Source organism: Streptosporangium sp. NPDC004379 (assembly GCF_042873875.1).
Lineage (GTDB): Bacteria > Actinomycetota > Actinomycetes > Streptosporangiales > Streptosporangiaceae > Streptosporangium.
The window spans coordinates 56,900-287,585 of record NZ_JBIAMC010000005.1; the positions used below are offsets into that span (position 1 = coordinate 56,900).

Here is a 230,686-nt window from a genome sequence, read left to right on the forward strand (position 1 = left end):
CTCCCGCGGCTCAGCCTGTTGTGCGGGGGGACAGGAGTCGGGCCAGCTCCTCCTCGACCTCCTGGTTGGCCACGAACATCAGCTCGTCGCCCGCCTCCAGCGGATCGTCCTCGCTGGGCACCAGCACCCGGCCCTCGCGCAGGATCGCCACCAGCGCGGTGTCGGTGGGCCACGGCACCGACCCGGCCCGGTGGCCGACGACCGGCGCGTCCTCGGGCAGCGTGAGCTCGACCAGGTTGGCCTGGCCCTGGCGGAAGGTCATCAGCCGGACCAGGTCGCCCACGCTCACCGCCTCCTCCACCAGCGCGCTCAGCAGCCGCGGGGTCGAGACGGCGACGTCCACCCCCCACGACTCGTTGAACAGCCACTCGTTCTTGGGGTGGTTGATCCGGGCGACCACGCGGGGCACGCCGTACTCGGTCTTGGCCAGCAGGGAGACGACGAGGTTGACCTTGTCGTCGCCGCTGGCGGCGACGACCACGTGGCAGTCGGCCAGGCCCGCCTCGTCCAGCGAGGAGATCTCGCAGGCGTCGGCGAGCAGCCACTCCGCCCGCGGCACCGTGTCGATCTTGATGGCCCTGGGGTCGATGTCGACCAGCAGGACCTCGTGGCCGTTCTCCAGGAGCTCGGCGGCGATGGACCGGCCGACGGCGCCGGCGCCTGCGATGGTGACGCGCATCAGTGCCTCTCCTCCGGAGCCCCGGACAGCACCTTGTTGATGCGGTCCATGTCGTTCCCCGCCGCCATGACGTGCAGGATGTCGCCCTCCTGCAGCACGGTGTCGTTCTTGGGCAGCAGGGTCTCGCCCATCCGGTTGACGAAGGCCGTACGGGTGCCCGCCTCCGCCTCCAGGTCCCTGGTCCTGGTGCCGATCCAGCCCGGGTGATAAGCCACCTCGGCGAGCACGACGGTCCCGGTGGGGTCGCGCCACAGCGGTTCGGCGCCCTCGGGCAGCACCCGCCGCAGGATCTGGTCGGCGGTCCAGCGGACCGTGGCCACGGTGGGGATGCCGAGCCGCTGGTAGACCTCGGCGCGCCGGGAGTCGTAGATCCGGGCCACCACGTTGTCCACGCCGAACGTCTCGCGGGCGACCCGGGCAGAGATGATGTTGGAGTTGTCGCCGCTGCTCACCGCCACGTAGGCGCCGGCCGACTCGATCCCGGCCTCCTCCAGCACGTCGCGGTCGAAGCCGATGCCGGTGACCCGGCGGCCCCGGAACCCCGCCCGCAGGCGGCGGAACGCCTGGGGGTCCCGGTCGATGATGGCGACCGAGTGGCCGCTGTCCTCCAGGATGTGCGCCAGCGTGGATCCGACACGCCCACACCCCATGATCACGATATGCATGCTCCCCCGCCGGTCGTTTGAGGCGGATCTTGCTCCGAATGTACTCAGCCAGTATGACCCGGAGGGGGAGTGCCGTGTCGGCGGGGTTTGGCAGCGGCTAGCATCGGCAGACGTGTCAAAGGTGACGGACCTCGTCAAGCGCCTTTTCATCGGGCGCGCGCTGCGCAGTACGCAGCTGCATGAGCAATTGCTCCCCAAGCGTATCGCGCTGCCGGTTTTCGCCAGTGACGCCCTCTCCTCGGTCGCCTACGCGCCCCAGGAGATCCTCGTCATCCTGTCGATCGCCGGCGTCTCCTTCTACGGGTTCGCCCCCTGGGTCGCCGCCGCGGTGGTCGTGGTGATGCTGACGGTCGTCGCCTCCTACCGGCAGAACGTGCACGCCTACCCCAGCGGCGGCGGCGACTACGAGGTGGCCACCGTCAACCTCGGGCAGAACGCCGGCCTCACCGTGGCCAGCGCGCTCATGGTCGACTACATCCTCACCGTCGCGGTGTCGGTGGCCAACGGTGTCGACTACGTGGGCGCGACGATCCCCTACGTCGCCGAGCACAAGCCGCAGATCGCGATCCTCATCGTCGTGCTGCTGACGATCGTCAACCTCCGCGGCATCCGCGAGTCCGGGGCGGCCTTCGCCGTTCCCACCTACACCTTCATGTTCGCCGTCATCGGCCTGGTCTTCTGGGGCGGCTTCCGGCTGCTGGTCCTCGGCGACGAGCTGCGCGCGCCCACGGCCGGCTACCAGATCGTCGGCGAGCAGTCGAACCTCGCGGGCCTGGCGGCGGTGTTCCTGATCCTGCGGGCGTTCTCCTCCGGCTGCGCCGCCCTCACCGGCGTGGAGGCGATCAGCAACGGCGTGCCCGCCTTCCGCAAGCCCAAGAGCAAGAACGCCGCGACCACGCTGCTGATGATGGGCCTGATCGCGATCACCATGTTCGTCGGCATCATCACGCTCGGTCTGGCCTCCGGCGTCAAGCTCGCCGACCCCGCCACCGCCGCGACCAGCGTGCTCATCGACGGCCGGCCCGCCGGGCCCGGCTACAACCAGCCGCCGATCATCGCCCAGGTCGCCGAGGCGGTGTTCGGCAACGGGTCGGTGTTCTTCGTCGTCATCGCCGCCGTCACCGCGCTGATCCTGTTCCTGGCGGCCAACACCGCCTTCAACGGCTTCCCGGTGCTCGGCGCTATCCTGGCCCAGGACCGCTTCCTGCCCCGCCAGCTGCACAACCGGGGCGACCGGCTCGCCTTCTCCAACGGCATCGTCATCCTGGCGGCCGGGGCGTGCCTGCTGCTGTGGGGGTTCCAGGCCGACGTCAGCCGCCTGCTCAACCTCTACATCGTCGGCGTCTTCGTCTCCTTCACCCTCAGCCAGACCGGCATGGTGCGGCACTGGACCCGCCACCTCCGGACCGAGGAGGACCCGTCGGCGCGCGCCCGGATGCGCCGCTCCCGGGTGATCAATTTCTTCGGCGGCATCATGACCGGCCTGGTGCTGGTGGTGGTGCTGCTGACCAAGTTCACCCACGGCGCCTGGATCGTCTGCGTGACCATGCCCGTGCTGTTCCTGATGATGAAGGCCATCCGCCGCCACTACGACAACGTCTCCCAGGAGCTGGCCGTCGCCGAGGGCACACAGGTGGACGAGTCGATGCTGCCGGCGCGCAACCACGCCGTCGTCCTGGTCTCCAAGATCCACAAGCCGACCCTGCGGGCCCTCTCCTACGCCCGCGCCACCCGGCCCTCGACCCTGGAGGCCGTGACCGTGGGCGTGGACGGCGAGGACGCCAGGGCGCTGCAGGAGGAGTGGGAGCGGCGGGGCATCGCCGTACCGCTGAAGACCCTCGACTCGCCCTACCGCGAGATCACCCGGCCGATCCTGGAGTACGTCAAGTCGCTGCGCCGCCGCTCGCCGCGTGACGTGGTGACCGTCTACATCCCCGAGTACGTGGTCGGTCACTGGTGGGAGCACCTGCTGCACAACCAGAGCGCGCTGCGGCTCAAGGGCCGCCTGCTGTTCCAGCCCGGCGTGATGGTCACCAGCGTGCCCTGGCAGCTGCACTCCGCCGACCGCCTCAAGGTCCGCCGCGCCCAGCGGGCCGCCGCCATGGCCGTCCGCCGTCCCTGGCCGGGGGATGTGCCGCAGGGAATGGATCGCGGCCCGGACGTCAAGGCATAACCTTTCGTATGCGTCGTATGCGCTCCGGACCGCGGGGAGGCTCGACAAGGATTCTTTGGGGGCTTACGGACCATGGCGATCGAACTGACGGTGGGGCCCGTCGCGCACGGTGGCTGGTGCGTCGCCCGCCATGACGGCCGGGTGGTCTTCGTCCGCCACGCCCTGCCCGGCGAGCGCGTCATGGCCGAGGTGACCGAGGAGACCACCCGGTTCCTGCGCGCCGACGCGGTGGAGATCCTCCAGCCGTCGCCCGACCGGGTGACCCCGCCGTGCCCCTTCGCCGGGCCCGGCCTCTGCGGCGGCTGCGACTGGCAGCACGCCTCCCTCGATGCCCAGCGCCTCCTCAAGACCGAGGTCGTCGCCGAGCAGCTGCGCCGCCTGGCCGGGATCGAGTGGAAAGGCGTCGTCGAGGAGGTCCCCGGCGCCCCGGACGGGCTCGGCTGGCGCACCCGCGTGCAGTTCGCCGTCGACCGCGACGGCGTCCCGGGCCTGCGCCGCCACCGCTCCCACGACGTCCAGCCGGTGGACCTCTGCCTGATCGCCCACCCCGAGGTGGAGAACGTCGGCGTCGAGGTGATGAACTGGCGCAACGCCGCCGCGGTGGAGGTCATCGCCTCCGGCACCGGCGACCAGGCCGTGGTGATCACCCCTCGGCCGCGCCGTACGGTGGCCGTGCCCGACCTCGACCGGAGCGTCGCCGTCCTCGTCGACGAGGGCAAGGGCCGCACCCGCGCGGTCCACGGCCGCGGCCACGTCGTCGAACGGGTCGGCGACCGGGACTTCCAGGTCACCGGTAGCGGATTCTGGCAGATCCACCCCGGCGCCGCCGCCGCGCTGCGGGACGCGGTCATGGAGTTCGCCGCCCCGCGGCCGGGGGAGTCGGCCCTGGACCTCTACTGCGGGGTCGGCCTCTTCGCCGCCGCGCTCGCCGAGGCGGTCGGCGAGGAGGGCGCCGTGTTCGGCGTCGAGTCCGACGCCGCCGCCGTGCGCGACGCTCAGCGCAACCTCCGCGACCTGTCCCAGGCCCGGTTCGCCCGAGGCCGTGTGGAGGACGCCCTCGACCGGTTCGGCATCGAGAGCGCCGACGTCGTCGTCGTCGACCCGCCCCGGGCCGGCCTCGGCCGCGACGTCGTCCGGCGTGTGGCGGGCCTCGACGCGAGTCGCGTCGTCTACGTCTCCTGCGACCCGGCCACCCTCGCCCGCGACCTCGCCTGGTTCGCCGACCACCACTACACCCTCGCGGACCTGCGCGCCTTCGACGCCTTCCCGATGACCCACCACGTGGAGTGCGTCGCCATCCTCAAACCCGCCGGAAAGCGCGGCTGAGCGAGGTCTCCGGCCGCCCGACGGATGGCGGCGACCTCCGCCTTCACTCGCCCGACGGTCATGCCGTGCGTACGCGGGTGAAGACCGGTTGTGACTCAGCGGTTCGGGAAGACGAGAGGGCGGGTGGTGGCGGGCTTGTCCGTCTTGCATACGGCGCCGTCGGCGGGGTGGGCGCCGTTGATGAGGGCGGCGTCGACCGCGCTGTTGACACACGAGTTGGCGCCGTAGGAGCCGTGTCCGACTCCTTCGCGCGTGAGCAGGACCGCGGAGTCCAGAGTCCGGGTCATGTTCTCGGCCCAATGGTGGGGGGTGACGGGGTCCAGCCGGCCCGCGACCACCAGTGCCGGCGGCGTACCGGTGCCTGTGAGCGGCCTGGTGACGCGGTCCTTGTTCGGCGCGGGCCACCGAGCGCAGTTCAGGGCGGAGTAGGCGGCCCGGGTCCCGATCCGCTTCGCCTCGGTGACGGCCTTGGCGGCCGCGGCCTTGTGGGCGGCGACGCCGGCCGGGGTCCGCCAGTCGGCGCAGCGTACCGCGGTGTGGGCTTCGAACATCTCGGTGGGGACAGGGAAGGGGGATACCGTGACGGCGCTCCACAGGGTGTACAGGGGTGCGCCGTTGCCGTCCTGCGCGGCCAGCAGCGCCGAGGTCAGCAACGGCCAGGTGTGCTGGTCGCCGGCCAGGGCTCGGGTGGCCTCAAGAGCCATGGCGCCGTCGAGTTCACCGCCCGGGGTGGCGCCCCTGACGGGTGCGATCTTCAGCGGCTTCGCTTCCAGTCTGCCGATCAGTGTGTCGAACGCCGCCTGCGGGTCTCCCGCTCCGAACGGGCACACCGCGGTCCCTTCGGTGCGGCAGGTCTCGAACCAGGCGTTGAGCGTCCGTTCGCTCGCCACGGCGACCTCATTGAGGAAGGTGAGGGAGTCGCCGAACCACAGGTTGGTGTCGATGGGTGCGTCGAGCACCATCTGGCGGACGCGGTGAGGGAACAGGGTGGCGTACATCGGGCCGACCACGGTGCCGTAGGACAAGCCGTAATACGTGATCTCGCGCTCGCCGAGCGCGGAGCGAACCCGGTCGATGTCGCGGGCCACGTTGTCGCTGGACATGCCTGCCAGGAATTTCTTGCTCTGGTGTCTGGCGCAGCCGCCGGTGAACGCGGCGGCATCGGTCAGCAGCCGCGGCAGGGGTCTGCCCCCGGGGACGGCCGGGTCGAAGGCGGTTCCGGCGGCGTCGGCTCGCTGCTTGTCGGTCAGGCAGCGAACGGCCTGCGATCCGCCGACGCCGCGCGGGTCCATCGCGATGATGTCGAATCTGGCGAGCACCGCGGGTGAGAAGGCGCCGGGAGTGCCGGCTGTTCTGGGTAGATTACGCAGCGTTTCGGTGGCGGGGACCCCGGGCCCGCCCGGGTTGAAGAACAGGCTGCCGATGCGGTGGCCGGGATCGGTGGCCCGGTGCCGCATGACCGCGAGCGGGATCTGCGCGCCATGAGGCTCGGTGTATTCCTGCGGCACCTTGATCGTGGCGCATTCGAGGTTCTTCCCGCACGTGCTCCATGTGAGCCGGTCCGGGGACGGGACGACGGAGGCCGGTGCGCCCGCTGCGGACGTGCTGCGCGGCCCCGAGGCGCCAGACGAGCACCCGGTCAGGACCATGAGGGTTGCGGCGAACGCCGCCCCATACCAGGCGGCGGGCCTTGGCCTCGACCGAATCATGATGATCTTCCTTTCGCCGTGCTCGTGTCATTCCATGCGGCCGGGCCATGCCGGCCGCGCAAGGGGCCGGCCGGAGAGGGCCGACGTGGTCGTGCCTTCCTCGCTTCGGGGGGTCAGTGGCCGGCCGTGTCGAGCAGAGACTTCGGGGGGTCAGTGACCGGCCGCGTCGAGCAGGGAGGAGTACCGCAGGCGGAGCGCGCGCTCCATGCTCGCCAGGACGGCCCCGCCCCCCAGAACGAGGTTCAGCCAGATCGGCAGGTGTATCGGTGATTCGAACGTTCCGACCCGTTGCATGACGGGAGGAATGTGAGAGAGGGGTTCAGCGAGCTGTAACAGGTTCAGGCCCACACCGATGAGGAGCAGCAAAACCGATCCGATGCCGATCGCCCGGCTCAGTCCCGGATGGCGGGCGCCGAAGCGCGCCCGCCGCCCCTCCGCCGAGGCCGGGTCGGGCGTGAGCTGACGCGGCTGTCCGCCCGAGGGGCGGTAGTGGCAGCGCCTTATGCCGTAGTTGCTCATCGCCACCTCGATGACGCCCCCGTCGACAGGGAAGACCGCGGGCAGTTTCGACTCGGCCACGTGCCTGCCGTCCAGGAACAGATGCGCCCGGACCTTGCTGTCGTCCAACCGCGCCCAGTGCCGTACGTCGACGGCGTGCAGGCGGGCGTGCCCGCCGGCGCCGGGGAGTCGTAGCCAGAACAGGGAGCGCAGGGGGAGTTGCCACCAGCGGAACGGCTGCAGTTCCCTGCCGTCTCCCGGCTTGAGGCGCTTCGATGCCGCCCACTGCTTCCACATCATGCTCCGCCCCTCCTGCGCGCATCGGCCGCAACGGCACTAGTACAGCGTGTTGGTGAAGACGCTAGCACACTGTACTAGTACGGCGTGCTAGTAGGCTGAGGGGGCTGGAAGAAGCGAAGGAGCGCGGGGCATGGAAACACGCGAGAAGATCCTCCGGGCCGCTGCAGAGATGATCGCCGAGGATGTGGCGGCGAAGCTGAGCGTGCGAGCGGTCGCCGCGCGTGCGGGGGTGAGCACCGGCTCGCTGAGGTTCCACTTCCCCACCCAGCGCGCCCTGCAGGACAGCCTGCTCGCGCGGATCTACGAAGACCTGCTGCCCGACGACCCGATCCGGGACCGGACACTGCCGCCCCGCGAACGGCTTCTGAACTGCCTGCGGCAGGTCCTCGCACCGCTCGGCACCAACGAGGACGCGCGAGCCGCATGGGGCGCGATGTATCGAGCCTTCATCGAACCCACGCCGACCGAACCGGTACGCGCCGCATACCTCGGCCATGAGCGGGCGGCGGAGCGCCGGGTCGAACACTGGCTGCAGGTGCTCGCCGAGGAAGGCGCACTGCCCCCGGGAGACCACACCCGCAACGTCAGGTTCCTTCTCACCGTCCTCAACGGGCTCTCGGTCGAACGCGCCCTGCCCACCCGCGAATCCGTCCTCATCGCCGAGACCGAGACCCTCAACGCCGCCGTCGACCACGTCCTCTCCACCGGCCCCGCACCGTCCGCCGGGCAGACTCGGCCGTGAACCGAACCGACCACCCCTCTGCACCGGCTCCCCCCGCCAGGTAGGGGCGCGAGAACACGGTGAGACGTGCACTCCCTTGTGGATCGCCCTCCTCGGCGAGGCCGAGGCCACCGCCGCCCGTCGCCGCTTCCCGGAGAACGGCGGGTGAATTTCTTCGCCGCGCCGGATTGGCGCGGGCCCTCAGGGTCAGAGGCGGTGCATGGACGCCAATACCGTGCTCCTCGCCGTCGTCGTCGCCACGGCGCTGTCATTCGACTTCACCAACGGGTTCCACGACACCGCCAACGCCATGGCGACCTCGATCGCCACCGGCGCGCTGCCGCCCAAAGCGGCGGTGGCGTTGTCCGCCGTCCTCAACTTCGTCGGCGCCTTCCTGTCGCTGAAGGTCGCCGCCACGATCGCCACCGGTATCGTCGAGAGCGGTGCCATCACCCTCACCGTGGTCTTCGCCGGGCTGGTCGGCGGGTTCGCCTGGAACCTCCTGACCTGGTACTACGGCATCCCCTCCAGTTCCTCGCACGCCCTGATCGGTGGCGTGGTCGGTGCCACCCTGATCGCGGCCGGCACCTCGGCGATCAAGGTTGCCGAGGTCGTGTCGAAGGTGCTCGTCCCCGCGGTGCTCGCCCCGCTGACCGCGATCCTGGTGGCCACCGTCGGCACCTGCCTGGTGTACAGGCTGACCCGCAACGTGCCGGAAGAGCTGCGCGGACGTTGGTACCGGTACGGCCAGATCGGCCCGGCCTCCCTGGTCTCCCTCGCGCACGGCACCAACGACGCGCAGAAGACCATGGGCGTCATCACCCTGGCGATGATCGCCAACGGCACCCTCGCCGTGAACGCGGCCACACCGTTCTGGGTCGTCGCGGCGTGCGCCGTCGCGATCGCCCTCGGCACCTATCTCGGCGGCTGGCGGGTCATCCGTACCCTCGGCAAGGGCCTGACCGAGATCGAGACACCGCAGGGGTTCGCGGCCGAGGGCTCCTCGGCCGCCGTCATCTTCGTCTCCTCCCACTTCGGTTTCCCCCTGTCGACCACGCATGTGTGCACCGGCTCGGTCATCGGCTCCGGACTGGGCAAACGGCTGGCCGAGGTCCGCTGGGGTCTCGCGGGCACGATGCTCGCCGCCTGGCTGGTCACCCTGCCCGCCGCGGCCGTGGTCGGCGCGCTGTCGTGGTTCGCGGCCACGCGGATCGGTGGAGCCACCGGCGTGGCGGTCGTCTTCGCCGTCGCGTTGCTGCTGGGCGGCGCGCTCTACGCCGCCTCGCGGCGCCGCCCGGTGCACGCCGGCAACGTCAACGACGACTGGCGGGGCGGCATCACCCCCGCCCGCACCCCGGAGACCGTGTCGTGAACGACTATTTCGGCCTGGACACCCTGTGGAAGGTCGTCGTGTTCGCCCTGGTGGCGGGCGCGGGGCTGGTGTCGGTCTTCTCGCTCGCCCTGGTGGGCCTGGCCACCGGACGTCCGGCCGGGCGGGCAGGCGCCGCTCTGTGCTTCCTGCTGGTGGCCGGGGGCGTCGTCCTGGGTCTGTACGTGATGCTGAGGAAGTGAGCCTCACCTCGCCCGGTCGGGGCCGCCGGCCAGGAGGCGGGCGCCGCCGGGGCCGGGGGCGGGCTCCCGGACCGACAGCCAGGCCAGGCCGTTGCGGACGGTGAAGCCGGTCAGCGTGCGGGTCTCGGCGGCGGTGAGCCCCCGCGGGCCGGTCAGGACCGGCGACAGGGCGATCCGGTCCCAGGAGGTCGGACGGCCGAGGGCCCGCGCGACCTGCGGCTGGGCCGCCCGGACCGCCGCGGCGACCGCGCCCAGACGGGCGCGCCCGGTGGGGGCGCGGTCGAGCGGGACCAGGAGGTCGACGGCGCCGATCTCCACCCCGGCCAGCCGGGTGGACCTGAGCATCGCCCGGTCACCCGGGGCCAGACCCGCCACGGTGGCCTCCAGCGCGAAGCCCACCGTGAGGGGACGGCCGCGCGCGGCCGCCTCGCGCTGGAGGACCGCGATCGCCCGGGCGCGGCGCAGCACGGTCTCCGGGCCGTCCGGGCCGTTCAAGCCGGAAGAGCCGGACGGCTCGAAGGCGGCGTAGGAGGCCCCGAGCGCGCCGACCGCCCGGCGGTAGGCGGCGGCGAGCCGGCCCGGGTCGGCGCAGGCGGCGGCCGGCTCGCGACCCGCGGGACCGCCGAAGACGACGCCCACCTCGCCGCCGGCCGCGCGCAGCGGGCCGAGGCGGGCGGCGATCCCGCCGGCCCGCCCGGGAAGGCCCGCCCACCCGGTGGCGCAGCCGTCGCCGGCGGCCACCAGGTGACCGAGGACGACCCACCGGGCGCGCTCACGCCCGGTCATGCCGTACGGGGCGAGGGACGGGCCGCGGGCGACGTCGGCGAAGGGCACGAAGCCGGACGGACGGCCGGTCGACGGCTCCGTCCGGGCCGCTCCGGGTCCCGGGCGCGGGGGAGAGTCCGGCCCGGACGAGGCGGGGGAGGGCGGGCCGGAGGGGACCGGGCGGGACGAGGCCCCGCCGCGGGCCGGGCCGTCCGGGCCGGGACCGCCCGCCCAGGGCCGGTTCACCGGCCCGGACGGCAGCAGCCACACCGCGACGCCGGTCCCGGCCAGGAGCGCGGCCGACGCCAGCGCGGTCAGCGGCCGGGGCAGGGTGCCCGGCCCGACCGGCCCGCCGGGGCCACGGCCGGCGGAGCGGTCTGTCGTGACCGGCATGGGGTCCCCCTCCTCGATGCCGCCCGATGGTCGCTCTGCGCACCGGGTCCGCCACCCGGTGCTTTCAAAGCTCGAACGCTAGCAAGGACCCGCCGCGCGGGGCGGACTTTCTGCGGATGCCGTCCGGTGTGCCCGGATAATGGGGGACATGAAGTTGAGGATCTTCACTGAACCGCAGCAGGGCGCCACCTACGAGGAACTGCTGACGGTCGCGCGGACGGCGGAGCGGCTCGGGTTCGACGCCTTCTTCCGGTCGGACCACTATCTGCGGATCACCGAGGGCGACCACGGGCCGGGCTCCAGCGACGCCTGGGTGATGCTCGCCGGCCTGGCCCGGGACACCTCCACGATCCGGCTCGGCACCCTGGTCAGCCCCGCCACCTTCCGGCTGCCCGGCCCGCTGGCGATCAGCGTCGCCCAGGTGGACCAGATGAGCGGCGGCCGGGTCGAGCTGGGGCTGGGGACGGGCTGGTTCGACGCCGAGCACACCGCCTACGGCATCCCGTTCCCGCCGGTCGGCGAGCGGTTCGGCCGGTTCGAGGAGCAGCTGGAGATCATCACCGGGCTGTGGTCCACGCCCCCCGGCGAGACCTTCTCCTTCGAGGGCGCCCACTACCGGCTGGCCGACTCCCCGGCCCTGCCCAAGCCGGCGCAGCGCCCGGGGCCGCCGATCATCATCGGCGGGTTCGGCGCCACGCGGACCCCGCGGCTCGCCGCGCGGTTCGCCGACGAGTACAACCTGCCGTTCCACGATCTCGATGACACCGAGCTGGCGTTCGACCGGGTCAGGAAGGCGTGCGAGGCCGCCGGCCGGGAGTCGATCGTGTTGTCGGCCGCGCAGACCGTGGCGGTCGGGGCCGACGAGGCCGAGGTCGCGCGGCGGGCACGGGCAGCCGGGCACGACCTCGCCGCACTGCGCGCCAACGGACTGGCGGGCACCCCCTCCGAGGTGATCGAGAAGATCGGCAGGTTCGCCGAGCTGGGCGCCGAGCACCTCTATCTGCAGGTCATGGACCTGTCGGACCTGGACCACCTGGAGCTCATCGCCGCCGAGGTGCTCCCGCGGGTCTGACCGCCTCGTCTCCCGCCTGCCCGGCCCCCGCACGGCCGCCGCACCTTTCGCCGAGCCCCGTACCTTTCGCCCCGCCCCGCCCCGCCCCGGACGGCCCCGCGCGGCCGCCGTGCGGGGCCGGCCGCCCGGGGCCGGGGCCGGTTAATCCATGGTCCGGATCGCCGGGTATGAGGCAGACTGTCGCGGGTGCTGATCACGATCTCCACCACCGCCCGGCCCGCGACGGACCTCGGGTTCCTGCTGCACAAGCACCCCGGCCGGGTCCAGGAGTTCGGCCAGTCGTACGGCGTGGCCCGCGTCTTCTACCCGGAGGCGGACGAGGAGCGCTGCACGGCCGCGCTCATGCTGGACGTCGACCCGGTCCGCCTGGTCCGCTCGCGCGGCCGGTCCACGCCCGACTACGCCCTGGGTCAGTACGTCAACGACCGGCCCTACGCGGCGTCGTCGCTGCTGGCCGTGGCCCTGGGGGACGTGTTCCGCACCGCCCGCGCCGGACGCTGTGCCGCCCGCCCCGAGCTGGCCGCCCGGCCGCTCCCGCTGGAGATCACGCTGCCCGCCCTGCCCTGCCGGGGCGGGGCGGAGGCGGCCCGCCGGTTCTTCGAGCCGCTCGGCTGGACGGTCGAGGCGCGCGCCGTGCCGCTGGACGAGCGGTTCCCCCGGTGGGGCGACTCCCGCTACGTCCGGCTGACGCTACGCGGCGAGCTGCGCCTGGCCGACGCCCTCAACCAGCTCTACGTGCTGCTGCCGGTGCTGGACGACTCGAAGCACTACTGGGTCGCCTCCGACGAGGTCGACAAGCTCATCCGGGCGGGGGAGTCCTGGCTGGCGGCCCACCCTGACCGGAACCTGATCACCCGCCGCTACCTGGGCCGCCGCCGGTCGCTGGAGCGGGCGGCCTTCGCCCGCCTGGCCGAGCTGGGCGACGACGTGGCGGAGGAGCTGGAGCCGCCCGTCGAAGAGGACCCCGGTGACCTCGGCGACCCCGTCGACCTCGCGGAGCCCATCGGCTCCGACGCCGGGACCGCCCCTGTCTCCGCACCCGGAGCGGACCTGGGCGTGCCCGCCGTACGCGACGGGGCCGGCGTGCCGGAGACGTCCGGCGCGTCCGGGGAGGAGACCGTACCGGACGCGTCGTCCCGGCGCCCGCTGAACGTCCTGCGCCGGGAGGCGGTGATCGGCGTGCTGGAGGAGCTGGGCGCCCGTACGGTCATCGACCTGGGCTGCGGATCGGGGCAGCTCGTCGGCGCGCTGCTGGAGCGGCCCGCCTTCACCAGGGTCGCCGGTACGGACGTCTCGACGCAGGCCCTGACCGTCGCCGCCAGGCGGCTCCGGCTCGACCGGATGCCGGAGCGGCGCAGGGAGCGGCTGGAGCTGTTCCAGGGGGCGCTGACCTACACCGACGACCGGTTCGCCGGATACGACGCGGCGGTGCTCATGGAGGTCGTCGAGCACGTGGACCCGTCCCGTCTGGACGCGCTGGAGCACGTGGTCTTCGGCGCGGCCCGTCCCCGGCACGTGATCGTGACGACGCCGAACGCCGAGTACAACGTCCGCTACGAGTTCCTCGACGGCATGCGCCACCCCGACCACCGCTTCGAGTGGACCCGTGACGAGTTCCGGGCGTGGGCGCTGGCGGTGGGCGAGCGCAACGGCTACCGGGCGGGGTTCCGGCCGGTCGGTGAGGACGACCCCGAGGTGGGTCCGCCCACCCAGCTGGCGGTGCTCACCCGGGTGGACGGGGCCGCGGAGGGAGACGGGGCGGCGCACGCGGAGGGAACGGCGCCGGCGGATCCGGCGGGCCCGCCGGAACGGGCGGACGAGACGGCGCGGGAAGGGGAGTGACCGGGATGGCCGAGTCCACAGAGAGCACAGAGAGCACCGAGGTCACCGAGGTCACCGAGGCCATCATGGTCTCCGAGCCCACCGTGGCCGCGGAGACCACCGGGACGCCCGGGACGCCCGGGACCACGGAGACCACCGAGAACACCCGGATCACCGGGAGCGCCGTAGGCACCGAGATCTCCGTGCCGGAGATGTCGCTGGTCGTGCTCGTCGGGATCTCCGGCAGCGGCAAGTCGACCTTCGCCCGCCGCCGGTTCGCACCCACCCAGGTCGTCTCCTCCGACTTCTGCCGCGGCCTGGTGTCCGACGACGAGAACGACCAGGGCGCCAGCGCCGACGCCTTCGACCTGCTGCACCACATCGTCGGCACCCGCCTGCGGCGCGGTCTGCTGACGGTCGTGGACGCCACGAACGTCCAGCGGGAGGCGCGCGGGAGTCTCATCGCGCTCGCCAAGGCCCACGACGTGCTCGCCGACGCGATCGTCCTGGACGTGCCGGAGGCGGTCGCCGCCGGGCGCAACGAGACCAGGCCCGACCGGGACTTCGGGTCCCACGTGATCAGGCGGCAGGCCAAGGACCTGCGCCGGTCGCTGCGGGGTCTCTCCCGCGAGGGGTTCCGCCGGGTCCACGTGCTGCGCGGGGCCGAGGAGATCGAGGCCGCCAGGATCGTCACCGAGCGGGCGTGGACCGACCGGCGGGAGCTGACCGGCCCGTTCGACCTCATCGGCGACGTGCACGGCTGCCGCGCCGAGCTGGAGGCGCTGCTGCGCGACCTCGGCTGGGAGATCCGTCCCGACGGCGCCGGGGCGACCCACCCCGAGGGGCGGACGGCGGTCTTCCTCGGCGACCTGGTCGACCGCGGGCCGGACACGCCGGGCGTGCTCCGGCTGGTCATGGGCATGGTCGCCGCCGGGACGGCCCTGTGCGTGTCGGGCAACCACGAGCAGAAGCTCGCCCGTGCCCTCGACGGCCGCAAGGTCAGGGTCGCCCACGGCCTCGCGGAGTCGCTGGAGCAGCTCGCGGCCGAGCCGGAGGAGTTCCGCGCCGCCGCGCTGGACTTCATGAAGGGGCTGATCAGCCACTACCGGCTCGACGGCGGCCGGCTCGTCGTCGCGCACGCCGGGCTGAAGGAGGCCTACCACGGCCGCGCCTCGGGACGGGTGCGCTCCTTCGCGCTGTACGGAGACACCACCGGCGAGACCGACGAGTACGGCCTGCCCGTGCGCTACCCGTGGGCGCGGGAGTACCGGGGCCGGGCCATGGTCGTCTACGGCCACACCCCCGTCCCCGAGGCCGAGTGGGTCAACAACACGATCTGCCTGGACACAGGGGTCGTGTTCGGCGGCCGGCTCACCGCGCTGCGCTACCCCGAGAAGGAACTCGTCTCGGTGCCGGCCGGGAGGACGTGGTACGAGCCGGTCCGGCCGCTGGCCGCCCCCGGCCACCGCGACGCCGGCCACCGCGACCGGGGCGCGCTCGCCGCCGCCGACGTCCGGGGCCCCATGCACGTCGAGGTGCGCCACGGCGGAGGCCGTATCAAGGTCCGGGAGGAGAACGCCGCCGCGGCGCTGGAGATCATGAGCCGGTTCGCGGTCGATCCGCGCTGGCTGGTCTACCTGCCGCCGACGATGGCGCCGCCGGAGACCTCCTCCCTGGACGGCTGCCTGGAGCACCCGGCGGAGGCGTTCGCGGAGTTCGCCGCGGCCGGGGTCACCCGCGTCGTCTGCCAGGAGAAGCACATGGGGTCGCGGGCGGTCGCCGTGCTCGCCAGGAACGCCGAGGTGGCCGCGGCGCGGTTCGGGGTCTCCGACGGGAGCGCCGGGGTCGTGCACACCCGCACCGGCCGGTCCTTCTTCAAGGACACCGCCGGGCTGGTGGACCGGCTCCGGCGGGCGTGCGAGCCGCTCATGGACGAGCTGGGCACCGACTGGCTGGTGCTCGACGCGGAGCTGCTGCCCTGGTCGGCGAAGGCCGAGGGGCTGATCCGCGGTCAGTACGCGTCGGTGGGTGCCGCGGCACGCGCGGCGCTGCCCGAGGCGGTCGCCGCGCTGGAGGCGGCGGCCGGGCGCGGGTTGGATGTGGGCGATCTGTTGGACCGCACCCGTCGCCGCCTGGATAACGCTGCCCGATTCCGGGACGCCTATGCGCGATACTGCTGGGAAGTGGACGGACTGGACGGCCTGCGGCTGGCGCCGTTCCAGATCCTGGCCTGCGAGGGCCGCGTCACCGCCCTGGAGCCGCACACCTGGCACCTGGAGACGCTCTCGCGGCTCACCGACCCGCTGATCGCGCCCACCCGGCACGTGTTCGCCGACCTCGCCTCGGACTCCTCCCGGGAGGCGGCCACCGCCTGGTGGTCGGAGCTGACCGCCGCGGGCGGCGAGGGCATGGTGGTCAAGCCGCTGGACGCCCCGGAGGGGAGCCGGACGCAGCCCGGGATCAAGGTGCGCGGCCGGGAGTACCTGCGGATCGTCTACGGCCCCGACTACACCGAGAGCCTCGCGGAACTGCGTCACCGCTTCCTGGGCCGCAAGCGCTCGCTGGCCCTGCGCGAGTACGCCCTGGGGCTGGAGGCGCTCTCCCGGCTGGCCGAGGGCGAGCCGCTGTGGCGGGTCCACGAGCCGGTCTTCGCGGTCCTGGCGCTGGAGTCGGAGCCGGTGGACCCGCGCCTGTAGGTCCGGCCGCGGGCGCCCCGGGGCGGGGGGGGGGGGCCCCGGGGGGGGGGGGGGGGGGGGGGGGGGGGGGGGCCCCGGGGGCGGGGGGGGGGGCGGCCCCCCCCCGCGCGCCCGCCCCCCCCCCCCCCGGACCCGTGCCCGAGGGTTCCGCGGGAGGCGTGCCCGCGGGTTTCGGGGAGGACGGTGATCCCCGGGTAAAGACCGGGGCAGGAGCGGGGCAGTTCCCCGCCCGCGCGGCGAGTCCTTTCCGTGCCGGTCCATAGGCTTGTAGCCCGGATCAGGTCTGTGGCCCGGACCCGTCGGAGGGGGACGTCGTGAGGTTCGACCGCGCTGCCCTGAGAGAGGTCGTCTCCATCAGCGATGAGCTGGGGGTCCTGTCGTTCTACGTGACCGTGGACCCCCGGGCCGATCCCGGGTCCCGCCCCGCCTGGCGGATCAAGTTCGCCAACGACCTGGGCGACCTGCGCGAGCGGGCCGAGGCCGACCCCGACCGGGCGCGGCGCACGGCCGTCCTGAGGCGGCTGGACGGATTGGAACGCGACTTCCAGACACTGCTCGACCCGTCCCGGCCGGGGGTCGGGCGGGTGCTGTTCGCCCCGGTCGGAGGGGACGAGGCGCTGGCCTTCTCCTTCCAGCTGCCGGTCGCCGACCAGATGGTGCTGGAGACGACGGCGTACGTGCGCCCGCTGGTCAACACCGTGGAGACCGCGCCGCCCGCCGGGATCGTCGCCGTCTCCAGGGACGGGACACGCGTGGTCGACTACCGGTACGGCCAGGCCGAGGACCTCGGCGGCATGCGCTTCGAGGTGGACTCCGACGACTGGCGCGACCCCGGCGGTCCCTCGCGCACCGAGTACGCCTCGCACGGCACCCCCTACCGCGACAAGTTCGAGAAAAGGGTGGCCGACAACGTCGCCCGCCTGGCGCGCGAGGCGGGTCAGCGCGTCGCCGAGGAGGCCGTGAACCGCGGCTGGACCACCACCGTGGTGCTCGGCGACCCCCCGCTGGGCGAGATCCTGGCCGGGGAGCTGGGCGGCGACGTCATCCAGCTGACCTCGGTGGCGGAGCCGGGGCCCCCGGCGAAGCTGGTCGAGCGGGTGCGGCCGCAGCTGAAGGAGGCCAGGACCCGCTTGGGCGCGTCGCTGGCGGCTCATGCCAGGGACGGGGCGCTGTCCGGAGGGCGCGGGGCGCTCGGCCTGGCCGACACGCTCGGTGCGCTGAACGACGGCCGGGTGGCTCAGCTCCTGCTGGACGAGACCCGGGAGTGGAGCGGCAGGCGCGCCGCCGACGGGCTGCTCTATCCGCCGCACGCGACCCCGCCGGGGAATCCGGAGGTCACCGAGGAGCCCAGGATGGGCGAGCGTATGATCGAACGGGCCCTGGACATCGACGCCGAGGTGATCGTCCTGGACGGCGAGGCCGCCGCGGCCCTGGCCGACGTCGACGGGGCCGGGGCGATCCTGCGCTGGTGACCGGGCCGCGCCGGTGATCCGGGCCGCGGACTCGAGCCGTCCGGGCCATGGACCCGGGCCGGTCATCGCGCGGTCACCGTGAGAGACTTTCACTCGGAGCCCGCCGGGTCGTGCGGGTTCCGCCGGTCCGGCCGGTCCGGCCGGTGCCATCGGATTCGCCGGGCGCCGCCTCGCCGCGTGCGGACGGGCGGCGTTCCGCCGGACCGCGCCGGGGCATCGCCCTTCGCGGCGCCGGACGCCCGAATCACCCTTCGCGGTGCCGTGCCACCCCCCGTGACAAGAGCGGATCGATGTCTCCACGCTGATCTGCGGATATATGTCTTTTTCGGGGGAAAGGACCGTCATGGTCGGTACTACCTCATCAGGGTCATCGGGTACATCCAACGAGAACCTCGGGCACGTCGTCTTCATCACCGCCGCGGCGGCGATCGGCGGATTCCTCTTCGGGTACGACAGCGCCGTCATCAACGGAGCGGTCACCGGCATCCAGAAACACTTCGGCATCGGCGCGGCCGAGACCGGGATCGTCGTCGCGATCGCCCTCCTGGGGTCGGCGGTCGGTGCGTGGATCGCCGGGGGGATGGCCGACCGGTGGGGGCGCACCAGGACCATGCAGGTGGCCGCGATCCTGTTCGCGGTGAGCTCCATCGGCCAGGCCCTGCCGTTCGCCGCGTGGGACCTGGCGCTGTGGCGGGTCCTCGCCGGCGTCGGGATCGGCATGGCGTCGGTGATCGGCCCGGCCTACATCGCCGAGGTCGCCCCGGCCGCCTACCGGGGCCGCCTGGGCTCCTTCCAGCAGCTGGCGATCGTGCTCGGCATCGCCGTCTCCCAGCTCGTCAACTACGGGATCGCGCAGTTCGCCGGGGGCGACGTCAACAACACCCTGTTCGGGCTGCAGGCGTGGCAGTGGATGCTCGGCGTCTGCGTGGTCCCCGCCCTGCTCTACCTGATCTTCGCGTCGATCATCCCCGAGTCGCCGCGGTATCTCATCGGAGCCGGCAAGACGCAGCGCGCCCGCAAGGTCCTCGCCGAGGTGGAGAGCGACGACGTCGACCTGGACGACAGGATCGCGGAGATCAAGAAGTCGCTGCACACCGAGCAGCGGACCCGGCTGCGCGACCTGCGGGGCCCCGCGCTGGGACTGCTGCCGATCGTCTGGATCGGCATCCTGCTGTCGGCCTTCCAGCAACTGGTCGGCATCAACGTCATCTTCTACTACTCGTCGTCGCTGTGGCAGTCGGTCGGCATCAACCAGAGCAACTCGCTGCTGATCAGCTTCTCCACCTCGATCATCAACATCATCGGCACGTTCATCGCCATCGCGCTGGTCGACCGGATCGGCCGCAAGCCGCTGCTGCTGGTCGGATCCGTGGGCATGACGCTCGCGCTGGGCACCGCCGCGTGGGCGTTCAGCGCCGGTGTGCCGTCCGGGGAGAACGTCACGCTGCCGGCGACGCAGGGCACCGTCGCGCTGATCGCGGCGCACGTCTTCGTGCTGTTCTTCGCGCTGTCGTGGGGCGTCGTGGTCTGGGTGCTGCTCGGCGAGATGTTCCCCAACCGGCTCAGGGCCGTCGCCCTGTCGGTGGCGGCCACCGCCCAGTGGCTGGCCAACTGGCTGATCACCGTCTCGTTCCCCTCCCTGGCGGAGTGGAACCTGTCGGCCACCTACGTCATCTACGCCTGCTTCGCGGCCCTGTCCTTCGCCTTCGTGCTGTTCAAGGTGCGGGAGACCAAGGGGCGCAGGCTTGAGGAGATGGGTTAGGTTCATGGCCGTGACCCCCGGAGAACCCACTCCGGCGGCGCGTCCCCAGCCCCCGCGGGGGGCCGCGCCGCCGAGGACGCCGCGCAGGACATCGCCGCCGACCCGGGCCGAGCTGGAGGCGGCCAGGGACCGTACGGTCGACGACGTGCTCGGCCCGTCGCTGGACGTGCTGTTCTGCGGCATCAACCCGGGCCTGTACTCCGCCGCCACCGGGCGTCACTTCGCCCGGCCGGGCAACCGCTTCTGGCCCGCGCTGCACCTGTCGGGGTTCACCCCCCGCCTGCTCGACCCGAGCGAGCAGGCGGAGCTGCCCTCGTACGGCCTGGGCATCACCAACGTCGTGGCGCGGGCCACCGCCCAGGCCGCGGAGCTGACCCCGGAGGAGTTCCGGGCGGGCGGCGAGCGGCTGGTACGGCTGGTCACCGACATCCGGCCCCGCGTGCTGGCGGTGGCCGGGGTGACCGCCTACCGCACCGCGTTCGGCGACCCCAAGGCCGCCGTCGGGCCGCAGGCCGCCGCGATCGGCGGCACGGCCGTGTGGGTGCTGCCCAACCCCAGCGGGCTGAACGCCCACTGGCCCCTGGACCGGATCGTGGGGGAGCTGCGCAGGCTGCGGGAGACGCTGCGCGCGTGAGGGCCCGGCGTCCTCCGCGACGCCGGGCACCTGCTGACGCCCCGCACCTGACGCCCCGCACCTGGCGTCTCGCGTCTCGTGGGGACCGTGTCCTCCGTGACGCCCCCGGGCCCGAGGTCCCGTGCCCCGCGGGGGCCCACGTGCCCCACGGGGCGCCCGCCGTACGCGCCGCCGGTCGTGCGGGTGTCAGAAGGGCCGCCGGCGACCCGGCCGCCGTCCCCGGTGCCCGGCGTGCGGACCCCACGCGTGGTGCTTCCAGGGCCCCGGAGGCCACGCGCCGTCCGCGTGCGGGTTCCACGGGCCGCCCCGGTGCGGGCCCCACGCGCCGCCGTCCCCGGCGTGCGGTCCCCACATCATCGGGTGGGCCGCCTGGCGGTGGTGCCACCGCCGCCGCTCCCAGGCCCGCCCCCGCCTCCGGTGCAGCATCCCCGCCACCGCCATCACCAGCCAGATGGTGAGCAGGATCCGGAGCATCCCGAACCCGGCGGCCGCGAACCCGGCCACCAGCAACACGGGAAGGAACACGAACGCCGGCGGCCGGCCGTGGCGGCGCCAGGCGGTGGGACGCGGCGGGCGGATCCCGCCGGGGTCCCCGTGCCCGGCGTGCCCGGCTGCGGGGCTCATGGGGTCCACGGGGCCCGCGCCGGGCCCGCCGTACCCGCCGGGCAGGTCGGCGCCGGCCCGGGACAGCTCGCGGCCGGTGCGCGCGGCCAGGACGAGGTCGACGCGCTCGCCGAACTCCTCCAGGGTCAGCCGGCCCCGCGCGTAGTGCTCACGCAGGGCCGACACCGCCGCGTCGCGCTCGGCGTCTCCGATACGGAGATCGTCGTGGGACGTCATCGCCCGATCACTCCTCCTCCTGGTCGCCGTCCGCGAGGATCTGGTACAGCTTGCGCCGCGTCTCGACGAGCGTCTGCCTGGCCTGGCGGATCTGGGCGTCGCTGCCGGTCTGCATGATCTGGACCATGGCGAACCCCGCCTGCCGGACGATGTCCATCAGCTCCCAGGTGTCGTCGTCGACCTCGGGGGTCATCTCCTCCCAGGGAGCGCGTAGCTCGTCGGCGTGCTCGGCGACGTAGGCCCGGCCGGTGTCGGTGAGCCGGAAGGACTTGCGGCCGTCGCTCTCCTCCGACAGGACCAGGCCCTCGTCGGCGAGCTGCTGCAGCGCCGGGTAGACCGCGCCGGGGCTGGGCTTCCAGCCTCCCTGGCTGCGCTGTGCGATCTCCTGGATGATCTGGTAGCCGTTGCGCGGCTCCTCCGACAGCAGGGACAGGATCGCCGCGCGGACGTCGCCGCGCTTGGCCTTGCGCCCCCGGCCGAACTGGCCCCGGCCACCGCCGAACGGGCCGCCGCCGAAGGGCCCGCCTCCGAAGGGGCCGCGCCTGCCGAAGTCCCAGGGGAAGGGACCGCCGGGGAAGGGCCCGCGGTGCCCGCGGTGGCGGTGCTCGTGCGGCCCGCCCTCGCGGGGGCCGTGCCCGTGCGGCCCGTGTGGGCCGGGGCCGCCGTGGTGGGACGCGTCCTGGTGCCAGCCGGCGGCCATCGCCCGCATGGCCTCCCTGGCCGCGCGCTTCATCTCGCGCCGGATCCGTCGCGGGTCGGCGCCCTCCCAGGGGCCGCCCATGGCGTGTGCGGAACTCATGTGCACCTCCGTACCGATCGTCTTCAGAATGTTCTCGATGCTTCAAAGATATATCGAGACTATTCGATCGACAACCCCTGGAAGCGGCGAGAACCGACGATGGGGCTCGGCCGGCCGCCCCGCCGGATCCGCTCCGCCGCGAGTGGGGGAGCGAGGCGGGGCCGGGAGACGCGGCGGCGGCAGGAGGGATTCGTGCATGACCGGAGAAGGGGTTCCGGGCAGCCGGAGAGGGCTTCGAGGCCCGGATCGAGGTCACCGGGCAAAAAAGTGAGGTAGATCACCCAATTCTCAGCGAATTTCGGAACAACCACTGAGACCTGGGCGTTACAAAGGACATAGACGGGATTCGTTCCGTGCCGGAAGGGCTGGGGGGTGCTTTCGGTACGGAACGGTCCCGTCTGTTAGTTCCAGGGGCAAGGTGCAGGGCCCGCCGGGTTTCCCGGCGGGCCCTTCGCCCTTCCAGGGCCCTTTCTCACCGCTCCCGGCGCCCCGTCCCGCCGCATCCGGTGCCCCGCAGGTAAGACACTGATCACGCCCAGGCGACACGCCACGGGCGGAAGATGGCACTGTCCGCTCCTTTTGAGAGGCTTTGCCGTACTCTCCCTCTAGTGATCTTGACAGGGGTGTTGGACCGATGATGGGGCACACGCACGCGCTCACCGGGGCGGTCGCCTGGCTGGGGGTGGCGCCGACGCTGGCCGCGCTGCCGCTGCTCACCGACTCCTCCCGGTTCGTGGAGACCGGTGTCATGGTGAACGCGCTCAACCCGTCGGAGTTCATCGCCGGGACCATAATCTGCGCCGGGGCCGCGATGCTGCCCGATCTGGACCACCCCAGCGCGACGATCGCCCAGACGTTCGGCCCGGTCACCTGGCTGCTGAGCAAGGCCGTGGCATGGGTGAGCGGCGGCCACCGCCACGCCACCCACTCGCTCGTGTTCGCGGCCGCCGCCGGGTTCGGCGCCCACTACCTGGCCAACACCTACCCCATCGGCCGGGACATCCTGGTCGCGCTGCTCATCGGCCTGGCGATCCGGGCGATCGGCATCGGCGTCCCGGGCAACAAGATGGCCACCGCGATGGTCGACATCGGTCTGGCGGCCGGGCTGTTCGTCGTGTTCCGCAGCTACAACGTGGGCTACGCCTGGCTCGGGCTGGCGGTCGGGATCGGCTGCCTCATCCATGTCGTCGGGGACTGCTGCACGGAGAAGGGCTGTCCGGTGCTGTGGCCGGTACCCGGGCGGTGGGTGCTGCCATGGAAGATCGGCATCAAGACCGGCCGGGCCTTCGAGCAGAAACTCCTCGCCCCGGTGCTCTCCATCGCCATCGTGGGCCTCATCTACCTCCGCTTCGTCCAATTCTGACCCCCGAGCCTTACGGCCGTATCGGTGCCAGGGACCCGCGAGGGGGCGCCGGTGTCTGGACTGAGGAGCGGAGGAGCGCAGCGACGGAGCGACGAGGGAAGGCGCCGGCTCAAGAGCCCCCGAGCCGCGACACGCAGTGTCGCCATGAGCCCAGCCGCAATGAGTACAACCGCCATGAGCCCAATAACTTGATATCAAGATATCCGACACGATATCTTGATATCGAGACATCCGCCGCGGTCCGCAGGTGTCCCAGGGTTAGGCATACCTAACAGGCCTGGGCACTCCGCAGGTGCGGCAGGATTTCAGGTGCGCCCCCCAGGTGGCGCTTCGAGACCAACAGGGTGATTGAGGGAGGCGAACCGTGTCCACGAACAGCTTCGGCAGCCGTGACACGCTCCGCGTCGGAGACGCGGAATACGAGATCTACCGGCTGAACGCCGTCGAGGGGTCGGGACGCCTCCCGTACAGCCTGAAGATCCTGCTGGAGAACCTTCTCCGCACCGAGGACGGCGCGAACATCACGGCCGACCACATCCGCGCCCTGGGTCAGTGGGACCCCAAGGCCGCGCCGAGCGTGGAGATCCAGTTCACCCCGGCTCGCGTGATCATGCAGGACTTCACCGGCGTCCCCTGCGTCGTGGACCTCGCCACCATGCGCGAGGCCGTCCGCGACCTCGGCGGCGACCCGGCGCGGATCAACCCGCTCGCCCCGGCCGAGATGGTCATCGACCACTCCGTCATCGTCGACTTCTTCGGCGGCCCGGACTCCTTCCGGCGCAACGTCGAGCGCGAGTACGAGCGCAACCGCGAGCGCTACCAGTTCCTGCGCTGGGGCCAGACCGCCTTCGACGAGTTCAAGGTCGTCCCGCCGGGCACCGGCATCGTGCACCAGGTCAACATCGAGCATCTCGCCCGCGTGGTCATGGTCCGCGATGGTAAGGCTTATCCGGACACCTGCGTCGGCACCGACTCCCACACCACCATGGAGAACGGCATCGGCGTCCTCGGCTGGGGCGTCGGCGGCATCGAGGCCGAGGCCGCGATGCTCGGCCAGCCGATCTCCATGCTGATCCCGCGCGTGGTCGGCTTCAAGCTGACCGGTAAGCTCCCGGCCGGCGCCACCGCCACCGACCTGGTGCTCACCATCACCGAGACGCTGCGCAAGCACGGCGTCGTCGGCAAGTTCGTCGAGTTCTACGGCGAGGGCGTCTCCAGCGTGCCGCTGGCCAACCGCGCCACCATCGGCAACATGAGCCCCGAGTTCGGCTCCACCTGCGCGATCTTCCCGATCGACGGCGAGACGATCAACTACCTCCGCCTCACCGGCCGTTCCGAGGAGCAGGTCGCCCTCGTCGAGGCGTACGCCAAGGCCCAGGGCATGTGGCTCGACCCCTCCGCCGAGGAGCCGGTCTTCTCCGAGTACCTCGAGCTCGACCTGTCCACGGTCGTGCCGTCCATCGCCGGCCCCAAGCGCCCGCAGGACCGCATCGCGCTGTCGGAGGCCAAGAGCGCCTGGCGTGCCTCCGTCAAGGACTACGTCTCCAGCATCCAGGGCCCGACGGACGAGGCCTCCGCCGAGTCCTTCCCCGCGTCCGACTCCCCGGCGATCTCGCACGGCGGCGACGGCGACGCCCCGCACGCCCCCGCGCTGAACGGCGACCGCCCGCGCAAGCCGGTCCAGGTCACGCTGTCCGACGGCACGGGCTTCGAGATCGACCACGGCGTGGTGACCATCGCGGCCATCACCAGCTGCACCAACACCTCCAACCCCTACGTCATGATGGGCGCGGCGCTGCTGGCCAGGAACGCGGTCGAGAAGGGCCTGTCCCGCAAGCCGTGGGTCAAGACCTCCCTCGCCCCGGGCTCGCAGGTCGTCACGGGGTACTTCGAGCGCTCCGGCCTCCAGCCGTACCTCGACAAGATCGGTTTCAACCTGGTCGGCTACGGCTGCACCACCTGCATCGGCAACTCCGGCCCGCTGCAGGAGGAGATCTCCGCCGCCATCCAGGAGAACGACCTCGCGGTCACCGCGGTGCTGTCCGGCAACCGCAACTTCGAGGGCCGGATCAACCCCGACGTCAAGATGAACTACCTGGCCTCGCCGCCGCTGGTCGTCGCCTACGCCCTCGCCGGCACCATGGACATCGACCTGAACACCGAGCCGCTGGGTACGGGTACCGACGGGAAGCCGGTCTTCCTCGCCGACATCTGGCCGTCGCCGGAGGAGGTCTCGGCCGTCGTCGCGTCCTCCATCGACCAGGAGATGTTCCTGCACGACTACGCGGACGTCTTCAAGGGCGACGAGACCTGGCGGTCGCTGCCGATCCCGACCGGCGACACCTTCGAGTGGGACCCGGCCTCCACCTACGTCCGCAAGGCCCCGTACTTCGACGGCATGCCGCGCGACCCGCAGCCGGTGACGGACATCTCCGGCGCCCGGGTCCTCGCCAAGCTGGGCGACTCGGTCACCACCGACCACATCTCCCCGGCCGGCGCCATCAAGGTCGGAACGCCCGCCGCCGAGTACCTGCGCGAGAACGGCGTCGAGGTCAGGGACTTCAACTCCTACGGCTCGCGCCGCGGCAACCACGAGGTGATGATCCGCGGCACCTTCGCCAACATCCGGCTGAAGAACCTGCTGCTCGACGGCGTGGAGGGCGGCTACACCCGCGACTTCACCCTTGAGGGCGGCCCGCAGAGCTTCATCTACGACGCCTCCGTCAACTACCAGGCCGCGGGCGTCCCGCTCGTCGTCCTGGCGGGCAAGGAGTACGGTTCCGGCTCCTCGCGTGACTGGGCGGCCAAGGGCACCGCGCTGCTCGGCGTCCGCGCCGTGATCGCTGAGTCCTACGAGCGCATCCACCGCTCCAACCTGATCGGCATGGGCGTGCTGCCGCTGCAGTTCCCCGAGGGCGAGACGGCCGCCTCCCTCGGCCTGACCGGCGAGGAGACCTTCGACATCACCGGCGTCGAGGCCCTCAACGAGGGCGGCGTCCCGCAGACCGTGACGGTCCGGGCCGACGGCAGGGAGTTCGAGGCGGTCGTGCGCATCGACACCCCCGGAGAGGCCGACTACTACCGCCACGGCGGCATCATGCAGTACGTGCTGCGCTCCCTGCTCGCCAGGAGCTGAGCCGGGAGGGCGCGGGGGCGGTGACGCCGCCCCCGCGCCGGGGCGGCACTTCGTACCGAGCCGCCCGGCGGGACGCCTCCCGCCGGGCGGTTCGGCGTTTTCCGGGCCTCCATCGGCCTCTGCCGGAGGGGCTTCCAGCGCCCCGGCGCCCCGGCGGTCCGGTGGCCCAGCGGTCCGGCGCTCCGGGAGCCCGGCGGTTCGGCGGTTCGGCGGGAAATCCCTTTTCGGCGTCGAGAGGACCGGGGCTACGGTCGCCTCGTGACCCATGAGACTCTCATCATCGTCTGCGCGGGCCTGGCGGTCTTCGCCGGAGCGGTCGTGCAGGGGGCGATCGGCTTCGGGCTGGGCCTGGTGGCCGCCCCGCTGATCGCCCTGCTCGACCCCACGCTCATGCCCGGGGCCGCCCAGGTCGTGAACGCCACGCTGCCGCTGTTCACGCTGGCCGCCGAGTGGCGCAGGGTGGACTGGCGGGGACTGGGATTCGCCCTCCTGGGCCGGGTGCCCGGCAGCCTCCTGGGCGGTCTGGTCGTCCTCCACGTCTCCACGCGGGTCCTTGGCGTCCTCGTCGGGGCGATGGTGCTGCTCGCGGTCGGCCTGACCGGGCGGGCGGTGGCGGTGCGCCGTACGGGCGGCACCGTCACCGGGGCGGGCTTCGTCTCCGGGATCACCGGCACCGCGACCGGGATCGGCGGCCCGCCGATGGCCCTGGTCTACCAGAACGCCAAGGGCCCGCAGATCCGGGCCACCCTCGCGATGTTCTTCATGATCAGTGCCTGCCAGTCGCTGGCCGTCCTCGCGTTCGTGGACCGGCTGCCGGTCCGGGCGCTCTCCTTCGGCGCGCTGCTGATCCCCTTCCTGGTCGCGGGGTTCGCGGTGTCCAGGCCGCTGCGGCGTTTCCTGGACGGCGGGCGGGTCAGGACGGCGATCCTCGCGCTGGCCGCCGTTTCCGCGCTCTCGTTGATCGTCACCGCCGCGCTGGGTTAAGTCCGCGTTTCTGGATTGTTACCGGCGACAACAAACTTTACCGACGAAAGGTCTGGTGCTGAGGCCAACGGCGGCATACGTTGCGGCAAACAACATTCAACGGGAAGGCGGGCCGACCCCGGCCGGCCGTACCCGCTGACCCGGCACGCCTCTACCCATACCCCCCGCCCTCCTTGACGAAAGGACCCGTGCACGATGCGCAAGGGGATCCTCAGCCTGACCGCCGCCGCCTCGCTCCTCACCTTCGGCCTCGCCGCCTGTGGAAACGACGGCGGCACCACCGCCGCCCCCGAGGGCGCCGCCTCCGCCTCCGGAGACGCCGGGGCCAAGGCCGCCGGCAAGGTCGGCGTCATCCTGCCCGACAGCAAGTCCTCCGCCCGGTGGGAGACCGCCGACCGCAAGTACCTGGAAGAGGCGTTCAAGGCCGCGGGCATCGCCTACGACATCCAGAACGCCCAGGGCGACAAGACCCAGTTCCAGACCATCGCCGACCAGATGATCACCAACGGCGCGACCGTGCTGATGATCGTCAACCTCGACAGCGGCACCGGCAAGGCCGTGCTCGACAAGGCCAAGTCCCAGGGCGTGGCCACCATCGACTACGACCGCCTCACCCTGGGCGGCGGCGCCGCCTACTACGTCAGCTTCGACAACACCAAGGTCGGCACGCTGCAGGGCGAGGGCCTGGTCAAGTGCCTCACCGATAAGAAGGCCGACAAGCCGATCATCGCCGAGCTCAACGGCTCGCCCACCGACAACAACGCCACGCTCTTCAAGAACGGCTACGACGGCGTGCTCAAGCCCAAGTACGACTCCAAGGAGTACGTGAAGGGCCCCGACCAGTCGGTCCCCGACTGGGACAACGCCCAGGCCGGCACGATCTTCGAGCAGATGCTGACCGAGCAGCCGAAGATCGCCGGTGTGCTCGCCGCCAACGACGGCCTCGGCAACGCCGCGATCACCGTGCTGAAGAAGCAGAAGCTCAACGGCAAGGTCCCGGTCACCGGCCAGGACGCCACCGTCCAGGGACTGCAGAATATCCTCGCCGGCGACCAGTGCATGACGGTCTACAAGGCCATCAAGAAGGAGGCCGACGCCGCCTCCCAGCTCGCCATCGCGCTCGCCAAGGGTGAGAAGCCGGCCGCGACCGGCAGCGTCAAGGACACCGAGAGCAACGCGGACGTCCCGGCGGTCCTGCTGGACCCGCAGGCCATCTACTTCGACAACGTCAAGGACGTCGTGGCCGACGGCTACGTGTCCAAGGACGAGCTGTGCACCGGCGAGTTCGCCGACAAGTGCACCGAGGCCGGAATCCAGTAACGATGCGCCGGGGCGCGCCCGCCCCGCCTCACGGGAGGCGGGCGCGCCCCGTCCGGGTGCGGCTCCGCCGTACCCCTCGGCCGGGCGGGCGCCGACCCGGCGGTGACCGACCGGGCCGTGAACGGGCCGGCGGTGAACGGCCGGGCCTCGAACGGGCCGCGCGCAACGAGCACAGGGAGAAAACCCTCATGACCCCCGTCCTGGAGATCCGCGGGATCGACAAGAGCTTCGGCCCCGTCCAGGTCCTGCACGACGTCGACTTCTCCGTACACGCCGGAGAGGTCACCGCGCTGGTCGGCGACAACGGCGCCGGCAAGTCCACCCTCGTCAAGTGCATCGGCGGCATCCACCCCGTCGACTCCGGCGAGTACCTCTTCGGCGGCAAGGCCGTCCAGATCAACAGCCCCCGCGACGCCGCCGAACTCGGCATCGAGATCGTCTACCAGGACCTCGCGCTCTGCGACAACCTCGACATCGTCCAGAACATGTTCCTCGGCCGCGAGCACCGACGCGGCATCGTCCTCGACGAGGACACCATGGAGGAGATGGCCGCCAGGACCCTGGAGAGCCTGTCGGTCAGGACCGTCAAGTCCATCCGCCAGCACGTCTCCAGCCTCTCCGGCGGTCAGCGCCAGACCGTGGCCATCGCCAAGGCCGTGCTCTGGAACAGCAAGGTCGTCATCCTCGACGAGCCGACCGCCGCGCTCGGCGTCGCCCAGACCGCGCAGGTCCTCGAACTGGTCCGCCGCCTGGCCGACCAGGGGCTGGCCGTCGTGCTCATCTCGCACAACATGAACGACGTGTTCGCCGTGTCCGACCGGATCGCCGCCCTCTACCTCGGCCGGATGGCCGCGCAGGTCAAGACGTCCGACGTCACCCACGCGCAGGTCGTCGAACTGATCACCTCCGGCCGCAGCGGCGACCTCGGCCTCACCAACGGAGTCAGCGCATGACCGACACGATCGCCTCGCCGCGCGCGTCCGAGGCCCCCACCATCAGCGGCAGCGTCCGCGGCTACGCCGAGCGGGTGCGCGGCGGCGACATGGGCGCGCTGCCCGCGGTGTTCGGCCTGGTCGTGCTCTGCACGGTCTTCTCGATCCTGCGGCCCGTCTTCCTCACCCCCGGCAACTTCGCCAACCTCCTCACCCAGGGCGCCGCGACCACCGTCATCGCGATGGGCCTCATCTTCGTCCTGCTGCTCGGCGAGATCGACCTGTCGGCGGGCTTCGCCAGCGGCGTCTGCGCCTCGATCCTCGCGATCCTCCTCACCGAGCAGGGCCTGCCCTGGTACGTCGCGGTCGCCGCGGCCATCCTCACCGGCGTGGTGATCGGCACCGTCCTCGGCACGATCGTCGCCAAACTCGGCATCCCGTCCTTCGTCGTCACCCTCGCCGCCTTCCTCGGCTTCCAGGGACTCGTCCTGCTGCTGGTCAAGGGCGGCACCAACATCTCCATCCGCGACGAGACGATCGTCGCCATCGCCAACAAGTACCTCCCGCCCGCGCTGGGCTGGGCGCTGCTGGTCCTCGGCGTCGCCGGCTACGCCGCGCTCCAGCTCCTGCGGGCGCGCAAGCGGGCCTCCCGCGGCCTGACGACCGACCCGATCGCGCTGATCGCCGTCCGGGTCGGCGCCCTCGCCGTGCTCGGCGGCGTCGCCGTCTACATCCTCAACCTGGAGCGCAGCCGCAACCCCGCGGTCGTGTCGCTGACCGGCGTGCCGGTCGTCGTGCCGATCATCGCGGTCCTGCTGGTGCTGGGAACGTTCGTGCTGCGCCGTACCGCGTACGGCCGCCACCTGTACGCCGTCGGAGGCAACGCCGAGGCCGCGCGCCGGGCCGGCATCAACGTCGACCGGATGAAGATCAGCGCGTTCGTCATCTGCTCCGGCATGGCCGCCGTCGGCGGCATCATCGCCGCCTCCCGCGCCAGCTCCGTCGACCCCAACACCGGCGGCAGCAACGTGCTGCTGTACGCGGTCGGCGCGGCCGTGATCGGCGGGACCAGCCTCTTCGGCGGCAAGGGCCGCGTGCTGGACGCCATCCTCGGCGGCACCGTGGTCGCCGTCATCGAGAACGGCATGGGCCTGATGGGCTACAGCTCCGGCGTCAAGTACGTCGTCACCGGAGCGGTCCTGCTGCTGGCCGCCGGGGTCGACGCCCTGTCCCGCAAGAGGGCCGCCGCCACTGGTCTAAGGTGATCAGCGACCCCGACCCCCCGAAGGAAACCCACGCGATGCGGGCTGGCCCCTCCCAGGAGGAGATCCGGCGCCACAATCTCGGCGCCCTCCTCCGGCACGTCCACCTCGGCGGCCCGACCTCGCGCGCGGAGCTGACCAGCCGGATGGGCCTCAACCGCAGCACCATCATGGCCCTCACCGCCGACCTGACCGCCGCCGGTCTGGTCCGCGAGGAGCTGCCCAGGGAGACCGGCCGGGCGGGCCGCCCCTCCCTGGTGGTGCGCCCCGAGTCGGCGCGGGTCTACGTGTTCGCCTTCGACGTGGGCGTCGACCGGCTGGTCGCCGCCCGCGTCGGCCTGGGCGGCGCCATCCTCGACCGCCGCGAGACCGTACGGCGGCGCGGCCCCTTCTCCCTGGAGGAGATCGTCGGCCCGCTCGCCGGGTTCGCCCGGCAGATGCGCCGCAAGACCCGTCCCGACACCGTGTGCGTCGGCGCCGCCGCCGCCTTCTCCGGCGGCGTGGACCGCGGCGACGGCGTCGTGCGGTTCGGGCCCAACATGGGCCCGGCGAAGGACGTGCCGTTCGCCGAGGAGATGACCCGCCGGCTCGCGTTCGGCATGCCGGTCAAGGTCGGCAACGACGCCAACCTCGCCGCCCTCGCCGAACACTCCCGCGGCGTCGGCATCGGCTGCCGCGACCTCATCTACATGCACGGCGACGTCGGCGTCGGCGGCGGCATCATCGTCAACGGCCAGCTCCTCGGCGGCCACGGCGGCTTCGGCGGCGAGATCGGCCACATGGTCGTCAATCCCAAGGGCCGCCTGTGCGGGTGCGGGTCGCTGGGCTGCCTGGAGGCGGAGGTGGGGGAGCGGACGCTGCTGGAGGCGGCGGGCCGGATGCCCGGCATGCCGCAGGGCTCGGGCCGGGGAGTGGGCTCGTCACAGAACGCGCGGCGGACGGGCGCTTCGCAGGGTACGGACGGCCCGCGGGGCACTGACGGACCGTGGGGCGCGGACCAGATGCCGGGCGTCCTCCGCGGCGCGGGCGAAGAAACGGGGACGCCTCCGGGAGCCGTCCCCGTCGCCGCCGGACCGGGGATCGGCGGTCTTCGTACGCCGGGACCGATGAGCGGCGGGTTCGAGACGTCCGGCCTGGAAGCCGGTAGGTTCGAGACGTCGGGCCTGGAGCCCGGCGGATTCGAGACGGCCGGCTCGGAGACCGGCGACCCCCACGAGCATCTGATCGGCCGCGACGCCGTACGGGCCGTGGTCGACGCCGCCGACCGAGGTGACGTCGTCGCCCAGGCGGCCCTCAGCCGGGTCGGCGACTGGCTCGGCTTGGGCGTCGCCAACCTCGTCAACATCTTCAACCCCGAGATGGTCATCTTCGGCGGCATGCTCCGCGAGGTCTACCTCGGCTCAGCCGCCCAGGTCCGCAGCCGCCTCGCCGTCGACGCTCTCTCTGCCTCCCGCGAGGGCCTGCGCCTGCGCACCGCCGCCCTCGGCGACGACGCGACCCTGATGGGCGCCGCCGAACTGGCCTTCGCCCAGGTCCTCGCCGACCCCCTGGAAGTCCTGTCCCGCGCGGGCTCCTGACTCTCTTCCCGGCACGAGGCCCGCTCGCACGGGTCCGCCGTACGGCACCGCGTGCGCCTGCATGGCGCTGTCATCGTCGCCGTCGCCGTCAGGCGGAGGCGGCCGTGTGGTCCAGAGACGCCCAGGGCTGAAAGTGTCATCCCTTAATACGCCTTACCGACCCCCTGTTCATCGGAATACTCACTCTGCGTGACTGTGTATGTGACAATCCTTCCTTCCTGATTTCGAAATCGTTGTTTTTCTTATTTACTCCTTATTTAGATCTTGTGGAGCGGATCGTTCCATGTGTACCTTCTGATCGTTTGCTGACTGCTGTCCTCCGAACCGTCGGCCCGCGCCCGCGTGGTCACCGCACGGGATGGAGAAACGCGACGGCTTTCGTTGTCGCGCGGACTGTTCGGAGGGTGACGGCGTATGCGCCGTGGTTTGCCATGGGCTCGTTCCATAAGTGGTAGGGCATGGCGATCGGCAGTTATCGCAACATTGTTGACACCAGGTCTTCTGAATGTGAAGGCACTGCCGGTGGTGGCCGATGTACGAACGATGGCCTCCATGCAGGCAACCGCTGACTCGCCGAAGCAACTGGCTGGTTCAGCCGAAGGTGTGCCCCAGCTGGTCGATACGAAAGCCACCCAGCCTGGATTTTCCTCAGAAAAGAGTGAGGACTCCCCGAAGCCCCCAGATGGCGGGCTGAGGTCATCTGAAGGCGCGCTGCCGATTGATGTCAGAGACTTCCGCCCGGCCAAGAAAGCGTTGACGAGGTCGTCACCGGACGGGCGGGGAGCAGGCGTGCTCCTGCCTCAGGCCCGCGCTTCTGTGGGACTGATGAGCATGTGGATCACGTCCTACTATCCAGCCGACGAATCCCAGGTCGACACCCTCACGCCGGAGCTGAACGCCAACGGCTACAACGGCGGACTGGGCGGGCCGATTTACGAGTACCAGTACAAGATCTGTGAGTGGAAAGACGCGTGGAACATCGGTCCCTGCACCACTTCTCCGTGGCGCTGGTGGACCGACTCCGGTTGGACGGTTCCGCAGGGCATCCTCTCCTGGGGTAAGACCTACACCTGGGACGCGACGATTCGTGACGTCTCCACCCAGGAGACCGGGACGCTCTCGGACCTGAGATTCGTCACCGCTGTGCGTCAGCCCGTGGTGAGCTCCCACCTCGCTGAGAGAGGGGTCAACGGCCAGGAGTTCCACCAGCTCGTCGGTAACTACACGACCACCTTCACCGACGCCTCCGTTTCCACTTCAGGCATGCCGCTGTCGGTCGTGCGCTCCTACAACAGCCTCGACGGGCGTATCGACGGGATGTTCGGGCCCGGCTGGTCGACCCGGTACGACATGAAGATCCAGCCGGAGGACAGCGGTGCGCAACGGCTACTGGTGACCTATCCCGATGGCCATAAACTCCGCTTCGCGGCAAAGCGCACCAGCGCGGGAGTCACGACCTTCCAGCCGCCACCCGGTGTCCACGTCACGCTGGCGACGGAGGCAGGCGGTGGCTGGCGGCTGATGGACAAGTCGTCGATCTCCTACACCTTCGACGCACAGGGCCGCCTGACGAAGCTCACCGACAGCCGCGGCCGTTCCCAGGACCTCAGCTACGGCACCGACGGGAAGCTTTCGAAGGTCTCCGCCGCCGGAGGCCGGTCGCTCACCTTCGCTTGGACAGGCGACCACGTTACCTCCGTGACCACCGATCCGGTCGACGGGAAACCGCTGCAGTGGACCTACGTCTACGACGGGCAGCGCCTCACCAGAGCCTGCGCTCCGGCGACTGCCCCCAACTGCACCGTCTACGACTATGGGACCGGCTCCCGCTATCAGGCGAGTGTGCTGGACGACCGTCCCATGGGCTACTGGCGGATGGGGGAGTCCCGCACCGAAACCGCCCCCGAGGTTGGCACGTACACCTACTTCCCCGACGAGACCGGCCTGAGCGGCTACCTTGAGTTCCCTTCCGGTGTGCAGACCGGCAAGCCTGGAGCGCTCGCTGGAACGACCAACGCCGCAGCCGGCTTCCAGGGCGCCGGCACCTCCGAGATCCAGAAATGGGGATTGCTCCGCAATCTCGGGAAGAACCTGTCAGTCGAATCGTGGTTCAAGACGACCGCTTCCTCTGGCTCGATCTTCCAGGCGACCGGGGTACCCGGCATGTATGTCGGTGCCGATGGCAAGCTGCGGGGGCATCTGGAATGGCTCGAAGGCGGCTCTGACACCCCCATCCTGTCCACGCGGGCGGTCAACGACGGCCAGTGGCACCATGCGGTGATCACTGCGACCCGTGACCTCACCACGATGTACGTCGACGGCACCCCCGTCGGCACCCTCGCCCTGGGCATAGAGACAGACATCCCGGACGCCTCCACCATCATCGGCCGGGGATTCAACGGTCTCATCGACGAGTTCGCCGTCTACGACCGAACTCTCACTCCCACCCAGGTCCGCGCGCATTATGACGCCCGAACCGAGGCACCGTTCAAGCTGAACAAGATCACCTTGCCATCAGAGCGGGTGTGGATGTCCACCACCTACAACACCGCCAACGACCGGGTCGCCACCCACACCGACCAGCACGGTGGTACCTGGAAGCTGGGGGAGCCGGTCTACTCCGCCACCGGCGAACTCGCGACGGTCACGGTGACCGATCCTAAGAACAACACCCTCAGCTACGCCCATGACGCCTGGCGAGGCTATCGCCTGAACAGCCAGACCGACCAGCTCGGCAAGGTCACCAAGTACGAGTACGACACCGGTGGCTTCCTAGCGAAGATCACCGACCCGAACAACAACCTCACCGAACGCGTCAACGACACCCGAGGCAACGTCACAACGGTCAAGACCTGCCGGACCTCGACGAGTTGCCAGACCACACGGCAGACGTTCCACCTCAACAGCTCCAACGAGTTCGACCCGCGCAACGACCGGATGACCGTGAGGCGGGACGCCCGCTCCACCAGTTCTACCGACAACACCTACGCCACCAAGTGGGAGTACAACGAGTACGGCGAGCCCCTCAAGGAGACGACTCCCGTCACCGCCGACTTCCCCAATGGCCGCTCGACGCTCACCGCCTACACCGACGGCACCGAGCCCGCCATCGGTGGTGGGAACACTCCCGCCGGCCTGGTGAAGTCGGCGAAGGACGCCAGGGGCAAGGAGACGACCTACCGCTACACCTCGGCCGGTGACCTGGCCGAGCAGACCAGCCCGTCCGGCCTGGTCACGAAGTTCACCTATGACGCGGTGGGCCGGATGCTCACCCGCACCGAGGTCTCCGAGGCGCACCCCACCGGGGCGACGACGACGTTCACCTACGACGGTCTCGGGCGCATGCTCACCCAGACCGGGCCCGGCGTGAAGAACGAGGTCACCGGCATCACCCACACCGCCAGGGTCGCCTACGCCTACGACGCCGACGGCAACAAGCTGACCGAGACGCTGTCCGACCTGACCGGCGGCGACCCGGAGCGCGTCACCACCTACACCTATGACGCCTCCGGCCGGGTGGAGACGGTGACCGACCCCGAGGGTGGCGTGGTCCGGACCACCTGGGATGCCACCGGCGCCCGTGTCTCGACGACCGACCAACTGGGTGTCGTCCGTACCTTCGGCTACACCAAGCGCGGCGAGCCGGCCACCACGACGCTGAAGAACTGGACCGGCAGCCCGGTCAGCCCGCAACCCGCCAAGGACGTGGTGCTGGAGTCGCGCTCCTACGACCCCGGAGGCCGGCTGGCCGCCCAGGTCGATGCGATGGGCCGCAAGACCTCCTACACCTACTTCGCCGACAACCTGCTCTCCCAGGTGATCGGCGACGACGTCAAGCTGAACGGCCTGACCACCACCACCGACGTGGTGCTGGAGGACAACGTCTACGACGCTGCCGGCAACCTCACCAAGCAGGTCAAGGGCGGCGGCAAGGCCACCACCGAGTACGTCTACGACGCCGCGAGCCGCCTGACCTCGACCACGTTCGACCCCGCGACGCTCAAGCGCAAGACCACCCTTGAGTACGACGAGGGGAACAACGTCACCAAGAAGACCCTCACCGGCGCGGGCACCACCCGGACGGAGTCCACCCTCTACGCCTACAACGCGCTGAACCAGGTGACGCGGCAGACCGTGGAGAACGGCGACGACGACCTGGTCTCCACCAGCACCTACGACGACCGCGGACTGCTGGTCACGGCCACCGACCCGCGCGGCAACGCCTCCGGAGCCACCGCCGCCGACTTCACCACCGAGATGCGCTACGACATCGCGGGGCAGCTCGTGGAGAAGACCTCCCCGCGGGTGAAGGTCGAGAAGACCGGGTCGGCCGCCGACGGCCGCCCCACGGAGAAGTACGGCTACGACACCGCCGGCCTGCCCACCCAGACCGTCGACGCGGAGGGCCGCAGGCTCACCTCCGCCTTCGACAAGGCCGGGCGGCTCGTCTCGGCGGTTTCCCCGCCCTACACTCCGCCGGGCGGCGAGGCGGTCACCCCCAAGGTCGGCATGGAATACGACGCGGCGGGCCGGAAGACCAAGGTCACCGACGAGCGCGGCTATGTCACCTCCACCGAGTACGACGCGCTGGGCAACCCGGTACGGGTCACCGACCCCGGCCCCTCGGGACCGGGCGGGCAGTGGGTGACCCAGTTCGACCTGCTGGGCGAGCCGCTGGCCACGATCGACCCGACCGGCGCGCGTGACGAGGCCACCTACGACGATCTCGGCAGAAAGATCACCCAGACGCGGATCGAGCGCAGGCCGACCACCGCCGCCTACACCACGACCCTCACCTATGACACCGCGGGCAACCTCACCAAGAGCGTCGCCCCGGGCAGCAAGACCACCGGCTACGAGGTCAACGCCGCCGGAGAGGTGACCGCCACCACCGACCCGAACCTCAATAGGTCCACCGTCGACTACGACCTCGCGGGCCGTACGGTCAAGGTGACCGACCCGTTGAAGAACGCCACCGAGGCCGTCTACGACCTGGCCGGGCGGCAGACCGGGGCCAAGGACCTCGACGCCACCGGTGCGGTCGTCCGTACGCTGGGCTTCGGCTACGACGCGGCCGGCAACCCGACCAGCGGCACCTCCGGCGAGGGGCACGTCACGCGGCGGACGTTCGACGCGCTGGGCCGGATGACCTCGCTCGTCGAGCCGGTCTCCGCGGACAAGTCGATCACCACGACGTTCGGTTACGACGCGACCGGCGCCCGTACCCGCCTCACCGACGGGCGCGGCAACGCCACCTGGACCACCTACAACGTCCTCGGCCTGGCCGAGTCGGTCATCGAATCGGCCACCACCGCCCACCCGAACGCCGCCGACCGCACCTGGACCACCGGCTACGACGCGGCGGGCAACGCCGTGACCACGTTGCAGCCGGGCGGGGTGCGCATCGACCGCGTCTTCGACCATCTCGGCCAGGTCACCAAGCAGACCGGCGCCGGAGCCGGGGTGGACACCCCCGAGCGGAACCTCACCTACGACGCGGCCGGCCGCCTGACCGCGATCGGCGACTACACCCTCGAGTACAACGACCGCAGCCTGCTGACCAAGGTCTCCAAGGCCACCAACCAGGTCGCCGCCTACGCCTACGACGGTCTGGGCAACACCACCCAGCGCGTCGACACCGCCGGAACCTCCACCTACACCTACGACAACGCCAGCCGGCTGAAGACGGCCACCGACCCGGTCACCGGCCGCACCTGGACCTACGGCTACGACAACGCCGACCGGCTCACCAGCCAGACCTCCGCCAACCCGGTCAACACGCAGAGCTACAGCTACGACGCCGTGGACCGGCTCACCTCCCACACGCTGAAGAACAGCGGCGGCACCCAGCTGTCGAAGATCGCCTACGACTGGGACAAGGACGACAACCTCGTCACCAAGACCACCAGCGGTACGGCGGGCGCCGGGGTCAACACCTACGGCTACGACCACTCCGGACGCCTGACCTCCTGGACCGCCCCGGACGGCAAGGCCACCGCCTACGAGTGGGACGACGCGGGCAACCGCACTAAGGCCGGGGACAAGACCTTCGTCTACGACGAGCGCAACCGGCTGCTGTCCGGCGGTGGCACCACCTACACCTACACCGCCCGCGGTACGGTGGCCACCGAGACCACCGGCGGCGTCACCAAGAACCTCGTCTTCGACGCCTTCGACCAGATGGTCTCCGACGGGGACGCCGCCTACGGCTACGACGCCCTGGGCCGGATGACCTCCCGCACCAAGGGCACCGCTCAGCAGCGGTTCGTCTACTCCGGGCTGAGCAACGATATCGTCACCGTCACCGACGGGGCCGGCGCGCTCCAGGCCAAGTACGGCCGCGACCTGGCCGGCGGCCTGCTCAGCCTCCAGGAGGGCGGCGGCCCGGCGCTCGGCACGATGACCGACCTGCACGGCGACCTGGTGGGCACCTTCTCCGGCACCGCCCTGGTCGACTCGACCGCCTACGACCCCTTCGGCGAGGTGCTCCAGCGCTCCGGCACCCAGCGGACGCTCGGCTACCAGGGCGAGTACACCGACCCGGACACCGGCAAGGTGAACATGCACGCCCGCTGGTACCGCCCAGGAAGCGGCACCTTCGCCTCCCGTGACATCGTTAACCTTGTTCCACAGCCATCGGTCCAAATTAACCGATATGTCTATGGCAACTCTACGCCTCTGACCAGCGTAGATATTTCTGGACACAGTGCCACTTATTTGTCTGATGCAAGCCGCCAAGAAGGCAATGGGTCTAATCCAAACGAAGAATGCATACTAAATTGGTGCTGGGATAGGCATAAAAGGCAAGAGGCTGTAGCTTGTGCTGCGATGAATGCATTCGATCCGCAGTCCTGTTACATAGGGGACTCCATTAGTACCAAAATTAGCAATTTTGTTGCAAATAAAGAGGGTCCGGTAGAGGACAAGAGAAGGAGTGCTGTCCGTCATTTCTTGTGGCAGGTGTTTCTGACCGTTCTGGTTGATGAGGACTTCGCAAAAGGTGTGGCGGATAAGCATGAGCAATATTCCGCGAATAGCCCCAAGGAAAGCGCAGAAGATCAAGCTGTTAACGCGTTTGCCAGAAGGTATGCACTAAGAAACAAGAAAAAAATAGAAAAGATTATAAGCGCCAATGGATTCGAGTACGCCTTAAATTATATGTATGGGGTTTCGGTAGGGGTTCTATGTCGGTCGAATTTCTTTACCGAAGGGTGCCCAAGGGATAGCAGGCCAGGAGCGAACGGTTTTGCATCTACTCCAATGGGGATCAGTTCTACGGAGCTTCGCAAAATTGAAAGGCAAGCAAAGATAGATTCTGATTGCATGACCGGCCCATGTGTCGGAAGCTATAGCGGTCACTATCTAGCTATACCTATCGATGGTGGTCGAATCCTTACCCCAAGAGAGTACGCTAGAGAGAACGGTTGGCTTGTCGAAGATGGAGGTAGGGCGGAAAGGAGTCCAACCCCTGCAGAAAAGGAACGAGCTGAGAGGCAGGCAAAAATCGACTATGCATGCATGACCGGACCTTGTGCGGGGAGTTACAGCGGGCATGTAGGTATAACCATCAATGGCGGGCAGGGTTGGGATAGCCCATGGTTTTAAAGTTTAAAAACTCCTAGGGGATCCTTAAGTGCTCCATATCGAGGAAACTTCAGAAAAGCTATAGGTGGTGAAAATTTGTTTCGCACTAGTCCAGCAGGCGCTGCTTTGGGAGGGTTGGCATTGCTCCTAGGTGTATTGACGGCGTGTGCAAGCGAATCGCAGTCTGGAGCACAGTCGTGTCTAGATCTCGCCAAAAAAGAAAATAATATACTTCGTAAGTCGATTGAAAAATCTCTCCCGCGCGAAGTTATATCGATTGATGATATGAATGGGTGTGACTCCTCGAATAATGGTGCATGGCTATCTGTGAATGTCAATATCGGTGTGTCCAAGGAGGAGATTATTGAGGGCTTCGAAAAAGCCGGATGGTCGTCTAATGTCAAAAGTCTTAATAAGTGTGGAGATTTCTGCAGCGCCGACCTTGCAAAGAAGGCGGCAAATAGAGTGATTGGAATTTCGATATCCGAAAATAAGGCAATTGAAGGAGGTCGTGGGAATGTCTGGGAAGTTATTGTAAGCAGTTTGGATGGATGCTGGGATGACAATGGATATCGATGTGATGGCCCATCTTGAGGAATTTGATTTATGAATCAAACCCTATAATGCTGCAGAGGATCGCCGATCGATAATTATGAGGGTGCGAAATTTTTCATCCAAGTCATGGACGTGCCTGTTGTCCTGCCAGGGCTGGAGTTGGGCGCGGGCCTGCCGTATGGAGTGGGCGAGGCGGGTGGAGGTGTGGCCGGTGACGATCCCGGTGGCTTCGCCGATCATCGCGGCGGCTTCGGGGATCTCGCGGCGGTCGATCAGGGCGAGGGCGTATTCCAGTTGCAGGATGCCTCGCTCGCGGACCGAGTCCGGTCCCATAGCGGCCAGGCGGCGTTGTGCCTCGGAGATGGCCAGGTCGGGGCGTTTAAGTTCGATGAGGCAGAACGTCCGGTAGGACGCGACGCGCTCCGGGGTGAGCCAGAATAGATGCCGCAGATCTGATCCGCCTTGACTCCTGTCGGCGAGGTCGGTGGCGCGGTCCAGGAGGCGGAGAGCGTGCGGGTCGCGCTTGGCGGCGGCGATTGCTCGGGCGACCTGGATGGCGGTGGCTGACCGCTGGAGATGGTTGCCGCTCTCTTTGGCCCAGCCTTCGGCGGCGAAGGCGTGATCCAGTGCGACGGTGGGCTTCTTCTGATACAGCGCCATGTGGGCGAGCAGGCCGTGCAGGTGCGCCAGGAGGGCGGGGTTGCGCAGTTCGTGGGCGGCGGCCAGGCCCTCGGTGTAGCGGCGGGTGGCGCCGTCGTAGTCGAGGAGGTCGAAGCGGCTCCAGCCGGTGAGGTGGGACAGGCTCCAGTACAGGCGCAGCAGGCGGGTGCGCAGTGCGGGGGTGAGGGTGGCGTGGCGGAGCAGGTCGTCGACGAGGGCGCGTTTGGCCTCGGCTACGGGCAGGACCTTGGCGGGGCCGAGTTCTTCGTCCAGCGCCCACAGGCGGGCGGTCAGGCGCTCCAGCAGGTCCAGGGCGTTGTCATCGACGGCGGTGTGGTGGCGGGCGAGGGTGGCGAGGCGGTCGCGGTCGCCCTCGGGCAGGTGGCGCAGCAGGGGCAGGGCGGGGGCGCCGCCGAGGAGCAGGGCGAGTTCGAAGAGCAGGTCGCGGCGTTTGATGTCGGCCTCCTCGGCGGTGAGGGCGCGCAGCAGTCCGGTGTAGTCCACCGCACCCGCCAGTGGGACGCCGGAGGCGGCTGCGAACGAGCCGCTGGCGAAACGCGCGGGCGGGCCGCCCGGGGAACCTGGGAAGAGGCCAGAGGCGGTGGGTGGCTGCGGGTTCATGCTGGCACGCTCCCCAGGGCCGGACGCCAGAGGCCAGGGGGCGATGGCTTCGTTACACGGGGACAGGTAGGTCGTGGTGTCGGGGCCGCCGGAGGTCGTGGTCGGCTGCGGGGGAGGCGGGCGGCTGAGCCCCCATGGGGTTTGAGCGAGGCCCGACAGCGTCGCCTGATCCATGCCTGGCAGGGGAGCCGTCCCGGGAAGGCCCGGCAGAGCGGGTGCCTCGGGAGAGGGGCGGTGATGGAGGTCGAGGTGGCGGTGGTCGGCGCGGTCGAGGAGGTCGCGGTCGCGGGGGCGGTAGGTGGCGTAGGCCTCCGTGGTGACCAGGTGGCGGGCGGTGGTCTGGTAGAGGTGGGCGAGGATGGCCAGGGTGCGGGCCGGTGGGCGGCGGCCGGTGGCGGGCCAGGACTCGTAGTCGTAGAGCCGAGCCTCGCGCAGGCTGGCCGTACCGGCGGGGTCGAGGTCGTTGTGGGCGGCGACCACGTCGGCGGCGGTGCGGCCATGGGCGTAGCGGTACAGCCGCAACGGGCTGACGTCGTGGTCCAGGGCCAGGACGTCGGCGATCTGGTCGTAGGTGAAGGCGCGGGCACGCAGGGCGGTGCTGCGTCGCCGGCAGTCGAGCAGGGTTCGGTAGCCCTCGCCTGACATGGGGTCGCCTCCTTCGCCGAGCCGTACCGTACGGAAATCGTAAATGATCCGTCACTTTGTGTGACAGGCGTGCGGGGAAATGGGGATGCGCGGGCGGCCGGTGCGGTGTCGGCGCAGGTCGGCGGGGTGCTCGGGTGGGGTGGTCTGGCGGACACGGATGGGGGTCGGTGCGGCGGGCGGTCCGCGTCACCGTGTGCGGGACGGCTCTTCGCACGCACGCGAGGACGCGCACCCAAGGACACCCGTCCGAGGAACACCCATCCGAGGAGACGACATGACTGCTGCCCCCGACGAGGCGAGCCCTGCTCCTGACGAGGTGGGTTCCACTCCTGCTGAGGCGAGTTCCGTCTTCGACGAGGCGATCCCTGCTCCCGGCGATGATGCCCTCGCCTGCGGTGAGGTGGCGCCGATGCTGGTGGACGCCATGGTGGGGCTGTGGCCCGGGGGCATGACCTATCGGCGTACCTTTCCCGGCCGCGCCGACCAGATCCCGGAGGCCCGCCGCTTCGTCCGCTTCCTGCTGGAGGACTCTCCCCGCCGCGACGACGCCGAGCAGATCGTCGCCGAGCTGGCCGCCAACGCGGTCGCGCACACCGCCAGCGGGCAGCCGTACGGCACCTTCATCGTGGAGGTGGCCCGCAGGATCTCCGCGATCCGGGTCACCGTCTACGACTGCGGTTGGGGAGCGACCCCGAGGTTCGCTCCGCGTCGCGACTCCGATGCGCTCGCCGAGGACGGCCGGGGCCTGGCGCTGGTCGCCGGCCTGGCCGTACGGGTCGGGGTGCGGGGGACGCAGGCGGTGGGCCACGCGGTCTGGGCCGAGCTGCCCCCGCGGTGAGCACTCCGCCGAGCCGCCCTGCGATGGGTGCCGCAGGGCCGCCCAGTGGTGAAGCGCCCGGTCGAGCCGCCTTCTCGATGGATGTCCTGCGGGGCCGCCCCGAGACAGGCATCCTGCCGGGCCGTCCCGCAAAGAGCGCCACGAAACCGTACGGGGTTCCACAACCGATCCGGACCAAGATCGGCAGGTCCCTTGGTGATCAATTGACTGCCCCGAGTGGCGGCGTCCCGACACTGTCAGGAGGGAACGCGTCCGTGTTCCCGACGGATCTCTCGGGGGGCGGGAAACGGTGAACGCGCAGGGTGCGCTGGTGACGACGCCGGCCGTACGGGCCGCGTGGCGGCTTCGCGACGAGCTGGCGGGCAGGGGTGTCCTGGGCGACGTTCACGGCGGGTACGGCCTGGCTCTGGTGCTGCTCTGGGCCGACCTGGTGGTCTGGACCGACGGCGCGGTCTACCGGTGGTGGACCGGCCGCACGTCACCGAAGACCGGCCGCCGCCTCTACATGGTGTACGGCGTGCACGACCTGGCCACCACTGTCCGCGGGGTCATGCTGCGCTGCGCGGACCTCTACGAGAGCGGGGGAGTACCGGTGCGGTGAGAGGGGATGCGGGCCGTTGCCGTGCCCGATCTCTCCCCTTGCATCGGTCTTTTTGGCGTTTATGGAAATTCGGGGCTTCGGTCGTGCATGGGGTGCGCTGTGGCGGGCAGAGGCTGCGTCGAGGGGATGTGAGGAGACGGGCCGCCCTCCCGCCGGGCCAGCGGGACGGCGGCCCTCACCGTTATCGGATCATTCCGGAGACCAGGTTGCGCAGCTCGATGTGACCGGCCTTGACCTCGGCCACGTCGCCCTCGACGCGCTTCATAGAGGATTCGAGGTTGCCGACGGACCGCTTGACCACCCCGAGGTCTCCCCGGATCTCCTTGATCTCCTCCTTCACCCCTCCGAGCTCGGTTCGGAGTCCTCCGACTTCAGTCCGGACTACTCCGATCTCACCTCGGAGGCTTCTGGCCTCGGTGTAGAGATCCTTCCGAAGGTTCCTGACCTCGGTGTGAAGTTCATCCCGGAGCCCTCCGACCTCGGTTCGGAGTCCCTCCTGATCCTTCCGGAGCGCTTCCTGGCCCTCCCGGAGTCCTCCGACCTCGTTTCGGAGTCCCTCCTGGCCCTTCCAGAGTTCCTCCTGGCCCTTCCGGAGCTCTTCCTGACTCTTCTGGAGGTCCTCCTGACCCTTCCGGAGGTCACCGAGGGCCGCAAGGATCGTTACCGACACCTTCGACTGCTCCAGGGACCAGGTGCGCAGGTCGGCGATGTCCTGCTCCAGGAGCGAGATCCGTGCTTCCGTGTTCGTGCTCAACGCGTCTTCTCCTCGCTGTCACGCGCGATAGGGGGAATGCCTGACGTGTGACATGGAGGGCGTCCAGGCGGGATCAGCTTACGCAGGGTGAGCGGCGTGTCGCCGGAGGTTTCCGCCGGAGTCGCCGACGGACGCGGTCGCGGGAGGGCGGGGACCCCTCCGGGTGGAAAAGAACCGTTCCCTGTGGATGGCCCTCCGGCGAAAGACAGGTCTCCGAAGAAGAGGGACCGCCCGCCGTACGGCTGTGGGGCGTACGGCGGGCGGTCCCGGTGGAGGTGGAGCGTTCTACGCTGTCGGCGCGTGCCGGGCGATCCCGTAGACGCGGGGCAGGCGATCTTAAGGGTCAGGCGACCTTGGAGGGGGAGGCGGTCCAGGTGTTGCAGGCTCCCGGGCTCTCCTGGTCGAAGCCGCGGTTCAGCCAGTAGGCGACATTGCGGGCCTTGCCGTGGCTGACGGTGTCGTAGGCGTAGCTGACGACGTAGCGGAGGTCGGACTGGCTGCGGCCGAGGTCGCGCCAGATGCTGCCGATGAAGGCGCCGCCGAGGCACTCGGCCTGGAGCTCGATCTTCCGGATGTCGGCGAGGAGGGCCTTCTTGGTCCGGTACCTCCTGTGGTCGAGGGCGCCCGTCATCCCGGAGAGCCGCTGCACATGGTGGCCGTACTCGTGGGCGACGACCTCCAGCAGGAACAGCTCGGTCGACTCCGACAGGATGGACGGGTTCAGCAGGAAGGTGATCCTCTTGGTCTTCGCGCAGTAGACCGCCTGGGCGCCCTTCGGGAACGGTCCACAGCCGGTCGGGAAGCCGAGCCGGGAGGTGGTCTGGAAGCCGGGCTTGGAGAAGGGCAGTTTGGCCTTGGCGAACTGCCTGCTCCAGGTGTCGTTGAGGCATTCGACCACGAACTCCAGGTAGACCCGGGAGGAGTCGAGGTCGTCCGGCTTGACGGGCTGCTCCTGGCAGGAGGTGGCGTCGAGGGAGCCGGTCCTGTAGATCGGGTTGCTGGTGAGGGCCTTCGTGCCCGTGGGCGCGGGGGCCGCGGCCTGCCCGGTGACGCCCGCGGCGGCCGTGCCGGTGAACAGCAGGCCCGCGAACACGCCCGAGAGCAGGGTGATGAGGGGGGTACGCATGATCACGAACCCTATAGAGGCATAAAGCGCCGGTAAAGCGGATTGGGGATCTCCGCGCCCGGAAGACGCGTGCGGCCGTACCCCTGGGAGAAGGGGTACGGCCGCGCGGTGAGGACGGTGGAACAGGTGGAACGGGAGAAGGGTCAGGCGACCCGGGAGCTGGAGACGGTCCAGGTGTTGCAGGACGACGGCGAGCCGGAGTTGAAGCCGCGGTTCAGCCAGTAGGCCTGGCTGCTGCCCTTGCCGTGGTCGTTGGTCGGCCAGACCTTCTGACCGTTCTGGACGGTCCAGCGGATCATGGCGTCCCAGTGGTCCTGCGGGACCGGCAGGTCGTCGGAGATCTGGCGGAGGAACGCCGCGCCCATGCAGTCGGCCTGAAGCTCCAGGCGACGGGAGTAGGCGAGCTTGGCGGAGGTGCGGGCCCGCCAGACGCTCTGGCCGTAGTAGCCCATGATCCCGGAGAGCTGCTGCACGTGGTGGGCGTACTCGTGGGCCATGAACTGCGCGTTGTTGGGCGCGTACGGCTGCTTCAGCACCGAGCGGAACACACCGATGTAGATGGTGCGGTTGCTGGAGCAGTAGTAGCCGCCGGCGCCGCCCGGCCACCTGCCGCAGGGGCTTCCCACCTTGGTGGTGGTGAAGCGGAGCCTGGGCTGGGCGAAGGACAGGCCGGCCTTGCGGAACTGGGTCTTCCACGCCAGGTTCAGGCAGCGGTTGACCTTGGTCATGAAGGACCGGTAGGAGGCCGCGCTGCCCGCGCGGATCTGTCCGGCGGCGCAGGTGACGTTGGGGAGCAGACCGGTGCGGTAGAGCGGGTTGGCGGTCACGGCGGCACGGCCGCGCGGGGGTGCCTTCACCGTGGTGGCGGCCGCGGTCGCCGTGGAGGCGGCGGTTCCGGCGGCGGGGGCGGTGACGGTGGCGGCTTCGGCGGTGCCGGTGGCCATGACCAGGCCGAACGCCAGGGGAGCGACCACCAGTGACGAGAGTTGTCTGAAGGGGAAAGTGCTCATGGTGAGGCAAAGGCTAGCCCAACTGTGTACAAAACATGCGGAAAGCCCACGCTGAACGTGCAGAATCCGCTGTCTTGGAGGCAGGGGCCGTCATGCGAACTAGACTCGTCCCAGATGCTGACTGGACAGAGGGGATGATTCCGTGAGCGAGCGGACCGGACGGCCTGGCAGTCTTCTGGAAACGGTCAAGGGACCGGGAGACCTGAAGCAGCTGCGGCCCGAGGAACTGCCCCGCCTCGCCGCCGAGATCCGCGACCTGCTGGTCAGCTCCACGGCGCGCATCGGCGGCCACCTGGGGCCCAACCTCGGGGTCGTCGAGCTGACGATCGCCCTGCACCGGGTGTTCGACTCGCCGCGCGACACCCTCCTGTGGGACACCGGCCACCAGGCGTACGTCCACAAGATGCTCACCGGCCGCGCCGACCGGTTCGACACGCTCCGCCAGGAGGGCGGGCTGTCGGGCTACCCGAGCCGGGCCGAGTCCGAGCACGACGTCATCGAGAACTCCCATGCCTCCACCGCCCTGTCGTACGCCGACGGCCTGGCCAAGGCGTTCAAGCTGCGCCGCGAGGCCGACCGCACGGTCGTCGCGATGATCGGCGACGGGGCGCTCACCGGCGGCATGGCCTGGGAGGCGCTCAACAACATCGCGGCGAGCAAGGACCTGCCGCTGATCATCGTGGTCAACGACAACGGCCGCTCCTACTCGCCGACGATCGGCGGCCTCGCCTCCCACCTGGCCGCGCTGCGCGCCACCCAGCGCTACGAGGACGTGCTCGACTTCGTCAAGGACAACCTGACGAAGGTGCCCGTCGTCGGCCCGCCGGTCTACGACGCGCTGCACGGCATGAAGAAGGGGCTCAAGGACGTCCTGGCCCCGCAGGTGATGTTCGAGGACCTCGGCCTGAAGTACATCGGTCTGGTCGACGGCCACGACGAGCAGGCGGTGGAGGCCGCGCTGCGCAAGGCCAGGGGCTTCCGCCGCCCGGTCATCGTGCACGTGCTCACCAAGAAGGGCTTCGGCTACTCCTTCGCCGAGAACCACGGCGAGGACTGCTTCCACTCGCCCGGCGTGTTCGACCCGCTGACCGGCGAGGAGAAGCCCAAGCCGCACGGCTGGACCAACGTCTTCAGCCAGGAGATCGTACGGCTGGGCGCCGAGCGCAAGGACCTCGTGGCGATCACCGCGGCGATGCTCGGCCCGACCGGGCTGATCCCGTTCTCCGAGGCGTTCCCCGACCGCCTGTACGACGTCGGCATCGCCGAGCAGCACGCGCTGACCAGCGCCGCGGGCCTGGCACTGGGCGGCCTGCACCCGGTGGTCGCGGTCTACGCGACGTTCCTCAACCGGGCCTTCGACCAGCTGCTGATGGACGTCGCCCTGCACCGGCTGCCGGTCACGGTCGTCCTGGACCGGGCGGGCGTCACCGGCGACGACGGCGCCAGCCACAACGGCATGTGGGACCTGTCGATCCTCCAGGTCGTCCCGGGCCTGTCCATCGCCGTGCCGCGTGACGAGCCGCGGCTGCGCGAGCTGCTGGCCGAGGCGGTGGCCGTCGACGACGGCCCCACCGTCGTGCGCTACCCCAAGGGCCCGGTGCCCGGCGAGGTCGAGGCGGTCGGCAGGCTCGGCACGATGGACGTGCTGCGCGCGGGCGGTCCCGGCCTGCCCGCGGAGAGCGACGCCCCGGCCGCCGGTCCGCTGGACGTGCTGTTCGTGTCGGTCGGCCCGATGGCCGAGACCTGCCTGGAGGCCGCCGCCCTGCTGGACGCGCAGGGCATCTCCGCCACCGTGGTGGACCCCCGCTGGGTCAAGCCGCTGGACGAGGCGCTGGTGGCCGCCGCCGCGGCGCACCGGCTGGTCGTGGTGGTCGAGGACAACGGCCGGGTCGGCGGCGTGGGCGACGCGGTCGCCCGCCTGCTGCGCGACGCCGACGTCGACGTCCCGGTCCGCGTCTACGGCGTTCCGCAGCGGTTCCTGGACCACGCCAAGCGGGCGAAGATCCTCAGCGACATCGGGCTGACCTCCCAGGACATCGCCAGGGAGGTCACCGAGGCGGTGGCGCGGCGGACCCCGGCGCTGGAGAGCGACCCGGCCCGCTGACCGCGGCCGGGCCGCCGGGGAGCGGCCGGGGCTTTCCCGGGAAGAACCCGTATCGCGACCGTTCAGGAGTTGATCCGGTGGGCATGACCTGACCCATGGGACGCAGCGGCTCTGGATGGTCAAGGGGGATCCCGTGGGCGTTTTCCGCGTCAAGTCGGTAGAGCAGTCGATCAAGGACACCGAGGCGCCGGAGCACCGGTTGCGCAAGGACCTGTCCGCGCTCGACCTGACGGTCTTCGGCATCGGCGTCATCATCGGCACCGGTATCTTCGTGCTCACCGGCCGGGTCGCCAGGGACCTGGCGGGGCCCGCGGTGGCCCTGTCGTTCGTGGCGGCGGGGATCGTCTGCGCGCTGGCCGCGCTGTGCTACGCCGAGTTCGCCTCCACCGTCCCCGTCGCCGGATCGGCCTACACGTTCGCCTTCGCCACCCTGGGCGAGTTCCCCGCCTGGATCATCGGCTGGGACCTGACGCTGGAGCTGATGCTCGCCGCCGCGGTCGTCGCGGTCGGCTGGTCGGGTTATCTGACGTCGCTGCTGGACTCGGCGGGGCTGGCCCTGCCCACCGCGATAGCCGGGGAGGGCGCGGCGTTCAACCTGCCCGCGGCGCTGATCGTGCTGGTCCTGACCGCGATCCTGGTCGCGGGCGTCAAGCTGTCGTCCCGGTTCAACCTGATCGTCGTCGCCATCAAGGTCACCGTGGTGCTGCTGGTCATCGTGGCGGGGCTGTTCTTCGTCAAGGGGGCCAACTACAGCCCGTTCATCCCGCCGGCCAAGCAGACCCCGGCGGTGGAGGGGCTGGCGGCGCCGCTGATCCAGGTGGTGTTCGGCATCAGCCCGGTCGCCTTCGGCGTGATGGGAATCTTCACCGCCGCCGCGATCGTGTTCTTCGCCTTCATCGGCTTCGACGTGGTCGCCACCGCCGCGGAGGAGACCCGCAACCCCCAGCGGGACCTGCCCATCGGCATCATCGGCTCGCTCGTCATCTGCACCGTCCTGTACGTCGCGGTCTCCCTGGTCGTCGTCGGCATGGAGCCGTACTCGCGGCTCAGCGAGGCCGCGCCGCTGGCCGACGCGTTCAAGGCGGTCGGCCAGACCTGGGCCGCGACGCTCATCAGCATCGGCGCGCTGGCCGGGCTCACCACGGTCGTGATGATCCTCATGCTGGGCCAGTCGCGGGTGACGTTCGCGATGGCCCGCGACAACCTGCTGCCGGGGTGGTTCGCCAGGGTGCACCCGAAGTTCGGCACGCCGTACCGGATCACGATCCTGATGGGCGTCATCGTCGCGCTGCTGGCCGGGCTGGTGCCGCTGTCGGCGATCGCCGAGCTGGTCAACATCGGCACGCTGTTCGCGTTCGTCATCGTCTCGATCGCCGTCGTCATCCTCCGCCGCACCCGGCCGGAACTGCCGCGTTCCTTCCGCACCCCGCTGGTGCCGCTGGTGCCGATCCTGTCGGTGCTGGCCTGCGTGTACCTGATGCTGAACCTGCCGGTGGAGACCTGGCTCCGGTTCGTGGTGTGGATGCTCCTCGGCATCGTCGTCTACGCGGTGTTCGGCTACCGCCACAGCCGGGCGGCGGGCCGTGAGGCGGAGGCCGGGAAGACGGCCTCCTAGGGACGGGCTCAGAAACGGAACAGCGGGCCGGTGAGGGCGGTCATCTCGCAGCCGTTGTCGTAGGTCCGGGTGAACCGGACGGGCCTGCCCGCCCAGGTGCCGAACGCGCCGACGGTGTGCGGGTCGTACTCCGGCGGGCAGATCAGGTCGATGTCGTAGGTGAGCCTCGGCAGGTCGCCGTCCACCTGGCGCAGCAGGCCACAGGCGGTGACCGGGTCGGGGTGGCTGCCGCCGTCTCCGGCGCTTCCGTCTCCGCCGTCGCCGCAGCGCAGCACGACGCTCTTGGCGGGGCCGCCGGCGACGGAGAGGGTGAGCGTGATGGGCGGGCCGGCTCCGGCGGAGCCCATGGCGGGGTCCTGGGCGGGGGAGGAGCCGCCGAGGGCGGCGGCGAGGTCGTCCGAGACGCTTGAGGGGCCGTCCGGTGCGGAGGATTCGGCCGCGTGCGACATGACGGCGAGGGCGAACAGCATGACCGCGGAAGCGATCTTGACGGTTCTCATGGCGGGGATGTTCCCCGTGTCGGGTAAGGACCCGGCCGGGACATGGCCAAGGATCTTCCCGCTCGCCCTCTCCGGGCCGGGAGATCTGCCCGGCCTTTCCCCTTAAAGCCCTACAGGAGGGGTCGAAAAGGGCGGGGCATGAAGCGAGCCGCGCGGGCCGCACCGGGGTCCGGTCCTGACGTCCGTACGGCCGCGCGGGTGTCCCGGAAACCGGCCGGGAAGCCCGGATGGGCCGCGCGGCGTCCCGGGGAGCGCCGCGCGGCCGTACGGGTCAGAACCGGGTCAGGCCGGGACCGACGCCACGCCCGGCGGCAGGAACCGCGGCCGGGCGACGCCCTCGCGGTCCAGGTACGGCGTGATGCCGCCCAGGTGGAACGGCCAGCCGGCGCCCAGGATCATGCACAGGTCGATGTCCTGGGGCGCGGACACCACGCCCTCGTCGAGCATGATGCGGATCTCCTGCTCCAGGGCGCGCAGCGCGCGCAGCCGCACCTCCTCCGCGGTGGACGGGGAGGTGCCGCCCGCGAAGAAGGCGGCCGCCTCGGGGTCGGGCGTGAAGTCGGGCTTGAACACGCCCGGCTTGCCCGCCGCCACCAGCCGGGCGAGGTTCTCCGACACGCCGAAGCGGTCGGGGAACGCCTGGTGCATGGTCTCGGCGACGTGCAGCGCGACGGCCGGGCCGACGAGCTGGAGCAGCGCGAACGGGCTCATCGGCAGGCCGAGGCCGTCCAGCGCGTGGTCGGCGGTCTCCAGCGGGGTGCCCTCGTCCACCGCGCCGATGACCTCGCCCATGAAGCGGGTCAGGATGCGGTTGACCACGAACGCGGGCGCGTCCTTGACCAGCACCGACGACTTCCTCAGCGTCCTGCCCACGGCGAAGGCGGTGGCCAGCGTCGCGTCGTCGGTCCTCGCGCCGCGGATGATCTCCAGCAGCGGCATCACGGCGACCGGGTTGAAGAAGTGGAAGCCCACCACCCGCTCGGGGTGCTCCAGCCTGGAGGCCATCTCGGTCAGCGAGAGCGAGGAGGTGTTGGTGGCCAGCACGCACTCGGCGGAGACGACCTGCTCCACCTCGGCGAACACCTGCTGCTTGACCTTCATGTCCTCGAAGACGGCCTCGATGACGAAGTCGGCGTCGGCGAACGCGTCCTTGGTCAGCGAGCCCGTCACCAGGCCCTTGAGCCGGTTGGCCTGGTCGGCGGAGACGCGGCCCTTGCCGAGCAGCTTGTCGATCTCGCCGTGGACGTAGCCGACGCCCTTGTCGAGGCGGGCCTGGTCGAGGTCGGTCAGCACGACCGGGACCTCCAGGCGGCGGGCGAACAGCAGCGCCATCTGGGAGGCCATCAGGCCCGCGCCGACGACGCCGACCTTGGTGACCTTGCGGGCCAGCGCCGCCTCCGGGGCCCCGGCGGGCCGCTTGGCGCGGCGCTGCACCAGGTCGAAGGAGTACAGGCCGGCGCGCAGCTCGTCGCCCATGAGGAGGTCGGCCAGGGCCTCGTCCTCGGCGGCGAAGCCCTCGTCGCGGGAGGCGGTGCGGGCCAGCTCGACCAGCTCCAGCGCCCGGTAGGGGGCGGGGGAGGCGCCGCGCAGCTTCATGTCGACGAGGAAGCGGGCGTCGGCGACGGGCTTGGCCCAGTCCTCGGCGGTGTGGTCGGTCCGCGAGACCGTCACCTCGCCGCGCAGTACCTTGGCGGCCCAGCGCAGCGACTCCTCCAGGAAGTCGGCGGGCTCGAACATCGCGTCGGCGACGCCGGCGGCGAAGGCGTCCCGGCCCTTGATCATCCGGTTCTGCGACAGCGGGTTCTCGATGATGAGCTTGAGCGCCGCGGCCGGGCCGATCAGGCGGGGCAGGAGCTGGGTGCCGCCCCAGCCGGGCACCAGGCCGAGGAAGCACTCGGGCAGGGCGACCGCGGGCACGCCGGAGGAGATCGTCCGGTAGGCGCAGTGCAGGGCGACCTCCAGGCCGCCGCCCATCGCCGCGCCGTTGACGAACGCGAACGACGGCACGCTCAGCTCGCCCAGGCGGCGGAACACCCGGTGCCCGAGCCTGCCGATCTCCAGCGCCTGGTCACGCTCGGCGACCAGCGCGGCGCCCTTGAGGTCGGCGCCGACGGCGAAGATGAACGGCTTGCCGGTGACGCCCACGGCCGCGAGGTCGGTGCGGGCCTCGACCGAGTCGAGGGCCTCGGCCAGGGAGGTGAGGCCGGCCGGGCCGAACGTGGACGGCTTGGTGTGGTCGAAGCCGTTGTCCAGCGTGATCAGCGCCATGGTGCCGGCGCCGTCGGGCAGCTCCACGTCGCGGACGATGGCGCGGGTGACGACCTCGTCGCTGAAGATTTCCCTGATGTCCGTCACTTCGCACCTTCCCAGGCGAGGTTCTCCCAGATGACCGTTCCGCCCATGCCCATGCCGACGCACATCGTGGTGACGCCGTACCGGACGTCGGGGCGCTCGCCGAACTCGCGGGCGAGCTGCGTCATCAGCCGCACGCCGGAGGAGGCCAGCGGGTGGCCGAAGGCGATGGCGCCGCCGTAGGGGTTGACCCGGGCGTCGTCGTCGGCGATGCCGAAGTGCTCCAGGAACGCCAGCACCTGTACGGCGAAGGCCTCGTTGATCTCGAAGAGCCCGATGTCGGAGATCGACAGCCCGGCCAGGCGCAGCGCCCGCTCGGTGGACGGGATCGGCCCGACGCCCATGACCTCGGGGTCCACGCCGGCGAAGGCGTAGGAGACCAGCCGCATCTTGGGGGTGAGGCCCAGCTCGGCGGCGGCGTCGGCGGCGGCCACGATGCAGCCGGTCGCGCCGTCGTTGATGCCGGAGGCGTTGCCCGCGGTGACCCGGCCGTGCGGGCGGAACGGGGTCTTCAGCGTCGCCAGGCCCTCCATGGTGGTGCCGGGGCGGGGCCCCTCGTCGGCGGTGGCCAGGCCCCAGCCCTTCTCGGCGGTCCGGACGGCGACCGGCACCAGGTCGGGCTGGATCCTGCCGTCGGCGTAGGCCTTGGCGACCTTCTCCTGGGAGGCGACGGCGAAGGCGTCGGCGCGCTCCTTGGAGATGGACGGGTAGCGGTCGTGCAGGTTCTCCGCGGTCATGCCCATGACCAGGGCGGAGCCGTCCACGAGCTTCTCGGACAGGAACCGTGGGTTGGGGTCGACGCCTTCGCCCATCGGGTGGCGGCCCATGTGCTCGACGCCGCCGGCGATGGCGACGTCGTAGGCGCCGAAGGCGATGCCGCCGGCGACCGTGGTCACCGCGGTCATCGCTCCGGCGCACATGCGGTCGATCGCGTAACCGGGGACGCTCTTGGGCAGCCCGGCCAGCACGGCGGCGGACCGGCCGATGGTCAGTCCCTGGTCGCCGATCTGGGTGGTGGCGGCGATGGCCACCTCGTCGACCCGCTCCGGCGGCAGGTTCGGGTTGCGCCGGATCAGCTCACGGATGACGCGGACGACCAGGTCGTCGGCGCGCGTCTCGGCATACAGGCCCTTGGGGCCCGACCTGCCGAACGGTGTGCGCACACCGTCGACGAATACGACGTCACGAGACGAAGGCACGGGTTCGCTCCTCGTTGCTGGGTAGCTTCACCCCCCATGCTACTCGTCGGTAACAACATCTCACACGACCCGCCCCCTCCGCATCTGCGGCAGACTGGGAAATCGTTTTCCTGGAGGTCGCGATGGTCACTCTCGAAGATGTCGCACGGCAGGCCGGCGTGTCGCTCGCCACGGCCTCGCGGGTGCTCAACGGCAGCACCCGCCAGGTGGGCGCGTCGCTGCGGGCCAAGGTGGAGCTGGCCGCCCACCAGCTCGGCTACCGGACCAACGTGGCGGCCCAGACGCTGGCCAGGGGCGCCAGCAACGTGATCGGCCTGGTGGTCCACGACCTCACCGACCCCTACTTCGCCGCGCTCGCCGACGGCGCGATGCGGGTGGCCGAGAGCCACGAGTTCATGGTCATGGTGGGCACGACGCACCGCGACCCCGAACGGGAGATCGCCTACGTCTCCACCCTGAACGCCCAGCGGGTCCGCGCCGTGCTGCTCACCGGGTCAAGGGTCGACGACGCCGGCGTGACCCGCAGGATGCGTCAGGAGCTCGACCGCTACCTGCAGACCGGCGGCCGGGTGGCCTGCGTCGGTCAGGAGGCGCTGGGCGTCGACACGGTGGTGCCGGGCAACCGCGAGGGCGCCGCCGACCTGGCGCGGGCCCTCGCCGGTCTGGGGCACCGCCGCTTCGCCGTGCTCGCCGGGCCCGAGCGGCTGCTCACCGCCCAGGACCGGCTGGCCGGGTTCGCCGGGGCGCTCGCCGAGCTGGGCCTGCCCGCCCCGCAGGTCGTCCACGGCTCCTTCGACCGCGACGGCGGTCACGCCGCGGCGGCCGAGGTGTCCGACGCCACCTGCGTGTTCGCGGTCAACGACGTGATGGCGGTGGGCGCGCTGGCGTCCTTCCGCGACCGGGGTGCCGGCGTGCCCGGCGACGTGTCGGTGGCCGGGTTCGACGACATCTCCACCCTGCGGGATCTGGTCCCGCAGCTGACCACCGTACGGCTGCCGCTGACGGACATGGGGGCGCGGGCGATGGAGCTGGCCCTCACGCCGCCCGGGGACGGCGCGGACGCCGGGCCCAGGATCGAGGCCGTGGCCGGCGAGGTCGTTCTCCGCGAGAGCACCCGCCGCCTCGGCTGAGCCGGCCCGCCCCGGCTCGGAGCGCCCCGGCCGTGCGCGCGGGCCGTCCCGCCACACGGACGGCGGGGCGGGCAGGGTGACGAGACGAAACCGGACGACAGGACGGCGGAACGGCTCGGGTGGCGGGACATGCCCGACGGCCGGACGACCATCGGCCTCCGGCCGTCCTCCGGGCCGGCCTCAGTCCTCGATCAGCTCGGCGAACCTCTCCTTCACCCGGGCCAGGATCTCGTCGGGGTCGGCGGCCCACACGTCGGCGTTGAAGATCTCCACCTCGATGTCCCCGGTGTAGCCCGCCTCGGCCACCGCACGGGTCAGCGGCGCGAAGTCGATCACGCCGTCGCCCATCACGCCCCGGCCGAGCAATACGTCGGCCGGGAGCGGATGCAGGTGGTCGCACACCTGGTAGGAGGCGATCCGCTCGCCCGCCCTGGCGATCTGCGCCAGGACCTGCGGGTCCCACCACACGTGGAAGGTGTCGACGACCACGCCGACCCGCTCCGCCGGGTACGGCCCGGCCAGGTCGAGCGCCTGCCCGAGGGTGGACAGCACCGCCCGGTCGGCGCAGTACATCGGGTGCAGCGGCTCCAGCGCCAGCCGTACCCCGCGTTCGGCGGCGTACGGGACCAGCTCGGCCAGCGCCCCGGCGACGCGCTCCCTGGCCCCGGCGAGGTCGCGGTCCACCGCGGGGGAGGGCTCGCCCGGCGTCACACCCGGCAGGCCGCCGACCACCATGACCAGGCACGCCGCGCCCAGCGTGGCGGCCTCGTCGATCGCCCGACGGTTGTCGTCGAGCGCCTCCCGGTCCCCGGAGGTCAGGAAGCCGCCCCGGCACAGCGACGACACCCGCAGGCCCGCGTCGGCCACCAGCTTCACGGTCTCGTCCAGCCCCTGCGCGGCGACGTCCTGCCGCCACAGGCCGATCGCCCCGACGCCGTGCCGTACGCAGCCCTCGACGGCCTCGGCCACCGACCACCGCCGGGTGGTCCACTGGTTCAGCGACAGCCGGCTCATCGTGTCGTCCCCTTCCGGGCCCCGGCCCGCGGCCGGCTCTCCCGTCCGCTCAGCATCCGTGCACCGCCAGCAGCGACCGCATCCGGTGGACGGCCAGCTCGGGGTCGGCCAGCAGCCCGGCCCGGTCGGCCAGGCGGAACACCTCGGCCAGGTGCGGCAGCGAGCGCGCCGCCTGGGCGCCGTTCACCATGGTGAAGGCGTCCTGGTGGCCGTTGAGCCAGGCCAGGAAGACGATGCCGGTCTTGTAGTGGTACGTCGGCGTCTCGAAGATCTTCCGGGAGAGCGGGACCGTCGGGCCCATGATCTCGTCGTAGCGGGCGGTGTCCCCGGCGTCGAGGGCGGCCAGGGCCGCCGCGGCGGCCGGGGCGATCGCGTCGAAGATCCCCAGCAGCGCGTGGCTGCCCGAGGCGATCAGCGACGGGTAGTTGAAGTCGTCGCCGGTGTAGAGCCGCACGCCCTCCGGCAGCGCCGCGCGCAGCGCCACCTCATGGCCGGCGTCCAGCAGCGAGACCTTGACGCCCTCGACCGCCGGCGCGTGCTCGCGGATCAGCTCCAGGAACGACGCGGTGGCCTCGGCGACGTCCCGCGAACCCCAGTAGCCCGCGAGGTTCGGGTCGAACATCTCGCCCAGCCAGTGCAGGATCACCGGGCGGTCGGCCTGCGACAGCAGCTTGCCGTAGACCGCGTGGTAGTCCTCCGGGCCCCGCGCGATCGCGGCGAGCTGCCGGCTGGCCATCAGGATCACGCCGGCCCCGGCCTCGCGGACGGTCTCGGCCTGCTCGGTGTAGGCGGCCGTGACCTCCTCCAGGGTCGCGGCGCCCGGCGCGTGGTCGGTGCCCGCGCCGCAGGCCACCAGCTCGGCCGGGTCACCGAGCTCCGCCGCCGCGGCGGCGCTGCGCCGGATCAGCTCGCGGGTGGCCGGCCAGTCCAGGCCCATGTTGCGCTGCGCGGTGTCCATCGCGTCGGCGACGCGCAGGCCGTACGACCACAGGTGGCGGCGGAAGCGCAGCGTGGCGTCCCAGTCGACGGCGGCGGGCGCGCCGGGGGTGTTGTCGCCGAGCGGGTCGGCCACCACGTGCGCGGCGGCGTAGACGACGCGGCCGCGCGGCGGGCCGGCGGGCCGCTCCCAGGCGACCGGCTCGCGCAGGGTGTGCCCCCCGCCGGGGAGGTCGATCCGCATCACCGCTCCATCGCCAGGCGGCGGCCCTCGGCGGAGGAGCGCAGGGCCAGCTCGGCGACGCGGACGCCGCGCGCGCCGGAGGCGAAGTCGTGCGGGAACGGCGCGTCCTCCAGCACGTGCCGGACGAACATCTCCCACTGGGTCTTGAAGCCGTTGTCGAACTCGGCGTTGTCCGGCACCTCCTGCCACTCGTCGCGGAACCGCGCCGTGACGGGCAGGTCGGGGTTCCAGACCGGCCTGGGGGTGGCCGCCCGGTGCTGGATCCGGCAGTTGCGCAGCCCCGCGACGGCGCTGCCGTGCGTGCCGTCCACCTGGAACTCCACCAGCTCGTCCCGGTTCACCCGGACGGTCCAGGAGGAGTTGATCTGGGCGACGACGCCGCCCTCCAGCTCGAAGACGCCGTAGGCGGCGTCGTCGGCGGTGGCGGGGTAGGTCTCGCCCCGCTCGTCCACCCGCTCGGGGACGTGGGTGACGGCGCGGGCGTAGACCGACTCGATCCGGCCGAACAGGTTCTCCAGCACGTAGGTCCAGTGCGGGAACATGTCCAGCACGATGCCGCCGCCGTCCTCGGCGCGGTAGTTCCACGACGGGCGCTGCGCGTCCTGCCAGTCTCCCTCGAAGACCCAGTAGCCGAACTCGCCGCGCACCGACAGGATCCGGCCGAAGAAGCCGCCGTCGATCAGCCGCCTGAGCTTGAGCAGGCCCGGCAGGAACAGCTTGTCCTGCACGACGCCGTTCCTGACGCCCCGGGCGGCGGCGGCCTCGGCCAGCGCCACGGCGTCGCCGTGGTTCTCGGCGGTCGGCTTCTCGGCGTAGACGTGCTTGCCGGCCTCGATCGCCGCCAGGACGGCCTTCACCCGGGCCTGGGTGACCTGGGCGTCGAAGTAGATCAGGTTGGAGTCGTCGGCGAGGGCGGCGTCGAGCTCGGTGGTCCACTCCTCGATGCCGTGGTCGGCGGCCAGCTTGGCCAGCTTGTCCGGGTTGCGGCCCACCAGCACCGGCCTGAGCGTCACCCGGCCGCCGTCGGACAGCGCCACGCCGCCCTGCTCGTTGATCGCCAGGACCGAGCGGACCAGATGCTGGCGGTAGCCCATGCGGCCGGTGACGCCGTTCATCACGACGCCGATGCTTCGGTGGGACATTCTTCTCCTGCCTCCTATGGAAAGCGCTTTCCGAATCACCGTACGGCAGCCGCTGCCTTCTCGGCAAGAATCCCCGAGGGGTTTTCCCGGTCACCCGTGGCGGGACGACACCTGACCAGAGAGGTGATGTCCACGGCCGGGGACCTCCCGGTCACCCGTGGCGGGGCACCACGCGGAAAAGCGCTCCGGACGCGCGGAGGCGTTCCGGAGCGCCCTCGCAGCCGGGCGTCCCGGCGGCGCTCAGTCCGTGCCCTTGGCCGAGAGCTCCGTCAGGGCCTTGGCGATGGGGGCCGCGGTCAGTTCGATCTGCCACTCCCGGGCGCCCAGCTCGCGCAGCCGGGACGCCACACCGTCCTCGTCTACGGGGGAGGGGGGCTCCCACGTCAGGCGGCGCACGGCGTCCGGCTGGATGAGGTTCTCCGCCGGCATGTGGTGTTCCTCGGACAGGGAGGTCACCACGGTCCGGGCGGCGGCCAGCCGCCTGGCGGCCACGGGGTCGCGGTCCATCCACCGGTTGGCGGGCGGCGGCCCGTCACCCGGCGTGCTCGGCTGGGGGAGCTCCGACTCCGGCAGGGTGCGGGCCCTGCCGATCGCGGCCAGCCACTCGCGCAGGTGCTTGCGGGCGCTGCGGCCGGTGAACGGGGGGATCTCGGTGAGGGCCTTGGTGGTGCGGGGCAGTTCCAGGGCGGCGGTGACGATCGCGGAGTCGGGCAGCACCCGGCCCGGGGCGAGGTCGGCCTCGCGGGCGAACCCGTCGCGGAGCGTCCACAGCTCCCGGACCACGGCCAGCCCGCGCAGCGAGCGGACCTTGTGGATGCCGGAGGTGCGCCGCCAGGGGTCCGCGCGCGGCGCCGGGGCCCGGTGCGCCAGGACGGCGGCGAACTCCTCCTGCGCCCACGTCAGCTTTCCCGCCGTCTTCAGCTCCTCGTACAGCACGTCGCGCAGCTCGACGAGGACCTCGACGTCGAGGGCGGCGTAGCGCAGCCAGTCCTCGGGCAGCGGACGGGTGGACCAGTCGGCCGCGGAGTAGCCCTTCTCCAGCCTGAGACCGAGGACGTTCTCCACCATCATGCCGAGCCCGACGCGCTCGTAGCCGAGAAGCCGGCCGGCGAGCTCGGTGTCGAACAGCGCGCGTGGCAGGAAGCCCAGCTCGGCCAGGCACGGCAGGTCCTGGGAGGCGGCGTGCAGCACCACCTCCGCGTCGGCCAGCGCCGCGTCCAGCTCCGACAGGTCGGGGCAGCGGATCGGGTCGATCAGCGCGCTGCCCGCACCCACCCGGCGCAGCTGCACCAGGTAGGCGCGGCCGCTGTAGCGGTAGCCGGAGGCCCGCTCGGCGTCCACCGCCACGGGGCCGGTGCCGGCGGCGAAGTCGCGCACCACGCGGGCGAGCCCGGCGGGCGTCTCGACGACGGGAGGTATCCCCTCCCTGGGCTCGAGCAGCGGAACGATGGTTGTCTCGTCGGTCACGTTCGAAAGGACTCCGGATCTTCGCGACGGCGCTGCGGCAGGGCCGCCACGCCGGGTGGCAGGGGTGGCATGCCCGCCGCCAGGCACATCAGGTCGCACCAGGCGGCGACGTGGCCGGAGAGGTCTTCCTCCAGCGGGGACCAGGAGGCCCGCAGCTCCAGCTCCGTGGTCACCGGATCCTCGGCCTTGTTGCCGAAGCCCTCCGACACCGCCCTGGTGACGGTGCCTCCGGCCGCGGCGTAGGCGGCGCCGTGGGCGTCGAGCGACTCGGTGAGCCAGCTCCACGCGACCGGGCCCAGCAGCGGATCCTCGGTGATCTCCGGCTCCATGTCGGCCCGGACGTAGGCGACGAGCCGGAACTGGCCGTCCCAGCCGCGCTGGCCGTCGGGGTCGAAGAGCATGATGAGGCGGCCGACGGCCAGCTCGTCGTCGTCGCGGTAGACGGACGCGCCGACGGCGGCCGAGTACGGGGCCAGCCGCTGCGGGGCCGGGATGTCCTCCAGCTCGATCTCCGGCCTGACCTCCGTGGGGCGCAGTGTGGCCGCCGCCCGCCGGAAGGCGGCGGGAGCGGGCGCGGCGTCACCGATGGTCATACCGGAAGCGTAGGTCGAAAGTGAACGCATGGGGACCATTGGGGTGGGTGTAGGAGCCATCGGAAGCGATCAAGCCGACGCCGCCGGAGGACGGGAGGCGCGGGAGACCCCGCCGCCGCGGGACCCGGCGGGTCCTGACGACCCGGGGAACGCCCGGGGCGCGAGGAACAGCGCGTGCCCGCACTCGACGCACGCCCACTCCGGGCACTCGCCGGGATCGTGCCCGTCGGGGCAGGGAGGTTGCTCGAAAACCCGGTCGCCGGCGCAGGAAGCACAGTGCTCATCGCGGTGTTCGAGTGAACGCCACGTTATGGACATCGTGGACATCGCACAGGCCTTTCGTCGGGTCGTGGTCCGACGTTGGCACGTCGCGCCGACATTTCCCCGCAACGTGCTCGGCGTGTCCCGAAAGTGGTGCCGGAATCGGTGCCGCGCGGTGACTTGGCGAACATTTGGAACAGCCGGGGGCCGGGCCAGGTTCGTCGATGGGAGGAACTGTACCTGGAAACATGATCGCTTCGTGCCGTCCGGGCGGCGGACCCGCCCTCCGGGCGCTTCCGACCGGCTCTCCACCGAGGGACGAAGAACCCAAACGGGTCGAACACTATCGTCATCATGACTTGAAAGTGCGTGGGCGTTGTTATAGATGATCTCAGCGAATAAATGACGATTTCGCCCTAGATCGCCCGCGGGTGGCCTGGGTGAACGGACCGGGACCCCGGCATGGCACCCTGGAAGGGTGAATCCCGAGCTTGCCGACTCTCCGTTCCTGCGCGCCTGCCACCGGCGTCCCGTCCCCCACACCCCCGTGTGGTTCATGCGTCAGGCCGGCCGCGCGCTGCCCGAGTACCGGGCCGTGCGCGAGGGGGTGCCGATGCTCACCGCGTGCGCCACCCCGGACCTCATCGTGGAGATCACGATGCAGCCGGTCCGCCGCTACGGCGTGGACGCGGCCGTCTTCTTCAGCGACATCGTGGTGCCGCTCAAGGCGATCGGGATCGACCTCGACATCAAGCCCGGCGTCGGCCCGGTGGTGGCCGACCCGATCCGGGACGCCGCCGCGATCGAGACGCTGCGCCCGCTGGAGCCCGGCGACGTCGCCTACGTCACCGAAGCCGTCCGGGCGCTGACCGGCGAGCTGGGCGCCACCCCGCTCATCGGCTTCGCGGGCGCGCCGTTCACCCTGGCCTCCTACCTCATCGAGGGCGGCCCCTCCAAGAGCCACGACCGCACCAAGGCGATGATGTACGGCGAGCCGCGGCTGTGGCACGCCCTGATGGACCGCCTGACCGGGATCACCCTCGGCTTCCTGCGCGTCCAGGCCGAGGCCGGCGCCTCGGCCGTCCAGCTGTTCGACTCCTGGGTGGGCGCGGTCGCCCCCGAGGACTACCGCGAGTTCGTCATGCCCTACACCCGCCGCATCTTCGCCGGCCTGACCGACCTGGACATCCCGCGCATCCACTTCGGGGTCGGCACCGGCGAGCTGCTCGGCCTGCTCGGCGAGGCCGGCGCCGACGTGGTCGGCGTCGACTGGCGGGTCCCGCTCGACGAGGCCGCCCGGCGCGTGGGACCGGGCAAGGCGCTGCAGGGCAACCTCGACCCGGCGGTCCTGTTCGCTCCCTGGGAGGTCATCGAGCGCCGCGCCGCCGACGTCCTGGCCCGCGGCGCCAAGGCCGAGGGCCACATCTTCAACCTCGGGCACGGCGTGCCGCCCGCCGCCGACCCCGGCCAGCTCACCCGCCTCACCGACTTCGTGCACGAGACGTCCGCCCGCTGACCCGCCCTACGTCTCCTCGACGGCCGCGGGCTCCTCTTCCCGCGGCGCGGGCGGCGGGATCGGACGGCGCTGACGGTTGCGGCGGGTACGGCGCAGCACGAACGCCACCACCAGCCAGATCAGCCCGGCCGCGATCGTCCAGGGCAGCAGCACGCCCAGCACGGTGAGGCCGATCTTCAGGGCCTCGACGAAGCTCCGCCAGCCCGTCCGCAGACCCCCGAGGAAGCCCGACGACTCGTCCTCCGGCTCGGGGACCACGACCTCGGGGCCGACCAGGTTCAGCGTCAGCGTCGCCATGCTCGTCTTGGCGGCGAGCGACCGCTGCCGGGCCTGGAGCGCCTCCAGCTCCGTCTCGCGGCTGGAGACCTCCCGCTCGATCTCCAGCACCTCGCCGATCTTGTCCGCCCGCTTCAGCAGGGCGCGCAGCGAGTCCAGCGACGCCTTCGCCGACCGCACCCGGCTGTCGACGTCGGCCACCTGCTCGGTGACGTCCTTGGTGTTCTGCTGCACCGACTCCCGCACGCCGAGCTCCTTGCCCAGGCGGTTCAGCACTCCGGGGTAGGCCGACGGCGGGACCTTGAAGACCAGGTTCGCGCTGCCCTGGTCGCCGTTGGAGGAGCCGGACCGCTCGGTGGCGAGGTAGCCGCCGGCGGTGTCGACGAGCGCGCGCGCCCGGTCCGACGCGGCGGCGACGTCCTTGACCCGGACCGTCAGCTCGGCGGTGTAGACGATCTGCCGGTCCTGGGGGATCGGGTTCACCTGCTCGGCCGGCGCTCCCGTGGCGGCCGCGCGGCTCCTCTCCGCGTCGCCCCCGGAGGCCGCCGAGTCGGCGCCGCCCTGGTCTGCTGAGACGGCCTGCGGCGCGGCGGGCGCGGCCTCGCCCGACGTCGAGTCCATCTGGGCGCGTTCACCGCTGCCGCACGCGGTCAGCGCCAACACCGCGGCCGCCAGCGCGATCGCCGGCCGTAAGCCGTACCGGAATCTGTTCATGTCCTGATTGACGGAGGTTTGTCCAACGCGGTTGGGTACGCGCGGTCACGATGGCGTCACGTTCTCCGCACCGCGCGATCACGGGGGTGGCGGATGCCGGGCCGCCCGCGGCGGGCGATACGGTCGACATCCATGGAACGCAAGCGTCACCACGTGGTGGTCGTCGGCGGGGGGATCGCGGGGCTCGCCGCGGCGTGGCATCTCGGGCGGGCCGGGGACCGCGTCGAGGTGACGGTGCTCGACGCCGCCCCGCGGGTCGGCGGCAAGCTCCTGACCGCCGAGGTCGCCGGGGTCCAGGTGGACGTCGGGGCCGAGGCGATGCTCGCCCGGCGGCCCGAGGGCAAGGAGTTGGCCCGGCTGGCCGGCCTGGGCGACGAACTGCGGGACCCCGGCACCACCCGGGGCGCCATCCTCACCCGCGGCACGCCCCGGCCGCTGCCCGCCGGACAGGTCATGGGCGTCCCCTCCGACCTGGGGGCGCTCGCCAGGTCGGGCATCCTGTCGCCGGGCGGCCTCGCGCGCGTGCCGCTGGACCTCGTGCTGCCCGCCACGCTCATCGACACCGACGTGTCGGTGGCCGCCTACATCCGCGCCCGGATGGGCGCCGAGGTGGTCGACCACCTGGTCGAGCCGCTGCTCGGCGGCGTCTACGCGGGCCGGGTCGAACGGCTCTCGCTGGACGCGACGATGCCGAAGATCGCCATGGCGGCCCGCTCGGAGCGATCGCTGCTCAACGCCGCCCGCCACATCGCCGCCGAGGCGCCGAAAGACGCCGGGCCCGTCTTCACCTCCCTGCGCGAGGGGATGGGCAGCCTGCCCGCGGCGGTCGCCGCCGCCTCCGGCGCGCGGGTGCGGACCGGCGTCACCGTGCGGGAGCTGCGGCGCACCGCAGACGGCTGGCGGCTGGTGACCGGGCCGGTGCCCGCGCCGGAGGTCGTCGAGGCCGACGCCGTGGTCCTCGCCGTCCCCGCCACCCCGGCGAGCCGCCTGCTGGCCGAGGAGGTCCCGGCGGCCGCCGCCGAGCTGGCCCGGATCGAGTACGCGAGCATGGCCATCGTCAGCCTGGCCTACCCGCGCGAGGCGTTCCCCCGGCTGCCCGAGGGGAGCGGCTACCTCGTCCCGGCGGCCGACCGCCGCCCGGTCAAGGCCGTCACGTTCAGCTCCGTCAAGTGGCCGCACCTGACCGAGACCGCCTCCGGGCTCGTCCTGCTGCGCTGCTCGATCGGCCGCCTGGGCGAGGAGGCGGTGCTCCAACGTGACGACACCGAGCTGGTGGCCCTGGCGACGGCCGAGATGGCCGAGGTCATGGGCGTGCGCGGGCTGCCGCTCGACTCCCGGGTGACCCGCTGGGGCGGCTCCCTGCCACAGTACGAGGTGGGCCACCTCGACCGGGTCGCCCGCATCCGCGCGGCCGTCGCCGACCGGCCCGGCCTGGCGCTGTGCGGCGCCGCCTACGACGGCGTCGGCATCCCGGCCGTCGTCTCCACCGCCCGTACGGCGGCGGCCCGGATCCTGGACCACCTGGACCCCACGGGAGAATGGCGGAAGGAGTCGTCGAAGGCACGCTGACCGGGCGGCCCGAGACGGCCGGCACGACGAACACGAACACGACGAACACGAAGAACACGTCGGGAACGACGAGGACGACGGAGCCCCGTGGGGCTCCCGGAGGGGTGAGGACGACGGACGGGAACCCGAGGCCCAAGGCGCGCGACCTGAACCAGGTGATCCGCTACACGATGTGGTCGGTGTTCAGGATGCGTGAGCGCTGCCCGGCGACCGGACGAGAGGGCATGGCCGAGGAGGTCGAGGCCCTCCTGGCGCAGGCGGCGGAGAAGGACGTGGTCACCCGCGGCCTGTACGACGTGGCAGGCTTCCGGGCCGACGCCGACTTCATGTTCTGGTGGCACGCGCCGACCCCGGAGGACCTTCAGGAGACCTACTCGCGCTTCCGCCGCACCGCCCTGGGGGAGCTGACCGAGCCGGTCTGGTCGGTCATGGCGCTGCACCGCCCGGCGGAGTTCAACAAGTCGCACATCCCGGCGTTCCTCGCCGAGGAGGAGCCCCGCGGGTACGTGAGCGTCTACCCGTTCGTCCGTTCCCTGGAGTGGTACCTCCTGGACGACGCCGACCGGCGCCGCATGCTCGCCGAGCACGGCCGGATGGCCCGCGACTACCCCGACGTGCGGGCCAACACCGTCTCCTGCTTCTCGCTGAACGACTACGAGTGGATGCTCGCCTTCGAGGCCGACGACCTGCACCGCATCGTCGACCTGATGCGCACCCTGCGCGGCGCCGAGGCCCGCAGGCACACCCGGGTGGAGATCCCCTTCTACACCGGCATCCGCAAGCCCGTCGGCGAACTGGTGGCGGCGCTGCCGTAGGCCGCGCCCGGCCCCGGTTCGGGGCCGTCCGATGCGGGACGCCCGGTGAATCCGGTGAAACGCTCGATTAGTTTCCCGGGCGTTGTCATACTCGGGGAAAACACCTGTCTATGTGAGGCCGAAGGTGAACATGGGCGCGGGTCTGGCACGGTCCACGGGGCGCGGGGGCGGACGCCGCAGAAGGCGGGCCCGGCCGCGGGTCCTGGAGATCTCGGTCGGGGCGACTGCGCTGGCGGTCGCGGTCCTGGCGCTGGGCCGCTCGATGCTCGCCGCGGACCCGCCGCCCGTCCCGGAGGCGCAGAAGCATCTCCTGGCCGCGCCGCAGCAGGGCGCCGGGGACGGCAGGGCGGTGGGCGTGCTGCCCGGCGGCAAGGCGGGCAGCGGCCACGGGTCCGGCGACGCGGCCAAGGCGGACGGGCCGTCCAAGCACAGCGATCCGAGGGCGTTCGCCTACTTCGCTGCGCACAAGGCGACGAAGCGGGTCAAGGACATCCGCGTCGTCGGCGGCTACCTGCGGATATACACCGACCTGCCGGACTCGGCGGACAACTCCAAGCAGGCGATCAAGCTGTGCGAGACCGGTCTCGACTATCTCGTGGGGGAGCTCGGCTCGGTGAACCCCGTCGTCTTCGTCCAGGCGAGGTTCGGCGAGAACGGCAATCCCGTCCTGGCCAACATCCTCGGCCCCGGCGACTCCGACTGCCGCGTCACCTACCCCAAGCCCGGCGGCTAGGCGCCCCGCCTCGCGGGGCTTCGCCGTACCGGGGGCCCGGCCGGGGAGCGGTGCCCACTCCGGCGGGGCCGCCCGCGCGGGACCGTCAGCCGTCGGCCGGCTCCAGCCGCAGTGACACGGAGTTGATGCAGTAGCGGTCGTCGGTGGGGGTGCCGTACCCCTCGCCGTGGAAGACGTGCCCGAGGTGTGAGTCGCAGGTGGCGCACCGGACCTCGACCCGGACCATGCCGAGCGAGCGGTCCTCGATGAGGGTCACCGCGTCCGACTTCGACGGCTCGTAGAAGCTCGGCCAGCCGCAGTGGCTCTCGAACTTGGTGTCGGACCGGAACAGCTCGGTGCCGCAGGCCCGGCAGCTGTAGACGCCCACGGTCTTGGTGTCGACGTACTCCCCGGTGAAGGGGCGCTCGGTGCCTGCCTGGCGGAGCACCTGGTACTCCTCGGGAGAGAGCTGGGCGCGCCACTCGGCGTCGCTCTTGACCACCTTGTCCATCCCCCCAGCCTATGCGGCGGGTGTTCCCGCCGGGACCACGTGCCCGCCGAGGTCGTGTGTCCGGAATGCCAGGAAAAAGATCTTTATGATGAAGCATCCATTTATGTCGGGTTTTGCGTCTTAGTAGATGTGGAGGGTTCTCCCTCCCGCTGAGGGGTCAGACCACCCGTCAGGCCGTCCATGGGCCAACAGGACGACCAGGTGGCCGTCGGCCGGACGACGCGCCAGCGTCCGGGCCGGTGAGCGGGCGGGTGGTCGCGCGGTCCGCCCCGTCGAGAGCCCGGTCCCGCCGCCGAGGTGACTCCGGGACGGACCGCCCGACCCCCTCTCGCGTGATCCGGGATGACCGGACGGGAACGGCGTGTTCTCCGGTGCCGGAATCGATGATCGCGGCTTTTGCTATGGTCTGCGGGATCGATCCATTCGGTTCCCGGGGGAGACCGCATGCCAACGATCCGGCCCTTACGCGCTGGGGACCCCAGCCATCTGGGCGGCTACCGCCTGCTCGGGTGCATCGGGCAGGGCGGGCAGGGCGTGGTCTACCTCGCCGAGTCGCCCTCGGGGGAGCGGGTGGCGGTCAAGGCGATCCATCCGGAGAAGGTCGCCGACCCCCGCGCGGTGGAACGTTTCCTCCGGGAGGTCCGGACGGCGGGCAGCGTCGCGGAGTTCAGCACGGTCAGGGTGCTGGACGCGGCGGTCGACCACGAGCGGCCCTACGTGGTCAGCGAGTACGTCGACGGTCCCTCCCTGGCGGAGATCGTCGAGGGGGAGGGGCCCTACGGCGCCGGGGCGCTGCACCGTCTGGCGGTGAGCACGGCCGCCGCGCTGGCCGCCATCCACCGCGCCGGAGTCGTCCACCGTGACTTCAAGCCGGGCAACGTCCTCATCGGCCCCGGCGGCCCGCAGGTGATCGACTTCGGCATCGCGCGTGCCCTGGACTCCGCGGCGTCGACCACCGGGGGGATCGGCACCCCCGCCTACATGTCGCCCGAACAGCTCTCCGGCGGCGACGTCGGCGCCGCGTCGGACGTCTTCGGCTGGGCCGGGACGATGGTCTACGCGGCCACGGGACGGCCCCCCTTCGGCCGTGACTTCCCCGCGGTGATGTACCGGATCCTGCAGGCGGACCCCGATCTCTCGGCGCTTCCCGCGGACCTCCGGCCGCTGATCGCCCGCTGCCTGGACAAGGACCCGGCCGCCAGACCCTCCGCCCGGGAACTGCTGATGGCCCTCGTCGGCGGCGATCCGGCCGCGGACCGGCTCCCGGAGCAGGCGACCGGTCCCGCCGGCGGATCCGTCCGGGACAAGCCGGTGCGGGAGGAGGCCGTCCGGCATGGATCCGTCCGGGACGAGCCGGTGCGGGAGGAGCCCGTTCGGCGCGCACCCATCCGGGAGGAACCCGCCCGGGACGGACCCGGGGAGCCGGAGACGGAGCCGTCGCGCCCTTCCCGCCGCCGACGCCCCCGAAGGACCATGTCCGGCGGGAAGGCCGCGCCGCTCCGCCTGCCGGCCGCGGCGGTCCTCGCCGCCTCGGTGGCGGGTGCGGTCTTCCTGTACGTGAACAGCCGGCCCGCCGGCGACTCGCCCGGAGACGGCGGGGCCGCCGCGGACTCCTCCCTGATCACCCTGGCGGGCTCCCGGCAGGCCGCCGAGAAGATCGTGGCGGAGTGGACGCCGGAGGCGCTGGAGGCGGCCGAGCCGTACGAGGGCGCCGTCGGATCCGAGTCGCGGGGGAGCGGCGCCGAAGAGGTGGAGACGGGTGATCCCGCAACGGTCCCCCCGTACGATCTGGAGCCGCTGCGGGGGGAGGAGAGACCCAGCTACATCGGGGCGTACGTCCCCCAGACGGTCGGCAAGGTGTTCTTCCGGGTGGGGAGGCTCCGCCACTGGTGTTCGGCCACCTCGGTGAACTCCGAGGCCGGCAACCTCCTGGTGACCGCGGGGCACTGCCTCTACGATCCGAAGCGGCGCGAGGCCGTCGCCTCACTGGTCTTCGTGCCGGCCTACTACCGGGGCAAGGCCCTCTTCGGGATCTACCCGGGCTCCTCCGCGGCCGTCCACCCGAAGTTCGTCGACGGCGGCGACCGCGGCCACGACTACGCGTTCTTCACCGTCTACGGCGCCGGCGGCAAGCGCCTGGCCGAGGCCGCCGGGGCGCAGGGGCTGGCGTGGAACGGATCACGTCGTGAGAAGGCCGACGTCTTCGGCTACCCGGAGGGGGCCCATCCCGACGGGACGCCCTCCCGCTCGGGTGACACCCCTTTCCGGTGCTTCGGTACCACTCCTCTGGACGCGTCCAGGGGTGCCGAACAGGCGCTGGGGTGTCCGATGGCCCCCGGCGCCGACGGCGGCCCGCTGATCACCCGGTACGACTCGGACCGCAAGACGGGATACGTCAGCGGCGTCATCTCGGCCTTCGCGGACGCCAACGGGAACGGCCGCTACGACCGGTCGGTGTCGCCGTACTTCGGGGAGGACGCCCGCCGGACCTACCTCCGGGTGGCCGGTCTGTCCACCGACTCGCTCTGAAGGGGGCCGGGCGGGGGGTCAGCGGCGGGAGCCGACGGCGAAGGCGATGTTCACCACGACGATCCCGAGCCAGACGAGGATCATCGGGCCCCCGCTCGCGCCGGTGATGGCGAAGGCGACCGTGCTGCCGACGCCGAGCACGATGGAGACGATCGCCAGGGCCAGTCGCTGCCCGGCGTCCACGCCCGGCCGGACCCCGGGGGCCTTCGGCTGCCGCTGCGGGACGCGGGCGGCGACCTGTTCCTCCACCCGCCGGTCGATCTCCTGGCCCATCTTGTCCAGGAACCCCTCGATGAGGGAGTCCTCGTACTCGGGACCCAGCTCCCGGCGGGCCTCGACGGCGGCGCGCAGCTCGTCACCGGTGGATGATCTCTTCTCCATGGAGCGAGATATATCGCTTATTTCACCCATTGTCCACGGGAGTCCGGCGTCCACGGGGCCCGGCACCTGCGGGGACCCGCCGCCCGCCGGGGGCCGGCGGTCGACGGCACGGCGTCCGGGACGCGGCCCCTCAGCCCTCCCTGACGTACCGGGTGAGCAGGAACCCCTCGTCCTCCAGGACGTGGGCCAGGCGCAGCCGGGTCGACGAGGCCGGGCCGTGGAGGATCCGGGCGGCGTCCCCGCCGATCATCAGCGGGCTCACCGTCAGGCACAGCTCGTCCACCAGGCCGGCCGCGGCGATCTGGGCGTTGAGCCTCGCCCCGCCCTCGCACAGCACCCGCCCCAGGCCGCGCTCGCCCAGCTCCCCGACCGCCAGGGCGAGGTCCACCCGCTCCCGGCCGGCGACGATCACCTCGGCGTGCCGGGCCGCCTCCTCGCGCCGGCCGCGGGGGGCCGCCTCGCAGGTGACGACGATGGTCCGCGCGTCCGGACCGGCCTCGGCGAAGAGGGGGCCCGACAGGTCCAGCTCCAGGCTCGCGGTGACCACCGCGATCGGCGGGGCGGCCGTACGGCCGGCGCGCAGCGCCTCCCACGACCTCCTGGGCTTCACCGGGCCGTACCCCTCGGCCCGTACGGTCGCCGCCCCGGCCAGGACGACGTCGGCCAGCCCGCGCAGCACCCCGAAGACCTTCCGGTCGCCCCGGCCGGACAGTCCGCCGGACAGCCCGTCCAGCCAGGTCCCGCCGTCGGCGCTGGCCACCATGTTGAGCCGGAGCCACCGGTCGCCGGGGTAGGCGTAGAGCTCCGCGAGCTCCGAGAGGCCGGGGTCGCGGAGCCCGGTGTCCCCGCCGGGGACGGGATGGATGAGACGCATCCCCCTACCCTGGCACACCCTCCGGGTCCCGGCGGTGGCGCAGGACCCGCACCGAGCGCGAGGTCACCGCGACCTTGGAGTCGGCCGGCCAGGACTCCCCGGCCGACCCGCCGGGCCGCTCCTCGGCGGTGTCCAGCACGGACTCCCACCGCCACCCGTATCGTCCCCCGGGGACGGTGAACGTCATGTCCTCGTGGTGGGCGTTGACCAGCAGCAGGAACGAGTCGTCGGTGATCCGCTCGCCGCGCGGACCCAGTTCGGTGATGGCGTCGCCGTTCAGGAAGACCGCGAGCGACTTGGCGTAACCCGTGTGCCAGTCGGAGGCCGTCATCTCCTCGCCCGACGGGGTGAGCCAGACGATGTCGCGTGTGCCGTCGTCGCCCGGACGGCCGTGGAAGAACCGGCGCCGCTGGAGGACGGGGTGCTCACGCCGCAGCCGCGACAGGCTCCGGACGAACTCCAGCAGGTCGCGCTCGCGCCCGGCGAGCGACCAGTCGACCCAGGAGACCTCGTTGTCCTGACAGTAGGCGTTGTTGTTGCCGCCCTGCGTGCGGCCGAACTCGTCTCCGGCGGTGAGCATCGGCACCCCCTGCGAGACGAACAGGGTGGTCAGGAAGTTACGGCGCTGGCGGCGGCGCAGGCGGTTGACCCCCTCGTCGTCCACCGGCCCCTCGGCGCCGCAGTTCCACGACCGGTTGTCGTCGGTGCCGTCGCGGTTGTTCTCGGCGTTGGCCTCGTTGTGCTTGCGGTCGTAGGAGACCAGGTCGTTCAGCGTGAACCCGTCGTGGCAGGTGACGAAGTTGATGGAGGCCACCGGGCGGCGCCCGGAGGAGGCGTACAGGTCGGCCGAGCCGGTCAGCCGGGAGGCGAACTCCGGCAGCGCCGAGCCGTTGCCCCGCCAGAAGTCGCGCACGGTGTCGCGGTACTTGCCGTTCCACTCCGTCCACAGCGGCGGGAAGTTGCCGACCTGGTAGCCGCCGGGGCCGACGTCCCACGGCTCGGCGATCAGCTTCACCTGGGAGATCACCGGGTCCTGCTGGATCAGGTCGAAGAACGCGCTCAGCCGGTCGACGTCGTGCAACTCCCGGGCCAGGGCGGCGGCCAGGTCGAACCGGAAGCCGTCCACGTGCATCTCCAGCACCCAGTAGCGCAGCGAGTCCATGATGAGCTGCAGCGCGTGCGGCGAGCGGACGTTGAGGGAGTTGCCGCAGCCGGTGTAGTCGAGGTGGTAGCGCCGGTCGCCGTCGTGCAGCCGGTAGTAGGCGGAGTTGTCGATGCCCCGGAAGCCCAGGGTGGGGCCCATGTGGTCGCCCTCGGCGGTGTGGTTGTAGACCACGTCGAGGATGACCTCGATCCCCGCCTCGTGCAGCGACCGCACCATCGCCTTGAACTCCATCACCTGCTCGCCGCGCCGGCCCGAGCAGGCGTAGGCGGCGTGCGGGGCGAGGTAGGCGATGGTGTTGTAGCCCCAGTAGTTCGTCAGGCCCCGGGCGACCATGGCGTGCTCGGGCACGAACTGGTGCACCGGCATCAGCTCGATCGCGGTGACGCCCAGGCTCCGCAGGTGCTCGACGACCGCGGGGTGGGCGAGCCCGGCGTAGGTGCCGCGCTGCTCGGCCGGGACGGCCGGGTGGCACATCGTCAGCCCGCGCACGTGCGCCTCGTAGATCACGGTCTGGTGGTACGGCGTGCGGGGCAGCCGGTCGTCGCCCCAGTCGAAGAACGGGTTGACCACCACGTTCTTCGGCATGAACGGGGCGCTGTCGTCGTCGTTACGCGCGGACGGGTCGGTGAAGGCGTAGGCGAACAGCGCCTCGTTCCACTCGACCTCGCCGTCGACGGCCTTGGCGTAGGGGTCGATGAGCAGCTTGGCGGGGTTGCAGCGGTGCCCCTGGGAGGGCTCGTAGGGGCCGTGGACGCGGTAGCCGTACCGCTGTCCGGGCATGACGCCCGGGAGGTAGCCGTGCCAGACGAAACCGTCGGCCTCGGGGAGGTCGATCCGCTCCTCGCGGCCGTCGTCGTCGAACAGGCACAGCTCTACCCGCTCGGCCACCTCGGAGAACAGGGAGAAGTTGGTCCCCGCACCGTCCCAGGTGGCACCGAGGGGGTACGGCTCTCCCGGCCAGATTTCGCGCATGTAGCCCTATTCTCCTCCAATCACACCCTCGTGTGCAGGGTGTCACGGACCCGTGTCCCATTCGCGCCACGAGAGAGGCATGAGGGGAGGCGGACGGCCACGCCGTCGTGGCCCGTCCTCGGCGGCGGCGCCGCGCCCACGGGGGGCTCCCCGGCCGCCCGTTCCTCGCCCCGGTGGGCGGCGGGCCCCGGCCGGGCCGCGGGGACCGGGGGCACGACCCTGGGCGCCCGATCCCCCGCGCGGCGCGCCGCCGGAGAGCTTCCGGCAGAGTCTATGCGCCCGCCCGCGTCCCGCCGCCCGGAAGGAACCGGGCGGCGGGACCGGGCGGACCGGGCGGGACGGCCGTCAGTCCACCAGCTCGGCGTCGAGGGTGATGGTCGTCCCCGCCAGGGCCTTGCTCACCGGGCAGTTCGCCTTGGCGGTCTCGGCGGCGGTCCGGAACTCCTCGGCCGACAGCCCCGGCACCTGGGCGCGGACCGACAGGACGATGCCGGTGATGCCCTCGCCCGGCTGGAAGGTCACGTCGGTCTTGGTGGCGACCGTCTGCGGCGGGGTGCCCGCCTGCGCCAGGCCGTGCGACAGGGCCATCGAGAAGCAGGCGGAGTGCGCCGCCGCGATCAGCTCCTCGGGCGAGGTCTTGCCGTTCGCCTGCTCGGCCCGGGAGGGCCAGGACACGTCGAACGTGCCCACGCCCGAGGTGTCGAGCGAGACGGTGCCCGAACCGTCGAGGAGGGCGCCCTTCCACTGCGTGGTCGCGGTACGTGTCGTCGCCATGGCGATAGTCCTTTCGATCATGGGTGCTACCCGATCGACCCTACTCCGCGCCGCGGGGGCGGCCGGGCCCCGCCGCCCCCGGAAATCCGGCCCCGTCCGTCGCGGGGCCCGGCGCACGTCCGGCTCAGACCCCGGGGCCGGGGGCGCCGGGCGCGGCCGGCCGTACGGCGGCGCGGTCGATGATCGCGTCCAGGTCCAGGCCCGCCGGGAGCGTGCCGAACGCCCGGCCCCCCTCGCCCGCGAGGCGCGAGGCGCAGAAGGCGTCGGCGACGGCCGCGGGCGCGTGCCGCACCAGCAGCGAGCCCTGCAGCACCAGCGCCATGTCCTCGGCGACGGCGCGGGCGCGCAGCTCCGCCTCCTCCGGGTCGGCGAGGGTCTTGCCCAGCCGTCCGGCCGCCTCGTCCAGGCGCCGGTCGGCCCCGGCGGCGAGCGCCACCTCGGCCAGGAAGGCGTCCAGGGCGTCCGGCTCGCGCCGCAGGGCACGCAGCACGTCCAGTGCGGCCACGTTCCCCGAACCCTCCCAGATGCCGTTCAGCGGCGACTCGCGGAACAGCCGGGGCATCTGCGACTCCTCAACGTAGCCGTTGCCGCCCAGGCACTCCATCGCCTCGGCCGCGTGCGCCGGGCCGCGCTTGCAGACCCAGTACTTCCCGGCCGCCAGCGCCGTACGGCGCAGCGCCGCCTCGGCGGCGTCCCCGGCCACCGCCCGGTCGGTGGCGCCGGCCAGCCGGGTCATCAGCGTGGTCGCGGCCTCCGACTCCAGCGCCAGGTCGGCCAGGACGTTGCGCATCAGCGGCTGGTCGGCCAGCCTCCGGCCGAACGCGGCGCGGTGCGCGGCGTGGTGCACGGCCCGGGTCGCGCCGTACCGCATGCCGGCCGCCGAGCCGATCACGCAGTCGAGCCTGGTCATGTTGACCATCTCCAGGATGGTCCGCACGCCCCGCCCCTCCTCGCCGACCGGCCAGGCGAGCGCGCGGTGGTACTCCACCTCGGCGCTGGCGTTCGACTTGTTGCCCAGCTTGTCCTTCAGCCGCATCAGCCGCATGGCGTTGCGGGCGCCGTCGGGCAGCACACGGGGCAGCAGGAAGCACGTCAGCCCGCCGGGCGCCTGGGCCAGGACCAGGAACGCGTCGCACATCGGGGCGGAGTTGAACCACTTGTGCCCGGTCAGGACGTAGGAGCCGTCGCCCAGGGGTTCGGCGCGGGTGGTGCCGGCGCGCACGTCGGAGCCGCCCTGCTTCTCGGTCATGCCCATCCCGGCGAGCACGCCGCGCTTGCCGAGCGGCGGGCGCAGCCCGAAGTCGTAGTGGCCCGAGGCCAGCAGGGGCTCCCACTCGGCGGCCAGAGCGGGGGAGTGGCGCAGCGCCGGGACCGCGGCGTAGGTCATGGAGATCGGGCAGCCGTGCCCGGCCTCGGCCTGGCTCCAGACGTAGAACCCGGCGGCGCGGGCCACGTGGGAGCCGGGCCGGGCGTCGGCCCACGGGGCGGCGTGCAGGCCGTTCTCCACGGCGACCGTCATCAGCTCGTGCCAGGCGGGATGGAACTCCACCTCGTCGATCCGGTTGCCGTAGCGGTCGTGCGTGCGCAGCACCGGCGGGTGTTCGTTGGCCAGCCGTCCCCACTCGGCGGCCTCCTCGGAGCCGGCGAGCACGCCGAGCCGGCCCAGCCCGCCCGCGGCCCAGCCGGCGCCCTCGCGCGTCACGCCTTCGAGGAGCGCCGGGTCGGCCGAGACGTCGTGGCCGGTGAACGGGGGTGCCTGGTTGAAGACCTCGTGGGTCGCGTCAGGGGTCACGGGTGCCTCCGAGGGTGCCGGACCGGCCCTTTCGCCGGGTCCCGGCATCATCTCAAAGCCCTCGCGCGGCCGGTGCGGCGCGGACCTCCTCGCGGTGCCTCCGCTCGGTCCTCCCGCCTCCCGCCTCCCGAGCGACCGGAGGTCCTCGTGCGACTCAGAGCCCCCGGGCGGCGAGCGCGGCGCGGACCTCCTCGCGGTGCTCCGCCAGGCCGGCCAGGCCCGTGGAGGCCCAGTGGCGCACCTCCTCGTCGGGGTCCCCGGTCATCGAGAGGAGCAGTTCCAGCCCCTCGGCGTGGCCCGGCGGCAGGACGGCGGCCAGCGCGGCCGGGTCGGCCTGGGTACGGGTCCAGCCCTCCGCGGTGATGATCGACAGCACCTCGGGCAGCGCGCGCGGGTCGGCCTGGCCGCCGAGCGCGCCGAGCACCGAGCGCAGCACCCGCTCGTCGCCCTCGGTCACGGCCATCCGCCGCAGGATCGACAGCGTCCGCTCCAGGAACGGCCGGTCGTCCCCGTCTCCGTCCGTGTCCGTCCCCGCCGGGGAGGACCCGTGGTCCCTGTGGGCGCCGAGCTGGGACAGCACGTCGGCGGCGAACTCCCGCCTGCGCGGGTCCTCGCTCACGCACAGCTCCGCCGCCGCCTCGAACGTCTCCTCGTCGGCCCGCCCGCCCAGCGAGTCGGCCACCGTCCACCAGGTCTCGGCCTCCTCGTCGAGGTCCCGGTACGGCAGCGCCCGCTCGACCAGGTCCCCGAACGGCACGCGCTCATCGGTCGCGTCCTCCAGCAGGGTCGCGACGGCCGCGTGGCCGCGCTGGCACACGATCTCGGAGGCCCCGCCGTCCGGCCGCAGCGCCGTGACGGTGACCAGGTCGGTGCCGTCCTCGGCGCGGGCGCGGCTCACCGTGAAGCCCGTGAGGTCCGAGTCCTCGGGCGCCCGCTCGGCGAGCTGCTCCAGCAGCGCGCTCTCCAGGTGGGTGCCGAGCCAGTCGTAGGCGATGGACAGGGGCGTGTCGCCCTCGCCGTCGGCCCGGGTGGGGTCGGCCCCGGCGTCCAGCAGGAGGCGCACCACGCCGAGCGCGCCGCGCCGGGTGGCCAGGGTCAGCGCGGTCTCCCCGCCGTCGTTGGCGTCCTCGGCGGAGGCGCCGGCCGTCAGCAGGGCCCGGACGGTCCCGGCGTGGCCGCCGGCCGCGGCCCACAGCAGGGCGGTCCAGCCGTGGCTCTCCCTGCGGCCGGGGTCGGCCCCCGCGGCCAGCAGCGCCTCCACGGTCTCGGTGCGGCCCCAGGAGGCGGCGCCGCACAGCGGCAGACCTTCGTCCTCGCCTCCGCTGATCCGGTTCGGGTCGGCCCCGGCGTCCAGCAGCGCCCGCACGATCGCCGTGCGACCGCCGGTCGCGGCTTGGTAGAGGGCGGTCGTCTCCCCGGCGTCGTCCGGGTCGGGCGAGGCGCCGCCCCGGAGCAGACGCCCGACCTCCTCGGCGTCGTTCCCGGTCACCGCGTCCAGAAGTTCTGCGTACATCCTCCGGATGATAGGCGCCGGACGCGTTCTCCTGCCGCAGAGGGATCCACGGACCGCCTATATCGCGATATGTTGTGTTTCATGAGTGATCCGGGTGCGATGCGAGTCTCCGACGCCGAGCGGGAGGCCGCGGTCGAGCTGCTCCGCATCGCCTCCGTCGAGGGACGGCTCACCCTCGGAGAGCTGACCGAGCGCACCGAGGCCGCCTATACCGCCGTCACCCACGCCGACCTCGCCGTCCTCACCTCCGATCTTCCCTCGGCGCAGGGCCCCGGGCCCGCCCCGGCCCCGGCCCCCTTCCCGGCTCCGGCGCGGCCGGAGGGCGGCCGGGCGCGGCGCTGGCTCGTGGCCGTCATGAGCGAGTCCAAGCGCCGCGGCAAGTGGCGGATCGACCGGGAGCTGGGCGCGGCCGCGGTGATGGGCGAGGTCGTGATCGACCTGCGCCAGGCCGAGGTCCGCACCGACGTGGTCGACATCATCGCCACCGCGGTCATGGGATCGGTGAAGATCATCGTTCCCGACGGCGTGGACGTCGAGATCGACGGCTTCGCGATCATGGGGGAGAAGAAGGTCCAGGTCATCGAGGCTCCCGAGGGCATGCGGGCGCCGCTCGTCCGGGTGCGGGCCTACGCGCTCATGGGCGAGATCAAGGTGGTCGGCGACTCGCGGGCACGCCCGATCGAGAAGGCGTGGGCGGCCTGGAAGGAGCACTGGCAGCGGGCGTACGGCGAGCTGCCGGAGCGGCCGCGGCCGCCCCTGCCCCCGCACGGATGGGAGGACCGCCGGGAGGACCGGTGGGAGCGTCGTGAGGAGCGGTGGGAGCGCCGCGCCCAGAGGCGCGACGAGCGGCGCGACCGCCGCTACTGAGCCTCCGGCCCGCCCTCGGCGCGGGCTCCGGCCGTGCCGTCCGGCCCGTCCCCGGCGCGGGATTCCGCCATGTCGTCCGGCCCCGAGGGCGAATACCCGTCCGGTGGATCCGGATCCCGGTGGGGATCGCGGGACGTGACCCGGAGGCCGGGGATGGACGGCTCGTCCGCGTGGCCGGGTGTGCCGTTCATTGCGGAGAGTAAAGAATTTTATCACGGTGCGATAAAGACGTTGCCCGGGATTTGAGGGTTTAGTCTGCTCTGACCTGGGGAGACGCATAGAGGCCGTCCTTTTCGCGGGCTTGATCACGTCCGTATCGATGACTAGCGTCACACAGAGTGTCCGGCCGCCGGGTCCGAACGGATGCTTCATCCGCATGCCCGGACTAGCCTGGCTCAGGCTGGGCCCTGATGAGTAGTGGTCACGAACGCGCACGTAGCAGGCACCGACGAGGAGTTCTCCCCGATGACGCACAGCCCCCTGACCCGACGCGACTTCTTCCGGCGCACCGGCGCCGGATTCGCCATCGCCGCGGTTCCCGCCCTGCTCGCGGGCTGCACGGCGGTCGACAACGGCACACCCTCCGGGGGAGGAGGCGGACAGGGGACGCTCGACCGGATCAGAGCCGCGAAGAAGATCAAGGTCGGGTTCGCCAACGAGGCCCCGTACGGCTTCCGCGACAAGCAGGGGAAGCTCACCGGTGAGGCCCCCGAGCTGGCCCGCGCCATCTTCAAGAACCTGGGGGGCGTCGAGCTGGAGCCCGTGCTGGTCGACTCGTTCGGCGCGCTGATCCCCGGCCTGTCCGCCGGCCAGTACGACATCATCGCGGCCGGGATGTCCATCACCCCTCCGCGCTGCGGCCAGATCGCCTTCTCCGACCCCGACCACGCCGGCATGAACGCCTTCATGGTCAAGAAGGGCAACCCCAAGGGGATCACCACGTTCAAGACCGCCGCCTCCTCCGGCGCGACGATCGCGGTGCTGGAGGGCGCCATCGAGCAGGAGTACGCCACCAAGGCCGGTGTGGAGCAGGACCGGATCCGGGTCTTCCAGAAGGCCAACGACGCCGTCCGCGGCCTGTCCGACGGCCGGGTCGACGCCGTCGCGCTCACCGCGATCACCCTGCGGTGGGCGCTGAAGGAGAACCCCTCCTACGCCGGGAGCCTGGAGGTGACCGAGGCGTTCGCGCCCGAGGTCGACGGCAAGGAGCAGTTCGCGGCCGGCGCGTTCGGATTCCGCAAGAACGACGGCGACCTGCTGGCCGCGTTCAACGCCGAGCTGAAGAAACTGCAGGACGGCGGCGGCGTCCTGCCGATCGTGGAACCGTTCGGGTTCGGGCAGGCCGAGATCGACAAGGCCAAGGGGCTGACCGCGGCGCAGCTCTGCGCCGCCTGACCGGGTCCCCGTCATGCTCCTGTCCGCAATGGCCGCCGAGCCGGTCCTCGACACGGTCGGCGAGATCTGGCCGTACCTCATGGAAGGGACCTGGGTCACGGTCCAGGTCGCCCTGGGGGCGACGCCGCTCGCCCTGCTGCTGTCCTTCGCCGTCGGGCTGCTGTCGACGTCGCGGCGCCGCTGGATCCGCGGGGCCGCCCGCGGCTACCTGGAGTTCTTCCGCGGCACCTCGGTGATCGTCCAGATGTACTGGATCTTCTTCGCGATGCCCGCGCTCACCGGCTACCGGCTGGACCCGATCCTCGCCGGCGTCCTCGCCGTCGGGCTCAACCTGGGCTCCTACGGGTCGGAGGTCGTCCGGGGCGCGATAGCCGCCGTCCCCCGGGCGCAGTGGGAGGGCGCGCTCGCGCTGAACTTCAGCCCGTGGCAGCGCATGGTCCGGATCATCCTGCCGCAGGCGTGGCGGGGCATGATCCCCCCGCTGAACAACCTGTGGATCGAGCTGATCAAGGCAACCTCCCTGGTCTCGGTGATCTCGGTGTCCGACGTCATCGCGGAGAGCCGGATCCTGCGCAACACCGGATACGACCCCCTCCTGGTGATGAGCCTCGTCATGGTCATCTATCTCGCGCTCGCGATGATCGTCACGCTGGTCATGCGGTTCTTCGAACGCCGCGCCGCCGCCAGGGCCGGCGTCGACGTCCCGCCGCTGTTCGTCAGACGCCGGCGGCCCGCACCGGTGGGAGGCTCCTCGTGAACTGGGACTGGGACTACGCCCTGCGGATCGCCCCGGAGATGCTCAGCCGGGGCCTGGTCGTCACCGCGCAGGCCACCATCGCCGGAGCGGCGCTGGCCTTCGCCCTGGGACTGGTGCTGGCGCTGCTGCTGCGGTCGGAACGGCGCTGGATCGCGACGCCGGTCCGGCTGTTCGTCGAGTTCATCCGCAGCACCCCGCTCGTGGCGCAGCTGTTCTTCGTGTTCTTCGTCTTCCCCAGCGCGCTGGGGATCACGATGTCCGCCCTGACCACCGGCATCCTCGTCCTCGGCGTCCACTACGCGAGCTACACCGCCGAGGTCTACCGGGCCGGCATCGACGGGGTGCCCAAAGGCCAGTGGGAGGCGGCGACCGCCCTGAACCTGCCCCGGTTCCGCGTCTGGACCAGTGTCGTCCTGCCGCAGGCCGTACGGCGGGTCCTGCCGATGCTGGGCAACTACCTGATCGCCGTCTTCAAGGAGACCCCTCAGCTGACGCTGATCACCGTGGTGGACGTCCTGGGCACCGGCCGCATCCTCGCCTCCGGCAGCTACCGCTACCTCGAACCCATCACCATCGCGGGACTGTTCTTCCTGGTCGTGGCGATCCCCGCGTCCATCCTCGTCCGCCGTCTGGAGCGCCGTCTTGCCCAGTGAAACGCACATCGCAGCAGATGAGTGGAAGATCCGCTTCGACAAGGTGGTGAAGCGCTTCGGCTCCCTCACCGTCCTGGACGAACTGGACTTCCACGTCCGCCCGCGCGAGCGGGTCACCCTGATCGGTCCCAGCGGCTCGGGCAAGACGACGATCCTGCGGCTGCTGATGACCCTGGAGAAGCCGACCGGCGGCCTGATCGAGATCAACGGCGAGCCGTTCAGCCACATGAGGAGGAACGGCGGGCTCGTGCCCGCCGACGAGAAGTACCTCCGGCGCGTCCGCTGCAAGATCGGCATGGTCTTCCAGCAGTTCAACCTCTTCCCGCACATGACGGTCATGCGCAACCTCACCGAGGCGCCCGTCCGGGCGCTCGGGCGCTCCCGCGAGGAGGCCGAGGCCAAGGGCGCCGAGCTGCTGGAGCTGGTCGGCCTGGCCGACAAGGCCGACGAGCATCCCCTGCGGCTGTCCGGCGGCCAGCAGCAGCGCGTGGCCATCGCCCGCGCGCTGGCGATGGAGCCGGAGATCCTGCTGCTGGACGAGGTCACCTCCGCCCTCGACCCCGAGCTGGTCGCCGGCGTGCAGTGCCTGCTGCGTGACATCGCCCGCGAGTCCGACCTGACGATCCTGTGCGTGACCCACGAGATGCACTTCGCCAAGGAGTTCTCCGACCGGGTGCTCATGTTCGACCAGGGCCGCATCGTCGAGGACGGCCCTCCCGGGCAGATCTTCGACGACCCTCAGGAGCAGCGCACCCGCGACTTCCTGCAGGCCGTGCTCCAGGCGACCTGACCGGCGCTCCGGACACCGCGCGGCCCGCACCGGCTTGAGGGCGGCGTCCGGGACGGCCCATGCTCAGGCCGGTTCAGGCCCCCGGCCGGTGCCCGTCCTGGTCCGCGCCCGTCCTGATCCGTGTCCGTCCTGATCCGTGTCCGTCCCGGTCCCTTCCGGACCGGGACGGACCCATTTCCGGGAAGATCCATTCCAGGGGCGTGCAACGTCCCGGGACGGCCGGAGCGTAGTGATCGGTGGAAGGTCACCGAGACACCGAGGACGGCGAGTGCGAGACAGAGCCGATTTCGAGCGGTACGTCGAGCAGCGCTCGGCCCGCCTGCTGCAGGCCGCCTACCTGCTGTGCCGCGACTGGGGCACGGCCGAGGACCTGCTGCAGACCGCGCTGGCCAAGGCATGGCTCGCCTGGCGGCGGGTGGGCGACGACCCCGACCCCTACGTCTACCGCATCCTCACCAACACCCACGCCTCCTGGTGGCGGCGCCGCTGGCGGGGCGAGGTGCCCACCGGGGCGCTGCCCGACACGGCGGGGGAGGACCGCACCGGCGAGGTCGGCACGCGCGAGGCCGTACGGCAGGCCCTGGCGGCGCTGCCCGACCGGCAGCGGGCCGTGGTCGTGCTGCGTTACTTCGCCGACCTGCCCGACCCGCGGATCGCCGAGATCCTCGGCTGCTCGGTGGCCACCGTCCGCAGCCAGGCCAGCCGGGCCCTGGCGAAGCTGCGCGTCGATCCCGCGGCGATCGCCGCGACCACCTCAGGGGAGCCGAGTTGACGATCACAGAGCCGGAACTGCGCGAGATCCTGGCGGCCGAGGGCGACGACGGCCACCGCGGGGGCGTGACCGTCGCCGCCGTCGACCGGCGGGTCCGGCGGATCAGACGCCGCCGCGCCGCGGCGCTGGGCGGGACCCTCGCGGCGGGCCTCGCCGCCGTCGCGACGCTCATCCTGCCGGGGACCGGCGCCACCGTCGTCCCCGACGACGTCTGGACCGGCGTCATGGCCCAGCCGACGCCCCGGTACGGCGCCCGCTACGTCGACGATGTCGTTCTAGAGAAGCGGTTCTCCACGATGGGCGAGCGGCTGTCCCTCGACCTGCCCGCGCGGCCGTACGGGACGATGACGCAGGTCGCGGTCCACTGCCCGTTCGGCGCGGAGGTCCTCTACTGGGAGGACGGGAAGTACCGCAACGCCCAGACCTGCCGCGAGGGGCTGGAGGACCGGGAGCGCTCGAAGAGCATGACCATGCTGTTCCCGGAGTCCGAGATCGGGCGGCTGGAGATCGCGGTGGTCCCGCCCGGCTCGGTGCGGCGGCAGGGCCTCCCGTTGGCCGGCGACCGGGACGCCCGGCAGGTCGTCGCGGACGCCCCGAAGACCCGGGCCGACATCAGCGTCACCGTCACGCTCACCCGGACCGAGCCCTGCGACGGCGGCCCCGGCTGCCGCTTCGCCGACGAGATCGGGGTCGGGCCCGTCTGTCCGGGCGCCGTCGTCGTGACGGACCCGCTCGACGGCCGGATCGTCGCGGTGCGCTGCCCCGGGGACGGCCGGGACGGCGCGAAGCCGAGCCCGGGAAGCGGCGGGGACGGCGGCTGAGGCACCGGCCCCTGGTGCCTCGGACTCCGGGATCGCAGGTCTCGGGGCCTCGGGGTACGGGAACCGTCGAGGTTCGCGGGCCCGGCCTCGGCGGGTCCCGGTCTCACCGGGAGGCCAGGCCGAGGTCTCACCGGGAGGCCAGGCCGAGGTCTCACCGGGAGGTCAGGCCGAGGCGGACGCCGGGCGGCGCCGTACGGCCTCGTCGTAGCGCTCCGCCAGGACGGCCGCGACCTCGGGGGCCGCGCCGAGCACCCCGGCCACGACGGACGCGCCCGCGGCGAGCGAGGCGTCGCGGGTCCGGTCGGCGAAGTGGCCGGGGGCCAGCAGGTAAGGAGCCACCGCCACCCGCGGGGCGCCGGCCGAGAGCAGGCGGCGGACCTCACGCTCCGGGGCGGGCTCGGCCGCCGAGGCGTAGGCGACGCCCACCGACCACCAGCCCCGCAGGCGGGCCCAGTCCGCGGCGACGGCGGCGACCGTCGCGTTGGCCCGCGGGTCGCTGGAGCCCGCCGACACCAGCACCACCGCGGTGTCCGGGTCGCCCGGCTCGACCCCGGCCTCGGCCAGCCGGCGCTCCAGGGCGGTGACCAGCAGCGGGTGCGGCCCCAGCGTGCCGCCGACCCGGGTGCGCAGCGCCGGGCGGCGGGCGGTGATCTCGGCCAGCGAACCGGGGATGTCCACCCGGCTGTGGTAGGCCGCGGTGAGCAGCAGCGGCACCACCACCGCCTCGTCCAGCCCCGACAGCGCCGCGGCGAGCGTCGGGGCGGCGTGGTCGAGGTAGGCGGCGCGCACCGGAAGCTCCGGCCGCTCCCGCCGCAGGAGGCCGAGCAGCTCCTCCACCGTCGCCGCGGCGCGCGGGTCACGCGACCCGTGCGCCACCGCGACCAGCGGCGTGACCGGCGGGGCGCCGGGGCCGGGCGGCGTCAAAGATGCAGCCCGCATTCCGTCTTGCCCATCCCGGCCCAGCGGCCGCTGCGCGGGTCCTCACCGGGGGCGACCTGCCGGGTGCAGGGCGCGCAGCCGATCGAGGGGTAGTCGTCGTAGTGCAGCGGGTTGATCAGCACGCCGTTGTCGGCCATGTAGTTGTCGACGTCGTCCTGCGTCCAGCGGGCGATCGGGTTGATCTTCACCATCTGGCGCTTGGTGTCCCATTCCACGACCCTGACGTCCGAACGGGTGACCGCCTCGTCGCGGCGGATGCCGGACACCCAGGCGAGGTACGGCTCCAGCGCCCGGTTGAGCGGCTCCACCTTGCGCAGGTAGCAGCACAGGTCGGGGTTGCGGCCGAACAGCCGCGGCCCGAGGTCGCGCTCCTGCTCGGCGACCGTACGGGACGGCTTGACGTCGATCACGTTCACGTCGTAGACCTGCCGCACCGCGTCACGGGTGCCGATCGTCTCGGCGAAGTGGTAGCCCGTGTCGATGAACAACACGTCGATCCCCGGCTTCACCCGGCTGACCAGGTCGATCAGCAGGGCGTCGCTCATCGAGGAGGTCAGGCAGAGCCGGTCGCCGAAGGTGGCCGCCGCCCACCGGATGATCTCCAGGGCCGGGGCGTCCTCCAGGAACACGGCCGCGGACTCGGCGATGTCCTGCAGGTCGAACCCGGCCCGCTGCCGGTTCAGGCCGATCTCGATGTCAACGATGCTCACGTTCATCACTCCCAATCCGCCGTGAGGGCCGCCCGTGCCGCTCGCGCCGCACCGGCCACCCCGTTCACCCCGCTCGTCACGCCGTTCGCCGAGCCGTTCGTCGTGCCGTTAGCCGTGCCGTTCATGACGCCGTCCACCGCGCCGGGCCCGCGCCGGCCCGTCCCGCCCGCCGTACCGTCCGCCGTGCCGCGGCCGGTCACGACCGCACCCCGATCCCGAAGAACTTCAGCTTGAAGGCGCGGGCGCACGAGCGGCAGTACCAGCCCCCGTCGCCCTCGTAGGGCTCCAGGTCCTCCTCGCCGCAGTACGGGCAGTGGAAGGGGGCCATCCGCTCGCTCATCGCCGCCCCCTCCCGGAGCCCCGCCGTACGGCGCCGCGTCTCACTTGAGGTCCGCCTCGTCGGCCCGCCGCACCCACTCGGAGAACGTCTCGCCCTCGTCGCGCTGCTTGGTGAAGTTGCGCGCCACGCGCTCGACGTAGTCGGGCAGCTCCGCGGCGGTGGCCTTCAGGCCCCGGACCTTGCGGCCGAAACCGGCGTCGACCCCCAGAGAGCCGCCCAGGTGGATCTGGAAGCCCTCGACCTGCTCGCCCGCGTCGTTGACGACGAGCTGGCCCTTCAGGCCGATGTCGGCGACCTGGATGCGCGCGCAGGAGTTGGGGCAGCCGTTGACGTTGATGGTCAGCGGCTCGGTGAAGTCCGGCAGCCGCCGCTCCAGCTCGTCGATCAGGTCGGACGCGACGGCCTTGGTCTCGACGATCGCCAGCTTGCAGAACTCGATGCCGGTGCACGCCATGGTCTGGCGGCGGAAGGTCGAGGGGTTGACCCGCAGGTCGGCGGCCTCCAGCTCGGCGACGAGGCTGTCCACCCGGTCGGGCGCGACGTCCAGGATGACCATCTTCTGCTCGACCGTGGTGTGCACCCGGTCCGAGCCGTGCCGCTCGGCGATGTCGGCGATCAGGTGCAGCGTGTCGCCGCTGAGCCGGCCGACCCTGGGCGCGAAGCCGACGTAGAAGTTGCCGTCCCTCTGCGGGAAGACGCCCACGTGGTCGCGGCGGCCGCCGCGCGGCGTCTCGGGCGCCGGGCCGTCGGGCAGGGCGTACCCGAGGTACTCCGTCTGCAGGACCTCCCGGAACCTCTCCACGCCCCAGTCGCTCACCAGGAACTTCAGCCGCGCCCGGTGGCGCAGGCGGCGGTAGCCGTAGTCGCGGAAGATGCCGATCACGCCGCCGTAGACCGCCGAGACCTGCTCGGGCGTGACGAAGACGCCCAGCCGCTTGGCCAGCATCGGGTTCGTGGACAGGCCGCCGCCCACCCACAGGTCGTAGCCGGCCTCGCCGCGCTCGTTGACGACGCCGACGAACGCCACGTCGTTGATCTCGTGAACCGTGCAGTGCGCCGGGCAGCCGCTCACCGCGGTCTTGAACTTGCGCGGCAGGTTGGAGTACGCCGGGTCGCCGATGTAGGCGTCGTGGATCTCGCGGATGTGCGGGGTGCCGTCGAGCACCTCCCCGGCGTCGATCCCGGCCAGCGGGCAGCCCAGGATGACGCGCGGGGTGTCGCCGCACGCCTCGGTGGTGGACAGGCCCACCGCCTCCAGCCGCTCCCAGATGTCGGGGACGGACTCGATCTCGATCCAGTGGAGCTGGATGTTCTGCCGGTCGGTGACGTCGGCGGTGCCGCGGCCGTACAGGTTGGAGATGTCGGCGATGGCACGCAGCTGCCGCAGGTCCAGGCGTCCGCCGTCGATGCGGACCCGGAGCATGAAGTAGCGGTCGTCGAGCTCCTCCGGCTCCAGGATCGCGGTCTTGCCGCCGTCGATGCCGGGCCGGCGCTGGGTGTAGAGGCCGTACCAGCGCATCCGGCCCCGCAGGTCGGCGGGGTCGATGGAGTCGAAGCCGTACTTGGAGTAGATGTCGATGATCCGCTGACGGACGTTGAGCCCGTCGTCGTTCTTCTTGTTCTCCTCGTTCTTGTTCAACGGTTCGCGGTAACCGAGAGCCCACTGACCCTCGCCGCGCGGGCGCTTGTGGTGCCGGTTTGCCGGCCTGGCCGGGGTCGTCATGCGCGCGTCCTTCACGATCGATGAGGTGATCTCGGGCACGCGCGGGCGGCGCACCTCCCGCCTCGCCGTCGAGTACGGGGGTCGCTTCGCTTCGAAAGAAGGCTTCGCTTCAGGGAAGAAGGACGCCTGTCGCGCGCCCGCAGCCGGATGGAATCAGCGGTGGGCGTCGGTCAACGGACGTCACAACAGATGGCGCTGCGGACACGCAGGAGGTCGACGTGGCGTCGCACGACGAGCAACGGGTCCGCTGGCATGTCTCTGACGATACCGTGATGGTGGGAGATGTCCAATGTGCGGTCCACACTCTGGACCGCCGCCAGGGCCAACCTTGGCCCGCCGTGGAGCCCCTCGCGGGTCCCGGACGTCATCCCGGCCCGCGACCCGCCTGGTACGGCGCGTGGCTCGCCGGTACGGCGCGCGACCCACCCGGTACGGCGCGCGGTTCGCCCGGTACGGCGCGCGACCCACCCGGTACGGCGCGCGGTTCACCCGGTACGGCGCGCGACCCACCCGGTACGGCGCGCGGTTCACCCGGTACGGCGGGCGCCGCAGCCTCACCCCTGGCGCGGCCAGCCCAGCTCCGACTCCTTGTCCTTCCCTGCCTGCTCGGGGGTCTTGTGCTGGCAGTCGCACCACGAGCCGCCCCGGCACTCGTCGTGGCGGCGCTCCTTGCACAGGTCGCAGATCATTCTTCCATTGTGCCGTCTTCATCCGGGCGGCCCCGGAATCCCCGGCTCCGGGTCCCGCCGCGCCCCCGGAAGCGTCCCGGGGCGTTCCTCCCGGAGCCTTTCCGGGACTCCTTCCTCCCCAGGGCCTTCGCGGAGGGACCCAGGGAAGAGCCCGGGACGTACCCGATGGAACCGTCCCGATCCGGCCTGCCATCCTCGAAGTATGAGGACCCTGCTCAACGTGATCTGGCTGGTGTTCGCCGGAATCTGGATGGCCGCCGGTTACGTCCTCGCGGGCATCATCTGTTGCGTTCTGATCGTCACGATTCCGTTCGGAACCGTTCCTCGGCGCCCAGCATCACGCGGGGATCGAACCGTACTTCGATTCGCATGGGCGGGAGGAGTCTGAGCGCGGGTAGCGATACTCGTTCCACCTTCGCGAGTGCCGCGTCGAGTTCGGCCCAAACTCCTTGCGACACCCACTCGTTGAAGTACTTTGAGGCGGTACTCGTCGAGCCGTACTCCTCGCGGAGTGTCGGCCAGGAAACGCCGGTCCGGGCCTTGGCGAAGATCGCGTCGACCGAACGCCGTACGCGGCCGCGTCGTCCGGCGGGGAGCAGGTGGGAGACCAGCGCCCACTGCTCATCCGAGAGGTCGGCCGCCGGGACGTTCACTCCGGCCGACTTATACCAGGACTGCACGGTACAGATGTGGCCCCCGGTTCGGACCGGCACCGGCCCCTCGATGAACACCTTCACGTCGAGTAGACGGAGAATCTTGCTCTGCTCCTCCAACCTCATGTCCATCAGCTGATGCTGAACCAGTTTGGCAAGGGACTTGAGGCCGTGGGCCCGGTGCTCCGCCTCCTTGACTTCGGCCAACCAGGCGGCGGCCTCGGCGCGCATCTCCTCCAACTGTCGTAGCTCCTCGTTAAGGGCCACTGTTGCGGCGGCGATGGCGTCTGCAGACTGCTGCTGCTTGGCGGCAGCCACGACCACGGCGGTGATGGACGCCCTCATCGCGTCGATTTGTTGGTCGAGGCCGACGATCCGCTCGGCGTGTGCCGCCTGATCGCCGTCGGACATAGCGACCCGCTCGGTGGCCAGCGCATTCAGCTTCCGCAAGTTGCCGAGCAGGGTGACGACCTTTAACCAGACGTGCTTCTCCACCGCCTCAGCGTCCATGGACGAGCAGTCGCAGACCCCTTGACCGGGCACGGTGTCAGTTTTGCCGCTGCAACGGTAGTTGCGGCGACCGTATGAGAGAGACTCGCGACTGCTGCCGGTGTACGGCGCTGTGCAGCGGCCGATCAGCCGACCCGTGAGCGGGTAAACCGCTCGGTTACGACTGCTGGTCCTCGCACGGGCGGCGACCTTCTGGCGGAGCGCGGCCGCCGCGTTGTCGGACAGGATCCGGGGGAGCGCGATGGTCACTGAATCGCCCCACAGCGGTCTGCCGTCGGCATCGGTCTTGGCGTGCGCGCCGCGAAAGATCAGTTCGGCGTCGAGTACCGCCCGGGACATGACCCGATCGCGGAGGTTGGCCACCGACCACGGACGGCCCGAACGGCAGGTGAACCCTTCAGCGTTGAGCCGGATGGCGGTCTGCCGCAGGTTCAGCCCTTCGATCACCACCATGTCGTGGACGCGCTGCACGAGGGCACGCTCGGCCTCGTCGACGACCAACCGCGATTCGCCCCTGATGCCCTTCGCCTCGATCCGGTAGCCATACGGGGGCCGGCCGCCGATGTGCGGCGAGCCAAGGTCCTCGGCTTTTTCCTGGAGACCGCCCTGGGTGCGTAGCCGGATGTTCTCCCACTCGGTCTCGGCGTAGTCAGCTTCCCGCCGCATCTGCGCCCGGCCTTCAGGAGTGGTGTTGTCGATGTTCCGGTTGGTGATGGCGACGAAGATTCCAATGTCCTCCAACGCCCAGACCCAACGCCAGAAGGCACGACCGATACGGCCGATTCGGTCGCCCCCCTCTACCACGACAAGGTCGAACTCGTTGAGTTTCGCGTGCTCCATCAGCCGGTCGAAGTCCGGGCGTTCACCCATCTCCTTTGAGCCGGAGATGCCCTCATCCTTGTACGTGCCGATGTGGTGCCAACCCTTGTTCGCAATGTGGCGGCTGTTTTTGCGCGCCTGGCTGGCGATGCCGTAGCCGAGCTTCTGCTCCTCGGTGCTCACCCGGAGGTAGTCCACGGCCCTGAGGACCTGCGGCATCGTGGCGTGGGCGACCGTAGCGGTCGCTGTGCATAGACATGTGCTTGGATTTGTCATGTCGACTCCTGGACAGTCGGCCGGCCCCGGGACGGTTGCAGCCGTCGCCGGGGCACTCAATGCGGGCGATGGTATTCGAATTACTCGCGGCTTGCTGCTGCTTCCGGGTGGGCGCGAGGAGTTACGGAGCTGGACCGAGCAGCAGGGGCAGGAGACGGACACACGCGCCTGAGTCCAGATCGATTCCTACGACCACGTCACGGAGATTGTGAGTCGCTGGGTGCCTAGTGCTCTGACTGCGAAGGCTCGCCGGGTTCTGTCTCGGGGTGTCCGCAGTTTGGCTGGTCGAATCTCAGTGGCCGAACGAATGCTTCTGATCTAGCGTCGCAGCATGGTGGATGCGGAGATGCTGGCGTACTACGAGCACGGCCTGGAGCAGAACCGGTTGGCTTCCGGTGGGCGGCAGATCGAATTCTTGCGGGTGTGGGACTTGTTGGAGCGGCATCTGCCGCCGGCGCCTGCACGGGTACTGGACGTTGGAGGTGGTGCTGGCGCCTACGCGTTGCCACTGGCTGCGGCCGGGTACGAGGTGCATTTGATCGATCCGGTGCCGCTGCACATCGAACAGGCCGAGGCGGCCTCTCGAGTCGCCTCCGTTCCGTTGACCAGCGCGGCCGTCGGAGACGCGCGTGCCCTGGAAGCCGCCGCGTGCAGCATGGATGCCGCGCTGCTTCTCGGGCCGCTGTATCACCTGACGAACAGGGACGACCGCATCACGGCCTTGCGGGAGGCCCGGCGGGTGGTGAGGCCGGGCGGTGTCGTCGTGGCGAAGGCTCTGTCCCGGTTCTATCCGCTCTTCGAGGACATCGCCCGGGGAACGCCGATCGGGCCGGGCGGCTCCGAGGAGAACGTCAGGTTCCTCACCGACGGCCAATACCGGAACCCAAGCGGTGACCCGGCGCAGTTCACCACCTCGTTCTTTCACCGGCCGCAGGATCTCACCGAGGAGGTGGAGGAGGCCGGGCTGGAACTGCGTGTGCTCGTCGGTGCCAGCGGCAGTGTCAAGCTACTGCCCGAATTCGCCCAGCGTCTGGAGGAGCCTGAGCAGCGAGAGCGGGTACTGGCCGTACTGCGTCTGCTCGAGACGGAGCCATCGATCCTGGGTATGAGTCAAAATTTCGTTGCCATCACCCAGGTCCCTGTGGAGGGCTGATGTGCCGTAAATGACTCAGGCGGTCTGCCTGAGTGGGCGATTTTCTCCGCGCATGCCCTTCTCGCTACTCATTGAAGGCGAAGGTCCGCTCCGGGCGCCCGGTCAGCGCGTACTCAATCCAGGTCTTGGTGTGCTGGAAGGTGATTCCCCGGCGCGCCGGCAAGGCCCTGAGGACTTTGTGGCCGATGCAGATCGTCCGGCCGGGAAGCGCCTGCAGATAGGCGGTGAGCTTGCGGATCGACCAGCGGGTGAACGGCTGGCCGAGCTTCACCGGTCGCGTGATGGCCGTCTGGGCGACGAAGGCTTCCTCGTCGTCACTGAGCAGGCGGGGACGGTCTCCCGCCCGCTGAGGCTCCGGCAGGTCAGCCCGCTCCCGTTGAAGTGGTGGGATCACATCACGGACGGTGTCTTCATCGGCTTGGACCAGGCGGGCGATGACCGGGACGGTGTTGCGCCCGCGGAGGCTGGCAGCTGCGAAAGACCGTTCGATCGAGTCTGGGGAACCCCTGGTTTCCCGAGCCAGTGTGCTCCCCGGTCCAACCCTGGGGACTGAAGTCCCGACGGCGTCCCGTGATGCACCCCCGGCCCCGGGGGCGCCGTGGACGGGACCCGGCGTGCCCCCGGACCGGGGAGGGGAGACCGCCGGACACGCGCCGGCACCATGGCCGGACGGTTCGTGATCAAGAGGCACTGGGCATACCGTTGTGTGGCATGACGTCCACTGATGCCCAGGCGCACCGGCCGGGGCCGGAGAAGCCCACATCGCGTGGACGCGTGGCCCGGCTGCGGGCCGGGCTGACCTGGCTGCGCGGCACGGGCACCTGGGCCCTCGCCACCGCCACCACCAACGCGGGCATCGCCTACCGCGTCACCGGCCTGGCCGGGGAGGCGGCCTTCTTCGCGCTGCTGTCGCTGCCGCCGTTCACCCTCGGCCTGATCGGCCTGGTCGGCCGGCTCACCGGGATCTTCGGCCCGGAGACGGTGCAGGACGTCCGGGCCTGGATCCAGTCCCAGGCCCACCTGCTGTTCACCGACAACGCCGTGAACACCGTCGTCACCCCGCTCGTCGACGACGTCCTGAATCCGCAGAAACAGGTCCCGCTGATCTCCGTGGGTTTCGTGCTGGCCCTCTGGTCGGGCTCGCGCGCCCTGTTCGTCTACGTGGACCTGATCTCCGTCGCCTACGGCCTCGGAGAGGAGCGCGGCATCATCCGCACCCGCCTGATGTCCTTCGGCCTCTACGTCGCGGGCCTGCTGATCGGGCTGCTGATCATGCCGGTCCTCGTCCTCGGGCCGGTGGTGCTGCACGGCGTCCTGCCCCGCGACTACGCCTCCCTGGTCGACGGCCTCTACTGGCCGGTCGTCGTCATCGGCTCGGTGATCTTCCTGACCCTGCTCTACCACGTGAGCGTCCCGGTGCGGACGCGCTGGTGGCGGGAGCTGCCGGGGGCCCTGCTCGCCCTGATCATCTGGATCGCCTGCGCCGCCGTGCTGCGCGAGGTCCTCGCCGCCTGGTTCTCCCCGGTGTCGGTGTACGGCTCGCTCGCCGCCCCCATCGCGGTGCTGCTGTGGCTCTACATCACGGCGCTGGCCGTCCTCATCGGAGCCACGCTGAACGCCGAGGTGGACCGCCTGTGGCCCGTGGACGGAGCAGGCCGGGCCACTCGCACCGGTCAGTCCGCTATCGTCTGAAGCGCGACTGGCGCATTGGGTGGGAGCGACCACCGGGGAGCGGAAAGCGGAGGGCCGCGCGCCTGGGTCCTCCGCGCGATGTCAATGCCGACAGGGGAGTGAAGGCGCATGAGTTCTCTTTCGAGCGTCGATCCGCAGATCGCCGAGCTCATCAAGGCCGAGGAGCGGCGTCAGGCCGACACCGTCAAGCTGATCGCCTCCGAGAACTACGTCTCCAAGGCGGTTCTCGAGGCCACGGGCACCGTCCTCACCAACAAGTACTCCGAGGGCTACCCCGGCAAGCGGTACTACGAGGGCCAGCAGGTCATCGACCAGATCGAGACCCTCGCCGTCGAGAGGGCCAAGTCCCTGTTCGGCGTCGCCCACGCCAACGTCCAGCCCTACTCCGGCTCGCCCGCCAACCTGGCGATCTACCTCGCCTTCCTCCAGCCGGGCGATACCGTCATGGGCATGGGCCTGCCGTTCGGCGGCCACCTCACCCACGGCTGGTCGGTCTCGGCCACCGGCAAGTGGTTCAACCCGGTCCGCTACGGCGTGCGCCGCGACACCGGCCGCGTCGACATGGACGAGGTCCGCGAGATCGCCCTGCGCGAGCGGCCCAAGCTGATCTTCTGCGGCGGCACCGCCATCCCGCGCACGATCGACTTCCCGGCCTTCGCCGAGATCGCCCGTGAGGTCGGCGCGGTGCTCGCGGCCGACATCGCCCACATCGCCGGCCTGGTGGCCGGCGGCGCCCACCCCTCGCCGGTCGGCCACGCCGACGTCATCTCCACCACCACCCACAAGACGCTGCGCGGCCCGCGCGGCGCGATGCTCATGGCCACCGCCGACGAGCACGCCACCGCGCTGAACAAGGCCGTCTTCCCCGGTCTGCAGGGCGGCCCGCACAACCACACCACCGCGGCGATCGCGGTGGCGCTGAAGGAGGCGGCGACCGACGAGTTCAGGGACTACGCCCGCCAGGTCGTGGTGAACTCCCGGGCGCTGGCCGAGGAGCTCCTGGGCCGCGGTTTCGACCTCGTCTCAGGCGGCACCGACAACCATCTCATCCTGCTGGACCTGACGCCCAAGGGCATCGGCGGCAAGCCCGCCGCCCAGGCGCTGGACCGGGCCGGGCTGGAGACCAACTACAACACCGTGCCGTTCGACCCGCGCAAGCCGTTCGACCCGTCCGGCATCCGGATCGGCACCGCCGGTGTGACCAGCCGCGGCATGGGCGCCGCCGAGATGCGCCAGATCGGCGCCTGGATCGACCAGGTCGTCTCCGCGCTCGCCAAGGACCAGGACGAGGCCGAGAACGTCATCGCCCGCGTGCAGAACGAGGTCAGGGAGCTCACCTCCCGCTTCCCGGCTCCGGGCCTGTAGGTCGCCCGCGCCGCGCCGGCCGGACGTCCTCCCGAAGGTCCCCGGGAGGGGGCACCCGCTCCCTCCCGGGGACCTTCGGCGCTCCCGGCCGTCCCGGCCGCCCCCGGGGGTTCCCGGGCGGGAGACGGACACGCGGGGACGGGACGGAAAAAGGGTTTGCGCCGGGGGGCGGGTTTCGCGGTATGTTCCGTCATGCGGATCGTCCGCGCGACGGAACCGGTGGGTTCCGGTCACGGCGCCGCCCGGGGACGGGCGGCCACGAGCAACGGAGGTGAGGACTATGCGGGCCTTTCTGAGCAGCCTGCCGTCAACCGACCTCCGGGTGCCCGCCTGACCGATCTTGCCGCGGGCGCCCTCTTTCCGCAAAGGGTGTACCCACGTTGTCCGCTCCGGACCTGTTCGCTTCTTCTGCTTCTTCCGCTTCTCCGGCGTCGCTGTCCCGCCTCGGCTGGGACGACTCCCTCGCCGCCGACCTCCCCGACGGCCTGCTGCCCGCCCGGGTGGCCCGCGTCGACCGCGGCGCCGCCGAGGTGCTGACCGCCGAGGACCATCTCCAGGCGCACTACGGCGCCTCCGTACGGCGGGCCGCCGCCGCAGATCCCGTCGCGCTGCCCTGCGTCGGCGACTGGGCGGGGCTGCGCCGGCTGCCCGAGGGCCGCTTCGAACTCGCGGCGCTGCTGCCCCGCCGTACCGCCTTCGTCCGCGGCGGTGTCGGCAGGACGTCGCGGGGCGGCCTGTCCGGCGACTCCCAGGGGCAGGTGCTCGCCGCCAACGTCGACGTCGTGTTCGTCGCCGAGCCCGCCCTGCACGCCACCGACACCGCCGACCTGGGCAGGATCGAGCGCCTGCTGGCGCTGGCCTGGGAGAGCGGGGGGCGGCCGGTGGTGCTCGTCACCAAGTCCGACCTCATCGGGGACGCCCTGCCCCACCTGCTGGAGGAGGTCGCCGCGGCGGCCCCGGGAGTGGACGTGCACGCGGTCTGCTCCGTCACCGGGGAGGGGGTGGACATCGTGCGCGGCCACCTGGACGGCAGGCGCACCGCCGTCGTGCTCGGCGCCTCAGGCGCGGGTAAGTCGACGCTGGTCAACGCGCTGGCGGGGGAGGAGCTCATGGAGACCCAGCGGGTCCGGGCGGGTGACGGCCGCGGCCGTCACACCACGGTCCACCGCGAGCTCCTCCGGCTCCCCGACGGCGGGCTGATCATCGACACCCCGGGGATCAGGCGCATCGGCCTGTACGACATGGCCGAGGGGGTGGACATGGCCTTCTCCGACATCGAGGACCTCGCCGCGCGGTGCCGGTTCGCCGACTGCGCGCACCGGGCCGAGCCGGGCTGCGCCGTGATCGCCGCCATCGAGGACGGCACGCTGTCCGAGCGGCGGCTGGAGAGCTGGCACAAGCTGCGGCGTGAGGCCGTCTGGATGGCGTCGCGGAGTGATCCGAAGCTGCGGAAGGAACTGCAGAACAGGTGGAAGGCCATCCACAAGGAGATGCGCAGGCCCGGCCGGAACCGGCCCTAGGTTCTACTCCGCGGGTCCTCGCCGTGGCGAGGACCGGTCCGGGCGGCCTGACCCGGGGTGAGACGCCGGAGCCCCCGTCCGGCGGATGGCCGGGCGGGGGCTCCGGGAAGCGGGGAGGTCCGGCGGTGCGACCGCCGGGCCGGAGGCCGCGGGAGGCGTGCGAGGCGAATCCGGCGGGATCGCCGGAGAAGGAGCCGCGGGAGGCGGGCACCGGGGAGGGACTTACCTGCCGGGTGCCCCGCCCGAGGACGGAACACCCTGATCGTGCGGCGACGTGTGATCCCGCGCCGGAACGGCGGGACCACACGCGGGGGAAGCCGGGTGGAGGTGTTGCTCAGGCGACGGCGCTGATGCCGGCGCTCGCGGCGCGGCGCATGCGACGGCGACGCTCGGAGGCGCGCTCGTCCTCGTTCAGGCCGCCCCAGGTGCCGTACTTCTCCGGACGCGACAGCGCGTAGTCGAGGCACTCGGCGCGGACGGGGCACTGGGCGCAGATGGCCTTGGCCTTCCGCTCGCGGATGTCGCGCTCAGGCTGGCGCTCGCCGTCGGGACCGAAGAAGAGCACGAGGTCCTCACCCCGGCACGCGGCGTCATCCTGCCAGCCCCAGCTGGGCCGAGGACGGGCGGTCTGCCGACGTACCTGAGACATGAGAAAACCACCTTTTACGTGAGAGGTAATTCGGGTTGATGCCGCATTGGACGTTTGTGGCGTCCCTGAGTCCAACGCCGGTATTGCCCGTGATGTTCCCTCAGGTCAGGCGAGAGCGGGGGTGGCGTACCGCACAGGCGTGAGCCTGTCCAGCGTGACCAGCCGATAGGTGGTGACCGTCTCGGCGCAAGCCGTACCACATGGCGTTGTGAGCGTCATGGGCTCGACCACCACCCGGAAACGAGCGTCGCCACCGCGCACGAAGGCTTCGGTGGTGACGCCGTCCGACCTGGAGGACTCCACGGCCACTCCGCCGACCGAGAGCTCACCCGTGTGGGCACGGACGAAATGCTCAGCGGCCTGCGACGGCTCGGGGATGCCCGCGCGTCCCCGGAAACGGTCGAGGATGACCTCGCCGGACCGGTACGCATCGACTGCCGCGATCGCAGCAGCCTGAGACATGCTGCCGTAGTAAAGCCCGTGTGGCAAGCACACGAGGTTGGCGGCATAGCGATCGCCGCCAACATGTGATGTTTCCCATATTCTGTCCGGCAAAACCTCTGCCAAGGACCGAGCCAGGGGAAGTCCAATGCGGGCGCAGCACGCGTTGCGCTTGGCATGCGTGCACACCAGAAAAACCGGCTCACTCACAAGTATGCAGGACTCCGGGACCACTCCTGCCACCAGCGCGTCCATGTCAAGATCGGTTGGACCTGCGATGACGCCCTCGGCGATCCACGGCTCGGGGGCCGTGGCGTCGGCGACCATGACGTGGATGCCGCCGGGCACGGGCTTCCGGTGCCCCGGGCGGCGGATGAGCTGGGGCCGGACACCGAGGCTCTGGGCCCGTCTGATAAGCGCGTGAATCTCCTCGCGCAGCCGGCAGTCCTCCAGGTGCGAGGCCCACGGGCCGGAGTGCTCGATGAGCAGCCAGAAGCGGGCCCCCACCGTGGCGCTGGCGAGAACCGGCAGGTCACCGGTGTGACAGCCCGCAGGATGCGAGCAACTTCCGGCCCATGCCCGTCTGTCCGTCCCCGAACCGCACCCCGAGCTCACGCACCCCTCCTTCGACTTAGGTGAGACTAACCTAATTGATCGGCGGGTGTGGCGTGAGATGTGAATGTGCTCTGTTCCGCCGCGCGGCGACCGGCCGGAGCCGGAGGAGGCGAGCGGAGGTCCGGTGTCAAGGCCCCGGGGCTGAGAGATCCCTGTGAGAAATCTCCCGCCGCAAGCACGGTCAGGAGAGCCTGTCAAGGGATGGAGGGGAATCCGTATGCCGTCTGAGGGCCGGGACTTCGCCGGTTCCGTGCCCCGGAGCGGCCGCCGGGTGCCCGCCGGCCTTCCCTGCCTTCCCTGCCTTCCGGGTCCGGAGGGCAGGGAAGGGGGTCAGCCGGTCCCGTGCTCCAGGGCGGCCAGGGCGGCGGGCATGGCCGCCGCCCGGTCCTCGGGGACGAGGCCGATCCGGGTGCGGCGGTCGAGGAGGTCCCCGGCGTCCAGCGCCCCCTCGTGCCGGACCGCCCAGACCAGCTCGGCGCCGGTGACGCCGGTCGGCAGCGGCTCCGCCAGCGCCGGGTCGCCGGCCGCCAGGGACCGCACCGCCGCGGCCTCGGCGCCGTACCGCGCCTCCAGCCGTCCCCGCACCGCCGTGCCCGGCGGGAGGTACCCGACGAGGGGCAGCCGCGCCGTACGGCTCGCCCCGGCGGTCAGGCCCCGCAGTCGCACCGCGAGGTCGACCGCGTCCTCGGCCATCCGCCGGTAGGTGGTCAGCTTGCCGCCCACGACCGTGACCGCCCCGCCGGGGGAGACCAGCAGCGCGTGCCGCCGCGACAGGTCGGCGGTGCGCCCGCCTTTCCCACCCCGCCCGCCGCTCCCGTCCGTCCGGCCGTCCCGGCCCCGTTCGCCCGTATCGAGGAGCGGGCGCAGCCCGGCGAAGGCCCCGGCGACGTCCTCGCGCCGGATCCCCGCCGCCAGCACCGAGTTGAGCACGCCGAGCAGGAACGTGACGTCCTCCTCCGGCGCCTCCGGCACGTCGGGGACCGGCCCGTCCACCGGCTCGTCGGTGAGGCCGACGTAGACGCGGCCGTCGTCCTGCGGCAGGACCAGCGCGAACCGGTTGCCCTCCCCGGGGATCGGCACGTGCAGCCCGGCCCGCAGGCCGGGGAGGGACTCCGGGCGCAGCACGAGGTGGGTGCCGCGCGAGGGCCGCAGCCGGATGTCCGGATCGAGCCCGGCGGCCCAGACCCCGGTGGCGTTGATCACCGACCGGGCGCGGATCGTGAAGACGTCGCCGGTCGGCTCGTCGCGGACCTCGGCGCCGTCCCCGGACAGCGCGAGTGCCCGGCAGCGGGTCAGGATCAGGGCCCCGTGCGCGGCGGCCGTCCTGGCCAGCGCCACCACCAGGCGCGCGTCGTCGCTCAGCCGTCCGTCCCAGGACAGCAGCGCGCCGCGCAGGCCGTCCGGCGCCAGGGGGGCGGCCAGTTCCAGCGCCCGCCGGGCGGAGATCCGCGCGGGGCCCGGCAGCAGGGCGCGGGGCGTGCCGGCCGCCGCCCGCAGCCCGTCACCGAGCCGGTAGCCGGCCATCACCGTCGCCGCCTGGACACGGGAGACCCGCGGGGTCAGCGGCAGCAGGTACGGCGCGGCCCGCACCAGGTGCGGGGCGGTGCGGGCGAGCAGCGCGCCGCGTTCCACCGCGCTCTCCCGGGCCACCCCGACCTGCCCCCTGGCGAGGTAGCGCAGCCCGCCGTGGATCATCTTCGAACTCCACCGGGAGGTGCCGAACGCCAGGTCGCAGGCGTCGATCGCGGCCACCGACAGGCCGCGGGAGGCGGCGTCGAGCGCCGCCCCGGCGCCGGTGGCGCCCAGGCCGACCACCAGCACGTCGACCACGAGGCCGCGCGCCTCGGCCAGCTCGCGCGCCCGGCGGGCGGCGTTGAGGGAGGAGCCCCGCAAGGAGGGGCCGGGGAGGGCGGGGAAGCTCACGGGCGCAGGTACCTCTCCAGGATGGCGGCGAGTTCGTCGTCCAGTTCGCCGGGGGAGGCCGGGGCGAGCACGGCCGGGCCCGACAGCAGGAACGACTGGGCGGTCAGCAGCACGGTCCGGGCCAGCCGCGCCGGGTCGCCGGGCCGTACGGCGCCCAGCTCCTGCCCGCGCGCGACGGACTCCGCCACGAGCGCCAGCATGGCGTCCTGGCTGGCCCCCCGGCGGTGCAGCAGGTACGGCAGGAGCAGCTCGGGGTCCACCTCGACGATCTTGCGCCAGAGCGGGTGTCCGCGCAGGGCCCGCACCGCCCCGACCGACGCGGCGACCGGGTCGTCCCCGGCGAACCGGCCGGCGACGAGCGTCCACTCGCGGGTCATCAGGTCGGCGACCAGGGCGCGGACGTCGGGCCAGCGGCGGTAGAGCGTCATCCGGGACACCCCGGCCCGCCGCGCCACGTCGGTGAGCGTGGTGCGCCGCACGCCCACCGCGAGCACCATCTCGCGGGCGGCGTCGAGGACCGGATCGAGCACGGGATCGGGGGCCGGGCCGCGCGCCGTCTCACGCGCCGGCCCGGCGGCGGGGCCGTGGGCGGGTGGCAGGGCGGGTGCGGATTCGGGTTCGCCGGCGCCGGGCGCGGAGGCGTCGCCGGGAGCCGGATCGCGGGCGGGTTCGCCGGGGTCCATGACCGTATTGTGACGAATGGACGTCATCTGTCACAGTGTAGACGTGGAAACTCCGACGACCGCCGCCGAACCGATGCTCTGGTCCGGCTGGGGCGACCCCGCACGGGCCGCCGAGCTGTCCGAACCGGTCCGCCGCCTGCTGGGCGACCTGCTGGGCGTCCGCGCGCCGGACACCCCCGCCGCGACCCTCGGTGAGGTGCGGCTGCCCGGCCCGGCGCTCCCCGCGCCGGTCACGGCCGAGCTGGAGGAGGCCGTCGGCGCCGGGCACGTCCGCCGCGACCACGAGACCCGCGTCCGGCACACCCGGGGCAAGTCCACCCCCGACCTGCTGCGCCTCCGCGCCGGGGACGGCTCGGACGCCCCCGACGCCGTCGTGCTGCCCGGCTCCCACGACGAGGTGCTGGCGGTGCTGCGGATCTGCGCCGCGCACCGGGTGGCCGTCGTGCCGTTCGGCGGCGGCACCTCGGTCGTTGGCGGCCTGGCGGCCGACCGGCGCGGCTTCGCCGGGGTCGTCGCGCTGGACGTGACACGGCTGAACCGGCTGGTGTCGGTGGACGCCGAGTCCATGGTCGCCGAGCTGGAGCCGGGGCTGCGCGCGCCGCAGGCCGAGGAGCTGCTGGCCGGGCACGGGTTCACGCTGGGGCACTTCCCCCAGTCGTTCGAGTACGCGACGCTGGGCGGCTTCGCCGCGGCCCGCTCCAGCGGGCAGGCGTCGGCCGGCTACGGCCGGTTCGACGACATGGTCGTCGGCATGACCGTGGCCACCCCGCGCGGCACCCTGGAGCTGGGCCGCGCGCCCAAGTCGGCCGCCGGGCCCGACCTGCGCCAGGTGATCCTGGGCTCCGAGGGGGCGTTCGGGGTGATCACCTCGCTGCGACTGCGGGTGCGCCGGATCCCCGCCGAGCGCCTCTACGAGGGCTGGCGGTTCCCGTCGTTCGCGCAGGGGACGGCCGCGCTGCGGCGTCTCGCCCAGGACGGCCCCGTGCCCACCGTGCTGCGCCTGTCCGACGAGACCGAGACGATGGTCGGCCTGGCCAGACCGGACGAGCTGGGCGACGTCGCCCCGGACGCCGGCTGCCTGGTCGTCGCGGGCTACGAGGGCGAACCGGGGGAGGCGCGCGCGCGGCGGGACGGCGCGGCGGCGGTGCTGGCCGGGCTCGGCGGCGTCTGCCTGGGCACGGCCCCGGGCGAGTCGTGGGCCCGGGGCCGCTACTCCGCGCCCTACCTGCGCGACTCCCTGCTCGCGGCCGGGGCCACCGTGGAGACGCTGGAGACGGCCGGTTTCTGGTCCGCCCTGCCCGGCCTCTACGACGCCGTACGGGGCTCGCTCCAGGGCTCCCTGGGCTCGCCGCTGGTGATGTGCCACGTCTCCCACGTGTACGGCACGGGCGCCTCGCTGTACTTCACGGTCGTCACGGCCCAGTCGGCCGACCCGCTGGGACAGTGGGAGGCGGCCAAGAAGGCGGCGAACGAGGCGATCGTCGCGGCCGGGGGCACGATCTCCCACCACCACGGCGTCGGCCGCGACCACCGGGACGCCCACGCCGCCGAGATCGGCGAACTGGGCGTGGAGATCCTCCGCGCGATCAAGGATCGGCTGGACCCGGAGGGCGTCCTCAACCCCGGCGCGCTGGTCGCCCCGGCGCGGGGCTGAGCGCATGGTCGGGCCCCCGGGCCGGGCGTCGGGCTGGACGTCTGGTCGAGTCCCGGGCCGGGCGCCGGGTCGAGCGCTCGTTGAGCGCCGGGCCGGGCGCCTGGTTCGGTGCCGGGCCGGGTGCCGGTCGGGCGCGGGGTCCGGCGCCGGCCGGTTCGGACTTCCCCGTATTTTCCAGGGAAATGTCCCCCTCCGCCGAACGGGCCGATCTATGATCGTCTGCCGTGACGGCTTACGGTCCGCCTCCCGTGCTCGGTCTCGAACCCTCCGATCCGACCGTGCTCGGCCCCTACCGCGTCGCCGGGCGCCTGGGCCGAGGGGGCATGGGGACCGTCTACTTCGGGGAGAGCGCGTCCGGGCCGGTGGCGATCAAGGTGATCAACCCGGTCCTGGCCGCCGATCCGGAGTTCGTGGCGCGGTTCCGCAACGAGGTGGCCGCGGCCCGGAGGGTCAGCCGGTTCTGCACCGCGCCGGTCCTGGACGCGCGGCTGGACGGGGATCCGCTCTGGCTGGTGACCGAGTACGTCGCCGGACCCGACCTCGAACGCGTGCTGCGCCGGGAGGCGCTGCTGCGCGGATCCGACCTGGAGGCGCTGGCCGTCGGGGTGGCGACCGCCCTGACCGCGATCCACGGCGCGGGGGTCGTGCACCGCGACCTCAAGCCCGCCAACGTGCTGCTGTCCCCGCTGGGGCCCAGGGTGATCGACTTCGGTATCGCCCGCGCCCTGGACACGGGTGACGGGCACACCGCGACGAACCAGCTCATCGGCACCCCCGCCTACATGGCCCCGGAGCGGTTCGCCGGGCAGTCGGCGGGTCCGCCGGCGGACGTCTTCGCCTGGGGGTGCGTGGTGGCCGCCGCCGCGACGGGCCGCTCGCCCTTCGCCGCCGGGAGCGTCCACGAGATCCCCTACCGCGTCCTGAACCACACCCCGGACCTCGGCGGGATCGACGACGGGCTGCGCGGCCTGGTCGAGGCGGCGCTCGACAAGAACCCGGCCTCCCGGCCGACCGCCAAGGAACTGCTGTCGGAGCTGGTCGGGCAGAACGACGCGGAGGACACCGCCAAGGTGGCCGGCACCCTGCGGCTGAACCTCCCCGGCCTCCTCGCGCCGACCGTCCGGGGGAGCGAGCCCGGAGAGCCGGGGGAGCCGGGGGAGCGTGAGGAGCGCGGAACCGGCCGGGCTCCGGCACCGTGGCGGCGCCCGGCGGTCGTGGGCGGCGCGGCGGCCGGGGTACTCCTGCTGGCGGCGGCCGGGGTGCTCTGGGCCCGCACCCTCCCTCCGGCTCCGCCTGAGCCCACCGGTGTGCTGTACCGGGACGACTTCGGCAACGACAAATCGGGCTGGTTCAACGACGGAACCCGAACGGACACCTCCCGTGGTTACACCGGGGACGGCCGCTACACGATGGTCACCGACATCTCCAACGACTCCCACATGGTCGAGGCGCCCATCAACGCGGAGCCCGTCGAACACGCGTTGGTCACCGTCCGGGTCGACATCGAGAGTGGAAGGCCCAGCAAGGCGTGGACCGGGATCTACTGTGACTACAAGCCTGACGACGATCACGCTCACTACTACACCCTGGAGGTCCGTCCGGACGGGCGCGCGAGGATCCACAAGACCACCCAGGCGACCGGGTGGGACATGACGCCCGACGTCCTCGCGCCCGCCTTCTCCAAGAAGAAGGCGACGCTCCGGGCCGAGTGCTCCCGGAACGGGGACGAGGTACGCCTGGCGCTCTGGATCGACGACCACCTCGTGGTCGAGGCCGTGGACGAGGACGCGGGCGGGGCCACGGGCAAACCCCGGTTCGGGCTCAGCGTGGCAAAGCTGCCCGGGGACGACCAGGAGACCCGGACCTACTTCGACGACTTCGAGATCGGCTCGCTGCCCTGAACCGGGTGCGCCGACCCGAGACCGGCGCGAACACCTGGTCGCGAGTGCGCGGCGGATCGGGACGAGGGTTTGGCGGTCCTGTTCGGGGGCCCGCCCAGCGAAACGGACATGTCCGAAAAATCTACTTTGTAAAGGCGAGGGCTCGTCACGCGGGATACAGCCGTGACGGCCGGTCGGAGAGCGGCCAGACGTACGGCAGGTCGTTCGAGTCGTCACCGAAGTCGTCGCCGAAGACCGGGTGGTAGAACTCCGGGGACTTGCGCAGCAGCGCCGACCGGTGGCTGAGGTGCAGCTCCGGGTCGCCCAGCCAGGGCGGCAGCTCGCCGGCGGCGGCGAGTTCCGCCTGGGGGCGGGGCGTTGCGACGCCGAGGAGGCCGGACATCTCCCGCGTCAGCGTGTCCGCGCAGGTGTCGGCCCGGCCTCCGGCGCGCCATCGCTCGCAGATCTCCAGCCCGTACCTGACCAGCGCCTCCTCATATCCGGTCCACATCCGCGCCGCGGGGTGGTGGCGCCAGCCGTACCCCGGGACGGTCAGGGCGCGCAGCACCTGGATGGTCTCCACGCGCTGCTTGCCGAGCCGCCGGGGGTCGAGGACCCGGGCGGTGGCGGCGAAGTCGGGATAGGGAAGGAAGGTCTGCATCGAAGGTCTTCCGTACCCCGGTATCGCTGCACCTGTCCGAGATCAACGCCAAGATATGGTCATGGTTGATATCGGTCGGGCCGCGAGTCGCGGGCGTGACGGTTCCTCCCGGGTGTCGGAGGAGGGGGCGGGCTGGTCATGCGCCCGGACGGGTACGTTCCAGGACATGCTCCCCGGCCGAGCGAGCTTCTCCTGGCTGAACCCGCGCACGCTGTGGCGGTCGAGGAACGAGGTCCTGGCGGCCCTGTTCGGGGATCCGTCCGGTGAGGTGCGCGCGCGCTGGGTGGCGGCCCAGCGGGAGCGGGGCGCGGACCCGGGGATGCGGATCCCGGTGGACGTCGGCCCGGAGTTCTCCTTCCTGGTCCTGGGGGACACGGGGGAGGGGGACGCCTCGCAGTACGCGGTCGTCCCGGGGATGCTGAAGATCGGGCGGGACACCGCCTTCGCCGTCATCGCCAGTGACGTGATCTATCCCGCCGGGTCGGGCAACGACTACGACGTCAAGTTCTTCCGCCCGTACCAGGACTATCCTGCTCCGATCTACGCAGTCCCCGGCAACCACGACTGGTACGACGGGCTCGGCGGTTTCATGCGCGTCTTCTGTGAGGCCCCAGCGCTGAAGGCCGAGCGGCGGGGTTTCCGGCTGTCGCCGCCGGGGTTGCGGGGTCTGCTGTGGCGTGAGCCGGACGTGATCGACGAGGCGGCGCTGGAGCGGGCGCGCGGGCGACGGTCCGAACCCGGGCAGCGGGCCGTGCAGCCGGGGCCGTACTGGGTGCTGGAGACGCCCTCGCTGCTCGTCGTGGGGGTGGACACCGGGATCCGCGGCGCGCTGGACGCCGGGCAGACGCGGTGGCTGCGCGAGGTCTCGCGGGATCCGCGGCCCAAGATGCTGGTCACCGGCAAGCCCGTCTACGTCCGGAACGAGTACCTGCCGTCGGCGCTGGAGGGGGGCGGCACGATCGACGACATCGTCGCCGACCCCGCGCACGGCTACGTCGCCGTGATCGGCGGGGACGTGCACAACTACCAGCGGTTCCCGGTGAAGAGGGGCGGGCGGACGATCCAGTACATCGTGGCCGGGGGTTCCGGGGCGTTCATGCACGCCACCCACACGATCCCCAGGGTCACGGTCGGCGGTGTCAGCGAGGACGACTACCGCTGCTATCCGCTGCGCGGTGACTCGCTGTCGTTCTACAGCAGGCTCTACAGCGACCGGCTGCGGATGCGCCGGCTCTACCTCACGCCGGCCGAGAGCGCGGCGGTGATGTCGGAGCGGATCGGCGTCACCCCGGTCCGGGGGGCTGCCTCCGTGCCCGTCACGGCGCGGATGAGGTGGGCGGCGCGGATCCTCGGGGGTCTGCCGATGCCGTTCCGGCTGCCGGTGGGTCGGACGTTCCACCGTTATCTGTCGGAGTTGTCGGACTGGGACACGCCGCCGTTCTTCAAGAGCTTCCTGCACGTCTCGGTGACTCCGGAGGCGCTGACGATCCGGTGCTTCGCGGCGACGGGCTGTCTGGAGCAGGAACTCGAACCCCCGCTCGAGGATGAGGTGGTGATACCGCTCGTCTGAGCGGAAGTGTCGGGGCGGCGTGGCAGGCTGGCCTCATGTACGTGGCAGTGGCGGCCGGTCCGGGGGGCGGGGGCGTCCTGCTGCCCCCGGGGGGTGAGTCGCGGGCCGTCGCGGATCTGGCGGCGGCCGTGCGGGAGGTTGAGACGGGGTCCGGGGCGGGGCCCGGTACGAGCGCGCCGGGGCTCGGTGCGCGGGCCGTTCCGGGGTCTGGCGCGGGGGCCGTTCGAGGGTCCGGCGCCGGTCGGGAGGCGGCTGCGGGCACGGTGGCCGGGCCGGTGGGCGGGCGTCCGCGCTGGGTCTGGGCCGACACTCGCGCGGTCTATCCCGCCCTGCTCGGCGCCGGGGCACGGGTGGGCCGCTGTCATGACCTGGCGCTGACCGAGGGCCTGCTGCTGGGATACGAGGGGCGCTACGGCGAGCCGCGGTCGGCCGCGGCGGCGTACGCCCGGTTGCACGGTCTGCCGGTGCCCGGCGACGACCACCACGCGCCCGGTGGGGAGCGGGCGCGTCAGGCCGCTCTGTTCGAGGAGGAGCCGCCCCCGCCGGACGCCGGTCCGGTGGCGGAGGTCCTCGCCGACCAGCTCTGGCGGATCGAGGCCACCGCCGACCCGCACCGGTTCCGGTTGCTGGTGGCGGCCGAGTCGGCCGGGGCGCTGGTCGCCGAGGAGATGAGCCGCGAGGGCATGCCCTGGCGGCGTGACGTGCACGACGCGCTGCTGACCGAGCTGCTCGGCCCGCGCCCGGTGCACGGCATGCGCCCGGCGAAGCTGCAGGCGCTGGCGGATCGGGTGTCGGCGGCGTTCGGCACGCCGTTCAACCCGGACTCCCCGCAGCAGATCGTCCGGGCCTTCAAGGCGGCGGGGGTGCCGGTGGCGTCCACCCGGGCCCACGAGATCAGGAAGGTCGACCATCCGGGGGTCGAGCCCCTGCTGGCCTACAAGGAGCTGGCGCGGCTCCACAGCTTCCACGGCTGGGCGTGGGCCGACCAGTGGGTGCGCGGTGACCGTTTCCGGCCTGAGTACGTCGTCGGCGGGGTCGTGTCGGGCCGGTGGGCCACCAGTGGCGGCGGGGCGTTGCAGATCCCCAAGGTGATGCGCCGGGTGGTGGTGGCCGACGAGGGGTGGGTGCTGGTGGTGGCCGACGCGGCGCAGCTTGAGCCGCGGGTGCTGGCCGCGATGGCGGGGGACGGCGGGCTGGCGCGGGCGGCCGGGGAGGCCGACCTGTACCAGGCGCTGTCGGGGGCGTTCGGCGGTGACCGGGCCCACGCGAAGATCGCCCTGTTGTCGGCCATGTACGGCGGGACCAGCGGTGACGCCCCCAAACTGCTGGCCGTGATGCGGCAGCGCTTCCCCCAGGCGTACCGGTTCGTGGAGGAGGCGGCGCGCAGCGGCGAGGAGGGTCGGCTGGTGCGGTCGTGGCTCGGCCGTACCTGTCCGCCGCCGTCGGCGCGGTGGCGGGAGCTGGTCTCGGGTCCGGAGGGCAGGCGTGCGGCGCGTGACCGGGGGCGGTTCACCCGTAACTTCGTGGTCCAGGCGACGGCGGCGGAGTGGGCGCTGTCGCTGCTGGCGGTGCTGCGCGGGTTGCTGCCGGATCCGGCGCGGCTGGTGTTCTTCCAGCACGACGAGGTGATGGTGCACTGCCCGGCCGAGCTGGCCGATGAGGTGGTGGCGGCGGTGGGCCGGGCGGCCGGGGAGGCGTCGCGCCTGCTGTTCGGCGCGACGCCGGTGCGTTTCCCGATGCAGGCGGCCGCGGTGCGCTGCTACGCCGAGGCCAAATGACGAGGGGCGCGGCGCCGCGAGGGCCGGTGCGGCGGCTCAGGGGTCCGGGGGCGGTGCTCCGGCCGGCGGTCCGGGAGGTCTCACGGTGCTCCACGGGTCCGGCCGGCGGCGCGGCGCCGCGCGGATGCCGAGGGCCGGTGCCCGTACGGCGGGCCGGGAGGTCAGGCGGTGCGTGACGGGCGGCTGGTGAGGGCCAGCCAGGCGGCGGTGACGGTCACCATGACGGCCACGGCCGTGCCGAGGGTGCCGTAGGACAGGCCGCTCACGATCAGTCCGGCGATGATCGTGCCGCCCGCGCCGCAGACGTTCATCAGCAGGTCCGACAGGCCCTGTACGGCGGGGCGGCGTTCCAGCGGCACGGCCTCGGTGAGCATCGCCGAGCCCGCGATCAGGCCGCAGGACCAGCCGATGCCGAGCAGGCCGAGGCCGACGGTCACCTGGCCGATGTCGTGCGGCCCGGCTCCGCCCGAGAGGAGGGCGGCGGCCAGGAGGATGCCCATGCCGAGGACGAGTACGCGGGTCCGGCCGATCCGGTCGGCCAGCCAGCCGACGACCGGCGACAGGACGAACATCCCGGCGATGTGCACGCTGAGCACGAGGCCGATGGTGCGGTAGCCGGCGCCGTCGTGGTCGAGGTGGACCGGGGTCATGGACATGACCGACACCATCGCGGTGTGGGCGATCGCGATCGCCACCAGTGCCCGGGAGGCGGCGGGGCTCTCGCGCAGGGCCCGCCAGCCGGCGCGCAGGCCGCCCCGGCCCCGGGCGCCGGCCGGGGTGGTCCCGGGTGCGGCGGGGGAGGCCGAAGAGGCCGGAGCCGAGGAGCCCGGAGAGACCGGGGAGCCGGGAACAGGGCTGGGAGGGACCGGGGAGTCCGGAGAGACCGGGGAGCCGGGGGAGCCGGGGGAGATCGTGCGGGCCAGCAGCAGCGGGTCGGGCCGCAGCGCCACCAGTACGACGGCCAGGGCGATCGCGAACGCCAGCAGGGAGAGCGCGAAGGGGCCGGCGTCGGGGGCCAGGCCGATCCGGCGGCCGAGGCGTTCGGCGGGTTCGGCCAGGTTGGGGCCGGTGACCGATCCGATCGTGGCCGCCCAGACGACCCACGCCAGGTGCCGGGCGGAGTGGCCGGGGGCCGACAGGTCGGTCGCGGAGTAGCGGGAGGCGAGGTTGCCCGCGCTGCCGCCGCCGAACAGCGTCAGGCCGACGAGGAGGATGGGCCACACGCGGGTGGCGATGCCGAGCAGCGCGACCAGGCAGCCGAGCACGGCGCAGGCGTAGGCCAGGGTCAGCCCGGCCCGCCGCCCGCCGCGGCTCGCGGCGCCCGCGGTGGGCAGGGCCAGCAGCGCGGCGCCGAGCACGGTGGAGGTCCCGGCGAGGCCGCTGAGCGCCACGGAGCCGGACAGCTTGGCGACCAGCAGCGAGCTGAGGGCCGTGCCGACGGCGACCCCGATCCCGCCGGTGATCTGCGCGGCGGACAGCACCACGAGGGTCCGCCGCTGCACCGCCGCTAGGTCGGCAGGGCTTTCAAGGGGAACGGCGTCTTTTTCGGGGGTGGGGGAGGGGGTGCGTGTCACGCGTGAAGTCTGCCATCACTCATGACTCCATCTGAAGCGATATTCCGGTCTCCCGAGGCTCGCGGGCCCGGACGCCCGCCCGGGAACCGGGACGCGGGCGGCGGGGCGGCGGGCGTGCGGGACGCGGCCGGTGACGGCCGACGAGGCGGATGAACGGGCGGGACGACGGGGCGGGTGGCCGGGCGGTCAGGCGTTCGGGGTGAAGGTGTCGAGGAAGACCTGCCGGAACGCCGAGCTCTTCCCCCAGTCGAGGTCCTGCACGGCGAACGTGATCCGGTAGGCGGTCGCGTCGTCCACCGCGACGTATCGGGTGAGCCCGTGCATGGGGACGGCGCCGCCGGACACCGCGTAGGTGTACTCCAGGTCGGCGGCCTTCCAGTCGCGGTAGGGGGCCCGGGAGAGTCCGATCTCGGTGTACTCGTCCAGGCCGTTGCGGTCGGCGCGGCGCAGCGCGGTCATCGGGTCGAGCACCGGGACGGGGGTGACGGTGACGCTCCGCCCGCTGTCCCGGGGGCCGGTGAACACGGCGCCGCCGTCGTCACCCGGCTTGGCGGTCCAGCCCTTGGGCAGCGCCGCCGCGACGCCGGCCTCGCTGAGCCGCCGGTATCCGTCGGGGACCTCGGTCCGCGGCCGGTCCGGGGCCGCGGGGTCGGCGGTGTCACCGGGGTCGGCGGGCGTCGAGACGGCGGCGGAGGCGCCGGGGCCCGCGGTGGTGGCCGGAGACTCCGGGGCATCGGATGAGCGGGGCAGCAGCAGGACCAGCGCGACGATCACCAGAAGCAGCGCCACGGCCCCGCCCGCGGCCAGCGTGCGCGGTGTGAGGCGGCCGCCGGATCGGCCGTTCCGCCGTACGCCGAGGGGGTCGGGGTCCTCCGGCGCCGCGTGCCGCCGGCCGCGCGGGGACGCTCCGGCGGCCCCGCGGACCGCTGGAGCGTTCCCCCCGGACGGCCGCGGGGAGGCGCCGGCCGTACCGGCGGGGGCGTCGGGCGGGGGGTCGCCGAAGAAGGGGGAGGAGAAGTCGGCGGAGGAGCTGCGCAGCGCGTCGTAGCCGCGCATCCCGGCCGGAGGGCCTCCGGGGCCGTCGGACGGCGGGCCCGGGAAGGGGGCGGTCTCGGCGCCGGACGCGGCCTGCGGGTCGTAGGGCACCCGTACCGGGCCGGAGGGGGTCTCGATGATCCGCGACGGCATCGGCCCGGGTGAGGGGGTCCGCGAGGACGCGGGGCGGACCGCCGGGACGTCGGGGGGGAAGGACGGCTGGGAGCCGAAGGCGGTAAGCCGCTCAGAGGAGGTGGAGAAGGGGTCCTGCGCGGGGGGCGCCTGCCGGGAGGAGGCGGGGAAGGGGTCCTGGGAGGAGTGGGAGGGGAAGGACGCCTGCCCGGGAGCCGCGCGGAAGGGGTCCTGGGCGGAGGGCGAGGGGGAGGCGGGGAAGGGATCCTGCGGGGTGGGGGCGGGCAGCGGCGCCCGCGCGGCGCCGTGGCCGGACGGCTCGGCGTCGCGGCCCGGCAGACCGGGCAGACCGGGCAGACCGGACGAGCCGGGGGGATCGGACGGGGCGGGTGGGCCGGACGGGACGGGCAGCGCCCGCTCCAGCAGGCGGGCCGCTTCGGCGGCGGTCATCCGGCCGTCGGGATCCCTGCGCAGCAGCCCCTCCAGGACCGGGGTCAGCGAACCGGCCCGCACCGGCCGGGCGGGTTCGCCGGAGAGGATCTCGTTGAGCACCGTCATCGCGTCGGGCCCCTCGTACGGGGGGCGGCCCTCGACCGCGGTGTACAGCGTGGCGCCGAACGCCCACAGGTCGGCGGCGGGGGTGGCCGCCCGGCCGGTCAGGCGCTCCGGCGGGACGTAGGCGGGCGAGCCCACCAGCAGGCCGGCCAGCGGGGCGCCGCCGTCGTCCTCCAGCGCGGCGAGGCCGAAGTCGGTGAGCACCACCCGGTCGGCGGTCAGCAGCACGTTGCCGGGCTTGACGTCGCGGTGCAGGATCCCGGCGGCGTGGGCCTGGCGCAGCGCGTCGAGGACCCGGACGCCGATCTCGGCGGCCTGCGCCACCGGAAGCGGCCCGCCCTGCCGTACGGCCTGCTCCAGGGACCAGCCGCGGACCAGCTCCATCACGATCCAGGGGCGGCCGTCCTCCTCGGCGACGTCGTGGACGGCGGCGATGCCCGGGTGGTTGAGCCGGGCCGCCGAACGGGCCTCGCGGATCATGCGCCGGTGGGCGGCCCGCGCGCCCGCGGGATCGAGGCCCGGGGGCAGGATCAGCTCCTTGACCGCGACGTCGCGGTCGAGGAGCACGTCGTAGGCGTGCCACACCCGGCCCAGGCCGCCGCGGCCCACCGGTGACACCAGCCGGTAGCGCCTGCCGATCAGCCTGTCGGGTCCCGGGGCCGCGCCCGGCGGGACAGGGCCGCCGTCCGGTCCGGCAGGGGCGTCACCGGTCAAGCGATCGGTCATCGTATCCAGTCCCCCCGGAGGCAGCCTGATTTATGAGGCTGGACACAATATAAGTCTTACATTCAGTAATGGAAGTTGATGTTTGGGAAACCATTCGCAGGTGGCATCGCCCGGTGATCGTCCGCTGCGGCACGCCGCCTCCGGCACGGTCGGGCTGACGTCGTACGACGCGCCGCGGCCCGGGGCGGCCCGCGGGTCCGGCCGCCGCGTTCCCGGCCCCTGAGATCAGTCTCCCGCGCCGCCGCCTGGCCCGGCCGCCTCGGCGAGGGCTGTCAGGGCCGTTGTGAAGGCCGACGCGGGCGGGCTCACCAGGCCGGCGCCCACCTGTCCGGTGCCCGCGACCCGGCCCGCGATGCCGGTGTTGACCGCGGGCAGCAGCCCCGTCCGGGCGACCAGGGTGACGTCGACGCCCACCGGCGTGCCGCGGAAGCCGAGGACGGGGATCCGGTGGACGGGGTGCTCGGCGAGGGTGATCTCGTACATGGACCGGGTGGCCCGCATCGCGTCCGGCACGTCGCCGCCGACGAACCTGACGATCGCCGGGGCCGCGGCCATCGCGAAGCCGCCCAGGCCGGCCGTCTCGGTGATGGTGGAGTCGCCGATGTCGGGGTTGGCGTCGGCCGGGCCGTACGCGCCGAGGTACAGCCCGTCCGGCACGCCCGCCGGGCCGGTGAACCAGCGGTCGCCCAGCCCGGAGACCTGGATCCCGAAGTCGGTGCCGTTGCGGGCCATCGCCACGACCACGGTGGATCCGGGCACGTCCCGGGCGGCGTCGGCGCTCACCTTGCAGGCCGCCATGCCGGCGTTGAGGAAGAAGTGGTCGTTGCCGTGCACGAAGCGCAGCACCTCGGCCGCCCGGCCCGGCGCGGCGTCCACGATCGCCGCGGCCAGCTCGCGCACCAGCAGCGACGTGGCGGCGCGGTTGCGGTTGTGCAGCTCGTCGCCCATCTGCAGGGCCTGGGCGATCAGCGTCCCGAGGTCCAGCGGTCCGGTCAGCTCCAGCGCGGCCCGCAGCACCGGGCCCAGGACCTCACCCATCCAGGTGAGCCGCCGCAGCACCTCCGGGCCGTAGGCGCCGTAGCGCAGCACCTTGCCGAGCCCCTCGTTGAGCGAGCAGAAGGCGGTGCCGCCGTGCTCGGCGTCGCGCACCTCCAGCATCCACATCGACGGGCTGACCACCCCGGCCATCGGCCCCACCGCCCGATGCCGGTGGCAGGGCTCCAGCCGGACGCGCCCGGCGGCCAGCAGCCTCCCGGCCTCCTCGGGGTCGCCGGCCAGCCCCTCCAGCAGCGCCGCCCCGACGAGCGCGCCGCGCATCGGCCCGGAGGCCCGTTCCCAGGTGATCGGCGGCCCGGCGTGCAGGAAGACGCCCGGCGGCAGGTCCAGCGCCTCGCGTGCCGGCCGTACGGTGACCAGGTGGGGGCGGGCGGAGACCAGGCGGCCGACGGCCATCTCGTTGGCCCTCGTCCTGCGCGGGTCGGCCAGCACCCGGGCGAGGGCGTCGCCGGTGCCCGGCATCGGCGGGCGCCAGTCCACCCGGACCCTCGGCACGGCCTGCGCGTCCAGCGCCTCGCCGAGCGGCTCGGCTCCGACGGTGATCACGCGGAGCTCCCCGGAGAGCAGCGGCGTCGTCACGGGCGTCGTCGGTGTCGGTGGCGTCGTCATGGGCGTCCTCCGCGTGCGGAACGGCTCGCGAGCCGGTCACCGGGCCGGTGGGCTCCCACCGGGTGGTCGCCGGGCCCGCGGGTTCTCATCGGGCACCCGCCGTCAGGTCCGCGGCGTGCCGGGCCGCCTGCGCGTTGGAGGCGAACACCGCCGCCCCGGCCGCACGCAGCGCCTCGGCCTGCCGGGACAGCCCCTGCGGGTCGCCCTCGGCGCCGACCAGCGCCACCACCGTCGCCGTCCCCCGGGCGACGGCCGCGGCGACGGCGGGGGCGAGCCGCTCCGCCGGGTCGGGGTCGGCGCCGTGCCCGAGGACCACGTCCAGGAGCGCGACGTCGCCCGCCGGCACGCCGGCCAGGGCCTCCAGCCGCAGCGTGGGGTCGATCATCGGGTGGGCCCGGCCGCGGGTGTAGGCGTCGTCGCCGAAGTCGGTGAACCGCCCGGTCCCGGCCACCAGCCGGGCCTCGGCGCACAGGGTGCCCCCCGCGTACAGGCCGTGCAGCGTCGCGCCGTCCCGGCGGGCCGGTCCGCCGGGGCCGTTCAGGCCGCTCGTTCCACCCGTTCCGTCTGTTCCGGGCGAGACGGTCGTCCCGTCGCCCGGTTCCGGCGCCCCGCCGTTCCCGGTTCCCCCGCGGGCCGGTTCGAGGTCGGGCCGGGAGGACCAGGAGGGCCAGGCGGGGACCGCCGCCCCGAGTGCGCGCAGGGCGCTCTCGGCCGCCGCGGTCAGGTCGCCGCCGCCGGGGCCGAGCAGGGCGCTGACGACCGGCGTGGCGAGCCCGGCGATGGCGTCCCGCACCGTCCGGGCCGCCTCCGGGGCCGGTGGCTTGGAGACCAGGACGATCAGCTCGGTCGCCGGGTCGGCGTCGAGCTCGGCGAGGGCCCGGAGCGTGGACAGGCCGCCGACCTCCGCCGACAGGTCCCGGCCGCCCACGCCGAGCACGTGCCGCACGCCCACGCCCGCCAGGTCCAGAAGGCAGGCGATCTGCTGCGCGCCGGTGCCCGAGGCGGCGACCATCCCGACCGGGCCGGGCCGCAGCACGTTGGCGAAGCCCAGGCCGGTCCCGCCGATCACCGCGGTGCCGCAGTCGGGCCCCATGACCAGCACGTCCCGTTCGGCGGCCCGCCGTTTGAGCAGCACCTCCTGCTCGACGGGCACGTTGTCACTGAAGATCATCACCGGCAGGCCGGCCTCGATCGCGTCCATCGCCTCGGCGAAGGCGTACGGCCCCGGCACCGAGACCAGGGCCAGCGCCGAGCCGGGGCCGGCGGCGAGGGCGCGGGCGGCGGCGCCGACCGTGCGCGGAGCGTACACCGCCGCGCCGCCGAACCCGCCGGGATCGTCCGGGCCATCACCCCCGCCGCCCGCCGTACGGCTCGCGAGACCGGCCAGCAGCCGGTCCAGCTCGGCGGCGGCGGCATCCAGGGCGGCGTGGTCCTCACCCCGCAGCGCGACCAGCAGGTCGCCGGGACCGGCCTCGGGCAGGCCGAAACCCAGGTCGGCGGCGACGCCGCGGTTGAGGCCGGTGGCCATCGCCACTAGGGCGACCTCGACGCCGGGCAGCTCGGCGGCCGTCCGGCTGACCCGCATCAGGGTGACCGAGTCGTGGTAGGCGCCCGCGCGGACCCGGACCAGATCGACGCTCATCGAACCCGCTCTCCGTCCCGGGCGAGATCTCCGGCGAGATCTCCGGCGAGATCTCCTGCGAGATCTCCGGAGGGGTTTCCGGAGGGGTTTCCGGCGAGCGCGACGACGGCGGCCAGGCCGACGCGCAGGCCCCAGGCGAGATCGGCCCCGGAGGTGTGGCCGAGCCCGAGCAGCCGCTCCAGCGCGGGCTCGGGGGACCTCCCGCCGGTCACGCCCCGCAGGACGGCCAGCACCTCCGCGCACGCCTGGCCCCTGGTGGCGCAGTGCAGCAGCGTGGCCGAGACCGCGGTGGTCCGGTCGCGCGCGTCGAAGGCGACCGCGGCGCCCAGCCAGTCGGCCAGCCAGACGGCGCGGGGCGTCCCGGACGCCGTTCCGAGGTGACGCAGCGTCACGAGCGTCCCGGCGAGCACGTCGTCGCCGCTCGGGGTCAGCCCGGGACCCAGCCCGACGAGCTGCTCGGCGGCCGTGACGCAGTCGAGCAGCGAGGCCCGCGCGCACCCGGCGGCCAGCAGCCCGGCGGCGGCGGAGCCCTCCAGCCCCGGCCGCCGCGGCGACCGGTCGCACACCCCGGCCAGCACCGGCAGCGCGGCGGCCAGCCTCGCCGGGCCGGCCCGTTCCGGCGGCGGCGCCGGATCCCACCAGCGCCGCACCCGCAGGCGCAGCCGTCCCAGCTCCACCGCGCCGTCGCCCACCCACGCCTCGTCGCCCACGGCGGCCTGCGGCAGCGCCCCGGCGGTCACCAGCGCGTTGGGCAGCCGGACCGCCGCGCCGGTCGTCACCGCCACCACATGCGGCTCCAGCTCCGCGCGGACCTCCAGATAGATCGCCGAGGGGAACACCGCCAGCACCCGCGCGGGCCGCCGGGGCGGATCCAGCACCGGCCGCAGTGCCACGCTCGCCGCGCCGGTCGCGTCCACTCGCACTGGGAACGGCCGCGGTCTCCTCGGGCGTGCCGTGACGCTCATGTCGCGTCCGCCCACGCCGGAGCCGGTCGCGGTCTCCTCGGGCGTGCCGTGACGATCATCCCGCCTCCCCGCCGGCCGTCCCCCTCGTCGAGCCGACCGTAGAACGGCAGGTGAGCCGGGCCGTACGGGTAAAGATGCCAATGCTCGGACGGAGAGTTGGCTCTTCCTGACAGAGGTCACATCGGTCAGAATCAGCGCATGGAACCTCCCGTGCGGCCGGCGAGCACCGGAACGATCATCCACGGTGTCGCGGTCGGCGAGGTGCTGGGCGTCTCCGCGCTGGCCGGGGCGCGGCTGATCGCCGGGGAGAGCGGGCTGGGCCGGATCGTGCAGCGGCTCAACGTGATGGAGGTACCCGACATCCTGGCCTGGGTGAAACCGCACGAGCTGCTGCTCACCACGGGCTACCCGCTGCGCAACACCCCCCAGTCGCTCGGGCGGCTGGTGGCCGACCTCGACGAGCGGGGCCTGGCGGCGCTCGCCGTCAAGCCGGGCCGCTACCTCGACCGGCTGCCCGCGGAGATGGTGGAGCAGGCCGACCGGCTGGGGTTCCCGCTGATCCGGCTCCCCGACGGCGTCGGGTTCGACGACATCCTCAACCAGGTCCTCACCGACATCCTCAACCGGCAGGCCGCGGTGCTGGCCCGCGCCGAGGAGGCCCACCGGGCGCTGGTGCAGGTCGTGCTGGCCGGCGGCGGCCTGCGGGAGGTGACGGCGGAGGTCGCCGGGCTGCTCGGGGTGGCCGTGGCCGTGCTCGACCGGGGCGACCGCACGCTCGCCGCCGCCGGGCCCGCCGAGTACCTGACCGCGCTGCGCAGCGCCCCGGAGGGCAGCCGCACCTCCGTCCCCGTCGTCGCGGGCGGCCACCATCACGGCCGCATCGTCGCCTGCGGGCCGGTCGGCTCGATCGCCGACAGCGACGTCGGAATCCTGGAACGTGCCGCCACGGTCGCCGCGCTGGTCGTGACCCGGCAGGAGGCGGTCAACGCGGTGGAGAGCAAGTACCGCGCCGACTTCCTGCGCGACGTGCTGACCGGCCGGGACGGCGACCCCGCCCGCGTCGCGGCGCGCGCCCGGACCTTCGGCTGGGAGCTGGAGCGCCCGGTGACCGTGCTGGTGGCCGAGCTCGACCCCGGCGGCGACGAGCGCGCCGTCCAGGACCGCCTGCCGGCCTGCTGGGCCGCGGCGGTGCGCCGCCACGACCCGCGCGGCGCGGTGGCGGGCTTCTCCCACGAGGTCGTCGCCGTCGTGGACGCCGCCGCCGACGTCGCGCGCCTGGCGAAGGACGCCGCCGCGGCCTTCGCCGAGTGTGCGCCCGCGACCTTCTCCACCGGCGCCAGCCGTACCGCGCCGGCCGTGGAGGGGCTGCCCGGCGCGTACGGCCAGGCGCTTAAGGCGGCCCGGGTGGGCCGGCAGCTCCACGGTTCCGGAGCGGTCGCCCATTTCGACCAGCTCGGCGTCTACCGCCTGCTGTCGCTGGTCGGCGACACCGACGAGCTGCACGCCTTCGTCCGTGAGACCCTCGGCCCGCTCGCCTCCGACGACGACGCCGAGAACGCCGACCTGCGACGGACCCTGCAGGTGCTGCTGGAGACCAACCTCAACGTCGCCGAGACGGCCCGCAGGCTGCACTTCCACTACAACACGCTGCGTTACCGCATCGGCAAGCTGGAACGCCTGCTGGGGGGCTTCACCGAGGACGCCCACCTGCGGCTGAACCTCACGCTGGCCCTGCACGTCCTGCGGATGCGCGGCATCTAGACTCTGGAGGGTGAACGAGACCTTCGAGCTGGAAACCGACTACATCCCGCTCTGCGACCTGCTGAAGTACTGCGCCGTCACCGACACCGGGGGCCAGGCCAAGCATTTCATCGCCGAGGGGAACGTCATGGTCGACGGTGAGGTCGAGACCCGCAAGACCCGTAAGATCCGCGAGGGTCAGGTCGTGGCCGGCGAGGGTTTCGAGATCCGGGTGATCGCCGCCCGGTGAGGTCGTCACGGCCCGCGAGACCCACCTGATCCGCCCGGCGGCCGGGGGTCCGCCTGCCGACTCGGATGATCGGTTTCGGCAGTTCGTGCCAGTGCGAGAAGTGACAGGACGGGCCTAAGGTGCCCGCAACGAACAGCTTGGGATTCGGGAGGGATGCCTACGGGGCGGCCACCGACCGACCGCCCGTTGAAAGGCAGGGCTTGATGGTTGCAGGTTGGACCAAGCACGGTGACGGCAAACACCTCGCGCCGGGCGAGGTGGTACGGCCGGACGAGCGGCTGTCGTGGCCGCGGATGATCGGGTTCGGGGCCCAGCACGTCATCGCGATGTTCGGCGCCACGTTCGTCTTCCCCCTCGTCATGGGGCTCGACCCCAACGTCGCCATCATGTTCTCGGGCGTGGCGACGATCATGTTCCTGCTCATCGTGCGCGGGAAGATCCCCAGCTACCTCGGCACCAGCGCCTCGTTCGTGGGCGGCGTGCTGGCCATCCGGGCGCTGTACGGCGGCGACACCCCGGCCGGGGACGCGGTGGTCACCGGGGCGATCCTGCTGGTCGGCCTGGTGCTGGCCCTGGTGGGCCTGGCCATCCACTTCGTGGGCGTGCAGATCATCAACCGGGTGTTCCCGCCGGTCGTCACCGGCGGCGTCGTCATGCTGATCGGGTTCGGCCTGGCCTACGTCGTCGCGGACGTCTACTGGCCCAGCGACCAGTGGCTCGCGCTGATCACCATGATCGTCACATTCGTGATCATCGTGGCGTTCCGCGGGTTCGTCGGGCGGATCGGCATCCTCCTCGGGCTGGTCATCGGCTTCGCGCTGTCCTGGGCGGCCGACCGCGTCTTCGGCGACATCACCGCCTTCAACGCCGGGACCGGGAAGATCGACACCCATCCCCGGGTGAACCTCGACGCGGTGGCGAGCGCCGACTGGATCGGCCTGCCGCACATGCACCTGCCCGACATCAAGGTCTCGGCCGCGCTGCTGGTGCTGCCCGCGGTGATCGCGCTGATCGCCGAGAACGTCGGCCACGTCAAGGCGGTCGGCGAGATGACCGGCACCGACGTCGACCCCTACCTGGGCCGGGCGATCGCCGCCGACGGCGTCACCACAGCGGTCGCCACCGCCTTCGGCGGCTCCCCGACCACCACCTACGCCGAGAACATCGGCGTCATGGCCGCCACCCGGGTCTACTCCACGGCCGCCTACTACATCGCGGCCGCCATCGCGATCCTCTTCGGCCTGTGCCCGAAGTTCGGCGCGCTGGTGGCGGCCACCCCCAACGGCGTGCTGGGCGGCATCACGGTGATCCTCTACGGCATGATCGGCCTGCTCGGCGCGAAGATCTGGATCGAGAACCGCGTCGACTTCTCCAACCCGGTCAACATGGTCCCGATCGGGGCGGGCATCATCCTCGCCATCGGCCCGGTCAAGCAGATGTTCGGCTCCGACTTCGCGCTGGAGGGCATCGCCTTCGGCACCATCGTCGTCGTGGGCGGTTACCACCTGCTGCGGGTCGTCTCCCGGCAGACCGGGGCCGTGGAGGTCCCCGCCGAGGAGGCCGGGCAGACCCGGGAGACGTCGGGATGACCGGCGGGCGCGGCGGGTCCCGGCCCGGACGGCCGGGCGCGGGCGGTTCCGGGCCGGGCGCGCGGGCGCGGGAGACCTCCGGATGAAGCCGCCTCCGTTTGAATACCACGCCCCCCGTTCCGTCGCCGAGGCGATGGAGGTCCTGGCCGCGGCCGGGCCGGAGGGCAAGGTGCTCGCCGGAGGCCAGAGCCTGATCCCCCTGCTGAACATGCGGCTGGCCGCCCCCGGCCACCTCGTCGACGTCAACCGGCTCACCGCGCTGGACACGGTCGAGGTCGAACCGGGGGGCGTACGGGTCGGCGCGCTGGCCCGGCACGCCCGCGTGGAGCGCTCGGCCGAGGCGGCCGCCGCCCAGCCGCTGCTGCGCCAGGCGCTGCGGCTGGTCGCCCACCCGGTGATCCGCAACCGGGGCACGGTCGTCGGCAGCCTGGTGCACGCCGACCCCGCCGCCGAGCTGCCCGCGGTGCTGGCGCTCCTCGGCGGCTCGGTACGGCTGGCCCGGCCCGGCGCGGTCCGCGACGTCCCGGCGGCCGGTTTCTTCACCGGCCCCCTGGAGTCGGCCGCCGAGCCGGGCGAGCTGGCCGTCTCGGCGTTCTTCCCCGCGTCCGGCCCGCGCTGCGGAACCGCCTTCCACGAGGTGGCCCGGCGGCACGGCGACTACGCCCTGGCCGGGGTCGCGGCCCTGGTCCGCCTGGACGACGGCCTGCGCGTCACCGCCGCCCGGGCGGCGTGCGTGAGCGCGGGCCCGGTCCCGGTCGTGGTGGACGTCACCGGCCACGCCCGCGCGGACGGGTGGGCGGCGGCGGCGCGGGCCGTGGCGGAGCGGGCCGAGCCGGAGGACGACATCCACGCGAGCGCCGGCTACCGGCGGCACCTGACCGGCGTCCTGGCCGAGCGGGCGCTGCGGGAGGCGGCGCTGTCCGCGGCGAGCGGTGAGGAGCGGTGAGCCGATGACGAACATCGCGGTCACACTGACCGTGAACGGGGTGGTCCGGAGGGCCGAGGCGCCCGGAAGGCGTCTGCTGTCCGACTTCCTGCGCCACGACCTCGGACTGACCGGCACCCACGTCGGGTGCGAGCACGGGGTCTGCGGCTGCTGCACCGTGCTGCTGGACGGCGAGCCGGTGCGTTCCTGCCTGACGCTGGCCGCCACCGCCGACGGACACGAGATCACCACGGTGGAGGGGCTGGCCGGGCCGGAGGGGGAGCCGTCGCCGGTGCAGCGGGCCTTCGCCGAGTGCCACGGCCTGCAGTGCGGCTTCTGCACCCCGGGTTTCCTGTGCACGGTCACCGCCCTGCTGCGGGACAACCCGGCGCCGAGCGAGGAGGAGGTGCTGGAGGGGCTCTCCGGCAACCTCTGCCGCTGCACGGGTTACCAGAACATCGTCAGGTCCGTCCACCGCGCCGCCGAACTCATCGCCGGGGAGGGCGACGACGCCCCGGCCGGATGGCCGTCCGCGTCCCTCCGGGACACCGGACCCGCCGGGGAGGCCGGACCCGCCGGGACCACCGGCCTCGCCGGCACCGGATCCGCAGGTCCCGCCGGATCCACCGGGGAGCGTGCCGGGGCGGAGGGGGCATGACGACCAGGCTGTTCGGCGAGCCGGTGCCGCGCCGCGAGGACCCCCGTCTGCTCACCGGGCGGGGCCGCTACCTGGACGACCTCGGCGCGGGCGCGCTGGAGGCGGCCTTCGTCCGCTCCCCGCACGCCCGCGCCCGCATCCTCGACATCGACGTCTCCGCGGCGATCGAGGTCGAGGGGCTGGTGGCGATCTACACCTGGGAGGACCTGCCGGAGGAGGTCGGCGCGCCGCTGCCGCTGCTCATCCCGCACCCGGCCCTGACCCACGGCCGCACCGCCCGCCCCCTGGCCCGCGACGTCGTCCGGCACGTCGGCGAGCCGGTCGTGATGGTCGTCGCCCGTGACCGCTACCTCGCCGAGGACGCCTGCGCGCTCATCCGGGTCGACTACGAGGTCGCCGGGGCCGTCGTCGGGGTGGAGGAGGCGACGCGGTCCGACAGGCTCGTCCACGACGACGTGCCGGGCAACGTCGGCGCGCACCTGGTGCAGGAGGTGCCCTCGGCGGCCGGGCTCGGCGCCCGGGAGGCGATCGAGGCGGCCCCGCACGTCCTGTCCTTCCGCCTCGACATCGAGCGCAGCGCCTCCATGCCGCTGGAGGGCCGCGGGGTCTACGCCCGCTGGGACGCCGACGACCGCTCCCTGCGGGTCTACTCCAGCACCCAGACCTCCACCAGCGTCCGGATGGCGATCGCGGCCCGGCTTGGCCTGCCGCCGACCAAGGTCGAGGTGATCGCCCCCGACGTGGGCGGCGGGTTCGGCGTCAAGATCGTTCATCCGTGGCCGGAGGAGGTCCTCGTCCCCTGGGCCGCCGTGCTGCTCGGACGCGAGGTCAAGTGGACCGAGGACCGGCGTGAGCACTTCGTCTCCTCCGCCCACGAGCGGGCCCAGGTGCAGCACGTGCGGGTCGGTTTCGACGACGCCGGGCGGGTGCTGGGCCTGGACGTGACGATCCTGCACGACCACGGGGCCTACACGCCGTACGGGATCATCGTGCCGATCATCACCGCCACCCAGCTTCCGGGCCCGTACCGGATCGGCGCCTACCGGGTCGAGTTCTCCTCCGTCTACACCAACACCGTGCAGGTCACGCCGTACCGGGGGGCGGGACGGCCGCAGGCGGCCTTCTGCATGGAGCGGACCATGGACCGCATCGCCGCCCACCTCGGCCTGGACCGTACGGCGGTGCGCGAGGCCAACTTCATCCAGCCCGGCGAGTTCCCCTACGACCAGGGACTGACCTTCCAGGACGGCCGGCCGCTGATCTACGACAGCGGCGACTACCCCGAGTCGCTGCGGATGCTCAAGGAGCTCATCGGCTGGGACTCCTTCGGCGAGCTGAAGGCCCGCGCGGCGGCCGGGGGGCGGCGCCTGGGCATCGGGCTGGGCTGCTACGTGGAGGGCACCGGCGTCGGCCCCTACGAGGGCGGCCACGTCCAGGTCACCTCCGACGGCCGGGTGCACGTCTCCACCGGCCTGACGTCCCAGGGGCAGGGCCACGAGACGGTGTTCGCCCAGATCGCCGCGTCCGAGCTGGGCGTGCCGCTGGAGCGGGTCTCGGTGGTCACCGGCGACACCCGCAGGTTCGGCTACGCGGTCGGCACGTTCGCCTCGCGGGCCGCGGTGATGAGCGGCAACGCGATCGCGCTGGCCTGCCGCAGGGTGCGGGAGAAGGCGCTGCGGATCGCCGCCGACGCGCTGGAGGCCGACCCGGGCGACCTGGAGATCGTCGACGGTGAGGTCCGGGTGGCCGGCACGCCCGGTGCGGCGGTGCCGCTGGCCACGGTGGCGGTGCTGGCCAACCCGCTGCGCTACGCCTTCGACGCCGAGGCGGCCCGCGCCACCCAGTTCGCCGGGACGGCCTCCCCCGACCGGCCGCCGGTGGCCGAGGGGGACGAGCCGGGGCTGGAGGGGCGCGACTACTACTCGCCGGTCCGCTCGACCTTCGCCTCCGGCATGCACGCGGCGATCGTCGAGACCGACCCGCTGACCGCCGAGATCCGCGTCCTGCGCTACGCCGTCGTCCACGACTGCGGCAACCTGGTCAACCCGATGATCGTCGAGGGGCAGATCCACGGCGGCGTCGCCCAGGGCGTGGGCGGCGCGCTGTACGAGCGGATGGTCTACGACGAGCACGGGCAGCTGCTGAACGCCTCGTTCATGGACTTCCTGATGCCCTACGTCACCGAGGTGCCGCGGATCGAGACCGCGCACCTGCAGACCCCGTCCCCGCTGAACCCCCTGGGCATCAAGGGCGCGGGGGAGGCCGGGGTCATCCCGGTGTCGGCGGTGATCGCCTCGGCCGTGGAGGACGCCGAGGGCATCCGGATCGACCGGATGCCGATCTCCCCGTCGGAACTGTTCGACCTGCGCCGCCGGTGAGGGGCCCGCCCGTCCGGTCGCGGCGGGCGGAGTGCGCCATCATGATCCCGCGGAACCGCTCGCCGAGGAGAGACATGGTCATTCCCCCCGCCCGGCATCGTGACCGGCGGCCCGCCGGAGCCCCCGCTCCCGCCGCCTCCACCGGGGCCCCTGAACCCGACGGCCTCCGCGGCCCGCACGGTTCCGGGGTCCGTTGATGGGCCTGCAGCCGCCCGGCGAACTCGTCGCCGTCCTCCACCTGGTGGGCATCCCGTGGCCCGCGTCCGACGAGGAGACACTGTGCGGCGCGGGTGTGCGGTGCCTGGCGCTCGCCGGGACGTTCGAACACGCCGGGCACACCGCCGACGACCACGCCGCTCCCGTCTGGACCAGCAACTCCGGGCAGGACGTGGCGGCCTTCCGGACGCGGTGGACCGCCGCCGACGGACCGGGCGCCCAGGCCGACGACGCCGCCAGGGCGGCCCGGATCCTGGCCGGGGCACTGGTGCTGTCGGCCATGCTCGTCTTCGTCCTCAAGGTCTCCATGATCAGGACGCTCTTCCGGTTGCTGCTGCGGCTCCTGACGAGGAACGTCGGTCCCTGAGCCGCCGTGACGGCGGTGGAAGGCGTCATGTCCGCCCAGGTCCTGCTACGCCGGCTCCACCGCCAGGTCCTGGAGCGACTCGGCCGCGAGGTCGGGCCGGCCTTCTCCAGGGCCGGCCGGCTGCTGGACGCCCCCGCTCCCCGCCCCAGGGCGTGGGAACGCCCGTGGACCACGCCCGGCCCTTCCCTGGGGCCGCCACCCGCGTCGGCCCGGAGCAGCTGCGGCGCCCGTCGTCCGCCGCCGGGGAGTCCTCCCGGCAGGTGGCGCCGGAGGAGATCGTCTGGCGTACCGGCCGCGAGCCCCTGTGGGTGGGCGTCCGCCCCGGACAGTCGCCGGAGGACATCTTCAGAAACGGCCTGCGGCCCGCCGACCCGCACGGTCCGATCGACTTCGTGCCGGGCGGGATCGACTCGGACGCCGTCGTCCGGGCGAGGCCCCACGCCGCCCCCGGTGACTACTACCTGGTCAAGGTCGATCCGCCCGGCGGCATCCACGAGGCGGAGACGCTGCGGGCCCTGGGACTGCCCGCCGGCCCGGCGGTCGAGGGCCGCGTGGTCTTCGGCGGAGGCATCGACCGGCGTCACATCGCGGGGCTCTACCCGCCGGGGGTCCATCCGTCGGAGGCGGGGATGTTCTTCCGCAACCACCGGTGGTACGAGCGTCCCCCGGACTGACCGGCGACCGGGTGACATCCGGCCCAGGGAGGCGGGCGCGGGGCGGGTGACGCCCGGCCCGGGGAGGCGGCCGGAGGTGACGCCCGGCCCGCCGTGACGCCTCAGGCCGACGACGAGTGCCGGCGGGCGAGGGCGGCCATCACCTCCTCGGCGCCGGTCTGGGCCGCGCGATGCGTCCGGGAGGCGGCGGCGACCTCCTCGGCGGCCGCTTCGTACCGTTCCGCGATGGCCTCTCCCCGGGCCAGGGCCTTGCCGACCAGGTGCCGGTAGGCCGCCCCGATCTGGCCGACCAGGTCGCCTTCGCCCCAGGGGTCGCCGTCACCGGCGAACCCGTCGCCGAGGATCCGCAGCTCCTCGCGCAGGACCTCCGCCGCGTCCGCCAACCCCGAGGCCGAGCCCAGCAGGTCGTGGTGGGAGACCTCGAGTTCGCGCATCCGCCCTCCTCGCGTGCGGCCCGGGAACCGCGGAGCGATCATAGCCACCGCCGTACATCCGCGCCGGGCCGTGCCGCCCGCGCCGCCCGTGCCGTGCCGTGCGGGCCGGGCCGTCCGCGCCGGAACCGGTGCCCGGCGGGATCGGTCGCCGCGTCGCTCGTCCCGGCCGGGGCCGGTGTCAGGAGCCGTCGGCGGGATCCGGCCGTCCGGTGTCGTCCCGTACGGAGGTCCCGTCTCGGCCGGGGTCGCCGGCCGGCGTGGAGCCGGGGACCGGATCGGAGGCGGGGTCGTGCGCCGGGACGGAGGCGGGGTCGTGCGCCGGCGCGGAGCCGGGGACCGGGCCGGAGGCGGGGTCGTGCGCCGGGGCGGGCCGCTCGGTCACGGGGATCCCCGCCACCGTCTCTCCGATCAGCGGAACCTCCGCCGCCTCCCCGGTCGCCTGGTCCTCCGTCACGGTGCCGCCGCCCGCCGCCCGCTCCTTCGCCGGTCTCCCGCTCGGCGGGCCCTCCGCGGCCGGGTCGCCGGCCTCCGGCTCCTCCGCCGCCGGCTGCTCCGTCATCGGACCGGCCGCCGGGTCCTCCGCCCCGGGCCCGTCCGGGTCCGGGACCTCGGGCAGGTCGCGCATGGTGCGCAGCGGGGAGAGCACCGGCGGCACCACCGCCAGCAGGGTGACCCCCACGACGACCCACAGCGTGGCGCGGGCGCCGAACTGCTCGCCCAGCAGACCGCCGACCAGGCCGCCGATGGGCAGCGTGCCCCACACCAGGAAGCGCATGGTGGCGTTCATCCGGCCGAGCATGCGCTCGGGGGTGACGCTCTGACGGAAGGTGACCTGGCCGACGTTGTAGAGCACCACGCCGATCGACTGGATGAACGCGCCGATCGCGAAGAGCGAGACCCGCCAGCCCGGCTCGGTCAGCGGCACCAGGGCGGTGAACGGCGACGTCACCATGATGGACAGCCAGATGATCCGGGCCGAGCCGATCCGGCGGCTCATCGGCCCCACGAGCGCCGCGCCGGTCAGGCCGCCGACGGACACCACCGAGAACAGCACGCCGATCGCGCCGGGGGACAGGCCGACCACCCGGGCCAGGAAGATCATCTCGACGGCGACCATCATGCCGTTGGCGAAGTTCGCCAGGGCCGTGGAGGCGGCGATCAGCCGCAGGATGCGGTGGGAGACCACGTACCGCAGGCCCTCGCCGATCTCCTTCAGCAGTCCCCGCCGTTCGCTGCGGTCCGGGACCTGCTCGGTGGCGTCGATCCGCCCCAGCATCAGCGCCGAGCCCAGGAAGCTGACGGCGTCCAGCACCACCGCGACCGGCGCGGTGAGCAGCTGGATCAGACCGCCGCCGACGGCCGGGCCGGCGATCTGCGCGGAGTTGCGGACGATCTCCAGTTTGGCGTTGCCCTCCATCAGGCGGTCCCTGCCGACCAGGCTCGGCAGGTAACTCTGGTAGGCGACGTCGAAGAAGACCGTGGCCAGGCCGGTGCCGAGCGCCACGCCGTACAGCTGGGGCAGGCTCAGCGCGTCGAGCCACCAGGCGAGCGGCACCGAGGCCAGCAGCACGGCCCGGACCACGTCGGCACCGACCAGGATCCGCCGGCGCGGCATCCGGTCCACCCACACCCCGGCCGGCAGTCCGACCAGCAGGAAGGCCGCCGTCTGCGCGGCGGCCAGCAGGCCGGTCTCGAACGGGCTCGCGTGCAGCGCGAGCACCGCGACCAGCGGCAGCGCGAGGGTGCTGACCTGCGTGCCGATCTGGCTGATCGTGTCCGCTCCGAACAGGAGCGAGAAGTTCCGGTGCCGGAACAGACTGGGGGTGGTCACCGAGGCATGTTTGCGATCTTTTCACTGGAAGTCAATGCCTCTGTTTCCCAACTCCACCGCCCGGAAAATGTCAGATCTCACAGTGATAACGGTGGCCGCCGGGCTCGTGGAGACGGCCACGGCCGCGGTGGCGGCCGTGGCCACGGTGTTCCCGGTACGGCGTCGGCGGCGCGGCGGACGGGGAGGGCGGCGCGCCGCCCGCTGTCAGGACGCCCCGGCCCGGGCGACCCGGGCCGCGAGACCCCGACGCGAGGGCCGGTCCGGGAGGCTCCGGAGCGGGGGCCTGATCCGGGAGACCCGGGCCGGGGAGTCAGGCCCGGGAGACCTCGGCGACCAGGCGCCTGCGGAATACCCAGTAGGTCCACGCCTGGTAGCCGAGCACGAACGGCAGCGCGATCAGGCCGATCCAGGTCAGCATGCCCAGCGTGTAGGGGCCGGAGGCGGCCCCGGCGACGGTCATGCCCGGCATGGGGGCTTCGAAGAGGGTGGCGAACAGCGCGGCGCCGGTCAGGACGATGGCGGAGGCGGTGGCGGTGAACGCCCAGCCGTCCCTGCCCCGCCAGGTCAGCGCGACCCCGGCGGCCAGGGCGGCGACCGCGGCCAGCGCGCCCGCCCACGGCCACGGCGCCGCGGCCCAGCCGCTGCCCGCCGGGGGGATGCCCGGCAGCGCCACCACGGCCGCGGGCAGCGCCACCGCCGAGGCGGCCATCGCGGCGCGGCGGGCGCGGGCCCGTACCGGGCCGGTGGTCTTCAGCGCGACGAAGACCGCGCCGTGCAGGGCGAACAGCGAGAGCGAGAGGATCCCGCCGGCCAGCGCGGCGGCCGCGCCGCCCCGCAGCAGGTCGGCGAAGACGGCGCCCCACAGGAACGCCGGGAGCGCGCTGCCCGCCACGATGCCCAGGTCGCACCAGCGGCGGTCCGTGGCGTGGTGCACCTTGCCCCGCCACTCCAGGCCGACGCCGCGCACGATCAGCCCGACCAGGACCAGCGTGAGCGGCAGGTAGAACTCGCTGAGCAGACCGGCGTACCAGGCGGGGAACGCGGCGAACATCGCGCCGACCGCGGTGATCAGCCACACCTCGTTGCCGTCCCAGACCGGGCCGATGGTGCCGAGCACCTGCCTGCGCTCGGCCTCGTTCCGCGACAGCGCCGGGGCCAGCATGCCGACGCCGAAGTCGAAGCCCTCCAGGACGAAGAAACCGGTCCACAGGAAGGCGATGACGATGAACCAGAAGGTCGTCAGTTCCATGTCCGTTGTCCGCTCAGTACATCAGGGTCGGCTGGAGCAGTGCGGTGCGGTCCTCGTCGCCGTCGCGCGAGGGCGGGGCGAGGGGGCCGGGGGCGGCGGGCTCGGGGCCCGCCTTGACGTGCCGGACCAGCAGTACGGCCTCGGCCAGGGCGAGCGCGCCGTACAGGACGGTGAAGACCGTCAGTGAGATCGCGACCTCGGCGAGGCTGACGCCGGGGGAGACGCTCGCGGCGGTGAGCAGCTCGCCCTGGACGGTCCAGGGCTGACGGCCGATCTCGCTGAGCAGCCAGCCGGCGATCATCGCGAGGGTCGGCAGTGGCAGGGCGAGCAGGCAGGCGCGGGCGAACCAGGAGGGCACCGGGCGCGGGTCGCGGCGGCGACGGCGGGTCAGCCACAGGCCGAGGACCGAGAGGGCCACGGTCGTCATGCCGAAGACGATCATGACGCGGAAGGACCAGTAGACGACGGTCAGGTCGGGGACGTAGTCGGCCGGGCCGAACTGCCGGGCGTAGGCGGCCTGGAGGTCCTCGGTGCCCCGGATGACGGCGCCGAAGTCGCCGGTGGACAGGAAGCTGAGCACGCCGGGCAGCTCCACCCCGGGCACGGGGGAGAACGGCGCGCCCGCCGTGCTGTGCCGGAGTCCCTCGGCGGCGGCCAGCTTCATCGGCTGCTGCTCGTTCAGGAGCTTGGCGGAGGCGTCGCCGGTGAAGGCGACGACGGCCCCGGCGATCGCCGTCATGACCAGCGCGGCGCGCATCGGGGCGCGCCACATGCCCTCCCGGTCGTGGCGGAGGGGAACGGCGCGGCCGGGGCCCGGACGCCGCTCGCGCAGGACGCGGTAGCCGCAGACGGCCAGCACGAACCCGCCGGCGACGACGAACGCCGCGCCGACCACGTGGGGCACCTGGGCGAGGGCCGTGGGGTTGGTGAGCACCGCCCACAGGTCCGTCATGCGGGCCCGGCCGCCGACCACCTCGTAGCCGACCGGGTGCTTCATCCAGGCGTTGGCGGCGAGGATGAAGTAGGCCGAGAGGTTGGAGCCGATCACCGCCGCCCAGATCGTGGCGAGGTGGACGCGCTTGGGGAGGCGGTCCCACCCGAAGATCCACAAGCCCAGGAACGTCGACTCCAGGAAGAACGCCAGCAGCGCCTCCAGCGCCAGCGGGGCGCCGAAGACGTCGCCGACGAAGACGGAGTACTCACTCCAGTTCATCCCGAACTGGAACTCCTGCACGATGCCGGTCACCACGCCCATCGCGAAGTTGATCAGGAAGAGCTTCCCGAAGAACTTGGTGAGCGTCAGGTACTGCTCCCTGCCGGTGCGGTGCCAGGCGGTCTGCAAGCCGGCCACGAAGACGCCCAGGCCGATGGTCAGGGGTACGAAAAGAAAGTGGTAGACGGTGGTGATCCCGAACTGCCACCGCGCCAGGTCCAGTGCGTCCATCTTCCCCTCACGGGTCAAAGCTCTACAAGCGGTAGTGCTACCTCCAGTAGTACTACAACGTGTAGAGCAAAGGGGGGCGCCGGTGCCGCGAGCTGATGCGATCTTCGTCACACGGCCGGTCCGGACCGCACTCCGGCTCGGATCCGGGTCAGGACCGGCGGCCCGCGGCCTCCAGGTAGGCGTGGAGGTTGCCGAGCTCGAAGCCCCGGCGCTGGATCTTCTTGACCAGGACGCGGAAGTCGCGGGACAGGTTCGGCCGGAAGTGCAGCAGCAGCACGTCGCCGGGGCGCAGCTTCTTGTCCGGCACCTGATAGGCGATCTTCCCGCCCGGCTGCACGGTCGCCGTCCAGAGCAGCAGCGCGTCCATGCCGCACGCCTTGGCCGCCCTGCGCGTCAGGGTGTTGAAGGCGCCGAACGGCGGGCGGAACAGCCTGGGCGACTCGCCGGTGTGCCTGCGGACCAGCTTGGCGGTGCCGCAGATCTCCGCCTTCTGCCGCTCATAGCCGAGCGTGGGCATGCTGGGATGGGTGAGCGTGTGGTCCTCGATCGTCGCCCCGGCCTCGCGCAGGTCGCGCACGTAGTCCCACTTCCCGGCGCCGAGGTATCTCCCTCCCTGGGCGGTCGGGTCGGTCGCGCCCCTGGCCTCGACGGCGTCGCGGGTGACGAAGGCCGCGATCGGGATCCGCCGCTCGCGGACCTGCGCCAGGAACCCCGGGTCCTGCTCCCATCCGTCGTCGATGGTGAGGAAGACGACCTTTCGCTTGGTCGGGATGGAGCTGATCACGGGCGGCAGTCCGTCGGCGGGCACGGGGATCCGGGCCACCTCGCCCGGCCTGGGCAGCACCCCGGGCGGGCCGGTGGGGGACGGCGAGGCGGACACGGCGGGGGAGGGGGCGCGGGCGGCGCCGTCCCTGCCGTCCGCCGCGCCGCCGTCCGCGCCCGTGCTCCCCTGGCCGCAGCCCGCGCCCGCCGTCACGACCGCGAGCGCGACCGCCGCCCCGGCCATTCGTGATCTCCCCGATGCCATGGCGCACCATCCTGCCAGGGGCCGGGGACCGGTAATCGCATAAATGGCCATATGGGGCATTTGTCGGTGACGAGATCCGGCGGCCGGGGCCGGCGGAGAGTCCGGCGATGTTGGGATCTCCTGACCCATTCCGGACCGGAGAATCAGCGTCTTCCCATGTCAGAGGGGTAATACCTGCGGTTACCGGGAGGTTCGCCACCGGCCGTTCCCGCCTGCCGGGCCGCGCCGGACGGCGGCGGCGCCGGTGCGGCGTGGCGGCCGGAAACGGCCGCGGGGCCGAGCCGACGGCGGGCCGGAATCGGAGAAGCGACCAGCCATGCGAGGACCATATGACCCATGAACATCAGCACACCGCCGACCCGCTCGCCCGCGTGCTGGGCTGGGCCGGCCTCGGCCTGGGCCTGGCGCACGTCGTCGCGCCGAAGACCGCCGAGCGGATCCACCGGAGGCTGACGCCGACGAGCGGCCGGGAGTTCATCCAGGCCATGCCGATGATGGGCGGCACGCCCGGCCGCGGCCCGAGGCGGAGGCTCATGCCCACCGGCGGCCGGGAGTTCCTGCACACGCTCCCGCCGCGCGGAGCGGGGGGCATGCTCAGCGGGATGCCGATGGCGGGCGGCCGGAGACTTCCCCGCGGCCTGCGGCGGACGCTGGCGCCGACCGGCGGCCGGGAATTCCTGCACGTCATCCCGCAGCACGGGGCGCGGGGTCTGCTCCACATGACGCCGCCCGGCACGGGCCGCGGCATCGCCGGCCGGATCCGCGCGATGCTGGCGCCGACCGGCCGGCGGGAGTTCCTGCACGTGATCCCGTACCCGGGAGGCCGCGGGCACGCCCGCGGGATGGGGGACCACCACCGCATGGGCGGCGCGATGCGCATGATGGCGCCGGGCCGCCGCATCGGCGGGATGAGGCGGATGACGGCGTCCGGGCACGGCCTGGGCGGCGCGATGCGGATGATGGCGCCCGGCCGCGCGAAGACCGGCCGGGGCGGCCGCTCCGGCGGCGGAGGCGGCCGCATCGGGACCCTCACGGCGGCCACCGGGCTCGCCGCCGCCGTGTACGCCGCGATGCGGGCCGGCCGGCGCACCACGGCCACCCGGGGCCCTGAGGGCCGGGAGGGCCGTGAACTGGGCGATCGGATCCGGGACCTGCGGGCGGCGGTGACGATCAACCATCCCCGCGAGGAGGTCTACCGGTACTGGCGGGACTTCGGGCACCTTCCGCGGTTCATGACGCACCTGGAGTCGGTGGAGGTGACCGGCGACGGACGGTCGCACTGGACGGCGCGGGGCCCGGCCGGCAAAAGCGTGCAGTGGGACGCGGAGATCGTCGAGGACCGCCCGGGTGAGCTGATCTCGTGGCGGTCCACGGGACGGGCGACGGTGCCCAACAGCGGGACGGTGCGGTTCGCCGACGCCCCGGGCGGGCGCGGCACCGAGGTGCGGGTGAGCCTGAGCTACGACCCGCCGGGCGGCAAGGCGGGCCTGGCGCTGGCCCGGCTGCTGGGCGAGCACCCCGAGCAGCAGGTCCACGACGACCTGCGGCGGTTCAAGCAGGTCATGGAGACCGGGGAGGTGGTGCGCTCCGAGGGCAGCCCGGAGGGCACCCGCGCGCTCCGGCAGGCCGTACAGCGTCCCGCCCAGCCGGTGGGGTGAGGGGAAGACATGAAAGCCACATGCTGGATGGGCCGCAACACCGTCGAGGTCCGGGACGTCCCGGACCCGGGGATCGTCAACGCCCGCGACGCCGTCGTCCGCGTCACCTCGACCGCGATCTGCGGCTCGGACCTGCACCTGTACGACGGGTACATGCCCACGATGAAGAAGGGCGACATCCTCGGCCACGAGTTCATGGGCGAGGTGGTGGAGGTGGGCCCGCAGGTGCGCAACCTCAAGGTCGGCGACCGGGTGGTCGTCCCGTTCCCGATCGCCTGCGGCAACTGCCTGTCCTGCCAGAACGGCATGTACTCCGTGTGCGAGAACTCCAACCCCAACGCGGGCGTCGCGGAGAAGGTCCTGGGTCACTCCCCGTCGGGGATCTTCGGTTACTCGCACATGCTCGGCGGCTACGCCGGGGGCCAGGCGGAGTACGCCCGGGTGCCCTTCGCCGACGTGGGGCCGATCAAGGTCGAGGACGGCCTGCCGGACGAGAAGGTGCTGTTCCTGTCCGACATCCTGCCCACCGGCTGGATGGGCGCGGAGATGTGCGAGATCAAGCCCGGCGACGTCGTCGCCGTCTGGGGGGCCGGGCCGGTCGGCCAGTTCGCGGCCCTCAGCGCCCGCCTGATGGGCGCCGAACGGGTCATCTGCATCGACCGCCTCCCCTACCGGCTGCACCACGCCGAGCGCGCGGGCGCCGAGACGCTCAACTACGAGGAGGTCGACGTCATGGAGGCGCTGCGGGACATGACCGCCGGCCGCGGCCCGGACGCCTGCATCGACGCCGTCGGCATGGAGGCCCACCACGGCAACCCGGCCATGTACGCCTACGACCGCACCAAGCAGGCGACCCGCCTGGAGACCGACCGGCCGTACGCCCTGCGCCAGGCGATCATGGCCTGCCGCAACGGCGGGACCGTCTCGGTGATCGGCGTCTACGGCGGCATGGTCGACAAGTTCCCGATGGGATCGATCATGAACCGGTCGCTGACCCTGAGGGCCGGCCAGTGCCACGTGCAGCGGTACATGAGGCCGCTGATGGAGCGGATCCGCAACGGCGACATCGACCCCAGCTTCGTGATCAGCCACCGCATGCGGCTGGAGGACGCCCCGCAGGCCTACGAGATGTTCAAGCACAAGGAGAACGAGTGCAACAAGGTGGTCCTGACCGCCTAGCGGGGCTCCACCGCCTCGCCGTCCGCCGCGCCGAGGGCACATGCCCTACCGGCGCGGCGGGCGGATGCCTACAGTATCTGGGATGAAGGTCGCAGGCAGCGCCGTGCTCGGCGTCGACAGGGACCGCGTGTGGTCCGCGCTCCAGGACCCGGCCGTGCTCGTGCGCACGATCCCGGGCTGTGAGCGCCTGGAGGAGACGGGGCCCGGCGCCTACCGGATGACGGTCACCGCCGGGGTCGCCTCGATCAAGGGCGTCTACCAGGGAGAGGTGACGCTGACCGAGCCGGACGCGCCGGAGCGGTTCGTGCTCCGGGCCCGGGGGCAGGGCGCCCCCGGCACGGTGGACGCCACCGTCGAGATCCGCCTCAGCGACGCCGGGGGCGGCACCCGGGTCGACTACGACGCCGAGGCGGTGGTCGGCGGCATGATCGGAGGCGTCGGCCAGCGCATGCTCGGCTCGGTGGCGAGGAAGACCGCGGGAGAGTTCTTCACCGCCGTCGAGGACCACCTCGCCGCCGTCGTGACGGCCCCCGCGGTCCCCGCCGCCTCCGTGATCGGAGTCATCGGGACCGCCGGGACCGCCGGGACCACGGCGACCGTCCCGGAGACAGCCGCGATCCCCGTCCAGGCCGGCCCGGCGGCCCTCGCCGGAGAGGCCGCCCGGCCCGGCCCGGCGGCCGTCCCCGCCGGAGAGCAGGCCCAGGCCGCGCCGCGGGTCTTCGAGCGTCCCGCCGCCCGCCCCGCCCCGCGACCCGCCGCGAACGGCCCCGCCTGGCCGGTCCTCGCCGCGTTCGGGATGGGCGCCGGGGTCGCGCTCGGCAGCGCGGTGATCGGCTGGCTGCTGGGCCGCGCCGGCCGCCGCTGAGCCGTACCCGGCGGGTCTCATGTCCCGGTGAAGGACCGGGACTTTTCCCGTCAAGCGGCCGCGCGCCCGTACGGCGGCGCGGCGGATCCGGTGGCACCGTCGGGTCGTCGGCCGACGACGGGCCCGGGAGACCATGGAGCCGCTGCTGATCCTGCACGCCGTCGCGGCGGTGTGCGCCCCGGCCCTGGTGCGCAGGCTCGGCCGCGACGCCTTCCTCGTGCTCGCCCTCCCGCCCGCCTGCGGGTTCGCCTACACGCTGTGGGCCGTCGTCACGGGCGCGCCCGTCTCCTCGCGGCACGACTGGGCGCCCGCCCTGGGGATGAGCCTGTCCTTCCGCGCCGACGCGCTGGGCCTGCTGATGATGACGCTGGTCACCGGGATCGGCGCGCTGGTGCTGCTGTACTGCTCCCGCTACTTCTCCGCCGGCGAGGACGGCCTCGGGAGGTTCGGCGGGGCGCTGACGGCCTTCGCCGGGGCGATGCTCGGGCTGGTGGCCGCCGACGACCTGCTCCTGCTGTACGTGTTCTGGGAGCTGACCACCATCTTCTCCTACCTGCTGATCGGTCAGGACCCGGCGAGCCGGGCCGGGCGCAGGGCCGCGCTGCAGGCGCTCACCGTCACCACCTTCGGCGGGCTGGCCATGCTCGCGGGGTTCGTCATGCTGGGCGAGGCGGCCGGTACCTACCGGGTCTCGCAGCTCGTCGCGCACCCGCCGGCCGGCGGGACGGTGCCCGCCGCGCTGGCGCTCGTCCTGACCGGGGCGCTGTCGAAGTCGGCGATCTTCCCGTTCAGCATGTGGCTGCCCGCCGCGATGGCCGCGCCGACCCCGGTCTCGGCGTACCTGCACGCCGCGGCGATGGTCAAGGCCGGGATCTACCTGCTGGCCAGGCTCGGCCCGGCCTTCGGCGAGGACGTACCGTGGCGGGCGGCGGCCGTGTCGCTCGGCCTGCTCACGATGGTGCTGGGCGGCTGGCGGGCCCTGCGCGAGAACGACCTCAAACGGCTGCTCGCCTACGGCACGGTGAGCCAGCTCGGCTTCCTGACCGTGCTGTTCGGCGCCGCCACCCGCGGCACCGCGCTCGCGGGCACCGCCATGCTGGGCGCGCACGCCCTGTTCAAGGCGTCGCTGTTCCTGGTCGTCGGGATCGTCGACCACGCGGCCGGGACCCGCGACCTGCGCGCGCTGAGCGGTCTGCGGCGCTCGGCGCCCTGGCTGTGCGCGGTCGCGACGGCCTCCGCGGCCTCCATGGCGGGCGTGCCGCTCTTCTTCGGGTTCTCCGCCAAGGAGGCGGCCTTCGAGTCGCTGCTCGGCGGCGGGCCCGCCCAGGTGGTGACGCTGGCCGGGGTGGTGATCGGCTCGGCGCTGACCGCCGCCTACAGCCTGCGCTTCCTCGCCGGGGCCTTCGGGGGACCGCCGGGCCGGGAGCCGACCCCGATGGCGCACTACGGCGTCGCGACGTTCCTGCCGCCGGCCCTGCTCGCCGCGCTCGGGCCGGTCGCCGCCCTCTTCGCCTCCCGGTACGGCCATGCCATGGAGCCCTACACCGCCACCTTCGCCGACCCCGGCCACGAGGCCCACCTCGCGCTGTGGAGCGGCGCGCCCGTCCCGCTGCTGCTGTCCGCCGCCGCCCTGGCCGGGGGTGCGCTGATCTTCGCCGCCGGGGACCGGGGGGCGCGGGCCGGGCGGCTGCTGCGCACGATCGACTCCGGACGGGTCTACTGGGCGCTCGTACGCGGCATGAACCGCTTCGCCGGGCAGCTCACCGGCGTCGTCCAGCGCGGGTCCCTCCCCGACTACCTGATGATCGCGTTCATCACCCTGGCGGGCATCGCGGTCTTCGCGCTGCTGTACGGGCCCGTCACCACGGTGGGACCGGCCGTCGTCCTGTGGGAACGCGCCGAGCAGCCCGTCGTGGGGCTCCTCCTCGCCGTCACCGCCGTCCTCGCGCCGTTCGCCCGCTCCCACGTCGTGCTCGCGCTGCTGGTCGGGCTCACCGGGTACGGCACCGCGCTGCTGTTCCTCTCCCACGGCTCACCCGACCTGGCACTGACCCAGCTCCTCGTCGAGACGCTGAGCCTGGTGGCTTTCGTGCTGGTGCTGCGCAGGCTCCCGATCGTCCCGCAGGAGGAGCAGCGGCCCAGGGTGCCGCTGGCCGTACGCGCCGTGCTCGGGGCGGTCACCGGCCTCGTCGCGGCCGGCGCCGGGACACTGGCGGTCAACGCGCGGTCGGAGACGCCGGTCGGGACGCTGCTGGCCGGGCCGACGGAGCAGGCGAAAGCCTCCAACATCGTCAGCGCGCTGCTGGTGGACATCAGGGCCTGGGACACCCTGGGGGAGAGCACCGTTCTCGTCGTCCTCACCCTGGGGGTGACCAGCCTGGTCTTCCTGCGCCGCCGCACCTACGCGCTGGAACGGCCCCCCGCCGGGCACCGCAGGCCGCCGGGCCGGACCTACTGGCTGACGGCGACCCTGCCGCCGGGGGAGCGGGCGGCGGTCCTGGAGGTCATCGCGCGCATGATCTTCCACACCCTGCTGCTCGTCTCGGTCTTCCTGCTGTTCACCGGGCACGGCTCGGTGGGCGGCGGGTTCGCCGGCGGCATCGTGGCCGGGCTGTCCCTGGTCGTCCGCTATCTCGCCGGGGGCCGGTACGAGCTGGCCGTCGCCGCGCCGACCGGCGCCGGGGTGCTGATGGGGCTGGGCCTGGTGCTGTCGGTGGTGTCCGCGGTCCTGGGCCTGGCGTTCGGCGGCGCGCCGCTGCGCGCGTTCTCCGCCGACCTGGCAGTCCCCCTGGTCGGGAAGGTCCACCTGTCCACCGTCCTGCTGTTCGACCTCGGGATCTACCTGACGGTGTTCGGCATGGTCCAGGACATCCTGCGCAGCCTGGGCGCCGAGCTGGACCGGCAGATCGAGGAGGAGGAGACCCGGTGAGCGTCCCGCTGCTGCCGATCGCCGCCTCCGCGATCCTGATCGCGGTCGGGGCGGCGCTCCTTCTGGAACGCAGCCTGGTGCGGCTGCTGGCCGGCGTCATCCTCCTCGGCAACGGGGTGAACCTGCTGATCGTCACGGTCTCCGGCCCGCCGGGGGAACCGCCGATCCTCGGCGTCTCCGATCCGGCCCGGATGGCCGACCCGCTGCCGCAGGCGATGGTGCTCACCGCCATCGTGATCACCCTGGGCGTCACCGCGTTCCTGCTGTCCATGGTCCACCGGTCCTGGCAGCTCACCGGCGGCGACGAGGTGCAGGACGACACCGAGGACCGCCGGGTGCGGCTGCGCTCCCGGCGCGGCGAGATCGCCGAGGCGGTGCGCGAACGGCGGAGGGCCTACCGCAGGCTGGTCGCCGGGCAGCGCGCCGAGCTGGCCCGCCTGGACACCGCCCGGCACGAGCGCGAACGCCGCGAGGCCCGGGAGATGCGGCAGCGGATCGACGAGGCCGGCGCCGAGCTCGACCGCTGGGTCCGCGAGCACGGGGAGGCGCAGTCCCCCGAGCGGATCGCCGAACGGCGCGCCGAGACCCGGCGCGCCGAGGAGGAGTCCCGCCGCGAACGCCGTGAGCGGGTCCGCCGGATCCGCGAGGACTTCGCCCGCCGGGAACGGGAGCTCGCCGAGCGCGAGCGGGAGGTCCGCGAACGGCTCAAGGCTCGCCGCCGCGAGGCCCGGGAGGCGATGCGGGCCGCCATCCGGGCCGACCGGTCACGGCAGGCCAGGGCCGACGACCCGGACCTGGAGGGCGAGGACTGATGGAGGCCCTGATCCCCGTGCCCGTGGTGCTGCCGCTGCTGGCCGCCGGACTGAAGCTGGCCATCGGCGGCCGGCTGCGCCGGACCCAGGCGCTCATCAGCGTGGGCACCCTCGCGATCGTGCTGGCGGTGTCGCTGGCCCTGCTGGTGGCGGCCGACCGGCGGGGGCCGCTGGTGACGGACGCCGGCGGCTGGCCGGCGCCGTTCGGCATCTCACTGGTCGCCGACCGGCTCGCCACCGTCATGCTGGCGGTCTCCTCGGCGGTGACACTGTGCGTGATGATCTTCGCCCAGGCGCAGGCGTACGCCGACCAGGAGCAGGCCGCACCGCTGGCGATCTTCCACCCGGCCTACCTGATCATGTCCGCCGGCGTGTCCGACGCGTTCCTGACCGGCGACCTGTTCAACCTCTTCGTCGCCTTCGAGATGCTGCTCAGCGGGTCGTACGTGCTGCTGACCTTCGGCGGGACGGAGTCGCGGGTCCGGGCGGGCGCCACCTACGCGGTGGTGGCCCTGGTGTCGTCGATGCTGTTCCTGGTCGCCATCGCGGTGACCTACGGCGCGACCGGCACCGTCTCGATGGCCCAGCTCGCCGAGCGGTTCACGCCGCTGCCGGGCTCGGTGAGGCTGCTGGTGGAGCTGACGCTGCTGCTGGTCTTCGTGGTCAAGGCCGCGGTGTTCCCGATGTCGGGGTGGCTGCCCGACTCCTACCCGACCGCGCCCGCGCCCGCGACGGCGCTGTTCGCCGGGCTGCTGACCAAGGTCGGCGTCTACTCGATCATCCGGCTGGAGGCGCTGCTGTTCCCCGGCGGCCCGGTGGGCGGCCTGCTGATGTGGGCGGCGCTGGCCACCATGCTGCTGGGGGTGCTCGGGGCGGTCGCCCAGACCGACATCAAGCGGATGCTCTCCTTCACCTTGGTCAGCCACATCGGCTACATGGTGTTCGGCGTCGCGCTCTTCTCCGTCGGCGGGGTGGCCGGCGCGGTCCTCTACGCGGTCCACCACATCACCGTGCAGACCAGCCTGTTCCTGGTGGCCGGGATGATCGAGCGCCGCACCGGCACGACCTCGGTGGACCGCCTGGGCGGGCTGCTGGGCCTCGCGCCGCTGATCTCGGTGCTCTTCTTCGTCCCCGCGATGAACCTCGCCGGGATCCCCCCGATGTCGGGCTTCCTGGGCAAGCTGGCGCTGGTCCGGGCGGGGGTGGCCGACGGGAGCCCGGTGGCGCTGATCCTGGTCGCCGGGGGGCTGGTGACCAGCCTGCTCACCCTGTACGCGGTGGCCATGACCTGGAACAGGGCCTTCTGGCGGACGCCTCCGCCGGACGTGACCGGGGCGGGCGTCGTGCTGGAGGGGGAGGAGCCTTCAGAGGGTCCGGAGGGCTCAGAGGGCTCCCAGGGTTCGGAGGGCTCGGAGGGCGCGGGAGGCTTCGGGGGCGCCGGGGAACGCGGGGGGCCGGGCGGTGCCGGCGATTCCGGCGGACCCGGCGGACCCGGCTCCGGGGAGCCGGGCGCGGGCCGGGCGCGGGGCACCGAGGGGATCACCGGCCGGGAGATCGTCACCAGCGTGCGGATGCCTCTCCCGATGATCGGCGCCACGGCCGCGCTGGTGGCGCTGGGCCTCTCCTACACCGTGCTGGCCGGGCCGCTGAGCGCGTTCACCGTACGGACCGCCGCGGAGCTGCTGGCCCGTGAGCCGTACGTCTCGGCCGTCCTGGGGGGCGGCCGGTGAGCCGGCCGGACGGCGGCCGCGCGCCCCGGCTGCTCGGCAGGCCCGTCCCGCCCCGCACGGTGGCCTGGCTGACGCTGGTCTGGCTGCTGCTGTGGGGCGAGCTGAGCGTCGCCAACATCCTCGGCGGCCTGCTCGCCGCGCTGGCCGTCGTCTGGCTGCTGCCACTGCCGGCCCGCGAGCCCGCGCTGCGCGTCCACCCGGTCGGGCTGCTGGTCTTCCTGACCGGCTTCGCCGCCGACCTGGTGGTCTCCAGCGCCCGGGTCGCGTTCTGGGCGCTGCGCTTCGGCACGGTGCCGCCGATGGAGATCGTCGAGGTACGGCTGCGCACCTCATCGGAGGTGATGGCGGTGCTGACCGTGGTGGCGCTGTCGGCGCTGCCCGGCAGCCTCGTGCTGGAGGCCCGCCTGACGGAGGGGGAACTGCTCCTGCACGTCCTCGGGCCCACCGGCGATGTGCAGGGGATGGTACGGGCGGATGTGGCGAAGCTGGAGGCGCGCATCGTGGCGGCCTTCGGCACCACCGCCGACAGGGAGGAACTGCGATGACGGCGATGGTGTACCCGGTGGTACTGGCGCTGCTCGGCGGCGCGGCGGCGATGACGCTGTACCGGCTGGTGCGCGGCCCGTCCATGCTGGACCGTGCGATCGCCCTGGACGTCATGACCGCCGTGGTGATGTGCGTGATCGGCGCGGCGGCGGTCGCTCGCGGCCAGTACTCGGCGCTGCCGCTGCTGCCGGTGCTGACCCTGCTGGGGTTCGTCGGATCGGTCTCGCTGGCCAGGTTCTTCGCCGGGCGGGCGCGGTGACGGCGGCCGGGGGGCGGGCGGTCCCCGTCGCGGCCCCCGCCGCGGTGATCACGGCCGGTTTCGCAGCCGGGCGGGCGCGGTGACCGTCCTGGACGCCGCCGCCGCGGCGTGCCTGCTGCTGGGCGCCGCGCTGGCGTTCGTCGCCGGGGTGGGGATGGTCCGCTTCCCGGCCACCCTCGCCCGCATGCACGCCGCGACCAAACCCCAGGTGCTCAGCCTGCATCTGGTGCTGCTCGCCATGTGGCTGCGCCGTCCCACCTGGGCGACGGCCGGGCCGCTGCTGCTGGCCGCGGTCTTCCAGGTGATCACGGCGGCGGTGGCCGCCTACATGGTCGGCCGCGCCGCCTACCGCGGCGGCGCACCGGAGGACGGCACGGCCATCCCGCCCGGTGAGCCTCGCGCCTGAGGGTCCTCCGGCGTAACGTGGCGGGTATGCGGGAGGCACGTGCGGAGGATGCCCGGACCGAGGCCAGAAGGCTCGTCACGAGTCTGCTGGGCACGGAGAGACCCCAGGCCGGCGCCCTGCTCCGCGAGGCGGAGACGGCGCTGGGGGCCGGTCGTGTCGAGCGATGCGCGGAACTGGCGCGCGGAGCGCCGCTCACCCGCCGCTCCACCGAGCTCTCGGCGGTGGCCGCCCTGCTGGTCGGCACCCGCGACCTGGGGGAGGAGTGGTGGCGGCGGGCCCGCGGCGACAAGCTGCCCGCGCCGGACGAGGCGCTGTCGGCCGCGACCGCCATCGACCCGTGGACCGACCTGACCGTGCTGGAGATGCTCGCCGCCTGGATCGCCGACGACGCCGCCGACGAGGCGTGGGGCCCGCCGGCGGGGGCGGCCGACCTGAACTCCTGGCAGGCCGAGGACCGCGTCGGCCTGCCGCGGGACGCCGAGCCCGGCCGGCGCCTCGTCGTCGCCTTCGACGCGGGCGGCCGGCTCGACGCGCTGGTGGTCAGGCGCCCCGACGGTGAACTGGGCTCCAACCTCGACTTCGACTCTTTGCGCTACTCCCGCCCCGCCGAGGCCCAGTGGAGCTGGGGTGTGGCGGCGGGCCTCGGCCCGCACCCGCTGGGGGAGGACCCCGACCCCTACGCCGAGCCCGTCGACGACGCCGCCGCCCGGACCCTGCGCGCCTGGGCCCTGGACAACGGCGCCTCCGCGCGGCAGGCCGGTGAGCCGTGGCGGACCAGGGGCGACGTGGTGGCGGCGGTCGACCGGGTCGACTGGATGTGGCGCAGCGGGGAGTGGTTCGCCTGGTGGCGGGCCGTGTCCGCGCTGGTCGACGGAGACGTCGACCGGCTCGCCGCCCGGCTTTCGGACATCGCTGACATGTCCTGATAGCGGCTGTCCGTTTCATCGGTGGAACGCCGGGCAGAGGAGCGCTCCCTCACCCCATCTCTCGCGCTCCGTCCGGTGTCCGCGGGCCGCGCCGCGCGGCGGCCGTCCGCCGGAGGCGGCGGCCGGAAGGACAACATGACGATGTTCCGCCGAAGGACACGACTCCTCGCCCTCGCCCTGCCGGTCGCCGTCCTCCTGTCGGCCTGCGGAGGAGAGGGGGGCGAGGGAGGGGAGGGCGACGGCTCCGACCGGTCACTGACGGTCTGGACGGTCGAGGACGTCGCCGACCGGGTGGAGGCGCAGAAACGCATCCTCGCCGACTTCACCAAGGCCACCGGGGTTCCGGCCAAGCTGGTGCCGGTCGCCGAGGACCAGCTCACGAGCGTCCTGTCGTCGGCCGCCGCGGCCGACGACCTGCCCGACGTGATCGGCGCCCTCCCGCTGACGGCCGTCAACCGCCTGCTCACCGACGACCTGCTCGACACCGAGACCGCCGCCGCCGTCGTCGGCGACCTGGGGGAGGGCACCTTCACCGAGCAGGCCCTGAAACTGACCCGTGGCAAGGGCGCCCAGCTCGCCGTGCCCAGCGACGGATGGGCGCAGCTGCTCTTCTACCGCAAGGACCTCTTCGACAAGGCCGGTCTGGCCGCCCCGGACACCTACGACGCGATCAGCAAGGCCGCCCGGACGCTCGGCAGGGACGGCACGACGGGTATCGTCGCCGGCACCGCGCCCGGCGACTCCTTCACCCAGCAGAGCTTCGAGTCGCTGGCCCTGGCCAACGGCTGCGACCTGGTCGGCGCGAACGGCGACGTCGCCCTGGACAGCCCCGGCTGCGCCGAGGCGTTCGGGTTCTACTCCGGACTGCTCCGCGACCACTCGGTGCGCGGCAACCAGGACGCCGACACCACGAGGGCGTCCTACTTCTCCGGCAGGGCCGCGATGACGATCTGGTCGTCCTTCCTGCTCGACGAGCTGGCCGGGCTCCGCGACGACGCCCTGCCCTCCTGCCCGGAGTGCAAGGACGACAAGACCTTCCTGGCGAAGAACACCGGCGTCGTCAGCGCGCTGCGCGGCCCGAAGGGCACGGCCCCCGTCACCTTCGGCGAGATCGTCTCCTGGGCGGTCGTCAAGGGCGCCCCGAGCGCCGAGGCGCGGAAGTTCGTGGGATACATGATGGGCGACGGCTACGAGAAGTGGCTCGCCGTCTCCCCCGAGGGCAAGGTCCCGGTACGGCAGGGCACCGAGGACGACCCGCGGCGCTACCTGACCGCCTGGAAGGACATGAAGGCGGGCGTGGACCGCAAGGAGCCCCTCTCACGCTTCTACGGCGAGGACGTCCTGGAATCGGTGATGAAGAGCCCCGAGTCCTTCGCCCGCTGGGGCGTCTCCCAGGGACAGGGCGAACTCGCCGGGGCCGCCGCCGGCCAGTTCATCGTCCCCAGGGCGCTGGCCGACCTCATCGGCTCGGGCGGTGACCCGGCGAAGGCGGCCGGCGAGGCCGCCCGCAAGGTCAGGTCCCTCAAGGAAGAGATCGGCTCCTGACGCGCCCGGGAGGCGACCCCATGAGAAAGAACCGCCCGGAGGAACCGGCGGGCGGCCTCCGCAGGAGGGACGCGCGCACCGGGCTCCTGCTCATCTCCCCGACCCTCGTCATCGTGCTCGCGATCGTGGTCGTCCCGCTGCTGTGGTCGCTGCTCATCGCGTTCCAGCGGATGCGCCTGCTCAGCATCGGGCGGGTCGGGCTGTTCGAGAACCTCACCCTGGCCAACTTCCAGCGGGTCCTCACCTCCGAGGAGCTGGGGGAGGGCCTGGTGACCACGCTCGCCTACACCGCCGGGGCCACGGCGCTGTCCGTCTCACTGGGGCTGGCGGTGGCCCTGGCGCTCCGGCGGCCCTTCCGCGGCCGGGGACTCGTCAGGGCCGCCATGCTCCTGCCGTACATCGCCCCGGTGGTGGCGGTGACCTTCGTGTGGCGCGTCATGCTCAACCCCGAGTTCGGGATCGTCAACGCCGTGGGCACACGCCTGCTGGGGTGGGACGACCCGGTGGCGTTCCTGTCCCAGCCGACGGGCGAGCTGTCGCTCCTGGGTCTGCACCTCACGGTGCCGACCGCGCTGCTCACGCTGATCGCGTTCGAGGGGTGGCGGTACTTCCCCTTCGCGTTCCTGTTCCTGCTCGCCCGGCTGCAGGCGATGCCCCACAGCGTCGAGGAGGCCGCCACCGTGGACGGCGCCACCCCGCTGCAGTCGTTCCGCCACGTGATCCTCCCGCAGCTGATGCCCGTCATCGCGGTGCTGGTGGTGCTGCGCACCATCTGGACGTTCAACGAGTTCGACGACGTCTTCCTCCTCACCGGAGGCGGCGCCGGGACGGAGGTGGTCAGCGTGCGGGTCTACGAGCTGCTCACCGTGCAGCGCAACGTGGGCGCGGCCGCGGCCCAGTCCGTGGTCCTGGCCGCCGTGCTCGTCGTCCTCATCGGCGCCTACATGTGGCTGCTGCGGCGCCGCGGAGAGGAGTCACCGTGACGACCGCAGAGGAGAGCCGGGCGGCCGCCCCCGCCCGCCCGGCGCGCCGGCCCTGGAGCCGGGACCGCGTCGAGCGGACGGCACTGGGCGTCGCCCGCCCGGTGGTGATCGTCCTGGCGCTGGTCGCCACCCTGGTCCCGTTCGCCTACATGCTCGCGCTGTCGGTGCGGCCGATCAGCGACCTGCTGCGGGACCCGCTGGCGGTGTTCACCGCCCTCGGCGACCTCACGACGTCCACCTACCGGCAGGTGCTGGCCCCGGTGGACGCCGGAGGGCAGGGCTTCCTCGGCCTGCTGGGCAACAGCACCCTCGTCGCCGTCGGCTGCGTGCTGGCGACCCTCCTGGTCTCCATCCCCGGCGCGTACGCGGTGAGCCGGCTGCCGTTCTTCGGCCGCCGGAAGGTCGGCGTCCTGTTCCTGGCCGTCTACCTGTTCCCGAGCATCGTCGTGGCGATCCCGCTCTTCGTGCTCCTCACCCGCCTGCACCTGCGCGGCTCGCTGGCCGGCCTGGTGCTCGTCTACGTCGCCCAGACGGTGCCGGTGGCCGTCTACATGCTGCGCAACTACTTCGACGCGTTGCCCGAGAGCGTGGAGGAGGCGGGCCTGGTGGACGGCCTCGGCCGGCTCGGCGTCATCCGCCGGATCAGCCTGCCGCTGGCCATGCCCTCCGTCATCGCCACCGCCCTGTTCGTCTTCATGATCGCCTGGAACGAGTTCCTGTTCGCCCTGCTCTTCCTCGTCGACCGCCGGGAACGGTGGACCGTGTCGCTGGGGCTGTCCCAGCTGTCCGGCGGCGCGGAGGTCCCCACCACCACGCTCATGGCCGGATCGGTCATCATCACGGTGCCGGTGGTCCTGCTGTTCCTGTTCACCGAGCGGCTGCTCACCGAGGGACTGACCAGCGGCGCCGAGAAGGGCTGACCCGCCCCTTCCGCCGGGGCCACGGAGAGAGGCGGCCCCGGCGACCCGGAGGCGGTGGCCCGGCGGTCTGGTGGCCCGGTGAGGACGCCGGGCCCGGTCAGCTCCCGCCGAGGTCGCCCGCGCGGTGGTGCCGCCGGCACAGCACCCGGTAGCGGATCGGGGCGGCGTCGGTGTCGCCGATGACGACCTGCTCGCCGGTGTGGACCATCTTGTCGCCGACCACGCGGGCGTTCAGCAGGCCGGGACGCCCGCACCAGCACAGGACCTCGACCTGCAGACGGCTGATCTCGTCGGCCAGCTCGAACAGGCGCTGGGCGGCGGGGAACATCTGCGACCGGAAGTCCGAGGCCAGCCCGAAGGCGTAGACGTCGACGCCGTGGTGGTCGGCGAGGTCGGCGAGCTGCTCGATCTGGTCCACGGTGTAGAAGCACGCCTCGTCGCAAACGACGTAGTCGACGGGCTCGTGCCGCCGGACCAGAGCCATCAGGTCGAGGTCGTCCTCCACCTCGATGGCCTCGCTGTCGAGCCCGATCCGGCTGGTGACCTTCGGCCCGCCCGAGCGGTCGTGCTTGGTCAGCACGAGACCGCGCCTGCCCTGACGGCCGTGGTTGTAGTTCATCTGCAGGGCCAGGGTGGACTTGCCGCAGTCCATCGGGCCGAAGTAGAAGCGCAGCACCCCGTCCCGGGTTCTGGGGGGAACGGTCGAAAGCGCGGACGATTCGGTCACGGGCCGCCAGCCTAGTGGGTCGGGGCGGGGTGTTTGGGCGGACGGTGCGCTGGTAGGAATTAACAGGTCCTTTGCCGGTACGGCCGAGTCCGGCCGGATCCGGCACCATGTGAACAGAGAGGGAGATCCCCTTTTGACCTTGAGAGAGTGGGAGAGCCCGTGACGACCACGAAACCCTCCATGCCCCCCGTCGACGGCGTCGACAGGAACTCCACGGGCCGGAAACCCGCCGCGACCGCCCCTGCGCCTTCGGGCGCCGGTCCGGCCAGGGCCGCCGAGACCGGGGAGATCCCCGCGCTCACCGCGATGATGACCGAGGACGAGGTCGTCGCCGCCAAGGCCGAGGCGGCCCGCTGGCGCTACGGGTTCTACGTCGTCCTCACCGGACTGCTGGTCATCCTCGTCGCGTTCGTCGTGATCGCCCTGCGCGCCGGTGAGAGCGCCGCACCGTTCGCCGGCCTGGTCGGGGTGTCGGGCGCGATCATCGGCGCCTACTTCGGCGTCCAGGTCGGCCAGTCCGGCAAGGACCGGGCCGAGGCGGAGCTGCGCCGTACCAACGAGATGGCCATCCGGCTGGCCGCGAAGGTCCACGCGCACGACGCGGACGCGGTGATCGGCTCGATCATGAGCCCGCGCCGCCGCTGACCGCGCGTCGGTTCCGGGGGCGGGCCGCGACCCGCCCCTCGCGGACCTTCGCGTGAAGGGCCGCCCGGCGGGAGAGGTTCCCACCGGGCGGCCCTTTCGCCGCTTCCGGGCGTCTTCCGGCGCCGCTCACCCCTGCCCCGCGCCTGCCGGGGCCGCCCGCCGTCTTCCGGGCCCCTCGCCCCTTCCCGGCCCTGCCGCCTTCCGGCGGGTCAGCCTCGCGGCTGCGGCACGATCGGGCCCTCGCTCGCCTGGACCAGGACGAACCCCTGCCCCTGGAAGGCGAGCTGTACGGCCTCGCCGCTCCCGCGCCCGATGAGCGCCGCCGCCTTGAAGGTGCGGTTGATCCCCACGCCCAGCCCGGCGCTCCAGCACACCGCCGACTGGCTGTCGGCGAACGTCGGCCCCCAGGAGGTGTCGAGCAGCGCCGGCGTGCCGTGCGCGGTGACCGCGACCCAGCCGGTGCCGGTGAGCGTCGTGTTGAACAGGCCCCCGGCCGCGATGCCCGCGCCCTGCACCCGGTGGATGTCCCAGGAGAGCTGCGGGTCGAAGGCCAGCAGGTTCGTCCCGTTGACGGTGATCGCGTCGTTCTCCAGGTAGAACAGGTGCACGTCCTGGGCGTTGTCGGCGAGGAAGAGCATGCCCTGCCCGCGGACCCGCATCAGCGGCGCGCCCTCGCCGGTGACCATCTTCTTCAGCAGCTTGCCGACCCCGCCGCCCTCGTAGTCGAAGTCCATCTTCCCCTGGAAGGCCACCATCGACCCCTGGCGCGCGAGCACCTCACCGTTGAGCTGGACCCGCAGCATCTTGGCGTTCTGCAGGACGAAGTGGCCGGGGACCTGGTCCTGGTCCAGGTTGCCGAAGAACGAGCTGCGCACGGGCGATGCCTTCCGCGTCGGGGATGCGTCGGAGACGACGGTCACCTGTTCAGCGATCGCGACGGCCCTGGAGTTCCCGCCGGTCTCCGGGAAGCCACCGCCCGGCGAAGATCCGCCGTCACGCACACGCGCGGCTCCTGCCCGAGCCCGTGGGGCTTCTGGTCTCCCGCCGTGACCAATACTGTGGCGCTCATGGGCGAAGGCGAACCATCCCTGCGGCTGACGGACGTCATGACCACGCTGGACACGGCGCTCACGGCCCTGAGGGCCACAGGCGCCGATCTCGATTACCGGGTGGGCGGCACCGGCGCCGCTCTCCTGCAGGGCGTCCGTCTCCCAGCAGGGGACATCGATCTCCTGGTGGCCCGGCGGGAGGACGTGGACACGTTCGCCACGGCCCTCTCATCGTTCCCATGCCTCTACCCGGCCGCCTGGATTCCGGAGTCTTCCCAGTACTTCACCAGATACGAGATCGACGGGGTGACGACGGAGATCAGCACCGTCGAGCGGCGGACCGACTCGGACGGGCTGGAATGCGTCGGTCCCGGCCCATGGCGGCACTACGTCGTGATCCCGTGCGGCTCTCACCGCGTCCCCGCGGTCCGTCTGGAGCTCCGGCTGGCCACGGAGCTCCTACGGGATCGGCCCGATCGCTACGAACCTCTCCTCGACCACATGGGCTCCCACGGATTCGATCCTGATCTCCTGCGGACGGCGATGAACGCGTGCCGCCTTCCAGCGGAACGCCGACGACTGGCCCAAGATCGCCTCACACGCTTCTCTGCCGGCCTCGAATCGTGAAGCGGCGAATGGAAAGAAGCCGGTTCGATCAAGGCCTGAAGTCGTAGGCTCGTGGTCATGGGGGCCGGACACGCCGATGAGGAGCTTCGTCGTCTGGTGGACCGGGTTTCGCCGGCCCAGGCGCGTCGCCTTCTGCCTTCGGTGAAGGCAGATCCCGAACCGCCTGAGCCGGTTCGACGTCGTCTGTCGATCGCCGGGATCGGCTCATCCGGAGAAGGTGATCTGTCGGAACGGGTCGAAGACCTGCTGATGGAGCGGTTCAATCGATCGGGATGACCGCCACGCTCCCGGACACCGGCCCCATCTCAAGGCATGAAAGTTCCCGCCGGTGGAGAAACAGCTGGGATCGAAGGCCGGGCTCGTCATCGCCGTGGTCGTCGACGAAGGTCCGCCCGTGGGTTCCCCGCCGGTTCGCCGAAGAGTGCCCAACCGCTCCGGGTCGCTTCGGCATTCTCCGCCGATTCGCCGGGACCGCCGTACTGGGTAGACACGGGAGCATGCGCAGCGTCCGTATCGGGGTCGACACCGGCGGCACGTTCACCGACGTGGTCGCGGTGGACGAGCGGACCGGGGAGATCACCACCGTCAAGACCCCCTCCACGCCCGCCGACCCGGCGGACGGGTTCATGGAGGGGGTGCGCAAGGTCCTCGCCGCGGCCGGAGCCGAGGCCGAAGCTGAGACAGGAGCCGAGGTCGGGGCCGCGATCGGGACCGGGAACGAGGACGGGGTCGGGAGCGAGGACGGGGTCGGGAGCGGGGCCGAGGGCCGGGCCGACGGGTTGGAGGGCGTGACGGCGGTCGTGCACGGCACGACCGTCGCCACCAACCAGCTCCTGGAGGACCGCGTCTCCGGCCTCGGGTTCGTCACCACCGAGGGGTTCGAGTTCATCCTGGAGATCGCCCGGCAGAGCGTCCCGGACGGCTACGGCAACTCCTACTTCTGGGTGAAACCGCCGAGGATCGTCCCGGTGCACCGGGTCAGGACCGTCGGAGGGCGCCTGGACCACACCGGCGCCGAGGTCCGGCCGTTCGACGACGAGGAGGCCGTGGCGGCGGCCAGGTGGTTCCGGGAGCGGGGGATCACCGCGATCGGCGTGTGCTTCCTGCACTCCTACGCGAATCCCGCGCACGAGCTGCGCATGCGCGAGATCCTGGCGCGGGAGCACCCCGAGGCGGTCGTCTCGATCTCCAGCGACGTGCTGCGTGAGTACCGCGAGTACGAGCGGTCCGTCACGACCCTGGTGGACGCCGCGGTCAAGCCGACCGTGCGCCGCTACATCGCCGGGCTCGCCGAACGGCTCGGCATGCCGTTCTCGGTCATGAAGAGCAACGGCGGCGTGCTGTCGGCGGCCGAGGTCGTCCACCGGCCCGTCACCACGGTGCTCTCCGGCCCGGCGGCGGGCGCGCTCGGCGCCGCGCTGATCGCCTCCACCGCCGGGCACCCGTCGGTGATCACCCTGGACGGCGGCGGCACCTCCACCGACGTCGCGGTGGTGATCGAGGGCGAGCCGTCGCTGACCACGGAGGGCTCCGTCGGCCGGTACCCGTGCAAGATCCCGATGATCGACATCGTGACCGTCGGCGCGGGCGGGGGCTCCGTCGCGTGGATCTCACCCGAGGGCACGCTCAAGGCCGGGCCCCGGTCGGCCGGGGCCGACCCCGGGCCGCTCTGCTACGGCCGCGGCGGCACCGACGTCACCGTCACCGACGCGCACGTCTTCCTCGGCCGGGTCCCGCCGTACCTGCTGGGCGGGGAGATCCCGCTCGACGCCGGCGCCGCGCGGCGGGGCGTCGAGGAGCTGGCGGGCAAGCTGGGGCTGAGCGCCGAGCGGACCGCCGCCGGCATCCTGGAGATCAGCGCCTTCAACCAGTCCAACGCGATCCGCCGGATCACCGTCGGGCGGGGCCTGGACGTGCGCGACTTCCCCATGGTGGCGTTCGGCGGCTCGGGCCCGCTGCTCGCGTGCCGCCTGATCGACATCCTCGGACTGCCGTCGGTGCTGGTGCCGCCCGACCCGGGCAACGTGTCGGCGTTCGGCCTGCTCACCGTGGACGTCAAGGACGACTACGTGCGCACCTTCGTGACCCGGGACCTCTCCCTCGCCGACGCCGCCGACGTCTTCGGTGAGCTGGAGGAACGGGCCGCCGAGGCCCTGACCCGCGAGGGCTTCCCCGCCGACCGGCACGTCTACGCCCGCAGCGCCGACCTGCGCTACTACGGCCAGGCGTACGAGGTGCGGGTGCCCGTACCGGCCGGGCCGCCGGACGAGGCGTGGCGGGCCGAGGTGCTGGCCCGCTTCCACGAGGCCCACCGGCGGCTGTACGGGTACGGCTACCCCGGCGACCCCCGCCACGGCGTCGAATGGGTCAGCCTCCGCGTCTCCGGCATCGGCCCGATCACCCGCCCGGCCATCCGGCGCAGGCCGTACGGCGCCGCGGAACCTCCGCCGCCGGCGGCGGTCCGGGAGGTCTTCTACGACGGGTGGGCGCGGGTGCCGATCCACCGTCGCGCCGCGCTGGCCCCCGGGACGACCGTCCGCGGCCCGGCCGTCATCGAGGAGTACGGCTCCACGCTGCCGCTGCACCCGGGTTTCACGGCGCGGATGGACGAGTACGGGAACCTGGAGGTGCGCCGTGGACCCTGAGCGACCGATGAGCGGGGGCGGGGTCGGCGCGGAGAGTGGAGTGGTCCGCGAGGGACGAGCGGCCCGCGGCGCGGGCGAGGAGTGGTGAGCGACCGATGAGCGCGGCCGATCCGGTGCTGGTGGAGATCGTCGAGGGCACGCTCGCCTCGGTGGAGCGGGAGGTCGAGACCGCCATCGCCCGTACCGCCCGCTCGCCGATGATCCGTGACGCCCACGACTTCCGCGCGGGCATCCACGACGTACGGCTGCGCAAACTCACCGGCAGGTCGTACTCGGCGCTGGTCCAGCCCGTGGTCCGCGACTTCCCGGTCGCGGAGATGAACCCCGGCGACGTGTTCTTCCACAACGACGTCTACCTGTCCGAGGGCGGCATCGGCCACCTGCCCGACCTGTGCGTGACGGTCCCGGTCTTCCACGACGGCGCCGTGGTGGCCTTCGTGCAGGCGTTCGGGCACCACGACGACATCGGCGGGGCGGTCCCGGGGTCGATGCCCTCGCACGCGCGCAGCGTGTTCGAGGAGGGCCTCATGGTCCCGCCGATCAGGCTGTGGGACCGGGGCGTGCCCAACCGGGCCGCGCTGACCATCATGACCCGCAACTCCCGCATGCCCGACTCGCTGGCCGGCGATCTGGACGCCGAGTGCTCGGCCTGCCTGATGGGCGCCCGGCGGCTGGCGGAGCTGTTCGCCCGCTACGGGCGCGAGGCGGTCGAGGCGTGCTTCGACGCGATCATCGCGAACACCACCGAGACGTTCCGCAGGGAGCTGCTGGCGAAGATCCCCGAGGGGGTCCACGTCTGGGAGGACTACGCCGAGCACGACGGCGTCGACCCGCCCCGGCTGCACGCCCAGCGGATCACCCTCACCGTCGACCACTCCGCCGCCGTGCCGCTGGTCATCGACTTCACCGGCACCTCACCGCAGGCGAAGGGGCCGATCAACCACGCCGGCGACTACGCCGACGGGGTGTTCCTGAAGAAGTGGCTCGCGCCGATCCTGCGCAACCTCGCCGACACCCCCGAGCGGATGGCCGGGCTGGACGTCAACGAGGGCGTCGTCCCGCTGATCGGGATGCGCTTCCCGGAGAAGGGCACGCTGCTCACCCCGATCTTCCCCGCCCCCACCAACGCCCGCACGTTCGTGATCCTGCGGCTGCTCGGCGTGCTGGCCGGGGTGCTGGCCAAGGCGACCGGCGGGCGGATGCCGGCCGACCAGGAGACCATCCGCTACACCGGCGTCCACGGGACCGGCGCGGACGGCGCGCCGTACCTGATGCGGGAGGTCCTCGGCGGTGGCTCGGGCGGCCGGTGGTACGCCGACGGCGAGGACACCATCCACGTCGTGCCCGACTCGCGGAACATCCCGGTGGAGTTCGCCGAGTCCCGCTGGCCGCTGCGGGTGGAGCGGCTGGGCCTGGCGCGCGACTCCGGCGGCCCCGGCCTGCACCGGGGCGGCCTCGGCTACGACAAGCACATCCGGTTGCTGCGCGACGCCTCGTTCATGTCCATCGCCGACCGGTCGATCCTGTCGTGCTGGGGGGTGAACGGCGGGCGGGCCGGGCGGCCGTTCTCCGTGGAGATCGAGGGCCGGGCGATGGAGGGCCTGGTGGACGACGCCCCGGTCCGCGCGGGCGAGGTCATCCGGGTGCGCACCACCGGGGGCGGCGGCTGGGGCTGCCCGCTGGACCGTGACCCGGAGGCGGTGGCCGCAGACGTCCGCGACGGCAAGGTCTCGCCGGAGAGCGCCCGCGACGACTACGGGGTGATCCTGCGCCTCCCCGGCGGGTCCGGCGCCGCCGGCACCCCGGACGACCTGTTCGGCTCGGGCGGCCCGTACGGCTCACCCGGCGCGGGTGGCGCGGGTGGCGCGGACGGCACGGATGGCCCGGGCCCCGTGGACGCGCCGGCGGTCGACGCCGAGGCCACCGCCCGCCGCCGAGCCGAGCTCCGCGCCCTGCTCCCCGGAACCGCCCCCTTCTTCGACCGCGGCCCCGGCTTCCCGTCACTGTCCGGCGGCCTGCCGCACGCCGACGTGGACTTCGGGTGACGGCTCCGGGCGATCAGGGTGCCTGCGCGGGGCGGTTCAGCCGCGGTGGCGGAGGATGCGCATGACGGCGAGGGCGCCGAAGGCGAGGGCGGCGGTGAGCAGGATGGCCGTCTCTGTCCACTGGAAGCGCCAGAACCGGTCCACGGGGTGGTGGTAGACCGCCCGGCGGTAGCCTCCGGCGGCCAGGCAATCCTCCCTGAGGATCTGGGCCCGCTCGGAGCGGACGTCCACCCCCGCCGGGGGTGGGCAGGCGGCGGGCGGCGGAGCGGCGATCTCCCTGCCCGAGGGGGCCACCCAGGACTCCTCGACCAGCAGGTCGCCGCGTTCGTAGAGCGCCGTCCGCTCGGCGGTGACGGTCCGCACCGGCTCGGCGTAGGCGTCCCTGGAGAAGAAGACGGCCGGGATGGCGACGGCGATCACCGCAACCGTCACGGCCATCGCCGCGAGGGTGCGGCGCACGAGCGCCCCGGCGGCGGTGCCCAGCATGAAGGCGAACAGCCACCACGCGGCCGGGACGACTCCGATCACGGTGAACGTCCCCGCCTGCAGCTTCCGCTCGCCGACGGCGTCCTCGAACACCGTCAGCCACAGACTGATCATCACCGACACGGTGAGCGCGGCGGCCACGACGATCCCGCCGAGCGTCGTCAGCTTGACGGCCAGCCACCGCCGGACCGGCACCGACTGGGTCCAGGCGAGGGCGTTGGTGCCGCGCTCGAACTCCGCGGCGAGCACCGGCGCGCCCCAGAACGCCCCGACCAGCCCGGCGCCGAGGAAGGGGAGCAGCCCGAAGACCAGGTAGACGGGGTTGTAGTACTCCTCGTAGAGGACCGAGTTGACGCTCCGGCACGCGACGCCGGAGCCGGGGCAGCCGGGCGGCGCGTGCCCGGCGATGTAGGCGGAGGCACGCAGGCCGGAGACGAGCAGCAGGATTCCCAGGGCGAGCAGCAGCCCGCCCGTCACCAGGATCTGCGCGCGGTGCTGCCGCCAGGTCAGCCAGAACAAGGGGGGTTCCTCTCGAAGGGACTCGAGGTCAGGGCGTGGGGGACAGGGCGGGACGGGGGAGCGCCGCGGCGTCGGGGGCGCGCAAGTAGGCCAGGACCATCTCCTCCAGCGTCACGGGGCGGGCGCTCCAGCGCGGGTCGGCCGGCGGCGCGGCGTCGCGGACGAGCAGGGTGGCCTGCCGCCCGGTGCCGCCCCGGGAGACCGTCGGCAGCCGGGCGGCGAGCGCGCCGGCGGTGTCGGACGGCCCGGTCAGCAGGCTGTGCCGGGCCATCAGGTCGTCGATGTCGCCGCTGACCTGGACCCGGCCCCCGTTGACCACGACCAGCCAGTCGCAGACGCCCTCCAGTTCGGAGACGACGTGCGAGGACAGCAGGACCGTCAGCCCGGTCTCGGCCACCGCGCCCATCAGGCCGCGGGTCACGTCGTCGCGGGCCAGCGGGTCCAGGTCGGCCAGCGGCTCGTCCAGCACCAGCAGGTCGGGGCGCTTGGCCAGCGCGACGGTCAGCGCCACCTGGGTCCGCTGGCCACCGGAGAGCCGGCCGACCCTGCGGTCGAGCGGGATGCCCAGCTCGGCCAGCCGCCGCCGGGCCGCCGCGTCGTCCCAGCGGCGGGGGTTGAGCCCGCGCCCGAACCGCAGCATCTCCGACACCCGGAACCCGGGGTAGAGCGGCTTGTTCTGGGCCACGAACGCCATCCTCTCCCCGTTCTCGCGGGCCGGGCGGCCGAAGACGCGCACCTGCCCCGTGGTCGGGGTGAGCAGGCCCACGGCGAGCCGCAGGAGGGTGGTCTTGCCCGCGCCGTTCGGCCCGACCAGGGCGGCGACCCGGCCGGCCGGGACCGCCACCGAGCAGTCGCGCAGCGCCCAGGTGCGCCGGTGGCGCATGCCCAGGCCGGTGGTCTCCAGCGCGTTCATACGGTCTCCTCCCGGAAGAAGACGGTCTCCCGCCGAATCTCCCGCCGGGTCTCCTGACGAAGGGAGGCGCTCTCCGGCGGGTTCATGCGGTCTCCTGCCGGAAGGAGTCGGTCAGGACCGAGGCGATGAGCGCCTCCAGGTCCTCCAGCGTCAGACCGGCCTGGCGGCCGTCGCGCACCCAGCGGACCAGTTCGGTGCGCAGCCGGGCGCGGTCGTCCATGGAGGTCTGGCCCAGCGACCGCTGCACGAACGTGCCGAGGCCCGGCCGCCCGGCGACCAGGCCCTCCCGTTCCAGCTCGCGGTACGCCTTGAGCACGGTGTTGGGGTTGATCGCGAGCTGGGCCACGACCTCCTTGGCGGTGGGCAGCCGGTCGCCGGGCCGCAGGACGCCGAGGCGGAGGGCGTGCCGTACCTGCTGGACGAGCTGGAGGTAGGTCGCCACCCCCGACCCCCGGTCGAGGCGGAATTCGATCACGCCGCCACCTTTCACTAATGGATTAGGGGAATAGTGGAGACCTTCCCGGCGCGTGTCAAGCCACGCCTTCGCCCTTGCGGTCTCTTACAACGGGTTCGACACGCTTTGACGTCATCCTGTGATCTCCCATTGACGGGGAGATCGTCCTGGGTTCTGCTTCGGTTGGACATTTGTGATCGTCGCCGGGCCAGGGACGATCCGGGAGACGGGATGGGACGCGCATGCGCCTTCGATCGGTGGCGGCGAGCCTCGCGCTGGCCGCGGCGTCCTTGACGATCACGGCCGTTCCCGCCCCCGCGGAGACCGGCCCCGTCCCGGCGAAGGCCGCCGCCCGGTCCGTCACGAAGACCGTCTCGGAGGCCGCCGCGGCGTCCGTCTCGGAGTCGGCCTCGGAGACCGCCGCGAGGGCCCCGGCGAGGACCCTTCCGCAGATCACCGCGCGGACCCTCCCGGAGTCCGTCGCGAAGTCCCTCTCCGAGACCGCCGCGCGGTCTCTTTCGAAGGCCGTCGCGAAGTCCCTCTCGAAGACCGCCGCGCACGCCGAGCCCGTCCGGCCCGCGACGCCCGCCCCGGGAACCGCCGGATGCGATCCCGTCGCCGGCGTCGAATGCCTGCTGCCGTTCCCCAACGACTGGTTCACCACCCGGGCACGCACCCGTACCGGCCTGCGGGTGAACCTCGCGGCCGAGGCCATGCCGCGCAACGCGGCGGGCGTCCCCGTCGATCCGGCGCAGTGGAACGCCGCCGACGGCTTCTCACCCGGGTCCATGCTGCTGGCCCACGCCCCCGGGATCGACCTGGGCAGGACCGGCGCCGCGCCGGTCACCGACATCGGGTGGTCGCTGCGCCGCGACGCCCCCGTCGTGATCGTGGACACCCGCACCGGGGAGCGCTGGCCGTACTGGGCGGAGCTGGACGCCAACGCCGCCGACCCCGCCCGGCGGGCGCTGATCGTGCGGCCGGCGCGCAACTTCCGGGAGGGGCACCGCTACGCCGTCGCCCTGCGCAGGCTCAAGGACGCCGACGGGCGCGACCTCCCGGCGCCGGAGACCTTCGCCCGGCTCCTCGGCGACGATCTGCCGGCGCGGGACCCGCTCGCCGCCCGGCAGCGGGCGCTGCGCCGTACGGTCGAGGATCTCGGGCGGGCCGGGGTGGACGCCGGGGACCTCTACCTGGCCTGGGACTTCACCGTCGCCAGCGAGCAGGGCATCGCCGGGCCGGTGCTCGCCATGCGCGACCGGACGCTGCGCTCGCTGCGCGGCCGCTCGCCGGAGTTCACGGTCGGCTCCGTCACCGACCTCACGCCCGAGCAGGACCCGGGCATCGCCCGCGAGGTCACCGGAGAGATCTCCGTCCCCAACTACCTCGACAGGCCCGGCGGCCCGCCCGGGTCGAGCCTCAACCGGGGCCCAGACGGGCTGCCCCGCCCGCTCGGCGACACGCTGAAGGCGCAGTACCAGTGTGAGATCCCGCGCTCGGCGTTCCGGCGGCCCGCCAGAGCCGCCCTGTACGGCCACGGCCTGCTGGGCCGGGCCACCGAGGTGCGCGCGGCCAACGTGCGGGCGATGGCCGCCGAGCACGGCTTCGTCTTCTGTGCGACCAAGTGGATCGGCATGGCGGAGGAGGACGTCCAGCACGTGGCGGGCGTTTTCTCCGATCTCTCCCGGTTCGGCACGGTCACCGACCGCCTCCAGCAGAGCCTGCTGGATTTCGTCCTCCTCGGCCGGGCGATGACCGCCGGGGACGGCTTCGCGGGCCACGACGCCTTCCAGGACGGGCACGGCAGGGCGCTGATCGACCGGCGGGCCGGTCTCGCCTACGACGGCAACAGCCAGGGGGCCATCGCGGGCGGCGCGCTGGTCGCCGTCTCGCCCGACGTGCGCAACGCCGTGCTGGGAGTGCCGGGGATGAACTACAGCACGCTGCTCAACCGCAGCGTCGACTTCCAGCCGTTCCAGCGGCTCATGGACGCCTCCTACCCCGACAAGCTCACCCAGCAGGTCTGCTTCGCGCTGATGCAGATGCTGTGGGACCGGGCCGAGACGAACGGCTACGCCCAGCACCTGACCGACGACCCGCTGCCCGGTTCGCCCCGCCACCGCGTGCTGCTGCACGCCGCCTTCGGCGACCACCAGGTCTCCACGGTGACCGCCGAGGTGGAGGCCCGCACGATCGGGGCCCGGATCCACCGGCCCGCGCTCGCCGCGGACCGCAGCCCGGACGTGGTGCCGTTCTGGGGGCTGCGGGCGCTGCCCCGCGAGCCGTACGAGGGGTCGGCGCTGGTGGTCTGGGACAGCGGCACGCCCGTCCCGCCGACGGTCAACGTCCCCCCGCTCGGCCCGCAGTACGGTCACGATCCGCACGAGGATCCGCGCAACGACGTCCGCGCGCGGGTGCAGAAGGCCCACTTCCTGCGGGACGGCCTGGTGGTCGACGTCTGCGGCGACGCCCCCTGCACGACCGCGCCGGCCCGGGACTGAGCCGATGGTCAGCCGGGGGAGTCCTCGCCGGCCGGGTCCAGCAGGACGAACTCACCCGGCACGGCGGCGCCGTCGATGAGGAGGTCGGCCCGCTCGCGGGTGCCGTCGGCGGTGAACCACTCCTGCTCGGACCGCGTCCACTGCTTCCACTGCGGCGCGAACCCGGCGCCGTCCCGGGCGAGGGCGCGCGCCAGCCGCAGGTCGCCGGGCGCCTCCACCCAGACGGTGAGGGCGGCCGGGGTGGTGCGCCGGGCCGTGCTCACCCCCTCCAGGAGCAGCACCGGCGCGACCGGCACCGCCACCCAGTCGGCGTAGGTCTCCCGGACCCAGTCGTAGCGGCGGTACCCGCCCGGCTCGCCGGCGGCCAGGGGGGTGAGCACCCCCTCCTCCACGTGCCGGAACCACGCCACCGGCGGTTCGTTCCACGGCACCGGGAAGTCGTCGCTGTGGACCACCTGGGCGTTCAGGGTCCGTGCCAGCCGTCCGGCGAAGGTCGTCTTGCCGGACCCTCCGGGCCCGTCCACCGCGACGACGCGGACCGGGCCGCACGACGGCGGCAGTTCCAGAACCGTCCGGGCGAGATTCTCGAAGGAGATGACATCCACCTTTCCATTAGAAACCACCGGAAAGCCGGGGAAAAACCTGCGGATCCCCAGAGAGGCCGCGGTTTCTGACAACATTTTTCACTTCTGTCATGGTTTAGTGGGAAGCCGCGGCGATCCGGGGTACGGAGCGGCCCCGCCGATGGCGGAGAATGATTTCCCCGCCTCGGTTCGACTAGGCTCGACCACCACCGACGGAGGTTGATCTTGCACGGAGCCCTCGGCGACATCGTCGTCCTCGACCTGTCGCGCGCGCTCGCGGGGCCGCACGCCGCGCAGATGCTCGGCGACCTGGGCGCCCAGGTGATCAAGGTCGAGCACCCCGGCGGCGGCGACGAGTCACGAGGCTGGGGTCCGCCGTTCGTCGGCCCGGACGCCGACGTCTCCACCTACTTCCTCGCCGCGAACCGCAACAAACGCTCGGTCACCGCCGACCTCAAGACACCCGAGGGCAGAGCCCTCGTCGAACGCCTGGTACGGCGGAGCGACGTGCTGGTCGAGAACTTCCGCACCGGGGTCCTGGACCGCCTGGGCTTCCCCGTGACGCGGCTGCACGAGCTCAACCCCCGCCTGGTCATCCTGTCGATCACCGGGTTCGGCCACGACGGCCCCGAGGGCGGCCGCCCCGGATATGACCAGATCGCCCAGGGCGAGGCCGGGCTGATGAGCGTCACCGGCCCGCCCGGCGAGCCGTACCGGGTCGGCTCTCCCATCGCCGACCTGCTGGCCGGCATCCACGGCGCCTACGGCGTGGCCGCCGCCCTCTACGAGCGGGAGCGGACCGGGCGCGGCAAGGTCGTGCGCACCTCCCTGCTGGCCTCGGTGACCGCCGTGCACGCCTACCACGGCACCGCCTGGACCGTCGCGGGCGAGGTCCCCGCGGGCGTCGGCAACCACCACCCCTCCATCGCCCCCTACGGCGCGTTCCGCTGCGCCGACGGCATGATCCAGATCGCCGCGGGCAATGACGCGCAGTGGCGGAAGGCGGCCGCGCTGCTGGGCCTCGACCCCGCCGCCCCCCGGTACGCGACGAACCGCGACAGGTGCGAGCACCGCGACGAGCTCGTCGCCGACATCGAGCGGGCACTGGCCGCGCACGATCGCGCCCACTGGCTGGCCGCACTCGACGCGGCCGGCGTGTCCGCCGGGGCGATCAGGTCCATCGACGAGGTCTACGCCTGGGAGCAGACCCGCTCGCAGGGCCTCCTCGTCGAGGTGGACCACCCCGTGCTCGGCGCCATCGAACTGCCCGGCCCGCCGTTGCGCTTCGACGGCGAGCCGCCCGCCCGGCACACCGCCCCGCCGACACTGGGCCAGCACAACGACGAGGTCCTCGCGTGGCTGGAGGACCGTGAAGGCTGACGCCCTCCTCCCGGCCCGGACCGGGGGAATCCGATGAGCCCGAACCGTCCCGACGTCCGCACCATGATCGGCATCGTCCTCGACCCGGGGACGTGGCGGTCCTGGGACGCCCCGCCCGCCGAACCGGCCGGGCACGGGTCCGACTACGCCGAGGAACTGGCCGCGGCCCGCGCCCGGAGCGGATACGACGAGTCGGTCGTCACCGGCGAGGGACTGCTGGACGGCCGCCGGGTCGCGGTCGTCGCCTGCGAGTTCTCCTTCCTCGCCGGGTCGATCGGGGTGGCCGCGGCCGAGCGGCTCACCGCCGCCGTCGAGCGGGCCACCGCCGAGCGGCTCCCGCTGCTGGCCGCGCCCGCCTCCGGCGGCACCCGCATGCAGGAGGGCGCGCTGGCCTTCACCCAGATGGTGAAGATCACCGCCGCGGTCGCCGCGCACCGCGCCGCGGGCCTGCCGTACATCGTCTACCTGCGCCACCCCACCACCGGCGGGGTCTTCGCCTCCTGGGGATCGCTCGGGCACGTCACCGCGGCGGAGCCGGGCGCGCTCATCGGCTTCCTGGGGCCCCGGGTGTTCGAGTCGCTGCACGGCTACCCGTTCCCCGAGGGCGTCCAGGTCGCCGAGAACCTCTTCGCCCACGGCCTGATCGACGCGGTCGTCTCCGCGGAGGACGTCCGGAAGGTCGCCATCGGCGTGCTGGCGGTGCTGTGCGCGCCGCGCGAGGTGCGGGTCAAGGAGCCCGAGGCGGACGAGCCCGTCCAGCCGGTCGAGGCGTGGGATTCGGTCATCCGCTCCCGCCGCGACGACCGCCCCGGGGTGCGGGCCCTGCTGCGCCACGGCGCCTCCGACGTCACCCCGCTCAACGGCACCGGCGAGGGGGAGAACGACCCCGGCCTGCTCATCGCCCTGGCCCGCTTCGGCGAGGCCCCCGCCGTCGTGCTCGGCCAGGACCGCGAGCGGGGGCGGTCGGGGGCCCAGCTCGGCCCGGCCGGGCTGCGGGTCGCCCGCCGCGGCATGCGCCTGGCCTCGGAGCTGGGACTGCCGCTGGTCACCGTGGTCGACACCTCCGGGGCGGCGCTGTCGAAGGCCGCCGAGGAGGGCGGCCTCGCCGCCGAGATCGCCCGGTCGCTGGCCGACCTGGTGACGCTCGACGCCCCGACCGTCTGCCTTCTGCTCGGCGAGGGGGCCGGGGGCGCCGCCCTCTCGCTGCTCCCGGCCGACCGGGTGCTGTGCGCCCAGCACGCCTGGCTGTCCCCGCTGCCCCCAGAGGGCGCCTCGGCGCTGCTGTACCGCAGCGTGGACTTCGCCCCCGAGATCGCCGCCGCCCAGGGTGTGAAGTCCACCGACCTGCGGCGCGACGGCATCGTGGACCGGGTCATCCCCGAGCTCCCCGACGCCGCCTACGAGCCGGAGGCGTTCTGCCGCCGCCTGTCCGCCGCCCTCGAACACGAGATCGCCGGCCTGCTGGCCGCCCCGCCCGCCGACCGCCTCACCGCCCGCCTGGCCCGCTACCGGCGGCTCGGGGTGGGCTGAGGAGGCTCCGTCTCCCTGGGAGCCCCGGAGATCTCGGGGGCGGGCTCCGGGCGGATCGGGGTGACGGCCGGCACCGCATGCCGCCAGACCTCGGCCCCCGCCGCGTCGTAGCCGACGACCTCGAAGCCCTCCAAGTAGGGGTCGGAGCGCCGGTAGGCGCCGGAGAACAGGGCGACGCCGCCGCCCCACGGGTCGGCGACCGCGTCGGCGCCGGCCGACGTGCCGTCCCGGAAGACCAGCGCGACCCGGGCGGTTCCGGCGCGGGCGACGCCGTACCAGAGGCCGTCGGACAACCCCAGGCCGACCGGTGCCTTCCCGCCCGGGGGACCGGCCAGGGGATACCTGGACCCGATGAGGTCCATCCCCGTGACCTCGCCGCCGCGCCACCAGACGACGGTCCGGTCGGCGTCGTCGGCGTACAGGCGCGCGGTGAGGCCGCCGGGCATGCCGGCGGCGGGCCCGATGGGCCGCCCCGCGACCTCGGGGGGCAGCATGGGGGCGTCCTGCCTGATCCGCTGCACGACCCTGCCGTCACCGTCGAGGAACTCGATGCGCGTCACCTCGGTGCCGGCCGGGAAGGACAGGGTCCATACGGCCAGCGGCGCGCCGCCGGGCCGGTGGATGACACCGGGGATCCGGGCGCCGTCCCCGGTGACACCCTCGACCCGCGTCACGGCAGGGCGGGCGGCGCCGTAGGTCAGCTCGGCCGGCCGGCGCGGCCAGCGCGAGTGGAAGCGGTCCAGCTGCCAGGCGCTCTCCCGCTCGTGACCCTCCGGAGGCACCTTCGAGCAACCGCTCGACGCCCCACCGGACGCCTGCTGGACGATGTCGCAGAACCGGTAGCCGCCCGGGGCGGCCCCTCCGGCGAACCACATGATCACCGGCCTGTCCTCCACCGGATCGCCGACCGTCATCGGTTCGCCGACCGGCGGGTTCTCGGCGACGGCCCGCCGGTAGAGGTCCTGTCCCCCGGCGGCTCCGATGGCGACGCTCACCCCGGGACCGGAGCCCGCGTTCAGGAACACCGCCACGGCGGTCACCGCGGCCGCGGCGGCGGCCACCGGGACCAGGACGAGCCTGCGGCGCAGTGGCCTGCGAGCGGTCCTGCGGGCGCGGGAGACGGTCTTCGCGTAGGCGTCGGGGGCGGTGCCGTAGGTTCCGGCGCGGGCGTCGAGTGCGGCGCGCAGCCGCTCCTCCAGATCGTTCATGATTCCTCCCCGAGAGCCCTGCCGAGGGCGGCCAGCCCCCGGCTGGTGTGCGTCTTGACGGAACCGGGGGAGACGCCCATGGCGTCGGCGATCTCCCGTTCCGAGAGGTCCAGCCAGTAGCGCAGGACGACGGCCTCGCGCTGGCGGCGGGGGAGCCGGTCGACGGCGGCGAGGAGCTCCCGGTGCCGTTCGGCGACCAGGGCGAGGTGCTCCCCGCTGTGCGCGTCCGGCGGCGGCTCGGGGCGGCGCAGCCGTGCCAGCCGCAGGTGACGCAGCCGGTTGCGGGTCAGGTTGCAGACGGTGGACCGGACATAGGCGACGGCCGCGCCGTCGTCGCGCAGCCGGGCCCGCCGCGCGTGGAGGCGGGCGAACGCCTCCTGGGCGATGTCCTCGGGGTCGTCGGCGCCGAGCAGCCCGGCCAGGCGCACCATCGACGGATGGTGCGCCGCGAACAACTCGGCGAACGAGGGCGGCGTCCCGGACGAGACGCCTGGGATGTCGGAAACGTCGATCACGGTAGCGAGACACCCGGAGGGCCCGCCGGTTGACAGGACCCCACCGGGAAAAGACCACCGGGGCCGGGTCATGCCGGGAGCCGGGGCCGAGGTGTCAGGACCGGCCGGGAGAAGCCGCCGGGGCCGGGCTGGGCCGGCCCCGGGTCACTCCTGGGCCTCGGGTCACTCCTCGGCGGCGGGGAGGGTGAGGGGGATGGGGACGCGCTCCACACGGACGGAGAAGACCTCCTCGCGCGGCACGACGACCTCGTAGGCGCCGTGGTCGACCATCCAGTAGCCCAGCGCCTCGGCCTTGAGGCCGCTGTGGCCGGTGTAGGCGATGTGCAGGCTCTCCTCGCCGTTCTCCTCGGAGACGTCGAGGATGAGGCACGGCTCGCCGCCGAACGAGCCCACCGTGCGGACCAGCGTCAGCCGTTCGAGGTCCTCGCGCTCCACCACGGCCCGCCAGTACCCGGAGGCGGGCTCGAAGCCCTCCAGGGCCTCCTCGTCGAACAGGGTGACCTCCGAGGCGCCCGGGCCGAGGGCCGCGACGTGGGTCCGCCCGCCGTAGTGGGCGACGAAACCCGACGCCACCGGCTCGATCTCGTCGCTCATGCCGCCGGCCGCCAGGTCAGGCCGTCGTAGACGCCGAACGGGCGCTCGCCGCCGGAGGTCACGTGGACGATCTCCGCTCCGGCCGGGATCGGCGCGGGCAAGGTGTGGAACTGCGGTATGCCGTGCTCGCGCGAGGTCGTGAAGCCGTTCCCGGTGAACGGCGGTGCATCGTTCCAGTCACCGCCCATGTGCGGGCCGTACGGCACGACGTAGTCGTCGATGTCGCGGGCGAACCAGCGCATGAGGTAGATCTCCGGGGTCGTGGCGGTCAGCTCCGAGCCCTCGAATCCCAGGTCGAGACCCGTGAAGAGCTGGGCGGGGGTGGTCAGGCGGGCGCAGTCCTGCACCCGGTAGACGTATCCCGAGATGACGGTCCGCCTGCCTGACAGGTAGGGCACGAGCAGCCGAGGCGGGATGACCTTCTGCATCTGCGTTCTGCGCCCAGGTGGATCACTCACGGTCGCATTTTACGATCCGCCGGCTCCGAGCCGCCGGTGTTCCAGGCACGGCAGGGCATTCCGGGTGTCAATCGTGATCTGAGGGTCGAGTACGGACGTCAGCACCCCAGGGGCCGGCCCCAGGCCGGCGCGGACGACGCCCATCGGGTCGACCAGCATGCTGCGGCCGACGCCGAAGCCGTCACGGTAGGCGGGGTCGGGGGCCTGGCCCACGGCCGCCACCCAGACCGTGTTCTCGATCGCCCTGGCCCGGACCAGGGTCGCCCAGTGATCCTCCTTCATCGGGCCGGACCCCCATGCCGCGATCACCGCCAGCACCTCGGCCCCCCGGTCCACCAGGGCGCGGCCCAGTTCGGGGAAGCGGACGTCGTAGCAGGTGACGAGGCCGACCCGCAGGCCGGCCAGCTCCACCACGACCGGCGCGTCACCCGGCGCGACCAGCTCGGACTCGCGGGCTCCGAAGGAGTCGAACAGGTGGATCTTCCGGTAGGCGGCCGCGATCTCACCGGACGGGCCGAGCGCCACCGCGGTGTTGTGCACCAGGCGGGTCCCCGGCCCCGCCGACCCGCCCGCTCCGTCCGGCGCGCCCGGCTCGAACACGCCCGCGATCACGGCCATGCGGTGCGCGCGGGCCGCCTCGGCGAGCCCGGTGACGAAGGGGCCGTCCAGCGGCTCGGCCAGGTCGGTGATCCGCTTGCCGTACCGGGTGAGCGTCGCCTCGGGGAAGACCGCCAGCTCGGCGCCGTCGGCGGCGGCCCGCTCCATCGCCTCGCGCGCGCGGCGCAGGTTGACGGCGGGCTCCTCATCGACGGGGATCTGGCACAGGGCGATGCGCGTCACCGGTTGCCTCCTGCTCGGATGTGGCCCCGCTCGCCGGGACCCGCCGGGTTGATCCCCGCTACGGCGGGGAGTCACACGAGGGGTTCCGGGAGGAGGGGACCGTTGACGACTGCGACCCTACCCGGCGGTTCGGCACCCGCTCCAGCCATGTCAGGCACCGCCACAGCCATTCGGCGGGGCCGTAGCGGAAGCGCCGCAGCCACAGGCGGCTGAGGACGATCTGCGCCGCCAGCACGACCGCCGACAGCGCGAGCACACCGGCCCTGGTCGGATCGGCCGTCAGCAGCGGCAGCGCCGCGAGGATCGCCGCGGTGCTGAGCAGGTAGTTCGTCAGCGCCATCCGGCCGAGCGGCGCCAGGGCCGCCAGCAGCGCGCGGCGGGCCCGGGTCCGCAGGAGCAGCAGCAGACCGGTGCAGTAGGCCGCCGCCGCGGCCAGCCCGGCCGCCGGGTAGACGGCCCGGTGGAACAGGGCCGGGTCGGCGGCGGTGCGGACCCACCAGGTGGTGAGCGTCACCGCCAGGACCGCCGAGACGGCGAAGGCGGGCGGCAGCAGCTGCTCCGGCGGGGCGTAGCGCATCAGCGCCGCGCCCAGCAGGAACAGCCCCGGCACCAGGATTAGCCCGCCGCCCTCCTGCGCCGCCCAGGCGGTGGCCGCCGCGCCCAGCGCCGCCACCGCGGCCCGGGGGAGGTAGGAGGCGGGCAGCAGGACGGCCGCGCCGAAGATCGCGTACGGCAGCAGCACCTCACCGGGGTTGACCAGCTGGTGGAGCGCGCCGAAGCAGGCCAGCACCGCCAGCCTGCGCAGCAGCACCGCCCGCGGATGCCGCGCCCGCCCGGCGGCCGACCGCAGGAACAACACGAAGCTCAGCCCGAACAGGAACGAGAAGATCGGATAGAACCTGCCCTGCAGCAGGTTCTCCACGCCCCAGTCGACCGCGTCGCGGCCGGCGGACGGCAGGCGCGCGCGGGTGTGCTGCCAGGCGTTGACCACCATGATCCCGCACACCGCGAAGCCGCGCAGGACGTCCAGCTCGTGCAGCCTGCGCGCCGCGGCGGCCGGGGAGGTCCCGGCGGGTCGGGTCTCGCTCATGCGATCCAGACAACCAGACCGGCCCGCCGTACGGGGAGGCCGCCCGGAGGGAACGTCCCGCGTGCCCGGCCGGGCCGCGTGGGTCCGGGCGCGTCGTACGGGGATCACCCGGCGCGGGGCGGCCCGCTCGTCTCGCGGACGACCAGCCGGGCCGGCAGCACCGTGGGCGGCGGCGCGGGGGCGGCCGGGTCGTCGATCATGGAGATGAGCGCGGCGGCGACCGCCTCGCCGAACCCCGCCTTGTCCTGGGCGACGGTCGTCAGGGCGGGCCGGACCAGCGAGGCCAGCTCGATGTCGTCGAAGCCCGCCACCGCGACGTCACCGGGGACGTCCAGCCCCGCCTCCGCGGCGGCCCGGACGGCGCCGACCGCCATCTCGTCCCCGGCGGCGAAGACGGCGTCGGGACGCTCGTCCAGTGCCAGCAGCCGCCGCATCGCCGCGTGCCCGCCGCCGAGGTAGAAGTCGCCCTCCACGACGTACTCGTCGCGGACCGGCAGGCCGAGGGCGGCGAGCGCGGCACGGTAACCGGCCAGCCGCTCGGTCCCCGGGTGCGTGCGGCCGGGCCCGGTGATCGTGGCGATCCGCCGCCGGCCCCGCTCGTGCAGGTGCCGTACGGCGGCGGCGGCGCCCCCCGCGTTGTCGGAGGTGACGTACGTCGCCCGGCGGCCGGTGACCGGGCGGTCCAGCGAGACGCAGGGCACGCCGGCCCCGGCCAGCCGGCTGAGGGTGGGGTCGGCGGTTCCGTCGTCGATGAACACCACGCCGTCGAGGCTGTGCCGCCGTACGGCCCGCAGGTGGCCGTCGGCGTCCTCGCTGGAGGCGAGCATCAGCAGGTGCCGTCCCCGCTCGTTCAGCGCGGTCTTCAGGCCGACGAGGATCTCCTGGAGGAAGGGGTGGCGCCATCCGGGGCCGCGGTGGCCGGTGTCCCACGCGAGGCCGATCATGTCCGACCGCTTGGTGGCGAGGGTCCGCGCCGGCGCGCTCGGGGTGTAGCCCAGGAGCGCGGCGGCGCGCAGGACGGTCTCGCGCGTCTCGCGGGTCACCGCGTCGGGGTTGTTGAAGACGCGGGAGACGGTCGCCACCGACACGCCGCACTGGCGGGCCAGGTCTCGGATCGTTGCCACCCCCGCACGCTACCCCATCTCTGTAACCGGTTACATGTAACCGGTTACAGAGAAACTAGCGGCCAGGGACGGAGAGACGACTCCGCTGATCACGACGGGTTCGGGAGATCGGTCAGGAATGGTGAAAAGGGTTGACAAACGGGGCGTTCCAAATATGAAATTCAATGAGTCGCTCGTTTTCCGGCGGGCAGGCGCGTTCTCCGGAACGCCCCGCCCGCCGGGACGGCCGGTCGCGTCCTCTCCAGGGGGCGGTGACTCCGTCGCAGGGCGAGCCGGGGTGGGCCGGGGGAGCCGGGGGCGGTCAGGGCCGCCGGCTCCCCTTCCTCTCCTTCTCCGACCTTTCCGCGACCGGGTCTTCCAGGGGGTTTCTCGATGACGGCGACCGAAGAGCGCGCCCCGGCGGCCGGGGGCTTCCCGGCCGGGTTCGTCTGGGGCGTGGCCACCTCGGCCTACCAGATCGAAGGGGCCGTCGACGCCGACGGCCGGGGCCCGTCGATCTGGGACGTCTTCTGCCGGGTCCCCGGCGCGACGGCCGCGGGGGAGTCGGGCGACCCCGCCTGCGACCACTACCGCCGCTGGCCCGAGGACGTGGAGCTCCTCGCCGGTCTCGGCGTCGGCGCCTACCGGCTGTCGGTGGCCTGGCCGAGGATCCTCCCCGAGGGAGGCGGCCGTCCCGAACGGCGCGGCCTCGACTTCTACCGCCGCCTCGTCGGCGCGCTCCGCGAGCGCGGCATCACGCCGTTCGTCACCCTCTACCACTGGGACCTGCCTCAGGCGCTGGAGGAGCGGGGCGGCTGGCGGGCCCGCGACACCGCCGAGCGGTTCGCCGACTACGCCGCCGTCGTGCACGAGGCGCTGGAGGGCGTGCCGTACTGGACCACGCTGAACGAGCCCTACTGCTCCGCCGTCACCGGATACGCCGAGGGCCGCCACGCGCCCGGCGCCCGCGAGGGGCACGGGGCCCTGGCGGCGGCGCACCACCTGCTGCTCGGGCACGGCCTGGCGGCCGCCCGGCTGCGGGAGCGGGCCCGCCCGGGGGAGCGGATCGGCATCACGCTCAACATGTCGCCCGCCGTGCCGGCGAGCCCGTCGGCCGAGGACGCGGCCGCCGCGCGCCGGATGGACCTGATGGTCAACCGGCAGTTCACCGAGCCGCTGCTCGGCGGCGTCTACCCCGGGGACATGGCCGAGGTCTACGGGGAGATCAGCGACTTCTCCTTCCGCCGCGACGGCGACCTCGCGGTGATCTCGGCGCCGCTGGACTTCCTCGGGGTCAACTACTACTACCCGATCCACGCCGCCGCCGCGCCGTACGACCAGCCCGACCCGGCGCTGCGCCCCGCCTTCGACATCGGCGTCCGCACGGTCACACCGGACGGGCCGCCGGTCACCGGGCTGGGCTGGCGGATCGAGCCGGACGGCCTGCGCGACACCCTCACCGGCCTCGCCGCCCGCTTCCCCCGCCTGCCGCCGGTCTTCGTCACCGAGAACGGCTACGGCGACGACGGCGACCTCGACGACACCGGCCGCGTCGCCTACCTCGCCGCGCACCTGGACGCCACCCGCGCCGCCCTCGACGAGGGGGTGGACGTGCGGGGGTACTTCTGCTGGTCGCTGCTGGACAACTTCGAGTGGGCCCGGGGATACGCCGCCCGGTTCGGCCTGGTGCACGTCGACTACGCCACCCAGGCCCGCACGCCCAAGGCCAGCTACCGCTGGTACCGCGACGTCATCGCCGGCCGCGCCTGAGCCTCCCCGTCCCGGACGGGGTCCGCGCCCGGGGGGACCGCCCGAGGGCGCCCAAGGGGTCTCGCATCCGGGTGGAAGCCCCGAGTCCGCGTCCGGGTGCGGCCGGCGCCGGTCACCGGTACCCCGCCGCGGAGGCGACCAGGCGGGCGACCCGCTCCGGCGCGATCCCGGTCGTGTCGACGACCTCCGCCGCCCGCCGCAGCCAGGGCAGGGCGTCGCGGTAGCGGGGGAGGTGGTCCAGGCGCCACCGCAGGGCACCGGTCTCCACGAGGTCGGTCTCGATCCGGTGGGTGAGGGTGTCCTCGTCGGTGTGGAGCAGGAAGTGGCGGACGGGGACGCCGGCCTTCCCCAGGCCGTCGCGGATCTCCGCCCAGTACCCCTCGACCAGGACCGTCTGCGGGGCGACGAGCACCCCGCCGACGTGGTCGAGCAGCCGGACGGCGGTCTCCACGACCAGGTCGCGCCAGGCGGGCCACTGCTGGAAGTCCGGCACCTCGGGCAGGACCTTGAGGTACCGGAGCATGAAACCGACCACCTCGGGGTCGAAGACCCGCGCGTCCGGGACGATCTTGACGAGCTCTCCGGCGGTGGTCGTCTTGCCCGCGCCGAAGGTGCCGTTCAGCCAAATGATCATGTGGTGACCGTACCGGGGCCCGGGGACCGGTTCGTACTCGATCGGCGGATCCGGCGCCGGTTACCCTGGGCGGATGAACGATCCCCTGGTGGCGCGGATGCGCGGGTTCGGCACGACGATCTTCGCGGAGATGTCGGCGCTGGCCGTACGGACCGGTTCGATCAACCTCGGGCAGGGCTTCCCCGACACCGACGGCCCGGCGGCGATGCTGGAACGGGCGGCGTCGGCGATCCGGGAGGGGCACAACCAGTACCCGCCCGGTCCGGGCGTCCCCGAGCTGCGCCAGGCCGTCTCCGAGCACCGCAAGGAGCACTACGGCCTCGCCTACGACCCCGACGGGGAGATCCTGGTGACCGTCGGGGCCACCGAGGCGGTCGCCGCTTCGGTCCTGGCGCTGTGCGAGCCCGGCGACGAGGTGATCGCCTTCGAGCCCTGCTACGACTCCTACGCCGCCGCGATCTCCCTGGCCGGGGCCGTGCTGCGGCCGGTCACGCTGCGCCCGGACCGCGGGCGCTTCACCTTCGATCCGGCCGAGCTGCGCGCCGCCGTGGGTCCCCGTACCCGGGTGATCCTGGTCAACTCCCCGCACAACCCGACCGGCACGGTCCTCACCCGCGCGGAGCTGGAAGAGATCGCCGGACTGTGCCGGGAACGCGACCTGGTCGCCGTCACCGACGAGGTCTACGAGCACCTCACCTTCGACGGCGTCGAGCACGTCCCCCTCGCCACCCTCCCCGGCATGCGCGAGCGCACCGTGACGATCTCCTCGGCGGGCAAGACCTTCTCGGTGACCGGCTGGAAGACCGGCTGGGTGTGCGCGCCGCCGGAGCTGGTCCGTGCCGTGCAGACCGTCAAGCAGTTCCTCACCTTCACCGCCGCCGCCCCCTGGCAGCTCGCCGTGGCCCACGGCCTGCGCCACGAGATGGAGTGGGTCGCCGCGCTGCGCGACGGGCTGCAGGCCAAGCGCGACCGGCTGGCCGCCGGGCTGGCCGCCGCCGGGTTCGACGTCTACCGCCCGGCCGGGACCTACTTCGTCCAGGCCGACATCCGCCCGCTCGGCTTCTCCGACGGCCTGGCCCTCACCCGCGAGCTGCCGTCGCTGGCCGGGGTGGTGGCCGTCCCCACCCAGGTCTTCTACACCCGCCAGGAACGGGGCGCCCACTTCGTGCGCTTCGCCTTCTGCAAGAAGGACGAGGTCATCGACGAGGCCGTCCACCGCCTCACCCGCCTCGGCAAAACCGAAGGCGACGATGGGTAATCGTGATTATACTTTCCGTGCCTGGTATCGCACTGATACCAGGCACGTTTTACGATGGGAGGCATGGCTATGACCTTGCGACTCTCGGACGACCAGGCTGAAGCTCTCCGGCGGCGAGCGGACAAGGAAGGACGGAGCATGCAGCAGGTGGCACTGCATGCCATTGAGGAGTACCTCGCGCGGGCGGCCGACGACGACCTCACCGACGAGATCGCAGAGCGGGGGGCCCGTCGCTTTGCAGACCTATTGCGCAGGCTCGGGGAATGACGGTCTTCATCACCCTGGAACAGGGGCTGCGGATCGCACGTCGGTCGGTCGGAGGGCCGATCCAGGTCCGTGATATCGGGCTTCTTGAGGCGGCGTTGCTTCGTCCGCAGACCTCTCTGTTCGGTCAGGACGCGTATCCCGATCTGTTCTCCAAAGCGGCGGCGCTGCTCCACTCGATCGTCACCAATCATCCGTTCGTCGACGGTAACAAGCGCGCGGCATGGCTCACCATGTATGCCTTCTGCGCCAAGAACGGCGTCGAGGTCGACCCGGAGGACGACGACGCAGCCTATGACTTCGTGATCGAGATCGCCTCAGGCAAGCTCACCGAGATCAATGAGATCGCCGAGGCGATCCGGAGCTTCGCGAGGTAGCTCATCCGGCCGGGTGGTCAGGGGGTGATGCGGATGGGCAGGCGGCGGGAGCGGAGGGCCGCGCGGACGGCGGCGGCGATCCGGGCGTACTCGGCGGTGCGGGCGGAGCTGGCGCGGTAGGCCAGGCCGATGGTGCGGCCCGGAGCCGGGTCGCGGAAGCGGCGCAGCGCGAGCCGTGAGCGCCTGCCCGTCTCCACCTGGACCGCCGACTCCGGCAGCAGGGTCACCCCGAGCCCGCCCGTCACGAGTTGCACCAGCGTCGGCAGGCTGGTCGCGTACGTCGTGGCGGTGGCGCGGGCACCGACCTCGCGGCAGACGTCGATGGCCTGCTCGCGCAGGCAGTGGCCCTGGTTGAGCAGAACGATGTCCAGCCCTTTGAGCGTCTCGCGGTCCACCGGTCCCGACCCCCCGGCCAGCGGGTGGTCCGCGGGCACGGCGAGCAGGAAGTCCTCCTCGTAGAGGGGCTCCTCGACCAGTCCCGCGGCGTCGGCCGGCAGCGCGAGCAGCACCATGTCGAGGCGGCCCTCGCGCAGTTCCTCCAGGATGGTCTCGGTCCTGGCCTCGTGCACGGTCAGCTTGAGCCGGGGGAACTCCCTGGCGAACATCGGCAGCAGCACGGGCAGCACGTACGGCGCGACCGTGGGGATCACCCCGAGGTGCGCCGGGCCGCGGAACGGCTCCCGGGTCTGCGCCACCTCCGCCATCAGGCCCTCCACCGCCGCCATGACCCTCGCGGCGTGCTCGGCCACCCGCTCGCCGGCCGGGGTCAGCAGCACCTTCCTGGTGGTGCGCTCCAGCAGCCGGGCCTGCAAAGTCTCCTCCAGCGCCGAGACGGCCCCCGACAAAGCGGGCTGGCTCATCCGGAGCGACGCGGCGGCCTCCCGGAAGTGCAGATGGTCGGCCACGGCGAGGAAGGCGCGCAGCTGGGCGAGGGTGGGGGCGGGATCACTGATAGGAAACACCTCTCGGATTGGTCCAGCCGTTCGATTTCACGGATCAATGCTAGATGCGGCAGGGTAGGGCCCCGACAACGAAGTCGTCTTCAAAGGAGATCCGGACTTGCTCACCATCGGTGACCACTTCCCTGAGTTCGAACTGACCGCGTGCGTCTCCCTGGACGCCGACAACGCGTTCGCCGATATCAACCACAAGTCCTACGAGGGCAAGTGGAAGGTCTACTTCGCGTGGCCGAAGGACTTCACCTTCGTCTGCCCGACCGAGATCGCCGAGTTCGGCCGGCTGGAGGGCGAGTTCGCCGACCGCGACGCCCAGGTCCTGGGCTTCTCCGTGGACTCGGAGTTCGTCCACCGCGCCTGGCGCAAGGACCACCCGGACCTGCGTGACCTGCCCTTCCCGATGATGTCCGACATCAAGCGGGAGCTGTCGGAGTCCCTGGGCATCCTGGGCGAGGACGGCGTCGCCCAGCGCGCCACCTTCATCGTGGACCCGAACAACGAGATCCAGTTCGTCATGGTGACCGCGGGTTCGGTCGGCCGCAACGTCAAGGAGGTCCTGCGGGTCCTCGACGCGCTGCAGTCGGACGAGCTGTGCCCCTGCAACTGGAACAAGGGCGAGTCGGGCCTCGACGCCAAGAAGCTGATGGCCGGCGCCTGATGCCGATCGACAACCTGAAGGACGCCCTGCCGGCCTACGCCAAGGACGTCAAGCTCAACCTCGGGTCGCTGGTCACGACCTCCTCGCTGACCGAGCAGCAGCTCTGGGGGACGCTGCTCGCCTGCGCGGCGGCCACCCGGTCCCAGCGGGTGATCGCCGAGATCGCCTCCGAGGCGGCCGGCGCCCTGTCGGCCGAGGCGTTCACGGCGGCCAAGGGCGCCGCCGCGATCATGGCGATGAACAACGTCTACTACCGGTCGACGCACCTGATCGGTGACGAGACGTACGCCACCATGCCGGCCAGGCTGCGGATGACGATCATCGGCAACCCCGGCGTGGAGAAGATCGACTTCGAGCTGTGGTCGCTCGCGGTCTCCGCCATCGGCGGCTGCGGCCGGTGCCTGGAGTCGCACGAGCAGGTGCTGCGCCAGTCCGGCATGCCCCGCGAGCAGATCCAGGAGGCGATCCGGATCGCCGCGGTGGTCAACGCCGTCGCCGCGACGCTGGAGACCGAGGCGGCCCTGGCCGCCGTCTGAGGTCCTCCTCCCGCACGCGGGAAGGGCGGGCGTCCTTTCGAAGGACGCCCGCCCTTTCGCGTCTCACGGGACGCGGGTCAGACGCGGGTCACTCCACCGTGACCGGGGGAGCCGAGGGGTCGGCGGTGTCGGGGCGGGGGCCCCGGGCCGAGCGCAGTGGCACCTCCTTCAGCAGCAGGGCGGTCACCACGGCGACCAGGGCGATCGGCACGCCGACCAGGAAGACCATCTGCATGGCCCGGGTGAAGGCCTCCAGGATGACGTCCAGCACGGGGGCGGGCAGCCTGCGGATGTCGGCGGGAGCGCCGAGGTTGGGCGTGGCGCCGCCGGTGAGGCGCAGGTGCGCCTCACGCGCCAGCGCGACGATCTCTGCGCTGAGCCGGTTGGTCAGGATGGCGCCGAAGGCCGCCACGCCGACCGCGCCGCCGAGGGAGCGGAAGAACGTCACGCCCGAGGTGGTGGAGGCCATGTCGCGGCGGGGGACGGAGTTCTGCGCGGCCAGGATCAGGATCTGCATCGTCGCGCCCAGGCCGATGCCGAGCACCGCCACGTCGACGCCGACGACCACCAGCGAGCTGTCCACGTGCAGGCGGGAGAGCATGAACAGGCCGGCCGCGACCAGCAGCATGCCGAGGATCGGGAAGATCTTCCACCTGCCGGTCCGGGTGACGACCCGGCCGGTCGAGATCGAGGCGGTCAGCAGGCCGAGCACCATGGGCAGGGTCATCAGGCCCGAGCCGGTGGGGCTCATGCCCTTGACGATCTGCAGGTACTGCGGCAGGAACATCAGCGCGCCGAACATGGCGGCGCCGACCAGCAGGGAGGTGACGCTGGTGAGCACGAATGTGCGGTTGCGGAACAGGTGCGGCGGCAGGATGGGGTCGGCGGCCCGGCGCTCGGCGAAGACGGCGACCACGAACATGACCAGGCTGAGCCCGCCCAGGGCGTAGGTCCAGCCGGAGTTCCAGGCGAACTCCTTGCCGCCGAGGGACAGCAGCAGCATCAGGGCGGTGGTGCCGCCGGTGATGAAGGTGGCGCCCCACCAGTCGACCTTGGTGTCGCGGCGGACGAACGGCAGTTTGAGCACCTTCTGGATGACGACGAACGCCACCACGGCCAGCGGCACGCAGATCCAGAACGTCCAGCGCCAGGACATGTTGTCGACGATGAAGCCGCCGAGCAGCGGCCCGGCCACGGTGGAGACGCCGAAGACGGCGCCGATGTACCCGGAGTAGCGGCCCCGCTCGCGGGGCTCCACCACGTCGCCGAGGATGATCTGCGGCAGCGCGGCCAGGCCGCCGGCGCCGATACCCTGTACGGCACGGGCCGCGATGAGCTGTCCCATGTCCTGGGAGAAGCCCGCGGCCACCGAGGAGAACAGGAAGACCAGCAGGGCGGCCTGGAACATGAACTTGCGCCCGTACAGGTCGGACAGCTTGCCCCACAGCGGGGTGGACGCCGTCATGGTCAGCAGGGTCGCACTGGCGACCCAGGAGAGCTGCTCCTGACCGCCGAGCTTGCCGACGATGGTCGGCAGCGCGGTTCCCACCACGGAGGTCGAGATCATCGACGTCAGCATGGCGAGCATCAGCCCGGCCAGAATTTCCAGCACCTGTTTGTGTGTGAAGTGCGGTGCGGTCTCGGCCTGGACCTGTTGTCCAGTCAGCATGAAGCAGCCCCCAATGTATGTACGATACATATGAAGTTAGTAGACGCTTGTTTACTGGTCAAATCGGAAGGACCCGAGGTGGACGAGACACGGCAGCGAGACCGGGAGGGCACCCGGCGGCGCATCCTCGACGCCGCCCGCCGGCTGTTCACCGAACTCGGCTACGACCAGGTGACGATGCGGCTGATCGCCGCCGAGGCCGATGCCAACATCGCGCTGATCAACCGCTACTTCGGCAGCAAGCGGGAGCTGTTCGCCGAGGTTCTGGCCATGCAGGGACGCTTCCCAGGTGTGCTGGAGGTGCCGCCCGCGGAGCTTCCCCGCCGCCTGGCGGAGTACGTCGCCGACCGGCTCAGGTCGGACCAGGGCAGCCTGATCATGTCGGCGCTCGTCAGGTCGTCGGGCTGCACCGAGACCCACGAGATCATCCGCGACCGGGTCGGCTCGGCGATCCTGGAGCCGCTGGCCGCGCGGCTGCCCGGCGGCGACGCGGCCTTCCGGGCGACCGCCGCCACCGCGATGATCACCGGGGTGAGCATGCTGAGCCAGCTCTACGGCAAGGGCGAGCTGGAGACGCCGGACCGGGAGGCCGTGGTCGGGCGGCTCACCGCCGTCTTCGAGGCGTGCCTGGCGCCCTGACCCCGGCCGGCCGCGGCCCGGATCCGGTTCGTCGCGGCTCAGGGCCGGTCCGTCACGGCGCGGGCCCGGTCCGTTGCGGCGCGGGCCCGGCTCCCTGCGGCCCGGTTCTCCGCGGCCCGGTTCTCCGCGGCCCGGTCCTCCGCCGTCCGGGCGGGACCGTTACGGCCTGGCCCCGGCGATCCGGCAGGTGGTGCCGGGGACGTGGTCGACCTGCAACGTGGTGTGGTCGATCTGGAAGCGCTCGTGCAGCAGTTCGGCGAGCTCGCGCCGGACCCGGTGGCAGTCGCCGCCGGGCCGTACCGACACGTGGGCCGACAGCGCGGGGAAGCCGCTGGTCACCGTCCACACGTGCAGGTCCTCCACCCCAGTGACGTCGGGGTGGCCGCAGATCGCGGCGCCGACCTCGGCCGGGGGCGCACCCGAGGGCGCGGCCTCGAACAGCACGCGGCCGGCCTCGCGCAGCAGGCCGTACGCGGCCTTGGCCATCAGCGCCGCCACCACCAGTGCGGCGACCGCGTCGGCCCGGGACCACCCGGTGACCCAGACGACGACGCCCGCCACCACGGTCGCGATGAAGGCGTACATGTCGTTGAGGATGTGCTGGAAGGCGCCCTCGACGTTCAGGCTGGTCCGGTCGGCCCGGGAGATGAGCCAGGTGGCCACCGCGTTGACCGCGATCCCGGTCAGGGCCGTGCCGACCACCAGGGGGGCCGCCACCTGTGGCGGCTCGATGAGCCGCCGCACCGCCTCGTAGACGAAGTAGGCGACGAGCAGCACGAACGTCAGCCCGTTGGCCGCCGCCGACAGGATCTCCGCGCGCTTCCAGCCGAAGGTGTAGGCGCCGCTGGCCGGGCGGGCGGCCAGGCGCATCGCGAACAGGGCGAGCGCGATGGAGGCGGCGTCGGTGAGCATGTGCCCGGCGTCCGAGATCAGCGCGATGGAGTTGGCGATGACGCCCACGACGACCTCCGCCGCCATGAAGACGACGAGCAGCACCAGCGCCGCCGTCAGCAGGCGGCGGTCCGAGCCGGCGCTGTGGCCGTGACCGTGTCCGTGACCCATTCCAAGACCCGTCTCGTCAACACTTGAACAGTTGCTCAGACATTATGAAACCACGCCGGGCCGGGCAAGAGCCGGACAAGGGCCGGACCGCCGGTGGACGGGCGGTGTCCGGCGCGGCCCCCTCAGCCCCCGGCCCCGCCTTCGCCCCGGTTCCGGACGCGGCCCCTCGCCCCGGCCCCGGTTCCGGGCTCCGCCCTCACCCCGGCTCCGGTTCCGGTTCCGGTTCCGGGTTCGGGTTCGGGTTCGGGTTCGGGTTCGGGTGGAGGCTCCCGGTGTACTCGGGCACGGTGATCAGCGGCGGTCGCTCGTGCACGCTCACGTCGCTCACCCGCGGCCACCGGTCGTCGCCCGCCGTAGGGAACTGCAGGATCTCGTGGTACGGCGGAGCCGCGGACACCCGCCCCTGGCGTTCCAGCCGCGTCCAGGCGGTGAGCATGATGTGCGCGGCCATCCGCCCCAGCGCGTCGAGCGGCTGGTGGGAGTGGGCCCGCACACCGAGATCCACCTGTGCGAGCGCGTCCAGCCCCACCAGGCCGAGCAGGTCGATGAGCAGGCCCAGTTCGACGCCGTACCCGGTGACGAAGGGGATCCGCTCCAGCACGGCGCGCCGGCCCGCGTACTCGCCCGCCAGCGGCTGGCGGAAACCGGCCAGCTCGGGCCAGTGCAGGTTGATCAGCGGCCGGGCGACCAGCTCGGTGACCCTCCCGCCCGCGTGCGGCCGGAGGGCCTCGCCCTCGGTGAGCGGCCGGTCGTAGCAGCCCTTGACGTAGGCCACCGAGGGGTCCGACAGCAGCGGGCCGAGCAGCCCGGTGACGAAGTGCGAGGAGAAGCCGCGCAGGTCGGCGTCCACGAAGACGACCACGTCGCCGGTCGTGACGGCGAGCGCCTTCCAGAGGGCGTCGCCCTTGCCGGTCATGGCGCCGTAGCGGGGCAGCGGGGCGTTCTGGAAGACGACGCGGGCCCCCGCGTCCGCGGCCCTCCGCGCGGTCGCGTCGTGCGAGTGGGAGTCCACCACCACGAGCTCGTCGACCAGCGGAAGGCGTTCCTGCAGGTCACGCCGGATCAGTCCGACGATCTCCCCGACGGTGCGCTCCTCGTTCCGGGCGGGCAGGACGACGCTCACCCGGTGCCGCCCCTTGGCCGCCGTCACCGCCTCGGGGGGCCAGCCGCCTGACAGGCTCGTACGGGCCTCCAGCCAGTGGCCGACCTCAGTGAACATCACCCGTCGAGGGGGCGGGTCCCGGTGTCGTCATCGCTCCTGGCTCCCCTCCGCTGTGCGACCGTATTACCCGTTTTGCCCTGATATGAGGTGTTTAACCCGGTATATGGGTGTTTGTGGAGCAGGGGCGGCCGGGACGGAGAACCCGGCCGACCCGCGGACGACCCCGGTGAGCCTCGGTGAGTTCTGTCGAAGAGCGGTCCCGCCTTGGGCAAGGAGTGCCCATGAGCCTGGCCGTACCGGCCGTTAGCGTCGCGGTGTGGGCGGACGGTCCGGCGGAGGCGAACCCCCGCCGGCCCCGGCCGGGCGATCCCCGCCGCGCCCGGCCGCGCGTGGCGCGCACCGCGGCCGGGCCGCCGGGGGCAGCATGGAAGTCGCGGCACGGACGCGGACACGACCCGACGGAAAGGCGGCAGGGATGCCGGAACCCATCGAAGTGCGGAAGGTCGCCATCGAGAGCGTCACCGACGCCTCCGGGCTGGCCCGGCTCATCGACGACGGGGTGATCGAGGCCCACCGGGTGCTCGCGGTGATCGGCAAGACCGAGGGCAACGGAGGGGTGAACGACTACACCCGCATCCTGGCCGACCGAGCCTTCCGCGAGGTCTTGGCGGCCAAGGGCCACCCCTCGCCCGAGAGCGTGCCGCTGGTGTGGTCCGGCGGAACCGACGGCGTGCTCAGCCCGCACGCCACCGTCTTCGCCACCACGGCCGACGCCGAACCGGGCGACGAGCCACGCCTCAGCGTCGGCGTCGCGATGAGCGACGTCATCCTCCCCGAGGACATCGGCCGCCCGGCCATGATCGAGAAGGTCGCCGCCGGCGTGCGGGAGGCGATGAAGACCGCCGGGATCGACGACCCGGCCGACGTCCACTACGTGCAGACCAAGACCCCCCTGCTGACCCTGGCCACCATCGAGGACGCCCGTTCCCGCGGCAAGGAGGTGGTCACCGACGACACCGGCGCGTCGATGGACATCTCCAACTCCACCACCGCGCTCGGCGTGGCGGTCGCCCTCGGTGAGATCGAGATGCCCTCCGCCGACCGGATCCACCGCGACCTGTCGCTGTACTCCTCCGTCGCCTCCTGCTCCTCCGGCGTCGAGCTGGACCGCGCGCAGATCGTGGTCGTCGGCAACGTGCGCGGCATCGGCGGCCGCTACCGCGTCGGCCACTCCGTCATGAGGGACGCCCTCGACGCCGACGGCATCTGGGCGGCCATCCGGTCCAGTGGCATCGAGCTGCCCGAGCGCCCGCATCCGTCCGACCTGGGCGGCAGGCTGGTCAACGTGTTCATGAAGTGCGAGGCCGACCCGTCGGGCAGGGTGCGGGGACGCCGCAACATCATGCTGGACGACTCCGACGTCCACTGGCACCGCCAGATCAAGGCGGCGGTCGGAGGCGTCGCAGCCTCCGTCACCGGCGACCCTGCCGTCTTCGTCTCGGTCGCCGCGGTCCACCAGGGTCCGAGCGGTGGCGGCCCGGTGGCGGCCATCGCGGACCTGGGATAGCTCCGGTCACGGCCGCGTCGCCCGGATCCGGCGCGCCGCCCGGTCACGGCCGGGTGACCCGGAGGTCCAATGGCCCGGTGGCCGGAGGCCCGGCGGTTCGGACGGCCCAAGCGACCCAGGCGGGTGGCCCAAGCGGCCTAAGCGGCCCAGGTGGTCCAGGCGGGCGGCCCTGGAGGCCCGGGTGGCCGGTGCCGCCCGCCGTCCTGGCCGGCCGGGGGCGCGGGTAGGCTCCGGGTTCGTGCCGAGCATCCCGCAGCCCCTGGTCCCCGACGACGACGGCGCCGCCGACGCCGCCCTGGCGTCCGCGCTCGCCGCGTTCGCGTCCGGCGCCGCCGACGCCGGCGCGGTGGTGACGGCGTTGTCCGGCGCGCGGCTGCTCGTCCCGGTGGTGGCCCTGCTGACCTCCTCCGAGGTCGGCGAGCACGGGCTGCGCCAGGAGAAGGAGAGCGAGATGGCCCTGCCGAAGCTCGTCGGCAAGGACGGACGGGAGGCCGTGCCGGCCTTCACCGGGGCCGAGCCGCTCCGTCTCTGGCGCCCGGACGCCCGGCCCATCCAGACCACCGCCCCGCTGGTCTGCCAGGCCGCGGTCCACGAGGGGGCCGCCGCGGTGGTGCTCGACGTGGCGGGGCCCGTGCCGTTCGTGGTCGAGGGAGCGGTTCTGCGGGCCCTCGCCGCGGTCGCGTCGGGCGACGTCGGCGGGCTGGGCCCGGAGGTCACCGTGGCCCGGATGGCGGACGTCCCTTCCGCCCCCGATACGCCCGAGGCCCCCGAGGCCTCCGAAGCGCCCGAGTCGTCCGAGGCCCGCGAACCCGTGCGGATCGCCGGGGCGTCCGGGCGCGGGCGGTTCGGCCTGCCCTGGCGCAGACGCGCCTGACCCCGGCCGCACGCCGGGCCCCCGGACTCCGGCGTGCGACCGTCCGGCCGGTGGGCCGCACAGGCCGGGCACCGGGCGCAGCGCGCGGTGGGCCGCGACCGCCTGGCGGACACGGCGGGCCTGCCCCCGGCCCCGACCTCGGCGTACGGCGGGCGTGGCCGGCTCGTCCGGACTATGGTCGAGCGGTGGTCCTCCTCCCCGCCGCCGCGGCCCTCGCCGGAGCGCTGATCGGGCTGTGGTCGCGCGTCCTGGTCGTACGGCACTCCGTTCCCGAGGGGGAACCTCCCCGGCGTGATCGCCACGGGTGCGCCGCCTCGCCACCCGGACCGTGCGACCCCGGACCGTGCGACCCCGGACCGTGCGACCCCGGACCGTGCGACCCCGGCCTGTGCGACCCCGGCCCGCGTGCGGCCTTCGGCGGCCGGTGCCGCAGGTGCTCCGCCCGGTCCGGGCCGCCGCCGTTCACCGTGGAGGCCGTCACCGGGCTGGTCCTCGCCGCGCTCGCCTGGCGGGCCGTCACGCCCGGCCCCGCCGGCCCCGCCGGCCGTACGGGCACTCCGGGACCCCCGTGGACCGCCGGCCTGTGGACCGGCGGCGCATGGAGCGGCGGCGCACCGGCCGCCGCCCAGGCCGCCGAGTTCCTCGCGCTCTGCTGGCTGGCCGGGGTCTGCGTCGTGCTGGCCTTCGTCGACGCGGCCGTCCGCCGGCTGCCCGACCGGCTCACGCTCGCCTCCGGCCTCGGCACCGGCGCCCTGCTGACGGTGGCCGCCGCGGCCGGGGACCGGTGGGACGACCTGCTGCGAGCCGGGCTCGGCGGGCTCGCGCTGACCGCCTTCTACCTGCTGCTCTTCCTGGTCAACCCGGCGGGGATGGGGCTGGGCGACGTCAAGCTCGCCGCGGGCCTCGGCGTCGCGCTCGGCTGGCTCGGCTGGGGCGTCCTCGTCGGCGGCACGTTCCTCGGCTTCCTGGCGGGAGGCGTCTACGGCGTCGCCCTGCTGGTCACGCGCCGCGCGGGCCGCCGGAGCGAGATCCCGTTCGGCCCGTTCATGGTCCTCGGCACGTTCGCGGCGATCCTCGCCGCGCCGCTCCTCTGACGTTCGCGGCGGCCTCGCCGCTCCGCCCCTCCGGGGGAGATCCACCTGACGGGAGACGCCGGGCCGGTCCCACCGGCGGCCCCGGCGCCTGGAGCCGCCGGTGGGTGAGCACCTTCCTCCGCCGGACCGCGAGCGGCCCCGCCCGGATCGCCGGCCGTGTGCCGGAACCGGACGTTCCACGCGCGGAGGTCCGTACGGCGCGGCCCGCCGTACGGGGCCGATGTCTCACCTGGTGAGCTGCGGCCATTCCAGTGGGCGGCACATGGAAGACTTGTCGTCATGTTGCGCTGGTTGACCGCAGGAGAGTCCCACGGCCCCGAGCTCGTCGCGATCCTCGAAGGCCTGCCCGCCGGGGTCGAGGTGACCACGGCCGACATCGACGAGGCGCTGGCCAGACGCCGCCTCGGCTACGGCCGCGGCGCCCGGATGAAGTTCGAGCAGGACGTGGTGACGATCGCCGGCGGCGTACGGCACGGCCGCACACTCGGCAGCCCCGTCGCCGTCCGCGTGGGCAACACCGAGTGGCCCAAGTGGGAGACGGTCATGGCGGCCGACCCGGTGGACCCGGCGGTGCTGGAGGGCCAGGCCCGCAACGCGCCGCGCTCGCGCCCGCGCCCCGGTCACGCCGACCTGGCGGGCATGCAGAAGTACGGCTTCGACGACGCCCGCCCGGTCCTCGACCGCGCCAGCGCCCGCGAGACCGCGGCCCGGGTCGCCCTCGGCCAGGTCGCGAAGAAGTTCCTCAAGCAGGCCCTCGGCGTCGACATCGTCAGCCACGTCCTGTCGATCGGCGGGGCCGGCACGGACTCCGACGTCCTGCCCGGCCCGGAGGACCTGGCGAGGGTCGACGCCGACCCGGTGCGCTGCGCCGACCCGGCCGGCAGCGCCGCCATGGTCGCCGAGATCGACCGGGCCCACAAGGACGGCGACACCCTCGGCGGCGTCGTCGAGGTCGTCGCCTACGGCCTGCCGCCGGGCCTGGGCAGCTACACCCACTGGGACCGCCGCCTCGACGCCCGCCTCGCCGCCGCCCTGATGGGCATCCAGGCGATCAAGGGCGTCGCCCTCGGCGACGGCTTCGAGACCGCCCGCCGCCCCGGCTCCCGGGCCCACGACGAGATCGAGAACACCTCCGGCGGGGTCCGCCGGATCACCAACCGCGCCGGCGGCGTCGAGGGCGGCATGACCAACGGCGAGCCGCTGCGGGTCAGCGCGGCGATGAAGCCGATCTCCACCGTCCCCCGGGCGCTGGCCACGATCGACGTGCTGACCGGCGAGGCGGCCAAGGCCCACCACGAGCGGTCCGACGTGTGCGCCGTGCCGGCCGCCGCGATCGTCGCCGAGGCGATGGTCGCGCTGGTCCTGGCCGACGCCGCGCTGGAGAAGTTCGGCGGCGACTCGGTCGAGGAGGTCGCCCGCAACCTCGCCGGCTACCTGTCCTCGCTGGTGATCAAGTGACCGGACGGACCGCCGCGCACGGGACGGCCCGCCGCGCCGCGGAGGCCGCTCACGGGGCCACGCGGAAGGCCCGAAGGGAGACCATGGAGATGACCATGGAGATGAGCAGGGAGACGGCCACGGAGAAGGAGGCACGGTGAGTCCCCGCGCAGTTCTGATCGGCCCCCCGGGAGCGGGCAAGTCGACCGTCGGCAGGCTGCTCGCAGGGCGGCTCGGCGTCGCCTTCCGCGACACCGACGCCGACGTCGAGGCCGTGGCGGGCAAGCCCGTCGGCGACATCTTCGTCGAGGACGGCGAGGAGCGCTTCCGCGAGCTGGAGGCCGAGGCCGTACGGCGGGCCCTCGCCGAGCACGACGGCGTGCTGGCCCTCGGCGGCGGCGCGGTCCTGGCCGGGGAGACGCGGGAGCTGCTGGCCGGCCACCCGGTGGTTTACCTGGAGGTCGGCCTGTCGCAGGCGGTCCAGCGGGTGGGCCTCGCCTCGGCGCGGCCGCTGCTCGTGCTGAACCCGCGCAGCCGGCTGAAGAAGCTCATGGACGAGCGCCGCCCGGTCTACGAGGGCCTGGCAGGCGTCGTCGTGGCCACCGACGACCGCGAGCCGGCCGAGGTGGCCGACGAGATCGCGAAGGGACTGGAGCCGTGACCGCCTCCAGGATCAGGGTCGGCGGGGCGGCCCCGTACGACGTCGTCATCGGCGCCGGCGTGCTCGGCGAGCTGAGCGGCCTGCTCGGCGCGGGGGTCCGCACCGTCGCGGTGGTCCACCCCGTGAGCCTGCCGGAGATCGCGAGCCCGGTCCGCGACGCCCTGGAGTCGGCCGGGTACGAGGTCGTCGCACTGCCGGTGCCCGACGGCGAGCGGGCCAAGACGGCCGAGACGGCCGCCGCCCTGTGGTCGGAGTTCGGCCGGCACGGCATGACCCGGTCCGACGCCGTGGTCGGCGTCGGCGGGGGAGCGACCACCGACCTCGCGGGGTTCGCCGCCGCGACGTGGCTGCGCGGCGTCAAGGTCGTGCAGGTGCCGACCACCCTGCTCGGCATGGTCGACGCGGCGGTCGGCGGCAAGACCGGGATCAACACCCCCGAGGGCAAGAACCTCGTCGGCTCCTTCCACCCGCCGGCCGGCGTCCTGTGCGACCTCACCACGCTGGCCTCGGTGCCCCGCGACGACTACGTCGCGGGCCTGGCCGAGGTCATCAAGGGCGGCTTCATCGCCGACCCGGAGATCCTGGCGCTCGTCGAGGACGACCCCGAGGGGGCCCGGCGTCCGGAGGGGCGGCACACCCGCGAGCTGATCGAGCGCAAGGTGCGGGTCAAGGCCGACGTCGTCGGCGCCGACCTGCGCGAGAGCGGCCTGCGGGAGATCCTCAACTACGGCCACACCCTCGCCCACGCCATCGAGCGGGTCGAGGACTACCGGATGCGCCACGGCGAGGCCGTGGCCGTCGGCATGGTCTACGCCGCCGAGCTGTCCCGGCTGGACGGCCGGATCGGCACGGCGATCGTGGAACGGACCCGCTCGATCCTGACGTCGGTCGGACTGCCCACGACCTACCGCCGGGATGCCTGGCCGGAGCTGCGCGACCACATGCGGCTGGACAAGAAGAACCGCGGCGCCAGGCTGCGTTTCGTCGTCCTGGACGACCTGGCTGAGGTGTCCCCGCTGGAGGATCCGCCCGAGGAGCTGCTCGAGGCCGCCTACCACGAGATCTCCCGGTGAGCGACCTCATGAGATCCGTCTACGTGTTCAACGGCCCCAACCTGGCGCGGCTCGGCACGAGAGAGCCCGACGTCTACGGCGCGGAGACCTTCGAGGACCTGGTGGAGCTCTGCCGGGAGGCCGGCCGGGAGCTGGGCCTGTCGGTGGAGGTCCGGCAGACCGACGACGAGGCCGAGCTGGTGGGCTGGCTGCATGAGGCGGCCGACTCGCGGACCCCGGTGGTGCTGAACCCGGCGGCGTTCACCCACTACTCCTACGCGTTGCGCGACGCCATCGCCCAGCGCACCGCGCCCCTCGTCGAGGTGCACATCTCCAACCCGGCCGCGCGGGAGGAGTTCCGCCACAACTCGGTCGTCGCGGCGGTGGCCACCGGAACCGTCGCGGGCTTCGGCCTGCGGTCCTACGTGCTCGCGCTGCGGGCCGTCGCCGAGATCACCGAGGAGGCGTGATGGGCTACCGTTCCTTCGTCGCCGTCGGCGACAGCTTCACCGAGGGCATGAACGACCCCGGGACCGGCGGGGCCTTCCGCGGCTGGGCCGACCGGGTGGCCGAGCGGCTCGCCGTGCTCGACCCGGAGTTCCGCTACGCCAACCTGGCCGTCCGCGGCAAGCTCATCGACCAGATCATCGCCGAGCAGCTGCCCCGGGCGATCGAGATGTGCCCCGACCTGGTCAGCTTCTGCGCCGGAGGCAACGACCTGCTGCGGCCGGGCAGCGACCCCGACCGGATGGCCAAGAAGGTCGCGGGGGCGGTGCGCGAGCTGCGGGCCACCGGCGCCGAGGTCCTGCTGTTCACCGGCGTGGACCCGCGCGACACCCCGATCATGCGCCGCGCCCGCGGCACCTTCGCGATCTTCTTCATGCACCTCCGGTCCATCGCCGACCTGCACGGCTGCCACCTGGTGGACCAGTGGTCGATGCAGGGGCTGCGCGACTGGCGTGCCTGGAGCGCGGACCGCCTGCACATGAACGAGGAGGGCCACCGGATGGTGGCCGCCAAGGTGTGCGAGGTGCTCGGGATCGACTGCGACGACGACTGGCGGAAGACCTGGCCGCCGCTCGGCCGCGTCGATCCGGCGGCCAAGCGCCGCGAGGACGTCCAGTGGCTGCGCGAGCACTTCGGCCCGTGGGTGGTCCGCCGGATCCGCGGGCGTTCATCCGGCGACGGACTCGACCCCAAGCGCCCCGGTCTGGAGCCGTTCCGCTGATCCTCCGCGGCTGAGGGGCCGCCCGCCGGTACGGCCCGGCGCGGGACCGTGACGGGACCGGGGCGCGGCGCCCGCCGTACCCGGGGCTGAGCACGGGCCGTCAGCGCTCGCCGTACTCGGGGCCGGGGGCGGGTCGTCAGGGGGCCGCGAGCCGTCGCAGCGCCTGGCGGACCTTCTCCGGGTCGTTGGTGGGCCAGAACGGCGGCAGGGAGTCACGCAGGAAGCCGGCGTAGCGGGCGGTGGCCAGCCGGGGGTCGAGGACCGCGACCACGCCCTTGTCGTGCTGGCTGCGCAGCAGGCGGCCCGCCCCCTGCGCGAGCAGCAGGGCGGCGTGGGTGGCGGCGACCGCCATGAAGCCGTTGCCGCCCTTGGCCGCCACGTGGCGCTGGCGGGCGGAGGTCAGCGGGTCGTCCGGCCGGGGGAACGGGATGCGGTCGATGATGACCAGCCGCAGCGACGGCCCCGGCACGTCCACCCCCTGCCACAGCGACAGGGTGCCGAACAGGCAGGTCGGCTCGTCCTCGGCGAACTGCTTGACCAGCAGCATGGTGGAGTCGTCGCCCTGGCACAGCAGCGGCACGCTCAGCCGGTCGCGCAGGGCCTCGGTGGCGGCCTTGGCGGCGCGCATCGAGGAGAACAGGCCGAGGGTCCGGCCGCCGGCCGCCTCGATCAGCTCGGTGATCTCCTCCAGGTACGCCTCGGGCAGGCCGTCGCGGCCCGGCTGGGGCAGGTGCCTGGCGACGTAGAGGATGCCGCTGCGCGGGTGGTCGAACGGCGAGCCGACGTCGAGGCCGGTCCAGCCCTTCGCACGCTTCCCGCCCTTCTTGTCCGGCTTCCCGGCGGCTTTCCCGGCGATCTTGTCCGCCCCGCCGGCGCCCTCCCCGGAGTCGCCCTCGGCGTCGTCCTTGGAGCGGTCGCCGGTGCCCAGGCCCCACTGGCGGGCCAGGCCGTCGAACGCGCCGCCCAGCGCGAGCGTCGCGGAGGTCAGGATCACCGTACGGTCGCCGAAGAGCTTGTCGCGCAGCATCCCCGCCACGGTCAGCGGGGCGATCCGCAGCACGGGCGGGCGGCGGTCGGTGCCGGCGTCCAGCCAGACGACCTCGGCCCGGTCGATCTCCTCGGCGTGGCCGAAGGCGTCGAGCATCCGCTGGGCGGTGTCGTGGACCTCGTCCAGGGCGGTGAAGGCCGCCTTGCGCAGCCCCGCGCCCTCGGGGTCGTCCTTGTCGCCGCCCTGGCGCGGGCCCAGGGAGGTGATGCACGCCCATGCCGCGTCGCGGACCAGGGCGAGGGTCATACCGAGCACCTGGGGCAGCTCGTCGAGCCGGCCGGGCGGCGCGGCGGCCAGCAGGGCCTTGAGGTCCTCGCCCGCCTCCATGAGGCGGTCGGAGGTCGGCTGGTCGATCAGCCGCCCCACCCGCCGCACGGCAGCCGTGACCATCGTCTCCGACAGCTCGCCGCTGACCACGGAGGTGACCCTGTCGACCAGCTCGTGGGCCTCGTCCACCACGACCACCTCGTGCTCGGGCAGCAGCGGGAAGTCCTCCATCGCGTCGATCGCCAGCAGCGCGTGGTTGGTGACGACGATGTCGGACTCCCCGGCGCGGGCGCGGGCCAGCTCGGCGAAGCACTCGGCCCCGCTGGGGCAGCGGGTGGCGCCCAGGCACTCCCTGGCGCTCACCGAGAACTGCCGCCAGGCCTGCTCGTTGACGCCGGGCACCAGCTCGTCGCGGTCGCCGGTCTCGGTCTCCTCGGCCCACTCCTGGATGCGCTGGACCATCCGCCCGGTCGCGCTCACCTCACGCGGGTCGAAGAGCTGGTCCTGCTCGTCCTCGGGCCACCCCGCGGTGGCCTTGTACCGGCACAGGTAGTTGCGGCGGCCCTTGAGGATCGCGAACGCGGGCTCGTGCGGCAGGTGCGGGGCGAGCGCGTCGGCCAGCCGGGGCAGGTCGCGGTCGACGAGCTGGCGCTGGAGCGCGATGGTGGCGGTGGAGACCACCACGGCGCCGTCGGAGGTCATCGCGTGCCGGACCGAGGGGATCAGGTAGGCGAGGGACTTGCCGGTGCCGGTGCCGGCCTGGACGGCCAGGTGCTCACCCTTGTCGATGGCCCGCTGGACGGCCCGCGCCATCGTGAGCTGGCCGGGCCGCTCGACCCCTCCGACCGCCTTGACGGCGGTGCTCAGCAACTCCTCGACGGGCGGCAGGAGCTCCTGCGAGGAGTCGTCGTCGGCTTCGGCGTGGGCGATGGAGTCGGTCGGCACGACAGCCAACCGTACTCGGTCCCCACGACGATCGCCGCCGCTCCGGGCGGTTCCGGGCGGCGAGCCTCGCGACGGCCGCCGCCGCTCCGGGCGGGGAGCGCGCGGGCCCGTCCCGGCATTCCGGAAGCCATGTCCCATGTCGCGTGGCAGACTGGCACCGGCACCCGGCCGCCGGAACGTCCTCGGTCGAAAGGAGATCGTCCGTTTCGGTGTCACCGGGGCGAAAGATGGGGACGGAAGGACCGGTTCGGTAGAGTTTCCCGGGGTCGAGTGGACGAATAAAGGCTGGTTGAAGCACGATGTCCTCCATGTCGGAAGTTGTCCCGTTGCCGTCATTCGGCGAGGTGTTCTTTGACGAGCGTGGCCAGGAGCGGGTTCTACGGGTCACCTGGCACGAAGGCACGCTGGTCCTGAGCCTGTGGCGCGGAGAGATGTGCACCGCCAGTTTCCGCATGCCGCTGAACGACGTCGGCCGCCTGGTGGACGCCCTCGACGAGGGGTTCATCCAGGCCGGGGGCCAGTACCCCGACGAGGTGGACGACCAGCGGCAGGCCGCGCCCCCGGCGGCCCGGACCGGCCAGGAGGTCCCGGCCACGCCCGCCGGGCACGGCGATCCCGGGGGCTTCCCCGTCTCCGGAGAGTTCCCGGCGGCCGGCGAGCTGCCGGGCACGGGGCAGTACGCCCGTCCCCGCCCCGAGGAGTACGCCCAGCCGCACCCGTACCCCGACCCCGACCGGCCGTATCCCGACCCGGATCGGCGGTACCCCGACGCCGCCGCCCAGCCCGAGCCGCCGGACGAGCGCCCGGTGCCCGCCCACGGACCCAACGACGTGCTGGTGGCCCGCGGAGCCGTGCCGGCGCCGCCGGACCGTCCCGCGGCCCGCGCCGCCGACTACGAGTACGGCTCCGGCGACGCGGTACCCCGGGAGAACATGATCGTGGGCGACTCGCTGTCGTACGGCGGGTATCCCGCCGACCCGCTGGGCCCGGCCTCCGGCGACCCCGCCTACCAGTTGCCCGGCGGCGACCGCTACGAGCCCCGGCAGCCGGACCCCTTCGCCGTCCCGCCCGCCGGATCCGACGCCTACGGCGCGGCGCCCGAGCCCGACCTCTACGGCGGGCCGTCCACGCAGCCCGGCCCGTACGACTCCCCAGCGCCCCGCCGGCGGCCCGGCTCCCACGCCCCGCACGACGAGTACGCCCCGCACGACGAGCGGTACCCATCCCGTTCCGGGCATTCCGACCACTACGCCTCCCCGGACGCGGCGTCCCAGGGGCAGCACTCCACCGACCCGTTCGGCTTCGCGGCGCAGCAGGCACAGCAGGCGCAGCAGCGGCAGCCGGCCTACGAGGCCGGCCCGCCCGAGCTGTCCGACCCCTACGGCCACCCCGCGCCGCAGTCCGACCCGTACGCCGGCGGCGTCCCGGGCGCCCCGCAGCCGGGTACGGCCGGCCACCCCGCCGACCTGCGCGACCTGTACGGCTCGCCGCCCGCCGGATACCAGCAGGGGGTGGACCCGTCCGACCCGCTCGGCCTGCGCGGCCGGCAGCCCGACCCCGACCCGCTGGGCCTGCACGGCCGGCAGGATCCGCGGATGTCGCGCCCGTACGTCCCGGACCCGCCGCACTCCACCGGTGAGCGGCTCCGCCCCGACCAGGGGTACGAGGAGCACCGCCGCGACGAGCGGGACGACCGTCACGACTGGTGATCCCGGGAAGGACATTCGGGATCACCGCGCTCGGGGGAGCCATGAGTCAGGAGTCCGTACTCCAGCTGCTGCTCGTTCCGGTCATCGCCATCGCGGTGGCCGCCGTCGCCAGGCGGCGCGAGTGGTCCGCGCCGCTGCTGCTGGTGCTGGCCGGGCTGGTGCTCTCGCCGCTGGTGCCCGGCTACCAGCTGGATCCCGAGCTGATCCTGCTGGTGTTCCTGCCCCCGCTGCTCTACTCCGCCGCGATCGACAGCTCCTACACCAGGCTCAAGGCCGTCCGCAGGCCGATCGGGCTGCTGTCGGTCGGGCTGGTGCTGTTCACCACCCTGGTCGTCGGCTGGGTGACCCACCTGCTGCTGCCCGAGCTTCCGGTGGCGGCGGCCTTCGCGCTGGGCGCGATCGTGGCGCCGCCCGACGCGGTCGCCGCGGTCGCGGTGGCCCGCAGGCTCGGGCTGCCCCGCAAGATCGTCTCCATCCTGGTGGGGGAGAGCCTGTTCAACGACGCCACCGCGCTCACCGTCTACCGGGTGGCCGTCTCCGCCGCGCTGGGCGCCGGGATCACCTGGCCGGAGGCGGTGGGCAGGTTCCTGTACGCCGCGGTGGGCGGCGTGGTGATCGGCGTCGCGCTCTCCTGGCTGCTGAACCGGCTGCTGCGGCTGCTGCGCGACCCGCTCACCGAGAACACCGTCATGCTGCTCATCCCGTTCGGGGTCTACCTGGCGGCCGAGGTCGCCCACACCTCCGGGGTGGTCGCCGTGGTGATCGTCGGGTTGTCCATCGGGCACAGGATGCCCTCGGCGGGCTTCGGCACCCGGCTGCTGTCCGGCGCGGTGTGGCGGGTCATGGGGTTCTTCCTGGAGACCATCGTGTTCATGCTGATCGGCCTGCAGCTGTGGCCGATCATGAGCGCGCTGGGCGGGGAGGACCCGTTGAGGCTCGCCGGGATGGCGCTGGCCGTCTTCGTGGCGACGGTGCTGGCCAGGGCCGTGTGGGTCGTACCCGGCCTCCACCTGCCGAGGAGGCTGTCGGCCCGGATCCGGCGGAACGAGCCGAAGCCGCCGTCCTGGCCGGCGACGCTCATCGTGAGCTGGGCCGGCATGCGCGGGGTGGTCTCGCTCGCCGCGGCCTTCGCCCTGCCCGAGGACTTCCCCGGCCGGCCCACCATCCTCTTCCTCACGTTCACGGTGGTGATCGGCACGCTGCTGATCCAGGGCCTGTCGTTCCCGGCGCTCATCAGCCGGCTGAGGGTCTCCAACGAGCAGGAGATCTTCGCCGACAACCTCGCCGAGGCCGGAGCCAAGCAGCAGGCCGCCACCGCCTCGCTCACCCGGCTGGAGGAGCTGGTCGGCGAGGGGGTCCCCGAATCCGGCGAGCACGTGGTGCGGCTGCTCAGGAAGCGGACCGAGCACCAGCCGCTCGCCGCCTGGGAGCGGCTCGGCGGCGGGACCGGCCAGGAGGGCGAGGAGACGCCCAGCGGGCTCTACCGGCGGCTGCGCCGGGAGATGCTGGCGGTCGAACGCGACGTGCTCGTACGGCTCCGCGACGAGGGCCGCCTCGACGACGAGGTGCTGCACCGGGTCATCAGGGAACTCGACTTCGAGGAGGCCAACCTGGAGCGCGAGTAGGGGCCCGTTCCCGGAGGCCGCCGGCGTGCCGTACGAGGCCGCACGGCTCCGGAGCCCGGACGGCTTCCGTACGCGGGTGCTATCGTGGACGGGACCCGTGATCGCGATCGATGAGGAGACCGGGAATGGCAGGGGACCTCGACATCTCCGGGTGACACCGGAAGTGGCCGGCCCGCGGCAGGCGTGTGACATCCGCCGCCGCCGGGGCCATGTCGTCGTCTCATCGATCCCTGCCGTCCGCCGGGCGTCCGCTGACGCGCCCGCTTCCGTACGAGGTCATCTCTCATGTCCGACGCTTCCGTCGTCTGCTCCGACCTGTCCTTCTCCTGGCCCGACGGCACCCCGGTCTTCCGGGGGCTGTCCTTCACCGCGGGCCCCGGCCGTACCGGCCTGGTGGCCCCCAACGGCGCCGGGAAGACCACCCTGCTCAAACTCATCGCCGGCGAGTACCGGCCGACCGGCGGCGGCGTCACCGTCGGGGGCGTGCTCGGCTATCTGCCGCAGAGCCTCCCCCTGTCCGGCGACCTGACCGTGGCCGAGGTCCTCGGGATCGCCCCGGTGATCGCGGCCCTGGACGCCATCGAGTCCGGCGACGCCGCCGAGGAGCACTTCACCGTGATCGGCGACGACTGGGACGTCGAGGAGCGCACCCGCGCCCAGCTCGACCGGCTCGGTCTCGCCGGCCTCGACTTCGGCCGCCGCCTGCGCACGCTCAGCGGCGGTCAGGCCGTCTCCCTGGGACTCGCCGCACAGCTGCTGCGACGGCCCGACGTGCTCCTGCTCGACGAGCCGACCAACAACCTCGACCTCGACGCCCGCCGCAGGCTGCACGGCGTGCTCGACGACTGGACCGGCTGCCTGCTGCTGGTCAGCCACGACCGGGCGCTGCTCGACCGGATGGACCGCATCGCCGAGCTCGACCGGGGGGAACTGCGCTCCTACGGGGGGAACTTCACCGCGTACGAGGAGGCGGTGCGCGCGGAGCGGGAGGCCGCCGAGCGGACCGTCCGCAGCGCCGAGCAGGAGCTGAAGCGGGAGAAGCGGGAGATGCAGCAGGCCCGTGAGCGGGCCGAACGCCGGGCGGGCAACGCCGCCCGCAACCTGAAGAACGCCGGCCTGCCGCGCATCTTCGCCGGGAACATGAAGCGCGGCGCGCAGGAGTCGGCGGGCCGGGCGGGGCAGGCGCACGCCACGCGGGTCGAGGACGCCAGGACACGCCTCGACGAGGCGAGCCGGGCCCTGCGCGACGACCAGCGGATCGCGCTGGACCTGCCGGGGACCGAGGTGCCGGCCGGGCGCACGGTCTTCCACGGCGAGCACGTGCGGGTCCGCCGCGGCGACCGGCCGATCTTCGCCGGGCAGGGGATCGACCTGACCGTCCGGGGCCCCGAACGCATCGCGCTGACCGGGCCCAACGGAGCCGGCAAGACCACCCTGCTCCGCGTGCTCGGCGGCGACGTGGAGCCGGAGGGCGGCCGGGTCACGCGGGCCGCGGGCCGCGTCGCCTACCTGTCCCAGCGGCTGGACCTGCTCGACCTCGACCGCACCGTGGCGGAGAACCTCGCGGCGTTCGCGCCCGCGATGCCGCAGGCCGAACGGATGAACCTGCTGGCCCGCTTCCTGTTCCGCGGCCCCCGCGCCCACCTCGCGGTCGGGGCGCTCTCCGGCGGCGAGCGGCTGCGCGCCACGCTGGCCTGCGTCCTGTACGCCGAGCCGGCGCCCCAGCTGCTGCTGCTGGACGAGCCCACCAACAACCTGGACCTGGTGAGCGTCGGCCGGCTGGAGAGCGCGCTTCAGGCGTACCGGGGGGCGTTCGTGGTGGTCAGTCACGACGAGCGGTTCCTCGCCGAGATCGGGGTGAACCGCCGGCTGCGGCTCGCCGAAGGCCGCCTGCTGGAGGAGGGGGCTCCGCAGGACGCCTGACGGCGCGCCCCCGGCCCCGGGCCTCCGGGACCCGGGGGCGCGCCCCCGGGTCCCGTTCTCGCGGACCGTCCCGCCTGCCGCGGGGAACCGCGGAACGGGACCTGGTTCTCCTTCGCGGATCCTCTCCGTGGCGGGGATCCGCAGGACGGGACCTAACCGAGCGTCTCGTCGACGAAGCACCACCGCCAGGTCTCGCCCGGCTCGAACGAGGCGATGACCGGGTGGCCCTCGTCCCGGAAGTGGGCGGTGGCGTGCCGGCCGGGCGAGGAGTCGCAGCAGCCGATGTGCCCGCAGTCCAGGCACCTGCGCAGGTGGACCCAGCGCATTCCGGTCTTCAGGCACTCCTCGCACCCCTCGGGGGTGCGAGGGGACGGATCCCCGGCCTTGGTCAGGTGTTCGCAGGTGGTCATGTGTTCCCCCTTGGTCGAAGACGCCTCACGGAGATCGTACGGTCACCGCCCGGGACGTCCGGCGGCGGCCACGCGGCCACCGCCGGGGCGGTCCGGCGGTGACCGGCCGGCCCCGCCGAGGGGACCGATCGTACGGTCCCCGCCGCCGGACCGGCCGCCCCGGCGGGACATGCGTCCCGGCGGCACCGCTCGCCGTACGGGTCCGCCGGGTAGGGTCTTTCGCATGCGACCCCTTACGCGACGTGTCCCCGCTCTCGCCGCCGCCGCGCTGGCCGCCGCCCTGTTCGCCACGGGATGCTCCGAACTGCAGGAGGTGAGCCAGGGCGTCGACAAGGCGCAGCAGTGCCTGCAGGCCACCGGCATCGTCACCGAGACGGTGAGCAAGATCTCCGGCCTGACCGACGACCCCGCCGCCTTGGAGAAGGCGCTGAACGACGGCGCCTCGAAGCTCAGCGGCCTCGCCGACCAGGCCGCCAACACCACGCTGAAGGAGGCCGCCGACGGGGTGGCCGCCGACCTGCGGAAGGTGAACGTCACCGACGCCAACAGCGCCGTCGACGCGGCGCAGAAGACCGCGACCGACTCGGTGCGCTGGATCGAGCAGCTGGGCTCCGCCTGCTCCTGACCCGCCTTTCCCGGCCTGCCGCGCGAAAGCCCGCCGGTCCGCTGCCCGCCGGTCCGCTGCCCGGGGTCCGGCGGGCCGGGCGGAAACGTCCGGTCCGCGTGGCGGAGATCCCGGCTTCTCACGGTGCCCGCGATCCGTCGATGAGGAGGCCGGTCCGCGCGAGGAAACCCCCGAGCCGGGCTCCAACGGGATCCCGGGTTCTCTATGGGAAATATCGGGGAAATACCGTCGATTGCATGAGCGCCCCTGGTCACGAACCGGATCCCCGGTTCACACTCGCGAACGAACGCACCTTCCTGACCTGGCTCAGCACCTCGCTGGCGCTGAGCGCGGGCGGCGTCGCCATGGCCGCGGTACCCGAGGACGTGTTCGTGCCCTGGATGCGGACGGCCCTCGCCGTCCTCCTGGTGTTCCTGTCGGCGGTGTCGGCCGCGATGGCCTACCCGCGCTGGCGTCGCGTGCAGCACGCGCTGCGCAACGCCTCCCCGCTCCCGGCGCCGGCCCTCGCCCCCGTCCTGGGGTACGGCGTGGCCGCCGTGGCGGCGCTCGCCCTGATCCTCATCCTGCTGGGCCGCTGACCCGGTGCCCGCCGCACCGGAGGCCGGAGCCCGCGCCGGAGGTGACCCGATGAACCAGCTGTGGGACGAGGGCCTGCAGAACGAGCGCACCCGGCTGGCCTGGATGCGCACCGCCGCCACGCTCGCCGTCGGCGGCCTGGGCGCCGGGGGGATCGTCCTGCGCACCGGTATCCGGCCGGTCGTCGCGATCCCCTTCGTCCTGGCCGCCCTCTGCGGGGCGCTGCTGCTGTCCCGCGTCGGCGTCCGCTACCGGCGCGTGCAGCGGGCCCTGCACGAGGGCCGCCCCCTCGACGACCGCGCCGACGCTGTCATCGCCTGGCTCGGCACGATGGCCGTCGCCGCCGGCGCGATCGGCTTCGTCCTCGTCCGTTAGAGGGACCGTGTGGGGAGGGCCCGCGTGTGAGGGCTCATGTGGGGAGGGCCCGTGTGGGGAGGGCCCGCGTGACGGCCGGTCCCGCGCCGGTGGCCGACATGGTCCGGATGCGCGTCCACCGCCCTGCGTCACGCCCCGGCCGGCGTGCCCGGCCTCTCATGATCCGGCGTCCGGGCCGTGGGGGCGGGGGCGTCTGGCGTCGACGTTGTCGGTCAGCGTCCGGAGGACGCCGGGCAGTTCCGTCACGGTCCGGACGGGCAGACCGGTCACGGTTTCCTCAGCCAGGGCGCACCACAGCAGTTTGATCCGGTCGGCCAGGGCTCTGCCGCTGTCGGTGAGTTCGACGACGCTGGCGCGCCTGTCGGCGGGGTCGGGCGTGCGGCGGATGTGGCCGGCGGCTTCGAGCTTGCGGGTCATGAGCGTGACGCTGGGCGGCTCGCAGCCGAGTGCCTCGCTGAGCTGGGCCTGGATTCTCGGGCCGGTCCGGGCGAGTTCGAGCAGGAGCGCCTCCTGCCCGGGGTGCAGGCCGAGCGGGGCGAGCAGCGCCGCTGCCCTGGCACGGTGACGCAGGCTCAGCAGGCGGATGGCCTGGTTGAGCGCGTCCGCTTCCTCGAAGTCCATGGGCCCTCCTTGACATATTAGTTATGCGCATAATATTTATCTGCTTAACTAATCCTACTCGACACCGAGGGACCGGCGCATCCGCTGTGACGCCGGGGGCCTGCGCGTCCGCCCACGACCGGACCGTCCGCGGAGCCGGAACCGGACCGTCCGCGGAGCCGGAACCGGACCGTCCGCGGAGCCGGAACCGGGCCGCCTGCGGAACCGCGGCCGGGCCGCCTGTGGAGCCGGGACCGCGACGATCTCCCCGTCCGCGTGAGCGGCGGGACGGCAAGGGAGAAGAACCCATGACGAGCACCCGCACCACGACCCCACGGGCCAGGCCGTACGCGACCTGGCTGGTCCTGCCGCTGGCGTGCGCCTGCCAGTTCATGGTCATCCTGGACTCGGCCATCATCAACGTCGCCCTGCCCTCGGTCCGCGAGGACCTCGGCTTCACCCCCGTCGGCCTGGCCTGGGTCGTGAACGGCTACCTGCTCACCTTCGCCGGTTTCATGCTGCCGGGCGGGCGCGCCGCCGACCTGTTCGGCCCGCGCCGGATGCTGGTCGCCGGGCTGCTCCTGTTCTCGGTCGCCGGCCTGGCCGCCGGCCTGGCGGCCACCGCGGAGGTGCTGGTGGCGGCCCGGGTCGCGCAGGGTGCCGGAGCCGCCATGATGGCCCCGGCGACGCTGGCCGTGATCAACACCTCGTTCACCGAGCCGGGCGCGCGAGCCAGGGCGTTCGGCGCGTGGTCGGCCTCGGGCGGTGTGGGCGGGACGGTCGGCGCGGTCGCCGGCGGCGCCATCACGACCGGCGTCTCATGGCGGTGGGTCTTCCTCATCAACGTGCCGATCGGCGCGGTGCTGATCGGCGCGGCCGTGATGTCGCTCGCCGGCACGCGGACCGGCCGGCGCGGATCGCTCGACCTCACCGGCGCGGTCACCGGGACGGCGGGGCTGGCCGCGCTGGTCTACGGGGTCATGCGGGGCGCCGACGGCGACTGGGCGTCCGTACCGGTCGCCGGGCCGATCGCCGCGGGACTGCTCCTGCTCGTCGTCTTCACGGTCGTGGAGGCGCGTCTCGCCGACCGGCCCATGGTGCCCCTGCGGCTGTTCAGGATCCGAGGGGTCGCCGCCGGCAGCGGCACGCTGCTGCTGTTCGGCGGGATCACCATCGCGATGTGGTACTTCACGTCGCTCTTCCTGCAGAACGTCCTCGGCTTCAGCGCGCTCCAGGCCGGGCTCGCCCAGACACCCGCGGCGGTGACGTTCCTGCTGGTCACGCGATGGGCGGCCGTCCTGCTGCCCCGGTTCGGGGCACGCCTTCCCGTGATGGCCGGCGGCGCCTTCCTCCTGGCCGGTTTCGGGTGGCTCGCCCAGGCCCACACCGGCAGCGGTTATCTCACCGGCGTGCTCGGGCCCATGCTGCTCGTCGCGGCCGGCATCGGGCTGACCTTCCCCACCCTCATGGCCGCGTCGACCGCCGACGCCCCCGAAGGCGACGCGGGGATCGTCGGCGGCCTGGCCCAGACCGCCGGTCAGGTGGGCGGGTCGATCGGCCTGGCGGTGCTCGCGACGGCCGCCGGCGCCAGAGCCGCCTCCGAGGCCGGCAGCGGCCCGGTGACCGCCCTCGCCTCCGGCTACGCCCTGGTCTTCCTTCTGGCGGCCGGGCTCGGCCTGGCCATCGCGGCGGCCGGTCTGCTCCTGCCGCGGCGCCGATGAGGCCGGTCGCCCGCGACGCGGCGACGCCGCTCACCGTGACCTCCGTACGACCCCCGTACGACCCCGTATGACACCCGTACGTACGACCCGCCGGCCCGTGCCCGGCGGATCGGCTGATGGGTCGGCCGACAGGCCGGCCGGCGAAGAGGAGACAGCATGACCAGCGCATTCGATCCGATCACCGTCGGCGGCACGCGACTCGCCAACCGGGTGGTCATGGCGCCGATGACCCGCAGCCGCGCCCCCGGCGGACTGGTGACGGAACTGACCGCGGAGTACTACGTCCAGCGCGCCTCCGCGGGACTGATCATCACCGAGGGCGCCCAGCCGTCGGTGACCGGCCAGGGGTATCCGTTCACCCCCGGCCTGCACTCCGCCGAGCAGGTCTCCGCCTGGCGCAAGGTGACCGACGCGGTGCACGCGGAGGGCGGAAAGATCTTCGCCCAGCTGCTGCACACCGGCCGGATCGGCCACCCCGTCCTGCTGCCCGGCGGCCTGGTCCCGGTGGCGCCGTCACCGGTCGCCGCGCGGGGACGGCTGTTCACCCCCGACGGCATGAAGGACTTCGTCACCCCGCGCGAGCTGGAGGCCGCCGAGATCGAGCAGATCGTCGCCGACCACGCGAGCGCCGCCCGCAACGCCGTCGAGGCGGGCTTCGACGGGGTGGAACTGCACGGCGCCAACGGCTATCTGATCCACCAGTTCCTCGCCCCCGGCACCAACCGGCGCACCGACGGCTGGGGAGGCTCGGTCGCGGGACGCATCCGGTTCGCCGTGGAGGCCGTCTCCGCGGTCGCCGCCGCGATCGGCGGCGACCGCACCGGCCTGCGCCTCTCGCCGGGAGGAACGAGCAATGACATCCACGAGCCCGACCCGCACCCCGTCTACCAGGCGCTCGTCGAGCGGGTAGCCACCCTGGACCTGGCGTACCTGCACGTCATGGAGGCCGGTCACCGGGACCTGACGCACGCCATGCGCCGGAGTTTCCCCGGCGCGTTCATCCTCAACCCGTACACCGGCGACCGTCCGACCGGCCCTGAGGAACTCGCGCTGATCCAGGACGGGACCGCCGACCTGATCGCCTTCGGACGGCTCTTCCTCGCCAACCCCGACCTGCCCCGCCGGCTGGCGACCGGCTCCCCCCTCAACACCGCCGACCCGGCCACCTTCTACGGCGGCGGCGCGGCCGGATACACCGACTACCCGGCCCTGCCCGCCTGACCGGGCGGGGCCGGACGGAACCGGGCGGGGCCGGGCACAGCCGGCCTCGCCCGGCGGGAGGCGGCGGCCGAGCGCGACGGCCCCGCCTCCCGGCAGGGGAGGCGGGGCGGGCACCGTACGGGAGAGGTCAGGAGGAGCCGCCGAGGGCCACCGTCTCGGCCACCTCGTCGTGGCGCTCGGCCTCCTCGGCGGCGAACCGTTCGGCGTCGAGCCGCTCGGCGATGTCCTCGTCCTGCTTCATGAGCGCGTCCAGGCTCTGGCCCGCCATGTCCAGGACGCCCATGTCGGCGTAGGCCTGCTGCAGGCGCGGGCTCCACAGCCCGATGTCCTTGACGCAGGGGACGATGCGGCTGAACAGCAGGGAGCGGAACAGCTTCATGTACTCCGACTGGTCCACGGACTCCATGGCCTGGGCGACCTCGGCCTTGTTCAGGCCGATGGTCTCCCACGTCTCCCGGCCGCGCAGCCGGTCGCGCATGAGGTAGCAGCCCTCGATGACGAACTCCTCGCGCTCACGCAGCTCGCTCTCGCTGAGCTGGCGGTAGTAGTCGCGCAGCGCCATCCGGCCGAAGGCCACGTGCCGGGCCTCGTCCTGCATCACGTAGGCGAGGATCTGCTTGGGCAGCGGCTTGGTGGTGATGTCGCGCATCACCCCGAAGGCCGCCAGCGCCAGGCCCTCGATGAGCACCTGCATGCCGAGGTAGGGCATGTCCCAGCGGGAGTCGCTCAGCGTGCTGTCCAGCAGCGACTTCAGGTGGGGGTTGATGGGGTAGGCGTGGCCGACCTTCTCCTGCAGGAAGCGGGCGTAGGTCTCGGCGTGCCGGGCCTCGTCCATGGTCTGGGTGGCGGCGTAGAACTTCGAGTCGAGGTCGGGGACGGACTCGACGATCCGCGCCGAGCAGATCATCGCGCCCTGCTCACCGTGCAGGAACTGGGAGAACTGCCACGAGGCGTTGTGCAGGCGCACGTCCTTGCGCTGCTGCTCGCCCATCCTGTCCCACAGCGGCGTGCCGTAGATGGCGATGGTGGTGTCGGGGACGCCGAGCACGTCGTACGGATCGACCTCGAGGTCCCAGTCGATGCGCTTGACGGAGTCCCACTGCTTGTCCTTGCCCTTCTGGTAGAGGGCGAGCATGCGGTCCCGGCCCTCGTCGTACTCCCACGTGAAGCGGGCGGCTCCGGCCGCCTCGACGTCCCACGTGGAAAGCTCGGCGGGGATCGCGTACAGGTCGTGCGTCGACATCTGGCCTCCAGGGACGTACACCGTACGTACACTGCGAGACTGGCACCCGTGCCGCGCGCGCGTCAAGAGACGAAGAGACGCGTGCGCCGGGAGAACCAGGAGAAGGAGACAATGGCGCCATGCCCGCCCAGCCGCTGTCCCGCCCGCGCATCGTCGCCGCCGCCGTCGACCTGATCGAGCGCGAGGGCGCCGACGCCGTGTCCATGCGCAGGATCGCCGCGGACCTGGGCGTGGGCGTGATGTCGCTCTACAACCACGTGCCCAGCAAGTCGGCCCTGCTGGACGGCGTGGCCGAGGCGGTGCTCTCGCAGATCGAGTTCGCCGACGACCCGGACGCCGAGTGGACCGACCGGGTGCGGATGCAGGCGCGGGCGTTCCGGCAGATCGCCCACCACTACCCGCGCTGCACGATGGTGGTGGTCAGCCGCCAGCTGAGCTCGGCCGCCGGACTGCTGCCGGTGGAGCGGGCGCTGTCCACGCTGCGCGACGCCGGGTTCGGCGGGCGGGAGGCCGTGCGCGTCCTGCGGGTGTTCATCGCCTACATCGTGGGCTCGCTGCTGCGCGAGGTCGGCGTCACCCCGACGTTCGCGCCGGTGCACCGGCCCGACATCGCGGTGGCCGACGCGGATCCGCTGCTGTTCCCCCAGGTGAGCGAGCTGGCGGGGCCGCTGGCCGACTGCGACCACGAGGCGGAGTTCGAGTTCGGCCTGGAGATGCTCATCCAGGCCGTCGCCGTGCGGCTGAGGTCGTCGGCGGGGTGACGCCCGGGGCCTCGTGAGCCCCGGGCGCCGGTGGTCCGGCTCCGGCGGGAGTGCTCCCTTCCCCTGGGCACTCCTCGCCCGCGTCAGTACCAGTTGCTCGCCTGGAAGTGACCCCATGCGCCGCACGGCGTGCCGTAGCGGTTCTTGATGTAGCCCAGACCCCAGTGGATCTGGGTCGCGGGGTTCGACCGCCAGTCCCCGCCGCTGCCGCTCATCTTCGAGCCCGGCAGGGCCTGGGGAATGCCGTAGGCGCCCGAGGCGGGGTTGTGGGCCTGGTGGTTCCAGCCGCTCTCCCTCGTCCACAGGCTGTCGAGACATCGGAACTGGTCGTATGACCATGCGCGCCGGGCCAGCAGGCGGAAGGCGATCGCCCTGTTCCTGCTGCTGGCCGTCCTCACGGCGACTCTGACCGGCCTGGCCCGGGTGAACCAGGTGCCGCGGTGCATCATCGCCCCGGTCTGCTTGCGCAGAACGGGCTCCGCGAGCTCCTCGGCCCACCCGATCGCCGCCGGGCCGACCATGGTCGAGGTGGCGAGCATGGTCACAACTGCGTTACGCAGAACGCGATAACTGTCCACATCTGTCCTTCTTCGCTGGCCGCGTGCGGGAGGCGGCGGGGGAGACGGTGCTCCCCCGCCGCTCGGCGTTCCGGCACCCGTGGCTCGGATGCGGAAGCCCGCGCGGTCTCGCCGGCCCGATTCCGGCATGAGGCCCGCGGCGATCTCTCTACGGCGCTTTCTAGTACGCGCGAAGAGCGCCGGTCGCCGACTGCGGCACGCGGAGGAAGGATGTTTGCGGGTTCTTACCGGTACCCGGGCGGTTCGGCGACGTCTTCCTTGCCGGACGTCGTTCCCCTATGCGAGGGGAAGGAATGAAGATCAGCCCGGGATGGGGTTTCGATCAGTACCAACCGTGGGAGCGGAAGTGGCCCCACGCGCCACACGGCGTGCCATAACGCTGCTTGATGTACGAAAGGCCCCATTTGATCTGGGTCCTGGGGTTGGTCCGCCAGTCGCGGCCGGCGCCGGCCATCTTCCCTCCGGGGAGGGCCTGGGGGATGCCGTAGGCGCCGGAGTGGCGGTTGTGGGCGCGGTGGTTCCAGCCGCTCTCCCTCGCCCAGAGCAGGCTCAGGCAGCCGAACTGCGTCCTGCTCCATCCCCGCGCGGCGACCATGGAGGCGCCGATGGCCTTGTTGGCCTGCGCCGAGGTGCGGGAGGCGGAGGCGAGGGCGGGGGATGACTGGGTGGCGACCCCGGCGCTGAGGGCCAGGGCGGAGGAGGCCAGCAGGACACCGGTACGGCGGAGCGTCGGCATAGGCATATCCCTTTCGTCTGGTTCGTCTGGCTGGGGGACTCCGACACGATGCCGCAGTCACCCCGGGACGGACCAAGCCGACAGGGGAAGTCAAGATCCATGTCAAAGATCGGTTAGAGTTCGATCAAGATATCGGCGAGGGGGTGGGCGCACCGCCTATGAGCTGTGTCACATTTCCCAAAGCGGGCGTCATAACTCTCGGATGTGACAGCAGGAATAGGCTGCAGATCATGAGTATTCGTGATATTTCCGTCCGTACGCTCGATGACGCCTCCACCACGCTCGGCGAGCTGGCCGGCGACGGGCCCGCCCTCGTCGTGAACGTGGCCTCCCGGTGCGGCCTCACCCCCCAGTACGCCGGTCTCGTCGAGATCCAGCGCGCCTACCGCGAGCGGGGCCTGACCGTCGTCGGGGTGCCGTGCAACCAGTTCATGGGCCAGGAGCCCGGGAGCGCGGAGGAGATCCAGGAGTTCTGCTCGGTCACCTACGGCGTGGACTTCCCGCTGCTGGCCAAGGCCGACGTCAACGGCGAGGACCGCCACCCGCTCTACGCCGCGCTGACCACGGCCGCCGACGCCGACGGCGAGGCCGGGGACGTGCAGTGGAACTTCGAGAAGTTCCTGGTCTCGAAGGAGGGGGAGGTGCTGGCGAGGTTCCGGCCCCGCGTCGAGCCCGGAGACCCCGCCGTCATCGCGGCGATCGAGAAGTCCCTCTAGGGGCGCAGCTGCCCCGCACGACCAGCTCGGTCGGCAGCAGCACGCCGCGGGGGCGCCGGCCGTCCCCGCGCAGCACCAGCTCGGCCGCCCGGTACCCGATGTCCTGAGCCGGCTGGGCGATCACGGTCAGCGGGGGAGCGCACAGCTCGGCCCAGGGAACGTCGTCGAACATGATCAGCGACAGGTCCCTGGGCACCCGCAGGTCCAGCTCCCGGGCGGCGAGCACGGCCGCCTCGCCCAGCAGGTTGCCCCCGGCGAGCACGGCGGTGAGGTCGGGGCGGTGCTGGAGGAGCCCGGCCGCGGCGGCGTAGGCGGAGTCGCGGCTGCCGCGGGCGAAGACGAGGAGGTCCTCGTCCACCAGGGGGCCGAGCGCCTCACGGAAGGCCGCCACGCGCTGCTCCTGCCCCGGGCCGCCCAGATAGGCGATGCGGCGGTGGCCCAGCCCCGTCAGGTAGTCCACCGCGGTCCGTACGCCCGCCCGGTCGTCGGCCAGGACGGCGGGCACGTCGCCGCGCCCGGCCGGAACCCGGTGGGCGAACACCGTGGTCAGCCCGGTGCGCAGGGTGGGCTCCCAGATCTCCCCGCTCCCGGAGGGGACCGCGATCATCCGGCCCACGCCCTGTTCCAGCAGCATGCCGACCATCTCGGCCTCGCGCTCGGGGTCGTCGCCGGTGGCGCCCAGGATCACCGGCTCGCCGGCCGAGCGGGCGCAGGCCAGCACGCCGTCGGTCAGACGGCCGTGGAAGCTGTCGGTGATGTCGGGCACCAGCAGGCCGATCCCTCCGGAGCGTTGCTGGCGCAGGTTGCGGCCGAGCGCGCTGGGACGGTAGTCGAGCTGGGTCGCGGCCGTCAGCACCCGCTCCCTGGTCTCCGGGCTGGCCGAGCCGCCGGACAGGACCCGCGACACGGTGGCCACCCCGACCCCCGCCGCCTCGGCGACGTCCTTGATGGTCGTGCGACGCATGCTCATGGAAACGATTCCATCATGTTTTCCGTATTCGATCCAGTGCGGAGCGACACCTTCAGGCCGCCGGACAAGGTGAAATCAGGCAAACCCTTGACAGGGATGTCCGGTTCCGGTGAGATGCATGAAAACGTATCCACATCGGGTGAACGCGGGGTTGGCCCGAGGCGCGAAGGACTGTGATGGCATCCATCGTTCTCAGGAACGTCGACAAGATCTACGCAGGTGGCGTGAAAGCCGTGAACGGCCTCAACCTTGAGATCAAGGACGGCGAGTTCATGGTGCTGGTCGGCCCCTCCGGCTGCGGCAAGTCGACCGCGCTGCGCATGATCGCCGGGCTCGAGGACATCAGCGGCGGCGAGATCGTCATCGGCGATCGGGTGGTCAACCACCTGCCGCCGAAGGACCGCGACATCGCCATGGTCTTCCAGAACTACGCGCTCTACCCGCACATGACCGTGGAGGAGAACCTCGCCTTCGGTCTGAAGCTCCGCAAGATGCCCAAGGCGGAGATCTCCAAGCGGGTCAACGAGGCCGCCAAGATGCTCGGCCTGGAGCAGTACCTCAAGCGCAAGCCCGCCGCCCTGTCCGGCGGTCAGCGCCAGCGTGTCGCGATGGGCCGCGCCATCGTGCGTGAGCCGCAGGCCTTCCTCATGGACGAGCCGCTGTCCAACCTGGACGCCAAGCTCCGCGTCTCCATGCGCGCCTCCCTCAACACCCTGCACGAGCGGCTCGGCGTGACGACCGTCTACGTCACCCACGACCAGGTCGAGGCCATGACCCTCGGCGACCGCGTCTGCGTCCTGCGCGACGGCCTGCTCCAGCAGGTCGACACCCCGCAGAACCTCTTCGACAACCCGGTCAACCTGTTCGTCGCGGGCTTCATGGGCTCCCCGTCGATGAACTTCGTCAACGCCGAGCTGGTGCGCGGCGACGGCGGCGCCTCGGTCGCCTTCGCCGGCTTCAACCTCCCGGTGCCGCAGGAGACCTTCACCGAGAAGCCCGGCCTGGACCAGTACATCGGCAAGCAGCTCATCCTGGGCATCCGCCCCTCCGACTTCGACGACTCCGTCGTCGCCAACGGCCAGGCCGGAGGCTGGGCCCGGCTTCCGGTCCGCGCCGAGGTCACCGAGGAGCTGGGCTCGGAGATCAACGTCCTGTTCCTCATCGATGCCCCGCCGGTCCAGCACCAGGACACCGTCGCCGCCGCCGACGCGGGCGACGACGAGGAGGCGACGCTGCCGCTGGTGGGCGACAAGTCGCTGTGGACCGCCCGGGTCAACTCCCGCAGCCACGTCCGTCCCGGCCAGAACATCGAGCTGGTCGTCGACACCCACAACCTGCACTTCTTCGACCCGTCCTCCGGCCTGGCGATCGGGCACCCGGCCCACGCCCGCGTCTGACCCCCGGCGGGCCGAATCCGGCCACCCCGGATAGACCGAAAGGGCCCGTGCCACGACCCCCTCCCGTGGCGCGGGCCCTTTCGCCTGCCCGCGCCCGTTCAGGCGCGCGGCGGGGCGGGACGCGGCGGAACGGGACGCGGCGCGGGACCGGCCAGCAGCAGCCCGCAGGTCAGGACGAGGCACGTGCCCGCTCCGGCCACGACCGCGGTGAACGGCTCGGCGACGCCCGTCGCCACGGCCAGGTTCAGCGAGCACGTCACCGCGGTCAGGCTCGCCGGCAGCGCGGCGACGGCCCACGGACGCAGCCCGATCCGGCGCAGGCGGTGGGAGAAGTGGCCGGCGGCGTCCCGCGCCGGCCGGCCGCCCAGGCGGGCCGTCAGCACCACGGCGGTGTCGGCGAGCGCGACGAGGGACGGCAGGACCAGGCCCGCCGCGGCGTGCGGCGCGGGACGGCCGGTCACCAGGAGAGCCGCCGAGGCGGTGAGCAGGAACCCGGTGAACAGGGAACCGGCGCTGCCCATGAGCACCCTGGCCGGCGCCCAGTTGTGCCAGAGGAACCCCAGCCCCGCCGCCGCCACGGCGATGAGCAGGACCCCTGGGACGGCCCGCCCGGTGAGGAACGCCGCCATCGCCAGTCCCGTCCCGGCGACCACCGCCATCGCGGCCAGCGCGCCGTCGGCGTTGTCGAGCAGGCTGAACGAGCGGGTCGTCACGGTCAGCCAGGCCACCGTGATCGCGAGGTCGAGCCACCCGCCGGTCACCGTGACCCGTACCCCGCAGACGGTCACCGCGGCGGCGGCGACTCCCGCGACCGCCGGCAGCAGCGCGGGGGGCAGCGGGGCGACGTCGTCCACCAGACCGGCCACGGCCAGCGTCAGCGCCCCGGCGAGCACCACGCCGCTCACGGGATCGCGCAGCACCCACGGCGCGGTGACGAGCGTGCCGAGGGCGACGGCGACCCCGCCCAGATAGGGGGTGGGCCGCCCGTGGACGCCCCGGCTGCGGCGGCGGTCGGTCAGCCCGCAGCGCAGCGCCAGCCACCCCAGCGGGGCCGACAGCGCCAGCGTCACCGCGAAGGCGGCCGGGGCGACGCCGAACAGCCAGATCACGTCGCCCGCGGGGTGGTCGCCCATTGACGGAACGTTAGCGGGCGGCCCCCAGAGATCATCCCGGCAACACGCCGGGCACGGGCCGGCCCGTGGAGGCCCGTGGAGGCCCGTGGAGACCCGCGGAGATCCGCGGAGATCCGCGGAGACTAGCGGCGGCCGAGACGGCGGGAGACCTGGCCGGCCAGGCCGCGGGGGATCAGCCTGCCCGCCCCCACGATCACCTTGTAGCGGATGTCCGGGACGCTCACCCGCGCCCCGAGGGCGAGGTCGCGCATGGCCGCGGCCACCACCTTGTCCGCCGACAGCCACAGGAAGCCGGGGATGCCGGAGGTGTCCATCGAGGCGCGGTCGTGGAACTCGGTGCGCACGAACCCCGGGCACAGTGCCATCACCCGCACGCGGGTGCCGGTCAGCTCCGCGGCGGCGGACTCGCTGAAGTTCACCACCCACGCCTTGGACGCGCTGTAGGTGCCGCGGGTGAAGAACGCCGCCACCGACGCCACGTTGACCACCGCGCCGCGGTCGCGCTCGCGCATGCCCGGCAGCGCGGCCAGCGTCAGCCGCAGCACCGCCTCGCAGTGCACCTTCAGCATCCGCACCTCGTCGGCCACCGGGACGTCGAAGAAGGAGCCGGGGTGGCCGAACCCGGCGTTGTTGACGAGCAGGTCCACCCCCTCGCGCAGGCGGCTCTCGACCTTCGCGATCCCCTCGTCGTCGGCGAGGTCGGCGGGCAGGACCTCGGTCTTGACGCCGTAGCGGCGGTGGAGTGTCTCGGCGGAGGCGCTCAGGCGCTCCTGGTCGCGGGCGACCAGGACGAGCGAGAATCCGTCGGCGGCCAGGCGGCGGGCGAACGCGGCGCCGATGCCGGCGGTCGCGCCGGTGATCAGTGCGGTGGGCATGCACGCAGTCTAGAGATCACGCCGCCGCGCGTCCCGTCCAGCCGGAGCGCGCCGCCTTCCGGGTCGATGCGTGGTCCCGACGATCGTCAAATAACGGAGAACAACCGCCGATCGTTCGGCAAGCGCCGTGAGCCGCGCCGTTCGTGTGATGTCTGGGCGAATATAACGGGTTGCGGGGACATGTCGCTCGTGTTCCGACGGCGGAACCGGGGCCTGGATCGACGATACGGGGGAATTCGGAATGAGCAGAAGACACGCCGTGCCCATCCTGCTGGCGGCCGCCCTCGCGGGCGCGCCCGTTGTGGGGACCGCCGGCGCGGTGGCCACCGCCGCCTCGGCGGCGCAGCCGCCCGGCGATGAGATGAAGCCTTACCCGCCGCGTCCTCCCGTGCCGGCGGACTTCTTCGACGACCTGGCGGACGCGGCGCTGCTGAACGCGCTGGCGAACGCGGACGAAAGGGACGAGGACGAGGACGAGGATCCGTTGAACCTGGTGGTCAGGCCGACGGAGGCCGCGGACGACGCCCCGCAGGGAAACGGATGGGATCCCACCCGCGGTCTCGGCGGCGATGACGACGACGATGACGATGACGACGACTGCGGCGGGGGCTGCGGGGGCGGCGGGTGCGGCCCGGGATGCGAGGCGCGGAAAGAGGTGAGCAGCCAGGCCGCGGAACTGCCGTTCACCGGAGCGCCCGTGGGGCTCATCGCGGCCGCGGGCAGCGGCCTGCTGGCCGCCGGAGCGGCGGGCGTCCTGCTCTCCGTGAGGCGCCGCCGATCCTCCGATGCCGGATAGGAGACACCGCCGGACAGCCGTGATGAGCCTGCTGGCTCTCACCGCCGTCACCGTGCCCGCCGGAGGCTGGGCGGCTCATCTCGGACTGGGCGCCCGGGACCATCTGGAGGCGGCGAGGAACGCGCTTCTCCGATTGCGCGCGGTGGCGGCGTCGGGCGACCTGGAACTGACGGCCGGGCCGCTGCGGGACGCCCGATGGCACGCCGCCGAGGCGGACCGGCTCACCGGCGGCCCGGACTGGTCGCTGATCGCGCACGCCCCGGTGGTGGGGGGGATCGCGACGACCGTGCGGGGACTGGCCGAGAGCGCGGTGGAGCTGACCGACGTCCTGGCGGACGTGCGGCAGGCGGGCGCCGCGGTCCTCACGGCCGGGACCCGCACGGGTGACACGGGACGTCTGCTGACGGCGCTCGACGGGGCGGCGCCGGTCCTGGACGACTCGGTCACCCGGCTCGGACGGGCGGGCGCCCGTCTGGCGGCGACCCCGGCCGACACCGGAATCGACGAACTGGACCGGGCGCGGAGCACCGCCCTGCGGGAGATCGACCGGCTGCGTGACGGTCTCGGCGACGCCGCGACGGCGGCCGCCCTGCTGCCCCCGCTGCTGGGTGGCCACGGCCCGCGGCGTTACTTCCTGGCCTTCCAGACCAACGCCGAGGCGCGGGGCACCGGAGGCATGGTCGGCGCGTTCGGCATCCTGACGGCCGACGCGGGCGAGGTCCGCGCCGGCCGGTTCTCCGCCCAGACGGGAACCATCGCGAGCCCCGTCCCCGTCGTCGAGCACGGAGCGCGGTTCCAGGCGCACTACGGGCCGTACGCAACGAAGCTGCTGTCCGTCTCCAACCTCTCCCCCCACTTCCCCTACGCCGCGGCCGCCTGGACCGGTCTGTGGGAACGGCGGCATCACCAGCGGCTGGACGGCGCCGTCGCGACCGACCCGGTCGGCCTGTCCCACCTGCTGGGACTCATCGGCCCGGTCGCCCTGCCCGGCGGCGAGACGGTGACCGCCGCCAACGTCGTCGACCTCACCGAGCGGCAGGCCTACGCCCGCTATCCCGACCCGGCGGCGCGCAAGCGGTTCCTCCTCGGGATCGCCGCCGCCGTCGGCCGTAGGCTGCCCGCCGCGTTCACCGACCCGGTGAGACTGCTGCCGGTCATGACCCGGATGGTGCGGGAGCGGCGGATCCAGGTGTGGAGCCGCCGGGACGACGAGCAGCGGCTGCTGGCCGCGACGCCGGTCGGCGGCGTGCTGCCGCGCCGGCCGGGACCCTTCGCCGGGCTGGTGGTCAACAACTCGGCCGGCGGCAAGCTCGACTACTACCTGAAGCGCTCCGTCGGCTACGAGCTGGGACGCTGCCTGGGCGAGATCGGGCTGCGCCTCAGCGAGGTGCGGGTCCGGCTCACCAACGACGTGCCGGGGGGAGAACTGCCCCCCTACGTCACCGACCGCCTGGACTCCACGCGGGACCGGTACACCCCCGGGACCAACCTGTCATGGGTGTCGCTCTACGCGGCGGTCGGCACGAAGGTCAGGGCGGTGCGGCTCGACGGCGAGCGCATACCGGTCACCCGGAACGAGGAGCGGTCCCACCCGGTCTACTCCGCCCTGGTGGAGCTCGCCCCCCGGCAGACGAGGACGCTGGAGTTCGAACTGGCCGAACCCGTCTCCGCCGAGCCTCCCGTGGTCCCGGTGCAGCCGCTGGTCCATCCGCAGCGCACCCGGATCACCGAGGACCGGCGGGGCTGCTCCTCATGACGGTGGAGGGACGTGCGAGCGGTGACGATGTCGCGGGACGACGCCGGGTTCCACATCCTGTTCGTGTGCACGGGCAACATCTGCCGCTCCCCGGTGGCGGAGCGGCTGGCCAGGTCGATCCTGGGACCGGCCTCACCGATCCGGGTGAGCAGCGCGGGAACCCACGCCGAGCCGGGAGGCCGGATGGCCGAACGCGCGCGGGAGTCACTGGTCCGGCTCGGCGGTGATCCGGGCGGCTTCGCCGCCCGGCCGCTCACCCCCGAGCTGGTGGCCGCCGCCGATCTCGTGCTGACGGCCGCCTCAGAGCATCGCGCCCGGGCGGTGCAGTTGCTGCCCGCGAGTGCCACGCGGGCCTTCACCATCGCCGAGTTCGGGGTCCTGTCCCGGGCCGTGCCGCCCGGGACGGCCCTCCGCCACCGGGACCTCGTGCGGCGGGCGCACACGCTGGTCGCCGAGGCGCGGGCCCTGCGTGGGCTGGTCCCGGTGGAGCGGCCCGACATCCCCGACCCCCACGGCGGCTCCCGGCGGGCCCACAGGACGGTGAGCCGGATGATCGCCGAGGCGCTCGCCGTCCCGCTCCGGCTGCTCACACACCCGCGGGAGTCTTGACCTCGGTGTTCGTCTCGGGTTCGTAGCCGTAACCGTAGCCGTAACCGTGGTAGTTGCTCCTCCTGACCGGGACGAAGTTCAGGACGGCTCCCACCAGGCGGGCGTTGATCGACGACAGCAGTTCCACGGCGCGGACGAGGTGCTCCCGCCGGGTCCTGCCGTACCGCGCGATGAGCAGCGCGCCGTCACAGATCGCCGCGAGCGCCGCGGCGTCGGTCACGGGCAGCAGCGGCGGCGCGTCGATGATCACCATGTCGTGGCTCTCCATGAGCTGGCCGAGCAGCGTGCGCATCGCCTGCGAGGCGAGCAGCTCGCTCGGGTTCGGCGGGATCCGACCGCTCGGCAGGACCGACAGGCCCGGCTCCCCCCAGGTCTGGACGACGTCCCGTAGCGCCATCTTCCCGATCAGCACGTCCGTGAGGCCGACCGCGCCCTCGATGCCGAGGTAGTGCGGGACGCGCGGGCGGCGCAGGTCGCCGTCCACCAGGATCACCCGCCAGCCGGCCTGCGCGAGTGCGATCGACAGGTTGGTGGCGATCGAGGACTTCCCCTCACCCGGCAGGCAACTGGTGACCACCAGCGACCGGGGCTGCCGGTCGACGCCGATGAACTGCAGGTTGGTGCGCAACGAGCGGAACGCCTCGGCCCTGGACGAACGGCCGCGGTCGCGGACGATGAGCGGCTGGCGCCGCGCGTTCCGCTCGTAGCCGATGGTCCCGAGGATCGAGCTCTTCGACGCCAGCCGCAGCACCTCGTGTGTCTTGACGGTCGTGTCCAGGCGGTCACGCAGGATGATCGAGCCGACGGAGAGGAACAGCGCGGCCACCAGGGCGAGCGCCAGGTTGACCAGCGGCCTGGGGCTGACCGGCTCCGTGGGGACGTCCGCCGGGTCCACCATGGTCACCCTGACGACGGGACGCCCGGGGGAGATCGGCCGCTCGATCTCGCTGATCAGCTTGGGGAAGCCGGTTCCCAGGGCGTTGGCCAGCCGCGCGGCGCGCGCGGGGTCGGTGTCGGCGACCGTGGCCCGGATGAGCACCGTGGCGGGGATGGACTCCGCGGTGATGTTCTCCTGGAGGCGCCGGACGTCACCGCCTTCGGCGATCCTGCCGATCATGCGGCGGCTGGTCAGCAGCCGGGCGTACGACTGCACCCGCTGCTGGGACAGCATCCCCGCCTGGTAGGCGGTGGAGAGGCTGCCCTCCCGGTCCTCGCTGTAGACCATCATGGAGATCGTCGCCGTGTACCTGGGCGGGGTGTTCGCGGTCACGGCGAGAGCCGCAGGGACCGCGATGACCAGTGCCAGCAGGATGAGCGTCCAGTTCCTGCGTGCGAGCCGTACGTAGTAGAGCAGTTCCACCGGTCTATCGCCGCCTTTCCAGGATGGTCGCCGGGCGGCTGCGCGCCCGGTCGGAGGAGTAGACCCGCACTCGTTGCGGCAGGCCGATGAGGATGAGGACGGCCCCGGCGACGGCGACGGCCACGGTGAGCGGCGAGATCCAGTTCAGGGCCGTCGCCAGGCCGAGCACGCCGGTGAGAGCCGTCACGAGGGCGAGGACGGCGGCCGTCGCCCTCGTGCCGAGGCCGATCCGGCGCAGGCGGTGGGACATGTGGTCGTTGCCGCCCTGGAGCAGCGGGCGGCCGGCCAGCTGGCGTGACAGGAGCACGACCCCGGTGTCGACGGTCGCGACGAAGGTCGACAGCAGCAGGCCCGCTATCACCGCGCCCGCCCCCTTCCCGGTGACCAGCAGGGCGGATGAGCAGGCGAAGACGAATCCGATGAACAACGACCCGGAGTCCCCCATGAACACCTGCGCCGGCGCCCAGTTGTGCGGCAGGAATCCCAGGCTGGCCAGGGCCAGGGCCACCAGCAGCACCCCGGCCGCCGGTTGGGCGCACACGAAGGCCGTCCCCGCCAGGCAGGCCGCGCCGGCCGCCGAGATGGCGCCGAGGGCGCCGTCCATGTTGTCGAGCAGGTTGAACGAGTTGGTGATCACAACGATCCACAGCACGGTGAGCGGCCCGTCCGCCCACGTCTCGGTCAGCGACGCCTGGACCCCGCCCACCACGACCCCGGCGGCGGCCACCACCTCGACGGCCAGCCGGACGAGCAGCGAGAGCGGCGAGAAGTCGTCGACCAGGCCCAGAAACGCCACGGCGGCGGCCGCGAGCACGAGCGCGGTGACCCGGACGTCGTCCAGGCCCGCCACGGCGGCGAACGGGACGATCGTGCCCAGCATGATCGCCACACCGCCCAGGTAGGGGATCGGCCGCTCGTGCGTCTTGTAGCCCCCCGGGCGGTCGGTGATGCCCCAGCGCAGTGCGAGACGCCCCAGCGGCCGGGTGGACACGGCGGTCAGCAGGAAGGCCGCCACCCCGGAGCCGAGGACGGTGACGCCGTTCACCGCGGCGACGTCGCCAGATCAGCGCGGGCCTCGGCGACGGTGTCCGCGAGGATGTCGTCCAGTGACAGCCGGGGCACCCACCCGGTGAGCGCGCGGAGCCTCGTGGTGTCGGGGACCCGGCGTGCCATGTCCTCGAAGCCCGCCTCGTACGCCTCGGCGTACGGGATGAGGTCGATCCCGGACGTGGTCCCGGTGAACTCGATGATCAGCTTGGCGAGTTCCAGGATGCTCACCTCGTCGCTGGCGCCGACGTTGAAGGTCTGGCCGATCGCGTCCTCGTGGTCGAGGAGCCGGAGCAGCGCGTCGACCACGTCCTTGACGTGGGCGAAGCACCGGGTCTGGGTGCCGTCGCCGAAGACCGTGAGCGGCGCGCCGCTGAGCGCCTGCCTGACGAGGCGGGGGATGACCATGCCGTAGGCCGGGCTCTGCCGCGGCCCCACCGTGTTGAACAGCCTGACGATGACCGTCGGGAGGTCGCGCTCCCTGTGGTAGGCGTTGGCCAGGATCTCGTCGACGGCCTTGGCCGTGCTGTAGGCCCATCTGACCACCGCCGGGCTGCCCAGGATGCGGTCGGAGAGCTCGTGGAGCGGCCCGCCGGAGTTCTTGCCGTAGATCTCACTCGTACTGGTGATCATGATCTTCTTCCGGTACCGGTGCGCGGCCTCGATGACGTTCTCCGAGCCGCGGATGTTCGTCGTCAGGCATCTCAGCGGCTGCTCGACGATCAACTTGACGCCGACCGCGGCCGCCAGGTGGACCACGACGTCGCAGCGGTGGACCAGCTCGTCGACCACGAGTTCGTCCAGCACCGACCCCTGCACGAAGTGCAGGCGGGGATGCGGCCGGAGGTTGTCCAGCCGCCCGGTCGACAGGTTGTCCAGGATCATGACGGAGTCACCGCGGGCGAGCAGCGCGTCGGTGAGATGCGATCCCACGAACCCGCTGCCGCCCGTTATCAGATAGGTGCTCCCTGTTAGCTTGCTCACGGCTTCCCCTATTACGCGCTGGAGATTTCTATGGCCGGGGGGAGAAGGGTGGATCAGGTGCGTGCGCCGGGTCATGTCCCGGTGGGCGGGACCGCCGCCGGCTCGAACCAGGCCGCCGTCAGGCGGAGCCCGTCTTCGAGCGGCACCGGCCGCACATCGGGGAACAGGTCGCGCAGCAGGTCGGGGGAGGCCTGGGACTCCCGGATGTCGCCCGTCCTGGGCGGCAGGAAGTCCGCTTCGATCGGCCTGTCCAGGACCTCGGAGAGGAGCCGCCTCAGGTACAGCAGGGAGACCCGGGTCCCGAAGGCGAGGTTCACCGGCCTCCGGCTCGTGACCCGGCGGACGGCCGCGTCGACGAGGACGTCGGTCACCGACCCCACGTAGGTGAAGTCCCGCGCCTGGTTCCCGTCACCGTGGATCGGCACCGGACGGCCGCGCAGGGCCGCGGAGACGAACGCCGGGATGACGGCCGCGTAGGCGTGGTCCGCGGTCTGCATGGGGCCGTAGACGTTGAAGAACCGGAACGGCAGGACCGGCAGGCCGTAGCTTTCCGCGTACGCCAGGGCGTAGGCCTCGGCGGCGAGCTTGCTCGCGCCGTACGGGCTGAGCGGCCGGGTGGGGAGGTCCTCGTGCTTGTACGGCTCCGGCCGGTTCCCGTACACCGAGGACGACGAGGCGAGGATCACCTGTGGCGCCGTCTCGCGGCACGCCTCCAGGACGTTGAGGGTGCCCGTGGCGTTGACGGTGTGCGAGGCCACGGGATCGGTCAGGGACCGGGGCACCGAGGGCCGCGCGGCCAGATGGATCACCGTGGTGGCGTCGGCGGCGAGGTCGGCCAGGAGGTCCCGGTCCAGGATGCTGCCCTTCACGAACTCCACCCCGACGCCGTCCAGGTTGGCGAGGTCTCCGCTGCTCAGGTCGTCCAGCACCGTGACGCGTTCGACCTCCGGCCGGGCGGTGAACGCCCGGCATGTGTTCGCGCCGATGAAGCCGGCGCCGCCCGTGACCAGGATTCTCATCTGTTCGTCCCCTTCGAGGTATGGCGGTACCGGGGCGCGCCGCGCAGCGACCGGTAAAGGGCTTCGGTGTCCGCGACCAGGCGTTCCACTCCGAACGAGGCCGTCGTCCACCGGTGGGCCGACTCGCCCATCCGGTGTGCGAGCGCCCGGTCGGAGAGCAGCCGGACGGTGTGCGCGGCCAGTTCGCCGGCGTCGGTCGTGGCGAGCAGGCCGGTGTGCCCGTCCCGGACGACCTCGTCGACGCTCCCCACACGGGTGGAGACGACGGGGGTCGCCGCCATCCCCGCCTCGATGAGGCTCAGTGGAGTGCCCTCGTTGTCGGAGGTCAGCAGGACCACGTCGGCCGCGGCGTAGACCGTCTCCACGTCCCTCCTCCATCCCAGGAGGCGGACGGAGTCCCGTATGGGCTCGATGCCCTGCTCGACGTCCTTCCTGAGTTCGCCGCCTCCGCAGACGACGAACCGGCAGTCGGGGAGGCGCCGGAGCACCTCGCCGGCCACGGCGAGGAAGCGGTCGGGCCGTTTCACCCGGGTGAGCCGGCCCACGTACGCGACGACGGGCGTGTCCTGCGGGAGCCCCAGGGTGGCGCGGGCGGCCTCACGGGTGGGGACCGGCCCCAGCCGCACTCCCGGCGCGATCACGGTGTACTGCTCCGGGCGGCCGATCCCGGCGGCGAGCAGGTCGTCGCGGACCCGGGCTCCGACGGTCACCAGCCGGTCGGACCTGGACGCCAGGAACCGTTCCGCCTGCACGTAGAGGCGGCGCCGGGCGGGGGAGAAGTAGCCGTGCAGGAGGTGGCCGTGGAACACGTGCACCCGGGCCGAGCCGACGCGTGCCAGGCCGGCGGCGGTGCGCCCGAGGGCGCCGGCTTTGGCCGTCCGGGTGTGCACGATGTGCGGGCGGAACGCCCGCATGGCCCTAACCAGGTGGATCAGCGCGTGGTAGTCGTCGGACGGCCTGATGGACCGGCCCAGGCCCGGAACCTGGTGCACCGGCACCGCGACGTCCCGCAGCCGGAGATGGTCGCTCTCACCGCCGTCGGTGTGACCGGTGTAGAGGCGGTGGTCGAACTCCTCGGCGTTCAGCCGCTCGCACAGTCCCACGACCTGGGTGGCCGGGCCGCCGACATTCATGCGCGCGATGATTTCCATGACACGAATTCGAGCGTCCGGCTTCATGCGGGCTCCTCAGTGGTGGACCTGGGTCACCCGAAGAAGCTAGCTCGATGTTTGATCCGTTCGCCGCTCGTGTCGCGCTGGCGACGAAAAGTTTCCACATTCCCTACCTGTGCATGATCAGGGCGGTTAGCTCTTAGCCTTTCCCTGCAAAGCATGCGAAGGGCGAAAAAAGGGACATAGTTATTTATTGATTCTTTCTGGGTCTTTCTTGCGCTTCATGTGTATTGCCCTGTCCGTCCCGGCCGATCGGGCGCGGGCCCGCCGCGGAGGCCGCACCCCGGTCTTTCCGGCAGGTGGCCGGCCGATCCGACGGCCCCGCCCCCGGCGAGGGCCGGACCGGCGGCTCCGCATAAAGGAGTGGCAAGGACATTCCGTACGCGAGTGTTCCCGGTGCTCCGGACAAGGGCGGACCGCGAGGATTGCCCCCATGGTCAACGCTTCGCCGCCTCAGGGTTTCACATCCGCGCCGCGCGAATCGCTGGAAGAAGCTCGAACGAGCAGGATTCCTCCGGAAAAGCGGCGTTCTCCATGGCGTCGGACGCCGGGGCGGGTTTCGGCGTTTCTGCCGGCCGTGCTGCTGACCGCCTGCACGGTGGCCGTGCTGTGGATTTACGGAGTCTCCGTCCGGGACATCGCGTTTTTCGGGGTCTATATCGCGCTGTGTCTTGCGCTTCCCGGGGTACTGCTGCTCCGGGCGCTGTACAGAGGCCGCCGTACGGCGGCGGAGGAGATCGCCCTGGGCGTGACGCTCGGCTACGCCGTGGAGGTGCCCGCCTACATCGCCGCCCGCTCCCTGGGCGCGCCGCTGCTCGTCCTGGCGTGGCCGGTCACCACCTACGCGGTCTTCCTCGCGGTCCCCCGGCTGCGGAGACACTGGACCGGCGCGCCCCGGATCCGTACGCCGCTCTGGTGGTCGTGGTCCCTCTCGATGATCCTCGCGTCCCTGCTCGCCTGGAGCGCCCTCACCTTCTTCAAGTACGGCCTCACCTGGCCGCGGATCGGCGGATCCAACACCGACCTGCCGTTCCACCTGGCCCTCGTCGGCGAGGTGAAGCACCACATGCCGCCCACGGCGCCGATGGTCGCCGGGGAACCCCTCCTCTACCACTGGTTCGTCTACGCCCACCTCGCGGCGGCGAGCTGGGTGACCGGGACGGAGCCGCTGGTGCTGCTGTTCCGGCTGGCCATGCTGCCCATGCTGGCCGCACTCGCGGTCATCCTGGGGATGATCGGAAGGCGTGTCACGGGATCGTGGGCCGGGGCCCTGCTGACCGTCACGGGAACGTTCTTCGTGACGGCCCCCGACCTCTACCTCGGCCCGAGCGTCGGGGTGTTCACCTGGAAGGTCCAGTCGTGGACGAGCCCGTCCCAGACGTTCGGGGCGCTGCTGTTCGCCCCGGTCGTCCTTCTCCTGCTCGACCTCCTGGGGCGCCGACGGCGGGGCGCCGGCAGGTGGCTGCTGCTGGGCCTCTTCCTCGTGGCCGTCATGGGGGCCAAGGCCATATACCTTCCCCTGCTCGCCGCGGGACTGGTGGCGGCGGGCACGGTCGAGGCGATCAGGCGGCGCCGGCCGCCCTGGCCCACGCTCGCCGCGCTGGGGATGACCGCGGTGTGTTCCCTCTACGCCGGCTTCGTGCTGTTCGGTCAGGCACGGCAGGGAATGGTGGTCGACCCCTTCGCCCTGATGCGCGTCACCTGGCGCGAGCTGACCGGCCTGGGGGAGACCGCCGAGCCGGCGTGGACCTCGGTGCTGGGCGTCGCGCTCCTGTACCTGATGTGCTGGGCCGTCATCTGGTGCGGGGTCCTGGGGCTGCTGGGCAGGCGGCGCACGCTCGCCGAGCCGGGAGTGGTCCTCATGCTCGGCATGGGCGCCGCCGGGATCGGCGTGCTCTTCGTGTTCGGGCACTGCTCCATGAGCCAGGTCTACTTCCTCGGCGGGGCCTACCCCTACCTGACGGCCGTCGCCGCCTACGGACTCGTCGTGATCGGGAGACGGGCGCGGACGTCCCCCGGTCGGGTGGCCGCCGCGGTCGCCGCCGGGCTGTCGGCCGCCTGGCTGATCCGTGTTCTCTGCGGCGTCCGGGTTCCCCTGGCCTCCGGCCTGCCGTACACCGCCCTGTACCGGCCCTACCTCGCGCTGCTGGCCGCTGTCGCCCTCGCGGTGGCGGTCCTGTTCGCCATCGGACGGCGCGGAGTCCGCGTCTGGGCGTTCGTGATCTTCGCGGTCTCCGCCGCGGGCATGCCCGCCGCCTGGGGCGCCCGCGCGCTCTCCACCGCCGGCGGCGTGGAGGGCGTCGACCGGCAGGCGGGCCGCTGGGTGCCGGTCAGCGCGGTCCCGCCGGGCGCCCTGGTCGCGGGGCGGTGGCTGCGCGACCACTCGGACCCGGACGACCTGGTCGCCACCAACGCGCACTGCCGCTGGGGGTACGAGAGTCCGTGCGACAGCCGCCACTTCTGGGTGAGCGCGCTGACCGAACGGCGCGTGCTGGTCGAGGGATGGGCGTACACGACGACGAACCTGGGCCGCTGGCACCCGGGGCAGCGCTCCCAGAACCTCCCGTTCTGGGACGCCGACCGGATCCGGTCGAACGACGCGGCCTTCCGGACCCCGTCGGAGGCCGCGATCCGGTCACTGCGCGACCGCTACGGAGTGCGCTGGCTCTTCGCGGACGAGAGCGGCCTGGACCCGGGGTCCCGGATCGGGGACTTCGCGCGGCTCCGGTTCCGTTCCGGCGCCTATGCCGTCTACTCGCTGCCGGACGGCTCCGGCGCGTGACCGTCCCGGCGTCCGCGGGGGACGCGGCGGGGGACATGGACGGCGCCCGAGGCGGTGCGCCACCCCTCCGCGGCCGCGGGACGGCGTGGAACCTGACCAGGAGACCTTTGGCCCGCGGCCGCGGCCACACGGAGAGGTTGTTCGAGACATGAGAGAGCAGAGAGAAGACCCGCCCACCCGGGGCGGCGCGGTGAGCGGCGCACACGTCTGCGAGGTGATCAAAACACTCAATGTGGGCGGCGCCGAGGTCCTGCTCGTGGAGCGGCTGCTCGCCACGCCTCCCTCGGGCAGGCGCTACACCGTCGTGTGCATGACGGCGGCCACCGCGGAGCTGATCGGGCGGCTGTGGGCGGCGGGCATCCGTGTCGTCGACCTCACTTCCCGCCCCCGCCTGCTCCGCCCCGTTCACCTCATACGGGAGGTCAGACGGCTGGAGCCCGGCGTGCTCAACATCCACTCTCCCCTTCCGGCGTCGCTGCTCCGGCCGTCGTCCCGGCTGTGGAGGACCCGCCCGGTTCTGATCTCGACCGTCCACAACGTCCGGTACCGGCCCCTGACGATGGTGCTCCACCAGGCGACCGCATGGCTGGACAGCCGGACCGTGGCGGTCTCTCCGCAGGTCGCCGCGGCGCGCACCAGCGCCCGCGCGCGGAACCTGTCCATCCGCGTGCACGGCGTCCGGGTCGAGGAACAGCGCCGCCGGGCGCTGCAGGCGGAACGGACCAGGAGGGAGTGGGACGTTCCCGAGGGGGCCTTCCTCATCGTGCACGCGGCCAATCTCCGCCCGCAGAAGAACCACGCGCTGCTCGTCGAGGCCGCGGCGAAGGTGATCGCCCGGGAGCCGCGCGCGATGTTCCTGCTCGCCGGGTCCGGCCCGCTGCACGCGCCGACGGCCCGGCGCGTCGCCGAACTGGGACTGGACGGCGTGCGACTCGTGGGACACGTGGCGGAGGCCGGTCACCTGGTCGCCGCCGCCGACCTCCTCGTGCTCAGCTCCGACTACGAGGGCCTCCCGGTCGTCGTCATGGAGGCCCTCGCCGCGGGGGTGCCCGTGGTGTCCACCGCCGTCGGCGGAGTGCCCGACCTGGTGGAGCACGAGCGGAACGGCCTGCTCACCCGGCCCGGGGACCCGGACGCCCTCGCCGCGGGCATCCTGCGGGCGATGCGCCCCGAAGTCCACGCGCGTCTTCGCGAGGGCGCCCGCGACAGCGCCGGGCTCATGGACATCGGCCGGGCGGCGGAATGGTTCGACAGGCTGTACGACGAGGTCTGCTCGTGACCGCCGGCCGCGCGCCGGGACGCCGCGGCGTCCGTCGTGAGCCTTACGCGACCCTCCCGGTCCGCCACCCGAATCGCCTCGGGTCCCGGAACCGGATGTCCCCGGCCGGGACCGCGCCCAGCGAGCCGACGAATACCAGGTGATCCGTCATGGAGTACATCGTCGTCGCCGTCGTCGCGGTGACGCTCATTCTCATGGTCCACGCGAGCTTCGAGGCGCGGCTGGCAGGGAGGATCCTCTCCGTGCTGATGGCCGCCTTCGTCGTCCGGCTGGCCGTCAACGTCATGGTGACGCGGTCCGGCCTCATCGACTACGGCGGGGACAACCTCTACTACGAGGCCAAGGCCGTGGAGATCGCCGAGTACTGGAGACACTACGGGGTACAGTTCGTCGGTTCCGAGCAGGTCGGCCCCATATATTCCATCTCGGTGCCCTGCCACCTCTTCGCGATCGTCGTGTACCTGTGCGGTGGGCGGGCACCGCTGGCGTGCACGGCCGTCGTCGCGCTCATCGCCTGCGGGCTGTGCGTCGTCATGTACAGGTTCGCGCGGCTCGTCGGCGCCGACGAGCGCGCGGCGTTCCGGCTGCTCGTCATCACGGCCTTCCTCCCGGGATTCCTGCTGCACACGTCCGACACGTTCAAGGACGGTCTCAACGCGTTCCTCGTCCTGGCCTGCCTCGCCCTCGCCGCCTCGAACATGCAGCGTTTCGGCATGCGCAAGCTGTTGCTGCTCACCCCGCTGCTGTGGGCGCTCTGGCACGTGCGCCCGTACATGGTGTTCATGTGCGGCCTCCCGCTGCTCCTCGGCGTCGCCCGGATCAGGCGCGCCGTCTCCCCACGGACCCTTCTCGTCGTGGCCGCGCTCGCCGTGCCCGCCCTGGTCGCCATCCAGGGCACCGGCGAGCTTCCCGCCGCCGAGATCCTGCAGGAGCAACTGGAGCGCGGCCAGTCGGCACAGGTCCGGTCCGCCAACGCGGAGGGCGGCTCGGGGGTGGTCTTCGAAGACGGCGGCGACGCCTGGAACGCGCTCGGCCCGAAGATCGCCTACACGGTCCTGGCCCCGTTCCCCTGGATGTCCGGCAGCCCGACGCTGCAGTTCGGGAAGGTGGACACCGTGCTCTGGTACTACCTCCTCTACTGCGCGGCCGAAGGTTTCCGCCGGCTGTGGCGCCACGACCGGAGAATGCTGCTGATCATCATGCTCTTCATCATTCCGGGCACGGTCGCGTACGCGACCACCATGTCGAACATAGGTCTCATCTTCCGCCAGCGCATGCCCATCGTGATGGTCACGAGCCTGCTGTCCGCGATCGCGTGGACCAGGACGCCGTTCCGGGAGGACGATCCTCCCGCCCCGGCCGCGGACGCGGCGGCGTCCGCCGTCCCGGGTTCACGGAGATGAGCCCCGCCCCGGGCTCGTCGCGGGACGCGACGGCGCCTCCCGCGAAAGAAGCGAAGGTCGATGTCGTTCCGAGCGAAGGTCCTGTCATGGCGGTGGAAGACGCAACCGAGGTCCAGCGTGTCGTACTCGTCACCGGGCACCTGGGGCTGGGAGGCGCGGAGAAACAACTGGTCTTGCTCGCGGGGGAGCTGCACCGCAGGGGCGTCGAGACGCACGTGTTCGTCCTGTCGAAGGGCGGGCCGCGTGAGGCGGCCCTCCTCGCCGAGGGGATCGCGGTGCACCGTCTCGGCTTCTCCCGCCGCTCGCCCGGCCCGCCGGGCCTCGCCCGGAACCTGTGGGCGTTCCTCGGTCTCGTCAGGCTGCTGAGACGGCTCAGACCCGACGTCCTGCACGGGTTCCTCTACGAGGGTTACGTCCTGGGGGCCCTCGCCGCGCGGCCGGCGCGGGTTCCGGTCGTGGTCGCGGGGCGGCGCACGCAGGGCTACCTCAAGCCGCGGCACCCGGGGCGCGTCGCCCTCGAAAGAGCCGTGACGGCCATCACGGACCAGGTCGTCGCCAACGCGGTGGCCATCGCGAAGGGCACCCGGGAGGTCGAGGGCGTACCGGCCCGCAAGGTGAGCGTGATCTACAACGGGCTTCCGGCCCCGGCGTTCGATCCGGTCGAGCCGGAACACGTCGACACGGCGCTCCCCGTGGTCCTGTGCGTGGCGCGGCTCAGCGGGAACAAGGGCCACCGGTTCCTCATCGACGCCGCCGCGCTGCTCTCCCGGAGCGGCCGCCCGTGCACGTTCGTGCTCGTCGGGGACGGCGCCGAGCGCCGGCGTCTTGAGGAGCAGGCGAGCGCGCTCGGGGTGGACGTCCGGTTCCTGGGATTCCGCGCGGACACCGGGGGACTCCTGGCGCGCGCCGACGTGGTGGTCCTCCCGTCGGTCTCCGAGGGGTTGAGCAACGCGGTCATGGAGGCGATGGCCGCGGGCCGGCCGGTCGTCGCGACCGCGGTGGGCGGCACCCCCGAACTGCTGGAGAGCCGCGGCGTCCTCGTGCCGCCCGCGGATCCGGCGGCCCTGGCGGAGGGCGTCGTCCGGCTGCTCGACGACCCCGGACTCGCCGTGTCGCTGGGGAACGCGGCACGCGCCTGGGCGCGGAAGAACCTCGACATGGACGTCGTCGCCGAGGAGCACATCGGCCTGTACCGCAGGCTCCTGAGGGCCGGCCGTGGGCGGTAGCCGGACACGCGACCCCGGGCGGCCCGTCCTCCCCGCCCCGGTCATGAACGAGGACCACCTCGCGAGGGTCGTCCAGACCATGGTCAGCCAGGCGCTGCCGCTCGCCCTGGCGGCGATGGCGGGGGTCTTCCTGGCACGTGCCCTGCAGCCCGAGGGCCGGGGTGTCTACGCGACGATCACGACCACCGCCGGGATAGCGATCGCCCTGGGCCACCTCTCGGTGGGAAGGTCCCAGATGGTGCTCTGGCCGGTCCGCGAACGCCGCCGGTTCCTCGCGGGCAACGCCCTGATCCTCGGGCTGGCCCTCGGCCTCGCGGCCGGCCTGGTCGCCCTCGGGGTCGTGCTCGCCCTCATCCCCCTCCCGGCGCCGCACCTCATGATCATGGCCCTGGTCACGGTGCCGTTCGGGGTCGCGGCGGTCAACCTCAAGGGAATCCTGCTCCTGCGGTCCCAGAACGGGCTGGTCAATCGATCGGTGGTCATGGCGGCGCTCGTCCTGTACATCCCGATCCTGACGCTCGCGGTCATCGGGCAACTCAACCTTCCGATCGTGGTCGTCTGCTGGTCGGCCTCCACGGTCGTGCCCTTCGCGCTGTTCGTCCGGTCGCTCGGCCGCTCCGCCGTACGCGGGGAGGCGGCGCTCGCCCGCGAGCAGCTCTCGCTGTCCGGCCGCTACCACATAGGGCCGGTCGCCTTCCACCTGCTGCTGACCATCGACGTGCTGCTGCTGAACGCCTTCGTGTCACCGGCCGAGGTGGGCCTGTACACCACCGCGATGGCGTTCCTGTCCCTCGCGAGGATCCCGACGGACGCGATGGCACAGGTCACGCTGCCCCACCAGGCGGTCGAGGACGAACCGTCCGCCCAGGGGGCCACCCTGCGCACGATCCGCCTCAACCTGCTGCTCTCCTCGGCCGGCGTCGGCGCGCTGGCGATCGCCTCGCCGACGCTGATCCCCCTGCTGTACGGCGCCCCCTTCGCGGGGAGCGTGACGCCGCTGCTCGTCCTCGCCCCGGGGATGGTCGCGTGGTCGCTTCTCCGGCCGGTCGAGCAGTACCTGGTACGGCTGCGCCGCCCCATGGCGATGGCCTCCGTCGCCGTGGGCGCCCTCGCGGCGAACCTCGGGATGAACGCCGTGCTGATACCGCGGTACGGCGCCGCCGGGGCCGCGCTGGCCTCCAGCGTGAGCTACACCGCCATGGCGGTGATCGAGGTCCTGTGGTTCGCCCGGACGGCCGGAGCCGGTGCGCGGGACCTGCTGCCCCGGCTCTCCGACCTGCGTTCCGTGATCTCGTTGCTCTCCTGTGCCGGGCGCGGCGTCCGGACGGCGCTCGCACGGCGGCCGTGACCGGCGGCGGGCCTCACCGCCCGCCGCCCGGCCGCGCCGTGTCCAGGGCGACGTCCAGGGCGACGCGGTACCACTCCTCGACCCGGTCCGCGACCGCCGGCCAGCCCAGGCCCGCCACCGCCCGCGGCCCGCGCGCGCTCATCCGGTCGCGTTCCTCCTCGTCGTCGAGCACCGCGCCGAGGGCCGAGACCAGCCCGTCCAGCGAGCCGGATCCGAACGTGCGGTAGGCTCCGCCGTCCTGGACGACCGGGTCGAGGGACGCCTCGGACGAGAGGATCACGGGGGTGCCGAGGGCCAGCGCCTCCAGCGCCGCGGTCGGTACCCCCTCTCCCTTGCCGGGAAGGCGGCGCGAGGCGAGGACGAAGACCTGCGCCCGCCGGAGCAGCCCGTACACCTCGTCCCGGGAGAGCGGGCCGGCCAGCTCGATCGGGCCGCCCGCCTCCGAGAGCCGCGACAGCCTGCTCCGCTCCGGGCCGTCACCGGCGATGACCAGGCGGACCTCCGGCCTGGTACGGCGGACGAGGCGCACCGCCTCGATCACGAGATCGTGGTTCTTCACCGGGTCCAGGGAACCGACGCTGACCACCAGGCCCGGCTCCCGCGCCGCCGGGGGCCCGGGGCACGGCATGCCCGCGAGGTCCAGTCCGCTCGACATGGTCAGGACGCGGCGCGGGTCGGCGCCGAGCTCGACCAGGTCGCGCGCCGGCCGGGACCCCAGGGCGATGAACGCGTCGACCGTGCCCAGCGCCATGCGCGCCGCCCGGTGGTGGCGCCGGGAGAGGGCGCCGTGCACGGTGAGCATCAGCGGCACGCCGCGTCGCCGGCAGAACGGCCCCAGGACGGCCGCCTCGATGTGGTCCCCGTGCAGGTGCACCAGGTCGGCCCGACCGGCGTGCCGCAGCGCGTGCGTCACCTCCGCCGCGAACGCGAGGACGTCGGACCTCGCCGCGAGCGCCCGGGACAGCACGGTCGGCCGGAGCGGCAGCACGGCCGCCCCCTCCGGCACGGTGCTCCCGCGCCGGAAGGCGAGCGTCACCTCGTGGCCGCGACCCAGCTGTTCCCGGGTGAGGCAGTCGACGTGCCGCTCCTTGCCGCCCCGCTCGGGCGGCACCCGGTAGCTCACCCGGACTATTCTCATGCGCGCACTCCGATCCGGTCACGCGAGGCGGGCGGCGGACGGTCCGCCGGCCCTCCGCGGCGAGGGCCGGCCGCTCTCCGGCGCGGCGTCGCGGGAGCCGCCGACGCCCGCCGCGGACGGCCCCGCGGGGTCCGGGGCGGAACTCCGGCGCGCGGCCGCGGCCGCCGCGGCGGCGGCCGGGGTCTGGGTGCCGTCGAAGAGCACGTCGACCCAGTAGTTGGCGGCCTTGTAGGTGCTGGTCGGGAAGACGTTCGTCCCGCTGTAGGTGTACACGCCGTTTCCTCCGGCCGCGCCGTCGGCGAGGGCGGTGAGCCGGCCGCGCGAGTACTGCGTGGTGAAATACGGTCTCGTGACCGAGTAGTACCCCGACGTCGTGTGGTAGGAGATCACGTAGGTGGTGCTCGCGTCGATCGGGATGGGCGTGGGGAAGATCGCCTGCTGCCACCCGGACGCGGTCTCGCCGGTGAAGGTGACGCTCCCGAGCAGCTGGCCGTCGAGGGTCCACAGGCTTCCGGTGTGGAGCCCGGTGTTCTGCGGGCCCTTGTAGAACCTGATCCCCCTGATGAAGCCCGGCACCGACGCCTGGAACTTCAGGCCGAGGGCGACCGCCTTTGAATCGGGCTGGGACGGGACGGCCGGCACCGTCGTGTCGTCCCAGAGGCTGCTCGACGCGGTGAACACCACGTCGACCCACGCGTTGGTCGCTCTGTAGGTGCTGGTCGGGAAGGTGCTCACATTGCTGTAGGTGTACACGCCGTTGCCGCCGTCCGTGCCGTTCGCGAGCGCGGTGAGCAGGCCGTTCGAGTAGGCCTTGTTGAAGTAGTCCCTCGTCACCGCGTAGTTCCCCGCGGGCGCGAAGTAGGAGGCGACGTAGGTGGTGCCGGCGCGTACCGGGACGGGCGTCGGGAAGTTCACCTGCTGCCAGCCGTCCGCCGTCTCGTCGGTGAACGTCGCGGTCGCCAGGAGCGTCCCCGTGTTGGTCCAGAGGCTGCCGATGTGCGTTCCGGTGTTGGTCGGGCCCTTGTAGAACCTGATCCCCGTGATGAAGCCCTCGCTCGCCGAGCGGAACCTGACCCCGATCTCGATCCCCTTGGGGTCGTTCTTCGAGGCTTCGGCGGGCGTGGCGTCCGGCGGCCAGATGGTGCAGGGGCATCCCGCGTTGACGGTGACGTTCAGGACGGTCGGGGTCTTCTGCACGTTGCCGATGTCGTCGACCGCCCGGGACAGGATCGTCACCGGGCCGGGGGCGCCGGTCGTCCAGTCGAACCTCCAGTTCGCGCGGCCTGTCGCCTGCTGCCACGTGCTGCCGCCGTCGACCGAGACCTCGACGCCCGCCACGACGCCGCCTCCGGCGTCGACCGCCGTCCCCTGGATCGAGACGGGTGTCTGGCCCGCCACCGAGGCGCCGCTCGACGGGGAGGTGATGGCCGAGGTCGGGGGGGTGACGTCCGTCGACGGGACCGCCGGGACCAGGCCCGCCTGGAGGGACGCCGGTTGGGCCCGCATGTCGGCGAGCAGGTTGACCGTCGCCTGCTGCATCCGGATGTCCGTGGGGGTTCCGGCTCCCCGGTCGTGGTTGGCGTCCAGGCCCCACGACCACTGGATGGTCCCCGCGCCGAAGACGAGCGCGCCGCTCGTGACCCTGTAGAGCGTCAGGTGGTGGGTGGCCACTCCGGCGCCGTACGTGCCGCCGAAGTCGAGCAGGATCTTGGTGGGGTTGGCCAGCGTCGTCTCGGAGAACTTCACCGGCCCCTGCGGGGTGAACGCGTCCTCCGGTGTCTCGTTCCACTCGTACCCCAGCGTTCCGGCGGGGAACACCGCCTGCTCACCCGGCTGGAGGGTCGCGATCGACGTGTTGCGCCAGAGACGCATGGGGCCGTACTCGGCGGGGACGACTATCGAGTCGCTGACGTTGCCGTTGACCCGGTACAGGGTGCCGGTGACGGCGTTCTCCGGTCTGCCGCCGTTCGAGGGCGGGGAGAAACGGGGGTCCCGCCACGTGCCGGTCCACTGGGGGCTCGGGTCGATCTTGGCGTTGGCCAGGGTCTCCTTATAGCAGACGAGCGTGCGGAACGGCGTGCCGCTGCTGTCGATGCCGTTCTCCCACCTCGTCTTCCAGAAGATGTCGTTTCCGGTGAAGAAGGCGAGGTTGATACCCGCGTCCCGGGCGTTCTGCACGTTGTCCCGCATGTCGTTGGACCAGTACTCGGCGTGGCCCATGGCGAAGAACACCTTGTGCTCCAGCAGCTCCGCGCCCCGTGAGGCGGTGTCGATGCTGGAGGTGTAGCTCACGTCGTAGGCGTTGGCCTCAAGCCACCGGACCATCGGGTACTCGGAGTCGAAGAAGTAGGTCTCCGGCCACTTGGCGCGGGTGATGACCGGGCGGTTGTAGCTGACCTTGAAGGCGCGGCCGGCGGGACTGCCCACGTACAGGCTGTTTCCGCCGTAGGTGTTGTACGCCTGCCAGGTCGCGTCGGCGGTCTGGACCAGCAGGTCCGAGCCGCCCGAGTCGTCCCGGACGATGAATATGAGCTGGCTGACGCCGCTCACCCCGTCCTCCCTGACCATGTTGGCGAGGTAGACCCCGGAGACGGCGTCACCCGGCACCGCCCAGGAGGCGGACACGCTCCAGTTGCCGCAGTCGATCAGCCCGGTCGCCGCGTCGCTCAGGCAGGCCGGCTGCTGCTGGGGCAGCGGCACGGAGGGCCTGATCGTGGTGATCTTCCGCGCCCCCATGCCGCCGTAGTATCCGACGCGGTAGATGTCCATGCGGTAGGCGGTCGCGGGGGTGCTCACCTTGAACTGCGCGGTCTCCCCCTTGTTGACGCTCATCTGGACCGGGTAGCCCTGGATGTTGCTGCTGCCGGCCCCGGGCACGTTCCACTCGCTGTAGGGGTTGCCGGGGAGGCTGTTCTCCAGGCAGATCTCGGAGGTCGGGGGGCAGTCGGCCCTCGCCGTGCCCCGGTCGGCGCCCCGCTCGGCGCCCGGGGTGCGGGACTGCGCCCAGGCGGCCTGGGGCAGGCCGATCGCGACCGCGACGCAGACGCCGAGGACCAGTACGGCGGCCGGAACCGTCCACCGCCGTCTCGCGCCGCGTCTCTTCTCGTCGTCCCGCATGTGCAACCCCCGCTCGCGTACCTGGATGGGCCTTCACCGGTGAGGCCGGTAAGCGAAAAATAACGAGATCACCCTCTGGCCGGTATTACTGGTAGAAGCGGCGATTCCCATATTCGACGGACATCTGACGTGAAATTCCTCTGGAGCGGCGATCACCAGAAGACCCCGGTTCGTCGCGGCCCCCAGCCCGCCTTTCCGGTGATGTGAAACAACTCGGATTCATCCCGGGCTTCGCCAATATAAGGTAAATCCGAACCTGCGCTCCCGGTAAGCCGGTCCGACATTCGTGAGACTGCCGCCATGACCCGCGTATCCGTCGTGATCCCGTGTTATCGATCGGCGCAGACGCTTCCGGCACTGGTCGGCCGCCTCCTCGCCGTTCTGCCGGACGTGACCTCCGCGTTCGAGGTGGTGCTCGTCGTCGACGGCTCGCCGGACAACACGTGGGAAGCGGCCCAAGAGCTCGCCGACCGGCATGAAACGGTCCGTGCGCTGCTGCTGGCCCGGAACTACGGGCAGCACAACGCCCTCGTCGCCGGTATCCGCAGCGTCCGTTACGACGTCGTGGTGACCATGGACGACGATCTCCAGCATCCGCCGGAGGAGGTCCCCCGGCTCCTGGCGGCCCTCCGGCCCGACCTCGACCTCGTCTACGCGGTCCCGCGCTCCGGAACCCACGGACTCCTGCGCGACCTCGCCTCCAGATCCCTCAAGATCGGGCTCTCCGGGCGGTTCGGCGGGGAGAACAGCGGGGACATCTGCTCGTTCCGCGCCTTCCGCAGCTTTCTCCGGGAGGCGCTGGACGGGGTCACGGGACCGTACACCCAGATCGACATCGCGTTCTCGTGGGCGACCACGCGGATCGGGACCGTCCGGGTGAACGTGGAGCACCGGTCCGTCGGGCACTCCAACTACACCGTTCCGATGCTCGTCCGGCACGCGATCGGCGTCCTGGTCGCCTACAGCAGCATCCCCCTCCGCCTGGTCACCTACTGCGGGCTGCTGACGGGGGCGCTCGGCACCGTCCTTCTCGCGGTCTTCCTCTGGAGCTACTGGTGCGGGGACACCACGGTCAAGGGGTTCACCTCGACGGCGACCATGATCTCGCTGTTCGCCTCCGCCCAGATGGTCGCCCTCGGCGTGATCGGGGAGTACCTCGGCCGAATCCACGCGGAGCGGATGGGACGCCCGACGTACATCATCCGCGAACGATCCGAAAGTCACGGCCCCGGTCTGTCGATGACCTCCGACGCCGACGGGAGGCACCTCAGCCCACCCGGGGGCCGGCACTCACGGACGCTGGGACCCGCCCGGTGACCCCGGCGGGGACGAACGCGGTGCCCGGACGGGCCGGAGGGGTGGAGCGCATGAAACGCGTCGCGATAGTGCAGTCGAACTACATCCCGTGGAAGGGGTACTTCGATCTGATCGCCGGCGTCGACGAGTTCATCCTCCTCGACGACGTGCAGTACACCGACCGGGACTGGCGCAACCGTAACCGCATAAAGACGGCGACGGGTCCCCGGTGGCTCTCGATCCCGCTCAGGAGCGGCCCCCGCGGCCGGCTGATCAGCGAGATGACGGTCGCCGACCCGGGCTGGAACGCCGCGCACTGGCGGATTCTCGCGCAGAGCTACCGGAAGGCTCCCTGCTTCGACGAGTTCGCCCCGGTCCTGGAAAGGCTCTACCTCGAATGCGGAGGCGACCGGCTGTCCGAG

At 72.6% G+C, this 230,686-nt stretch carries 193 protein-coding genes and 1 pseudogene (1 of these 194 only partly in view); 111 read left to right on the forward strand and 83 right to left on the reverse strand.

Going from position 1 to position 230,686, the window contains the following annotated elements; all coding sequences use genetic code 11:
* Positions 1-10: 10 nt before the first annotated feature.
* Together ACFYSC_RS12570 and ACFYSC_RS12575 are read right to left on the reverse strand one after the other, a co-directional pair.
* On the reverse strand, positions 11-679 hold the full coding sequence (locus ACFYSC_RS12570) for a potassium channel family protein (RefSeq protein WP_389960415.1): 669 nt from the start codon (positions 677-679) through the stop codon (positions 11-13).
* Positions 679-1,344 carry a TrkA family potassium uptake protein gene (locus ACFYSC_RS12575; RefSeq protein WP_362946835.1) on the reverse strand — a complete coding sequence of 222 codons (666 nt, stop codon included), beginning with the start codon at positions 1,342-1,344 and terminating at the stop codon, positions 679-681. The genes ACFYSC_RS12570 and ACFYSC_RS12575 overlap by 1 nt, the downstream gene beginning before the upstream one ends.
* Positions 1,345-1,456: 112 nt before the next feature.
* Between ACFYSC_RS12575 and ACFYSC_RS12580 the strand changes: the two genes are divergently transcribed.
* Together ACFYSC_RS12580 and ACFYSC_RS12585 are read left to right on the forward strand one after the other, a co-directional pair.
* Positions 1,457-3,517: an APC family permease gene (locus ACFYSC_RS12580; protein WP_389960418.1), complete on the forward strand. Its 2,061-nt coding sequence runs from the start codon at positions 1,457-1,459 to the stop codon at positions 3,515-3,517.
* A gap of 72 nt (positions 3,518-3,589) precedes the next feature.
* A complete protein-coding gene (locus ACFYSC_RS12585) occupies positions 3,590-4,843 on the forward strand; it encodes a class I SAM-dependent RNA methyltransferase (RefSeq protein WP_389960420.1) in 1,254 nt (417 codons plus the stop codon).
* 95 nt (positions 4,844-4,938) lie between these two features.
* Here the strand turns inward: ACFYSC_RS12585 and ACFYSC_RS12590 are convergent, their stop codons facing one another.
* On the reverse strand, positions 4,939-6,351 hold the full coding sequence (locus ACFYSC_RS12590) for an alpha/beta hydrolase (RefSeq protein WP_389960422.1): 1,413 nt from the start codon (positions 6,349-6,351) through the stop codon (positions 4,939-4,941).
* A gap of 351 nt (positions 6,352-6,702) precedes the next feature.
* Complete coding sequence (locus ACFYSC_RS12595; RefSeq protein ID WP_389960424.1) at positions 6,703-7,350, reverse strand: hypothetical protein; 648 nt, start codon at positions 7,348-7,350, stop codon at positions 6,703-6,705.
* Positions 7,351-7,480: 130 nt separating this feature from the next.
* Here ACFYSC_RS12595 and ACFYSC_RS12600 point away from each other — a divergent pair, with 130 nt between their 5' ends.
* From ACFYSC_RS12600 to ACFYSC_RS12610, 3 genes are all read left to right on the forward strand, one after another.
* Positions 7,481-8,092, forward strand: a complete 612-nt coding sequence (locus ACFYSC_RS12600; RefSeq protein WP_389960426.1) for a TetR/AcrR family transcriptional regulator — start codon at positions 7,481-7,483, stop codon at positions 8,090-8,092.
* A 199-nt stretch (positions 8,093-8,291) separates the two neighbouring features.
* Complete coding sequence (locus ACFYSC_RS12605) at positions 8,292-9,443, forward strand: anion permease (protein WP_389960428.1); 1,152 nt, start codon at positions 8,292-8,294, stop codon at positions 9,441-9,443.
* On the forward strand, positions 9,440-9,643 hold the full coding sequence (locus ACFYSC_RS12610) for a hypothetical protein (protein ID WP_389960430.1): 204 nt from the start codon (positions 9,440-9,442) through the stop codon (positions 9,641-9,643). Before ACFYSC_RS12605 ends, ACFYSC_RS12610 begins: the two co-directional genes overlap by 4 nt.
* Positions 9,644-9,646: 3 nt before the next feature.
* On the opposite strand, the gene ACFYSC_RS12615 is transcribed toward ACFYSC_RS12610, so the two are convergent.
* On the reverse strand, positions 9,647-10,801 hold the full coding sequence (locus tag ACFYSC_RS12615) for a hypothetical protein (protein ID WP_389960432.1): 1,155 nt from the start codon (positions 10,799-10,801) through the stop codon (positions 9,647-9,649).
* A 148-nt stretch (positions 10,802-10,949) separates the two neighbouring features.
* On the opposite strand from ACFYSC_RS12615, the gene ACFYSC_RS12620 reads away from it, so the two are divergent.
* From ACFYSC_RS12620 to mug, 6 genes are all read left to right on the forward strand, one after another.
* A complete protein-coding gene (locus ACFYSC_RS12620; protein WP_389960434.1) occupies positions 10,950-11,873 on the forward strand; it encodes an LLM class F420-dependent oxidoreductase in 924 nt (307 codons plus the stop codon).
* A gap of 186 nt (positions 11,874-12,059) precedes the next feature.
* Complete coding sequence (locus tag ACFYSC_RS12625) at positions 12,060-13,715, forward strand: 3' terminal RNA ribose 2'-O-methyltransferase Hen1 (RefSeq protein WP_389960436.1); 1,656 nt, start codon at positions 12,060-12,062, stop codon at positions 13,713-13,715.
* 5 nt (positions 13,716-13,720) lie between these two features.
* A complete protein-coding gene (locus ACFYSC_RS12630; RefSeq protein ID WP_389960438.1) occupies positions 13,721-16,390 on the forward strand; it encodes a polynucleotide kinase-phosphatase in 2,670 nt (889 codons plus the stop codon).
* Between the two features lie 314 nt (positions 16,391-16,704).
* Entirely contained in the window at positions 16,705-17,862 is a 1,158-nt protein-coding gene (locus ACFYSC_RS12635; RefSeq protein WP_389960440.1) for a VLRF1 family aeRF1-type release factor, read from the forward strand.
* Positions 17,863-18,205: 343 nt separating this feature from the next.
* The gene (locus ACFYSC_RS12640) at positions 18,206-19,624 is read left to right on the forward strand and encodes a sugar porter family MFS transporter (protein ID WP_389960442.1); all 1,419 of its coding nucleotides are present in this window, start codon (positions 18,206-18,208) and stop codon (positions 19,622-19,624) included.
* A 112-nt stretch (positions 19,625-19,736) separates the two neighbouring features.
* Positions 19,737-20,258, forward strand: a complete 522-nt coding sequence (gene mug, locus ACFYSC_RS12645; protein WP_389961125.1) for a G/U mismatch-specific DNA glycosylase — start codon at positions 19,737-19,739, stop codon at positions 20,256-20,258.
* Between the two features lie 186 nt (positions 20,259-20,444).
* On the opposite strand, the gene ACFYSC_RS12650 is transcribed toward mug, so the two are convergent.
* Complete coding sequence (locus ACFYSC_RS12650) at positions 20,445-21,098, reverse strand: DUF1707 domain-containing protein (RefSeq protein WP_389960444.1); 654 nt, start codon at positions 21,096-21,098, stop codon at positions 20,445-20,447.
* Positions 21,099-21,105: 7 nt separating this feature from the next.
* The gene (locus tag ACFYSC_RS12655; RefSeq protein ID WP_389960449.1) at positions 21,106-21,897 is read right to left on the reverse strand and encodes a PadR family transcriptional regulator; all 792 of its coding nucleotides are present in this window, start codon (positions 21,895-21,897) and stop codon (positions 21,106-21,108) included.
* Between the two features lie 634 nt (positions 21,898-22,531).
* On the opposite strand from ACFYSC_RS12655, the gene ACFYSC_RS12660 reads away from it, so the two are divergent.
* The 9 genes from ACFYSC_RS12660 (at position 22,532) to ACFYSC_RS12700 (ending at position 40,649) form a co-directional block, all read left to right on the forward strand.
* Positions 22,532-23,260 carry a metal-dependent hydrolase gene (locus tag ACFYSC_RS12660; protein ID WP_389960451.1) on the forward strand — a complete coding sequence of 243 codons (729 nt, stop codon included), beginning with the start codon at positions 22,532-22,534 and terminating at the stop codon, positions 23,258-23,260.
* A gap of 364 nt (positions 23,261-23,624) precedes the next feature.
* Positions 23,625-26,396, forward strand: a complete 2,772-nt coding sequence (acnA, locus tag ACFYSC_RS12665; protein WP_389960453.1) for an aconitate hydratase AcnA — start codon at positions 23,625-23,627, stop codon at positions 26,394-26,396.
* A gap of 258 nt (positions 26,397-26,654) precedes the next feature.
* Positions 26,655-27,380 carry a sulfite exporter TauE/SafE family protein gene (locus ACFYSC_RS12670; RefSeq protein WP_389960455.1) on the forward strand — a complete coding sequence of 242 codons (726 nt, stop codon included), beginning with the start codon at positions 26,655-26,657 and terminating at the stop codon, positions 27,378-27,380.
* Positions 27,381-27,575: 195 nt separating this feature from the next.
* Positions 27,576-28,700 (forward strand): sugar ABC transporter substrate-binding protein, encoded by a 1,125-nt coding sequence (locus tag ACFYSC_RS12675; RefSeq protein WP_389960457.1) that lies wholly within the window; start codon positions 27,576-27,578, stop codon positions 28,698-28,700.
* Between the two features lie 188 nt (positions 28,701-28,888).
* Complete coding sequence (locus tag ACFYSC_RS12680; RefSeq protein ID WP_389960459.1) at positions 28,889-29,653, forward strand: ATP-binding cassette domain-containing protein; 765 nt, start codon at positions 28,889-28,891, stop codon at positions 29,651-29,653.
* Positions 29,650-30,897: a sugar ABC transporter permease gene (locus tag ACFYSC_RS12685; protein ID WP_389960461.1), complete on the forward strand. Its 1,248-nt coding sequence runs from the start codon at positions 29,650-29,652 to the stop codon at positions 30,895-30,897. The genes ACFYSC_RS12680 and ACFYSC_RS12685 overlap by 4 nt, the downstream gene beginning before the upstream one ends.
* A 35-nt stretch (positions 30,898-30,932) precedes the next feature.
* Positions 30,933-32,471 (forward strand): ROK family protein, encoded by a 1,539-nt coding sequence (locus tag ACFYSC_RS12690; protein ID WP_389960463.1) that lies wholly within the window; start codon positions 30,933-30,935, stop codon positions 32,469-32,471.
* A gap of 1,143 nt (positions 32,472-33,614) precedes the next feature.
* On the forward strand, positions 33,615-40,076 hold the full coding sequence (locus tag ACFYSC_RS12695; protein ID WP_389960465.1) for a LamG-like jellyroll fold domain-containing protein: 6,462 nt from the start codon (positions 33,615-33,617) through the stop codon (positions 40,074-40,076).
* Positions 40,077-40,190: 114 nt separating this feature from the next.
* Complete coding sequence (locus ACFYSC_RS12700; RefSeq protein ID WP_389960467.1) at positions 40,191-40,649, forward strand: hypothetical protein; 459 nt, start codon at positions 40,191-40,193, stop codon at positions 40,647-40,649.
* Positions 40,650-40,673: 24 nt separating this feature from the next.
* Here the strand turns inward: ACFYSC_RS12700 and ACFYSC_RS12705 are convergent, their stop codons facing one another.
* Positions 40,674-42,536 carry a hypothetical protein gene (locus ACFYSC_RS12705; protein WP_389960469.1) on the reverse strand — a complete coding sequence of 621 codons (1,863 nt, stop codon included), beginning with the start codon at positions 42,534-42,536 and terminating at the stop codon, positions 40,674-40,676.
* A 274-nt stretch (positions 42,537-42,810) separates the two neighbouring features.
* On the opposite strand from ACFYSC_RS12705, the gene ACFYSC_RS12710 reads away from it, so the two are divergent.
* Entirely contained in the window at positions 42,811-43,374 is a 564-nt protein-coding gene (locus ACFYSC_RS12710) for an ATP-binding protein (RefSeq protein ID WP_389960471.1), read from the forward strand.
* Positions 43,375-43,663: 289 nt separating this feature from the next.
* Positions 43,664-43,975 carry a hypothetical protein gene (locus tag ACFYSC_RS12715; RefSeq protein WP_389960473.1) on the forward strand — a complete coding sequence of 104 codons (312 nt, stop codon included), beginning with the start codon at positions 43,664-43,666 and terminating at the stop codon, positions 43,973-43,975.
* A 181-nt stretch (positions 43,976-44,156) separates the two neighbouring features.
* Here ACFYSC_RS12715 and ACFYSC_RS12720 read toward each other — a convergent pair whose 3' ends face one another.
* The 3 genes from ACFYSC_RS12720 to ACFYSC_RS12730 all read right to left on the reverse strand — a co-directional run bounded on the left by ACFYSC_RS12720 (position 44,157) and on the right by ACFYSC_RS12730 (position 46,865).
* Positions 44,157-44,729 (reverse strand): hypothetical protein, encoded by a 573-nt coding sequence (locus tag ACFYSC_RS12720; RefSeq protein ID WP_389960475.1) that lies wholly within the window; start codon positions 44,727-44,729, stop codon positions 44,157-44,159.
* 343 nt (positions 44,730-45,072) lie between these two features.
* Positions 45,073-45,855: a neutral zinc metallopeptidase gene (locus tag ACFYSC_RS12725; RefSeq protein ID WP_389960477.1), complete on the reverse strand. Its 783-nt coding sequence runs from the start codon at positions 45,853-45,855 to the stop codon at positions 45,073-45,075.
* 143 nt (positions 45,856-45,998) lie between these two features.
* Positions 45,999-46,865: a neutral zinc metallopeptidase gene (locus ACFYSC_RS12730; protein ID WP_389960479.1), complete on the reverse strand. Its 867-nt coding sequence runs from the start codon at positions 46,863-46,865 to the stop codon at positions 45,999-46,001.
* A gap of 142 nt (positions 46,866-47,007) precedes the next feature.
* Between ACFYSC_RS12730 and dxs the strand changes: the two genes are divergently transcribed.
* The gene (gene dxs, locus ACFYSC_RS12735; protein ID WP_389960481.1) at positions 47,008-48,969 is read left to right on the forward strand and encodes a 1-deoxy-D-xylulose-5-phosphate synthase; all 1,962 of its coding nucleotides are present in this window, start codon (positions 47,008-47,010) and stop codon (positions 48,967-48,969) included.
* A 133-nt stretch (positions 48,970-49,102) separates the two neighbouring features.
* Positions 49,103-50,584 (forward strand): amino acid permease, encoded by a 1,482-nt coding sequence (locus ACFYSC_RS12740; protein ID WP_389960483.1) that lies wholly within the window; start codon positions 49,103-49,105, stop codon positions 50,582-50,584.
* An 8-nt stretch (positions 50,585-50,592) separates the two neighbouring features.
* Here ACFYSC_RS12740 and ACFYSC_RS12745 read toward each other — a convergent pair whose 3' ends face one another.
* From ACFYSC_RS12745 to ACFYSC_RS12755, 3 genes are all read right to left on the reverse strand, one after another.
* The gene (locus ACFYSC_RS12745) at positions 50,593-51,084 is read right to left on the reverse strand and encodes an SSI family serine proteinase inhibitor (protein WP_389960485.1); all 492 of its coding nucleotides are present in this window, start codon (positions 51,082-51,084) and stop codon (positions 50,593-50,595) included.
* A 282-nt stretch (positions 51,085-51,366) separates the two neighbouring features.
* A complete protein-coding gene (locus ACFYSC_RS12750) occupies positions 51,367-53,439 on the reverse strand; it encodes a 3-hydroxyacyl-CoA dehydrogenase NAD-binding domain-containing protein (protein WP_389960487.1) in 2,073 nt (690 codons plus the stop codon).
* Positions 53,436-54,635 (reverse strand): thiolase family protein, encoded by a 1,200-nt coding sequence (locus ACFYSC_RS12755; RefSeq protein ID WP_389960489.1) that lies wholly within the window; start codon positions 54,633-54,635, stop codon positions 53,436-53,438. The genes ACFYSC_RS12750 and ACFYSC_RS12755 overlap by 4 nt, the downstream gene beginning before the upstream one ends.
* Positions 54,636-54,757: 122 nt before the next feature.
* Between ACFYSC_RS12755 and ACFYSC_RS12760 the strand changes: the two genes are divergently transcribed.
* Positions 54,758-55,765, forward strand: coding sequence for a LacI family DNA-binding transcriptional regulator (locus ACFYSC_RS12760; RefSeq protein WP_389960491.1), 1,008 nt, complete (start codon positions 54,758-54,760; stop codon positions 55,763-55,765).
* 180 nt (positions 55,766-55,945) lie between these two features.
* On the opposite strand, the gene ACFYSC_RS12765 is transcribed toward ACFYSC_RS12760, so the two are convergent.
* The 5 genes from ACFYSC_RS12765 to ACFYSC_RS12785 form a co-directional block, all read right to left on the reverse strand.
* Positions 55,946-56,779: a sugar phosphate isomerase/epimerase family protein gene (locus ACFYSC_RS12765; protein WP_389960493.1), complete on the reverse strand. Its 834-nt coding sequence runs from the start codon at positions 56,777-56,779 to the stop codon at positions 55,946-55,948.
* A gap of 49 nt (positions 56,780-56,828) precedes the next feature.
* The gene (locus ACFYSC_RS12770) at positions 56,829-57,959 is read right to left on the reverse strand and encodes a dihydrodipicolinate synthase family protein (protein ID WP_389960495.1); all 1,131 of its coding nucleotides are present in this window, start codon (positions 57,957-57,959) and stop codon (positions 56,829-56,831) included.
* Positions 57,959-59,101 (reverse strand): Gfo/Idh/MocA family protein, encoded by a 1,143-nt coding sequence (locus ACFYSC_RS12775; protein WP_389960497.1) that lies wholly within the window; start codon positions 59,099-59,101, stop codon positions 57,959-57,961. Before ACFYSC_RS12775 ends, ACFYSC_RS12770 begins: the two co-directional genes overlap by 1 nt.
* A gap of 240 nt (positions 59,102-59,341) precedes the next feature.
* A complete protein-coding gene (locus ACFYSC_RS12780; protein WP_389960499.1) occupies positions 59,342-60,568 on the reverse strand; it encodes an HRDC domain-containing protein in 1,227 nt (408 codons plus the stop codon).
* Positions 60,565-61,161, reverse strand: a complete 597-nt coding sequence (locus ACFYSC_RS12785; protein ID WP_389960501.1) for a DUF3000 domain-containing protein — start codon at positions 61,159-61,161, stop codon at positions 60,565-60,567. The genes ACFYSC_RS12780 and ACFYSC_RS12785 overlap by 4 nt, the downstream gene beginning before the upstream one ends.
* A gap of 739 nt (positions 61,162-61,900) precedes the next feature.
* Here ACFYSC_RS12785 and hemE point away from each other — a divergent pair.
* Positions 61,901-62,938: a uroporphyrinogen decarboxylase gene (gene hemE, locus ACFYSC_RS12790; RefSeq protein ID WP_389960503.1), complete on the forward strand. Its 1,038-nt coding sequence runs from the start codon at positions 61,901-61,903 to the stop codon at positions 62,936-62,938.
* Between the two features lie 6 nt (positions 62,939-62,944).
* On the opposite strand, the gene ACFYSC_RS12795 is transcribed toward hemE, so the two are convergent.
* Positions 62,945-63,928, reverse strand: a complete 984-nt coding sequence (locus ACFYSC_RS12795; RefSeq protein WP_389960505.1) for a DUF4349 domain-containing protein — start codon at positions 63,926-63,928, stop codon at positions 62,945-62,947.
* Between the two features lie 132 nt (positions 63,929-64,060).
* Here ACFYSC_RS12795 and hemG point away from each other — a divergent pair, with 132 nt between their 5' ends.
* From hemG to ACFYSC_RS12810, 3 genes are all read left to right on the forward strand, one after another.
* Positions 64,061-65,497 carry a protoporphyrinogen oxidase gene (gene hemG, locus ACFYSC_RS12800; protein WP_389960507.1) on the forward strand — a complete coding sequence of 479 codons (1,437 nt, stop codon included), beginning with the start codon at positions 64,061-64,063 and terminating at the stop codon, positions 65,495-65,497.
* A gap of 104 nt (positions 65,498-65,601) precedes the next feature.
* Positions 65,602-66,312 (forward strand): hydrogen peroxide-dependent heme synthase, encoded by a 711-nt coding sequence (hemQ, locus tag ACFYSC_RS12805; protein ID WP_362929785.1) that lies wholly within the window; start codon positions 65,602-65,604, stop codon positions 66,310-66,312.
* Positions 66,313-66,424: 112 nt separating this feature from the next.
* Positions 66,425-67,045, forward strand: a complete 621-nt coding sequence (locus ACFYSC_RS12810) for a hypothetical protein (protein ID WP_389960509.1) — start codon at positions 66,425-66,427, stop codon at positions 67,043-67,045.
* Positions 67,046-67,130: 85 nt separating this feature from the next.
* Here ACFYSC_RS12810 and msrB read toward each other — a convergent pair whose 3' ends face one another.
* Positions 67,131-67,535 (reverse strand): peptide-methionine (R)-S-oxide reductase MsrB, encoded by a 405-nt coding sequence (gene msrB / locus ACFYSC_RS12815; RefSeq protein WP_362929777.1) that lies wholly within the window; start codon positions 67,533-67,535, stop codon positions 67,131-67,133.
* Between the two features lie 444 nt (positions 67,536-67,979).
* On the opposite strand from msrB, the gene ACFYSC_RS12820 reads away from it, so the two are divergent.
* A complete protein-coding gene (locus ACFYSC_RS12820; protein WP_389960512.1) occupies positions 67,980-70,064 on the forward strand; it encodes a protein kinase in 2,085 nt (694 codons plus the stop codon).
* Between the two features lie 18 nt (positions 70,065-70,082).
* On the opposite strand, the gene ACFYSC_RS12825 is transcribed toward ACFYSC_RS12820, so the two are convergent.
* From ACFYSC_RS12825 to ACFYSC_RS12850, 6 genes are all read right to left on the reverse strand, one after another.
* Positions 70,083-70,445, reverse strand: a complete 363-nt coding sequence (locus ACFYSC_RS12825; protein WP_389960514.1) for a hypothetical protein — start codon at positions 70,443-70,445, stop codon at positions 70,083-70,085.
* A 130-nt stretch (positions 70,446-70,575) separates the two neighbouring features.
* Complete coding sequence (locus ACFYSC_RS12830; RefSeq protein WP_389960516.1) at positions 70,576-71,319, reverse strand: pyrimidine reductase family protein; 744 nt, start codon at positions 71,317-71,319, stop codon at positions 70,576-70,578.
* Positions 71,320-71,323: 4 nt separating this feature from the next.
* Entirely contained in the window at positions 71,324-73,456 is a 2,133-nt protein-coding gene (glgX, locus tag ACFYSC_RS12835; protein WP_389960518.1) for a glycogen debranching protein GlgX, read from the reverse strand.
* A 345-nt stretch (positions 73,457-73,801) separates the two neighbouring features.
* Positions 73,802-74,230 (reverse strand): OsmC family protein, encoded by a 429-nt coding sequence (locus tag ACFYSC_RS12840; RefSeq protein WP_389960520.1) that lies wholly within the window; start codon positions 74,228-74,230, stop codon positions 73,802-73,804.
* Positions 74,231-74,354: 124 nt separating this feature from the next.
* Positions 74,355-76,022, reverse strand: a complete 1,668-nt coding sequence (locus tag ACFYSC_RS12845) for an isovaleryl-CoA dehydrogenase (protein WP_389960522.1) — start codon at positions 76,020-76,022, stop codon at positions 74,355-74,357.
* A gap of 154 nt (positions 76,023-76,176) precedes the next feature.
* Entirely contained in the window at positions 76,177-77,535 is a 1,359-nt protein-coding gene (locus ACFYSC_RS12850) for an ankyrin repeat domain-containing protein (protein ID WP_389960524.1), read from the reverse strand.
* 81 nt (positions 77,536-77,616) lie between these two features.
* Here ACFYSC_RS12850 and ACFYSC_RS12855 point away from each other — a divergent pair, with 81 nt between their 5' ends.
* From ACFYSC_RS12855 to ACFYSC_RS12885, 7 genes are all read left to right on the forward strand, one after another.
* Positions 77,617-78,402, forward strand: a complete 786-nt coding sequence (locus ACFYSC_RS12855; protein WP_389960526.1) for a DUF1707 domain-containing protein — start codon at positions 77,617-77,619, stop codon at positions 78,400-78,402.
* Positions 78,403-78,867: 465 nt separating this feature from the next.
* The gene (gene ehuB, locus ACFYSC_RS12860; protein ID WP_389960528.1) at positions 78,868-79,797 is read left to right on the forward strand and encodes an ectoine/hydroxyectoine ABC transporter substrate-binding protein EhuB; all 930 of its coding nucleotides are present in this window, start codon (positions 78,868-78,870) and stop codon (positions 79,795-79,797) included.
* 13 nt (positions 79,798-79,810) lie between these two features.
* Complete coding sequence (gene ehuC / locus ACFYSC_RS12865; RefSeq protein ID WP_389960530.1) at positions 79,811-80,554, forward strand: ectoine/hydroxyectoine ABC transporter permease subunit EhuC; 744 nt, start codon at positions 79,811-79,813, stop codon at positions 80,552-80,554.
* Complete coding sequence (gene ehuD, locus ACFYSC_RS12870; protein WP_389960532.1) at positions 80,551-81,207, forward strand: ectoine/hydroxyectoine ABC transporter permease subunit EhuD; 657 nt, start codon at positions 80,551-80,553, stop codon at positions 81,205-81,207. The genes ehuC and ehuD overlap by 4 nt, the downstream gene beginning before the upstream one ends.
* The gene (ehuA, locus tag ACFYSC_RS12875) at positions 81,197-81,997 is read left to right on the forward strand and encodes an ectoine/hydroxyectoine ABC transporter ATP-binding protein EhuA (protein ID WP_389960534.1); all 801 of its coding nucleotides are present in this window, start codon (positions 81,197-81,199) and stop codon (positions 81,995-81,997) included. Before ehuD ends, ehuA begins: the two co-directional genes overlap by 11 nt.
* 268 nt (positions 81,998-82,265) lie before the next feature.
* Positions 82,266-82,769, forward strand: coding sequence for a SigE family RNA polymerase sigma factor (locus ACFYSC_RS12880; protein WP_362929755.1), 504 nt, complete (start codon positions 82,266-82,268; stop codon positions 82,767-82,769).
* The gene (locus tag ACFYSC_RS12885; RefSeq protein WP_389960536.1) at positions 82,766-83,590 is read left to right on the forward strand and encodes a hypothetical protein; all 825 of its coding nucleotides are present in this window, start codon (positions 82,766-82,768) and stop codon (positions 83,588-83,590) included. The genes ACFYSC_RS12880 and ACFYSC_RS12885 overlap by 4 nt, the downstream gene beginning before the upstream one ends.
* A 162-nt stretch (positions 83,591-83,752) precedes the next feature.
* Here the strand turns inward: ACFYSC_RS12885 and ACFYSC_RS12890 are convergent, their stop codons facing one another.
* The 5 genes from ACFYSC_RS12890 to ACFYSC_RS12910 form a co-directional block, all read right to left on the reverse strand.
* Positions 83,753-84,529, reverse strand: a complete 777-nt coding sequence (locus ACFYSC_RS12890) for a sirohydrochlorin chelatase (RefSeq protein WP_389960538.1) — start codon at positions 84,527-84,529, stop codon at positions 83,753-83,755.
* The gene (locus ACFYSC_RS12895; RefSeq protein WP_389960540.1) at positions 84,511-85,239 is read right to left on the reverse strand and encodes a phosphoadenylyl-sulfate reductase; all 729 of its coding nucleotides are present in this window, start codon (positions 85,237-85,239) and stop codon (positions 84,511-84,513) included. The genes ACFYSC_RS12890 and ACFYSC_RS12895 overlap by 19 nt, the downstream gene beginning before the upstream one ends.
* A 196-nt stretch (positions 85,240-85,435) precedes the next feature.
* Positions 85,436-85,579: an Insertion element protein gene (locus ACFYSC_RS12900; RefSeq protein WP_389960542.1), complete on the reverse strand. Its 144-nt coding sequence runs from the start codon at positions 85,577-85,579 to the stop codon at positions 85,436-85,438.
* A gap of 40 nt (positions 85,580-85,619) precedes the next feature.
* On the reverse strand, positions 85,620-87,302 hold the full coding sequence (locus tag ACFYSC_RS12905) for a nitrite/sulfite reductase (protein WP_389960544.1): 1,683 nt from the start codon (positions 87,300-87,302) through the stop codon (positions 85,620-85,622).
* 554 nt (positions 87,303-87,856) lie between these two features.
* Entirely contained in the window at positions 87,857-87,991 is a 135-nt protein-coding gene (locus ACFYSC_RS12910; RefSeq protein ID WP_389960546.1) for a hypothetical protein, read from the reverse strand.
* A 202-nt stretch (positions 87,992-88,193) separates the two neighbouring features.
* Between ACFYSC_RS12910 and ACFYSC_RS12915 the strand changes: the two genes are divergently transcribed.
* Positions 88,194-88,379, forward strand: coding sequence for a YccF domain-containing protein (locus ACFYSC_RS12915; protein WP_389960548.1), 186 nt, complete (start codon positions 88,194-88,196; stop codon positions 88,377-88,379).
* Here ACFYSC_RS12915 and ACFYSC_RS12920 read toward each other — a convergent pair.
* A complete protein-coding gene (locus ACFYSC_RS12920) occupies positions 88,291-90,249 on the reverse strand; it encodes a recombinase family protein (protein WP_389960550.1) in 1,959 nt (652 codons plus the stop codon). The two genes, ACFYSC_RS12915 and ACFYSC_RS12920, sit on opposite strands and share 89 nt — an antisense overlap.
* Before the next feature lie 331 nt (positions 90,250-90,580).
* Between ACFYSC_RS12920 and ACFYSC_RS12925 the strand changes: the two genes are divergently transcribed.
* Positions 90,581-91,402, forward strand: a complete 822-nt coding sequence (locus ACFYSC_RS12925) for a class I SAM-dependent methyltransferase (RefSeq protein ID WP_389960552.1) — start codon at positions 90,581-90,583, stop codon at positions 91,400-91,402.
* A 64-nt stretch (positions 91,403-91,466) separates the two neighbouring features.
* On the opposite strand, the gene ACFYSC_RS12930 is transcribed toward ACFYSC_RS12925, so the two are convergent.
* Positions 91,467-91,796, reverse strand: coding sequence for a hypothetical protein (locus tag ACFYSC_RS12930; RefSeq protein WP_389960554.1), 330 nt, complete (start codon positions 91,794-91,796; stop codon positions 91,467-91,469).
* A gap of 317 nt (positions 91,797-92,113) precedes the next feature.
* On the opposite strand from ACFYSC_RS12930, the gene ACFYSC_RS12935 reads away from it, so the two are divergent.
* The 3 genes from ACFYSC_RS12935 to rsgA all read left to right on the forward strand — a co-directional run bounded on the left by ACFYSC_RS12935 (position 92,114) and on the right by rsgA (position 95,979).
* Entirely contained in the window at positions 92,114-93,094 is a 981-nt protein-coding gene (locus tag ACFYSC_RS12935; RefSeq protein ID WP_389960556.1) for a YihY/virulence factor BrkB family protein, read from the forward strand.
* Positions 93,095-93,202: 108 nt separating this feature from the next.
* Positions 93,203-94,459, forward strand: coding sequence for a serine hydroxymethyltransferase (gene glyA, locus ACFYSC_RS12940; protein ID WP_389960558.1), 1,257 nt, complete (start codon positions 93,203-93,205; stop codon positions 94,457-94,459).
* 380 nt (positions 94,460-94,839) lie between these two features.
* The gene (gene rsgA, locus ACFYSC_RS12945; RefSeq protein ID WP_389960560.1) at positions 94,840-95,979 is read left to right on the forward strand and encodes a ribosome small subunit-dependent GTPase A; all 1,140 of its coding nucleotides are present in this window, start codon (positions 94,840-94,842) and stop codon (positions 95,977-95,979) included.
* Between the two features lie 334 nt (positions 95,980-96,313).
* Here rsgA and ACFYSC_RS12950 read toward each other — a convergent pair whose 3' ends face one another.
* The 4 genes from ACFYSC_RS12950 to ACFYSC_RS12965 all read right to left on the reverse strand — a co-directional run bounded on the left by ACFYSC_RS12950 (position 96,314) and on the right by ACFYSC_RS12965 (position 100,290).
* Positions 96,314-96,628 (reverse strand): WhiB family transcriptional regulator, encoded by a 315-nt coding sequence (locus ACFYSC_RS12950; protein WP_012893126.1) that lies wholly within the window; start codon positions 96,626-96,628, stop codon positions 96,314-96,316.
* Between the two features lie 105 nt (positions 96,629-96,733).
* Entirely contained in the window at positions 96,734-97,684 is a 951-nt protein-coding gene (locus tag ACFYSC_RS12955) for a sucrase ferredoxin (protein WP_389960562.1), read from the reverse strand.
* 330 nt (positions 97,685-98,014) lie between these two features.
* Complete coding sequence (locus tag ACFYSC_RS12960) at positions 98,015-99,607, reverse strand: glycerol-3-phosphate dehydrogenase/oxidase (RefSeq protein WP_389960564.1); 1,593 nt, start codon at positions 99,605-99,607, stop codon at positions 98,015-98,017.
* A complete protein-coding gene (locus tag ACFYSC_RS12965) occupies positions 99,604-100,290 on the reverse strand; it encodes a TetR family transcriptional regulator (RefSeq protein ID WP_389960566.1) in 687 nt (228 codons plus the stop codon). Before ACFYSC_RS12965 ends, ACFYSC_RS12960 begins: the two co-directional genes overlap by 4 nt.
* Positions 100,291-100,363: 73 nt before the next feature.
* Here ACFYSC_RS12965 and ACFYSC_RS12970 point away from each other — a divergent pair, with 73 nt between their 5' ends.
* The gene (locus ACFYSC_RS12970) at positions 100,364-101,944 is read left to right on the forward strand and encodes an FAD-binding oxidoreductase (protein ID WP_389961127.1); all 1,581 of its coding nucleotides are present in this window, start codon (positions 100,364-100,366) and stop codon (positions 101,942-101,944) included.
* Positions 101,945-102,168: 224 nt separating this feature from the next.
* Positions 102,169-103,845 carry a serine/threonine-protein kinase gene (locus ACFYSC_RS12975; RefSeq protein ID WP_389960568.1) on the forward strand — a complete coding sequence of 559 codons (1,677 nt, stop codon included), beginning with the start codon at positions 102,169-102,171 and terminating at the stop codon, positions 103,843-103,845.
* Positions 103,846-103,990: 145 nt separating this feature from the next.
* On the opposite strand, the gene ACFYSC_RS12980 is transcribed toward ACFYSC_RS12975, so the two are convergent.
* Positions 103,991-104,485 carry an MSMEG_6728 family protein gene (locus ACFYSC_RS12980; protein WP_389960570.1) on the reverse strand — a complete coding sequence of 165 codons (495 nt, stop codon included), beginning with the start codon at positions 104,483-104,485 and terminating at the stop codon, positions 103,991-103,993.
* Between the two features lie 166 nt (positions 104,486-104,651).
* Here ACFYSC_RS12980 and ACFYSC_RS12985 point away from each other — a divergent pair, with 166 nt between their 5' ends.
* Together ACFYSC_RS12985 and ACFYSC_RS12990 are read left to right on the forward strand one after the other, a co-directional pair.
* Positions 104,652-106,055, forward strand: coding sequence for a metallophosphoesterase family protein (locus ACFYSC_RS12985; protein ID WP_389960572.1), 1,404 nt, complete (start codon positions 104,652-104,654; stop codon positions 106,053-106,055).
* Positions 106,056-106,090: 35 nt separating this feature from the next.
* Entirely contained in the window at positions 106,091-107,833 is a 1,743-nt protein-coding gene (locus tag ACFYSC_RS12990; protein ID WP_389960574.1) for a bifunctional 3'-5' exonuclease/DNA polymerase, read from the forward strand.
* A 161-nt stretch (positions 107,834-107,994) separates the two neighbouring features.
* Here the strand turns inward: ACFYSC_RS12990 and ACFYSC_RS12995 are convergent, their stop codons facing one another.
* From ACFYSC_RS12995 to ACFYSC_RS13015, 5 genes are all read right to left on the reverse strand, one after another.
* Positions 107,995-109,335 (reverse strand): MFS transporter, encoded by a 1,341-nt coding sequence (locus ACFYSC_RS12995; RefSeq protein ID WP_389960576.1) that lies wholly within the window; start codon positions 109,333-109,335, stop codon positions 107,995-107,997.
* Positions 109,336-109,593: 258 nt separating this feature from the next.
* Positions 109,594-111,855: a protein kinase gene (locus tag ACFYSC_RS13000; protein ID WP_389960578.1), complete on the reverse strand. Its 2,262-nt coding sequence runs from the start codon at positions 111,853-111,855 to the stop codon at positions 109,594-109,596.
* Positions 111,856-112,080: 225 nt separating this feature from the next.
* Positions 112,081-113,520: a DUF1116 domain-containing protein gene (locus tag ACFYSC_RS13005; protein WP_389960580.1), complete on the reverse strand. Its 1,440-nt coding sequence runs from the start codon at positions 113,518-113,520 to the stop codon at positions 112,081-112,083.
* Between the two features lie 85 nt (positions 113,521-113,605).
* Complete coding sequence (locus tag ACFYSC_RS13010; protein ID WP_389960582.1) at positions 113,606-115,162, reverse strand: FdrA family protein; 1,557 nt, start codon at positions 115,160-115,162, stop codon at positions 113,606-113,608.
* Complete coding sequence (locus ACFYSC_RS13015; protein WP_389960584.1) at positions 115,159-116,079, reverse strand: DUF2877 domain-containing protein; 921 nt, start codon at positions 116,077-116,079, stop codon at positions 115,159-115,161. The genes ACFYSC_RS13010 and ACFYSC_RS13015 overlap by 4 nt, the downstream gene beginning before the upstream one ends.
* 246 nt (positions 116,080-116,325) lie before the next feature.
* On the opposite strand from ACFYSC_RS13015, the gene ACFYSC_RS13020 reads away from it, so the two are divergent.
* The 8 genes and pseudogenes from ACFYSC_RS13020 to ACFYSC_RS13055 all read left to right on the forward strand — a co-directional run bounded on the left by ACFYSC_RS13020 (position 116,326) and on the right by ACFYSC_RS13055 (position 124,924).
* Positions 116,326-117,888 (forward strand): PucR family transcriptional regulator ligand-binding domain-containing protein, encoded by a 1,563-nt coding sequence (locus tag ACFYSC_RS13020; protein WP_362929708.1) that lies wholly within the window; start codon positions 116,326-116,328, stop codon positions 117,886-117,888.
* A gap of 10 nt (positions 117,889-117,898) precedes the next feature.
* Positions 117,899-118,117 (forward strand): RNA-binding S4 domain-containing protein, encoded by a 219-nt coding sequence (locus ACFYSC_RS13025; protein ID WP_362929706.1) that lies wholly within the window; start codon positions 117,899-117,901, stop codon positions 118,115-118,117.
* 203 nt (positions 118,118-118,320) lie between these two features.
* The gene (locus tag ACFYSC_RS13030; protein WP_389960586.1) at positions 118,321-119,706 is read left to right on the forward strand and encodes a uracil-xanthine permease family protein; all 1,386 of its coding nucleotides are present in this window, start codon (positions 118,321-118,323) and stop codon (positions 119,704-119,706) included.
* An 82-nt stretch (positions 119,707-119,788) separates the two neighbouring features.
* Positions 119,789-120,652 (forward strand): FAD binding domain-containing protein, encoded by an 864-nt coding sequence (locus ACFYSC_RS13035; RefSeq protein WP_389960589.1) that lies wholly within the window; start codon positions 119,789-119,791, stop codon positions 120,650-120,652.
* 4 nt (positions 120,653-120,656) lie between these two features.
* Positions 120,657-121,133 (forward strand): annotated as a pseudogene (locus tag ACFYSC_RS13040) ((2Fe-2S)-binding protein); the annotation flags it as partial.
* Positions 121,134-121,285: 152 nt separating this feature from the next.
* Complete coding sequence (gene cutA / locus ACFYSC_RS13045; RefSeq protein WP_389960591.1) at positions 121,286-123,667, forward strand: aerobic carbon-monoxide dehydrogenase large subunit; 2,382 nt, start codon at positions 121,286-121,288, stop codon at positions 123,665-123,667.
* Between the two features lie 196 nt (positions 123,668-123,863).
* A complete protein-coding gene (locus tag ACFYSC_RS13050; protein ID WP_389960593.1) occupies positions 123,864-124,250 on the forward strand; it encodes a hypothetical protein in 387 nt (128 codons plus the stop codon).
* Positions 124,251-124,414: 164 nt separating this feature from the next.
* Entirely contained in the window at positions 124,415-124,924 is a 510-nt protein-coding gene (locus tag ACFYSC_RS13055) for a hypothetical protein (RefSeq protein ID WP_389960595.1), read from the forward strand.
* 101 nt (positions 124,925-125,025) lie between these two features.
* Here ACFYSC_RS13055 and ACFYSC_RS13060 read toward each other — a convergent pair whose 3' ends face one another.
* The 5 genes from ACFYSC_RS13060 to ACFYSC_RS13080 all read right to left on the reverse strand — a co-directional run bounded on the left by ACFYSC_RS13060 (position 125,026) and on the right by ACFYSC_RS13080 (position 130,888).
* Positions 125,026-125,358 (reverse strand): hypothetical protein, encoded by a 333-nt coding sequence (locus ACFYSC_RS13060; RefSeq protein ID WP_389960597.1) that lies wholly within the window; start codon positions 125,356-125,358, stop codon positions 125,026-125,028.
* Between the two features lie 178 nt (positions 125,359-125,536).
* Positions 125,537-127,189 carry an MFS transporter gene (locus ACFYSC_RS13065; protein WP_389960599.1) on the reverse strand — a complete coding sequence of 551 codons (1,653 nt, stop codon included), beginning with the start codon at positions 127,187-127,189 and terminating at the stop codon, positions 125,537-125,539.
* A gap of 310 nt (positions 127,190-127,499) precedes the next feature.
* On the reverse strand, positions 127,500-128,438 hold the full coding sequence (cydB, locus tag ACFYSC_RS13070) for a cytochrome d ubiquinol oxidase subunit II (protein WP_389960601.1): 939 nt from the start codon (positions 128,436-128,438) through the stop codon (positions 127,500-127,502).
* Positions 128,439-128,451: 13 nt separating this feature from the next.
* Positions 128,452-129,882: a cytochrome ubiquinol oxidase subunit I gene (locus ACFYSC_RS13075; protein ID WP_389960603.1), complete on the reverse strand. Its 1,431-nt coding sequence runs from the start codon at positions 129,880-129,882 to the stop codon at positions 128,452-128,454.
* A 148-nt stretch (positions 129,883-130,030) separates the two neighbouring features.
* Entirely contained in the window at positions 130,031-130,888 is an 858-nt protein-coding gene (locus ACFYSC_RS13080) for a polysaccharide deacetylase family protein (protein WP_389960605.1), read from the reverse strand.
* Between the two features lie 350 nt (positions 130,889-131,238).
* Between ACFYSC_RS13080 and ACFYSC_RS13085 the strand changes: the two genes are divergently transcribed.
* The 13 genes from ACFYSC_RS13085 (at position 131,239) to ACFYSC_RS13145 (ending at position 145,667) form a co-directional block, all read left to right on the forward strand.
* Complete coding sequence (locus ACFYSC_RS13085; RefSeq protein WP_389960607.1) at positions 131,239-132,567, forward strand: SRPBCC family protein; 1,329 nt, start codon at positions 131,239-131,241, stop codon at positions 132,565-132,567.
* 9 nt (positions 132,568-132,576) lie between these two features.
* On the forward strand, positions 132,577-133,746 hold the full coding sequence (locus ACFYSC_RS13090) for a zinc-dependent alcohol dehydrogenase (protein WP_389960609.1): 1,170 nt from the start codon (positions 132,577-132,579) through the stop codon (positions 133,744-133,746).
* Between the two features lie 82 nt (positions 133,747-133,828).
* A complete protein-coding gene (locus ACFYSC_RS13095) occupies positions 133,829-134,611 on the forward strand; it encodes a carbon monoxide dehydrogenase subunit G (protein ID WP_389960611.1) in 783 nt (260 codons plus the stop codon).
* 133 nt (positions 134,612-134,744) lie between these two features.
* Positions 134,745-137,540, forward strand: a complete 2,796-nt coding sequence (locus ACFYSC_RS13100) for a Na+/H+ antiporter subunit A (RefSeq protein WP_389960613.1) — start codon at positions 134,745-134,747, stop codon at positions 137,538-137,540.
* Positions 137,537-138,352: a Na(+)/H(+) antiporter subunit C gene (locus ACFYSC_RS13105; protein WP_389960615.1), complete on the forward strand. Its 816-nt coding sequence runs from the start codon at positions 137,537-137,539 to the stop codon at positions 138,350-138,352. The genes ACFYSC_RS13100 and ACFYSC_RS13105 overlap by 4 nt, the downstream gene beginning before the upstream one ends.
* Positions 138,352-140,082, forward strand: coding sequence for a Na+/H+ antiporter subunit D (locus ACFYSC_RS13110; protein ID WP_389960617.1), 1,731 nt, complete (start codon positions 138,352-138,354; stop codon positions 140,080-140,082). The genes ACFYSC_RS13105 and ACFYSC_RS13110 overlap by 1 nt, the downstream gene beginning before the upstream one ends.
* Positions 140,079-140,627: a Na+/H+ antiporter subunit E gene (locus tag ACFYSC_RS13115; RefSeq protein ID WP_389960619.1), complete on the forward strand. Its 549-nt coding sequence runs from the start codon at positions 140,079-140,081 to the stop codon at positions 140,625-140,627. Before ACFYSC_RS13110 ends, ACFYSC_RS13115 begins: the two co-directional genes overlap by 4 nt.
* Positions 140,624-140,887 (forward strand): monovalent cation/H+ antiporter complex subunit F, encoded by a 264-nt coding sequence (locus ACFYSC_RS13120; RefSeq protein ID WP_362929673.1) that lies wholly within the window; start codon positions 140,624-140,626, stop codon positions 140,885-140,887. The genes ACFYSC_RS13115 and ACFYSC_RS13120 overlap by 4 nt, the downstream gene beginning before the upstream one ends.
* 79 nt (positions 140,888-140,966) lie before the next feature.
* Entirely contained in the window at positions 140,967-141,293 is a 327-nt protein-coding gene (mnhG, locus tag ACFYSC_RS13125) for a monovalent cation/H(+) antiporter subunit G (RefSeq protein ID WP_389960622.1), read from the forward strand.
* Between the two features lie 26 nt (positions 141,294-141,319).
* A complete protein-coding gene (locus ACFYSC_RS13130) occupies positions 141,320-142,219 on the forward strand; it encodes a hypothetical protein (protein WP_389960624.1) in 900 nt (299 codons plus the stop codon).
* Between the two features lie 135 nt (positions 142,220-142,354).
* Positions 142,355-143,764, forward strand: coding sequence for an ABC transporter substrate-binding protein (locus tag ACFYSC_RS13135; RefSeq protein ID WP_389960626.1), 1,410 nt, complete (start codon positions 142,355-142,357; stop codon positions 143,762-143,764).
* 20 nt (positions 143,765-143,784) lie between these two features.
* Entirely contained in the window at positions 143,785-144,747 is a 963-nt protein-coding gene (locus ACFYSC_RS13140; RefSeq protein ID WP_389960628.1) for a carbohydrate ABC transporter permease, read from the forward strand.
* Positions 144,744-145,667, forward strand: coding sequence for a carbohydrate ABC transporter permease (locus tag ACFYSC_RS13145; RefSeq protein WP_389960630.1), 924 nt, complete (start codon positions 144,744-144,746; stop codon positions 145,665-145,667). Before ACFYSC_RS13140 ends, ACFYSC_RS13145 begins: the two co-directional genes overlap by 4 nt.
* A gap of 97 nt (positions 145,668-145,764) precedes the next feature.
* Here ACFYSC_RS13145 and ACFYSC_RS13150 read toward each other — a convergent pair whose 3' ends face one another.
* Complete coding sequence (locus ACFYSC_RS13150; protein WP_389960632.1) at positions 145,765-146,394, reverse strand: thymidine kinase; 630 nt, start codon at positions 146,392-146,394, stop codon at positions 145,765-145,767.
* A 159-nt stretch (positions 146,395-146,553) separates the two neighbouring features.
* Between ACFYSC_RS13150 and ACFYSC_RS13155 the strand changes: the two genes are divergently transcribed.
* Complete coding sequence (locus ACFYSC_RS13155; protein ID WP_389960634.1) at positions 146,554-147,039, forward strand: hypothetical protein; 486 nt, start codon at positions 146,554-146,556, stop codon at positions 147,037-147,039.
* 209 nt (positions 147,040-147,248) lie between these two features.
* Here ACFYSC_RS13155 and ACFYSC_RS13160 read toward each other — a convergent pair whose 3' ends face one another.
* Positions 147,249-147,914 (reverse strand): AIM24 family protein, encoded by a 666-nt coding sequence (locus ACFYSC_RS13160; protein ID WP_389960636.1) that lies wholly within the window; start codon positions 147,912-147,914, stop codon positions 147,249-147,251.
* Between the two features lie 231 nt (positions 147,915-148,145).
* Between ACFYSC_RS13160 and ACFYSC_RS13165 the strand changes: the two genes are divergently transcribed.
* The 4 genes from ACFYSC_RS13165 to ACFYSC_RS13180 all read left to right on the forward strand — a co-directional run bounded on the left by ACFYSC_RS13165 (position 148,146) and on the right by ACFYSC_RS13180 (position 153,405).
* Entirely contained in the window at positions 148,146-148,715 is a 570-nt protein-coding gene (locus tag ACFYSC_RS13165; protein WP_389960638.1) for a hypothetical protein, read from the forward strand.
* Between the two features lie 57 nt (positions 148,716-148,772).
* The gene (locus tag ACFYSC_RS13170; RefSeq protein ID WP_389960640.1) at positions 148,773-148,991 is read left to right on the forward strand and encodes a hypothetical protein; all 219 of its coding nucleotides are present in this window, start codon (positions 148,773-148,775) and stop codon (positions 148,989-148,991) included.
* 221 nt (positions 148,992-149,212) lie between these two features.
* On the forward strand, positions 149,213-151,360 hold the full coding sequence (locus ACFYSC_RS13175) for a hydantoinase/oxoprolinase family protein (protein WP_389960642.1): 2,148 nt from the start codon (positions 149,213-149,215) through the stop codon (positions 151,358-151,360).
* A 95-nt stretch (positions 151,361-151,455) separates the two neighbouring features.
* Entirely contained in the window at positions 151,456-153,405 is a 1,950-nt protein-coding gene (locus tag ACFYSC_RS13180; RefSeq protein WP_389960644.1) for a hydantoinase B/oxoprolinase family protein, read from the forward strand.
* 36 nt (positions 153,406-153,441) lie between these two features.
* Here ACFYSC_RS13180 and ACFYSC_RS13185 read toward each other — a convergent pair whose 3' ends face one another.
* From ACFYSC_RS13185 to ACFYSC_RS13195, 3 genes are all read right to left on the reverse strand, one after another.
* Positions 153,442-154,410 carry a hypothetical protein gene (locus ACFYSC_RS13185; RefSeq protein WP_389960646.1) on the reverse strand — a complete coding sequence of 323 codons (969 nt, stop codon included), beginning with the start codon at positions 154,408-154,410 and terminating at the stop codon, positions 153,442-153,444.
* 28 nt (positions 154,411-154,438) lie between these two features.
* A complete protein-coding gene (locus ACFYSC_RS13190; protein WP_389960648.1) occupies positions 154,439-155,323 on the reverse strand; it encodes an ABC transporter ATP-binding protein in 885 nt (294 codons plus the stop codon).
* Between the two features lie 82 nt (positions 155,324-155,405).
* Positions 155,406-155,798 (reverse strand): GntR family transcriptional regulator, encoded by a 393-nt coding sequence (locus ACFYSC_RS13195; protein WP_389960650.1) that lies wholly within the window; start codon positions 155,796-155,798, stop codon positions 155,406-155,408.
* A 221-nt stretch (positions 155,799-156,019) separates the two neighbouring features.
* Between ACFYSC_RS13195 and ACFYSC_RS13200 the strand changes: the two genes are divergently transcribed.
* Complete coding sequence (locus ACFYSC_RS13200) at positions 156,020-158,278, forward strand: hypothetical protein (protein ID WP_389960652.1); 2,259 nt, start codon at positions 156,020-156,022, stop codon at positions 158,276-158,278.
* An 8-nt stretch (positions 158,279-158,286) separates the two neighbouring features.
* On the opposite strand, the gene ACFYSC_RS13205 is transcribed toward ACFYSC_RS13200, so the two are convergent.
* Entirely contained in the window at positions 158,287-158,883 is a 597-nt protein-coding gene (locus ACFYSC_RS13205) for a uridine kinase (protein ID WP_389960654.1), read from the reverse strand.
* 204 nt (positions 158,884-159,087) lie between these two features.
* Between ACFYSC_RS13205 and ACFYSC_RS13210 the strand changes: the two genes are divergently transcribed.
* Together ACFYSC_RS13210 and ACFYSC_RS13215 are read left to right on the forward strand one after the other, a co-directional pair.
* Positions 159,088-160,242: a CoA transferase gene (locus ACFYSC_RS13210; protein WP_362929637.1), complete on the forward strand. Its 1,155-nt coding sequence runs from the start codon at positions 159,088-159,090 to the stop codon at positions 160,240-160,242.
* Positions 160,243-160,275: 33 nt separating this feature from the next.
* Complete coding sequence (locus ACFYSC_RS13215) at positions 160,276-161,772, forward strand: carboxyl transferase domain-containing protein (protein ID WP_389960657.1); 1,497 nt, start codon at positions 160,276-160,278, stop codon at positions 161,770-161,772.
* Here ACFYSC_RS13215 and ACFYSC_RS13220 read toward each other — a convergent pair.
* From ACFYSC_RS13220 to ACFYSC_RS13250, 7 genes are all read right to left on the reverse strand, one after another.
* A complete protein-coding gene (locus ACFYSC_RS13220) occupies positions 161,748-162,980 on the reverse strand; it encodes a hypothetical protein (protein ID WP_389960659.1) in 1,233 nt (410 codons plus the stop codon). The genes ACFYSC_RS13215 and ACFYSC_RS13220 overlap by 25 nt on opposite strands.
* A complete protein-coding gene (locus ACFYSC_RS13225; RefSeq protein WP_389960661.1) occupies positions 162,977-163,495 on the reverse strand; it encodes a SigE family RNA polymerase sigma factor in 519 nt (172 codons plus the stop codon). Before ACFYSC_RS13225 ends, ACFYSC_RS13220 begins: the two co-directional genes overlap by 4 nt.
* A 162-nt stretch (positions 163,496-163,657) precedes the next feature.
* Positions 163,658-164,089, reverse strand: a complete 432-nt coding sequence (locus ACFYSC_RS13230) for a hypothetical protein (RefSeq protein WP_389960663.1) — start codon at positions 164,087-164,089, stop codon at positions 163,658-163,660.
* The gene (locus tag ACFYSC_RS13235) at positions 164,086-164,547 is read right to left on the reverse strand and encodes a hypothetical protein (RefSeq protein ID WP_389960665.1); all 462 of its coding nucleotides are present in this window, start codon (positions 164,545-164,547) and stop codon (positions 164,086-164,088) included. Before ACFYSC_RS13235 ends, ACFYSC_RS13230 begins: the two co-directional genes overlap by 4 nt.
* Positions 164,548-164,556: 9 nt before the next feature.
* The gene (locus tag ACFYSC_RS13240) at positions 164,557-165,387 is read right to left on the reverse strand and encodes a carbon-nitrogen hydrolase family protein (RefSeq protein ID WP_389960667.1); all 831 of its coding nucleotides are present in this window, start codon (positions 165,385-165,387) and stop codon (positions 164,557-164,559) included.
* A gap of 58 nt (positions 165,388-165,445) precedes the next feature.
* A complete protein-coding gene (locus tag ACFYSC_RS13245) occupies positions 165,446-166,477 on the reverse strand; it encodes a DUF418 domain-containing protein (protein WP_389960669.1) in 1,032 nt (343 codons plus the stop codon).
* A 104-nt stretch (positions 166,478-166,581) separates the two neighbouring features.
* Entirely contained in the window at positions 166,582-167,601 is a 1,020-nt protein-coding gene (locus tag ACFYSC_RS13250) for a LacI family DNA-binding transcriptional regulator (RefSeq protein WP_389960671.1), read from the reverse strand.
* A 372-nt stretch (positions 167,602-167,973) separates the two neighbouring features.
* On the opposite strand from ACFYSC_RS13250, the gene ACFYSC_RS13255 reads away from it, so the two are divergent.
* On the forward strand, positions 167,974-169,350 hold the full coding sequence (locus ACFYSC_RS13255; RefSeq protein WP_389960673.1) for a GH1 family beta-glucosidase: 1,377 nt from the start codon (positions 167,974-167,976) through the stop codon (positions 169,348-169,350).
* 112 nt (positions 169,351-169,462) lie between these two features.
* On the opposite strand, the gene ACFYSC_RS13260 is transcribed toward ACFYSC_RS13255, so the two are convergent.
* Complete coding sequence (locus ACFYSC_RS13260; RefSeq protein WP_389960675.1) at positions 169,463-169,984, reverse strand: AAA family ATPase; 522 nt, start codon at positions 169,982-169,984, stop codon at positions 169,463-169,465.
* Between the two features lie 73 nt (positions 169,985-170,057).
* On the opposite strand from ACFYSC_RS13260, the gene ACFYSC_RS13265 reads away from it, so the two are divergent.
* The 3 genes from ACFYSC_RS13265 to ACFYSC_RS13275 all read left to right on the forward strand — a co-directional run bounded on the left by ACFYSC_RS13265 (position 170,058) and on the right by ACFYSC_RS13275 (position 171,883).
* On the forward strand, positions 170,058-171,242 hold the full coding sequence (locus ACFYSC_RS13265) for a pyridoxal phosphate-dependent aminotransferase (protein ID WP_389960677.1): 1,185 nt from the start codon (positions 170,058-170,060) through the stop codon (positions 171,240-171,242).
* Between the two features lie 138 nt (positions 171,243-171,380).
* Complete coding sequence (locus ACFYSC_RS13270; RefSeq protein ID WP_268246277.1) at positions 171,381-171,509, forward strand: hypothetical protein; 129 nt, start codon at positions 171,381-171,383, stop codon at positions 171,507-171,509.
* The gene (locus ACFYSC_RS13275) at positions 171,506-171,883 is read left to right on the forward strand and encodes a type II toxin-antitoxin system death-on-curing family toxin (RefSeq protein ID WP_389960680.1); all 378 of its coding nucleotides are present in this window, start codon (positions 171,506-171,508) and stop codon (positions 171,881-171,883) included. The genes ACFYSC_RS13270 and ACFYSC_RS13275 overlap by 4 nt, the downstream gene beginning before the upstream one ends.
* Before the next feature lie 17 nt (positions 171,884-171,900).
* Here the strand turns inward: ACFYSC_RS13275 and ACFYSC_RS13280 are convergent, their stop codons facing one another.
* Entirely contained in the window at positions 171,901-172,845 is a 945-nt protein-coding gene (locus tag ACFYSC_RS13280) for a LysR substrate-binding domain-containing protein (protein WP_389960682.1), read from the reverse strand.
* A 97-nt stretch (positions 172,846-172,942) separates the two neighbouring features.
* Here ACFYSC_RS13280 and ACFYSC_RS13285 point away from each other — a divergent pair, with 97 nt between their 5' ends.
* Positions 172,943-173,497, forward strand: a complete 555-nt coding sequence (locus ACFYSC_RS13285; RefSeq protein WP_389960684.1) for a peroxiredoxin — start codon at positions 172,943-172,945, stop codon at positions 173,495-173,497.
* A complete protein-coding gene (locus tag ACFYSC_RS13290; protein ID WP_389960686.1) occupies positions 173,497-174,033 on the forward strand; it encodes a carboxymuconolactone decarboxylase family protein in 537 nt (178 codons plus the stop codon). Before ACFYSC_RS13285 ends, ACFYSC_RS13290 begins: the two co-directional genes overlap by 1 nt.
* An 88-nt stretch (positions 174,034-174,121) precedes the next feature.
* Here ACFYSC_RS13290 and ACFYSC_RS13295 read toward each other — a convergent pair whose 3' ends face one another.
* Positions 174,122-175,702: an MDR family MFS transporter gene (locus ACFYSC_RS13295; RefSeq protein WP_389960688.1), complete on the reverse strand. Its 1,581-nt coding sequence runs from the start codon at positions 175,700-175,702 to the stop codon at positions 174,122-174,124.
* 78 nt (positions 175,703-175,780) lie between these two features.
* Between ACFYSC_RS13295 and ACFYSC_RS13300 the strand changes: the two genes are divergently transcribed.
* On the forward strand, positions 175,781-176,341 hold the full coding sequence (locus ACFYSC_RS13300; protein WP_362929603.1) for a TetR family transcriptional regulator: 561 nt from the start codon (positions 175,781-175,783) through the stop codon (positions 176,339-176,341).
* Between the two features lie 159 nt (positions 176,342-176,500).
* Here ACFYSC_RS13300 and ACFYSC_RS13305 read toward each other — a convergent pair whose 3' ends face one another.
* Together ACFYSC_RS13305 and ACFYSC_RS13310 are read right to left on the reverse strand one after the other, a co-directional pair.
* The gene (locus tag ACFYSC_RS13305; RefSeq protein ID WP_389960690.1) at positions 176,501-177,403 is read right to left on the reverse strand and encodes a cation diffusion facilitator family transporter; all 903 of its coding nucleotides are present in this window, start codon (positions 177,401-177,403) and stop codon (positions 176,501-176,503) included.
* A gap of 196 nt (positions 177,404-177,599) precedes the next feature.
* Positions 177,600-178,622, reverse strand: a complete 1,023-nt coding sequence (locus tag ACFYSC_RS13310) for a glucosyl-3-phosphoglycerate synthase (RefSeq protein WP_389961129.1) — start codon at positions 178,620-178,622, stop codon at positions 177,600-177,602.
* Positions 178,623-179,040: 418 nt separating this feature from the next.
* On the opposite strand from ACFYSC_RS13310, the gene ACFYSC_RS13315 reads away from it, so the two are divergent.
* The 8 genes from ACFYSC_RS13315 to ACFYSC_RS13350 all read left to right on the forward strand — a co-directional run bounded on the left by ACFYSC_RS13315 (position 179,041) and on the right by ACFYSC_RS13350 (position 186,478).
* The gene (locus ACFYSC_RS13315) at positions 179,041-180,132 is read left to right on the forward strand and encodes a ring-opening amidohydrolase (RefSeq protein WP_389960692.1); all 1,092 of its coding nucleotides are present in this window, start codon (positions 179,041-179,043) and stop codon (positions 180,130-180,132) included.
* Between the two features lie 238 nt (positions 180,133-180,370).
* Complete coding sequence (locus ACFYSC_RS13320; protein WP_389960694.1) at positions 180,371-181,006, forward strand: SseB family protein; 636 nt, start codon at positions 180,371-180,373, stop codon at positions 181,004-181,006.
* Positions 181,007-181,191: 185 nt separating this feature from the next.
* The gene (locus tag ACFYSC_RS13325; RefSeq protein ID WP_389960696.1) at positions 181,192-182,100 is read left to right on the forward strand and encodes a prepilin peptidase; all 909 of its coding nucleotides are present in this window, start codon (positions 181,192-181,194) and stop codon (positions 182,098-182,100) included.
* A 279-nt stretch (positions 182,101-182,379) separates the two neighbouring features.
* Positions 182,380-183,558, forward strand: a complete 1,179-nt coding sequence (gene aroC / locus ACFYSC_RS13330; RefSeq protein ID WP_362929593.1) for a chorismate synthase — start codon at positions 182,380-182,382, stop codon at positions 183,556-183,558.
* A gap of 136 nt (positions 183,559-183,694) precedes the next feature.
* Positions 183,695-184,198, forward strand: a complete 504-nt coding sequence (locus tag ACFYSC_RS13335) for a shikimate kinase (RefSeq protein ID WP_362929591.1) — start codon at positions 183,695-183,697, stop codon at positions 184,196-184,198.
* Complete coding sequence (gene aroB, locus ACFYSC_RS13340) at positions 184,195-185,271, forward strand: 3-dehydroquinate synthase (protein WP_389960699.1); 1,077 nt, start codon at positions 184,195-184,197, stop codon at positions 185,269-185,271. Before ACFYSC_RS13335 ends, aroB begins: the two co-directional genes overlap by 4 nt.
* A gap of 8 nt (positions 185,272-185,279) precedes the next feature.
* Entirely contained in the window at positions 185,280-185,720 is a 441-nt protein-coding gene (gene aroQ, locus ACFYSC_RS13345) for a type II 3-dehydroquinate dehydratase (RefSeq protein ID WP_389960701.1), read from the forward strand.
* A complete protein-coding gene (locus ACFYSC_RS13350) occupies positions 185,720-186,478 on the forward strand; it encodes an SGNH/GDSL hydrolase family protein (protein ID WP_389960703.1) in 759 nt (252 codons plus the stop codon). Before aroQ ends, ACFYSC_RS13350 begins: the two co-directional genes overlap by 1 nt.
* A 136-nt stretch (positions 186,479-186,614) precedes the next feature.
* On the opposite strand, the gene ACFYSC_RS13355 is transcribed toward ACFYSC_RS13350, so the two are convergent.
* A complete protein-coding gene (locus tag ACFYSC_RS13355) occupies positions 186,615-188,738 on the reverse strand; it encodes an ATP-dependent DNA helicase (protein ID WP_389960705.1) in 2,124 nt (707 codons plus the stop codon).
* Positions 188,739-189,046: 308 nt separating this feature from the next.
* Here ACFYSC_RS13355 and ACFYSC_RS13360 point away from each other — a divergent pair, with 308 nt between their 5' ends.
* The 3 genes from ACFYSC_RS13360 to ACFYSC_RS13370 all read left to right on the forward strand — a co-directional run bounded on the left by ACFYSC_RS13360 (position 189,047) and on the right by ACFYSC_RS13370 (position 193,995).
* The gene (locus ACFYSC_RS13360) at positions 189,047-190,447 is read left to right on the forward strand and encodes a hypothetical protein (protein WP_389960707.1); all 1,401 of its coding nucleotides are present in this window, start codon (positions 189,047-189,049) and stop codon (positions 190,445-190,447) included.
* Between the two features lie 41 nt (positions 190,448-190,488).
* Positions 190,489-192,072, forward strand: a complete 1,584-nt coding sequence (locus ACFYSC_RS13365) for a Na+/H+ antiporter (protein WP_389960709.1) — start codon at positions 190,489-190,491, stop codon at positions 192,070-192,072.
* A gap of 285 nt (positions 192,073-192,357) precedes the next feature.
* Positions 192,358-193,995 carry an ABC-F family ATP-binding cassette domain-containing protein gene (locus ACFYSC_RS13370; RefSeq protein ID WP_389960711.1) on the forward strand — a complete coding sequence of 546 codons (1,638 nt, stop codon included), beginning with the start codon at positions 192,358-192,360 and terminating at the stop codon, positions 193,993-193,995.
* 152 nt (positions 193,996-194,147) lie between these two features.
* Here ACFYSC_RS13370 and ACFYSC_RS13375 read toward each other — a convergent pair whose 3' ends face one another.
* Complete coding sequence (locus ACFYSC_RS13375) at positions 194,148-194,405, reverse strand: ubiquitin carboxyl-terminal hydrolase 14 (RefSeq protein ID WP_389960713.1); 258 nt, start codon at positions 194,403-194,405, stop codon at positions 194,148-194,150.
* A 223-nt stretch (positions 194,406-194,628) separates the two neighbouring features.
* On the opposite strand from ACFYSC_RS13375, the gene ACFYSC_RS13380 reads away from it, so the two are divergent.
* From ACFYSC_RS13380 to ACFYSC_RS13390, 3 genes are all read left to right on the forward strand, one after another.
* Positions 194,629-195,030 (forward strand): hypothetical protein, encoded by a 402-nt coding sequence (locus ACFYSC_RS13380; RefSeq protein ID WP_389960715.1) that lies wholly within the window; start codon positions 194,629-194,631, stop codon positions 195,028-195,030.
* Positions 195,031-195,266: 236 nt separating this feature from the next.
* A complete protein-coding gene (locus ACFYSC_RS13385) occupies positions 195,267-195,608 on the forward strand; it encodes a YidH family protein (RefSeq protein WP_389960717.1) in 342 nt (113 codons plus the stop codon).
* 49 nt (positions 195,609-195,657) lie between these two features.
* Positions 195,658-195,981, forward strand: a complete 324-nt coding sequence (locus ACFYSC_RS13390; protein ID WP_362929569.1) for a DUF202 domain-containing protein — start codon at positions 195,658-195,660, stop codon at positions 195,979-195,981.
* A 156-nt stretch (positions 195,982-196,137) separates the two neighbouring features.
* Here the strand turns inward: ACFYSC_RS13390 and ACFYSC_RS13395 are convergent, their stop codons facing one another.
* Positions 196,138-196,602, reverse strand: coding sequence for a MarR family winged helix-turn-helix transcriptional regulator (locus ACFYSC_RS13395; RefSeq protein WP_389960719.1), 465 nt, complete (start codon positions 196,600-196,602; stop codon positions 196,138-196,140).
* A gap of 287 nt (positions 196,603-196,889) precedes the next feature.
* On the opposite strand from ACFYSC_RS13395, the gene ACFYSC_RS13400 reads away from it, so the two are divergent.
* Positions 196,890-198,302 (forward strand): MFS transporter, encoded by a 1,413-nt coding sequence (locus ACFYSC_RS13400; RefSeq protein ID WP_389960721.1) that lies wholly within the window; start codon positions 196,890-196,892, stop codon positions 198,300-198,302.
* A 156-nt stretch (positions 198,303-198,458) separates the two neighbouring features.
* A complete protein-coding gene (locus ACFYSC_RS13405; RefSeq protein WP_389960723.1) occupies positions 198,459-199,523 on the forward strand; it encodes an alkene reductase in 1,065 nt (354 codons plus the stop codon).
* Positions 199,524-199,650: 127 nt separating this feature from the next.
* Here the strand turns inward: ACFYSC_RS13405 and ACFYSC_RS13410 are convergent, their stop codons facing one another.
* Positions 199,651-200,766, reverse strand: coding sequence for a ferritin-like domain-containing protein (locus ACFYSC_RS13410; RefSeq protein WP_389960725.1), 1,116 nt, complete (start codon positions 200,764-200,766; stop codon positions 199,651-199,653).
* Between the two features lie 119 nt (positions 200,767-200,885).
* Between ACFYSC_RS13410 and ACFYSC_RS13415 the strand changes: the two genes are divergently transcribed.
* Complete coding sequence (locus ACFYSC_RS13415; protein WP_362929559.1) at positions 200,886-201,527, forward strand: TetR/AcrR family transcriptional regulator C-terminal domain-containing protein; 642 nt, start codon at positions 200,886-200,888, stop codon at positions 201,525-201,527.
* Positions 201,528-201,610: 83 nt separating this feature from the next.
* Here the strand turns inward: ACFYSC_RS13415 and ACFYSC_RS13420 are convergent, their stop codons facing one another.
* Both ACFYSC_RS13420 and ACFYSC_RS13425 read right to left on the reverse strand, forming a co-directional pair.
* Positions 201,611-202,105, reverse strand: coding sequence for a lytic transglycosylase domain-containing protein (locus ACFYSC_RS13420; RefSeq protein ID WP_389960728.1), 495 nt, complete (start codon positions 202,103-202,105; stop codon positions 201,611-201,613).
* A gap of 322 nt (positions 202,106-202,427) precedes the next feature.
* On the reverse strand, positions 202,428-202,841 hold the full coding sequence (locus tag ACFYSC_RS13425; protein ID WP_389960730.1) for a transglycosylase SLT domain-containing protein: 414 nt from the start codon (positions 202,839-202,841) through the stop codon (positions 202,428-202,430).
* A 230-nt stretch (positions 202,842-203,071) separates the two neighbouring features.
* On the opposite strand from ACFYSC_RS13425, the gene ACFYSC_RS13430 reads away from it, so the two are divergent.
* Entirely contained in the window at positions 203,072-203,557 is a 486-nt protein-coding gene (locus tag ACFYSC_RS13430; protein WP_389960732.1) for a glutathione peroxidase, read from the forward strand.
* Here the strand turns inward: ACFYSC_RS13430 and ACFYSC_RS13435 are convergent.
* Entirely contained in the window at positions 203,529-204,527 is a 999-nt protein-coding gene (locus ACFYSC_RS13435; protein ID WP_389960734.1) for a LacI family DNA-binding transcriptional regulator, read from the reverse strand. The genes ACFYSC_RS13430 and ACFYSC_RS13435 overlap by 29 nt on opposite strands.
* Before the next feature lie 176 nt (positions 204,528-204,703).
* Here ACFYSC_RS13435 and ACFYSC_RS13440 point away from each other — a divergent pair, with 176 nt between their 5' ends.
* On the forward strand, positions 204,704-205,924 hold the full coding sequence (locus ACFYSC_RS13440; RefSeq protein ID WP_389960737.1) for an ABC transporter ATP-binding protein: 1,221 nt from the start codon (positions 204,704-204,706) through the stop codon (positions 205,922-205,924).
* A gap of 98 nt (positions 205,925-206,022) precedes the next feature.
* Here ACFYSC_RS13440 and ACFYSC_RS13445 read toward each other — a convergent pair whose 3' ends face one another.
* Together ACFYSC_RS13445 and ACFYSC_RS13450 are read right to left on the reverse strand one after the other, a co-directional pair.
* Complete coding sequence (locus ACFYSC_RS13445) at positions 206,023-207,057, reverse strand: MraY family glycosyltransferase (RefSeq protein WP_389960739.1); 1,035 nt, start codon at positions 207,055-207,057, stop codon at positions 206,023-206,025.
* Between the two features lie 122 nt (positions 207,058-207,179).
* Positions 207,180-207,932: an SDR family NAD(P)-dependent oxidoreductase gene (locus tag ACFYSC_RS13450; protein WP_389960741.1), complete on the reverse strand. Its 753-nt coding sequence runs from the start codon at positions 207,930-207,932 to the stop codon at positions 207,180-207,182.
* Positions 207,933-208,173: 241 nt separating this feature from the next.
* Here ACFYSC_RS13450 and ACFYSC_RS13455 point away from each other — a divergent pair, with 241 nt between their 5' ends.
* The 3 genes from ACFYSC_RS13455 to ACFYSC_RS13465 are packed head-to-tail and all read left to right on the forward strand — an operon-like array spanning position 208,174 to position 211,093.
* Complete coding sequence (locus tag ACFYSC_RS13455; RefSeq protein ID WP_389960743.1) at positions 208,174-208,728, forward strand: hypothetical protein; 555 nt, start codon at positions 208,174-208,176, stop codon at positions 208,726-208,728.
* 22 nt (positions 208,729-208,750) lie between these two features.
* Entirely contained in the window at positions 208,751-210,484 is a 1,734-nt protein-coding gene (locus ACFYSC_RS13460; RefSeq protein WP_389960745.1) for a DUF4012 domain-containing protein, read from the forward strand.
* Positions 210,485-210,496: 12 nt separating this feature from the next.
* Positions 210,497-211,093: a hypothetical protein gene (locus tag ACFYSC_RS13465; protein ID WP_389960747.1), complete on the forward strand. Its 597-nt coding sequence runs from the start codon at positions 210,497-210,499 to the stop codon at positions 211,091-211,093.
* On the opposite strand, the gene ACFYSC_RS13470 is transcribed toward ACFYSC_RS13465, so the two are convergent.
* The 5 genes from ACFYSC_RS13470 to ACFYSC_RS13490 all read right to left on the reverse strand — a co-directional run bounded on the left by ACFYSC_RS13470 (position 211,071) and on the right by ACFYSC_RS13490 (position 216,654).
* Entirely contained in the window at positions 211,071-212,453 is a 1,383-nt protein-coding gene (locus tag ACFYSC_RS13470) for a polysaccharide biosynthesis tyrosine autokinase (RefSeq protein WP_389960749.1), read from the reverse strand. The genes ACFYSC_RS13465 and ACFYSC_RS13470 overlap by 23 nt on opposite strands.
* 4 nt (positions 212,454-212,457) lie before the next feature.
* Entirely contained in the window at positions 212,458-213,498 is a 1,041-nt protein-coding gene (locus ACFYSC_RS13475; RefSeq protein WP_389960751.1) for a glycosyltransferase family 4 protein, read from the reverse strand.
* Positions 213,495-214,484, reverse strand: a complete 990-nt coding sequence (locus ACFYSC_RS13480) for an NAD-dependent epimerase/dehydratase family protein (protein WP_389960753.1) — start codon at positions 214,482-214,484, stop codon at positions 213,495-213,497. Before ACFYSC_RS13480 ends, ACFYSC_RS13475 begins: the two co-directional genes overlap by 4 nt.
* A gap of 71 nt (positions 214,485-214,555) precedes the next feature.
* Positions 214,556-215,503: an NAD-dependent epimerase/dehydratase family protein gene (locus tag ACFYSC_RS13485; protein ID WP_389960755.1), complete on the reverse strand. Its 948-nt coding sequence runs from the start codon at positions 215,501-215,503 to the stop codon at positions 214,556-214,558.
* On the reverse strand, positions 215,500-216,654 hold the full coding sequence (locus tag ACFYSC_RS13490; RefSeq protein WP_389960757.1) for a glycosyltransferase: 1,155 nt from the start codon (positions 216,652-216,654) through the stop codon (positions 215,500-215,502). Before ACFYSC_RS13490 ends, ACFYSC_RS13485 begins: the two co-directional genes overlap by 4 nt.
* A 598-nt stretch (positions 216,655-217,252) precedes the next feature.
* Here ACFYSC_RS13490 and ACFYSC_RS13495 point away from each other — a divergent pair.
* The 5 genes from ACFYSC_RS13495 to ACFYSC_RS13515 all read left to right on the forward strand — a co-directional run bounded on the left by ACFYSC_RS13495 (position 217,253) and on the right by ACFYSC_RS13515 (position 224,713).
* A complete protein-coding gene (locus ACFYSC_RS13495; RefSeq protein WP_389960759.1) occupies positions 217,253-219,457 on the forward strand; it encodes a hypothetical protein in 2,205 nt (734 codons plus the stop codon).
* Between the two features lie 148 nt (positions 219,458-219,605).
* A complete protein-coding gene (locus ACFYSC_RS13500; RefSeq protein WP_389960761.1) occupies positions 219,606-220,736 on the forward strand; it encodes a glycosyltransferase in 1,131 nt (376 codons plus the stop codon).
* Positions 220,737-220,885: 149 nt separating this feature from the next.
* Positions 220,886-222,139: a hypothetical protein gene (locus ACFYSC_RS13505; protein ID WP_389960763.1), complete on the forward strand. Its 1,254-nt coding sequence runs from the start codon at positions 220,886-220,888 to the stop codon at positions 222,137-222,139.
* A gap of 92 nt (positions 222,140-222,231) precedes the next feature.
* Entirely contained in the window at positions 222,232-223,365 is a 1,134-nt protein-coding gene (locus tag ACFYSC_RS13510; protein ID WP_389960765.1) for a glycosyltransferase, read from the forward strand.
* A gap of 43 nt (positions 223,366-223,408) precedes the next feature.
* Positions 223,409-224,713 (forward strand): lipopolysaccharide biosynthesis protein, encoded by a 1,305-nt coding sequence (locus ACFYSC_RS13515; RefSeq protein WP_389960767.1) that lies wholly within the window; start codon positions 223,409-223,411, stop codon positions 224,711-224,713.
* A gap of 13 nt (positions 224,714-224,726) precedes the next feature.
* On the opposite strand, the gene ACFYSC_RS13520 is transcribed toward ACFYSC_RS13515, so the two are convergent.
* Together ACFYSC_RS13520 and ACFYSC_RS13525 are read right to left on the reverse strand one after the other, a co-directional pair.
* A complete protein-coding gene (locus ACFYSC_RS13520) occupies positions 224,727-225,851 on the reverse strand; it encodes a glycosyltransferase family 4 protein (RefSeq protein ID WP_389960769.1) in 1,125 nt (374 codons plus the stop codon).
* Positions 225,852-225,869: 18 nt separating this feature from the next.
* A complete protein-coding gene (locus ACFYSC_RS13525) occupies positions 225,870-228,968 on the reverse strand; it encodes a DUF4082 domain-containing protein (RefSeq protein ID WP_389960771.1) in 3,099 nt (1,032 codons plus the stop codon).
* Between the two features lie 300 nt (positions 228,969-229,268).
* On the opposite strand from ACFYSC_RS13525, the gene ACFYSC_RS13530 reads away from it, so the two are divergent.
* Positions 229,269-230,285, forward strand: a complete 1,017-nt coding sequence (locus ACFYSC_RS13530) for a glycosyltransferase family 2 protein (protein WP_389960773.1) — start codon at positions 229,269-229,271, stop codon at positions 230,283-230,285.
* A gap of 50 nt (positions 230,286-230,335) precedes the next feature.
* Positions 230,336-230,686, forward strand: partial view of a WbqC family protein gene (locus tag ACFYSC_RS13535; RefSeq protein WP_389960775.1) — the start only. The gene runs 372 nt beyond the window's last position; the window shows 351 of its 723 coding nt (coding positions 1-351); the start codon lies at positions 230,336-230,338; its stop codon lies beyond the right edge, outside the window.

Excerpts from the sequence above, each read along its gene's own strand:
- ACFYSC_RS12855 (WP_389960526.1), top strand. The coding sequence starts at position 77,617 with ATGAGTGATCCGGGTGCGATGCGAGTCTCCGACGCCGAGCGGGAGGCC.
- ACFYSC_RS13120 (WP_362929673.1), top strand. The coding sequence starts at position 140,624 with ATGACGGCGATGGTGTACCCGGTGGTACTGGCGCTGCTCGGCGGCGCG.
- ACFYSC_RS13060 (WP_389960597.1), bottom strand. The coding sequence starts at position 125,358 with ATGCGCGAACTCGAGGTCTCCCACCACGACCTGCTGGGCTCGGCCTCG.
- ACFYSC_RS12970 (WP_389961127.1), top strand. The coding sequence starts at position 100,364 with ATGCTCTGGTCCGGCTGGGGCGACCCCGCACGGGCCGCCGAGCTGTCC.
- msrB (WP_362929777.1), bottom strand. The coding sequence starts at position 67,535 with ATGGACAAGGTGGTCAAGAGCGACGCCGAGTGGCGCGCCCAGCTCTCT.
- ACFYSC_RS13165 (WP_389960638.1), top strand. The coding sequence starts at position 148,146 with ATGACCACGCTGGACACGGCGCTCACGGCCCTGAGGGCCACAGGCGCC.
- ACFYSC_RS12920 (WP_389960550.1), bottom strand. The coding sequence starts at position 90,249 with ATGACAAATCCAAGCACATGTCTATGCACAGCGACCGCTACGGTCGCC.
- glyA (WP_389960558.1), top strand. The coding sequence starts at position 93,203 with ATGAGTTCTCTTTCGAGCGTCGATCCGCAGATCGCCGAGCTCATCAAG.
- ACFYSC_RS12820 (WP_389960512.1), top strand. The coding sequence starts at position 67,980 with ATGCCAACGATCCGGCCCTTACGCGCTGGGGACCCCAGCCATCTGGGC.
- ACFYSC_RS13175 (WP_389960642.1), top strand. The coding sequence starts at position 149,213 with ATGCGCAGCGTCCGTATCGGGGTCGACACCGGCGGCACGTTCACCGAC.
- ACFYSC_RS13450 (WP_389960741.1), bottom strand. The coding sequence starts at position 207,932 with ATGCCCACCGCACTGATCACCGGCGCGACCGCCGGCATCGGCGCCGCG.
- ACFYSC_RS13460 (WP_389960745.1), top strand. The coding sequence starts at position 208,751 with ATGAGCCTGCTGGCTCTCACCGCCGTCACCGTGCCCGCCGGAGGCTGG.
- ACFYSC_RS12595 (WP_389960424.1), bottom strand. The coding sequence starts at position 7,350 with ATGATGTGGAAGCAGTGGGCGGCATCGAAGCGCCTCAAGCCGGGAGAC.
- ACFYSC_RS13275 (WP_389960680.1), top strand. The coding sequence starts at position 171,506 with ATGACGGTCTTCATCACCCTGGAACAGGGGCTGCGGATCGCACGTCGG.
- ACFYSC_RS13085 (WP_389960607.1), top strand. The coding sequence starts at position 131,239 with ATGACCCATGAACATCAGCACACCGCCGACCCGCTCGCCCGCGTGCTG.
- ACFYSC_RS12935 (WP_389960556.1), top strand. The coding sequence starts at position 92,114 with ATGACGTCCACTGATGCCCAGGCGCACCGGCCGGGGCCGGAGAAGCCC.
- ACFYSC_RS12745 (WP_389960485.1), bottom strand. The coding sequence starts at position 51,084 with ATGAGAACCGTCAAGATCGCTTCCGCGGTCATGCTGTTCGCCCTCGCC.
- ACFYSC_RS12585 (WP_389960420.1), top strand. The coding sequence starts at position 3,590 with ATGGCGATCGAACTGACGGTGGGGCCCGTCGCGCACGGTGGCTGGTGC.
- ACFYSC_RS12725 (WP_389960477.1), bottom strand. The coding sequence starts at position 45,855 with ATGCGTACCCCCCTCATCACCCTGCTCTCGGGCGTGTTCGCGGGCCTG.
- ACFYSC_RS12965 (WP_389960566.1), bottom strand. The coding sequence starts at position 100,290 with ATGGACCCCGGCGAACCCGCCCGCGATCCGGCTCCCGGCGACGCCTCC.
- ACFYSC_RS13100 (WP_389960613.1), top strand. The coding sequence starts at position 134,745 with ATGGAGCCGCTGCTGATCCTGCACGCCGTCGCGGCGGTGTGCGCCCCG.
- ACFYSC_RS12840 (WP_389960520.1), bottom strand. The coding sequence starts at position 74,230 with ATGGCGACGACACGTACCGCGACCACGCAGTGGAAGGGCGCCCTCCTC.
- ACFYSC_RS13000 (WP_389960578.1), bottom strand. The coding sequence starts at position 111,855 with ATGACCGATCGCTTGACCGGTGACGCCCCTGCCGGACCGGACGGCGGC.
- ACFYSC_RS12685 (WP_389960461.1), top strand. The coding sequence starts at position 29,650 with ATGACCGACACGATCGCCTCGCCGCGCGCGTCCGAGGCCCCCACCATC.
- ACFYSC_RS13425 (WP_389960730.1), bottom strand. The coding sequence starts at position 202,841 with ATGCCGACGCTCCGCCGTACCGGTGTCCTGCTGGCCTCCTCCGCCCTG.
- ACFYSC_RS13525 (WP_389960771.1), bottom strand. The coding sequence starts at position 228,968 with ATGCGGGACGACGAGAAGAGACGCGGCGCGAGACGGCGGTGGACGGTT.
- aroC (WP_362929593.1), top strand. The coding sequence starts at position 182,380 with ATGTTGCGCTGGTTGACCGCAGGAGAGTCCCACGGCCCCGAGCTCGTC.
- ACFYSC_RS13050 (WP_389960593.1), top strand. The coding sequence starts at position 123,864 with ATGGGCCTGCAGCCGCCCGGCGAACTCGTCGCCGTCCTCCACCTGGTG.
- ACFYSC_RS12675 (WP_389960457.1), top strand. The coding sequence starts at position 27,576 with ATGCGCAAGGGGATCCTCAGCCTGACCGCCGCCGCCTCGCTCCTCACC.
- cutA (WP_389960591.1), top strand. The coding sequence starts at position 121,286 with ATGACGACCAGGCTGTTCGGCGAGCCGGTGCCGCGCCGCGAGGACCCC.
- ACFYSC_RS12890 (WP_389960538.1), bottom strand. The coding sequence starts at position 84,529 with ATGCGGGCTGCATCTTTGACGCCGCCCGGCCCCGGCGCCCCGCCGGTC.
- ACFYSC_RS13245 (WP_389960669.1), bottom strand. The coding sequence starts at position 166,477 with ATGAGCGAGACCCGACCCGCCGGGACCTCCCCGGCCGCCGCGGCGCGC.
- ACFYSC_RS12915 (WP_389960548.1), top strand. The coding sequence starts at position 88,194 with ATGAGGACCCTGCTCAACGTGATCTGGCTGGTGTTCGCCGGAATCTGG.
- ACFYSC_RS13515 (WP_389960767.1), top strand. The coding sequence starts at position 223,409 with ATGAACGAGGACCACCTCGCGAGGGTCGTCCAGACCATGGTCAGCCAG.
- ACFYSC_RS13290 (WP_389960686.1), top strand. The coding sequence starts at position 173,497 with ATGCCGATCGACAACCTGAAGGACGCCCTGCCGGCCTACGCCAAGGAC.
- ACFYSC_RS12990 (WP_389960574.1), top strand. The coding sequence starts at position 106,091 with ATGTACGTGGCAGTGGCGGCCGGTCCGGGGGGCGGGGGCGTCCTGCTG.
- ACFYSC_RS12680 (WP_389960459.1), top strand. The coding sequence starts at position 28,889 with ATGACCCCCGTCCTGGAGATCCGCGGGATCGACAAGAGCTTCGGCCCC.
- ACFYSC_RS12910 (WP_389960546.1), bottom strand. The coding sequence starts at position 87,991 with ATGATCTGCGACCTGTGCAAGGAGCGCCGCCACGACGAGTGCCGGGGC.
- ACFYSC_RS13080 (WP_389960605.1), bottom strand. The coding sequence starts at position 130,888 with ATGGCCGGGGCGGCGGTCGCGCTCGCGGTCGTGACGGCGGGCGCGGGC.
- ACFYSC_RS13360 (WP_389960707.1), top strand. The coding sequence starts at position 189,047 with ATGTCGGAAGTTGTCCCGTTGCCGTCATTCGGCGAGGTGTTCTTTGAC.
- ACFYSC_RS13315 (WP_389960692.1), top strand. The coding sequence starts at position 179,041 with ATGCCGGAACCCATCGAAGTGCGGAAGGTCGCCATCGAGAGCGTCACC.
- ACFYSC_RS12770 (WP_389960495.1), bottom strand. The coding sequence starts at position 57,959 with ATGCGGATCGACCTCCCCGGCGGGGGGCACACCCTGCGCGAGCCGGTC.
- ACFYSC_RS12905 (WP_389960544.1), bottom strand. The coding sequence starts at position 87,302 with ATGACGACCCCGGCCAGGCCGGCAAACCGGCACCACAAGCGCCCGCGC.
- ACFYSC_RS12980 (WP_389960570.1), bottom strand. The coding sequence starts at position 104,485 with ATGCAGACCTTCCTTCCCTATCCCGACTTCGCCGCCACCGCCCGGGTC.
- ACFYSC_RS13295 (WP_389960688.1), bottom strand. The coding sequence starts at position 175,702 with ATGCTGACTGGACAACAGGTCCAGGCCGAGACCGCACCGCACTTCACA.
- ACFYSC_RS13135 (WP_389960626.1), top strand. The coding sequence starts at position 142,355 with ATGACGATGTTCCGCCGAAGGACACGACTCCTCGCCCTCGCCCTGCCG.
- ACFYSC_RS12640 (WP_389960442.1), top strand. The coding sequence starts at position 18,206 with ATGGTCGGTACTACCTCATCAGGGTCATCGGGTACATCCAACGAGAAC.
- ACFYSC_RS13395 (WP_389960719.1), bottom strand. The coding sequence starts at position 196,602 with ATGGACTTCGAGGAAGCGGACGCGCTCAACCAGGCCATCCGCCTGCTG.
- ACFYSC_RS12705 (WP_389960469.1), bottom strand. The coding sequence starts at position 42,536 with ATGTCAGGCGAGGGCTACCGAACCCTGCTCGACTGCCGGCGACGCAGC.
- ACFYSC_RS12690 (WP_389960463.1), top strand. The coding sequence starts at position 30,933 with ATGCGGGCTGGCCCCTCCCAGGAGGAGATCCGGCGCCACAATCTCGGC.
- ACFYSC_RS13310 (WP_389961129.1), bottom strand. The coding sequence starts at position 178,622 with ATGTTCACTGAGGTCGGCCACTGGCTGGAGGCCCGTACGAGCCTGTCA.
- ACFYSC_RS13230 (WP_389960663.1), bottom strand. The coding sequence starts at position 164,089 with ATGAGCGACGAGATCGAGCCGGTGGCGTCGGGTTTCGTCGCCCACTAC.
- ACFYSC_RS12570 (WP_389960415.1), bottom strand. The coding sequence starts at position 679 with ATGCGCGTCACCATCGCAGGCGCCGGCGCCGTCGGCCGGTCCATCGCC.
- ACFYSC_RS12795 (WP_389960505.1), bottom strand. The coding sequence starts at position 63,928 with ATGAACAGATTCCGGTACGGCTTACGGCCGGCGATCGCGCTGGCGGCC.
- ACFYSC_RS12985 (WP_389960572.1), top strand. The coding sequence starts at position 104,652 with ATGCTCCCCGGCCGAGCGAGCTTCTCCTGGCTGAACCCGCGCACGCTG.
- ACFYSC_RS13380 (WP_389960715.1), top strand. The coding sequence starts at position 194,629 with ATGCGACCCCTTACGCGACGTGTCCCCGCTCTCGCCGCCGCCGCGCTG.
- ACFYSC_RS13215 (WP_389960657.1), top strand. The coding sequence starts at position 160,276 with ATGAGCCCGAACCGTCCCGACGTCCGCACCATGATCGGCATCGTCCTC.
- ACFYSC_RS13090 (WP_389960609.1), top strand. The coding sequence starts at position 132,577 with ATGAAAGCCACATGCTGGATGGGCCGCAACACCGTCGAGGTCCGGGAC.
- ACFYSC_RS13190 (WP_389960648.1), bottom strand. The coding sequence starts at position 155,323 with ATGAACGCGCTGGAGACCACCGGCCTGGGCATGCGCCACCGGCGCACC.
- ACFYSC_RS13430 (WP_389960732.1), top strand. The coding sequence starts at position 203,072 with ATGAGTATTCGTGATATTTCCGTCCGTACGCTCGATGACGCCTCCACC.
- ACFYSC_RS13455 (WP_389960743.1), top strand. The coding sequence starts at position 208,174 with ATGAGCAGAAGACACGCCGTGCCCATCCTGCTGGCGGCCGCCCTCGCG.
- ACFYSC_RS13400 (WP_389960721.1), top strand. The coding sequence starts at position 196,890 with ATGACGAGCACCCGCACCACGACCCCACGGGCCAGGCCGTACGCGACC.
- ACFYSC_RS13485 (WP_389960755.1), bottom strand. The coding sequence starts at position 215,503 with ATGAGAATCCTGGTCACGGGCGGCGCCGGCTTCATCGGCGCGAACACA.
- ACFYSC_RS13170 (WP_389960640.1), top strand. The coding sequence starts at position 148,773 with ATGGGGGCCGGACACGCCGATGAGGAGCTTCGTCGTCTGGTGGACCGG.
- ACFYSC_RS13005 (WP_389960580.1), bottom strand. The coding sequence starts at position 113,520 with ATGACGACGCCACCGACACCGACGACGCCCGTGACGACGCCGCTGCTC.
- ACFYSC_RS12830 (WP_389960516.1), bottom strand. The coding sequence starts at position 71,319 with ATGCGTCTCATCCATCCCGTCCCCGGCGGGGACACCGGGCTCCGCGAC.
- ACFYSC_RS13255 (WP_389960673.1), top strand. The coding sequence starts at position 167,974 with ATGACGGCGACCGAAGAGCGCGCCCCGGCGGCCGGGGGCTTCCCGGCC.
- ACFYSC_RS13505 (WP_389960763.1), top strand. The coding sequence starts at position 220,886 with ATGGAGTACATCGTCGTCGCCGTCGTCGCGGTGACGCTCATTCTCATG.
- ACFYSC_RS12900 (WP_389960542.1), bottom strand. The coding sequence starts at position 85,579 with ATGAGCGAGCGGATGGCCCCCTTCCACTGCCCGTACTGCGGCGAGGAG.
- ACFYSC_RS12765 (WP_389960493.1), bottom strand. The coding sequence starts at position 56,779 with ATGAGCCGGCTGTCGCTGAACCAGTGGACCACCCGGCGGTGGTCGGTG.
- ACFYSC_RS13010 (WP_389960582.1), bottom strand. The coding sequence starts at position 115,162 with ATGAGCGTCGATCTGGTCCGGGTCCGCGCGGGCGCCTACCACGACTCG.
- ACFYSC_RS12925 (WP_389960552.1), top strand. The coding sequence starts at position 90,581 with ATGGTGGATGCGGAGATGCTGGCGTACTACGAGCACGGCCTGGAGCAG.
- ACFYSC_RS13180 (WP_389960644.1), top strand. The coding sequence starts at position 151,456 with ATGAGCGCGGCCGATCCGGTGCTGGTGGAGATCGTCGAGGGCACGCTC.
- ACFYSC_RS13350 (WP_389960703.1), top strand. The coding sequence starts at position 185,720 with ATGGGCTACCGTTCCTTCGTCGCCGTCGGCGACAGCTTCACCGAGGGC.
- ACFYSC_RS12785 (WP_389960501.1), bottom strand. The coding sequence starts at position 61,161 with ATGACCATCGGTGACGCCGCGCCCGCTCCCGCCGCCTTCCGGCGGGCG.
- ACFYSC_RS12825 (WP_389960514.1), bottom strand. The coding sequence starts at position 70,445 with ATGGAGAAGAGATCATCCACCGGTGACGAGCTGCGCGCCGCCGTCGAG.
- ACFYSC_RS12630 (WP_389960438.1), top strand. The coding sequence starts at position 13,721 with ATGGCCGAGTCCACAGAGAGCACAGAGAGCACCGAGGTCACCGAGGTC.
- ACFYSC_RS13305 (WP_389960690.1), bottom strand. The coding sequence starts at position 177,403 with ATGGGTCACGGACACGGTCACGGCCACAGCGCCGGCTCGGACCGCCGC.
- ACFYSC_RS13035 (WP_389960589.1), top strand. The coding sequence starts at position 119,789 with ATGAAGCCGCCTCCGTTTGAATACCACGCCCCCCGTTCCGTCGCCGAG.
- ACFYSC_RS12775 (WP_389960497.1), bottom strand. The coding sequence starts at position 59,101 with ATGTCCCACCGAAGCATCGGCGTCGTGATGAACGGCGTCACCGGCCGC.
- ACFYSC_RS13095 (WP_389960611.1), top strand. The coding sequence starts at position 133,829 with ATGAAGGTCGCAGGCAGCGCCGTGCTCGGCGTCGACAGGGACCGCGTG.
- ACFYSC_RS13110 (WP_389960617.1), top strand. The coding sequence starts at position 138,352 with ATGGAGGCCCTGATCCCCGTGCCCGTGGTGCTGCCGCTGCTGGCCGCC.
- ACFYSC_RS12605 (WP_389960428.1), top strand. The coding sequence starts at position 8,292 with ATGGACGCCAATACCGTGCTCCTCGCCGTCGTCGTCGCCACGGCGCTG.
- ACFYSC_RS13390 (WP_362929569.1), top strand. The coding sequence starts at position 195,658 with ATGAACCAGCTGTGGGACGAGGGCCTGCAGAACGAGCGCACCCGGCTG.
- ACFYSC_RS12655 (WP_389960449.1), bottom strand. The coding sequence starts at position 21,897 with ATGAGTTCCGCACACGCCATGGGCGGCCCCTGGGAGGGCGCCGACCCG.
- ACFYSC_RS13270 (WP_268246277.1), top strand. The coding sequence starts at position 171,381 with ATGCAGCAGGTGGCACTGCATGCCATTGAGGAGTACCTCGCGCGGGCG.
- ACFYSC_RS13220 (WP_389960659.1), bottom strand. The coding sequence starts at position 162,980 with ATGAACGATCTGGAGGAGCGGCTGCGCGCCGCACTCGACGCCCGCGCC.
- ACFYSC_RS13500 (WP_389960761.1), top strand. The coding sequence starts at position 219,606 with ATGAGAGAGCAGAGAGAAGACCCGCCCACCCGGGGCGGCGCGGTGAGC.
- ehuB (WP_389960528.1), top strand. The coding sequence starts at position 78,868 with ATGACGCACAGCCCCCTGACCCGACGCGACTTCTTCCGGCGCACCGGC.
- glgX (WP_389960518.1), bottom strand. The coding sequence starts at position 73,456 with ATGCGCGAAATCTGGCCGGGAGAGCCGTACCCCCTCGGTGCCACCTGG.
- ACFYSC_RS13140 (WP_389960628.1), top strand. The coding sequence starts at position 143,785 with ATGAGAAAGAACCGCCCGGAGGAACCGGCGGGCGGCCTCCGCAGGAGG.
- ACFYSC_RS12600 (WP_389960426.1), top strand. The coding sequence starts at position 7,481 with ATGGAAACACGCGAGAAGATCCTCCGGGCCGCTGCAGAGATGATCGCC.
- ACFYSC_RS13530 (WP_389960773.1), top strand. The coding sequence starts at position 229,269 with ATGACCCGCGTATCCGTCGTGATCCCGTGTTATCGATCGGCGCAGACG.
- aroQ (WP_389960701.1), top strand. The coding sequence starts at position 185,280 with ATGAGATCCGTCTACGTGTTCAACGGCCCCAACCTGGCGCGGCTCGGC.
- ACFYSC_RS12710 (WP_389960471.1), top strand. The coding sequence starts at position 42,811 with ATGACTGCTGCCCCCGACGAGGCGAGCCCTGCTCCTGACGAGGTGGGT.
- hemG (WP_389960507.1), top strand. The coding sequence starts at position 64,061 with ATGGAACGCAAGCGTCACCACGTGGTGGTCGTCGGCGGGGGGATCGCG.
- ACFYSC_RS13520 (WP_389960769.1), bottom strand. The coding sequence starts at position 225,851 with ATGAGAATAGTCCGGGTGAGCTACCGGGTGCCGCCCGAGCGGGGCGGC.
- ACFYSC_RS12730 (WP_389960479.1), bottom strand. The coding sequence starts at position 46,865 with ATGAGCACTTTCCCCTTCAGACAACTCTCGTCACTGGTGGTCGCTCCC.
- ACFYSC_RS12850 (WP_389960524.1), bottom strand. The coding sequence starts at position 77,535 with ATGTACGCAGAACTTCTGGACGCGGTGACCGGGAACGACGCCGAGGAG.
- ACFYSC_RS13130 (WP_389960624.1), top strand. The coding sequence starts at position 141,320 with ATGCGGGAGGCACGTGCGGAGGATGCCCGGACCGAGGCCAGAAGGCTC.
- ACFYSC_RS12950 (WP_012893126.1), bottom strand. The coding sequence starts at position 96,628 with ATGTCTCAGGTACGTCGGCAGACCGCCCGTCCTCGGCCCAGCTGGGGC.
- ACFYSC_RS13375 (WP_389960713.1), bottom strand. The coding sequence starts at position 194,405 with ATGACCACCTGCGAACACCTGACCAAGGCCGGGGATCCGTCCCCTCGC.
- ACFYSC_RS13415 (WP_362929559.1), top strand. The coding sequence starts at position 200,886 with ATGCCCGCCCAGCCGCTGTCCCGCCCGCGCATCGTCGCCGCCGCCGTC.
- ACFYSC_RS13260 (WP_389960675.1), bottom strand. The coding sequence starts at position 169,984 with ATGATCATTTGGCTGAACGGCACCTTCGGCGCGGGCAAGACGACCACC.
- ACFYSC_RS12575 (WP_362946835.1), bottom strand. The coding sequence starts at position 1,344 with ATGCATATCGTGATCATGGGGTGTGGGCGTGTCGGATCCACGCTGGCG.
- ACFYSC_RS13445 (WP_389960739.1), bottom strand. The coding sequence starts at position 207,057 with ATGGGCGACCACCCCGCGGGCGACGTGATCTGGCTGTTCGGCGTCGCC.
- ACFYSC_RS13435 (WP_389960734.1), bottom strand. The coding sequence starts at position 204,527 with ATGAGCATGCGTCGCACGACCATCAAGGACGTCGCCGAGGCGGCGGGG.
- ACFYSC_RS12620 (WP_389960434.1), top strand. The coding sequence starts at position 10,950 with ATGAAGTTGAGGATCTTCACTGAACCGCAGCAGGGCGCCACCTACGAG.
- ACFYSC_RS13030 (WP_389960586.1), top strand. The coding sequence starts at position 118,321 with ATGGTTGCAGGTTGGACCAAGCACGGTGACGGCAAACACCTCGCGCCG.
- ACFYSC_RS12760 (WP_389960491.1), top strand. The coding sequence starts at position 54,758 with ATGGTCACTCTCGAAGATGTCGCACGGCAGGCCGGCGTGTCGCTCGCC.
- ACFYSC_RS12660 (WP_389960451.1), top strand. The coding sequence starts at position 22,532 with ATGATGGGGCACACGCACGCGCTCACCGGGGCGGTCGCCTGGCTGGGG.
- cydB (WP_389960601.1), bottom strand. The coding sequence starts at position 128,438 with ATGGAACTGACGACCTTCTGGTTCATCGTCATCGCCTTCCTGTGGACC.
- ACFYSC_RS13405 (WP_389960723.1), top strand. The coding sequence starts at position 198,459 with ATGACCAGCGCATTCGATCCGATCACCGTCGGCGGCACGCGACTCGCC.
- ACFYSC_RS13440 (WP_389960737.1), top strand. The coding sequence starts at position 204,704 with ATGGCATCCATCGTTCTCAGGAACGTCGACAAGATCTACGCAGGTGGC.
- ACFYSC_RS13410 (WP_389960725.1), bottom strand. The coding sequence starts at position 200,766 with ATGTCGACGCACGACCTGTACGCGATCCCCGCCGAGCTTTCCACGTGG.
- ACFYSC_RS13370 (WP_389960711.1), top strand. The coding sequence starts at position 192,358 with ATGTCCGACGCTTCCGTCGTCTGCTCCGACCTGTCCTTCTCCTGGCCC.
- ehuC (WP_389960530.1), top strand. The coding sequence starts at position 79,811 with ATGCTCCTGTCCGCAATGGCCGCCGAGCCGGTCCTCGACACGGTCGGC.
- ACFYSC_RS13365 (WP_389960709.1), top strand. The coding sequence starts at position 190,489 with ATGAGTCAGGAGTCCGTACTCCAGCTGCTGCTCGTTCCGGTCATCGCC.
- ACFYSC_RS13490 (WP_389960757.1), bottom strand. The coding sequence starts at position 216,654 with ATGGAAATCATCGCGCGCATGAATGTCGGCGGCCCGGCCACCCAGGTC.
- ACFYSC_RS13075 (WP_389960603.1), bottom strand. The coding sequence starts at position 129,882 with ATGGACGCACTGGACCTGGCGCGGTGGCAGTTCGGGATCACCACCGTC.
- ACFYSC_RS13020 (WP_362929708.1), top strand. The coding sequence starts at position 116,326 with ATGGAACCTCCCGTGCGGCCGGCGAGCACCGGAACGATCATCCACGGT.
- ACFYSC_RS13385 (WP_389960717.1), top strand. The coding sequence starts at position 195,267 with ATGAGCGCCCCTGGTCACGAACCGGATCCCCGGTTCACACTCGCGAAC.
- ACFYSC_RS12615 (WP_389960432.1), bottom strand. The coding sequence starts at position 10,801 with ATGCCGGTCACGACAGACCGCTCCGCCGGCCGTGGCCCCGGCGGGCCG.
- ACFYSC_RS13265 (WP_389960677.1), top strand. The coding sequence starts at position 170,058 with ATGAACGATCCCCTGGTGGCGCGGATGCGCGGGTTCGGCACGACGATC.
- ACFYSC_RS13200 (WP_389960652.1), top strand. The coding sequence starts at position 156,020 with ATGCGCCTTCGATCGGTGGCGGCGAGCCTCGCGCTGGCCGCGGCGTCC.
- ACFYSC_RS12650 (WP_389960444.1), bottom strand. The coding sequence starts at position 21,098 with ATGACGTCCCACGACGATCTCCGTATCGGAGACGCCGAGCGCGACGCG.